Below are 225041 nucleotides of genomic sequence, written 5' to 3' on the forward strand. Positions count from 1 at the left end.
TCATTGTCCAGGCCCGCCCGCTCACCGCCGAACAGGATGCCGACCCGCTCGCCCGCGCGCACGCGCCCGACGCCGGTATCCGCAGCCTCCCTCGGTGTCACCACGGGCTTCGCCATCTCCCGCCCCCGCGCCGTGGTGGCGTAGACGTGGTGCAGATCGGCGATCGCTTCCTCGGTGGTCTCGAACAGCCGCGCATGCTCCAGCACTTCGTCGGCGCGGGAGGCCATGGCGCGGGCCGATTCGCTGGGCCAGCCGTCGCGCGGCGCGACCAGGCGCATCTCGCCCAGGCCGAAGTTCAGCATCGCCCGCGCTGCCGCGCCGATATTCTCGCCCATCTGCGGCCGCACGAGAATGATCGCCGGCTGCGGCAAGGCGGAATCCCTGAAGCGGCGGTCGGTGCCGGCCATGCGCGATTCGGTCTATTCGGCGGCGATGCGGCCCGCCGTGCGGGCGCCGTCGCGGTAGAGCTTGTAGGTGATCGAATCGTGGAGGGCATCGAAGCTCGCCTCGACGATGTTGCTCGAGACGCCGACCGTGAACCAGCGCTCGCCCGTGCCGTCTGCGCTCTCGATCAGGACACGGGTCACCGCTTCGGTGCCGCCGGTCAGGATGCGGACCTTGAAGTCGACCAGCCGGAGATCCGACAGTTCGGCGTAGAGTCCGTCCAGCGCCTGCCGAAGCGCCTGATCCAGGGCGTTCACGGGACCGTTGCCCTCGCCGACCGTGAGCCGGTCCTCGCCCCCGGCCAGCATCTTCACCGTCGCCTCGGAGACGGTGACCAGCTCGCCGCGGGCGTTGAAGCGGCGCTCCACCATCACCCGGAAACGCTCGACGCGGAAATATTCCGGCACCTGCCCCAGGGTCCGGCGGGCCATCAGTTCGAAGCTCGCCTCCGCGCCGTCATAGGAATAGCCCTCGAATTCGCGCTGCTTCACCGCATCGAGCAGGCGGCCGACCCGGGGGTCGTCGTTCTCGACCTCGATGCCGCACTCCTCCAGCCGCGCCAGGATGTTGGAGCGTCCGGCCTGGTCCGACACAAGGACGTGCCGGCGGTTGCCGACGATCTCGGGGTCGATGTGTTCGTAGGTCTTCGGGTCCTTCTGCACCGCGGAGACATGCAGTCCGCCCTTGTGGGCGAAGGCGCTGTCGCCGACATAGGCCTGATGGCGGTTGGGCGCGCGGTTGAGCAGTTCGTCCAGCAGCCGCGAGGTCTGCGTCAGGTGCCTGAGCTCGGTCACCGGAATGCCGGTCTCGAACCGATCCGCATAGATCGGCTTCAGCATCAGCGACGGAATCACCGAGATCATGTTGGCGTTGCCGCAGCGCTCGCCCAGGCCGTTCAGCGTGCCCTGCACCTGCCGGGCGCCCGCGTGGACGGCCGCCAGGCTGTTGGCCACCGCGTTCTCGGTATCGTTGTGGGCGTGAATGCCGATCCGCTCGCCGGGATACTTCGCCGCCACCTCCGCGACGATCCGCTCGACGTCCGCCGGCAGGGTGCCGCCGTTGGTGTCGCAGAGCACGACCCAGCGCGCACCGCCTTCCAGAGCGGCCTCGATACAGGCCAGCGCGTAGTCGGGGTTGTCGCGATAGCCGTCGAAGAAATGCTCGGCGTCGAACATGGCTTCCCGCCCGCGCTCGACGGCCGCGGCGATGCTCTCGCGGATGGAGACGAGGTTCTCCTCGCGCGGAATCCCCAGGGCGAGATCGACATGGAAATCCCACGACTTGCCCACCAGGCAGACGGCGTCCGCCTCCGCGCCCAGCACCTGCGACAGTCCCGGATCGTTGGAGACGGAACGGCCCGCGCGCTTGGTCATGCCGAAGGCGACCAGCTTGGCGCGGCGCAGCCTGGGCGGATTCTCGAAAAAGCTGGTGTCGGTCGGGTTTGCGCCCGGCCAGCCGCCCTCGATGTAGTCCAGTCCGAGCTGGTCGAGTGCGAGCGCAATGGTCCGCTTGTCCTCGACCGAGAAGTCGACGCCCTTGGTCTGCGCGCCATCGCGCAACGTGGTGTCGAACAGGTAGAGGCGTTCCTTGCTCATCGCATTCACTTCGCCAGCGAAGTCCCTGGTGGATCAGGCTGTTTCGCCCCGAAGGCGCCGCACGGCCCGGTCGCGGCCGATGAGGGGTAGCAGCTTTTGCATCTCCGGTCCATGTTCCCGGCCGGTCAGCGCCAGCCTGAGCGGCAGGAACAGCGCCTTGCCCTCGCGGCCGGTTTCGGCCTTCAGGACGTCGGTCCAGGTCTTCCAGCTTGTCTCGTCCAGTTCGCCTTCCGGCAGCAGACCGGCGGCATCGGCGCAGTAGTCCGGCTCCTCGATCGTCGGCACGATGGCCTCCTCGACCCGGTCGATCCAGCCCTGGAAGTCGTCGAAGCTGTTCAGATTGCCGCGAACGGCCTCCCAGATGGCGAGGACGGCCGGCCGGTGATCGCCCAGCCTCCGCGCAGCCTCGTCGGGTTCCAGCCCGTGAACGAACTGCGCCGACAGGCGTTGCAACTCGGCCATGTCGAAGCGCGCGGCGGCGCGGCCGAAGGCCGAAAGGTCGAACGCTTCCGCCGCCGCCCCGTTGCTGCGGAACAGTTCGACCGGTTTCGACGTACCGAGCCGCGCCAGCAGACTGACAATGGCGACCGGCTCGATACCCGCCTCACGCAGCGCCGCGACGGTCAGGCTGCCGGCGCGCTTCGACAGCGGCGCGCCATCGGTGTCGACCAGCAGCGCGAAGTGCCCGAAGGCCGGCGCCTCGTGGCCCAGTGTTTCGAAAATCTGGATCTGAGCCGCGGTGTTGGCGACGTGGTCCTCGCCGCGGATGACATGGGTGATCCCGAACTCGCCATCGTCGACGGTCGAACTGAGCGTGTAGAGGGGCCGCCCGTCCTCCCTGATCAGCACGGGATCGGAGAGCGAGGCGGCGTCCACCTCCTGGCGCCCGCGCACCAGGTCGTCCCAGACCACCCGCTCCTGGGTCAGCAGGAACCGCCAGTGCGGCCGCCGCCCCTCCGCCTCCAGGGCGGCGCGCTGCTCGTCGGTGAGGCGCAGCCCCGCGCGGTCATAGACCGGCGGCCTGCCCGCAGCGCGCTGCAGCCCGCGCTTGCGCTCCAGTTCCTCCTGCGTCTCGTAGCAGGCGTAGAGGCGCCCCTGTCCTTTCAGCGCCTCTACGGCGGCGGCGTAGCGTTCCGTCCGTTCCGACTGCCGGGCGAAACGGTCCCAGCGCAGTCCCAGCCATTTCAGATCCCGTAGGATGTCTTCCTCGTAGGCGGTCTCCGACCGGCCGCCGTCGGTGTCGTCAATCCGCAGCATGAAGTCGCCGCCATGATGACGCGCGAACAGCCAGTTGATGACCGCGGCCTTGATGTTGCCGAGGTGAAGCTGGCCCGTCGGGCTGGGCGCGAAGCGAACGCGGGGCATCGAGATTTCGGCCATGTCTATCCGGCCTCCCTGAAGGCGTTGGTGATGGGAAACCGGCGGTCGCGGCCGAAACTCCGGGTGGTCACCTTGACCCCGGGCGCAGTCCGGCGGCGACGATGCTCGGCGCGATGGAACAGGTATTCGACATGGCGCACGACAGCCGCGTCATGGCCCCGTTCGAGCACCTCGCGGGCCGACATCTCGCCTTCGATCAGGCATTCGAGTATGTCGTCCAGCTCGTCGAAGGCCGGCAGTTCGCCGGCGCCGTCCGCAATCGACGGCTGCGCCGCTGCGGGCATATCGATCAGGCTCTGCGGCAGCACCCGGCCATCGGGTCCCAGCCCGCCGGCGGGCCGGTTGGCGTTGCGCCATTCGGCCAGAGCCTTCACCGTCGTCCTGTAGAGATCCTTGAGCACGCCGAAGTCGGCGAATTCATCCTCGTGGAGCGTGTCGAGCCCGACCGAGATTTCCGACTTGTTGCCCGTGCCGAGCAGCAGGTAGCCACTGCGTTCGGCCAGCGCGGCCAGCATCGATCCCCGCGTCCGCGCCTCGAGATTGCGGTCGGCGGTGTCGGGCACGCCCCGGCCGAAAGCCGGCCCCAGCGCGACGTCGAGCGCGGCGACGCCGTCGGCGATCGAACAGGTATCGAGCCTGATGCCCAACAGCGCCGCCACCGCCTCCGCGTTCCTGCGGCGGTCCGCATCCGTCATCTCGGATGTCAGCATTGCGCACCAGACCCGTTCGGGTCCGACAGCATCGACCGCGATGGCGGCGCTGAGCGCCGTGTCGATGCCGCCCGACAGACCAAGGACCACGCCCGGGAAGGCGTTCTTCTCCGCGAAATCCCTCAGCCCCAGCATAACCGTACGGTAGATGGCCTCGACATGTCCGAGAGGGGTCGCATCGCTCCCGGGCGCGCAGCGCCAGCTCTCACCGTCGCGCCGCCAGTCCGTGACGCAGAGCATCGGCTCGAACTCCAGCAGGCGGACGGGGGTTCGGAGGTCGGCGTCCAGAACGAACGAGCCGCCATCGAAGACGAGCTCGTCCTGCCCGCCGACCAGGTTGAGATAGACCAGCGGCAAGCCCGTTTCGGTGACCCGCGCCACGGCGCCGTTGATGCGCAGATCGGGCTTGGTCACGTCGAAGGGCGAGCCGTTGGCGACGATCAGAATTTCCGCGCCGGTCTCTTGCAGACACTCGGCCACGTCCGGCGACCACATGTCCTCGCAGATCATCACACCCAGCCGGACCCCGCGGCAGGACAGCGGCCCGGGAAGCGGTCCTTCGGCGAACTGCCGCTTCTCGTCGAAAACGCCATAGTTGGGCAGGCGGTGCTTGAACGTCGTCGCCTGCACGCCGCCGCCGTCGAGCATCATCGCCGCGTTGTGGAGAGAACCCTCGGTGCGCCAGCAGCCTGTCATCAGCATCGCCGGTCCGCCATCGCCGGTTTCCGACGCCAGATCCTCGACCGCCCTGATGGCTGCCGACCGGAAGGATGGCTGAAACAGCAGGTCTTCGGGCGGATAGCCGGTGACGAACATCTCCGGAAAGGCGATCAGGTCGGCCCCGGCAACGGCGGCCTCGGCGCGCAGCCTCCGCGCGAGCGCGATATTGCCGGCGATGTCGCCGACGGTCGGATTGGCCTGCGCCAGTGCTATTCTGAGTGTGTCCGGCATGCGGCTTCTCTAGACCACATCCGAAGGCTGCGGAACAGCCCGCGCGGACGCCGATGTCACGGCAATGCAGCATTACGGGGGTATCAACAGGCGCTGAAAGCGTCGGCCGAAGGGGATCGCACCGGCGCCCGCTGTCCGTCCATCATTGGAGACCACGATGTCAGAGCAGAAGCTGGCTGAAATCTCGTTCGACGAGTTCGACGAACTCAACAATCCGCCCCCCGAGACGACCGGATTCGACCGGATCGTCGCACGCCGCTATTCGCGCCGCGGCCTTCTCGGCGGCGCCGCGGCATTGGGCGCGACGGCCATGTTCCTGGGCACTTCTGCGCTCACCCGTCCGGCGCACGCAGCAGGCCGCTTCGGGTTCGCGCCGGTCGAGGCCAGTACGCTGGACACGATCACGCTGCCAGAGGGCTACAACTGGCACACGGTCGCCGTCTGGGGCGAGCCGATGTGGTCGGACGCGCCCGAATTCGACCACGCCACACGCGGCAGCGCCGACAGCCAGGTCCGCGCCTTCGGCGACAACAATGACGGCATGGCGCTGTTCACCCGCGACGGCCGCTACATTCTCGCGGTCAACAACGAGTACACGAACCGGAAGGTCATCTGGGGTAATCGGGAAGAGGGCAAGCCCGCCGACGAGGACGACATCCTCAAGGGCATGCTGGCCCACGGTGTCTCGGTCGTCGAGATCGCCCGGCAGGACGGCAAGTGGTCAATCGTCAGGGACAGTGCGTTCAATCGCCGGATCACGCCTCAGACGCCTATGGAGATCACCGGCCCGGCACGCGGTCACGACCTGATGAAGACCGCCGCCGATCCGGCCGGCGTCCGGGCGCTCGGCACCTGGAACAACTGCGGCAACGGCCGCACGCCCTGGGGCACCTACCTGACCTGCGAGGAGAACTTCAACGGTTACTTCTCGTCCTCCGAGGAAATCCAGGACCAGAAGCCGGTCGCGCTGCCCGAAGGTTTTGCGCGCTACGGCATCGGCCCGAAGGACTGGGGGTATGGCTGGGCGCTGGTGGACGAGCGTTTCGACATCGCCAGGCATCCGAACGAGCCGAACCGGGCCGGCCACGTCGTCGAGATCGATCCCCTCGACCCGGCCTCGATGCCGAAGAAGCGGACCGCCCTCGGTCGCTTCAAGCACGAGAACGCCGAACTTGTCGTCGCCAATGACGGGCGCGTTGTCGTCTATCTCGGCGATGACGAACGCGGCGAGTTCATCTACCGCTTCGTCTCCGACGGCAAGTACGTGGCTGGCGGCGACAACGCCGACCTGCTGGAAAACGGCAGGCTGTACGTCGCCAGGTTCCATGACGACGGCCGCGGCGAGTGGCTGGAACTGACGCCTGAGACCACCGGTATGAAGTCCCGGGCCGAGATCTGCATCCACACCCGGCAGGCGGCCTCGGCGGTGGGCGCCACGACGATGGATCGTCCCGAATGGGTCGCGGCCAATCCGCTGAAGGCGGAGGCCTATTGCTGCCTGACCAACAACAAGAACCGGGCCGCCAAGCCGAATGCCGGCGGCGATCCGACCCCGGTCAACGGCCCGAACCCGCGCGCGGCCAACAACTACGGCCAGATCGTCCGCTGGGCGCCCGACAACGAGGACCACACGGCTAACACCTTCTCCTGGGACCTGTTCGTCATGGCCGGTAATCCGGCCGTCCACACCGACGCCCATGCGGGCTCCAGGAACGTCACGGAGGAGAACAAGTTCAACTCGCCCGACGGTCTCGCCTTCGATTCCACGGGCCTCGTCTGGATCCAGACCGACGGCAACTATTCCAGCGAGGGCGACTTCGCCGGCATGGGCAACAACCAGATGCTGATCGGCGATCCGGCCAGCGGCGATATCCGCCGCTTCATGGTCGGCCCGAAGGAGTGCGAGGTCACGGGCTTCGCCTGGACGCCCGACCGCCGCACGGTCTTCATCGGCATCCAGCATCCGGGCGAGAAAGGCAACAGCCACTGGCCCGAGGGCGGCGACGCCGTCCCGCGCTCCGCGGTCATTGCGATCCGCCGCGACGACAACGGTGTGATCGGCTGAGTTCCCTTCCCACTGAAGGAAAACGCAGCAGAAGGCGGCGGGTTCCGGCCCGCCGTCTTTTTTTTGCCGCCCAGCGGGAATTTGACGGGTGTCGACTGCCTCAGGCGGCCCTGTCGAACTCCACGCCCGCCGCGCGCATGTCGTGGAGCGCCTTGTCGAGCGAGCCATCGAGGTCGATGGCCCGGCAGCCTTCGAGCACGACAGTGACCTCGAAGCCGAGTCGGCGGGCGTCCAGCGCCGACCAGGCGACGCAGAAGTCGGTCGCCAGCCCGGCCATGACGATCCGCTCGAAACCGCGTTCCCGGCAATAGCCGCCAAGGCCTGTGGGTGTCCGCTGATCGTTCTCGAAGAAGGCGGAGTAGCTGTCCAGATCGGGGCGATAGCCCTTGCGCACGATCACCTCGGCCCGGCCGATGTCGAGATCGGGGTGGAACGCGGCGCCGCCGGTACCCTGCACGCAGTGATCGGGCCACAGCGTCTGTGGCCCGTAGGGCGCATCGATGCTCTCGAAGGGCGCACGGCCCGCGTGATGGGTGGCGAAGGAGAAATGGTCCGCCGGGTGCCAGTCCTGCGTCGCGGCGACATGTTCGAACTGGCCGGCGAGTCTGTTGGCGACAGGAACGACCGAATCGCCATCGGCAACGGCGAGTGCACCGCCGGGGCAGAAATCGTTCTGGATATCGATCAGCAGCAGGAGGTCGCGCGCAGTGTCGAACGCCATCTCCACCGGCTCAGGAAAACGCCTTGAAGGTGATCGTGGTGAACGTGTCCTTGATCCCCGGCAACCGCTGGATACTCTCGCAGACGAAGTGGCCGATATCCTGCTCGTCGCTGAGATAGCACTTCATCAACAGGTCCCATTCCCCTGAAACGGAATGAACTTCCGAGACCTGCTCGATCTCCTGGATGGCCGCATCGGCGACGTCGTAGCTCTCACCGAGCTGGCACTTCACCCAGATGAAGATCGTCTGCATCGACCGTCCCGATCAGTTGGCGTCGCGCTGGTTCCGCAGGGGCCTCTGCAGAAACGCAGGCACATGATCGCCCAGACCCTTGGGCGTGTCACCCCGGTTCTGCTGGCGTCCCTTGCCGGCCGGCGGATCGGCCCGGCGCGCGGCGCGGCTGTCGCCGTCACCGTTGGGCAGCGCAGGCTCCTTCGCGGGCTCGTCCGCCGCCTCGGCCTTGGGCGCCCGGCGCTTGCGCTTCGGTTTGGCTTCGGCCTCGGAATCCGCTTCGGGCGTCGCCGCGGTCTCGTCCTTCCTGGCCGCAGAACGGCGCTGGCGCTTCGGCTTCGCCTCGGCTTCGGCTTCTGGCTTCGCCTTGGCTTCGGCTTCCGGCTTCGCCTCGACTTCGGCCTCCGGCGCCGCCACGGCCTCGTCCTTCTTTGCAGCCTTGCGCCGCTGGCGCTTTGGCTTGGCCTCCGCTTCCGGCCCCGGCGCGGATTCGGCCGCTTCCTTCTTCGAGGGCGAACGGCGCCGGCGCGAGGGTTTCGCTTCGGCCTCGGCCGCCTCCCCGCTCTGGGCCGGCGCAGCGCCGGCCTTGTCGATGCCCTGGGAGTCCACTTCGGCGATCGGCTTCTTGATCAGCTGCACGATGGCGTTGAGCTGCTTTTCCTCGCGCGGGGTCACCAGCATGAACGCCTTGCCGCGCATGCCGGCGCGGCCCGTGCGGCCGATGCGGTGGACGTAGTCTTCGGCATGGAAGGGGACATCGAAGTTGAAGACGTGGCTGAGGCCCTGGATGTCGAGACCGCGCGCCGCGACGTCAGAGCAGACCATGAACCGCGCCTTGTCGGTCTTGAACTTCTCCAAGGTCGCCATGCGGTCGGCCTGGTCCATGTCGCCGTGCAGCGCGACAGCGTCATAGCCGTGCTTCTGCATCGACTTGAGCAGGGTCTTCACGTCGATCTTGCGGTTGCAGAAGATCAGCGCATTACGGACGTTTTCCGCCTCGATCAGCTCGAACAGGGCCGCGCGCTTGTCGTCGTCGCGGGTGCGGAAAATGCGCTGTTCGACGGTTTCCGCCGGCGAGGCCGGCGGCGCCACCTCGACCTCCTTCGGGTCGGTCAGGAACTTGTCGGCCAGCCTGCGGATCGGCTTCGCCATGGTGGCGGAGAAGAAGAGGGTCTGCCTGTTGGCGGGCAACAGGGAGACGATCTTCTCGACATCGGGGATGAAGCCCATGTCCATCATCCGGTCGGCTTCGTCGATGACGAGGAACTGCACGCCGCGGAGCATCATCATGCCGCGGTCGAACAGGTCCAACAGGCGGCCGGGCGTGGCGATGATGATATCGCAGGTGCCTTCCAGGTCGGCTTCCTGCTCACGGGAATTGACGCCGCCGATCACCAGCGCGCGCTTCAGCCCGTGATGTTCGGCGTAGACATCGAAACTGTCGGCGACCTGTGCCGCCAGTTCGCGCGTCGGCTCCAGCACCAATGCGCGCGGCATGCGGGGCTTGGAGACCCCCTGCGCCATCACGTCGATCATCGGCAGCAGGAAAGCCGCCGTCTTGCCGGTTCCCGTCTGCGCCGTACCCAGCAGGTCGCGGCCCATCAGGACATGAGGAATGGATTTTTGCTGGATCGGGGTCGCTGTGCGATAGCCGGCGGCGTCTACCGCGCGGCAAACCTCGTCACTGAGGCCCAGATCCCTGAACGTCATTGGATTACTAATACCGGAACTCCTTCGGACGCGTGGCCCCGGAAACGCATTGTCCGTCGGGCCCGCGGCGGTTTAACTCTGAGCAAACCGTTCTGAGAGGTGACGTAATGATGGCGCTATCCCTTGTCAATCGCGGACTTCAAGGGCGTATGGACGCATGAGCAGGGCGAATGTCGTGCTCGTTCCAGGCCTGCTCTGCACCGAACGGCTGTGGCGCGACCAGGTGGCCGCGCTGGAGCCGGCGGCGGACATCGTCATTCCCCGCCACGACCTGGATGACAACATGGCCGCGATCGCAAGGCGGGTGCTGGACGCCGCGCCGGAGCGATTCGCGATCGCGGGGCTATCCATGGGCGGCTACATCGCCTTCGAAATCTGGCGTCAGGCGCCGGAGCGCGTCGAGCGCCTGGCGCTGCTGGACACCCGCGCCAGCGGCGACACGGCCGAAGAAACGCAGCGGCGAAAGGATCTTCTGGAACTCGCGCACAAGGGCCGCTTCACCGGAATCCACGAAAGGCTCATGCCCCTGCTGATCCACGAGGACCGGTTGAAGGAGACGGACCTGACCGCCGCCATCGCCGGCATGGCCGAGGAGACGGGACGCGACGGCTTCGTCAACCAGACGAAGGCGATCATGGCGCGCCCCGACAGCCGGGAGACCTGCCGGACGGTCGACGTCCCCACCCTGGTGCTCTGCGGACGCCAGGACGCGGTCACCCCGCTCGCCATGAGCGAGGAAATGGCCGGCCTCATTCCCGGCGCGAAGCTGGAGGTGATCGAAGACTGCGGCCACATGTCGGCCATGGAACGCCCCGAGGCGGTCAACGCCGCGCTGGAGCGGTGGCTGGCGGCCTAGGCCATTGCGCTGTCTGATTGAACCATCGCCCATTCAGCGTGTCACCCCCGCCTCTGTGCGGGGGTCCGGAGCGGCTTCGCCGCAAGTCGAGGATCCGCCCGGATGCCCGCACAAGGCGGGCATGACGCCGTTCAGGGGGCGGGCTTGACCCGGACACGATCCGGGGTCCGAGGGCGGCGATAATGGGCTGATCGATCGGAAGTTGGAACGATCCAGGCCTCAGACGGGCAGGGTCACGTTGCCTTCGGCATCCAGCGGGAACCCGGGGTTCCAGGCCACTTCCCACAGATGACCGTCCGGGTCGGCGAAATAGCCTGTATAGCCGCCCCAGAAGGCCTCCTCCGCCGGCCGGACAATGCGGCCGCCCGCGGCTTCCGCCTCCGCCAGAACCGTATCGACCTCTTCCCGGCTCCGGGTGTTGTGCGCGAGGGCCACGCCGCGGAACCCGCCGCCTTCATCGGACACACCGGCCTCCTTCGCGAGGTCTGCCCGCGGGTAGAGACTGAGCGCGACTCCGCCGCACTGGAAGAATGCGACACCCTCGGTCGCACGCATCGACCGGCGCCATCCCAGATACTCGTAGAACGCGATGCTCCGTTCCAGATCGGCGACGCCGAGCGTCAGCAGGGTGTAGCGTTGTTCCATCGTCTATCCCGTCTCCAGCGCGATCAGCACCGCGCCTTCGTCCACCTGGTCGCCTTCGCCGAAATTGATCTCCTGGACCGTGCCGGCGGCCGGCGCGGCGATGGTGTGTTCCATCTTCATCGCCTCCAGGATCATCAGTGCCTCGCCCTTCTTCACCTTCCGGCCGGCTTCGGCCATGACCTTGATGATCTTGCCGGGCAGCGGCGCGGCGATGGCGCCGGCGGCGGCTTCGTCGGTGAGGTCGGCGTCCAGCGGATCGACGATCTCGAAGGCGAGCAGCGCGCCGTCATGGATCACCGAGATCCGGCCGCGTTCCAGATGGTAGGCGGCGTGCATGCGGTCGCCATCCAGCGTCGCCACCAGGTCGCCGGGCCGGTTCAGCGCGTGGCTCGCCGTTCTGGTTTCGCCGCCGGCCTCGAGACGGAAGCCGCCGCCGCGCAGATAGCGCACGATCACCGGATGCTCGTCGCCGCCGACCCGGAAGCGCAGTTCCTCGTGGCCGTCATCGTTCAGCCGCCAGCCATGGGCGTCGTTCCACGGGCTGAAGGGATCGCTGTCATGGGCCGGCCTGCGCGCGGCCTCCCGCTCCGCCAGCACCGCCAGCGCCGCCAGGGCGAGGGTGCGCGGTCCCGGTTCCGGCTTCGCCGGCACCAGATCCTGCTGGAACCGCTCGATGAAACCGGTGTCCAGGTCCGCGGCTTCGAAGGCCGCATGGTCGATCACCCGCTTCAGGAAGAAGACGTTGGTGGTCAGCCCCACGACGCGCGTGGAGTCCAGCACGCCCGAGAGCTTGCGGATCGCCTCCCCGCGGTCACGGCCATGGGCGATGACCTTGGCGATCATCGGATCGTAGAACGGGGTCACGCTGTCGCCCTCACGGACGCCCGTATCGATGCGCACACCCTCGCCCTCCGGCGGAAAGCGGAGCATGTCGAGCCGGCCCGTGGCTGGCAGGAACATCTTCGACGGATTCTCGGCGTAGAGCCGCGCCTCGATGGCGTGCCCGTCGATCGCGAGGTCCGCCTGGGCCAGCGGCAGCTTCTCGCCTGCGGCGACGCGGATCTGCCACTCCACCAGGTCCTGGCCGGAGATCAGCTCCGTGACCGGATGCTCCACCTGCAGACGCGTGTTCATCTCCATGAAGAAGAAGCGGTCCGGGCGGAGGCCTTCCGAGACATCGGCGATGAATTCGATGGTGCCCGCGCCGCGGTAGTCGATGGCCTTCGCCGCGGCGACCGCCGCCTCGCCCATCGCCTTGCGCATTGCCTCGGGCATGTCCGGCGCCGGCGCTTCCTCGATCACCTTCTGATGGCGGCGCTGGATGGAGCAGTCGCGCTCGAACAGATGCACCGCATTGCCGTGGCTGTCGCCGAAGACCTGCACCTCGATGTGGCGCGGCTTGACCAGGAACTTCTCGATCAGCACCCGCTCGTCGCCGAAAGCGTTCTTCGCCTCACGCTGGGCGCCTTCCAGCGCCTTCTGGAAGTCCTTCTCGCCGTCGACGCGGCGCATGCCCTTGCCGCCGCCGCCGGCGACGGCCTTGATCAGCACGGGAAAGCCGATCCGTCCGGCCTCGGCGGCGAGCACCGACAGATCCTGATCCTCGCCGTGATAGCCTGGGACCACCGGCACGCCAGCCTTTTCCATAATGGCCTTGGCGGCGTCCTTCAGCCCCATCCTGCGGATCGAATCGGCGCTGGGACCGATGAAGGTCAGGCCCGCCTTCTCGATGGCCTCGGCGAAGGCCGCGTTCTCCGACAGGAAGCCATAGCCCGGATGGATGGCGCGGGCGCCGGTGCGCTTCGCTGCCTCCAGGATGCGGTCGGCCAGCAGGTAGCTCTTGGTGACCTCGGCCTCGCCGATGCGGCAGGCCTCATCAGCCATCTGGACGTGCATGGCGTTGGCGTCAGCGTCGGAATGTACGGCGACGGTGCGGATGCCGAGGCGGCGGGCGGTGCGGATGACGCGGCAGGCGATCTCGCCGCGGTTCGCAATCAGTATCTTTTCGAACAATGCCATCTCTGCCGCCTCACATCCTGAACACGCCGAATTTCGTATCCTCGACGGGCCTGTTCAGCGCCGCCGAGATGGCCAGCCCCAGCGTCATGCGGCTGTCGGCCGGGTCCAGCAGGCCGTCGTCCCAGATGCGCGAAGTGGCGAAATAGGGATCGGACTGTTCCTCGAACTGCTCGATGATCGGCCGCTTGAACTCCGCTTCTTCGACGTCCGACCACGTCTTGCCCTGGCGTTCGTGATTGGCGCGGGTGACCGTCGCCAGAACGCCCGCGGCCTGCTCCGGCCCCATCAGGGCGAGCCGGGCGCTGGGCCACATCCACAGGAACCGCGGCCCGTAGGCCCGCCCGCACATGCCGTAATTGCCGGCGCCGTATGAGCCGCCGACCACCATGGTGAATTTCGGCACCTTCGTCGTGGAGACGGCGGTGACCAGCTTGGCGCCGTCCTTGGCGATGCCGCCGGCCTCGTACTTCCGCCCGACCATGAAGCCGGAGATGTTCTGCAGGAAGATCAGCGGCACGTGGCGCTGGCTGCAGAGCTCGATGAAGTGCGCGCCCTTCATCGCCGATTCCGAAAACAGGATGCCGTTGTTGGCGACGATGCCGACCGGATAGCCGAATATGCGCGCGAAACCGCAGACCAGGGTCTGGCCATAGAGCTTCTTGAACTCGTCGAATTCCGAGCCATCGACGATGCGCGCAATCAGTTCGCGCACGTCATAGGGCTGGCGCACGTCCTTCGGCAGGACGCCGTAGATCTCCTCCGGATCATAGGCCGGCGCCTGGGGGCGCTCGATCCGCACCGACTTCGGCTTGAGGCGATTCAGGTTGCCGACGATCTGGCGCGCCAGCGCCAGGGCGTGGGCATCGTTCATGGCGTAGTGGTCGGTAACGCCCGAGGTGCGCGAATGCACGTCCGCGCCGCCCAGATCCTCGGCCGAGACGATCTCGCCCGTCGCCGCCTTCACCAGCGGCGGGCCGCCCAGGAAGATCGTGCCCTGCTGGCGGACGATGATCGCGTCGTCGGACATCGCCGGCACGTAGGCGCCGCCGGCGGTGCAGCTTCCCATCACCACGGCGATCTGCGGAATGCCGGCGGCCGACATGTTGGCCTGGTTGTAGAAGATGCGCCCGAAATGCTCCTTGTCCGGGAAGACCTCCGGCCACTGCGGCAGGTTTGCGCCGCCCGAATCGACCAGGTAGATGCAGGGCAGGTTGTTCTCCAGCGCCACTTCCTGCGCCCGGACGTGCTTCTTCACCGTTTCGCGGTAGTAGGTGCCGCCCTTCACGGTCGCGTCGTTGCAGACGATGACGCATTCCAGCCCCGACACGCGGCCGATGCCGGTGATGACGCCGGCGGAGGGGACCTCGCCGTCATACAGGCCCCAGGCGGCGAGCTGGCTGAATTCCAGGAAGGGCGCGCCGGGATCGACCAAGGCGCGGATGCGCTCGCGCGGCAGCATCTTGCCGCGTTCCAGATGGCGGTTGCGGGCGCGCTCCCCGCCGCCCTGCTTGATCTCGCCGACGCGTTCCTTCAGACGGCTGACCTCGCCGCGCCAGAAGTCCATGTTGGCCCTGAACGCGTCCGAGCGCGTGTTGAGTTCGGATTTCAGTACCGGCATCCGGCGTCGCTCCCCTGCACCGTGACGATTGCGGCGATATTGAGCATGTTTGGCCGGGCGCGGGAACCCCGATCAGGGCTGTCCGGCGGTTCGGGCGAAATCCACGGCGATCTCTCGTCGGGTGAAGCGCCATCCGGCGTCCGTGCGCACGAAGGTGTCGCGGTATTCGCCGACGATGTCGGGCACTTCCGACGGGCGCACCCGTTCCGGCCGTTCACGGTCGTCATGACGGTGAAGCGTCAGATAGACCACGCCGGTGGCGTTGTTCCCGTCGATGACGTCCACCAGCGCGTTGGTGCAGACATGACGCGAGCGGCGGTGCTTCGCGGCCTCGCGCCGCCGGAATCCCGCCTCGATCTCGGCGCGGCCGGTCATGGTGTTGTCGGGCGAGGTCCAGACCCCGTCATCGGTGAACTGGTCCGCGATCCGCGACGCCTCGCCGTGGTCGACGAAGTGGCAGTATTCGATCATCAGCCGCTCGCAGGCGCGCTCGATCAGCATGCGCTCGATATCGTCCATTCATTCGATCTCCCGGCTGAAGGCCGCGTTGGCCTCGTCGAAAATGCGGTATTCCTGGCGGTTCCAGAAGACCCGTCCGGTCATGTCGTCGGCGGTGAACGCGGCCAGCCACTTCGCCGTCGGATAGACGTCCGCCGGGTCCTGCGGCGCCTCCGGGTTCATGCCGGAGCGCGTGGGCCCGGGGATGAGGCCGTTTACCAGCACGCCCGTGCCCAGGCATTCGCGCGCCGCCGTTCGCGTCAGGGCGTATAGCCCCGCCTTCGACGCGCCGTAGGCGCCGAACCCTTTACCGCCAGTTTCTGCGGCCCGGGAAAGCGTGTTGACGACGTGTCCCCCGCCCTGCGCCTGCATCAGCGGGATCGCCGCCTTCATGCCGTAATAGGGGCCGAGAAGATTGACGCGGATCAGCTTCTCGAACTGGTCGGGCGCGTGATCGGGGATCGCAGTGCGGAAACCGAGGCCGGCATTGTTGAACAGCACGTCGAGCCGGCCGTGTTCTCCGGCGACGGAACGGATGAGATCGGCCACCGCCGCCGCGTCGCTTACGTCGCATTCGCGCAACGTGAAGTCCGTCGCGCCGTCGAGCAGCGCCACGTCGGCGCCGACGACCGTGGCGCCGTCGGTGTGAAAGCCCTCGGCGATCGCCCGCCCGATGCCGCTCGCCGCGCCGGTGACGATGATGACCTTGCCCCGCACGCTCACCGCGTCGCGGCCGCTGCCTTCGGCGCGAAGTCGCCAAGCCCCTGCCGGAGGAGATCCACAATCATTCCGATCTCCTCGTCGGTGACATTGAGCGGCGGCGTGACCAGGAAATGGTCGCCGCGGAGGCCGTCCAGCATGCGCCGGGAATAGATGATCAGCCCCCGGTCGTAGCAGGCCTGGGCGATCTCGCTGCCGGCGTTGAGTTCCGGCGGCAGGGGGATGCGCTTCTTGCGGTCGGCCATGACGTCGAAGCCGAGCATCAGCCCCCGGCCCCGTACTTCGCCGATGAACGGAAACTCGTCCATCAGCCCTTCCAGCGCGGCCTTCAGCTTCGCGCCCTGGCGGGCGGCGTTGGCCACCAGGCCGTCCTCCATCAGCACGTCCATCACGGCGAGGCCCGCGGCGCAGGCCAGCGGCCCGGCCGAGTATGTATGGCCGTGAGCGTAGCCGCCGGCGTCGTAGACCGCTTCGACCATGTCGCCCCTCGCCAGCACCGCGCCGAGCGGCACGTAGCCGGCGGCCAGGCCCTTGGCCATCGCGATGATGTCGGGGTTGGCGTCCCAGTGCTCGGCGCAGAGGTACTTGCCGCTCCGGCCCGAACCGCACATCACCTCGTCGTAGATCAGCAGCAGCCCGTGGCGGTCGCAAATCTCCCGGACGCGGGCATAGTAGACGTCCGGCGCGATCAGGCCGCCGGTCGCCGCGCCGCCGATCGGCTCCATGATGAAGGCCAGCACCGTCGAGGGGCCCTGGTTGATGATCTCGTCCTCCAGCGCCTGGGCAAAGCGCAGCGCCGCTGCATCCTCGCTCTCGCCTTCGGGCCGCTCCACCACGAAGGGCGCCGGGATCTTTGGCTGGATCTGCATCATCGGCGCGAAGGGTGCGAACATCGCGGGATCGCCGGTCAGCGAAAGCGCGCCAAGAGTAGAGCCGTGATAGGAAGGCAGACGGGAGATGATCTTGTATCGGGTCCCCTCCCCCTTCGCGAGGGCGTACTGGCGCGCCAGCTTGATCGCGCCCTCGACCGCTTCGGAGCCGCCGGAACAGAAGAACGCGCGGGTCAGGCCCTTGTCCTGTCCCAGATCCGCCAGCCGGTCGGCCAGTGTCTCGGCGGGGCCGTTCTTGAAATGGCTGCGGAAAGCGAAGCAGATATCGTCCATCTGCGCCCGCATGGCCTCGACCACGCGGCGGTTGTTGTGGCCGATATTCGTGGTCTGCGGCCCGCAGCTCGCGTCGACATAGCGGCGGCCCTCGTCGTCCCAGATGAAGATGCCCTCGCCCCGGACCGCGACCGGACGGTCGGCGGTGGGCCAGAAGAACATGGAGGACGGCTGGTTGCGGCCGTGGCGCGGCGCGAATTCGTTCATGGCGGTCTCCCCTCCCGGCGTCTCGATCGGGGCAAGAGTAGACCCGCCGCCGGCGCGCCGCCAGCGCGACGGCCGCAATCGCGGGTTGAGACTCGCGGGTTCCCGAAATACCCTGTTCATTCGCGGGGCCCGCAGGAAAGCAGGGATATGGACACTCAGGCGCCACTCAGCGTTCCGGACGCCCGGGAGCCGGAACGTCCGCGCTGGACCAGCATTACCTATGACGGCGAGCGGAAGACGTTCAGGCGGCTGCTGATGCGGGAGGCGCCACTGATCGCCGCGACTGGCGGCATCTACTGGTTCTGGGCGCGGACCCGCGTGCGCCGCTTCATCTGGGCGCATACCAAGATCAACGGCACGCCGCTGGAGTATTCGGGCCGCGGTCTGGAGCTGTTTCTCGGCTTCGTCATTGCCGGCGCGCTGTTCGCCCTGACCTACTGGCTGTTGCAGCTCGCCGTGCTGAGCGCCGGCTTCGGCCCGCTGGAAGGCGCGGCCGTCTCTCTCGGCGTCTACGCCCTGTTCTTCACCTTCCTCTACGCGCTGGCCGCCTGGCGCACGCGCCGCTACATGGTCCGCCGCACGTCCTGGCGCGGCATACGCTGTGGTCTGGAAGGATCGAGCCTCGGCTTTGTCCGCCACGCCCTGCCCGCGGCGCTGGCCACCGTGTTCACGCTCGGGCTGGCCTTTCCGTGGCTCAATGTCGTGGTCCAGCGTTATCTGATCGGGAACATGTCCCTCGGCAGCGCCCGCTTTCACTATGACGGGCGAGGCCGGGAGCTGTTCAGGCCCTGGCTGGCGGTCTGGTTGCTGCTGCTGCCGACAGCCGGTTACTCGCTCGTCTGGTGGCGGGGCCGGGCCATGCGCTACCACTACAACGCGACGAGGATGAACGGGCTGGCGCTCAATTCGTCGCTCGATCCCTGGAAGATCGTCGTCATCTCGATCATCGGCGGTCTGCTGATCGGTCTGCTTTTCTACCTGCCGGCGGGCCTCGTCTTCGTCGCCGCCGGCGCTGCGACCACGGCTGTCGGCAATTTCGCCACCCTCGCCGTGGCTGGCGTCATCGCCTTCTCCGTGTTCTTCGCTGCCGCCTGGGCCATATTGCTCTACTTCGTCGAGTACCGCATCACCGAGCACGCCCTGCAGACCCTGCTGATCAGCGGCAGCATGGACTGGAACGACATCGAGCAGGTGCATCCGCAGGCCGCCGGTCCGGGCGACGGCCTCGACGCCGTGCTCAGCATGGACGGAATCTGACCTCCTCATGGAAGCGCCATGGAACCGCTCCAGGGCGACATTCTCCGACGGACGCACAGCCGCGATCCACGATGTCGAAGTCGACATTGCCCCTGAGGGCATCGGAATAGAGGGGGACGACGTCAGCGTCCACTGGGGCGAGGCCGGGCTGGAGGTCGTCGATGCCCCGGCCAATGCAAAGGCGCTTCGCCTCGGTCACGCGGATCATGACGGCGCGCGCCTGCTGCTGGAGGGCGAGGCCCTGGTGGCGGAAGTGCGCGAGGCCCTGCCCGGCCTGCTGGCGCGGCGTCCGGACAGCCGCCGATACGACCTGAAGAAGCTGGGCGTCTGGGGCGGCGCGGTGGCGGCGCTGGCGGCGCTCTTCTTCCTCTTCCTGCCGGCCATCGTCTCCGGCGTCGCCGCGCTGATTCCCCAGTCGGTCGAGAAACGCCTCGGCGACCAGGCTCTGGCGGCCTTCTCGCAGTTCTTCGACGGCATGGAAAACGAATGCCGGGAGCGTGAGGGCCAGCAGGCGCTCGACTGGATGGTGGTGCAGATCATGGACGGCGCACGGATCGAACGCGGCGCCGATGTCCGTGTCGTACCGGTCGACATGGTCAACGCCGTGGCCTTTCCCGGCGGCAGGGTCCTGATCTTCGACGGCCTGATCCAGCAGGCCGAAAGCGCCGAGGAAGTGGCCGGCGTCGTCGCCCATGAACTCGGCCATGTGGAGTACCGCCACGGGATGGAGCGGATGGTCCGCGACAGCGCCATCAGCGCTGTCCTCAGCGTTTTCGCGCCGGGCGCGGCCGGCGACATCGGCAGCGAGTTTGGCGGCGCACTACTGACCCAGTCCTATGGCCGCGATGCCGAGCGGGAGGCCGACGCCTTCGCCGTCGAAACGCTGAACCGCATCGGGGTCACCACCGGCGGCATGGCGAGCTTCTTCGAACGCATGGCGCAGAAACACGATGCCGGCCAGGGCGGCTCGCTGATGCAGTACCTGGCCAGTCACCCGGCGCCGACCGAGCGCGCCGGGACCATCGCCGCGCGCGGCACCGGCGACGAACGCATCCTCAGCGACGCCGAATGGCGCGCGCTGAAGGCGATCTGCCCGAAAGACTGAGGTTCAGACGATGCGCTTGTCGCGGAATTCCGCAATGGCGTCGGCGCCGTAGCCGAGTTCGCCAAGGATTTCCTCGGTGTGCTCGCCGAGCACCGGCGCACGGTGACGGATGCCGCCCGGCGTCTTCGACAGGTTGATCGGAGCACTGGCCACCGGGGCGGGCTTCGGCAGGTTCGGAAACTCGACGTCCTGCAGAAATCCCATGGCCTGGACATGCGGATCGTCCAGGGTCTGCTGCGGCGTATAGAGAGGCCCGGCCGGCACCGAGGCCGCGGCATACTCGGCCAGCACCTCGTTGGTGGTCTTGTCCTTCGCGTGCTCGCGGGCGATCTCGGAGAGGATCTCGCTGTTGTTGCCGCGGTCGAGGTCGTCGGCGAAGCGGGGATCGTCGATCAGATCGGGGCGGCCCACCAGCTTCGCCCAGCGCTCGAACAGGGGACGCCCGACCACCTGAACGATGAACCAGCCATCCTTCGTCGGAACGATGTCGCTCGGGCCCGAGGTCTGGCCCCGGTTCATGGTCGGCTTGCGGTTGATGCCGAGCATCGCCTGCTCGATCAGCGCGGCGTTGCCGATCGTCAGCGCCGAACGCACCAGCGCGCCCTCGACCATCTGGCCCTCGCCGGTCTCCTTCCGGTGCATCAGGGCGACCAGCGTGCCGATCGCCGACATCATCGCGGTGGTGAAATCCACCCAGGGGCCGGCGAACTTCACCGGCTGGTCCTCGCTGCCCGACATGTAGGTGGAGCCCGACATGACCTGACCGATGCCGTCGAAACCGACGCGGTCGCTGTAGGGGCCGCCATGACCGAAGGCGGAAACCGTGGTCAGGACGATGTCCGGCTTAATCGCCTTCAGGCTGTCGTAATCCAGACCCATGGCCTTCAGGCCCTGGGGCGGCAGGTTGGCGACCACCACGTCGGCGGTCTCCACCAGCTTCTTCACGATCTCCCGGCCTTCCGGCTTCATCGGGTTGAGGGTGAGGCCACGCTTGTTGCGGTTGATCTGCAGGAACAGCGCGCCGATGCCGTCATCGTTGACCGGCGTGGTCCAGCGATCCTCGGAACCGGCCAGCTTCTCGATGCGGATGACGTCCGCGCCGAACTCGGCCAGCAGGCTGGCGCAGTACGGTCCCGCGATATAGCGGCCGAAATCCAGCACACGGTATCCGCTCAGAACTCCCGACATCGCTCCCCTCCCCGAAAAAGAATGCCGCTCTATCGTCGATCGATACGCATCTTCATACCGAAGCGCGGGCGCAAGGTCACGCGCCCTTGCGGCCGTACCGGGTGTCCGGGCTTCAGCGTCAACCGGTAACGGCGGCCAAGCACGGCCAGAACCATGCGCGCCTCGAGCTGCGCGAAACCGGAGCCAATGCAGATGCGGGGACCGCCGCCGAACGGGAAATAGGCGTGCTTGTGGCGCGCATAGACCTCATGATCGGCGAAGCGCTCCGGATCGAAGCGGTCGGGCTCCGGCCAGAGCTTCGGATTGCGGTGGGTGATCCACGGCACGGCGGAGACGATGGCCCCCTTCGGGACCGCCAGTTCGCCGCCCAGCCGGTCGTCCTTCTCCGCCGTGCGGCTGATGGAGAAGGCCGGCGGGTAGAGCCTGAGCGTCTCGTCGATGACCATGCGGGTTCGCTCCAGCGTGCGCATGTCATCGAAATTCGGCCGACGGTCGCCCAGAACCGAATCGATCTCGGCGTGGAACTTCGCTTCTTCCTCCGGGTGCAAGGAGAGCAGATAGAACGCCCAGCTCAGCGCCTGCGCCGTGGTTTCGTGACCGGCCGCGAACAGGGTCATGACCTCGTCGCGAAGCTGGCGGTCGGACATCCCCTCCCCGGTTTCCGGATCGCGGGCGTCCAGCAGCATCCGCAGCAGGTCTTCGCGCGCGGCCTCGCCCGCCGTCCGGCGCTGATCGATGATCGCGTAGATCATGCTGTCGAGGGTCTTCATCGCCCCGCGCACCTTCGGGTCGCGGTAGCGCGGCAGCCATTCCGGCAGGCCCAGGAAATCGATCGGCGAAAGCCGTCCCAGGTTCTCGATCAGGATCGATACCGCCCTGCCCAGCCGGTCGATGTCGCCTGCGATGTCGGAGGTGAACAGCGTCCGCGCCACGATCTCCATGGTCAGGCGCATCATCTCGTGGGCGATGTCGACATGACGGCCTGTATCGGCATGCGCCTCCCAGCGTTCGGCTGTCGCCTCGGCGCTGTCGACCATGATGCCGGCCAGCGCCTGCAGCCGCTGGAAATGGAAGGCCGGAGCCGCGATCCGGCGCTGACGCCGCCAGAAATCGCCTTCCGCCGTCAGCAGCCCGTTGCCCAGCGCCGGCCCCAGGATCTGCCGGTTCAGCCGGCCCTTGGTGTAGATTTCCGGCTTGGCGACCAGCATCTCCTTGATCAGGTCAGGCCGGTTGACGATGACGAAGGTCTGGAAGGCGAAACGCCGGACCGAATAGTCCTTGTCGAAGATGTGGTCGGGATAGAGATCGATGACGTTGTCGCGCATCACCCGCATGGTCTCGATCACGCCAAGCCGCCGGTTCACGCCCGGATGGCGCAGACTGGGCGCACCCTGACCGGAATCCGTCATCGCCGCCTGCCCGCCTTCTCCTCATAGGGGTTGTGGCTCTTGCGCAGCATCATTCTGACCGGCACGCCCTGCAGGCCGAACGCCTCGCGCAGCCCGTTCACCAGATACCGCTCATATGCGTCAGGCAGTTCGCCGCCCGACGAGGTGAACAACGCGAAGGTCGGCGGCCGCGACTTGGCCTGCGTCAGATAGCGGATGCGGAAACGCCGGCCGTTGACCAGCGGCGGCGGATGGCGCGCCGTCATCTCCTCCAGCCAGCGATTGAGGCGCGCCGTCGGCACGCGGATGTTCCAGGCCTTGTATGCCTTGATGACGGCGGGCATCAGCTTGTCGACGCCGCGGCCGGTCAACGCCGAGAAGGCGACGATCGGCACACCCCGGGCCTGGGCCAACTGCTGCTCCAGTCGATAGCGGAGTTCGCGCATGACTTCGGGACCGTCATCGAGCAGATCCCACTTGTTGATGCCGATCACCAGTGCGCGGCCCTCTTCCAGGGTCTGCCGTGCGAGGACCAGATCCTGACGTTCCAGAGGCTGGGTCGCATCGGCCAGCAGCACCACGACTTCGGCGAACTGCACCGCGCGCAGCCCGTCGGCTACCGCCAGCTTCTCCAGCTTCCGGTTGACGCGCGACTTCCGGCGCATGCCGGCGGTGTCGAACAGACGCACCGGATGGCCATTCCATTGCCAGTTGATGGAGATCGAATCCCGGGTGATGCCCGCTTCCGGACCGGTCAGCAGGCGGTCCTCGCCGATCATCCGGTTGATGAGCGTGGACTTGCCCGCATTGGGACGTCCGACCACAGCGAGCAGCAGCGGCTTCTCCGCCTCCTCGCCGGCGGCGTCCCGGCCGGCCCGTTTGGTCCTTTCCGGCGCCAGCGCCTCGATGGCGTCCTTGAGATCGACCAGGCCCTCGCCATGCTCCGCCGAGATACCGACGGGATCGCCGAGCCCCAGTTCATAGGCTTCCAGCCGGCCCGGTTCGCCGGCGCGGCCCTCGCACTTGTTGGCGACGATGATGACCGGCGTGCTCTGCTCGCGCAGCCAGCCCGCGAAATGACTGTCCAGCGGCGTCAGGCCGGCGCGGGCGTCGTACATCAGCAGCGCCACGTCCGCCTCGGCCAGCGCCATCTCGGTCTGCTGGCGCATCCGGGCTTCCAGACTGTCGTCGAAGGCTTCCTCGAGTCCGGCGGTGTCGATCACGCGGAAGCGGAGCGTCCCGATGCGTCCCTCGCCCTCGCGGCGGTCGCGGGTGACGCCGGGCAAATCATCGACCAGCGCCAGGCGCTTGCCGACCAGCCTGTTGAACAGCGTCGACTTGCCGACATTGGGCCGGCCCAGAATGGCGATAGTGAGGCTCATGGAAGCCCGATCCTAGCGATAGGCGATAAGTTCGCCGCCATCGGTGACAAAGAGCAGCGTGCCGTCGACCACGATAGGGGCCGCGGCGATGCCGTCATCCAGTTCGAAGCCGCCGACCGGAGAACCGTCGAACGGCGAATAGAAGGCCACCTGGCCCTCGTTGTTGGCGACGATGACCCGTTCGCCGGCGACCACGGGACCAACCCACGTAAGCCGGCCCTCGTTGTCTTCGGGATCCTCGAACTTCGGCATCTGGGTGACCCAGCGGATGCCGCCGTCGTCGGCCGACAGGCAGACCAGTTCGGATTCCGAGGACACCAGATAGAGGAAGTCGCCCGTCAACCATGGCGTCTGCCGTCCCGCGATCTCCTGGTCCCAGATACGAATGCCACGCTGCAAATCGATGGCCGCCGCGGCGCCGCCCTGGCCGACCACGTAGACGCGGCCCTCGTCGATCACGGGCTGGGCGTCGATGTCGTTGATGGCGCCGAGCGGCGTGACCCGCCGGGCCCGCAGCAACTGGTCCGACCAGATTGCCTGGCCGGTGTCCGCGCGGATGGCGTAGATCTCGCCCGAGGCGTAGGGGGCCAAGACGAAAGGACCGCTGCCCGTCGGGGCGGGCGTGCCGATCTGTTCGGCAGTCTCCTGCAGTCCCTGGTGCACCCAGATCTCCTCGCCGGTCTCCAGATCGTGCGCCTTCAGCCGGCTGTCCGACGCCAGAAAATAGACTCGCCCGTTGCTTACCAGCGGCGCCCCGCGGATCGGACCGTCGATCCTCACCTGCCAGAAGTAGTTCCCGGTCTCGGGTTCCAGGGCATAGAGGTCACCGAAGGGCGTCGTCGCTACGATCACGCCGTCGCCCACGGCCACGCCGCCGCCGATCTCGCCCGGATCCTCGCTGCGGCGGCCGAGGCCGACCTGCCAGATCCGCTCTCCGGTCCGCAGATCGAAGGCGCTCACCCTGGCGCGGGCGTCCATGGTGTAGACACGGCCGTTCGCGGAAACGGGCCGCGCGGTCACGCGTTCCTCATCATCGGAGCCGGTGCCGATATCGGCGCTCCAGGCCCGGCTGAGGGACCCGGAAAGCGCCAGATGCCGCATCACCGCCTCCGGCGTGCCACCCTCCTGCGGCCAGTCGGCGTTCGAAACCGCCGCCGGCAGCGTCACGGTCAGATCCTGAACGCTCTCGTCCGGCTCCAGCGACGTTTCCAGCGCCAGCACGGAAATGCGCTCGCCGGGCAGCGGCACCTTCTCGGTCTCGAACCAGGAGCCGATTGTATCGCACGCGCCGACCGTCGCCGCCAGCGCGGCGGCGGTCAGCACCCGTCCGAGCAGACTTGCGCCCAAGGCCTTCTCAGCCCCCCAGCGCCATAATGTAGTTTCGCACGCGATCGCGCTGTCGCGCCGTGGCATTGGCGTCCTCGGCGATAGCGCGCAATTCCGCGATGGCCTCGGCCCGGTCACCCTTCGCCAGCATCGCCGAGGCGCGTATCTCCCGCGCCGCATTGGCGAACACGCCCCCGCCGTCAGGCAGATCGCCGAGCCGTTGAACGGCTGCATCGCCGCCTTCAAGTTCCAGAGCCAGCAGGGCCGCCTTCAGTCGCACGACATCGCGATGCAGCGCGCGCAACTCGCCATCGGCGATCAGCCGGTCATAGGCGGCCAGCGCTTCTGTCCCGTTGCCGGCGGCGGCCCGCGCGGCGGCGGCCTGCATTTCGGCCAGAGCGCCATAACCCCCGGGACCGGACGCAGCGATCTGATCGAAGGCGGCGGCGGCCTCGGCCGCCTGCCCGGCGTCCAGCCGATCCAGCGCCGACTCGAAGGCCGCGCCCGCCTCTTGACGCTCGTTCAGCCGATAGTCCTGCCAGAACACCACGCCGGCGACGACGGCGACGATCAGGACGGTTGCCCCGATGGCATAGGCGCCATAGCGCTTCCACATCGTCTCGTAGCGTTCGCGGCGGACGTCTTCGTCCACCTCGCGGAAAATGAGATCGTCACTCACGGGTCAGAAGCGTCCTCGGAACGGGGCCGCGCCATGACGGTCGCGGCAGATGAAAATCCGCGACCTAGATAACGATTGCGCGGTCCGGATGCAAACACGCCGCGGCCCGCCCGGCAGCACGGTCTCCGGCCAGCTCGCGCTTGACGGGCCGCGCGGGGCGCTGTTTTGTTGCCCACCCGCCCGAACGGCGGCTCACAACGGCGCGACGGTCATGATCCTGCTGATCGATAACTACGACAGCTTTACCTACAACCTCGTCCACTTCCTGGGCGAGCTCGGCGCGCACATCGCCGTGCGCCGCAACGACGTGCTGAGTGTTGCCGAAGCGCTGGAAATGAAGCCGGAGGCCATCGTGCTGTCACCCGGTCCGGGCCGGCCCGACAGCGCCGGCATTTCGCTGGAACTCGTCGCCTCGGCGCCGCCCGAGCTGCCGATCCTCGGCGTCTGCCTGGGCCACCAGACCATCGGGGAGGTCTTCGGCGGCCGGATCATTCGCGCCGAGATCCTGATGCACGGCAAGACTTCGACCATCACCCATCGCGGCGAGGACGTATTCGCCGGCCTGCCGCAGGGATTCACCGCCACGCGCTACCACTCCCTCGTGGTCGACCGGGACGGCTTCCCCGAAGCCCTGGAAATCACCGCGGAAACCGAAGATGGCGCGATCATGGGCCTGCGCCACCGTGAACGGCCCGTCTACGGCGTCCAGTTCCACCCCGAGAGCATCGCCTCGGAGCACGGCCACGCCCTGCTCGACAACTTCCTGAAGCTGGCGGGTCTGAAGCAATGAACGAGATGGAAACCTTCAAGGCCCTGATAGGGCGCGTCGCCGAAGGCGAGAAGCTGCCGGTCGAGGACGCCCGGACGGCGTTCGACATCATGATGTCGGGCGATGCCACGCCTTCGCAGATGGGCGCCTTCCTGATGGCGCTGCGCGTCCGCGGCGAGACGGTCGAGGAGATCACCGGCGGCGCCTTGGCGATGCGCGCCAAGGCCGACAAGATCCCGGCTCCGGCGGATGCGATCGACACCTGCGGTACGGGCGGCGACGCCAAGGGCACCTGGAACGTCTCGACCGCCACGGCCTTCGTCCTCGCCGCACACGACATTCCCGTCGCCAAGCACGGCAACCGGGCGCTATCGTCGAAGACCGGCACCGCCGACGTGCTGACGGCGCTTGGCGTCAACATCGACTGCCCCTTTTCCCTGATCCAGAAGGCGCTGAAGGAAGCCGGCATCGGCTTTCTGATGGCCCCGCGCCATCACGGCGCGATGCGGCATGTCGGGCCGACGCGCGTCGAACTCGGCACGCGCACGATCTTCAACCTGCTGGGGCCGCTTTCGAACCCGGCCGGCGCGAAACGCCAGCTCATGGGCGTGTTCGCCCGGAAGTGGGTCGAACCGCTGGCTCATGTGCAGATGAAGCTGGGCGCCGAAAAGGTCTGGGTCGTGCACGGCTCCGACGGCATGGACGAACTGACCACCACCGGTCCCTCCACTGTCGCCGAACTGGCGGATGGCAGGGTCAGCGTCTTCGAGGTCAATCCCGCGGACGCCGGCCTGCCCGTCGCGCGCCCGGAAGATCTGAAGGGTGGCGGCCCGGAGGAGAACGCCCGGGCGCTGCAGGCCGTGCTGAACGGGGCGAAGAACGCCTTCCGCGACATCGTCGTGCTCAACGCCGCGGCTGGGCTGATCGTCGCCGGCAAGGCCGGTTCCCTCAAGGAAGGCGCCGAAATGGCCGCGGCGTCGCTGGATGGCGGTTCGGCCGCCGCCCGGCTGGCGCAGCTGGTCAAGATTTCCAACGAGGCCGCCTGACCATGTCCGGGACGGTACTCGACAGAATCTGCGCGGACAAGCTGGAACATGTCGCCCGCTGCAAGGCCGAGCGTCCGCTGAAGCGGGTCGAGGCCGCGGCGAAGGCGCAGCCGGCGCCGCGCGGGTTCCTGCAGGCCCTGCGCGCGCATCAGGACGCCGGCCGCTACGGCCTGATCGCCGAAATCAAGAAGGCCTCACCCTCCAAGGGTCTGATCCGGGCGGACTTCGACCCGCCCGCGCTGGCGCGGGCCTATCGCGCCGGCGGTGCAAGCTGTCTGTCCGTGCTGACCGACGCGCCCTATTTCCAGGGTGCCGACAGCTATCTCACCGCGGCCCGCACCGCCGTCGACCTGCCTGTTCTTCGCAAGGACTTCATGCTGGATGTCTATCAGATCGCCGAGTCGCGGGCGCTCGGCGCCGACTGCGTGCTGCTGATCATGGCGGCGCTGGAAAACGGCCAGGCCCGGGAGCTCGAAGATGCCGCGATCGGGTATGGCATGGACGTGCTGGTCGAGGTCCACGACATCGAGGAACTCGAGCGCGCCAAATCTCATCTGAAAAGTGAATTGATCGGTATAAACAACCGAAATCTCAAGACTCTAGATGTCGATCTGGCGACCACGGAGGCCTGCGCCGCCGCCCTGCCCGCGGGTTGCCTGGCGGTCAGCGAAAGCGGGCTGAACACCCGCGCCGACCTGGACAGGATGGCCGCCGCCGGCTGCCGCAGCTTCCTGATCGGGGAGAGTCTGATGCGCCAGGAGGATGTCGCTGGCGCCACACGCGCCCTGATCGGCGAACCTGCGATGCGGGCCGCGGGCTGAGATGGCCGGCTTCACCCATTTCGACGACAAGGGTGCGGCCCGGATGGTCGACGTGGGCGCCAAGGACGAGACGAAGCGCACCGCCGTGGCGGAGGCCCGGGTCCTCGTCTCCGCGGAGACCCTCGCCCTGATCGTCGAGGGCCGCGCGAAGAAGGGCGACGTGCTGGGCGTGGCGCGGCTGGCCGGGATCATGGGCGCGAAGAAGACACCGGACCTGATCCCGCTGTGCCACCCGCTGTCGCTGAACAGCGTCGAGGTCGATCTCGCGACAGAGCACGACCCGCCCGCCATTCTCATCCGCGCGACCTGCAAGGTCACCGGCAAGACCGGGGTCGAGATGGAGGCGCTGACCGCCGCCTCGGTCGCGGCGCTGACCGTCTATGACATGTGCAAGGCGGTGCAGCGCGACATGGTCATCACCGGGGTCCGGCTGATCTCCAAGGAAGGCGGCAAGTCCGGCCGGTTCGGGGCCGAATGATTCCCGTCGCGGAAGCGCGCGGCCGCATCCTGGCCGCGCTGTCGCCGACACCCCTGGAATGGGTCGGGCTGGAGCGCGCCAGCGGCCGGGTGCTGGCCGAGCCGGTACTGGCGCGGCGCACCCAGCCGCCCGCCGACATGTCGGCGATGGATGGATACGCAGTCCGCGCCGCCGATACCGGAAATGGCCAGCCGCTGAGGCAGATCGGCGAATCCGCGGCCGGTCACGGTTTCGACGGATCGATCGGCCCGGGCGAGACGGTGCGCATCTTCACCGGCGCGCCCCTGCCCGAAGGCGCCGACGCCATCCTGATCCAGGAAGATGCGGAAGCCGACGGCGACACCATCCGGCCGAAGGCGGCCGTCGCCCCCGGAACATATGTCCGCCCGGCCGGCCTCGACTTCCGCGAAGGCGATGCCGGCATGGCGGCCGGCCAGGAAATCGGGCCGCGCAACATCGGCCTGCTGGCCGCCATGAACGCGCCCTGGGTGCCCGTGCGGCGGCGCCCGCGCATCGCGCTGCTCTCCACGGGCGATGAGCTCGTGCGCCCTGGCGAGGCGCCGGGGCCTGACCAGATCATCTCGTCCAATGCGCTCTCCGTCGGCGCGCTGGTGGCGAAGGCCGGCGGCGAACCGGTCGATATCGGCATCGCGCCCGACCGGCCCGATGCTCTCGCGGAGGCCGGACGCCGGGCGGGCGGCTGCGACATGCTGGTGACGCTGGGCGGCGCGTCGGTCGGCGAGCACGACCTCGTGCAGGAGGTGCTGGGCGGCAAGGGCCTGGACATCGACTTCTGGCGCATCGCCATGCGGCCGGGCAAACCGCTGATGTTCGGCCGCTTCGGCGATGTGCCTCTGCTCGGTCTGCCGGGCAATCCCGTCTCGGCGCTGGTCTGCGGCGTGATCTTCCTGCGCCCCGCCATCCGCGCCATGCTGGGCGCCGAAGACACCGTGCCGCCGCTCCGCCGCGGGCGTCTTGGCCGGGACCTGCCCGCCAACGACCGCCGCGAAGACTATCTGCGCAGCATCGCCGTCTCCGCGGACGACGGTCCGCCGATGGTCACGCCGTTCGAGCGCCAGGATTCCTCGATGCTGTCGGTCATGTCGCGCGCCAACGCCCTGGCAGTAAGACCGCCGCACGCACCCGCCATGGCGGCCGGCGAGCCGATCGACTACATCACGCTCGATCACCTCGCCTGATGAGGGAACATTGACGGAATCGAGGAACTTACGTAGAACATAACAGGATTCGTTTTCGAGCGGTCAGGAGGCCGACGCCCATGCTCACACGCAAGCAACACCAGCTCCTGCTCTATGTTCACGACTATCTGAAGGACAATGGCGTCTGTCCTTCGTTCGACGAGATGAAGGACGCGCTGGACCTCAGGTCGAAGTCCGGCATCCACCGGCTGATCACGGCGCTCGAGGAGCGCGGCTTCATCCGCCGCCTGCCGCACCGGGCGCGGGCGCTGGAGATCCTGAAGCTGCCGGATTCGGCGACGCCCGAGGGCCGCCAGAGGATACAGGAGCCGAAGGTCGGCGCATTCCAGCCCCAGGTCGTGGCGAGCCAGCCGCTGCCCGCCCGGGCGACCCCCGCCCCCGCGGCCGGCGAGAGCGCCACCCTGCCCCTCTACGGCCGGATCGCCGCCGGCACGCCGATCGAGGCGCTGCGCGACCAGTCCAACTACATCGACGTTCCCGGCCACGTGCTGGGCCGGGGCGAACACTACGCCCTGGAAGTGGCCGGCGATTCCATGATCAACGCCGGCATCCTGGACGGCGACACCGTCGTGATCGAGCGCTGCGACACCGCCGAGAACGGCGCCATCGTCGTGGCCCTGATCGACGGCGAGGAAGTGACGCTGAAGCGCCTGCGCCGCCGCGGCAACGCCATCGCGCTGGAAGCCGAGAACCCGGCCTACGAGACCCGCATCTACCGCCCCGACCAGGTGCGCATTCAGGGCCGGCTGACCGCCCTCTTCCGCCAGTACTGATCCTTCGCCGGCACCGGATCCCTGATCCAGGCCCGCCGGCCGCGGACCGCGTTCACCGACCTGGCCGAAGGGCCGGCGCGGGCATCGAACCAGAGCGCATGCGCGCCATCGCGCCAGATGTCGAAACGGTCGATGACGATCCGGGCCGACGGGCAGCGCCCGAAGACCGGCACCAGGCTGATCACCACGTCGGCCCGCGTACAGTCCTCGGCCACGGCGCGCTGATGCACGGGCAGGGCGATCATCCAGCCATCCGCACGCCAGATGCAGCCCGCATCGTCGCAGCGCATGCGCCCGTCGGGACTGGACAGCCGCGCAGGCCACGGAAGCGACCCCGCCAGTCCGTCGCGCGCCAGCCACTGATCCGCCGTGAACTTCTCCCGCCGCGCCGAGGAGAGCATGACCCCGCCGGTCTCGGTGCGCACCGCGACAAGCCGGGCGTCCGAATCCACGCGGATCAGCGGCCGCTCGGCCAGGTGCGGCGAGGCCAGTCCGATCGCGATCCCGCCGAGCCCGAGCACGCGCCAGGCGCGCGCCCACAGGCAAAGCCAGAGCCCGCCCACGGCCACGGCGGTCAGCCCCCAGACCGGCATGGCCGGCACCAGACGGACTGCGCCGGGCAGCGCCGCGACCCAGTGCGCGACCGTCAGCACGGCATCGATGCCCTGTCCCATCAGCCACAGCAGCGGTCCGTCGAGCCCGACGGGCATCGCCAGCGCCGCCAGGGTCCCCGTGGGCATGACCCAGAATGCGACCAAAGGAATCCCTGCCAGATTGCCCAGCACGCCGTAGTCGGCGAAACGGTTGAAATGGTAGATCGCGAACGGTCCGGTCGCAGCCCCGGCGATCAGCGTGGTAAGCGCGACGCCGGCCAGATAGCCGACGATGCGGCGGAGCGGTCCTCTCTCCCCGCCCGAACGGCGCCAGCGGTCGCCATAGCGCTCGTAGGCGGCGACCAGCGCGGTGACGGCGGCGAAGGACATCTGGAAGCCGGGTTCGACCAGCGCTTCGGGCGACAGCGCGAGGATCAGCATCGCTGCCAGAGCCACGGTTCTGAGCGAGATCGCGCGCCGGTCCGCCAGCACCGCAAGCATGACGAGCGCGACCATGACGAAGGCGCGGACGGTCGGCACCGAGCCGCCGGTGAGCACGAGATAGCCCGCGCCGCCGGCGATCGCGGTCAGCGCCGCCCATTTCTTGATCGGCCGGCGCAACGCAAGCGGCGGATGCAGAGCCAGCAGCGCGCGCAGACCGAAGAAGAGAAATCCGGTCACCAGACCCATGTGCAGGCCCGAGATCGCCAGCAGATGCGCCAGCCCGGCATCGCGCAGCGCCTGCTCCTCCGCCTCCCCGATCCGGCTGCGGTCCCCGGTGATCAGGGCTGCCGCGACGCCCCCCGCGGCCCCGCCGATGGCGCCGGCGATGCGGGAGGCCATGCGGTCCCTGAGCCGGCTCAGCCAGCCGCTCCCTTCGCCGGGCCGGACGATTTCGGCCGCGCCGAGCGCATAGCCGTAGCCGCCGAGACCACGATAGAAGGCGTAGCGCTGGAAATCGAAGGCGCCCGGTTCGGCCGGCGGCGAGGGCGGCCCGGCGAAGGCAAGCATCGTGACCGTGTCGCCGGCGCGGATGGCCTCCGCACCGCTGCGGACGGAAATCCGCACCTTGTGCGGCAGATCCTCGGCCCGAAGCCGGCCGAAGCGATCCGGCGCGAGGACCAGTCGCGCCGCGTCGGGCCGGCGCTCCACCGCCAGCACCTCCCCCGCCAGTTCCGTCGGCCCGACTTCCGCCGGCAGAATGGGCGCACGCACAGCCTCCGTCCGCAGCGCCGCCGCCGCGAGGCCCAGAACCGCGAGCAGGCAGGCAAGCGCCGGCAGCCGGACCGGCGTGGCCCGCAACTGGACCGTGGCGAACATCGCCAGCACTGCGAGAAACGCCAGCCAGGGCAGCGCCGGTTCGAAGGGGAGCGCGAAATAGACGGCGATGCCGCCGCCGAAGAGGACGGGCACGAAGTTGAACAGCCGCCCCCGCTCCGCCTCCAGGGCCGCAGCAAGAGCGCCGGCCGGATCGCGCAACAGGCGGGCCGCCGCCGCGCCAAGCCGTCTCGTCAGTCCTGCGGGGATATGATACATCCACGCCCTCCCGAAGCGATGCTACGTCAATCCCGATCATCAGGAGAAGTCATCCATGCCCAAGGACGGCGTCGTCACACGTTTCGCGCCCTCGCCGACCGGCTTCCTGCACATCGGCGGCGCACGCACCGCCCTGTTCAACTGGCTCTACGCCCGCCACCACGGCGGCCGCTTCCTGCTTCGCATCGAGGACACGGACCGCAAACGCTCCACGGACACGGCGATCGAGGCCATCTTCGACGGCCTGAACTGGCTCGGCCTGGAGGCCGACGAGGAACCCGTTTTTCAGTTCGCACGCCAGCAGCGTCACGCCGAGATCGTCGAACAGCTGCTGGATCGCGGCGAAGCCTATCGCTGCTACGCCAGCCCCGAGGAGCTGCAGGCCATGCGCGACACCCAGCGCGCCGCGGGACAGCCGGTGCGCTATGACGGGCGCTGGCGGGACCGCGACCCGGCGGACGCGCCGAAGGATGTTCTGCCCGCGATCCGCCTGAAGGCCCCGCGGACCGGCGAGACGATCATCGAGGATCTGGTCCAGGGCCAGGTCTCGTTTCAGAATGAACAGCTCGACGACATGGTCCTGCTGCGCGCCGACGGCACGCCGACCTACATGCTTTCGGTCGTGGTGGACGATCACGACATGGATATCACCCACATCATCCGCGGCGACGATCACCTGGTGAACGCGGCGCGACAGAGCCTGATCTTCCGCGCGCTTGGCTGGAGGCCGCCGAAATTCGCCCATATCCCGCTGATCCACGGACCGGACGGGGCCAAGCTCTCCAAGCGCCATGGCGCACTCGGCGTCGATGCCTACCGTGACATGGGCTTCCTGCCCGAGGCCATGCGCAACTATCTGGTGCGTCTCGGCTGGGCCCATGGGGACGACGAGATATTCTCCACCGAGCAGGCCATCGAATGGTTCGACCTGGACCATGTGGGCCGCAGCGCCGCGCGCTTCGATTTCCAGAAGCTGGAGCACCTGAACGGCCACTATCTGCGCCAGGCTGACGACGGTCGGCTGGTCGGACTGGTCTGCGAGATGCTGGCGCGCAAGGGCCAGGATGTCGACGCCGATGGACGCGCCCGCCTGCTTGCCATCATGCCTTCGCTGAAGGAACGCGCAAGGACAGTCGCCGAACTCGCTGAAAGCGCCGGCTTTCTTTTCGCCGAGCGGCCGATCGCGACAAACGAAAAGGCGGCCAGGCTGCTCTCCGGCGAGGCGCCAGAGATCCTGGCGGGCGTACGCGACAGTCTCGCCGCGCTGGAGGACTGGAACGCCGCGGCCGCCGAGGCCGCGGTACGCGATTATGCCGAGACCAACGAACTGAAACTCGGCAAGGTGGCGCAGCCGCTGCGCGCGGCGCTGACCGGCTCCAACGTCTCACCGGGCATCTTCGATGTGCTCGTCGCGCTGGGCCGGGAGGAGTCGCTCGCGCGCATAGGTGATCGCATCTGACGCAGGGTCCGCGAGATTTTCTCGCGCGGCGCTTGGGCTATAATGCCCATATAAGGGTCAAGGGAATTCCGCGGCGACCGAGCCGCCCAACGAACAACAGGATGGGGGTCCACGATGAGTGAAGCCAAAACCAACGGAAAGGCCGCGATCTCGGTCGGCAAGAAGGCCAAGCTGGACGTCGACGTCCTCTCCGGGACGGTCGGTCCGGATGTCATCGACATCCGCAAGCTCTACGGCGAAACCGGCTACTTCACCTACGACCCCGGTTTTACGGCGACTGCGAGCTGCCAGTCCGCGATCTCCTACATCGACGGCGACAAGGGTGTGCTGCTGCATCGTGGCTACCCGATCGACGAGCTGGCGGAGCACTCCGACTACATGGAAGTCTGCTATCTGCTGCTGAACGGTGAGCTGCCGACCGCGGAGCAGAAGGCCGGATTCGTCGACACGGTCACCCGGCACACCATGCTGCACGACCAGATGAACTACTTCTTCCGCGGCTTCCGACGCGACGCCCATCCGATGGCGATCATGGTCGGCGTGGTCGGCGCGATGAGCGCATTCTATCATGACTCCACCGACGTCGACGATCCGCACCAGCGCATGGTGGCGTCGTACCGGCTGGTGGCGAAGATGCCGACCATCGCAGCCTGGGCCTACAAGTATTCCATCGGCCAGCCCTTCATCTATCCGAAGAACGACCTGTCCTATTCCGAGCGTTTCCTGGACATGATGTTCGCCGTCCCGGCCGAGAGCTATCGGGTCGATCCGGTTCTGGCGAAGGCGATGGACCGCATCCTGATCCTGCACGCTGACCACGAGCAGAACGCCTCGACCTCGACGGTGCGCCTGGCCGGATCCTCGGGAGCCAACCCCTTCGCCTGCATCGCCGCCGGCATCGCCAGCCTCTGGGGCCCCGCCCACGGCGGCGCCAACGAGGCGGTGCTGCGCATGCTCAACGAGATCGGCACCGTCGATCGCGTCGACGAGTGCGTCAAGCGCGCCAAGGACAAGGATGACCCCTTCCGTCTGATGGGCTTCGGTCACCGCGTCTACAAGAACTACGATCCGCGCGCGAAAGTCATGCAGCAGACCTGCCATGAGGTCCTCGACCAGTTGGGCATCAAGGACGATCCGCTGCTCGAGATCGCCATGAAGCTGGAGAAGGTGGCGCTGGAAGACGACTACTTCGTCGACAAGAAGCTCTACCCGAACGTGGATTTCTATTCCGGCATCATCCTGAAGGCGATGGGTTTCCCGATGGAGATGTTCACCGTTCTCTTCGCCCTGGCCCGCACGGTCGGCTGGGTCGCCCAGTGGAACGAGATGATCCAGGATCCCCACCAGAAGATCGGCCGTCCGCGCCAGCTCTATACCGGCCCGGCGCAGCATCCCTACGTGCCGATCCACAAGCGCGACTGAGGCATGAACCATGCGGCGGGAACAGAATCAGTCGCGTAATTCCACCGTCCCGCGGTTTCGCGGGAACGGGTTCCCGCGGCCCGGGCCGGCCATCGGCCGGCTCGCCGTGCTGCCGAAGCGGCCCGCCAACGACAACGTGCCGCCCTGGCGGGCCGGCGTTGGATTCCGGCTGATTCTGCTTGCTGCGGCGGTCGCCGCAGCCGCGGCCTGCGCCGCGTTTCTCGGCTAGACCGGTCCTCGGTTGAATTGAATCGCCAGTGGAGCTTCGGTGTCATGCCCGCCTTGTGTGGGCATCCGGCCAGGATCATCGACTTGCGGCAAAGCCGCTCCGGACCCCCGCACGGTGGCGGGGGTGACACGCCGAACAAGTGGCGGTCCGATCGAACAATGGACTGATCTAGGCCGCCTTGCGCTCGATCAGCTCGATCTTGTAGCCGTCCGGATCCTCGATGAAGGCGATGACCGATCCGCCGTGTTTCATGGGGCCCGGCGGGCGCGGAATGGGAACGCCTTCCTTTTCCAGCTCGTCGCAGGTGCCGTAGATGTCCGGCACCCCGATCGCGAGATGGCCGAAACCGTCCCCCAGGTCATAGTTGTCCGTCTGACCCCAGTTGTGGGTCAGCTCGATGACCGTGCTGTCGGCCTCGTCGCCATAGCCGACGAACGCCAGCGTGAACTCACCGGTCGGGAAATCCTTCTTTCGCAGCAGGTTCATCCCCAGCAGGCGGGTGTAGAAGTCCAGCGAGCGGTCGAGATCCTTCACCCGGATCATGGTGTGCAGCAGACGAGCGTCCTTCATGCGTCCTTCTCCCTGTTCGTTTCGGCCAGGTTCAATACCACGCGCGCCGCCTTGTCCGAAGGCCAGAGGGCGCCGGGCTTCAGCATCATGGCGACCGTCCGCCCGGCCTCGATCTGGGCGTCGCGGGCGACCGGATCGGTCATGATCCGCTGCAGCGCGCCGGCGATGGCCCCGGCGGTGCAGTTCCCCTGAATCAGCTCGGGCACGACAGGCTTGTCCATCAGGATGTTGACCAGGCTGGCGTAGGGTATGCGGATCAGCCGCCGCGCCAGGGCCGCGGTCAGCGCGTTCATGCGGTACGCGACGACCGCCGGCGTCCCGGCCAGAGCCAGTTCCAGCGCGACGGTGCCCGAAGCTGCGAGGGCACTGTCGGCGGCATGGAAGCAGTCCATCTTCCCGGCCTGCCCGAGGACGGTGTACGGCAGTGGCTGGCGGGCGAGCATGCGGTCGACCTCCGCCTGGAGGTGCGGCAGCGTCGGCGCCAGCACGTGGGCGGCCGGGACCCGCTCGGCGAGACGGCGCAAGGCGTCCACGAAGACCGGCCCCAGCCGCCGGACCTCGCCCCGCCGGCTGCCAAACAGCACCGCCAGCGCTGGCACATGAGGGGACAGTCCCTGCGCCGCCCGGAAAGCCCGCATGTCTCCCTGATAGGCGTTCTCCGCCTCCACCGCGGGATGGCCGACGAAGGTGGCCGCCAGACCCTCCTTCTCGAACAAGGGCGGCTCAAAGGGCAGCAGCGTCAGCAGATGATCGTAGAGCGCCGCCGTGGTCACGGCCCGCTTCGGGCGGTAGGCCCAGACCGACGGCGCGACATAGTGAATCCGGATGGTATCGAGATCCTGTAACCGCCGGGCCAGACGCTTGTTGAACCCCGGCGAATCGATGGTCAGCAGCACATGTGGCCGCTTCGCCCGCGCGAAGGCCTCGGTCTCCCGCAGCCGGCGCAGGATCGCCGGCGCCCGCGGCAGGATTTCGAACAATCCCATCACCGAGAGTTCATCCATCGGAAAGAGCGACTCCAGCCCGGCCGCCGCCATGGCGTCGCCGCCGACGCCGACGATCTCGACGCGCTCCCCGGCCAGTTTCTTCAGTGATCGCATCAGGTGGGCGCCCAGAACGTCGCCCGACGGCTCGCCGGCCACCAGCATGATGCGGATGGGGAGCATCTCAGGTCCTTCCGGCGCGGGCGACCCCGGTGATGAACAGGCCCTCGGCATCGGCCCGCGCCAGCGTCGCCACGCGGTCGATCACCATGGCGGCGCCCGCCTCCACGGCGATGCCGTTCAGACCCGCGGCGGCGGCCCGCGCCACTGTCTCCACGCCGATGGTCGGCAGATCGACCCGGTGATCCTGTCCCGGTTTGGTGAGCTTGACCAGTACGCCCCCGGCGCCCTCGCCCAGGCCGCCGCAGCGCTCCAGCATGCGGTCGGTGCCCTCGGCGGCCTCCACGGCCAGCACCAGCCCGTCGCGCACCACAGCGCCCTGGCCGACGTCGAGCGCGCCCAGCGCGTCGACGACCGCCATCCCCTTCTCAATGTCCGCCAGATCCTGCTCGCCAGGAGCAACCCGGCCCATGGGCCCCGCGCCCGCCAGGACGTCGCCAGCGATTTCGTGCGCTCCCATGACCCGGAAGCCCTTCTTGTCAAAGAAGTCCACCAGCACCTGAAGCAGGGCGTCGTCGCCCTTCCTGGCCGCTGCCAGGACCTTCGGCAGCAGACCGATGCCGGCCATGTCCGGCCGCAGCTTGCTGAAATCCGGCCGTGCGACCTTGCCCACCATGCAGACGCTGTCGCAATCGTTCGCCTTCAGCGCTTCGAGGGTGCCGCCGACCTTGTCGAAGCGGATAAAACGATGGGGAAAGCGCGCCAGCAGGGCGGGATCCGTAGTTTCCTCGAAGGCCAGCACGAAAACCTCCATCCCGGCGGCGACGGCTGCATCGGCCACATTGCCGGGCACCTCTCCGCCGCCGGCGATCAGTCCGAGGCGCCTAGGCGACATCCCGCGCCGGGGTGCAGAGGCCGCGCGAGGAACTGCCGCGGATGAATTCGAGGATCTCGCCGACGCCCGCCTCGTTGGCGAACAGCTTCTCGGCGTCGGCCACCTTCTCCTCCATCGTACCTTCCGGCGCGAACAGGAAGCGGTAGGCGCGACGGAGCGTGTGGATCTCCTCGCGGCTGAAATTGCGGCGCTTCAACCCGACGAGATTGAGGCCGTCCAGGGTCGCCAGATTGCCGCGCGCCAGGCCATAGGGGATGACGTCCGTGCCCAGCGCCGAAGCGCCGCCGATCATCGCGTGACGTCCGATCTTCACGAACTGATGCACCGCGGTCATGCCGCCGATGATGGCCCAGTCGTCGACCTCGACATGGCCACCGAGGGTCACGTTATTGACCAGAATGCAGTTGTCGCCGATCAGGCAGTCATGCGCGATATGGGCGCCGATCATCACCAGGCAGTTGTCCCCGACCCGCGTCACCAGACCGCCCGCTTCGGTGCCGGGATTCATGGTGACATGCTCGCGGATGGTGCAGTTCGCACCGATCTCCAGCGAGGACTCCTCGCCGTGATACTTCTGGTCCTGGGGCTCGTGGCCGATGGAGGCGAAGGGGAAGACGCGGCTGCCCGGCCCGATGCGGGTACGCCCCGCCACGGCGACATGGGAAGCCAGCCGGACGCCGTCCCCCAGTTCGATATCGCCATCGACGACGCAGAACGGCCCGATGCGGACGCCCTCGCCGAGCCGCACATTGTCGGCGACGAAAGCGCTGGGGTGAACCTCGGCGGCCATCTCAGCCATCATCCTGAATCATGGCGGCGAATTCGGCTTCGGCGGCGAGATGTTCGCCGACATAGGCCTCGCCCTTCATCTTCCAGATCAGCGTCCCCCGCCCGCGCAGCTTCCGGACATGAATCATCAGCTGGTCGCCGGGGATCACGGGACGGCGGAAACGGCATTCGTCGATGGTCATGAAATAGACCACCTTGCCCTCCATCCTGGTGCCCAGGGTCTGCGCGAACAGCACCGCCGAGGTCTGGGCCATCGCTTCGATGATCAGCACGCCCGGCATGACCGGCTGGGTTGGAAAATGGCCGGTGAAATGGGGTTCGTTGACGGTGACGTTCTTGATGCCGACAGCGCTCACGTCCGGCACGATGTCGATCACACGGTCGACCATCAGCATCGGATAGCGATGCGGAATCATCTCCATGATCCGCGTCACCTCGACGGGCCCGACGGCGGTCTTCTCCGCTTCAGTCATCAGTCCGACCCCTTCTTCGAAACCAGGCGGCGCAGCGCGGCGATCTGCCGCCAGAAGTCCCTTGCCGGTATCGCCGGCTGACCGATCACCGCGGCGCCGTCCGGCACATCGTTCATCACGCCCGACTTCGCGCCGATCTGCACCTGGTCGCCGACGCGCACATGGCCCGCCAGCGCCGACTGGCCGCCCATCTGGACGAACCGGCCGATCCTGGCCGAACCGGCAATGCCGACCTGGCCGACCAGAATCGACCCGTCGCCAATCTCGACGTTGTGGGCGATCTGCACAAGATTGTCGATCCACACGTTCCGGCCGAGCACCGTATCATGTCCCGAGCCGCAGGCGATGCAGGTGTTGGCGCCGATCTGGCAGTCGTCGCCGATCAGCACGCGGCCAAGCTGCGGCACCCTCTGATGCCGCTCCGGATGAGGCGCGAAGCCAAAACCCGGCATGCCGACCCGCGCGCCCGGCTGCAGCACCACTCTGTCGCCCAGCACGCAGGTTTCCAGCGAACAATTGGCGCCGATGCGGCAATCCCGGCCAACCACGACGTTGGCCCCGAGTGTGGCCGCCGGCCCGATCACCGTGCCTTCGCCGACCTCGGCCCCGGGTCCGACAACGGCATTGGCTCCGATCTCCACGCTCTCGGCCACGCGCGCGGAGGCGTCGACCACGGCGCTCGGATGGCGGCCGCTGTCCACCGCCGGCTCCGGATAGAGCGTCTGGGCCACCAGCGCATAGGCCAGGTAGGGATGCGGCGTCGCGAGCGCCACCGTCCCCGCCGGCGCGCGCGCGGCAAGACCGGGATCGACAACCACGAAACCTGCGCGGGTCTCGGCGAACTGCGGCAGATACTTGCGGTTGTCCAGAAAGCTGAGGTCGTCGGGGCCCGCAGTCTCCAGCGGCGCCACATCGGCGACCTCGCGAGACGGATCGGCGCCTTCCGGCACCCGGAAAAGGCCGGTGCGGGCGGCTAGGTCGCCGAGCGTGAAAGGTCCCGCCCGTCTGTGGAAACGGCTGTCGGCCATCAGAAACCCTTCGGGCGCGCCACGCTGACCGATGGCAGACGCTGATCCAGGCGCTTGACGATCTCGTCGGTGATGTCCAGCGACGGCAGTGCCCAGGAGTAGCTGCTGCGGTCGAGCACCACGTTGAAGTCGCGTTCCTGCTGCAGTTCCTCGATGATGTCGAGCATCTGGCCCTTGATCACTTCCAGAGCCTGCTGGCGGGTCTGGTCGATGGCAACGCGGCGGTCCTGGACCATGCGCTGCGCGTCGTTGAAGGATTGCTGCAGCTCCGCCCGGCGCTGTTCCAGCGCATCCGGAGACAGGATCGCGGCCTGCTGGCGCAGTTCGTCCTGACGGGCCTTCAACGCCTCGTCCTCGCGCTTGATCACCGCCTGCAACTCGTCGATGAAGCTCTTGATCTGACTGGCGACGCTCTTGCCCGCCTTGGCTTCCCGCAGGATCCGCTGGCTGTCCATGGTGGCGATCACCGCCGGGGGATTGGACTGCGCCGCCGCCTGGTGCTGTACAGCAGCGACGCCGAGCATGGCGAACAGGACGATCAATGACAGAAAACGCGTCATGCCAACACCTCTAGAACCGGGTACCGAAGCTGAAACGGAAAGCCTCCGTCTCGTCGAAATCGTTCTTGAGGACCGCACGCGAGACATCGAACAGCATCGGGCCGAAGGGCGATTTCCAGGTAACGCCGACACCGAACGAAAGTCGCGGCGACGGATCGTCCTCTACACCGTTGGCGACCACGCCGAAGGCGGTGCCGTAGTCGCTGAAGACCCGGCCTGACATGCCGAGTTCCTCCGGCAGCCCCAGAGGGAACTGCAACTCTGTCGTGCCGACGGCGAAGAATTCGCCGCCCAGGGCGTCACGCGTGGCCACGTCGCGGGGACCGACGCCGCTGGGCGCGAAGCCCCGGAAGGTGTCGCCGCCGACGAAGAAGCGCCGGTTGATGCGGATGTCCTCGAACAGTCCGACGACCGCGCCCCCGCGCACCGACTGCTGCAGCACGAAGTCTCCCCACAACGGGAAGAACTGGGCGTGACGAACCTGGGTGCGGATGTCTCGGACGTCGCCGCCAAGGCCGGCAAACTCCTGCTCCAGCGTCGTGACGAAGCCGCTGGTCGGCGTGATCGGATCGTCGGTCTGGTCATAGCGCAGCGTGTAGCCGACCGAAGAGGTAAAGGCCACGCCCTGCTGCTGCTGGATGAACAGCGAGGCCGTCGCCCCCACGTTCTTGATGTTGTCGCGGCGGAACTGATAGTTGAGATTCAGCCTGAGATGCTGGCTGAGCGATACGCCCGAGCGCAGGCGGAAGCCAGTTGTGCTCTGGTCGAAGGAGCTTTCGTCCTGGAAGTCCAGGTTGGTGTTGAAGATGTCGAAACCCGCCGCGATGGGCTTGTCCAGGAAATAGGGCTCCGTGAACGAGAGGTCGATCTCGCGTCGCCGGAGCGAGAGCGACAGCCCAAGCCGCAGATCCTGACCGCGGCCCAGTAGATTGCGCTCGCGGATCGATACGTCGCCGATCACCGCCTCGCTGGTGGAGAAGCCGGCGCCAAGCGAAAGCTCGCCGGTCGGCTGTTCCTCGACCTCGACCTTGATCACCGCCCGATCCGGCCGCGTCCCCTGTTCGGGCTGAATCTGGATGTTCGAGAAGTAGTCGATGGCGCGCAGCCGGCGGCGCGAGCGCTCCAGCTTGGCGGTGTCGAAGGCGTCGCCCTCGATCAGCTGGAGTTCGCGCCGAATGACCGAATCCAGGGTGCGCGTGTTGCCCTCGATGTCGATGCGTTCGACATAGACCCTGGGACCTTCACGGACCTGGTAGGTCAGGTCGATCGTGCGCTCCTCGCGGTTGCGCTGGGTGCGCGGGCGCACCTCGACGAAGGCGAAGCCCCGGCGGCCGAGCTCGAACTTGATGTCCTGGATGGCCTGCTCGATCCGCTCGGCGCTGTATATATCGCCGGGCTCGTCGGCGATGCTGGCGCGCAGTGTCTCGGGGTCGACATCCTTGACCGACGCGTCGATCTCAACACTGGAGATCGTGTACTGCTCCCCCTCCTCGACCGTGAAGGTAATGAAGAAGTCCTTCCGGTCCGGGGTCAGTTCGGCCACCGCCGACAGCACGCGGAAATCCACATAGCCGTTGTTGAGGTAGAACTGCCGAAGGCGCTCCCGGTCCAGGGCGATCAGATCCGGGTCATAGATGTCGGTGGTGGAGAAGAAGCTGTACCAGGCGCTTTCCTGCGTGGAGATCTCGGAACGCAGTTCGCTGTCGCTGAACTCCTCGTTGCCCAGGAAGCGGATTGCGCGGACTTCAGTGGGCGTCCCCTCCTGGATCTCGAAGACCAGATTGATCCGGTTCTGCGGCAGCTGGATGATCTTGGGCTCGATCACCGCCGCGAAGCGGCCGCTGACGCGGTAGAGCTGGAGCAGGCGCTGTACGTCGCTCTGGACGCGCGCACGGGTGTAGACGATGCGGGGGCGGAGCTGGACCTCCGCCGAGAGGGAATCGTCGTCCAGCGCCTTGTTGCCCTCGAAGGCGATCTGATTGATCACCGGGTTCTCCACCACGCTGACGACCAGCACATCGCCCTGCCGGCGGAAGGTGACGTCGGCGAACAGCCCAGTGGCGTAGAGACGCTTCAGCGCAGCGTCGAGTTCCTTGCGCTCATAGGCGTTGCCGGTCTGGAGGCGCATGTACGAGCGCACGGTCTCGGCCTCGATGCGCTGATTGCCCTCGACGGCGATGTCCTCGATCATGACCTGCTGCGCGGCTGCCGGCGAGCCGAGCAACACCAGCAGCGTCAGTATTCCGGCGATACGTCGCAACAAGCCCTGCGCCCCACTCTCTGTTCCAGTGCCCTCCCCCTCAGCGGTCAGGAGAACAGCCCGGTGACGAAATCCGCCAGGCCGAACTGGACGACATCGTTCATTGTCGCGAGCAACATGAGCCCGACGACGAGGCCGAGGCCGATCCGGTAACCGATCTCCTGCGTCGCCTCGCCGAGCGGCCGCCCGCGAACCGCCTCGACGGCATAAAACAATAGATGTCCGCCGTCCAGCATGGGGATCGGAAACAGGTTGATAAGCCCGAGGCTGATGGAGATGAACGCGGCGAAGTTGACGAGCGACACAATTCCGAACTGAGCCACCTCGCCCGACAGGTGGGCAATGCCCAGCGGGCCGCGCAGTTCCTGCACGGAGCGTTCACCGATGAACATGTCGCCGACCGCCGACAACGTCGCAGTCGTCGTCTCCCAGGTGCGCTCGACGGCCTCGCCAACGGCTTCCAGCGGGCCGAGCGAGCGGTACTCGGACTGGGCGACCGCGGTGATGCCGATGCGGCCGACACGGCTGGTCCGCCCGAAACCGTCATCGATCTCCACGACCTCCGGCCTTAGAACGAAGTGCACGACCTCGCCGTCGCGTTCGACCGCCAGATCGAGTTCGCGGTCCAGGTTCACGGCCACGATCCGGCGGATATCGCCGAAGTCGTCGACCGTCTCGCCGTCGGCGGCGACGATCAGGTCGCCCGGCTGCAGTCCGGCCTGCGCGGCGGCGCTGTCGGGCAGCACCGTGTCGACGCGCGCCGGCGTCTGGGGCTGGCCCAGGCTGATAAACAGCGCCGCGAAGATGAAGATGGCGAACAGAAAGTTCGCCGCCGGCCCCGCGACGACCACCGCCGCACGCTGCCAGAGCCGCTTGTTGTGGAAATTGTCGGGATCGTCCGCGGGCGCGGCCCGGTCCGGCGTACTGGCCGGCCCCTGGTCACCGGCGAATTTCACATAGCCGCCGAACGGCAGTATCGAGACCCGCCAGCGGGTGCCACGGCTATCATTCCAGCCGTAGATTTCCCGTCCGAAGCCGATGGAGAAGGTCTCGACCGCAACGCCGCACCAGCGCGCCACGAGGTAGTGTCCGAGTTCGTGCACGAACACCAGAACGGTCAGCACCGCGACGAACGGCAGTGCGTAGCCGATGATGAGATCGATCATTTCTGAGATGAGCTCCCGGGAATCAGGCTGTCGGCCAGGCGACGGGCGGCGGCGTCGAGCGCGAACACGTCTTCGAGCGACGTCGCATCCTCGATATTGATGCGGTCGAGGGTCTTTTCAACGCAGGCGGCGATATCGAGGAAGCCGATTCGGCGTTCGAGGAAGGCCGCGACGGCGATCTCGTTGGCTGCGTTGAGAACGGTCGCCGCCTCGCTGCCGGCCCGCAGGCAGTGGCCGGCCAGCCGCAGCGCCGGAAAACGCGTCTCGTCCGGCGCCTCGAAGGTGAGCTGGCCCATCGCGGCCAGGTCGAGCGGCGGCGATGGCGCGGCGATCCGCTCCGGCCAGGCCAGGCAGTAGGCGATCGGCGTGCGCATGTCCGGGCTGCCGAGCTGCGCGAGGGTCGAGCCGTCGACATATTCCACCATCGAATGGATCACCGACTGGGGGTGTACCAGAATGACGATCTGGTCCGGCTGCAGGGGGAACAGGTGGAAGGCCTCGATCATCTCAAGGCCCTTGTTCATCATCGTCGCCGAATCGACCGAGATCTTCGCGCCCATCGACCAGTTGGGGTGGGCCACGGCCTGTTCCGGCGTCGCCTGGGCCATGCGTTCACGGCTCCAGTTGCGGAAGGGTCCGCCGGAAGCGGTGAGCAGAATGCGCTTCACCGATTCGCTGCGTTCGGCGTCGAAGACCTGGAAGATGGCGTTGTGTTCCGAATCCACCGGCAACAGTTCGGCCCCTGAGCGGCGGACCTCCCGCATCACGATCTCGCCGGCGCAGACCAGGCATTCCTTGTTGGCCAGGCCGATCTGGGCGCCCCTCCGGATCGCCGCCAGCGTCGGCGCCAGGCCCGCCGAGCCGACAATGCCGGCCATGACGAACTCTGCGTCGCCATCGGCGGCCTCGACCAGCGCGTCCGGGCCCGCCGCGGCCTCGATACCGCTGCCCGACAGCGCCGCCTTCAACCGGCCATGCAGGGCCGGATCGCCGATCACCGCGCGGCGCGCGCCGTGACGACGCGCCAGCGCCGCCAGTTCGTCGACATTGCTTTGTGCGGTCAGTGCGTCGACCGCGTAGCGGTCCCGGTGCCGTTCGACCAGATCGAGCGTGTTCAGTCCGATCGAGCCGGTGGCCCCCAGAACCGTCACGGTCTTGATTTCGCCAGGCAGGCGGGCGGCCTTGGGAATGGGCTCGGCAACCGTCAAATCGATACTCCGTCAAGCCGTATGATCACCGCCAGGGCGACGGCGGCGGCGATGAGACCGTCGATGCGATCCATCACGCCGCCATGACCCGGTATGATACCGCCAGAATCCTTGACCTTGAAGTGACGCTTCCAGGCCGACTCCGCCAGGTCGCCCAACTGCGCGACGATCGCGATCACCGCGCCGAGGACCAGCGCCGCCCCCACCGCCTCGTCCTCCCCGGCCAGCCACGCCAGCAACGCGCCTGCCCCGGCGCCGATCAGGGCGCCGCCCAGTGCGCCGGCCCAGGTCTTGTTGGGGCTCACCCGGGCCCAGAGCTTCGGTCCGCCGATCTGGCTGCCTGCCAGATAGGCGCCGGTGTCCGTGGCCCAGACCACGAGGAACAACCATATCACGGATTCCGGCCCGGCCTCGCGCACCGTCACCAGCGCCTGGGTCGGCAGGATCACATAGGCCGCGCCGGCGCCGGCCCACAGTGGCGATCCGCGGCCGGCCAGCGCCGCCAGCACCGCCGCCCCGAACCCAAGTCCGGCCAGCGCCCAGCCGAGGTCCGCGTCGCCGTAGTGCAGGGCCACCGCTCCGGCCCAGGTCAGCACAAGCATCGCCAGCGACCCGACGAGCCCGGGCGCGCCGGTCACCGCGCGCCACTCCCGGTGAACCAGCCAGCCGACGCCCGCGACCATGAGCAGCCACACGACGCCGCCCAGATAGATGATCACCAGCGCGACGGGCGCCAGCACCAGCGCCGATACGATACGAACCCGGAGGCCGCGCGGGATTCTAGCCAATATGCCCGCCAAACCGGCGATCGCGGCAGCCATAGGTTGCGAGGGCGCGCTCCAGCGCCTCGCGGTCGAAATCCGGCCACAGCACGTCGTCGAAAACGAGCTCCGCATAGGCCGCCTGCCAGAGCAGGAAATTGCTGAGCCGCTGTTCGCCGCTTGTGCGGATCAGCAGTTCGGGATCGGGCACGTCGGGGGCGTAGAGACCGGCGCGGATCATGTCCTCGTCGATATCCTCGGCCGAGATCTCGCCACGGGACGCCTGCCCGGCCAGCCGGCGCGCGGCATGGACGATCTCTGCCTGGCCGCCGTAGTTGACGGCGATGATGAGGTCCAGCCGGGTGTTGCCGCGCGTCGTCTCCTCGGCCTGCTGAATCAGGGCCTGGATGTCCCGGGCAAGCCCCTCACGATCGCCGACCACGCGAACCCGCACGTCGTTGCGGTGCAGTTCGGCCAGTTCCCGTCGCAGGTAATGGCGCAGCAGCCCCATCAGATCGTCGACCTCTTCGGCCGGACGCCGCCAGTTCTCCGAGGAGAAGGCGAACAGGGTCAGGTACTCGATGCCTATCTCGGCGGCGGCGCGCACGGTCGCGCGCACGGCCTCGGCGCCCCGGCGATGCCCCTCAAGCCGCGGCAGGCCCCGCGCCTTCGCCCAGCGCCTGTTGCCATCCATGATGATGGCCACGTGGCGCGGCGGCAGCGCGGATTCCATGCGGGGTTCGGGGTTGGCCATCCGGGATCAGACCTGCATGATTTCCTGCTGCTTCTGTTCCAGAAGCTGGTCGATCTCCTTGATGGTCTGGTCGGTATCGGTCTGGACCTCGTCGGCGTAGAGACGATGGTCGTCCTGGCTGATATCGCCGTCCTTCTCCTGCTTCTTCAGCTCGTCCATGGCATGGCGGCGGATATTGCGCACCGCGACACGCGCCTGTTCGGCATACTGGCCGGCGACCTTGGTGTATTCGCGCCGGCGTTCCTCGGTCAACTCGGGGATCGGCACGCGGATGATCTGGCCCTCGCCGGCCGGATTGAGGCCGAGATTCGATTCGCGGATCGCCTTTTCGACCGCGCCGGCGTTGTTGCGGTCCCAGACCTGGACCGAAAGCATGCGCGCCTCGGGCACGTTGACCGTCGCCACCTGGTTGAGCGGCATTTCGCTGCCGTAGACCTTCACCATCACGGAATCGAGCAGCCCCGCCGAGGCGCGTCCGGTCCTCAGTCCGCTCAGATCCTTCTTCAGCGCATCGACCGCGCCGGCCATGCGGCGTTTCATGTCGTCAAGGTCGAGTTCTGCCATCTGGCCCTCCCGCTGCCCGTCGCCCTTGCCGGGCGGCTCACTGATCGGTGATCGTTGTCGACCGTCCCCGGCCCGTCAATGCCGCCGCGAAGCCGCCCGCCTCATGAAGATCGAAAACCATGACCGGAATGCGGTTCTCGCGGGTCAGCGCGATGGCGGCGATGTCCATCACCTTCAGATCCCGCGCGATCACCTCGTCATGGCTCAGCCGATCGAAGCGGGTCGCCGACGGGTCGGTTTTCGGATCGGCGCTGTAGACGCCATCCACCTGCGTGCCCTTGGCCAGCAGGTCGCAGCCCAGCTCCGCGGCGCGCAGCGCGGCGGCCGTATCGGTGGTGAAGAAGGGATTGCCGGTGCCCGCCGTCGAGATCACGACGCTGCCGGCCGCGAGCGCGGCGGCCGCATCGCGTCTGGTGTAGGCGGCGCAAACGGTAGGCATCGGAATCGCCGACATCGCCACCGCCGGCGCGCCCCGGCGCTCCAGCGCATCGGCCAGGGCCAGACCGTTCATCACCGTGGCCAGCATGCCCATCTGGTCGGCGCTGGCGCGGTCCATGCCCTTGGCGGCGGTGCGCACGCCCCGGAACAGGTTGCCGCCGCCGACGACGACCGCGACGTCCACACCAAGACCGCGGACCTCGGCGATGTCGCCGGCGATCCTGTCAAGCGCGGCGAAGTCGATGCCGAACGCGCCCTCGCCCATCAGGGCCTCTCCCGAGCACTTCAGAAGAACCCGACGCCATGGAGACGCGTCCGTCATCGCAGCACCGCCCCCGCCGGAATCAGCTCGCGGTGGCCGCGGCCACCTCGGCGGCGAAGTCGCTTTCCTCGCGCTCGATCCCCTCGCCCAGGGCGAAGCGGATGAAGGCCTTGACGGCGATCGGCGCGCCGACATCGGCCTCCGCCGCCTTCAGGGCCTTGCCGACGGTGTTGTCGGGGTCGATCACGTAGGTCTGCTCCAGCAGCACGACTTCCTGGTAGAACTTGCGGATCCGGCCCTCGATCATCTTCTCGACGATCTCCGCGGGCTTGCCGGAGGCCAGGGCCTGCTCGCGCAGCACCGAGCGCTCCCGCTCGACGATGTCCTGGTCCATGTCCGCCGGCGAGACCGACTGCGGGTTCGCGGCGGCGACATGCATCGCCACCTGGCGGCCGAGTTCGTCCAGCTTCGCGGCGTCGCCGGTCGATTCCAGCGCCACCAGAACGCCGATCTTGCCGAGGCCCGGCGCCACGGCATTGTGGACGTAGCTGGAGACAACGCCGTTCTCGACCTTCAGTGCGGCCGTGCGGCGCAGGCTCATGTTCTCGCCGATGGTGGCGATGGCGTTGGTCAGCTCTTCCTCGACGGTGCGGCCGGTGCCCGGAAAGTCCGCGCCAAGCACGGCCTGCAGATCGCCGTCCTTCGCCCGCGCGATAACGGTGATCTCATTGACCAGCGCCTGGAACCTGTCGTTGCGGGCGACGAAGTCGGTTTCCGAATTCAGTTCGACGATCGCGCCTTCATTGCCTTCGGTGGCCACGCCGACCAGGCCCTCGGCCGCGGTGCGGCCGGCCTTCTTGGCGGCGGCGGCAAGCCCCTTCTTGCGCAGCCAGTCGACCGCCGCCTCCAGATCGCCGTCGGTCTCCTGCAACGCCTTCTTGCAGTCCATCATTCCGCCGCCGGTCTTCTCACGCAGTTCCTTGACCAGCGATGCCGTGATCTGAGCCATTGTTCAGCCCTTTCCTTGATTTTCTGTCCGCTTGAACCGCGGCGCCAACGCCGCTCCCGCAGGAGATTGCGGCTCAGGCTTCCTTCGATTTCTCGACAAGGTTCTCCGCGCCTTCCTCGCCCTCCTTGGGCGCCGGCGTCTCGGGTTCGTCGGCGGCCGGGACCTCGCCCGCAGGCCTGTCGCCCGTGGTCTCGTCGGCGCCGCCCTCGATCTCGTGGCCCGTGCCCTCGCCTGCCTCGCTCGCGCCGGTCTCCTCGACAGGGATGTCGACAATCGGATTCTCGAGCTCGCCGACATCCTCGTCGCCCGCGCTCATCTCCGCCTGGATGCCGTCGAGCACGGCCTGGCTGAACAGCTCGCAGTAGAGGTTGATGGCGCGCAGGGCGTCGTCATTGGCCGGCACGGGGTAGTCGATGAAGGTGGGATCGGCGTTGGTGTCGCAGATGCCGATCACCGGGATGCCCAGCTTGCGGGCCTCGGCCACGGCGATCTTCTCCTTGCCCGTGTCGATGACGACCATGACGTCGGGCAGGCCGCCCATTTCCTTGATGCCGCCCAGCGCACGGTCGAGCTTGTCGCGTTCGCGGGTAAGCTGCAGCAGCTCCTTCTTGGTCAGACCGGTCTCGGTCTGCACCAGCAGCTCTTCCAGTTCGCGCAGGCGGCGGATGGAATGGGAGATGGTCTTCCAGTTGGTCAGCGTGCCGCCCAGCCAGCGATGATTGACGTAGAACTGCGCGCAACGTCCGGCGGCGTCGGCCACAGCCTGGGAGGCCTGACGCTTGGTGCCGACGAACAGGACGCGGCCGCCGCCGGCGACGATGTCGCGCATGGTCTTCAGCGCCTGGTGCAGCATCGGATGGGTCTGCGACAGGTCGATGATGTGCACGCCATTGCGCGAACCGAAGATGTAGGGATCCATCCTCGGGTTCCAGCGGTGGGTCTGATGGCCGAAGTGAACGCCCGCTTCGAGAAGCTGGCGCAGCGAGAAATCAGGCAATGCCATGGCCTGTGTGCTCCTTTTGATCCGGTTTCGCCTCCGCGGGTGTGGTCCGGATCGTTCCCGGACACCGGAAGGGACGGCGGGGCTTTCTGTCCGCACGCCCTGAACCCGCGTGTGTGATCGCGGCGGGTCATACGCTGCCGGGCCGGCAAATGCAAGCTGCGCGGGCGAGAAACTGCGTCTCAGATTTCGCGGACGTCGACCACGCCCGGCATCGATTTCAGGGACTGGCGGACGGCGCGGTCGATACGGAAGCCGTCGGGGACTTCCAGCTCCAGTTCCCGCGTCCGGTCCTGTGGCCGCATCACGAGCCGGATCAGGCCCTTGCCCGGCCCCGCCCGATCCAGCGTGGCGCGGATCGGCGGCAGTGCCGAGCTGTCGGCGATGACGATGCGCGCCCCCGCCTCCGCGTCGGCGACATAGCCGTCCAGGTCCGCCATCTTGTTCAGCGCCAGGGTGGGTTCGTCCCGGTCGCGCAGGATGTCGACATAGAAGACGGCGTTGCGCCCCGCCTCCATCTCGTCGCGGTGACGGTTCAGCGCCTCCGAAAAGCAGAGAATCTCGCATTCGCCGCTGGGATCGGAGAAGCCGATGAAGGCGAAGGCCTTGCCCTTGGCGTTGCGGCGGATCTGCACCGCCGAGATCGTGCCGGCCAGGGCGATGTTGGTCTTCTGCGTCTCGCCCAGTATCGCCGGCAGTTCATCGATGCGGGAGACTCCCTTCTGCGCCAGCTTCTGCTGGTAGTCGTCCAGCGGATGGCCCGAAAGGTAGAAGCCGATCGCGCCCCGCTCCTCGGCAAGCCGCTCCAGGTCGTCGAAGGGCTCGACCGCCGGCAGCGGCGGCCGATCCGCATTGCCGCCGCCCCCGCCGCCGCCAAAAAGCCCCATCTGGCCACTGGCGCGGTCTTCCGCCTGCTGCTGGGCGTAGCGCGCGAGGATATCCACGGACGCCAGCACCCGGCGGCGGTTCGGGTCCAACTCGTCGAGCGCGCCGGCGCGGGCGAGATTCTCGGTCTGGCGCTTGTTCAGCGCCGAGCCGGCGGTACGCACGGCGAAGTCGAACAGGTCCCTGAACGGCCCGTCCTTGCGCCGTGCGGCGACGATGGCGCCCATGGCGTCGCGCCCGACATTCTTGATCGCCGCCAGGGCGTAGCGGATACCGGCGACAGTCAGGTCGCGGTTGCGCTCGACCGCGAACGCGACCTCCGAGTGGTTCGCCGCAGGCGGCAGCAGCGGGATCTTCAGACGCTTCATCTCGCGTTTGAAGACGTCCAGCTTGTCGGTGTTGCCCATGTCCAGGGTCATCGACGCGGCCAGGAACTCGGCCGGATAGTTCGCCTTCAGCCAGGCTGTCTGCCAGGCGATCAGGGCGTAGGCCGCGGCATGGGACTTGTTGAAACCATAGCCGGCGAACTTCTCGATCAGCTCGAAGATCTGGCCCGCCTTCCCGGCCGTGACGCCGTTCTCCGCCGCGCCCTCGACGAAGCGTTCCCGCTGGGCGTCCATCTCGGCCTTGATCTTCTTGCCCATGGCCCGGCGCAGCAGATCCGCTTCGCCCAGGCTGTAGCCCGAGAGCACCTGCGCCATCTGCATCACCTGCTCCTGATAGACCGGGATGCCGTAGGTCTCGGCCAGGATCGGCTCCAGCATCGGGTGCGGATAGCTGGCCGCCTCCCGGCCGTGCTTGGTGGAGATGTAGGTCGGGATATTGTCCATCGGACCCGGACGGTAGAGGGCGACGATGGCGATGATGTCCTCGAACTTGTCGGGCTTCATCTGCCGGAGCACATCCCGCATGCCCGAACTTTCCAGCTGGAACACGCCCACCGTCTCGCCGCGGCCCAGCATCTCGAAGGTCCGCTCGTCGGTTTCGGGGATGTCGGCCAGACAGAAGTCCGGCCGCCCGCCCTCGCGGACATGGGCGATGGCGCGGTCGAGGACGGTCAGCGTCTTCAGCCCCAGGAAGTCGAACTTCACCAGCCCCGCCGACTCCACGTACTTCATCGAGAACTGGGTGACGGGCATGTCGGACTTCGGATCGCGGTAGAGCGGCACGAGCTGTTCCAGCGGCCGGTCGCCGATGACGACGCCCGCGGCGTGGGTCGAGGCGTGGCGGTACAGCCCCTCCAGCTTCAGCGCCATGTCGACCAGGTACTGCACCGAGCCGTCGGAGTCGTATTCGTGGCGCAGCCTGGGCTCGCTCTCCAGCGCCTGGCCGAGCGTCACCGGATTGGCCGGGTTGGCCGGCACCAGCTTGGAGATGCGGTCGACCTGGCCATAGGGCATCTGCAGCACGCGGCCGACATCGCGGATGACCGCCCGGGCCTGCAGCTTTCCGAAGGTGATGATCTGCGCGACCTTGTCGTGGCCGTACTTGCCCTGGACGTACTCGATCACCTCGTCGCGCCGGTCCTGGCAGAAGTCGATGTCGAAGTCCGGCATGGACACGCGTTCGGGGTTGAGAAAACGCTCGAACAGAAGCCCGTAACGCAATGGATCCAGGTCGGTAATCGTCAGCGCGTAGGCGACCAGCGAGCCCGCGCCCGAACCACGGCCCGGGCCGACGGGTATCTCCTGCGCCTTGGCCCACTGGATGAAGTCGGCGACGATCAGGAAGTAGCCCGGAAAGCCCATGGAGATGATGATCCCCAGTTCCCGGTCCAGCCGCTCCCGATAAACGGCTTCGTCGGGCTCATGGCCCTGCTCGCGCATGAAGGCGAGCCGGTCGGCCAGTCCCGCCTCGGCCATGGCGCGAAGTTCGTCAGCCTCGGCCCGGCCGCCCTCGGTGGCGAAGCCCGGCAGGATCGGGTCGCGCTTCGGCGCCGCATAGCCGCAGCGCCGGGCGATCACCAGGGTATTGGCCGTCGCCTCGGGCAGGTCGGCGAACAGCGCCTTCATCTCCTCGGCCGACTTGAAACGGTGCTCCGGCGTCAGCCGCCGCCGCTCTTCCTGGCCCACATAGGCGCTTTCGGCGACGCAGATCAGCGCGTCGTGCGCCTCGTACATGTCCTTGTCGAGGAAATAGCAGTCATTGGTCGCCGCCAGCGGCAGGTCGAGATCGTAGGCGAGGTCGATCATGGGCTCCTCGACCCGGTCCTCCTCCGCCTCGCCGTGGCGCTGAAGTTCGACATAGAGCCGGTCGCCGAAACGGGCCTTCATCTCCGCCAGCCAGGCGCGTCCGCCGGCGGCGTCGCCGTCGGCCAGCATCCGTCCCAGCGGTCCTCCGGCGCCGCCGGTGAGCGCGATGAGCCCGTCCGCACGGCCCTCCATGGCGCCAAGCGGCAGATGCGTCGAGAACATGGGATCGGATTCGAGGAAGGCCGCGGAGACCAGGGCCATCAGGTTCATGTAGCCGGTCTCGTTCTGGACCAGCAGGACGACGGGCGCAAAGAGCGGCCGCTGCTGGCCCGCCGGCGCGCGGCTGTCCCAGCCGTACTGGACCGAAAGCTGGCAGCCGATGATCGGCTGCACCCCCGCCCCGGCCACCGCCGGGCAAAACTCCATGACGCCGAACAGGTTGTTGGTGTCGGTCACCGCCACCGCCGGCATGCCGGCCTTCGCCGCCGCCCCGGCAAGGTCGCCGAGCCGGATCGCGCCCTCGGCGAGCGAATAGGCGCTGTGCGTCCTCAGATGCACGAACTCCGCATGCGCCATGGCCGAACTCTCTCCGCTGCCGCCCGATCGGAACCCACGCGGCCGCGCCCCTTTGCCTTGCCGGAGAATCGGCCGCCGCGGTTCCATTGTCCCAGACCGCGGCGTCCACGTCCCTACCCGGCAGGCGTCATTCGTCCCCCGTTCGCAAGATTGCTGTGGACGAAGCTGTGGACGGAACCGCCGTCGCCGCGCCGCCCCTGTCCCGTCCCGCTTCCGCTCAGCCGATGCCGGACAGCGCGCCGAACATCTGCGTCCAGGCGGCCAGCACGCCCCAGATTCCCACCAGCGCGGCCAGCGCGCCCAGATCCCTCATCCATTCCATCATCGCCCCCTCCTGCTGCGTTGGAGACATATGTTCGTCAAATGTTCTCTTTATGTCAACACATGTTCTCTCACAATGCCGCCTCCCGGAGGACGCCGTCCTCCATCAGCACCGCGCGGTCCATCTGGCGGGCGAGCTGGAGGTTATGGGTGGCGACGAGGACGCCGGTGCCGGCGGCGCGGGCGACTTCGACCAGGTGATCGAAGACCCGTCCGGCGGTGCCGGGATCGAGATTGCCCGTCGGCTCGTCGGCCAGAAGGACGGCCGGGAGATTGGCCAGGGCGCGGGCGATGGCGACGCGTTGCTGCTCGCCGCCCGACAACCGCGCCGGGCGGTGGTCGCCGCGTTCGGCGAGGCCCATCTGGCCCAGCAGTTCCGCGGCCCGCACCGCCGCCTCCTTGCGGCTCTTGCCCGCGATCATCTGGGGCAGGATCACGTTCTCCGCTGCGGTGAACTCCGGCAGCAGGTGGTGGTACTGGTAGACGAAGCCCAACAGGGTCCGGCGCATCGCCGTCCGGCGGTCGTCGTTCAGCCCCGCCGCCGACTGGCCGGCGATGGCGACGTCGCCGCCGTCGGGCTTTTCCAGCAGACCCGCGATCTGCAGCAGCGTCGACTTGCCCGCGCCGGACGGGCCGACCAGGGCGACAATCTCGCCGGTGCGGACCTCCAGCGAGGCGCCGCGCAGCACTTCCAGCGTCCGCTCCCCCTGCCGGAAGGTGCGGATGACGCCGTCCAGGCGCAGCGCGGGGTCACTCATAGCGGAGCGCCTCCACCGGATCGAGGCGCGCCGCCCGCCAGGCCGGGTAGATCGTGGCGAGGAAGGAGAGCACCAGCGCCATGAGCAGCACCATGACCACCTCGCCGGTCTCCATCCGGGCCGGTATCTGGGAGAGGAAGCGGATCTCGGGCGACCAGAGCTCGGTGCCGGTCAGGCTTTCCAGGCCGCGCCGGATGCTGTCGATGTTGAGGCAGAACACGACGCCCAGCGTGAATCCGGCCAGCGTGCCGACGACGCCGATGGAGGCGCCGGCGATGAAGAAGATGCGCTGGATCGCGCCCCTGGTCGCGCCCATCGTGCGCAGGATGGCGATGTCGCGGCCCTTGTCCTTCACCAGCATGATCAGGCTGGAGATGATGTTGAACGCCGCGACCAGGATGATCAGCGTCAGGATCAGGAACATCACGTTGCGCTCGACCTGCAGCGCAGTGAAGAAGCTGGCGTTGGCCTGCTGCCAGTCGAAGACGCGCAGATTGCGGTCGCTGCTGATCTCGCGGTGGATCGCATGGGCCAGGACGGTGGCGCGGTCGGCGTCGGCGACCACGACCTCCAGGCCCGTCACCCCCTCTCCGGTACGGAAATACTTCTGCGCCAAGTCCAGCGGCATGTAGACGTAACTCGAGTCGTATTCGTACATGCCGACCTCGAACATCGCGCCGATACGGTAGGTCGCCAGCCGCGGCACGAACCCCATGGCGGTCGACGAGCCCTTGGGCGAGATCAGCGTGATGCGGTCGCCGAGTTGCAGGCCGAAGCGCTCGGCCAGACGGAAGCCGACCATCACGGTGCCCGGTTCGGACAGATTGGCGAGTTCGCCCGCCACCAGCTTGCCCGACAACGCCTGGTGGGCGATGATGTCGTCGAGCTTCAGGCCGCGCACAACCGCGCCGCGCGCCTCCCCGCCGGCGGTCGCCATGACCTGGCCCTCGACCAGCGGCGCGGCGCTGACCACCCCCTCGATCCCGCGGATGCGGTCCGCCAGGCTCTCGTAGTCCTCGATGGGCTGCTCGTAGGAGAGCACGGAGACATGGCCGTTCAGCCCGAGGATGCGGTCCAGCAGTTCGGTGCGGAAGCCGTTCATCACCGCCATGACGATGATCAGCGTGGCGACGCCGAGCGCGATGCCGACCAGCGAGAACCAGGCGATGACCGAGATGAAGCCCTCGGCGCGGCGGGCCCTGAGATAGCGGACGGCGATCATCCATTCGAAGGCGGAAAACATCTATTCGAAGCCCACGACCTTGTTGACCGCAGCCTCCAGGGTCGTCTCCTCCTTCTCGCCCGAACGGCGGCGCTTGACCTCCACGACGCCGTTCTTCAGGCCGCGGGGACCCACGACGATCTGCCAGGGCAGGCCGATCAGGTCCATGGTGGCGAACTTCGCTCCGGCGCGCTCGTCGGTGTCGTCGACCAGCACCTCCAGCCCGGCATTGGCGAACTGCGTCTCCAGGCCCTCGCAGGCCGCGTCGCAATCGGCGTCGCCGGCCTTCAGGTTGACGATGCCGACATGGAACGGCGCCACCGGATCGGGCCAGATGATGCCGTCGCCGTCATGGCTGGCCTCGATAATGCCGCCGACCAGACGGGAGACGCCGATGCCGTAGGAGCCCATCTGCAGCTCGGTTTCCTGCCCGTCCGGGCCGGTCACGGTGGCGCCCATGGGCTTCGAATACTTGGAACCGAAATGGAAGATGTGGCCCACCTCGATGCCGCGGCGTTTGACCAGATCCGCGTCAGGCACAGGGCATTCAGCCGGGTCGTGCATCTCGTCAGCGGCCGCGTAGATGGAAGTCCACCGATCGACGATGGGCTGCAGGTCGCCGTCATAGTCGATGTCCGTCGGTGCGCGGAATTCCAGCAGATCGCGGTGGCAGAAGACCTCCGACTCGCCGGTGTCCGCCAGAACGACGAACTCGTGGCTCAGATCGCCGCCGATCGGTCCGGTCGCGGCGCGCAGCGGGATGGCCTGCAGCCCCATGCGCTCGAAGGTCCGCAGATAGGACACGAACATCTTGTTGTAAGCTCTTCTGGAGCTTTCGTAATCGAGATCGAAGGAATAGGCGTCCTTCATCAGGAACTCGCGCCCGCGCATGATGCCGAAGCGGGGCCGCACCTCGTCGCGGAACTTCCACTGGATGTGATAGAGCAGCTTCGGCACGTCGCGGTAGGAGCGTGCGGCGGCGCGGAAGATCTCGGTGATCTGCTCCTCGTTCGTGGGGCCATAGAGCATGTCGCGGCCATGGCGATCGGTGATGCGCAGCATCTCCTTGCCATAGTCGTCATAGCGGCCGGACTCGCGCCACAGATCGGCCGGCTGGATCGTCGGCATCAGCACCTCCAGGGCGCCCGCGGCGTCCTGTTCCTCGCGCACGATCTGCTCGATCTTCTTCAGCACCCGGAAGCCCAGCGGCAGCCAGGAATAGATGCCGGCGCTGGACTGGCGGATCATGCCGGCGCGGAGCATGTAGCGGTGGGAGGCGATCTGCGCCTCTGCCGGATTCTCCTTGAGGACGGGCAGGAAGAACTGGGAAAGCCGCATGGGGACGTCGCTCCGTCGGTTGGGCGCTTTCGGGGTCGGATGGTTGTAGGGAAAGCCTTGGCCCGACGCAATCGGCGCTTCCATACTGTCCCGGTCGAAACAGGGGAGGACCGACATGACCGACGACATGCTGCGCGAGGCGGCCGAACGAATGGCGGTGAGCGATGTGATGCACCGCTACGCCACGGCCATCGACACCAGGGATTTCAGGCTGCTGGAGCAGGTCTTCGACGATCCGGTCGAGACCGACTTCTCCGGCTTCGGGGGCTCCGAGGGCCGCTACAGCCGGGCCGAGTGGATCGACGCCGTGCGCAAGACCGTCGGCGGGCTCGACGTCACCCAGCACCTGACCGGCAATCACGTCCACCGCATCGATGGCGACCGGGCGCACCTGACCGCCTATCTGCAGGCGCTGCACCGCTACCGCGCGGCCAGGGCAGATCCGGACTACATCATCGGCGGCTATTACGACATCGATCTCGTCCGGCGGCCGGAGGGCTGGCGCATCACCCGCTACGGCCTGACTGTCACCTGGGAGCGCGGCAACCGCTACATCATGCGCGAAGCGTCCAGAGCGGCGCGTTAGGAGGCAATGGAATCCCTCAGCGCCGCGATGTGGGCCGCGGCGGCGCGCGCGTCCACCGTGGCCTCGCGCACAAGCCAGTCGAAATGGGTGGCCATGGAGCGCACCCGTTCCCGCTCGCGGAATGCGAGGTAGACGCTGCCGACATAGATCACCGCCAGCAGCGGACCGAAGACCGTGAGCGGGGCGCTGAACACCTTGCGCGTGTCGAACAGGAAGAGCCGAAGCGCGGGAAAGAATTCCTCGCAATAGCGCGCGAGCTGGTCGAGCTGACTACGGCGCGCGCTGACGCCCAGGCCGGCATAATAGCCTGAGCCCTCGGCGAAGGCCCGCAACTCATGCAGCGGCAGGGCGATCTCGTAGTCCGAGTCGCTGGCGCGGAGCCAGGCGACGCGGTCCTGCATCGCCGCCACGGCCTGATCGGGCGTGCGACTGAGAAAGGCCTCGTACTCCCAGCGCAGAACCTCTTCGGTCTTCAGCATGTCCGGAAGCGTCGCCGGGACGTGACGGATCTTGTAGCCCGCCGCCTCCCGATGCCAGTCGAGCAACTGGGTATCAGCCATGGTCCTTGCGGCCTGGGTCATGGTCATGGCCGCGGCGACCACGTCGCCGGGTCGCTCTGGCCGGTCGGTCAGGCCGAGCAACCAGTCGGTGCTGACGCCGAGGGCCGACGCGGCGTCGGCGGCGAGCTGCGCGTTCGGCAGCCGCGGCGCGTCACCGGACAGAAGCTGACCGATGGTCGAGCGGTCGACGGCCGCGACCCGGGCCAACGCGCTGCGGGACAATCCCGCCCGCTCGATCGCCTGAAGCAGGCGTTGCCGGAATATCTCTGCCCGGTCGCGCTTGTCCAATTTGCACCCCGTATGATGATAAAAATCTGCAATATAGAGTTTTTGTTGCGAAGGTTCAGAATAGCGCGCAGGCAGCGATGGCGCTAGATGGATGGCGAAAGACGCCACCCCTTCGACGGAGCACAGGGAGCATGGAAACCACTGCCCGCACCCTCGCCAAGGCCCTGAGCTGGCAGACCTCGGGCCTGATCGTGATGACACTGATCGGCTACATCTTCACCGGCTCGATCAGCGCCGGCGGCGGCATCGCCGCTGTCAGCGCCACGACCGGCTTTGCCGCCTATTTCCTGCACGAGCGGGTCTGGGCCGGCGTCGGCTGGGGCCGCCGTCTCGGCGAGGCGGGTGCGCGGATGCTGCCCGGCGCCGGACGCTGACCGGCAGCGTCGCTATCCCGCCTTGATCACCTTTTCCGCCTGCGCCCAGGCGAACTCGGCGATGGGCCGGATGCGCGCCACCTGTTCGTCGGCGTGCGAGGAGGCGGCGGTGCCGTCGCGCACGCGGCCCGCGATGCCCTGCAGGATCGCGGCGATGCGGAACATGTTGTAGGCGAGGTAATAGTCCCAGTTGTCGATCCGCTCGCGGCCGGTGCGCCGGCAATAGGCGGCGACGTACTCGTTCTCGTGCGGGATGCCGAGGGCGTCCAGATCCTCGCCGCCGATGCCGCGGAACAGGCTGTTGGGCAGCCGCCAGCTCATGACGTGATAGGCGAAGTCCGCCAGCGGGTCGCCCAGCGTCGAGAGTTCCCAGTCCAGCACCGCGACGACGCGCGGCTCGGTCGGGTGGAAGACCATGTTGTCCATGCGGTAGTCGCCGTGAATCACGGTCGTCTCGTCGGTCTCGGGGACGTTCTCCGGCAGCCATTCCATCAGCCGGTCCATCTCCTCGATCTTCTCGGTCTCGGAGAGCTTGTATTGCTTCGACCAGCGGCTGACCTGGCGGGTGACGTAGTTCCCGGGCTTGCCGAAATCCTCCAGGCCGATGGCCTTGTAGTCGGCGTTGTGCAGCCGGGCTATGACGTCGTTCATGGCGTCGAAATACTTCGCCCGTTCCGACTTCGGAATATCGGGCAGGGTCTGATCCCAGATGATGCGGCCGTCGACCAGGTCCATGACGTAGAACATCGTGCCGATGACGCTCTCGTCCTCGCATAGGCAGTAGGTCTTCGGCGCGGGCACGTCAGTGTGTTCGTGCAGCGCGGTGATCACCTTGTACTCACGGTCGACCGCGTGCGCCGAGGGCAGCAGCTTTCCCGGCGGCTTGCGGCGCAGCACGTATTCCTTGCCGTTGTCGTCGCGCAGCGCATAGGTCGGGTTGGACTGCCCGCCCTTGAACTGCCGCACCTGAAGGCCGCCGCCGAAGCTCTCGACGTGCTGGCGCAGATAGCTTTCCAGCGCGCCCTCGTCGAAGCTGAAACGCTCGTCGACTTCCTTGGTGCCGGAAAACAGTTCGCTCATCTGGTTCATGTCGCCGCGCCTCCCCCGCGCGTCGTCTGCTCGGATACTCCGCCCGTTCTAGCTTCCCGCTCCACCGCACGCCAGCCGATGTCTCGCCGACAGAAGCCGTCCGGCCAGTCGATCAGGTCGACGGCGCGGTAGGCGCGGGCCTGCGCCTCGGTCACCGTCGGCCCAGTCGCGGTGATGCCCAGCACCCGGCCGCCATTGGCCAGAAAGCGGTCGCCCTCGCGCTTCGTGCCGGCGTGGAAGACGGTGACGCCGTCGACCGCCCAGGCGTCGGCCAGGCCGCGGATCTCGCCGCCTTTCTTCGGGTCGCCGGGATAGCCGTTCGCGGCCATCACCACAACCAGCGCCGGGTCGTCGATCCAGCGCAGGTCGAACTTGTCCAGCACGCCGTCGACGGCCGCCAGGATCGCCAGCAGCAGGTCCGACTTCATGCGCGCCATCAACACCTGGCACTCGGGATCCCCGAAGCGGATGTTGTACTCGATCAGCTTCGGGCCCTGGGCGGTGATCATCAGCCCGGCGTAGAGCACCCCCCGGAAGGGCCGGCCCTCCTCGGCCATGCCGTGCACCGTGGGTTCGATGATTTCCCGCATCGCCCGTTCGCACATGGCTTGCGTCATCACCGGCGCCGGCGAGTAAGCGCCCATGCCGCCGGTGTTGGGGCCCGTGTCGCCGTCGCCGACGGGTTTGTGGTCCTGCGCCGTCGCCAGCGGCAGGACATTGCGGCCGTCGGTGAGCACAAAGAAGCTGGCCTCCTCGCCCTCGAGATACTCCTCGACGACGATCTCGGCGCCCGCCGCACCGAAACGGCCGCCGAAGGCCTCGTCGATGGCCGCGTTCGCCGCCTCGACGCTCCGCGCCACGGTCACGCCCTTTCCCGCGGCCAGGCCATCGGCCTTGACCACGATCGGCGCGCCCTTCGCCGCGACATAGGCCTTCGCGGCGGCAGCGTCGGTGAAGCGTTCGTAGTCGCCGGTGGGAATGCCGTGACGGCGGCAGAGATCCTTGGTGAAACCCTTGGACGCCTCCAGCTCGGACGCTGCGCGCGACGGCCCGAACGCCCGGATGCCGGCGGCTTCCAGATCGTCCACGAGTCCGGCCACCAGCGGCGCCTCGGGTCCGACCACCACGAGGTCGACCCCCTCACCCCGGCAGAAAGCGACCACCGCCGCGTGGTCGGCGACGTCCAGGGCCACACACTCGGCATCATCGGCGATGCCGCCATTGCCCGGCGCGCAGATCAGACGCGTCAGGACCGGCGAAGCCGCCAGCTTCCAGCAAAGCGCGTGCTCGCGACCGCCCGAGCCGATGACCAGCACGTTCATTGCGGACTCCCGTTTCCTCGAAATCGACCGGGGGCAGTCTTAGCCCAGATTCCCCGACGCGCGATAGCCCGCCGGCGGAGACGCGTTGACAGCGGCGCACCCCGCTTGCGAGGCTTTGTCAAAGGCGGGTTCGCTCGCCCCCTCCGGGAGCCCCAAACGCATGATCGTGCTGCGCATTCTTGGTTATCTGCTGCTTCTGGCGGGAATCACCGCGCTGGGAGTGGAGATCCTCAATTCGCTGGAAGCCGGCGAATGGGCGATCCTGAGCGCCGGCGAGATCTGGGCGCGGATCGACCGGGAGAGCCTGCGGGCGACGCAGGTCGGACTGGAGCGCTACATACATCCCTACCTCTGGGATCCGATCATGCTCAATATCGTCCTGGCCCCGGCCTGGCTGGTGCTCGGCCTGCCCGGCCTCATCCTGATCCTGCTTGCCCGCCGGCGGCGTTCGCGGCGGATGTTCAGCTAGCCCACCGGCGCTGGGTCTCGTGAGCGGAACTAGCGTGACGCCTGAGATCATTTCGTTCGACAACTTCGCCGGAACGCCGGAACATGTCGCGAACATGCTCATCAGGAGGGCGAGATGGCCGAACACCCGACACGAACCGGCGGATGCCACTGCGGCGCCGTCAGCTACCGGATCGACGGCCCGGTCCGCGACATCATCGCCTGCCATTGCGGACAGTGCCGCAAGACCACGGGACATTATCTCCCCGCCGCTTCGGTCAACCGGCGTCATTTCTCCATGACCGAGGACCGCGGGCTGAAATGGTATCGCGCCAGCGAATCCGCCGGACGCGGCTTCTGCACGGAGTGCGGATCGTCGCTGTTCTGGCTCGGAGACGGCTCGGAGCACATATCCATCGTCGCGGGCACGCTGGACGATGCCACGGGCCTGAAGCTGCAGGGTCACATCTTTACCGCGACCAAGGGCGCGTACTACGAACTGGAGCCGGACCTGCCCTCCTGGCCGGCAGGCGATGGCGGCGCCTTCCCGATGCCGGAGTGAGGCCTCAGGCCTTCAGCGCGCCGGCGACCTCGGCGACGCGGCGGCCGATTGCCTCCAGCGACTCGCGGGTCGCTTCGTCGGTCACCCGCCCGTCCTCGATCAGCTTGGGCGCGCCGGGGACCGCGCGTTGTTCCGGCAGCACGATCACCCCGATATTGCCGAGAATTGCCCGCACGTGGACCAGCCCGCGCAGGCCGCCCAGCGCCCCGCCCGATCCGGCAACCAGCCCGGCCACCTTGCCGGTGAAGGCATGCAGGCGGTCGCGCCCGTCCACCGGGCGCGAAATCCAGTCGATGGTGTTCTTCAGCAGCGGCGTGACGGAACTGTTGTATTCGGGGCAGCCGATCAGCAGGGCGTCGTGGTCGTCGAAGATGTCCTTGAGCCGCATTGCGGCCTCGGGCAGGCCTTCCCCGGCCTCGATGTCGCCGTTGTAGAGCGGCAGCGGATAGTCAGCGAGCTCCAGCCAGGTTACCGCCGCGCCCGCTGCTTCGGCGCCCTGCGCCGCAGCCTGCGCCAGCACGCGGTTGATCGAGCCGGCGCGGATGCTGCCGGCGAAGGCCAGGACCCGGGCGGCCATCAGTGGCTGAGGATCTGGCTGAGGAACAGCTTGGTGCGGTCGCTCTGCGGATTGGTGAAGAACTCCTCGGGCTCGTTCTGCTCTACGATCTGGCCCTGATCCATGAAGATCACCCTGTTCGCGACCTTGCGCGCGAAGCCCATCTCGTGGGTGACGCAGATCATGGTCATGCCGCTTTCGGCGAGGTCGACCATGACGTCGAGCACTTCCTTGATCATCTCCGGGTCGAGCGCCGACGTCGGCTCGTCGAACAGCATGATGCGCGGATTCATGCACAGTGACCGCGCGATGGCGACACGCTGCTGCTGGCCGCCCGAGAGCTGGCCGGGATACTTGTAGGCCTGGTCGGCGATCTTGACGCGCTCCAGATATTTCAGCGCCTCCTCCTCGGCCTCCTTCTTCGGCGTCTTGCGGACCCAGATCGGCGCCAGGGTGCAGTTCTCGATCACCGAAAGATGCGGGAACAGATTGAAGTGCTGGAAGCACATCCCGACTTCGGAGCGGATCTTGTCGATGTTCTTGATGTCCGAGGACAGCGTCGTGCCATCCACCTCGATGGAACCCTTCTGGTGCTCCTCCAGGGCGTTGATGCAGCGGATGAGCGTCGATTTGCCGGACCCCGACGGCCCGCAAATGACAATGCGCTCCCCGCGATAGACCGTCAGGTTGATGTCGCGAAGGACATGGAAGTCGCCGAACCACTTGTTCATGTCGACGATCTGGATGGCCACCTCGTCGGAGATCTTCATCTGCGAACGGTCGACTTCGCGGTCGATGGACAGGTCGGACATGGTTCGGACTCCCTAGCGGTGACCCGTCTCGAGCTTGCGCTCGAGATACATGGAGTAGCGGGACATGGAGAAGCAGAAGATGAAGTAGAACAGCGCCACGAAGCCGTAGAGCTCCCATACGATACCGTTCCAGTTCTGGTCGGCGCGGATCGGATTGAGAATGCCGACCGGGTCCAGCAGACCGATGATCGAGACCAGTGTGGTGTCCTTGAACAGGCCGATGAAGGTGTTGACGATGCCCGGAATCGAGATCTTCAGCGCCTGGGGCAGAATGATCAGGCGCATGGACTTCCAGTAGTCCAGGCCCAGCGCATCCGCCGCCTCGTACTGACCGCGCGGCAGCGCCGCGAGGCCGCCGCGGATGACTTCGGCCATGTAGGCCGATGCGAAGGCCGTGACCATGATGATGACGCGCAGGATCAGGTCGAACTCGGTATCCGGCGGCAGGAAGTACGACAACAGGACCGAGGCGACGAACAGCAGGGTAATCAGCGGGACGCCGCGGATGAACTCGATGAACCCGGTGCAGAACGCCTTGATGATCAGCAGGTTGGACTGCCGTCCCAGCGCCAGGCAGATGCCGATGGGCAGGGAGCCCGCGATGCCGGTGAAGCCGAGGATAAGCGACAGCAGGAAACCGCCGATCCGGGCCGATTCCACCGGCTCCAGACCGATGTTCACGATGGAGGTCAGGAGGTCGTCGAGCGGCACGACGAGGAACAGCCACCAAAGCACCGCGGCGATAATGGCCAGCCCGACGGACGTCAGGAAGGCCACGCCCTCATCCATCACGTTCGCCAGCGCGCGCGAGCCGTACTGGACGATCAGGAACCCGATTCCGAGAGCCGCGGCGACCAGGACGGGCCCCCAGATGCTGCCGCCCCAGATCAGCCAGTAGGCGATCAGCGGATAGGCCGCAGAGAGGATAAGCAGCTTCCGTGGGGCGGAGCTGAACAGCACCGGATAGAGTGAGACGAAAAGCAGCGCGAAGGTGAGCGAGGGCCGCCAGCGCAGATGGTCGGGATAGAAGCCGAAGAAGAACTGCAGCCAGCGTTCGTTGATGACCGCGAGACAGGCGCCGTCGTCGATCTCCCGGCAGTTCGAGAGCGAACTCGCATTCCATACGGAATCGAGGAACAGCCAGGGGGTTATCCCGGCCATTACCAGGTAGATGACGTAGAGCCCCAGCAGGGTGAGGATGGTGTTGAAGACGCCGGAGAACAGGTTGGTCCGCAGCCAGGCGATGGCGCCCGACTCGCTCCTGGGCGGCGGGGCGGCCGGTATCTGCTTGTCGGCGACGAAGCGGGCGGTGTGTTCCTGGACCATCCTACCGCTCCCTCAGCTTCACGCGCTCGTTGTAAGCGTTCATCACCGCGGAGATGCTGAGCGAAACGACCAGGTAGAAGGACATCAGCAACAGCATGGTCTCCATTTCGCGGCCGGTCTGATTCAGCGTGATGCCGCCCAGAGTGCCGGTCGCGTCCATGTAGCCCACGGCGATGGCCAGCGACGAGTTCTTGGTCAGGTTCAGATACTGACTGATCAGCGGCGGGACGATGACTCTCAGCGCCTGGGGCAGGATGACCAGGTTCATGGTCCGGTTCGGCCTGAGGCCGAGGGCGAACGCCGCCTCGGTCTGGCCCTTGCTGACGGAGAGGATACCGGCCCGGACGATCTCGGCGACGAAGGCGCCGGTATAGATCGACAGCGCCAGCCACAGCCCGATCAGGCTGTCGCGCATGAAGATGCCGCCCTGGAAATTGAAGCCACGGAGCACCGGGTCTTCCAGCGTGATCGGCATGCCGGCGATGAAATAGAGCAGCAGCGCGGGCAGGAAGAACAGCGCGAGATTGATACGGAACACCGGAAGGATCTGGCCGGTGGCGTCCTGGCGCTTGCGCGCCCACCGGCTGAAGAACCAGATCGCGACGCATGAAATCAGGAAACCGACGACGACGACCGTGGACCCCTCCCCGAAGACCGGGATGGGAATGTAGAAGCCCCGGTTGGTCAGGAACACGGATTCCCACAGATAGCCCGACATCCCGTCCTCGCCCCGATAGGCGGCGGGCGGCGGCAGGGTCTCGTTGATCGCGGCGACGACGATCAGGATCCAGATCAGCACCGGCACGTTGCGGAAGCTCTCGATGTAGACGGTCATCAGGCGCGCGATGAGCCAGTTCTTCGACAGCCTGAGCACGCCCGCGATCACGCCGACGACGGTCGCGGTGATGCAGCCGAGGACAGCGACCAGTAGGGTATTGAGAATGCCGACCAGCGCCGCCCGGCCGTGGGTTGAGGTCGAGTCGTAGTCGATCAGGCGCTGGTTGATGTCGTAGGACGCTGTCTCCCACAGAAAGCCGAACTCGAACGTCTTTCCCAGCCGTTCGAGATTGACCACGGCGTTGTTCAACAGCCAGGCGAAGGCCAGCATGATCACGATGAGCGCGAAGATCTGGATCGTGTAGGATCTGTAGCGCGTGTCGTAGATGAGCTGGCTGAACCGGAACCCCTCTTCCGGCCGATCGGCGCTCACGGACATGCCTCACCCTCTCGAAAACTTTGGCAAGCCTGAAAAAAACTAAACAATAAGATAAGAAAAAAGGCGCGCCCTTTTCAGGAGCGCGCCTTTTTCCGGACCGCTTAGCGGAACGGCGGGGCGTAGAGAATACCGCCCTTCGTCCACAACTGGTTCAGGCCGCGGGACAGCCCGATCGGCGTGCTTTCGCCGACATATTTCTCGAAGATCTCGCCGTAGTTGCCATTGGCGGCGATGGCCTTCACGGCCCAGTCATTCGGCAGGCCGAGCATCGCGCCATAGCTGCCTTCGGTACCCAGCAGGCGGTTGACCTCGGGGTCTTCGGTGCCCCCGGCCTTCTCCATCACGTTCGCCTTGGTAATGCCCTTCTCCTCGGCGATGATCAGCGCGTTCAGCACCCAGCGGCCGACGTCGGCCCATGCCGAGTCACCGTGACGGACCAGCGGGCCCAGCGGCTCCTTGGAGATGATCTCGGGCAGGATGATGTGCTCGCCCGGGTTCTCGAAGGTGGCGCGGGTCGCGGCCAGGCCGGAGGCGTCGGTGGTGTAGACGTCGCAGGCGTTGGCCAGATACTTCTGCTGCGCCTCGGCGTTGGTCTCGATCGGGACCGGCTCGTAGCTCATGTTGTTGGCGCGGAAGAAGTCGGCCAGGTTGAGCTCGGTGGTGGTGCCGGTCTGGATGCACACGGTCGCGCCGTCCAGTTCCTTCGCCGACTTCACGCCCAGCCCCTTGCGGGTCATGAAGCCCTGACCGTCATAATAGTTCACGCCCAGGAAGGTGAACTTCAGGTCGACGTCGCGGCTCAGCGTCCAGGTCGTGTTGCGGTAGAGGATATCCACCTCGCCCGAGGCCAGCGCGGTGAAGCGCGTCTTGCCGGTCGTCGGCGTGAACTTGATCGCTTCGCTGTCGCCGAAGATCGCTGCGGCGGTCGCGCGGCAGAACGCCACGTCGAAGCCGTCCCAGTTGCCATTGGCGTCGGTGAATGCGAAGCCGGCGAGGCCGGTGGAAACGCCGCACTGAACGAAGCCCTTGTTCTTCACGTCGTCCAGCGTCGCCGCCTGTGCGGCCGCGGACACCGCCAGTGCGGCGGTCGCGGCCAGGATAGCGCCTTTGAGTTTCATGTTACCTGATTGCTCCCTGTGAAAGTTTGACTCCCGCCCAGATCAAATGCGCTCGGACCCCTGCCCTTCCGGGAGTTTGACCGAACCACATCGTTTCGCGGGTGCGGTAACCGACCAAAAGCCTATGTCCGCTCCCCCTGCAACACAACAGTCATTTCAACGGCAGACGCGCTCTGCCAATATCCGCGCGAAGTTCAATCCGGGAGGCAGACAAGCGTAGAAATGAAGCAGGACACGAAGATCGTCAGCGCCGGACGCGATCCGGAGGCAAATCTGGGCATCGTCAATCCGCCCGTCTATCACACCTCCACGATCCTGCAGCCAAGTCTTGGAGAGATGCGCCGGAAGGGGGAAGCACGGGCCCGCGGCGAGTCAGTCACGATGTACGGACGCATCGGTCACCCCACCTCCCTGGCCCTCGAGGATGCGATGGCCGAGATCGAGGGCGGTTACCGCTGTTTCGCCTTTCCCTCCGGCCTCGCCGCGATCGCGACGGCGCTGACGGCCTATGTCGGGTCCGGCGATCACGTGCTGGTGACAGACAGCGTCTATCGCCCGACGCGCAGTTATTGCGACGGGCTGCTGAAGCGGATGGGCGTGGAGACGACCTACTACGATCCGCTGATCGGCGGCGGCATTGCGGACCTGATCCAGGAAAACACGAAGATCGTCTACGTCGAGGCGCCCGGCTCGCAGACCTTCGAGATGCAGGACATTCCCGCGATCGCGGAGGCCGCCCACGCCGCCGGCGCCATCGTGATGATGGACAACACCTGGGCGACACCGCTCTATTTCCGGCCCTTCGAGAAGGGCGTCGACGTCTCGATCCATGCAGGCACGAAGTACATCGTGGGCCATTCGGACGCGATGCTGGGACTGGTCACCACGACAGAGACGGCCTGGAATCCGTTGCGCGCGACGGCGCAGATGCTGGGTCAGTGCGTCGGCCCTGACGACGTCTATCTGGGCCTGCGCGGACTGCGCACGCTTTCGGTCCGGCTGGAGCGCCACATGAAGAACGGCCTCGAGATCGCCCGCTGGCTGGAGGAACGACCTGAAGTGGACCGGGTGCTGCACCCCGGCCTGCCCGGCCATCCCGGCCATGACATCTGGAAGCGCGATTTCCTCGGCGCCTCGGGACTGTTCTCCATCGTGCTGAAGGAAGGCCATGACGATGACGCCCTGGCCCGGATGATCGACGGCTACGAGCTGTTCGGACTGGGCGCGAGCTGGGGCGGCTACGAGAGCCTGGTGATCAGCCAGAAACCGGAGCAATACCGCACCGCCACCCCCTGGCGTGGCCCCGGCCCGCTGGTGCGCTACCATATAGGCCTTGAGGATCCGGACGACCTCAGGGAAGACCTGTCGAAAGGGTTTGCGCGGCTCGGGAGCTAGAACATGCGGAAATTGGCACTGGCGCTTCTGATGATCTGCCACGCCGCCCCGGCGGCGGCGGCGGACGTCACCGTCTTCGCTTCGGCCAGTCTGGAGGAAGTCGTCGAGATGCTGGCCGAATCCTTCGAAGACCGCACCGGCGAGAAGGTGGGCATCACCCTGGCCGGGCGTTCGGCGCTGACCCGCCAGTCCCGGCGCGGACCGTCCACCGACATCATCATTTCCGCCGACATCCAGTGGCTGGACCGCCTGGAGGACGGCAAGGCCATCATGGCCCCGAGCCGCCGGGTAATCGCGGGAAACCGCCTGGTGCTGGTGGCGCGCTCCGACGACGCCGACGCAGCGGCAACCATCGAGGCCGCGTTGAGCGAGGGGGGCCGCGGCATGATTGCCATTGCCGACCCGTCCAACGCGCCGGGCGGGCAGCGTGCCCGCGAGGCGCTGCGGGAACTCGGGCTCTGGGACACGCTGAAAGCGCGCACGGCTCAAGCCGGCGACACCCGCGAGGTCATCCGCTTCGTGCAGCGCCGTGTGGCCCGTTACGGCATTGCCTATCACACCGACGCGCTGGCCTTCGAGGACATCAAGGAAGTCGCCGCCTTCGCCGAGGAGCTGCATGACCCGATCCGCTACGAACTCGCGCTGACCTTCCAGGGTCAGGCGCTGAACCGTGAGCTGTCATCGCGCTTCGTGGAACATGTGCTGAGTCCGGCCGGCTTCGAAATCCTCGCTGCGGCGGGCTTCATTCCCTGCCCGGATGGCTGCTGAGGCGGCCGGCGGCGTTCAGCGCGGCGTCAGTTCCGGGGTGGTCAGCTTGTCGGCGCGGATCGCGAGGGCGTCGCGGTCCCAGATATAGAGACTCTTGCCCTTCTTCTTTACCAGACCTTCCTGGGAAAGCTGGCTGATCACGCGGGCCACCGTCTCGCGCGTGGTGCTGGCGCGCGCCGCGATATTGCTCTGGGTCGGCAGGGGATAGATCACCCAGGTCTCGGGGGTCACCGGATCCGCCTCGGCCAGGCGCAGCAGCTCCAGATAGACGCGCTGCACCGCGCCGAGGGTGGAGAGATCCATGATGCGCTCGTCGCAGGTGCGGATGATCTTCGCCAGGCGGTGGAGCAGCGCCATCGACGCCTCGGGGCGGGATATCACGAAGTCCATGAACACCTGCGGGGCGATCTGCGCCAGCACGCACGTGCCCTGGGCGACCGCCGAGGCCGACCGCGGCAGGCCGTCGATGGCCGCCAACTCGCCGAAATAGCCGCCCTGACGGACCGTCGCATAGGCGATCTCGCGGCCGGAAGTCGAATAGTTGACGATCTGAACCTGGCCTTCGACGACGAACATCACGTCCCGGGAATCGCTGTTGCGGTCGAGGACCTGTTCGCCGTTCTTGAAGCGCCGCCAGGTACAGCGCCGTTCCAGCGTGGCCACTTCCGCCTCGGGCAGTCCCTTCAGGAGCTCGCACCCGGCCAGGGAGCCTATGGTCTGTTGCTGAGACATGCCGACTGATCCACCCCGCATTGCCGTCTGTCACGCCCGGACGATTCGCGGCCCCAACAGCCGTGATCATTATAGCCGGTTGCGCGTCCGTGTCCGCTCCCTTGTCGGTGATGGTGGATGCGGTACGCGGCTGCGCCGAATCCGTACCAGACCGTATCAGTCCGGGCCAGACGAAACATCTTGCCGACAATTGTTGCCGGAACCGCGCCGTTTTCCTCCGGCGCGTCTGTCACATGAGCGTGATAGGCGAGAATTCGGGCCCTCGCCGTTCTCCGCTGTGACTTGGGTCACAGTCTGGCATGGCCGCGTTGTCCGACTATTGTCTTGCGCCTTCCCGGAGCAATCCGGGAAACCCAAAACGCCAACTCGAAAGCCTCGGCCCGGTTCTCCGGCCCGGGGCTTTTTTCGCAGGGCCGCCGGCCCCCTTGGCGCTCCCGATTGTCGAGCCTGCCCGGCCCATGCTACAGCGTCGCGTCCTTCGGCGGATGCGGAACCCCCATGACGGAAAAGCAGGAGACGGAGCCGGCGGCCGACGCCCCGGCCGGAAGCGAGGCGGAGAAGCTTCGCCTGACGCCGTCCAGACAGTTCCCCAACTGGCTCGCCGAACAGGGCGTCAGTCTGGCATTCACGACCTATCAGGCGGGAAAGCTGTTTCTGATCGGACTCAACGCAGACGGGCGGCTGTCGATCTTCGAACGCACCTTCAACCGCTGCATGGGGCTCTGGACCGACAGCCAGACGATCTGGATGAGTTCGCTCTACCAGATCTGGCGGATGGAGAACGTGCTCCCCGCCGGCGAGACCTATCGCGGCCATGACCGGCTGTTCGTGCCCCAGGTCGGCTACACCACCGGCGATATCGACGTCCATGACATGGCGGTCGACCGCGACGGACGCCTGGTCTTCGCCGCAACGCTTTTCGGCTGTCTGGCGACGCTCAGCGAAAGCCATTCCTTCAAGCCCCTCTGGAAGCCTCCCTTCCTCAGCAAGCTGGCGGCGGAGGACCGTTGCCATCTCAACGGCCTGGCGATGCGCGATGGCCGCCCGCGCTACGTCACGGCGGTCAGCCGCTCCGACGTCGCCGACGGCTGGCGCGACCGCCGCACGGATGGCGGCGTGGTCGTCGACGTCGACAACGGCGAGATCGTCGCGGACGGCCTGTCGATGCCGCACAGCCCGCGCTGGCATGACGGCCGGCTCTGGCTGTCCAATGCGGGAACCGGCGAGTTCGGGTATATCGACCCGAAGTCCGGCCGCTTCGAACCGGTGACGTTCTGTCCCGGCTTCCTGCGAGGCGCGACGATCGTCGGCGACTTCGCCGTGGTCGGACTGAGCTTGCCGCGCGAGAACCAGGCCTTCACCGGGCTGGCGCTGGACGAGAAACTGAAGGGCGCGGATGCCGAAGCCCGCTGCGCGCTCTATGTCATCGACCTGAAGAGCGGCGACGTGGTGCACTGGCTGCGCATCGAGGGCGTGGTCCAGGAACTCTACGACGTGGCGGCGCTGCCCGGCGTGCGGCGGCCCATGGCGATCGGATTCATGACCGACGAGATCCGGCGGGTGCTGACGGTCGACGACAGCGACTGGCCGGACCGGATCGAGAACAAGGGGGAGAAGGACTGAACATGGCGGACAGGAAACCAGGCATTGCGGTCATCGGCGGCTCCGGCGACCTTGGGTCGGGACTGGCGCTGCGCTGGGCGCGCGCGGGCTATCCGGTGATCATCGGCTCGCGCACCGAGGAGAAGGCGGTTGCCGCCGCAGAGAACATCCGCGAACGCATTCCCGGCGCGGAGGCTTCAGGCATGGAGAACAGCGCCGCGGCGGCGGCCGGCGAGATCGTCGTCATGACGGTACCCTTCAGCAATCACCGCCCGACGCTCGAAGCCGTGCGCGACGCCGTGCAGGGCAAGATCTTCGTCGACGTGACCGTGCCGCTGGTGCCGCCGAAGGTGAGCCGCGTGCAGATGCCGCCCGAGGGTTCCGCCGGCAAGCTGGCGCAGGAGATACTTGGCCCCGAAGTGCAGGTGGTTTCCGCCTTCCAGAACGTGGCCGCTGACCATCTCGCCGATCTCGAACACGACCCGGATTGCGACGTCCTGGTGGCCGGCAACGCGGTCGCCGCGCGCGAGCAGGTGATCGAACTGGTCGAGGCCTGCGGTATGAAGGGCTGGCATGTCGGGCCAATCGACAACGCCGCGGTCGCCGAAGCCCTGACGTCGGTGCTGATCTTCATGAACAAGCGCTACAAGAGCCCGGGCGCCGGCATCCGCATCACCAATATCCCCGGGGCCGACTGACCGGCCATGCCGCAACGCCTCGAGGTCATCGGTCTGTCCGGCCTGCCGGAGGTCCGGGCGGGCGACGACCTGCCCGGACTTCTGCGGCAGGCCGCCGATGCCGCAGGCGGATTCTCTGAGGGTGACATACTCGTCGTCGCCCAGAAGATCGTCTCGAAGGCCGAGAACCGCTTCGTCGACCTGCGCACGGTGACGCCCGGCGAACGAGCCATCAGGGTGGCGCGCCACTGCGACAAGGATCCCAGGCAGGTCGAGGTCATCCTCTCCGAGAGCACGGAGATCGTGCGCCACCGGCCCGGCGTGCTGATCGTGCGCCACCGGCTGGGCCATGTGCTCGCCAATGCCGGTATCGACGCCTCCAACGTCCCCCAGCGGGACGGTTCGGAGTTCGTCCTGCTGCTGCCCCGCGACCCGGACGCGAGCGCCGAGGCGATCCGCAGGAGCGCCGGGGCGCGTATCGGCGTCGTCATCAACGACAGTCCGGGCCGCGCCTGGCGCGCGGGCTCGGTCGGCATCGCCATCGGCTGCGCCGGCGTGAAGACGGTCGCCGACCTGCGCGGACAGACGGACCGCGACGGCCGGACGATGCAGGCGAGCGAACTCGCCATCGCCGACGAACTGGCGGCCGCGGCTTCCATCGTCATGGGCCAGGCCGCCGAAGGCGTGCCGGCCGCGATCGTCCGTGGCGCGGGCGACATGCTGGGCGAAGGCCGCGCCGCTGACCTGGTTCGCGACCGTGAAATGGATCTGTTCCGATGAGCGAGCCGAATGTGGTCTATCTGTCGGGCGGCGTCGGCGGGGCAAAGCTCGCGCTGGGCCTCTCGCACCTGCTGCCGCCCGAACGACTGACCATCGTCGCCAATACCGGCGACGATTTCGAGCATCTGGGCTTTCCGGTCTGCCCGGATATCGACACGCTGGTCTACACCCTTTCCGGTCTCGCCAATCCCGCTCTCGGCTGGGGACGGCGCGACGAGACCTCCGCCTTCATGGAAACCCTGCGCCAGCTTGGCGGGCCCGACTGGTTCTTCCTCGGCGACCGTGACCTTGCCATGCACGCCGAGCGCCGCCGGCGTGCGGCCGACGGGCATGACCTGACCGAAATCACCGCAGCTCTGGCGCAGGCTCTGGGCGTCGAACATCCGATCCTGCCCATGACCGACGAGCCGGCGCCGACAATCGTCGAGACGGTCGACGGCCCCCTCGCCTTCCAGGACTATTTCGTTCGATTGCGCGCGGCCCCCCCCGTCACAGGCTTCACGCTGCATGGCGGGCATATGGCTGCGCCCTCGAAGGCGGTTCTCGATGCCATCCGGGCCGCCGACCTGATCGTGGTCGGGCCATCCAACCCCTATATCTCGATCGACCCGATCCTGAAGCTCGCCGGCATGGACGCCGCGCTGCGCGAGGCTTCGGCCCCCATCGCGGTGATTTCCCCCATCGTCGGCGGCAAGGCCATCAAGGGGCCCACGGCGAAGATGATGGCCGAACTCGGCCGGGAATCGTCAGTAGCGGGCGTCGCGGCGCATTACGGCGCTCTGGCCTCCGTTCTCGTGATCGACGCGGCCGACGCGGATCAGGCCGCCGGACTCGCGGAGCTCGTTCCCCGCGTCTCGGTCACCAACACGGTCATGCGCACGCTGGAGGACAGGGTCGCGCTGGCGCGCCATGTCCTCGGGCTTCGGGATCCGTGAGGCTCGGGCCAAGAAGCATTCGGCAGACCGGCGACGACAGGCCGGTCGACAACCTGCTGCAGTTCGTCTGGCGGATGAGCGGTCACCACCAGATCTGGCTGTGCCTTCTGGCGCTGACCGTCGCGGCCCTGAGCATGGCGCCGCTGGAACTGCAGCGGCGCATCGTCAACCAGGCGCTGGACAAGGCGGACCTGGAGCACCTGCTGTTCCTCGGCGGTCTGTTCCTCGCCGTGGTCGTGCTGTCAGGATTGCTGAAATTCACGCTGCGCATGTACCAGGGCTGGATCAGCGAGAGCGCCATCCGCTATGGCCGCGGTCATCTGCTGCGGCTCTATCGTGAGAAACCCCACGAGGACAATCACGAGTCCGGCCGCGCCGTCTCCATCATCAGCGCCGAGATGGACAAGCTCGGCAGCTTCGTCGGCGAAGGCCTGTCCCAGCCGGTCGCCAATCTGGGCATGCTGGTCGCGATCCTCGGCTACATGCTGGTGGTCGAGCCGCTGGTCGCCCTGCTCGGCGCGGTCCTGCTGGTGCCGCAGGCGCTGCTGGTCCCCGTCGCCCAGCGCCGTATCAACCGCCTGATCGAGCGCCGTCTCGAGACCATGCGCGACCTCAGCGACGTCATCGGCGAGGACGCGCGCGACGCCGGCGCCGAGGCGAAGATCGACCGGCTCTACGGCAACCGCATGAAGACCTTCCTGGTGAAATTCGCCATGAAGGGCCTGATCAACCTGATGAACGGCCTCGCACCGCTGGGCGTGCTGATCTTCGGCGGCATCATGGTGATCCGCGACGAGACCAGCGTCGGCGTCATCGTCGCCTTCATTTCCGGCTTCGAGCGGATGGGCAATCCGCTGAGGGAACTGCTGAACTACTACCGCGTCGCCGCACAGGCGACGGTCCAGCACCGCATGATTGCGCGCTGGATGTAGCTGCTGGCGCGGCCCGGCCAGCTTCGTTATTGGTTGGCACAATGCAGTTCTACGGGCAGGAAGCAGCACCATGATCCCGAACCAGTACCCGACCCTCAATTTCTATCTCGGCGAGACCGCGGACATGATCCGCGACACCGTGGCCAGCTTCGCCGGCGACCGTGTGGCGCCGCGCGCCGAGGAGATCGACCGCACCAACCAGTTCCCGCGGGATCTCTGGCCGGAGATGGGCGCGCTCGGCCTGCTCGGCATGACGGTCGAGGAGGAATATGGCGGCTCCGGCCTCGGCTATCTGGAGCACGTCGTCGCGATGGAGGAAATCAGCCGCGCCTCCGGCTCCGTCGGCCTCAGCTATGGCGCGCATTCCAATCTCTGCGTCAACCAGATCCGCTTGAACGGCACCGAAGAACAGCGCCGGAAATATCTGCCGAAACTCGTCTCCGGCGAACATCTGGGCGCGCTGGCCATGTCGGAACCCGGCGCCGGCTCCGATGTCGTCGGCATGAAGCTCCGCGCCGAGAAGAAGGGCGACCGCTTCGTCCTCAACGGCAACAAGTTCTGGATCACCAACGGCCCCGACGCCGACACGCTGGTGGTCTACGCCAAGACCGAACCGGACAAGGGCCCGCGCGGCATCACCGCCTTCATCATCGAGAAGGGCTTCAAGGGTTTCTCCACGGCGCAGAAGCTGGACAAGCTCGGCATGCGCGGCTCGGATACGGGTGAGCTGGTCTTCGAGGACTGCGAGGTGCCGGAGGACAACATTCTGGGCGGGCTGAACCAGGGCGCGCGCGTTCTGATGTCGGGCCTGGACTATGAGCGCGCGGTGCTGGCCGCCGGGCCGCTGGGCATCATGCAGGCCTGCATGGACGCCGTGATTCCCTATGTTCACGAACGCAAGCAGTTCGGTCAGGCGATCGGCGAGTTCCAGCTCATGCAGGGCAAGATCGCCGACATGTACACGACGATGAACGCCTCCCGCGCCTACGTCTATGCGGTGGCACAGGCCTGCGACCGCGGCGAGGTCACCCGCTACGACGCCGCCGGCTGCATCCTCTACGCCGCCGAGAAGGCGACCTGGATGGCGCTTGAGGCGATCCAGGCGCTGGGGGGCAACGGCTACATCAACGACTATCCGACCGGCCGCTACCTGCGAGACGCCAAGCTCTACGAGATCGGCGCCGGCACATCGGAAATCCGGCGGATGCTGATCGGCCGCGAGCTGTTCGAGAAGAGCGCCTGAGGCCGCCCGCGATGACCGGACTGATCCTCGCCATCGACCAGGGCACCACCTCCAGCCGCGCCATCCTGTTCGATGCCGACACCGCGGTCGTCGCCGTGGCGCAGCAGGAATTCCGCCAGCACTTCCCGCGTTCCGGCTGGGTGGAGCACGACCCGGAGGATCTCTGGCGATCGACCGTGGAGACCTGCCGCGAGGCGATGAAGACGGCTGGCGTGGACGCCGGCGGCATCGCCGCGATCGGTATCACCAACCAGCGTGAAACGACCGTGGTCTGGGAACGCGAGACGGGACGCGTCATACACAACGCCATCGTCTGGCAGGACCGCCGCACGGCGGGCTTCTGCCAGAAACTGAAGGCGGACGGGCACGAGGATATGGTGGCGGCAAGGACCGGCCTGCTGCTGGACCCCTATTTCTCCGGCACCAAGATCGCCTGGATACTGAACAACGTGGAGGGCGCGCGCGGACGGGCCGAGCGCGGCGAACTGCTTTTCGGCACCGTCGATACCTGGCTGCTCTGGCGGCTCACCGGCGGACGGGTCCACGCCACCGACGCGACCAACGCCAGCCGGACGCTGCTCTATGGCATCCGTTCGGGCGAGTGGGACGACGAGCTCTGCGCGCTGATCGGCGTGCCGCGCGCCATGCTGCCCGAAGTCCGGGACTCGTCGGGCCTTTTCGGGGAGACGGAAGCCGATCTGTTCGGCGGGGCGATTCCGGTGGCCGGTATCGCCGGCGACCAGCAGGCCGCGACGGTGGGCCAGGCCTGCTTCCGGCCGGGCATGATGAAGTCGACCTACGGCACCGGCTGCTTCGCCCTGCTCAACACGGGCGAGACGCCGGTGCCCTCGAAGAACCGCCTGCTGACCACGGTGGCCTACCAGCTGAACGGCCGGCGGACCTACGCCCTGGAAGGCTCGATCTTCGTCGCCGGCGCGGCGGTGCAGTGGCTGCGCGACGGTCTCGGCATCATCGGCTCGGCGCCGGAAAGCGGCGCCCTCGCCCGCCAGGCGGACCCGGCGCAGGAGGTCTATCTGGTGCCGGCCTTCACCGGACTTGGCGCGCCTTACTGGGATGCCGACGCGCGCGGCGCGCTGTTCGGCCTGACCCGCGGCACGGGACCGGCGGAGCTGGCGCGCGCGGCGCTGGAATCCGTCTGCTACCAGACCCGCGACCTGTTGGAAGCCATGCGCGGCGACTGGCCGGAAGCGGCGTCGAAGGAAACGGTGCTGCGCGTCGACGGCGGCATGGTCGCCAGCGACTGGACCATGCAGTGCCTGGCCGACATGCTGGGCGCGCCCGTCGACCGGCCAGAGGTGCTCGAGACGACGGCGCTGGGCGCGGCCTATCTCGCCGGCCTGCACGCCGGCATCTACCCCGAACCCGACCGCTTCGCCGAAGGCTGGCGGCTGCAGCACCGCTTCGACCCGCAGATGGCCGAGGCCGAGCGGGCGCGCAAATACGCCGGCTGGCAGGACGCCGTCAGGCGCACGCTGACGGCGTAGGTCAGACCCATGCCGGAATACTGTCTCCCTTGGACTTGATCCAAGGGCCCGGTACGGCAGCTCTCCAGACTGGGTCCCGGGGTCAAGCCCCAGGAAGCCAAGGCGTTAAACCAGATGACGGAAACTGCTAGTTCCCCGGGCCGGCCAGCACGGTGATGGCGCAGGTGGCTTCCTCGAAGCGGTAGACGCCGCCGCCGTTCTCGGCGATGGCGTGGCGCGCGCCCTCGACCTGGCGGCCCCCGGCCTCGCCGCGGAGCTGGCCGACCAGTTCGTAGATCTGCCCCAGGCCCGTGGCGCCGATGGGATGGCCCTTGGATTCGAGGCCGCCCGAGGGGTTGACCGGCACCCGCCCGCCCAGGCGGGTCTCTCCGGCTTCCGCCGCGCGGCCGCCGTCGCCGAATTCGCAGAGCCCGAGGTTTTCCACCTGCTGCAGTTCGCCCATCGCCGTCGCGTCGTGCACCTCGGCGACGTCGATGGCGTCCGGGCCGAAGCCCGCCATGTCATAGGCCCTCTTCGCGGCGAGATGGGTGATGTGCCGGCGGTAGTCGTCGGGCTCCCGGTCGACGCCGGTGCCCATGACCGAGGCGGCGACGCGCACCGCGCGGGCCTTCTCGAAGCGGTCGAGCAGGTCGCCGGAAACCAGGATCGCCGCCGCCGCGCCATCGGAGATCGGCGAGCACATGGGCAGGGTCAGCGGCCAGGACACGATCCGCGCCGCCATCACCTCTTCCACCGAGATGTCGTTGCGATACTGGGACTTCGGGTTCAGCGTCGAGTGGAAATGGTTCTTGGCGGCGACATGGGCGAGCTGCGCCTGGGTCGTCCCGAAGGTCTTCATGTGAAACTTCGCCCAGCTGGCGTAGACGTCCATGAAGGGGCTGCGCTGGGAGTTCGGCAGCACGGCGTCGGCCGGCGTCTCGACCCCTGCCCCCAGCGCGTTCAGCCGCTCGAAGGTCGCCGCGCGGTCGTGCACGTCGATGGCGCCGTCGAAGATCTCGAAGCTGCGCGCCTTGTCCTCGTGGTACATCTTGTCCGCCCCGACCGCGAGGGCGATGCCGCATGTGCCGGCCCTGATCGCCGTATAGGCGGCGTTGAAGGCCGTCGACGCGCTGGCGCAGGCGTTCTCCACATTCGCCATCGGAATGCCCTGGAAGCCCATCTCGCGCAGCGCGATCTCGCCGGGGACGAGATACTGGCCTTCGAGCACGCCCTGGGTGGTGTTGGAGAACCAGGCCGCCTCCACGTCGCCCACACCCAGACCGCCGTCGGCGAGCGCCTCGTCCACTGCCTCCCGCGTGAGTTGTTTCACCGATTTCTCGAGAAAACGCCCGAACGGCGTCATTCCGATCCCGACGACATAGACCTCGGTCATTGCGGCCTCCCCAAACTTGTACGCCTGCGTACCATATCGCATGATGGATGCGGGGAGGAAGCGCGACCATGACGATCACAGCGCCAGAACCGGTGGACTTCGCCGATCCGGAAATCATCGCCGCGCCGCAGCCGGTGCTCGACCGCCTGCGCGAGGAACAGCCTCTGCACTGGAATCCCTCGCTCAAGGGCTGGTTCGCCACCCGCTTCGAGGATGTCCGGCAGATCCTGTCGAGCCCGCACTTCTCGGTCGAGAAGTTCGGTCCCGTCATCGAACGCGCCGACGGCGAGGCCCGGGCGCGGCTGGAAACGCTGGCGAAGGTGCTGAGCGACTGGATCGTCTTCATGGACCCGCCGGGCCACACCCGGCTGCGCCGGGCGATGCGCACCGGCTTCATGCCCCGCGACATGGACGCCCTGGAGCCGAAGGTGCACGAGCGGGTCGACCAGTTGCTGACGCCGCTGGAAGGCTCCAGGGGCGCGGAACTGAAGGCGGCCTTCGCCAACCCGCTGCCGGCCATGGTGATCGGCGACCTGTTCGGCGTGCCGGAAGCGGACATCCCCGAACTGCGCCGCTGGGCCGATGCGCTGGGCAAGTTCGTGCTCGGCGGCCGGCAGACACCGGACCGCCACCGCCTCGCCCAGCAGGCGGTGCTCGACTTCGTCGCCTATCTCGAGCGTCTGGTTGCCGAGCGCCGCGCCGATCCCCGCCCCGACCTCACGACCCACCTGATCCGCTACGAAGAGGACGGCGACCGACTGAGCAACGAGGAGATCGTCCATTCCATCCTGCTCTGCGTCTGGGCGGGCTACGAGACGACGGCGAATCTGATCGCCAACGGCACCATGGCGCTGGCCCGTAATCCGGCGCAGGCCGAGCGGCTCGCCGCCGACCCTTCGCTGATCCCCGACGCGATCGAGGAATTCCTGCGCTTCGAAGGGCCGGTGCAGGCGCTGGTGCGTGTGGCCAAGCAGGACGAGACGGTGGGCGGCGCGGCCATCAAGGCCGGCGACCGCGTCTTTGTCTCCCTGTTCGCCGCGAACCACGACCCCGCCCGTTTCGCACACCCGGGCGAGTTCGACCCGGCGCGGCAGCGCAACCGCCACCTCAGCTTCGGTCACGGCATCCATCTCTGCCTCGGCGCACCGCTCGCCCGTCTGGAGGGCCGGGCGGCATTCGAAGGCCTGCTGCGGCGCTTCGGCGATTTCCGCATCGTCGAGGAGCCGACCTGGCGGGACGAACTGATCACCCGCACCGCCGAAGCCGTGCACATCGGCTGGACGCCCAGGACATGAAGAAGGCATTCATCACCGGCGTCGCCAACACCCGCTGCGGGAAGCTGCCCGAGGAAAGCGCCCTGTCGCTGCACGCCACCGTCGCGCGCGAGGCGGCGGCCGACGCCGGCATCGACCTGAAGGACGTGGACGGTCTGCTCTGCGCCTATTCCTTCACCGAGCCGCATCCGATGCTGGCCCACGTGGTCGCAGAGTATCTGGGCATTCAGCCGGCCTTTGCCGCCTGCGTATCGGCCGGCGGCGCCACGGGCGCACTGCACGTGATGACCGCGAAGGCTCTGGTCGAATCCGGCATGTGCCGCAACGTGCTGTGTCTCACAGGCGACAACCGGCTGACCGGCATGGCGCCCGGCGCGGCAGTGGCCGCGCTCGCCGACTTCGGCCACAGCGAGTTCGAGGTGCCCTATGGCATCACCATTCCGGCCGCCTACGGCCTGGTGGCGCAGCGCTACATGCACGACACCGGCCTGACGCTGGAGCACATGGCCCACATCGCGGTCACCACCCGCAATCACGCCCGCCGCCACCCGGACGCCCAGATGCGGAAGCCGCTTTCGGTCGAGGACGTCATGGCCAGCCGCCCCATCGCCGAGCCGCTCCGTCTGTTCGATTGCGCGCTGATTTCCGACGGCGCGGCCGGCATTATGGTTTCCGCCGGGTCCACAGGCGGCAAGCCGGCCATCCGCATCCTGGGTGCCGGCCAGAAGGGCACCCACGAGCACCTGATGGCCGCACCCCGCGACCTGCAGAGCTTCGGCTGCAAGCACTCGGCCGCCGACGCCTTCCGGGAGGCCGGCATGACGGTGAAGAACATCGACGTGGCCGAGATCTACGACAGCTTCACCATCACGCTCGCGATCGAGCTCGAATCCATCGGCTTCTTCGAGAAGGGTACGGTGGGCCCGGCCGCCGCCGAGGGCGCGCTGGACCTGGGCGGCGCCCTGCCCTGCAACACCCATGGCGGACTGCTGAGCTTCGGCCATTCCGGCGCGGCGGGCGGCGCCTTCCACGTCGTCGAGGGCGTGCGCCAGCTACGCGGCGAAGCGGGCGAGCGGCAGGTGAAGGACGCCGCCACCTGCTACGTCCACGGCGACGGCGGCACGCTGTCGGCCCATGTCTCCCTGATACTGGAGCGCGCGGCATGAGCGACGCCAGGGCCACGACCAAGCCCGTCCCGGTCCCCACCGTCGATTCGGAAGGCTTCTGGACCGCCTGCGCCGGGGAGCGGCTGACCGTCCAGCGCTGCGGCGCCTGCGGCGCGGCGCAGTTCTATCCGCGCAACCGCTGCACCGCCTGCGGCTCGGCAGACCTGAGCCTCATCGACGCGGCCGGGACCGGTACGGTGTTCACCTTCACTGTCAATCACCGCGCCCCGACCGCGGCTTTTGCCGCGGAAGCGCCCTATGTCATCGCGCTCGTCGACCTGGACGAGGGGCCGCGCATGATGATGAACGTTATCGGCTGTGCGCCGGCGGAGGTCTCGATCGGCATGAAGGTCCGGATCGTCTTCGAGGCGCGTGGCGGGATGAAGCTGCCCCAGGCGACACCTGCCTGACTTGCCACGCGGAGCAGGCGCGGCTATCTCTCGCGCGGTAACCACGCCCCGGACCCGAGGATAGCCCATGCTGGCGATTGCGACCCTGATCGATTACGCGATCACGTTCTACATCATCTGCCTGATCGCGAACGCGATCCTGAGCTGGCTGGTGGCCTTCAACGTGCTGAACCCGCAGAACCCGATCGCGCGGCAGATCGGCTATTTCCTGTTCCGCATCACGGAGCCGGCCCTGGCGCCGATCCGGCGGCTGCTGCCCGACCTGGGCGGCATCGACATCTCGCCGATCGTCCTGATCGTGCTGCTCAGCGTGCTCCGCACCCTGATCATCTGCGACATCATGGGTCTGTGCTCCGGCTACACCTGACCGGCCCCATGCGCCTCGACCTGAAGGTCACGCCCGGCGCGCGGCATGAGGGCTTCGACGGCTGGTTCACGGACGCGGACGGACGCCGGCGGCTTAAGGTCAAGGTCACGGCCGCGCCGGAAAAGGGCAAGGCCAACTGGGCGGTCATCAAACTGCTGGCGAAGCGCCTCGGCGTCGCGCCGAGCGACATCGAGGTCGTCCACGGGGAAACCGGCCGCGACAAGACGCTTCAGATTGCCGGCCCGGACGAGGAGTTGCGCCGGCGCATCGAGACCATCGGAGGGGGCACGGGATGAGCGGAGACAACATCATCGACGGCAAGGCGTTCGCCGCAGAGGTCCGCGCCCGCGTCAAGGCGCAGGTCGACCGGCTCGTCGCCGAACACGGTCTGAAGCCCGGCCTGGCCGTGGTGCTGGTGGGCGAGGATCCGGCAAGCCAGGTCTATGTCCGCAACAAGGCGAAGCAGACGGTGGAATGCGGCATGCGCTCCGACGAGATCCGCCTGGAAGCCACGGCAACCCAGGAGGAGGTGCTGGCCGTGGTCGACCGGCTGAACGCCGACCCCGGCATCCACGGCATCCTGGTGCAGCTGCCCCTGCCCGATCAGATCGACGAGTCCGCGGTGCTCGACCGCATCGACCCGGACAAGGACGTCGACGGCTTCCACGTCGTCAACACCGGCCGGCTGCAGATCGGCCTGCCGGCGCTGACGCCCTGCACGCCGCGCGGCTGCATGATGCTGCTGCACGACCGGCTGGGCGACCTGTCGGGCAAGCATGCCGTGGTGGTGGGCCGCTCCAACATCGTCGGAAAGCCCATGGCGATGCTGCTGCTGCACGCCAACTGCACCGTCACCATCGCCCACAGCCGCACGAAGGACCTGCCCGGCCTCTGCCGCCAGGCGGACATCGTCATCGCCGCAGTGGGCCGGCCGAAATTCGTCCAGGGCGACTGGATCAAGGAAGGCGCGGCGGTGATCGACGTCGGCATCAACCGCATTCCGAAGGAAGACGGCAAGACCCGGCTGGTGGGTGACGTGGACTTCGAGGCCGCCGTTGGCCATGCCGGTCTCATCACGCCGGTGCCCGGCGGCGTCGGCCCCATGACCATCGCCTGCCTGCTGGCCAATACGGTCACCGCCGCCTGCATGGCCGCCGGCATTCCCGAGCCGCAGGTGACGGCCTGAAAGGCCGGGCGTAGACTGCCTTCCGGGGATTGACGCGGGGGGGCGATCAGATGACCGATCCGAAGACGCCGAAACAAGCCAGCGAAGCCACGCTGGCGGCGAACCGCGGGCTGGCCGGGAAGCTCAATTTCGCCGACCGCGACGACTTCGAGAACGCCGCCCGCGGCCACGTGGCGAGTCTCGACGGCGGGGTCATCGCCACCGAGCGCGGCACGAAGGTCTGGGATCTCAACGTCTACGATTTCCTGGACGGCGACGCCGGGATCGACACGATCAACCCCAGCCTGCTTCGCATGGCGCGGCTCAACATGCACAACGGCCTGTTCACGGTCACTGACCGGGTCTGGCAGGTCCGCGGCCTCGACCTCGCCAACATGACGATCATCGAGGGCGATCAGGGGCTGATCCTGATCGACTGCATGACCACCGCCGAGGTCGCCCGCGCCGGACTGGAGCTCTTTTTCGAGCACCGTCCGCGGCGCCCCGTGAAGGCCCTGATCTACACTCACAGCCATGTCGACCATTATGGCGGCGCCCGCGGCGTGCTGACGCCCGAGGAGGCCGCCTCCGGTGCGGCGCAGGTCTTCGCCCCCGACGGCTTCCTGGAGGCCGTGGGCGGCGAGAACGTGCTGGCCGGCAACGCCATGACCCGGCGCGCGCAGTTCCAGTTCGGCGGGCTGCTGAATCCCGGGCCGCGCGGCCAGGTCGACGCCGGCCTGGGCAAGGTGACGGCGCGCGGCACGATCAGCCTGATCGCGCCGACCGACATCATCGTCCAGCCCGTGGAGCGGCACATGGTCGACGGCCTCGCCATCGACTTCCACCTCGCGCCCGGCACGGAGGCGCCAGCGGAGATGCACATGTTCTTCCCCGACCTGGGAGTGCTGAACATGGCCGAGAACGCCACGCCGCTGCTGCACAATTTCTGCCCGCTCCGGGGTTCGGAGGTGCGCGATCCGCGCATCTGGTCGCACTTCCTGGCGGACGCTGTCGAACGCTTTGGCGCGAAGACGGAGGTGCTGATCTGCCAGCACCATTGGCCGACCTGGGGACGCGAGAACGTCACCGGTTTCCTGCAGCGCCAGCGCGACCTCTACAAGCACATCCACGACCAGACGGTCCGGCTGATGAACCATGGCTGGCGGCCGGCGGAAATCGCCGAAGCGCTGGACCTGCCGCCGTCACTGGCCGACGACTGGCGCATGCGAGGCTACTACGGCACCGTCAGCCACAATTCCAAGGCCGTCTTCCAGCGCTATCTGAGCTGGTACGACGGCAATCCGGCGAACCTGAACCCGCTGCCGCCCGTCCCCGCGGCGCGGAAATATGTCGACTACATGGGCGGGGCGGCCGACGTGCTGGCGAAGGCGCGCGCGGATTTCGACGCCGGCGAGTACCGCTGGGTGGCCCAGGTGCTCTATCATGTGCTGTTCGCCGACCCCGAGAACGGGGATGCGCGGCACCTGGCCGCCGACGCCTTCGAGCAACTCGGCTACCAGGCCGAGAGCGCGACGTGGCGCAACGCCTATCTCTACGCCGCACAGGAGCTGCGCCACGGCGTGGTCAAGCTGCCGCCGCGGCCGATCCTGAGCCCCGACCTGCTGGGCGCGGTGGCGACCGAGACGCTGTTCGACTTCATCGCCGTGAGGCTCGACCCGGCGAAATGCGCCGGCATGAGCTGGCGCATCAACTGGCATCTCACCGACCGCGAAGAGCGCGTCTGCCAGACGCTGGCCAACGAGACCCTGACCCAGATCATGGGCAAGGTCGCAGACGACGCGCTGGCCACGGTGACGACGCGGCGCGATGTGCTGGTCGCGCTGATCGTCGGCAAGGCGACCGTTGCCGAGGCTCTCGAAGGCGGCGCGCTCACCGTCACCGGCGATGGCTCGGTCGTGACGGGCCTGTTCGACATGCTTGACGGCTTCGACATGCAGTTCGACATCCTGACTCCCGGCCCGGAGCATCTCTGAACCGCCGGGCGGGAAATCCCCCGGACCGGAGGCCGCCATCACCGACGACGCCAATCTCGACGACCTGATCGCCGACCTGCGCCGCCAGGACCCGGACCGGCTCTACATCGCCCTGTTCGCGCCGCCGGCCCTGCGCGAGCGGCTGATCGGCCTCCATGCCTTCAACCTGGAAGTCGCGGCGACGCGGGAGCGCGTGTCCGAGCCCATGCTGGGCCAGATCCGGCTGCAATGGTGGCGCGACGCGCTGGACGAGATGCGCCGGGGCGACGAGCCGCGCCGCCATCCGGTGGTTCGATCGCTGGCAGCCTGGATGCCGGCGGCCGGCGAGGCGGCCTTCGATCTCGCCCTGGAACTCGTCAACGCGCGCGAACGCGATCTGGAGGACGCGCCTTTCGCCACGGTGAAGGACCTCGGCGCCTATGCCGAGGCGACCTCGTCGAACCTGGTGCGGCTGGGCCTGCTCGCCGCCGGCGTGACGGAGACAGCCGCGCACGATGCGGCGCAGGCCGCGGGCCGCGCCTATGCCCTGGCAGGGCTGCTCCGCGCGGTTCCGTTTCATGGCGCCCAAGGGCGGATAATGCTGCCGGGCGACCTCCTTGGCCGTCATGGCATTGCCGACGCCCGGCAGTCCATCGGGCGGCGCGATCCCGGGAAGCTGAAATCGGTGCTGACGGAACTGGCCGAGATGGCGGAGCGCGACCTGATGTCGGCACGGGCCGTTCGCAGCCTCCCGAAAGCGGCGCGGGCGCCGCTGCTGATCCGCCCCCTTGCCCGGCTCTACCTGAAGCGCCTCCGGCGCGCCCGTTTCGACCTGTCCGAGCCGCGCATCGACCCCGGCAATGCGGCGAAGATCGCCGCCCTCTGGCGCGCCCGCTTCCTGGCCTGAACCTGGACGACGCTTGCCGCCCGCGCGGGCGGATGCCAAATGCGCCCCGTGGCTTCGAACCCAGGAGACTTCTTTGCATCTCTTCACTTGCCCGGCCTGTGGTGGCCGACTGTTCTTCCGCAACCTGACCTGCGCCTGCGGCGCATCTGTCGTCTTCGACCCCGAAGCCGGGGGGTTCGCCACAGACGGCGCTGAATGCGCCAACCGGGCGGAGATCGCCTGCAACTGGCTCGCCCGCGATGGCGGCCTCTGCCGCAGCTGCGCCATGACGGAGGTGGTGCCGGAAACATTCCACGGCGAGAATCGCGGGCACTGGCAGGATGCCGAACTGGCCAAACGCTGGGTGCTGGCCAATCTCGCCCGCTGGGGCTGGCTGACCGGCGCCGATCCGGGGCCCCGGCCCGTATTCCACATGCTGGCCGAAGCCATGAGCGGCGGCGCGCAAGCGGTTTCCATGGGTCACAAATCCGGAATCGTGACCATCAACGTCACCGAGGCCGACGACGTCATGCGCGTGCGGCGGCGGGAGGACTTCGACGAGCCGCTGCGCACCATGATCGGTCACTTCCGCCACGAACTCGGCCATTTCTTCTTCGAGCGCCTGGCCGTCGACAACGGATTCCCGGAGGGATTCCGCGCGCTGTTCGCCGACGAGCGGATCGACTACGGCGCCGCCCTGAACGAGTACTACCGTCAGGGCCCCTATCCCGGGTGGGAGGGCCGCCACATCACGGCCTACGCCGCCAGCCACCCGCACGAAGACTGGGCGGAGAGCTTCGCGCACCTGCTGCACCTGACAGACATCGTGGACAGTTTCGCGGCCGCCGGGCTGACCGGCGAAGGCCTGCCGACGGCGACTTACGACGCCTATGCGGAACAGGATGCGGCGACGCTGCTGGCGTACGGCGCCCGGCTGGGCGTGGCGCTGAACCACGTCAACCGCGCCATGGGGATTTCGGACATCTATCCCTTCGTCCACACGCCGGCGATCGCGGAGAAGCTCCGCTTCGTGCATCGTTGGATGGCGCGCGGCCTCAGCGGCACCGCGTCAGCCGACCGGTAAAAGACAAACAGGATCGGAAAAATGGTCGGAGCGGCGGGATTCGAACCCACGACCCCCACACCCCCAGTATGGTGCGCTACCAGGCTGCGCTACGCTCCGACGCGGGCGAACATAGAGGAGGTTCGCCGGGCTTTCAATCGCCTGCTGCAAGGCGCTGCAGATCGGATTTGAGCGTCATCAGTTCGCCGCGCAGTTCGTCCAGCGCCCGGCGGCGGATCACCGAAAGTTCCTCGGCCGCCGACGCGGTGTTGCCCGCCGGCCGGCCCGAGCCCTGCTCCCGGAACAGCTGCTGCACGCCCTTGATGGTGTACTTGTCGTCGTAGAGCAACTGGCGGATATGCTGCAGCACCTCGACGTCCTCGGGGCGGTAATAGCGCCGCCCGCCGCCGCGCTTGAGCGGCCTGATCTGCGGGAATTTCGTCTCCCAGAAGCGCAGCACGTGCTGCTGCACGCCCAGTTCCTCGGCGACTTCGCTGATGGTGCGGAAGGCTTCGGGCGATTTGGCCATGCGATCTGCGCGGACGGCCGTCAGCCGCGGGCGGGCCGGCCGAGCAGCCCTTCGTTGATCGCGTCCTTGAGCACGTGGCTGGCGCGGAACACCAGGACGCGCCGCGGATCGATCGGCACCTCCTCGCCCGTCTTCGGATTGCGCCCCACGCGCCCGCCCTTCTGGCGCACCTGGAAGCTGCCGAAAGAGGATATCTTGACGGTATCGCCCTCCGAGAGGGAGTCGGAGACCTCCTGCAGGATGGACTCGACCAGTTCCGCGGATTCGTTCCGCGACAGGCCGACCTGCTGGTAGACTGCTTCCGCGAGCTGAGCTCGCGTGACCGTCGAGCCACTCATCTGAAAACCCCCCTGACACGCTTTGCCGCGTGGATGCCTTTCGACCCATTACGCGGGAAAACAACGGGGATGTCAAAGCGTTGCGTGTAATTCGCCGACGCGGGGCGAAGCGGCTACCAGCGTACCAGCGCCGAGCCCCAGGTGAAGCCGCCGCCCATCGCCTCCAGCAACAGCAGGTCGCCGGGTTTGACCCGGCCGTCGGCAATGGCCGCCGCCAGCGCCAGGGGCACGGAGGCGGCTGAGGTATTGCCGTGCTGGTCGACGGTCACCACCACCTTGGCGGGATCGAGCCCGAACTTGCGGGCGGTGCCGTCGAGAATGCGCTTGTTGGCCTGATGCGGGATGATCCAGTCGATGTCGCCCGCCTGCAGCCCGGTGGCGTCCAGCGCCTCCTGGATCACGGCCGAGAGGTTGGTGACGGCATGCTTGAAGACCTCCCGCCCGGACATGCGCAGATGGCCCACGGTCTGGGTCGAGGACGGGCCCCCGTCGACATAGAGCAGGTCGTGATGACGGCCGTCGGAATGGATGTGCGTGGTCAGAACGCCGGGGCTGTCGTTCCCCCCCTCGCTCTCCTGCGCCTCCAGCACCACCGCGCCGGCGCCGTCGCCGAACAGCACGCAGGTCGTGCGGTCCTCCCAGTCGAGAATGCGCGAGAAGGTCTCGGAGCCGATCAGCAGACAGCGCCGGAACTGGCCCGCCTTGAGGAAATTGTCGGCGGTGGCGAGGCCGTAGATGAAACCCGAGCAGACGGCCTGGATGTCGAAGGCCGCGCCCTGGCGGACGCCGAGCCGCGCCTGTACCTGTGCCGCCGTCGCAGGGAAGGTGTTGTCGGGCGTCGCCGTGGCGACGATGATCAGGTCGATATCCTCGGGCCCCACGCCGGCGGCGGTCATCGCCTTGAGCCCGGCGGCCACGGCCAGGTCGCCGGTGGTTTCCCCGTCGGCGGCGATATGACGGGTCCGGATGCCCGTCCGGGCGACGATCCACTCGTCGGAGGTGTCGACCCGTTCGGCCAGTTCCGCGTTGGTCACGACGCGCTCCGGCAGATGGCCGGCGCAGCCGGTGACGACAGTTCGAATCATGCATTCCCCGCGTTCGGTTGCGGATCTTCAGCCTTGAACCCCGCCTGCTCGAAGTCTCGGGTGATTCGGCCGACCATGCCATCCCGAACCATGTCGGCCGCCAGCCGGACCGCCGAGGTGAAGCCTGTGGCGTTGGCGCCGCCATGGCTTTTCACGACGACCCCATTGAGCCCCAGGAAGACCCCGCCGTTGTAGCCATTGGGGTCGAGACGCTCGCGCAGGCGCCTGAAGGCGCCGCGGGCGACGAAGGCGCCCAGGCGACCGGCCCAGGAGGCCGTCATCGCCTGGCGGAGCGTGTAGGCCACCATGCGCGCCGCGCCTTCATGGCTTTTCAGGGCTACATTGCCACTGAAGCCGTCGGTGACAACCACGTCGACCACGCCGCGGGTGATGTCGGTGCCTTCGACGAAGCCGTGATAGCGGAAGCCGGGATTGTCCATCGCCCGCAGGCGTTCGGCGGCGCCGCGCACCACCTCGTCGCCCTTCAACTCCTCCTCGCCCATGTTAAGCAGGCCGACCGACGGAGTCTCCCGGCCCAGCACGGCGCGGCAGAAGTCGGCGCCCAGCAGGGCGAACTGCACCAGATTCGTCTCGTCGCAGACCGCGTTCGCGCCCAGATCCAGCATCACGCTTTCGCCCCGCATCGTCGGCATGAAGCCGGCGATCGCGGGCCGGTCGATGCCGGCGATCGGCCTGAGCGAGAACAGCGACATGGCCATCAGCGCGCCGGTGTTGCCGCCGGAGACGACGCCCTGCGCCTCGCCGTCGCGCACCGCGTCGATGGCCAGCCGCATGGACGATTTCTTGCCCCGGCGCAGCGCCTGGCTCGGCTTGTCGTCGGACGCTATCACCTGATCGGTATGGCGGACCTCGACATAGTCCTTCATGCCATCGTCCATGTAACGGCCGATGGCGTTCCGGTCGCCGAAGAGGATGAACCTGATATCGGGGATCTGCAGCCGGGCGGAGCGGAGCGCCTCAACCACCACCCTCGGCGCGTGGTCGCCGCCCATCGCATCGAGCGATATGACGATTGAGCGATCCATCCACTGTCCCCGCGGCAACGCCGCTATCAGGCGATGTCGCCGCCTTCGGTGACTTCGCGTTCACGGTAGTGGCCGCAGGCGGGGCACAGGTGATGCGGGCGCTTGATCTCGCCGCAGTTCGGGCATTCGTGCGTCTTTGCCGCCGACAGCTTGTCGTGCGACCGGCGCATCCCCCTGCGGGAGGGTGAAATCTTGCTCTTGGGTACAGCCATGTTTCTCGTTCCCCAACCAGTCCGTCAGTTGCCGGAGCCGTTGTCGTCCTTGTCATTCTTCAGTTTCGCCAGGACCTCGAAGGGCCGCTGACGCCCCTCCGGCACATCGTCGCCGACGCCTTCGGGCAGCTCTGCATCCGGCCGGCGAGGATAAGGATCCAGACCCAGCGCGAGATGTTCCGTCATGGCCGCGCCGACATCGATCTTGCCATCCACCATGTGTTCTGGCGGATCGTCCTCATCGGTGATGTCGATGACTATCGGGTCAGCGGACGCGGCGGTAGAGGGCGTGTAATGCAAGCTGACACGCTCGTCAACATCGCAGCTTACCGGCTCCAGGGTCACGACGCAGGCCTGGGTCACGCGGCCCTTCAGCCGGAAATCGACGAAGGCGCCCCCGTCGGCCGGCCAGACATGCCCGTCCGCCACCACTTCCTCCACGGAAATGACATCGAACGCGTCGGCGACACGTTCGCGTTCGGCCGCGTCGAATTCGATGTGGAAGTCCTCGCCCTCCGGTCCCAGGCTGTCCACCTTCAGCAGGCGGGAGACCGGCGGCGGGCCGGGCGCATCAGACATGTTCCTTCTCCCGTTCCGGTTCGCCGAAGACGAAGCGCCCGGCGACGATGTCCGCGTCCGCAGCGGCTGCCAGCCGCGCCTCGGCGCCGCGGACATAGGCCGCCATCGCCGGCAGCGTTTCCGGCCGCACGTTCCGCGCACGGTAGAGATTGCGGTGCAGGGCATCTTCCAGCGCGCGCCCCTCGCCTTCATCCATGGCGGTGTCGTAGGCGATGACGCGGCCGTAATAGGCGTTGGACATCTTCTTGACCCGATGGCCGATCCCGATGTCGCCGACGCCGGCAAGGCGCAGGCCCTGGTCGATGTCCTTGATGAAAACGTCGAAAAGATGCTGCTGGGCGCGCCGGCCGTCGCGGGACAGCGTCCGCAGCCGACGCATGATCAGGTGAAGATGCAGGACCAGCAGATCAAAGCGGCCATCGAAGCTGTCCTCGACCTCCAGCGCCTCGTAGAAGGCCGGCAGACGCGCGTGTTCGCCGGCCACGCCATACATGGCGTAGCCTGCCTCCTTGAGTGGATCGGACCGGAACAGGCCGAAGAGCGCCATCGATGCCGTACCTGTTGACAATGCCTGCCCCGAAGGGCAATCGAAGGCTCACAGCTAGGCGTCGCGGCCCGCCCAGTCAATGGTCGCCATTCCGCGTATTCTGGAACGGAGACAGATGAACCGCGCTATCCTCACCGTCTGCGCCGCCGCGGCCCTGGTCCTGGCGATCGCCGCCTGCACGCCGGACCGCATCACCCGGGGCCACCACCTCGACCAGCAGGACATCGACAGGGTCCAGGTCGGCGTCACGACCCAGCAGCAGGTCACCGACATCCTGGGCAGCCCCTCCAGCGTTGCGACCTTCCAGCAGCATTCGGACACCTGGTACTACATCTCGAAACAGTCCGAGCGCTATACGGAGCTGGATGAGGAAACCGTCGCCCAGCAGGTCGTCGCCATCGATTTCGACGAGACCGGCCGCGTCGCCAACCTGCGCCAGTACGACATGGGCGACGCGCAGCAGGTCGCCTACGTGAAGCGCGAGACGCCGACCCAGGGGGCCAAGCTCGGCTTCTTCGAACAGCTTCTCGGCAACCTGATCCCCGGCCAGCAATAGCCGCCGCGCGACGCGACGGTGGGCATCTCAGTCGACCGCGATCAGCGCCGCGGCGACCCGGCGGTCTTCCGCCATCAGCACGTTGTAGGTGCGGCATGCCGCGCCCGTGTCCATGACGTCCACGGCGATGCCATGGTCCTTCAGGTGCCGGCGCACTGTCGCGGGTACGAAGGCCATGGAGGCGCCGGCGCCGAGCAGCATGATCTCCACCTCGCCGGCGCGCTCGATCATCGGACCGAGACTTTCCGGCGACAACTCGTCCATGGTGCCGACCGGCCAGGACAGCACTTCCCTGGGAAAGACCAGCAGCGATCCCTCCAGGCGCCGTCCCGACACGCGGAACCCCCGGTCCCCATAGGCCTCCAGAACCTGCCTGTCGGCCGGCACCTTTGGCGTCAGGTCCATCAGGTGGTCTCCGCGGCCTCTTCTTCGGCATCATCCTCGCGCTGATTGCGCTGCAGGCCCAGCGCCGGCAGCATCGGCGCGGCGATGAAGATGGAGGAATAGGTGCCGATCACGATGCCCCAGATCAGGGCCGCCGAGAACCCGCGGATGACCTCGCCGCCGAAGAAGAACAGCGCGCCAAGCGCGAGCAGCGTCGTCACGCCGGTCACCACCGTGCGGGACAGGGTGTCGTTGATCGACCGGTCGAGCAGGTCTCCGAGCGGCATCTGCTTGAACTTGCGCAGGTTCTCACGGACACGGTCATAGACGACGACCGTGTCGTTGATCGAGTAGCCGACAATGGTGAGGATCGCCGCAACGGAAGCCAGGTTGAACTCTGTCCGGGTGATCGCGAAGAACCCGATGGTCAGGATCACGTCATGGACCAGCGCCGCCACGGCGCCCAGGGAGAACTGCCACTCGAAGCGGAGCCAGATGTAGAACAGCATGGCGACCACCGCCGTCAGCACGGCAAGCACGGCGGCCTCCACCAGTTCGCCGGAAACCTTCGGTCCGACGAACTCGACGCGGCGATAGCTGATGCCGGGATTGGTCGGCTCGAGCGCCGCCTTGACCGTGTCGATCGCCGCCTCCTGCGCCTCGGCCTCCCCGGGCTGCCGTTCAACGCGGATCAGGACGTCATTGGCGGCGCCGAACTCCTGCAGCGCCACTTCGCCGAGACCCAGCCCGCCCAGCGTGTCGCGCATCTCGGCCAGGTCGGCCGGGCCCTGGGTGGCCACCTCGATCAGGATGCCGCCCTCGAAGTCGATGCCCCGGTTGAGCCCGACGCCGAAGAACAGGCCGGCGGAGGCCAGCGCCAGAATCGACGACAGCGCGAACGCGGCGATGCGGAACTTCATGAAGGAGATGGCGGTCTTCTCGGGGACCATTCTCAGACGGAACATGCGGCAATCCCCCTAGATGTTGAGCAAGGCCGGACGCCGCCGGCGCAGCCACGTCGCAATGATCATGCGGCTGAGCAGGATGGCCGTGAACATGGAACTGACGATGCCGATGCCGAGCGTCACCGCAAAGCCGCGCACCGGGCCGGAGCCCATGCCGAACAGGATCGCCGCAGCAATCAGCGTGGTCACGTTGGAGTCCACGATGGTGACGAAAGCGCGCTTGTAGCCGGCCTCGACCGCGTTGATCGGAGAGCGGCCGTTCGCCAGTTCCTCCCGGATGCGCTCGAATATCAGCACGTTGGCGTCGACCGCCATGCCGATGGTAAGCACGATGCCGGCGATCCCGGGCAGAGTCAGCGTGGCCTGCAGGCTGGAAAGCGTACCCATGATCAGCACCAGGTTGGTCACCAGCGCCACGTTGGCCGCCATGCCGAAGACCGGCCCGTAGGACACGACCATGAAGATGACGACGAAAAGGAACCCCAGGCCGGCGGCCAACTCGCCGGCGGCGATCGAGTCGGCACCGAGATCGGGGCCGACCGTCCGTTCCTCCAGGATGGTCAGCGGCGCAGGCAGCGCGCCCGCACGCAGCAGGACCGCCAGGTCGTTGGCGGTCTGGGCGGTGAAGCCGCCGGTGATGATGCCGCTGCCCTGCAGGATCGGGCTGTTGATGCGCGGGGCCGAGATGATCTCGTCGTCCAGGACGATGGCGAAGGGCCGGCCGACATTCTCGCTGGTTATCTTGCCGAAACGCTTGGCGCCGACGCTGTCGAAGCGGAACGACACCACGGGCTGTCCCTGATCGAAGGTCGGCTGGGCGTCGACCAGATGCTCGCCGGAAACCTCCACCTTCTTGCGGATGATCCATGGGCGCGCCTGGCCGCCTTCGACGTCGGGCTGCTCGTAGAGCCGCATCGACCCCGGCGGCACGCGATCGTCGAACGGATCGGCCGACTGGTCGACCAGATGGAAGGTCATCTTCGCGGTCTTGCCGAGAATCTCCTTGAGGCGTTCCGGATCGTCCAGGCCGGGCGCCTGCACGATGATCCGGTCCAGGCCCTCCTGCTGGATCGTCGGCTCCGCGACGCCCAGTTCGTCAACGCGCTTGCGAACGATCTCGATGGATTGCTGCACCACCTGGACCATGCGCTGGGCCACGCCGTCGTCGGTCAACCGCACGGTGATCCGGTTGCCTTCCGTCTCGACCTCTGCCTCGGCCCCGCCGCCGCCAAAGCCGGCCGCGAAGCCGCCGCCGACGCCGGTGCTGGTCTGCACCGTATCGCGGACGACCTCGACGGCCTCATCCAGCCGCGCGGGATCGCGAATCTCGAAGGCGATGGTCCGGCCGTCGCGCTGGAAGCCGGAACGGCGGATGCGCGGCGAGACGTCGCCCAGATCGGTGCGAATCGTCTCGACGATGTCTGTCATCCGGTCGTCAATCACCGCCTCGCGGTCGACCTCGAGCAACAGGTGAGAGCCGCCGCGCAGGTCAAGGCCCAGATTGATCGACTGGTTGGGCAGCCAATCGGGTATCTCCGACCGGGTGTCCTCCGACAGGAAGTTGGGAATCGTGAAGGCGAGCCCCAGCAGGCAGACCAGGGCGATGACCGCGATCTTCCACTTCTCGAAATGCAGCATGCCGGCTGAGGTCCCCGGACCGGGTTATTTCTTGAGGCCGAGCTTGCCCATCAGGCCGCCGCCGCCTTCGCCGCCGTCCTTGTTGGCGGGCGCGGGATCGTTCGCCGGCGCCGTCTTGGAGCGCACGTCGGCCAGGGTGCCCTTGACCACGTCGATGCGGACGCCCTCGGCGATCTCGAGCTGAATGGTCTGCTCGTCCTTGACCTTGGTCACCTTGCCCACGATGCCGCCGCCAGTGACCACCGTGTCGCCGCGGCGCACGTTCTGCACCATCTGGCGGTGCTCCTTGGCCTTCTTCTGCTGCGGACGGATCAGCAGGAAGTAGAACACCACGAAGATCAGGATCAGCGGCAGGAAGGTCATCAGACCGCCGCCATCGCCGCCGGCGGCCTGCGCATATGCCGGGGAAATCCACATGAGATAGGCTCCATCTAGCAGGAGAGGTGTCAGGAGGCCTCCGCCCAGCGCGGCCTCCGCAAAGGTGCCGGGAATATATACGGCCTCACACCGATTTCAACCGAACCCGCAATGGCGCCCCGATCGGGCCGGCAAGCCGCTCTCCGGCTGCTACCAGATCGGCTTTCCCGAGCCCGGCAGACCGAGGCGCGGCCACTTCTCGCTCACCGTTTCGACGACCTCGTCGGACATGCGGATCTTCGTGCCCCAGTCGCGCTTCGTCTCGGGCGGCCACTTGTTGGTGGCGTCCAGGCCGATCTTGGAACCCAGCCCGTCCTCGGGGCTGGCGAAGTCGAGATAGTCGATCGGCGTATTCTCGATCATGGTGACGTCGCGGGCCGGGTCCATGCGGGTCGAGATCGCCCACATCACGTCCTTCCAGTCGCGGGCATCGATGTCGTCGTCCACGACGATAACCCACTTCGTGTACATGAACTGGCGGAGATAGGACCAGACGCCCAGCATCACCCGCTTGGCGTGGCCCGGATAGGCCTTCTTCATCGACACCACCGCGATGCGGTAGGAGCAGCCCTCGGGCGGCAGCCAGAAGTCGACGATTTCCGGAAACTGCTGGCGGAACAGCGGCACGAAGACCTCGTTCAGCGCCTCGCCCAGCACGCTCGGCTCGTCGGGCGGACGGCCGGTGAAGGTGGAGAGGTAGACCGGATCCTTGCGCATGGTGATCGCGGAGACGTGGAAGACGGGGAAGCGTTCGACGGCGTTGTAGTAGCCCGTGTGATCGCCATAGGGCCCCTCCTCGGCCGTCTCGTCCAGGCTGACATGGCCTTCCAGGACGATCTCGGCCTCCGCCGGCACTTTCAGCGGCACGGTCTGGCAGTCGACCAGTTCCACCTTCCGGCCGCGCAGCAGGCCGGCGAACTGGTATTCGGAGAGCGTATCCGGCACCGGCGTCACCGCCGCCAGGATGGTGCCCGGATCGGCCCCGATCACGGCTGCGGCGGGCAATGGTTCCGGCCTGGCCCCCTTCCAGCGCTGATGGTGCTGCGCCCCGCCCCGGTGTTTCAGCCAGCGCATGATGGTGCGGTCGCGGCCGATCACCTGCATCCGGTAGATGCCGAGGTTGAAGTCGTCCTCCTTCGCCTCGGACGGGCCTTTCGTGACCACCAGCGGCCAGGTGATCAGCGGCGCCGGCTCGCCCGGCCAGCAGGTCTGCACCGGCAGGCGGTTCAGGTCGATCTGTTCCCCGGTCAGGATGACGTCATGGACCGGGCCATAACCCTTCGTTCTGGGCCGCATGGCGAGCACGGTCTTCAGCAGCGGCAGCTTGTCGATGGCGTCGCGGAACCCGCCCGGCGGCTCCGGCTGGCGCAGGAAGGCGAGCATCTCGCCGACCTCGCGCAGTTCCGACGGCTTGCGGCCCATGCCATTCGCCACGCGTTCGACCGTACCGAACAGGTTGACCAGGACCGGCATCTCGGCGCGCGTGCCGTCGGGTTTGACCGGGTGTTCGAACAGTACCGCCGGCCCGCCTTCGGCCAGCAGCCGGGTCTGGATCTCGGTCATCTCCAGTTCGGTCGAAACCGGTTCCTTCACGCGGACCAGTTCGCCCGCCTGCTCCAGGCGGGTCATGAATTCGCGAAGGGACTGATCGGCCATGTTGTTCCTGTCAATCTGGACGCCGCAGGGCGACAATCCCGCAAACTATGCGGTTTCGGCAAGTGGGGGTGAGACCTGATGTCCGACAATGGCGCGCCCGAACAGATCCGCATCGACCTCGACCGGGCGGAGACCGCCCGGATCGAGCGGCTGCTGACGCCCCTTCTGGAGGCTCTGACCGCGCTGCAATCCGTGGCGCGGCGGCTGCACCCGGCGGCGATCGCCGGGCTGGCCGTCGAGGCGGCGGAGGCCGAGGAAGCCGTGCGCGCGGCCCGGACCGACACACCCGAATGGCCCGAGCGCCTGTCGCCGCTCGGCGCGCAGCTGGAGCTTGCGGCCGGCCACGCCGAGGCCGCCCTCTCCGGCCTGCGCGACGCCGCCGCCGCGCCCGAAGGCATCCGCATCGCCTACGGGGCGCTGCGGCATCTGCCGAAGGCGCTGGAGGCGCTCTATCCGATCGCGGGTTTCCTGCCACCCGTCAGCCGCTTCTTTCTGGATCCCGCGGTCCGGGACGATGAGTCCCTGGCGCAATCGCTTGCGGGCGCAGCGCCGGAGGGAACCGGCATCCTCGCATTCGGCCCGGACCTCGACAGCCGGCAGACCTTCTGGGTCTATGTGCCGGAGTACTACGGCCCGGACCGCGAGTGGCCTCTCATCGTCGCACTGCACGGCGGCGCCGGCCGTGGCCGCGGCTTCCTGTGGAGCTGGCTTCGCGACGCCCGCAGCCGCGGCGCGATCCTGATCGCACCCACCTCTCTGGGCGGCACCTGGGCGCTGCAGGGCGACGACATCGATTCCCCGCATCTCGACCGCATCGTGGCGCTGGCGCGGGAGAAATGGCGCATCGATGCGGGGCGGATGCTGCTGACCGGCATGAGCGACGGCGGCACCTTCACCTATGTCTCGGGGCTCCGGGCGCGTTCGCCGTTCACGCACCTCGCCCCGTTCTCCGCCGCCTTCCACCCCATGCTGGGCGCATTCGCCGACTTCGGCCGGGTCCAGGGCCTACCCGTCCACCTGGTTCACGGCGCGCTCGACTGGATGTTCCCGGCGGACATGGCGCATGGCGCATCAGTGGCTGCTGAGCGCCGGAGCGACCGTCACCTATCGGGAGATCGCCGACCTGAGCCACACCTATGCCCCGGACATGAACGGCGAGGTGCTGGACTGGATGGACGCTACTGCCGCAGGGGGTTGAGCAAGGACGCCCGGACACCCGATATTGAAGGTCTGCACAAGCAACAAGAACGGAGCCAAGCGTATCATGGCCGCCAAACGATATTTCGACCGCGCCTACGAGGTGCAGAACAAGCGCGAGACCCGCGCCCTCTACGAGGATTGGGCCGAAGTCTACGACCAGGAACTGGAGGAAAAGCAGTACGCCCAGCCCGGGCGCTGCGCCGAGGTACTGCGCGAGATGCTGCCCGACGGCGAGGCGCGCATCCTGGATGTCGCCTGCGGCACCGGGCTTTCGGGGCGGGCGCTCAGGGCCCACGGCTACGCCCATGTCGAGGGATGCGACTATTCCCCCGAGATGCTGGAGAAGGCGAAGCTCTCGAAGGCCTATGACGCACTGTTCGAGACCGATCTGAACGAGCCGCCGATGGACGCCGTCGACGAGAGCTATGACGCCGTCACCGCTGTCGGTGCCTTCAGCTTCGCCCATGTGGACCCCGACGCGCTGGAGGAGATGATCCGCGTGCTGAAACCCGGCGGGCCGCTGATCATCGGCATCAACGAGAAGTACCACGACGAAGGCAGGGTATCGGCGAAACTGGAGAGCCTGGAAGCCCAGGGCAAGCTCGAGGTCATCAAGAAGGAGAAGGGCGCCCACCTGCCCGGCGCCGACGTCGACGGCTGGGTGATCGCGGCCCGCAAGGCTGCATAGCCCCTCCCCGCCTCCCCGTCTGTACGCCGCGCCACGGGCCTGAGATACTGCCCTCCTTGCGCGCGGGGAGACGCGCATAGTGCGCCACAGCGGGGACAGGGGCCATGCATGATCTGGTGATACGGGGCGGCCGCATTCATGACGGCACCGGCAAGGATGCGTTCAGCGGCGATGTCGCCATCGAGGACGACCGTATCGTCGCGGTGGGCAAGGTCGACGGTCCGGCGCGGCGGGAAATCGACGCCGACGGATTGATGGTCGCGCCCGGCTGGGTCGACATCCACACCCATTATGACGGTCAGGCCCTCTGGGATCCCTACCTGACGCCCTCGTCCTGGCATGGCTGCACCACGGTCGTGATGGGCAATTGCGGCGTCGGCTTCGCACCGGTCCGTTCCGGCGAGGAAAACTGGCTGATCGAACTCATGGAATCGGTCGAGGACATTCCCGGCGCGGCCCTGGCCGACGGGATCGAGTGGGGCTGGGAGGATTTCCCCGGCTATCTCGATGCACTCGACGGCAAGCAGCGCGCCATCGACATCGGCGCGCAGGTGCCGCACTGCGCGGTCCGCGCCTATGTCATGGGCGAACGCTGCATCGAGGAGGAAACCGCGAACGAGAACGACATCGCCCGCATGGCCGCGATCGTCCAGGAGGGACTGGAAGCCGGCGCACTCGGCTTCTCCACTTCGCGGACGATCTTCCACAAGACAAGGGCCGGCGAGTATGTCCCCGGCACCTGGGCCGGCGCGCCGGAGATGTTCGGCATCGCGGACGGCATGCGCCGGGCCGGCCACGGCGTGCTGGAAATGGCCACCGATCTGACCTTGAAGGAAGGCGGCGGCGACCTGGAATGGATCCGCGAACTGTCGGCGCGCTATGGCGTGCCGGTCAGCCTGCTGCTGTTCCAGAACGACGAAGCGCCGCGCAAGTACCGCCAGCTGCTGCAGGGCATCGCCGAGGCCAACGCGAAGGGCGGACGGATCTACGCCCAGGTCTCGGGCCGCACGGCGGGCCTCCTGCTCTGCCTCGACGGCTCATTGCATCCCTTCCAGGGCAAGCCGAGCTACCGCGCGCTGCGCGACCTGCCGCACGAGGAGAAGATCGCGCGGATGAAGGATCCGGCGGTGCGCGAGGCGATCATCACCGAGGAATCCGGCGGCAAGGGCGGAGAGATGTCCGACTTCTTCCTGCGCGGCTGGCACAAGATGTTCCGTCTCGGCGATCCGCCGAACTACGAGCCCGACCGTTCCGAGTGCTTCGCCGAGCGGGCGAAGGCCGAAGGCCGCCGTCCCGAGGACATCGCCTATGACGCGCTGCTGGAGTTCGGCGGGCGCGGCCTCATCTATTTCCCGCTGCTGAACTATTCGGACTACGGCTTCGAAGCGGTCCGCGAGATGCTGGAGGCGCCCTACACGCACTTCAGCGGCTCCGACGGCGGCGCCCATTGCGGCGTCATCTGCGATGTCAGCCTGCCGACCTTCAACATGGCCTACTGGGGCCGCGACCGGAAGAAGGGCGGGCTGCTGCCGCTGGAATGGCTGGTCCACAAGCAGACGCAGGGCACTGCATCGCTGCACGGCCTCAACGACCGCGGCGTGCTGGCCCCGGGCTATCTGGCGGACATCAACCTGATCGATTTCGACAGCCTGGGCATCGACGCGCCGCGCATGGCATGGGATCTGCCGACCGGCGCCCGGCGCCTGATCCAGCGGGCCAGCGGCTATCGCATGACGATCAAGTCGGGTCAGCCCATATTGGCCGACGGCGATCCGACGGGTGCGTTGCCGGGCGCGCTGCTGCGGGGACCGCAGGGGCCACGGGGGTCGGGACCGTCCTGACCCGCCCGGTGCCCAAATCGACGTAGACGGACCTTCGCATAGGCCTTACATAGCCGCCGCATGGACCGCACGCATATCCGAAATTTCGCCATCATCGCTCACATTGATCATGGCAAGTCGACGCTCGCCGATCGCCTGATCGAGATGACCGGCGGCCTCGAAAGCCGGGAGATGCAGCAGCAGGTGCTCGACTCCATGGACCTGGAGCGCGAGCGCGGCATCACCATCAAGGCGCAGACCGTCCGGCTGCTGCACAAGGCCGCGGACGGCGAGATCTATCAGTTGAATCTGATCGACACGCCCGGACATGTCGACTTCTCCTACGAGGTCAGCCGCAGCTTGTCGGCCTGCGAGGGCGCGCTGCTGGTGGTCGACGCCAGCCAGGGCGTCGAGGCGCAGACACTGGCCAACGTCTACCTCGCCATCGAGAACGACCTCGAGATCGTGCCCGTGCTGAACAAGGTCGACCTGCCGGCGGCCGAGCCGGAGCGCGTGAAGGAGCAGATCGAGGACGTGATCGGCATCGACGCCTCCGACGCCATCGAAATATCCGCCAAGACCGGCCAGGGCGTACCCGACGTGATCGAGGCGCTGATCCGACGCATCCCGGCGCCGGCCGGCGATTCGACGGCGCCGCTGAAGGCCCTGCTGGTCGACAGCTGGTACGATCCCTATCTGGGCGTGGTCGTGCTCACAAGGCTTTACGACGGCAAGTTGAAGAAGGGCATGAAGATCAAGCTGATGTCCACCGGCGCCACGCACCAGATCGACCGCGTCGGCATCTTCACCCCGAAGATGACCGTGCTGGACGAACTGGGCCCGGGCGAGATCGGCTTCTTCACCGCCTCCATCAAGACGGTCGCCGAGACCGACGTCGGCGACACCATCACCGAGGAAGGCAAGCCCACGGCGAAGCCCCTGCCCGGCTTCAAGCCCTCCATCCCGGTGGTGTTCTGCGGCCTGTTCCCGGTCGACACCTCGGACTATCAGGATCTGCGGGACAGCCTGGCCAAGCTCCGCCTCAACGATTCCAGCTTCCATTTCGAACCGGAGAGCTCGGCGGCGCTGGGCTTCGGCTTCCGCTGCGGCTTCCTGGGTCTGCTGCACATGGAGATCGTGCAGGAGCGGCTGGAGCGCGAGTTCGACCTCGACCTGATCACCACGGCGCCTTCGGTGATCTTCAAGCTGCACATGACCGACGGCACGCTGGTGGAACTGCACAATCCCGCCGACATGCCCGATCCGGTCAAGGTCGACTACATCGAGGAGCCCTGGATCAAGGCGACGATCCTCTGCCCCGACGAGCATCTGGGCGCGGTGCTGAAGCTCTGCGAGGAGAAGCGCGGCGTCCAGACCAACCTGACCTATGCCGGCGCCAGGGCGATGATCGAATACGAACTGCCGCTGTCGGAAATCGTCTTCGACTTCTACGACCGGCTGAAGTCCGTCAGCCGTGGCTATGCCAGCTTCGACTACGAACTGATCGGCTACCGCCGGGGCGACCTGGTCAAGATGTCGATCCTGGTGAATGCGGAGCCGGTCGACGCGCTGGCCCTGATCGTCCACAGGGACCGGGCCTACGAACGCGGCCGGATGCTCTGCGAACGGCTGAAGGACCTGATCCCGCGCCAGATGTTCAAGATCCCGATCCAGGCCGCCATCGGCGGCTCGGTGATCGCGCGAGAGACCATCTCGGCGATGCGCAAGGACGTGACCGCGAAGTGCTATGGCGGCGACGTCACCCGCAAGAAGAAGCTGCTGGAGAAGCAGAAGGCCGGCAAGCGGCGCATGCGCACCTATGGCAAGGTCGACATCCCGCAGGAGGCCTTCATGGCCGCACTGCGCATGGGCGACGAGTAGCCCTGCCTCAGAGCGCCCGCGCCGTCCTTCCGATCAGATCCCAGGCCGCGTCGACATGGCGGGCTTCGGTGCGGGCCTGACCGATCGAAATGCGGATGGCGTAGCGGCCGCGCACGCGGTTGGGCGTGAAATAGGCCTCGCCTGAATCGTTCAGCGCCAGCAGCAGCCTCTCGTTCAGTTCGTCGCAGGCCGCGTCGTCCGCGCCTTCCGGGCGGTAGCGGAAGTTGATCAGCGAGAGCACCCGGGGCGCGACCAGCTCGAAATCCGGCTCGGCGGCGATGCGCCGCTCCAGGTCCTCGGCCAGCGCGATATGGCTTCGCAGGAATGCCTGAAGCCCCTCGACGCCATAGCTCCTGAGCACGAACCAGAGCTTCAGGGCGCGGAAACGGCGTCCCAGCGGCACGCCCCAGTCGCGGTAGTCGGCGACCTGCCCGGTTTCGGGGCCCTGGTAGTAGGTGGCGTCGATGGCGAAGGTGCGGACCAGCGCCTCCGGGTCGCGCACGAAATGGGCGGCGCAGTCGAAATTGGTCAGCAGCCACTTGTGCGGGTTGAAGACGAGGCTGTCGACGTTCCCCTGTCCCTCCAGCATCCAGCGGCACTCGGGCAGGATCAGCGCCGCGCCTGCCCAGGCGGCGTCGACGTGCAGGAAGACGCCGCGGGCGGCGCAGATCTCCCCGACCGACTTCAGATCGTCGATGGCGCCGACGCCGGTCGCGCCGAGCGAGGCGACGACGCAGGCCGGCTTGCGCCCCGCAGCGATGTCGTCGTCGATCGTCCGCGCCAGTTCGCCGGGCACGATGGCGAAATCGTCGCCGGTCGCCACCTTGCGCACGTTCCGCCGCCCGTACCCGGCGATCTTCGCCCCCTTCTCGATCGAGGTGTGTGTCTGGTCGGAGCAGTAGACGACGAGTTCCGGGCCGCCGGCCAGGCCGGCTTCGTTCGCCATGTCGTCCGTGGCCCGTTCCCGCGCCGTCAGCAGGGCGCAGAGGGTCGCGCCCGAGGCCGAATCCTGGATCACGCCGGTGAAGCCCGCGTCCAGGCCGATCATCTGCCGCAGCCAGTCCAGCACGCGGCCCTCCATCTCGGCGGCCGCCGGCGAGGTCTGCCACATCATGCACTGGGCGCCGAGCGTGGCCGTGAGCATCTCCGCCAGCACCGAAGGCGGGCTGGAATTGGCGGGGAAATAGGCGAAGAAGGACGGATGCTGCCAGTGGGTCATGCCCGGCAGCACGTCGCGGACGAAGTCGCTCATGATTGCGTTCATCGATTCGCCCGCCGCCGGGGCGCTCGCTGCCAGTTTCGCCGCGACCTCTCCCGGCTTCGTCTGCGCCCGCACCGGAAAATCCTCGACGCGCGCCATGTAGTCGGTCATCCAGTCGACCATCTGATGGGCGTGGCTGCGGAACTCGTCGATATCCATGGGGCAGTCTCCGGCGTGTGACGGCGGCGAACTTGACACGGCCCCGCCCTTGACGAAATAGGTGATCCCTTCATCCTGCGCCCCAGCCTCACCAGCGGAGACTCCCATGGCCGAAACCATCGAGACCAAGGTTCTGATCATCGGGTCGGGTCCGGCCGGGTGCACGGCGGCGATCTATGCCGCGCGCGCGGGCCTGCAGCCGGTCATGGTGCATGGCATCCAGCCTGGCGGTCAGCTCACCATCACCACCGACGTCGAGAACTACCCCGGCTTCGCCGACGTCATCCAGGGCCCGTGGCTGATGGAGCAGATGGAAAAGCAGGCAGCCAATGTCGGCACCCGGATCGTCCACGACATCGTCGCCGAAATCGATCTGTCGAAGCGGCCCTTCGTGGCGAAGGGCGACGGCGGCAACACCTATGTCGGCGAGACCGTGATCATCTCCACCGGCGCCTCGGCCAAATGGCTCGGCCTGCCCAGCGAGCAGAAGTTCCAGGGCTTCGGCGTCTCGGCCTGCGCCACCTGCGACGGCTTCTTCTACCGCGGCAAGGAAGTCTGCGTCATCGGCGGCGGCAACACCGCGGCCGAGGAAGCCCTGTTCCTGACCCACTTCGCCTCGAAGGTCTGGCTCATCCACCGCCGCGATTCGCTCCGCGCCGAGCACATCCTGCAGCAGCGGGTGCTGAAGCACGACAAGATCGAGGTGGTCTGGGATCACGTCCTGGACGAGGTTCTCGGCGACGAGGATCCGCTGGGCGTCACCGGGGTGCGCATCCGTCACGCGACCAGCGGCGAGACCCGGGAGATCCCGGTGCATGGCGTCTTCGTCGCCATCGGGCACAACCCGAACACCGAGCTGTTCAGGGGCCAGGTCGACATGGACCATGAAGGCTACATCCTCACCGCGCCGGATTCGACCGCCACCAACATACCCGGCGTCTTCGCCTCGGGCGACGTCCAGGACAAGATCTACCGCCAGGCCGTGACGGCCGCGGGCACCGGCTGCATGGCGGCGCTGGAGGCCGAAAAGTTCGCCGCCGCCGCCGAACTGCCCCAGGCCGCGGAGTAGAATTCGCGCCCGGCGGCGGGCCTGCCCGTCGTTTTTGCTTGTCGACTCGTGCGCACTGGATATTTTCGGCCCCATGGATTGGGACAAGTTGCGCATTTTTCACACGGTCGCGGACGCCGGAAGCTTCACTCATGCGGGTGAACTATTGAACCTCAGCCAGTCGGCGGTCAGCCGGCAGGTAAGCGCCCTGGAGGAGAGCCTTCGGACGACGCTGTTCCGCCGACACGCCCGCGGCCTCATCCTCACCGAACAGGGCGAATTGCTCTACAAGACCGCCCGCGAGGTGTTCTCCAAGCTGGCCATGGCCGAGGCCATGCTGACCGACGCCAAGGAGAAGCCGCGCGGCGACCTGACGGTCTCGACCACCGTCGGCCTCGGCTCGACCTGGCTGACACCGCGCATCCGCGCGTTCATCGAGGCCTACCCGGACATCTCGGTCCATCTCGTGCTGACAGACGGCGAGGTCGACCTGACGATGCGCGAGGCCGACATCGCCATCAAGCTCCGGCCGCCGACCCAGCCGGATCTCATCCAGCGCAAGATGAACTCGATGAACTTCCACCTCTACGCCTCGCCCGACTACATCAAGCGGCGCGGCACACCGAAGGCCCCGGAAGATCTCGACAAGCATGCCCTGATCATCTACGGCGCGGAAACGGTGACCCCGGTGCCGACCAGCAACTGGGTGATGGAGCTGGGCGCCAACCCCAACCGGCCCCGCCGGCCGGTGCTGACCGTCAACAACGTCTACGGCCTGCTGCTGGCCGTCGAAAGCGGCCTCGGCATCGCCGCCCTGCCCGACTACATCGTCCAGGGCCACAGCAAGGCCGTACGCGTGCTCGATGACATCGCGGGCCCGAGTTTCGACACCTATTTCGTCTATCCGGAGGAACTCCGGAACTCGAAGCGAATCGCGGTCTTCCGGGACTTCCTCATCCAGCAGGTCTCGGATACCCAGTTCTGAGAGTGGCAGAAGGGCAACATTTTTTAATAAATCAGTTTACGTAAACGGAAGTTGTGCTTTTTCAGTACGTTATAGCTCTGCGACATTTGCATAGCTGAATTTCGACTGTACCACTTTATTTCACCACGCCGACGACCTACATCTCGCGCATGGATGTTGCATCGCAGCATCGACGGGCGATCCGGCGCCTCCCTGTCGGATTGTCCGACGTCTCTTGAGACGTGAAGCCTCCCTGTTAGACTCGGCGGGTCCACTTGTTGGACCCGCCTTTTTTCTTTTCGGGGACAGAACGGTGCAGATTCGCCCTGCCGTAGCCGCAGACTCCGCCGTGCTGACGGAACTCGCTCTCCGCTCCAAGGCCCACTGGGGCTATGACGCCGCCTTCATGGATGCCTGCCGCGACGAGCTGACGGTGACCCCCGACCAGATCGTCGAACGGACGATGCTGGTAGCCGAGGAAGGCGGCCGGCTCGTCGCCATGGCGGGGCTGGAACCGGACGCGGACGTGCTGGGCCTGTGGAACATGTTCGTCACACCCGAATGCATCGGCACCGGTCTGGGTGGTGTGCTTTTCCGCGCCATCGCCGACAAGGCGCGTGAGGCCGGCGCGCGCTGCCTCTACATCGATTCCGATCCCAACGCCCGGCCGTTCTACGAACACATGGGCGCAAGACTGGTCAGCGAGTCGCCCTCCGACTCGATTCCGGGCCGCACACTGCCCCGCCTTCGACTGGACCTGTAGCTGCGCTGGCCGCCCCTCCGCGCACGGCCTATTCTCGTTCCCCAGGTGGATGGTGGAACGACGGGAGGCGGACATGGCGACAGCGGATGCACGGACTGCATGGATCACCGGCGCGGGCAGCGGAATCGGTCAGGCGGCCGCCGTCGCGCTCGCCCGTGACGGCTTCGCAGTCGTCGCCAGCGGACGCCGCCCCGAACCGCTGAACGAAACCGCCGCGATCATCGCGGACGGCGGCGGAACCTGCGTGGTCGAGCCTCTCGACGTGGCCGACCCGGACGCCTGCGCCGCGGTCGCCGGCCGCACCCAGCAGCGCTTCGGGGGCATCGATGTGCTGGTCGCCAACGCCGGCCTCAACGTGAAGGACCGTCATCTGGACAGCCTCAGCGTCGCCGACTGGCGGCAGGTCATCGACGTCGACGTCAACGGCGTCTTCCAGTGCATCCATCCGGTGCTGCCGATGATGCGCGCCCGGGGCGGCGGCCTGATCGTGAACGTCTCCTCCTGGGCGGGCCGCTGGCCCGCCTATCTGGCCGGGGCCGCCTACAACGCCGCCAAGCATGCGGTCAGCGCCATGAACGAGCTGATCAACATGGAGGAAGGCGGCAACGGCATCCGCGCCACGGCACTCTGTCCGGGCGAGGTCTATACGCCCATCATGGACGCCCGTCCCGTGCCACCGCCGCCGGAGGAACTGGAAAAGATGGTGCAGATGGCCGACATGGGCGAGGTCATCGCCTGGCTGGCCGCACTGCCGCCCCATGTCTGCATCAACGAACTGGTGATCAGCCCCACCGACAACCGCATCTACCGGGCCCAGCGCATCCGCTGACGCTGCCGGGGCGACCGGTACGTTTGGACGCACGGGGGTTGGCGCGGCCCGGCGCCCTTCCCCATCTTTCGCCGCAAGCGATCAAGAAGACGAAGGGGAAACAAGATGAACAGGAATCGCAATCTCCTCACCACGACCTGCATCGCCGCCATGCTGGCGATGCCCATGGCCGTCCAGGCCGGCGACAGCAAGACCGACATGAATGCTGGCAATCAGCATGAAGTCTCCGACGCCGGCAGCGCGGCAGGCGAAGCCCCGACCGGCGAGCGCTCCGAACTTCAGAAGGCCTGGGACGAGTTCGCAAGATTCACTGCCGAGCAGAAGGACGCGGCCGTTCAGGCAGGCGACGACATGCTGAACGCCATGGACGAACGCATCGCCGGTTGGCGCGAAGCTGCCCGCGAGGATGGCGTGTCACCGGAAGAGGAAGAAGATCGCGTCGCGGAAATGCGCTCGGTTCGACGGGACATCTCCTCGCAACTGGACGAAGCCAGGGTCACGCACGACGAAGACTGGAGCGCCGAGGTCTGGCGCGATTTCAAACAGGCGGTCGGCGAGGCCGTCGACACATTCGAATCCCAGTTCGACGACGACACCGCCTACGAATCGGGCGAGAAGCCCTATCAGGAAGGGGCCGCAGGCGGCAACTGATCCACGATTTCATCCACATTGTGGACAAAACGATCCCCGCCTGATTTCCGGGCGGGGATCGTTCGATCCTGATCCGCGTGGCGCGCCGTGATAGGATCGGCACCATGTCCGACAACATCACAGCGTTCCCCGGCGATGCGCCGGACCACGAAGGCGGCGACGCCGCGCCGAAGGTCCTGCCCCATAATCTCGAGGCCGAGCAGCAGCTTCTCGGCGCCCTGCTCTACAACAACGACGCGGCGGCGCGGGTGCTCGACTTCCTGAAGCCGGAGCACTTCTTCCAGCCGCTGCACGGCCGCATCTACGAATCCATCCTTACACTGATCGAACGCGGCGAACTGGCCAATCCGGTCACGCTGAAGACCCGCTTCGAACAGGACGCGGCGATCAGGGAACTGGGCGGCCCCGGCTACCTCGTCGACCTGACGGCGCGCGCGGTCAACGTCATCCGGGCGGAGGAATACGCCCGCATCCTCTACGATCTCTTCCTCCGCCGGGAAATCATCCTGCTCAGCGAGGAAATGGCCGAGCGCGGGCGCACGGCGGACCTCACCGACGCGGCGAGCCAGCAGATCGAGGATGCGGAATCGCGCCTCTACACCCTGGCCGAAGCCGGCGAGGTGAAGAACGACTTCCGATCCTTCAAGATCGCCGTGGCCGAGAGCCTCGACCGCATCGAGGCGGCGTACAAGCGCGAGGGCCAACTCGTCGGCGTTACCACGGGTCTGCGCGAGATGGATCAGCGCCTGGGCGGCCTGCACCGCACGGACCTGCTGATTCTCGCCGGCCGACCAGGCATGGGCAAATCTGCGCTGGCCATGACCATCGCGCTGAACGCCACGCGCGCCTACCGGCCGATCTACAACGACGCCGGCGATATCGTGGACGCCGAAGGCGCCGTGGTCGGCGTCTTCAGCCTGGAAATGAGCCGCGAACAGCTCGCCACCCGCATCGTCTCCGAACAGACCCGGATCAGTTCCAGCGATCTCCGCACCGGGCGCATCGACAAGAACGCGTACCTCAACACAGTGGTGCCCGCGACGCAGGAACTGATGGATCTGCCGCTGTTCATCGACGACACGCCAGCACTCTCCATCGCCCAGCTACGCTCCCGCGCCAGACGGCTGAAACGCCAGCACGGTCTTGGCCTCATCATCATCGACTACATCCAGCTCATGCGGCCGTCCGGGCAGAAGCGCGTCGAGAACCGGGTCCAGGAACTGACCGAGATCACCCAGGGCCTCAAGGCGGTCGCCAAGGAACTGAACGTGCCGGTCCTCGCTCTCTCACAGCTCTCGCGCCAGGTGGAGCAGCGCGAGGACAAGCGGCCGCAGCTCTCGGACCTGCGCGAATCCGGCTCCATCGAACAGGACGCCGACGTGGTCATGTTCGTCTACCGCGAGGCCTACTACGCCCAGAAGGACAAGCCCGACGAGGAGAACTTCGCCGAGATGGAGCAGTGGCAGCAGAAGATGGCGCAGATATACAACCGCGCGGAAATCATCATCGGCAAGCAGCGCCACGGCCCCACGGGCACAATGGAAGTCTTCTTCGAGCCGGAGTTCACCATCTTCCGCAACCTGGATACCCACCACGACCCGAGCGAGATTCACTGAGCCAAGGGTTGAACGGGCGGGTTCGGATCGACAGTTAACGACGGGAGCGTCACCGACCGCGAAGGGCCGCAGACAGATGAGACCGACGATGGCGGCCCTCTCCCTGCTGACGCTGTGCGTGGCGGCCGCCTGCGGCGATGAAGGCGGCGCCCGCAACAACACCGGCCCGCCCTCGATCAACAGCGTTCCGCAGACGGCATCGACACTGCCGCCCGAGGCCCGGATCGTCGACAGCCCCGACGTCATCGACCGGCCCGGAAGCGCCATCGTCGTGATCTACAACCACGGAACTGAGCGGCCCCAGCGCCGCGAGGACTGCGACGCCTACCACAACAGCGTACCGCCGAGTCTCCGCCGACTCAGGATGGAGCGCCTCCATGTCTACAAGCTCTGTTCGGAAACGCTCGAGGACCGCGACCGGCCGACGGGCAATTACGTCTATCACCGCGTCGACGAGATCGCCGAGGCGATTGCGCGGCTGAACGCCCTGGGCGTCACAGCCGAGCGCATCTTCGTGGCAGGCCATTCGGCCGGCGGCTGGTCCTCACTCATGGCCGCCATCGAGCATGGCGACAGCTTCAATGGTGCAATCGCCTTCGCCCCGTCCTTTGCCGGCCCCCGCGACGAGATCAACGTCTACCCGCGCTGGCGGCAGGAGGCGCGGCCAAGGCAGATCGCGCACATGAAGACGGCGGAGAGGATGGACGCGCTGGTCTTCGCCTATGAGGGCGACCCGTTCAACCGGCCGCAGGAACTCCGCTTCCTGACCGAGACCTGGCCCGATTCAGTGCAGCTCGTGGGCTATGACTGCAATGGTCCTGGACACCTGACGCATCTGCGCGACTGCCGGGAGGCGGCGACACGGCACATGATAGCCACCTTCATCGAGTCCGAACTGGCGGAAGCGCGGCCCCAGGGTCAGTAGCCGAGTTCGCGGAACAGGTCCTTCTGGTTGACGCTGCCTTCGGAATTGTCGACCAGGCGGATCGGGTACTTCCCCGTGAAGCAGGCATCGCAATAGCCGGCCTTTGCGCCGCATTCGGTCTCGTCCTCGGGGATGTCGGTCTCGCCGACCGCCCGGTACATGCCCGGAACCGAGAGATAGCGCAGGCTGTCGACGCCCAGATGACGCTCCATCTGCTCAAGATTGGCGTACTGATTGAAGATCAGTTCCCCCTTGGAGGGCGTGTCGACGCCGTAATAGCAGGGGCTGCGCGTCGGCGGGCTGGCGATGCGCATGTGAACCTCGCGCACGCCGGCGTCCCGGAACATCTTCACCAGGATCTTCGACGTGGTGCCGCGGACGATGGAATCGTCGACCAGGACCACGCTCTTGCCCCTGACCATGTCGCGGTTGACGTTCAGCTTGCGGCGCACGACCTGCTCGCGGCTTTCCTGATCCGGCTCGATGAAGCTGCGGCCGGCAAGCTGGCTGCGCGTCACCGCCAGTTCGAACGGGATACCGCTTTCCTTGGCGTAGCCCACTGCGGCCGGCGTGCCTGAATCGGGCACCGGGATGACCATGTCGGCGCTGTGCGTCTCCTCCTTCGCCAGCTCCCGGCCGATGGCCTGGCGGATGCTGTAGACGTTGCGGCCTTCGACGAAGGAATCGGGACGGGAGAAGTAGATGTATTCGAAAATGCAGAAGCGCCGCGGCGCGGCGCCGATGCGGCGCGTCTGCATGCCGTCCTCGTCGATGACGATCATCTCGCCGGGCTCGATATCACGCACGAAAGTGGCGCCGACGATATCCAGCGCGCAGGTTTCCGAGCAGATGATCCAGGCGTTGTCGAGCCGGCCGAGCACCAGCGGCCGGACGCCGGAGGGATCGCGCACGCCGATCAGCTTCTTGGCCGAAAGGCCGACGATCGAGTAGGCGCCCACGACGCGGCTCAGCGCGTCGATCAGGCGGTTGGCGAGCCGGCGCTCCCGGCTGCGGGCCATCAGATCCAGGATCACCTCGGTGTCGCTGGTCGACTGGAACCGGCGTCCCTCGGCGCGAAGTTCCGCCTTCAGGGCCATCGCGTTGGTCAGATTGCCATTGTGGGCGAGCGCGAAGCCGCCGGTCTCGTCCAGATCGGTCCAGAGCGGCTGGATATTGCGGATCGACGCCGGCCCCGCTCCCTTGCCGGACGTGGCGTAGCGCGTATGGCCGATGGCCGACGAGCCGACCAGCCGGGTCAATGGGCCGGCGCCGCCACGATCTGCCTTGCCCTTGCCGAAGACGTCGCCGACCAGGCCGACGGCCCGGTGGACCAGGAACTGGCTCTTGTCGAAGGCGACGATGCCGCAGGCCTCCTGGCCGCGATGCTGCAGCGCGTGCAGTCCGGTCGCGGTGATGGCGGCGGCGCGGCTGGGGTTGTCCTCGTCGGATCCCGCGCCCCAGATGCCGAAGACGGCGCATTCCTCGTGGAAATGATCGTCGTCGGCATCGAAGGGACGCGTCGTCAGCATGTCATTCATTCAGGGGTCACCGGTCATTGGTGTTACCGTCGATCATCCGCTCGAGCTGGCGGCTGTCTTCTTCGCTGTAGCCCTTGCCGGGCGTCTCGTCCTGGCCTTGCAGACGGCGGCCCGCGTCAATCATGTCTTCGGCCGCCCCGGCCTTGTCGCGGGCATCGTCGCTCGCGGCGCGGGCGCGCTCCTTCAGCGCCTGCGGCACCGTGGAAAGCACTGTCTCGGCGGCCTGCTTGATCAGCGGCAGGCTGCGCGCGTCCCTGACCGTTTCGGGCGGATCGTCGGGGGCGATGTAGTCGATCACCAGCCAGAGCGCAATCACCACGAGCGCACCCCGGGCTGCGCCGAACAGGATGCCCAGCAGCCTGTCGGCGATGCTGACCGCGCCGCTGCGGCGCACGCGGCCGGCAATGAACTGGGTAACGATCATCAGGATGACAAGGGCGGCGATGAAGATCGCGACGGCCGACACGATGTCGGCGCCGAGGCCGTAGCCGATCTGCGCCTCGACCCACGGGCTGACATGGGGAAAGCCGAAATAAGCGGCCAAGGCCGCTCCGACCCAACTGGCGAAGAACAGCACTTCCCAGACGAAACCGAAGAAGAAGCTGAACAGCACCGAAATGGCGATGATGCCGATGACGACGAGGTCGGCGAAGGTCATACGCCCGGTTCCTCGTCCAGGGGGAAAAGGCTGAACAGCCTGTGCAGCCCGTCGATCTCGGTCGTTTCCAGCAGATCCCGCCCCTCGGAGCCTGACGGCGCAATGGCGCGGCGGAAACCCAGCTTGGCCGCCTCCTTCAGCCGCGCCTCGGCCCGGGCGACACGGCGCACTTCGCCGGCCAGCCCGACCTCCCCGAAGACCACGGTGGCCGCCGGCAACGGCCGGTCCGCCAGCGACGAAAGCAGCGCTGCGGCGACGGCCAGGTCGGCGGCGGGCTCGCCGATGCGCAGCCCGCCCGCGACGTTGAGATAGACTTCGTTCTGACCCAGCGAGAGCCCGAGACGGGTATCGAGCACGGCCAGGATCATGGCCAGCCGACCGCTGTCCCAGCCCACGACGGCCCGCCGGGGCGTTGCCAGCGGCGATGGCGCCACCAGCGCCTGAATCTCCACCAGGATCGGCCGGCTCCCCTCCATGCCGGCGAATATCGATGCGCCCGCCACCGGCTCGTCGCGGTCGCCCAGGAACAGCGCCGAAGGGTTGGGTGTCTCCATCAGCCCCTTCTCGGCCATCTCGAAGACTCCGATCTCGTCGGCGGCGCCGAAGCGGTTCTTGACCGCGCGCAGGATCCGGAACTGGTGGCTGCGGTCGCCTTCGAAGTACAGCACCGTGTCGACCATGTGCTCCAGCACGCGGGGTCCCGCGATCTGCCCGTCCTTGGTGACGTGACCGACCAGGACTACCGCCGCGCCCGACTGCTTGGCGTACTGCACCAGTTCGTGGCCGCAGGCCCTGACCTGGGCGACGGTGCCCGGCGCGCTGTCGAGATTCTCGGAGAAGACGGTCTGGATGGAATCGATCACCAGCAGATCGGGCGTCGGCCCCTGATCCAGAGCCGCCATGATCTCGCCCAGCGCGTTGGCGTTGGCGACCTTCATCGCGGCGCCGTCCACGCCCAGCCTGCGGGCGCGCATGGCGATCTGCGCCGTCGCTTCCTCTCCGGAGATGTAGACGACCTTCTGGCCGGTCGCGGCCATCCGGGCCGCGGACTGAAGCAGCAGCGTCGACTTGCCGATACCGGGGTCGCCGCCGATCAGGATGGCCGAGCCGCGCACCAGCCCCCCGCCCAGAACGCGGTCCAGTTCGCCGACCCCGCTGGTGCGGCGCGGCTCATCCAGTGTCTCGACGGAAAGATCGGTCAACTCGGCGGCCCGCTTGCGGCCGCCGCCCTGGATCACGCCGAAGGCTCGGGGCCGCGCGCTGGCCGTTTCCTCCTCGACGCTGTCCGACGCGCCACAGGAGTCGCAGAAGCCGCGCCATTTCGGATAGACCGCGCCGCATTCGCGGCAGACATATCGGCGGCTCGCCCTGGCCATCTCAGCCCTGAACTGCCTCCATCACAGCTTGCGGACCTGCATCTGAATCGGTCCCTCGGCCCGGCCGTGGACGAACTGGTCGACATAATCGTTGCCCGAATCGTCGATGTCCTCGGCGGCGCCGGCCCAGAGGATACGCCCTTCGTAGATCATCGCCACCCGATCGGCGATCTTTCGCGCCGAGGCCATGTCATGAGTGATCGAAACCGCGGTCGCGCCCAGTTCCCGCACGCATTTGACGATCAGGTCGTTGATCACGTCGGCCATGATGGGATCGAGCCCGGTCGTCGGCTCGTCGAAGAAGATGATCTCCGGGTCCGTGGCAATGGCGCGGGCCAGCGCCACGCGCTTCTGCATGCCGCCCGACAGTTCCGCCGGCATCAGTTCGCCGACTTCCGCGTTCAGGCCGACCTGCGCCAGCTTGGCCTCCGCGGCCTCCCGCGCTTCCGAGCGCTTCATACGCCGGCCCTGGATCAGGCCGAAGGCGACGTTCTCCCAGACCGGCAGGCTGTCGAACAGGGCCGAGCCCTGGAACAGCATGCCCATCTTCTTCATGTGCTTCTCGCGCTCGGCGGGCCCGGCGTCGGCGATTTCCTCGCCATCGATCCGGATCGAGCCGCCGTCGGGACGGACGATGCCCAGGACGGTCTTGATCATGACCGACTTGCCGGTGCCGGAACCGCCGATCACAACCAGCGATTCGGCTTCGCCCACTTCCAGGTCGATGCCGCGCAGCACCTGCTTCGAACCGAAGGACTTGGTGACGCCCTTCATGGCGATTTTCGGCTGGGCGTTCATTGCGCGAAGAAGAGCTCCGTGACCACGTAGTTGGAAATGAGAATCAGGATCGAAGCGCTGACCACCGCGTTGGTGGTGGCGCGGCCGACGCCCTGGGCGCCGCCGCGGCTCATGAAGCCGTGATAGCAGCCCATCAGCGAAATCAGGAAGCCGAAGATCGCCGCCTTCACCAGGCCGGAAACGACGTCGTCCACGTGCAGGAAGTTGATGGTGCTGGAGATGTAGTTGCCGATGTTGAAGCCCAGCTTCTGGGTGCCGATCACGAAGCCGCCGAAGACGCCGATGATGTCGGCGACGAGCACAAGCAGCGGCAGCATGGTGGCCCCGGCGATCAGGCGCGGCGCGACAAGATACTTGAACGGATTGGTCGACAGCGTGGTCAGGGCATCGATCTGCTCGGTCACCCTCATGGTGCCGATTTCGGCCGCCATGGCGGCGCTGACCCGGCCTGCGACCATCAGGCCGCCGATGACCGGCCCCAGTTCGCGCGTGATGCCCAGCACCACGATCGAGGAGACGAGGCTTTCGGCATTGAACCGCGACCCGCCGATGTAGATCTGCAACGCGAGCACTGCGCCGGTGAAGAACGCGGTCAGACCGATTACCGGCAGCGAGTAGTAGCCGATCTGCAGCATCTGCCGCAGCAGCAGCCGAGGATACCAGGGCGGGGTCACGCAATGACGCAGCCCATGGCCGGTAAAGACGCACAGGCGACCGATGGCCGCCAGGAATTCGAGAATGACACGTCCGACCAGCGCGAAGATATTCCAGCGCGAATTCAAACAGATGCTCCCACATAGTCGCGGGCGTAGCGTGCGCCCAGACCCGTGAGCAGTTCATAAGCGATCGTGTCGCCCTTTGCAGCAAGTTCGTCGATATCGACGCCGTCGCCGATGAGCGAAATTTCCGCTGCCGGCTCCACCCGGCCCTCCGGCACACCGGTGATGTCAAAGCTGATCAGGTCCATGGAGACGCGGCCGACCAGCGGCACGCGATGGCCGGCAATCACACCGAAACCGCGGTTTCCGAAGGATCTGAGGTAGCCGTCGCCATAGCCGACGCCGCAGGTGGCGATGCGGCCGGGCCCGCCGAGCCGATGGGTCGCGCCATAGCCGATGGTCCGCTCCCCCGTGACCTCGTGCACCTGCAGGACGCGCGCCTTCAGGTGCACGACTTCCTTCATCGCGCCACGACAGAGGGGCGAGGGATTCGAGCCGTAAAGCGCAACGCCGGGACGGACCAGGTCCATGTGCCATTCCGGATCGAGGAAGATGGCGGGCGAATTGGCCGCGCTCCGCGCCGCGCGGGGCAGCCTTCCGGTGCGCTCGCGGAACAGCGCGAGCTGGTGGGCGTTCATCTCGTGCCCCGGCAGGTCGGCGCAGGCCGGATGGGTCAGCCAGGCCCGGACGTCGAGCCCGTCGAGCAGCGCGGGCTCGGCGATCAGCCGCTCCACCGCCTGCCCCAGCAGGCCGAGACGCGTCATGCCGGTGTCGAGATGAATGGCGCAGGCAAGCCGCCGGCCCAGCGCCGCGGCATGGCGCCGCCAGCGTTCGATCTGGCCCAGGTCGTTCAGCACCGGAATCAGGCCCAGCGCGGCGTAGTCGTCCTCCGCCCCGGGCAGAAGGCCGTCCAGAACGTAGACGACCGAATCCGGCGCATGGCGGCGGACCTGCTCGCCCTCGTCCGGCAGGGCGGTGAAGAACGTCCGGCAGCCGGCTGCGGCGAGGGCCGGGACGGCATGGGCGATGCCGATCCCATAGGCGTCGGCCTTGACCACCGCCGCCGTCTCTGCGCGACCGGCAAGCCGATCCAGCAGCCGCCAGTTGTCAGCCAGCGCGCCGAGGTCGATGGTCAGGGTCGCTGCCGCGAGACGTTTCGGGATCATGACCATGTCCATTCGCACCGGATCGCGGCGAATTCAAGACGCGCATCGTGGCCGCGCGGTGCGGCGACAGGACCTTTGCGATTCCGGCCCCGGCAGGCGATTGTCCGCCCGTTGCGAACTCCAGGAGGCCAGCGTCATGAACGATCGGAACCGGCTGAAACGACTCGAGGGCCGAATCGCCCTGGTCACCGGCGCCTCCCGCGGCATCGGCGCAGCCATCGCGCGGCGCTACGCCGCCGAAGGCGCGCACGTCGTCGCAGTCGCCCGGAACGCCGGGAAGCTGGAGGAACTGGACGACGAGATCGCCCGGCTCGGCGGCAGCGCCACGCTGGTGCCCATGGATCTGAAGGAATGGCAGTCGATCGACGGGCTCGCCGCACCGCTGGCCGAACGCTTCGGCCGCCTCGACATACTGGTCGGCAATGCTGGCCTGCTCGGCACGCTGACGCCGATGGCCGAAATCCAGCCCGACGAATGGGAGAGCGTGTTCCGCGTCAACGTGCACGCCAACTGGCGGCTGATCCGCGCCACGGACCCGCTGCTGCGCCGTTCCGACGCGGGACGCGTGCTTTTCGTCACCTCGGGCATCACTCGCCGCGCGGCGCCCTACTGGGGCGTCTATGCCACGACCAAGGCGGCGCTGGAGAAGCTGGCGCAGACCTACGCCGCCGAGGTCGATAAGACCGCCGTCCGGGTCAATGTGATCAATCCCGGCCCGACGCGGACAGCCATGCGGGCGACGGCCTTCCCCGGCGAAAACCCCGACACGCTGCCCCATCCCGACGAGATCATGGAGGCCTTCGTCGCCGCCGCCATGCCCGACTTCCAGGGCAACGGCCTCTGGATCGCCGCCGACGAGACGGCGCAGGCGGCCGGGCCGGCCAACTGAATCCCGCCGCTTTACTTGGCTCGCCGCTCCACTACCCTTCGGCCCTGAACAACAGTCCGACCGGGGGGACAGACGACATGACCATCACGAATCGCCGCGTGATCTTCGAGAAGCGGCCCGAGGGCTGGGTGAGCGAGGATTGCTTCCGCGTCGAAGACGCGCCGGTGCCCGAACTCGGCGATGGCGACGTGCTGGTACGCAACATCTACATGTCCGTCGATCCCTACATGCGCGGGCGCATGAATGACGAGAAGTCCTACACGGCCGGTTTCGCGCTGGGCAAGGTCATGCAGTGCGGCGCGGTCGGCGAGATCGCCGAAAGCCGCAACCCGAAGTTCGAGGCCGGCCAGATCGTGACCGGCATGCTGAACTGGGAAACCCACACCGTGGTGCCTGGCGGCGCGGGGATCGTGCGGATCGACCCCGCCCTGGCGCCCCTGCCCTATTTCCTCGGCATCCTCGGCATGCCGGGCTTCACCGCCTGGTACGGCCTGCTGAAGATCGGCGAGCCGAAGGCAGGCGAGACGGTCTATGTATCCGCCGCTTCCGGGGCCGTCGGACAGGTCGTGGGGCAGATCGCGAAGCTCAAGGGCTGCCGCGTCGTCGGCTCGGCGGGCGACGACGCCAAGTGCAAATGGTGCGTGGAAGGCTGCGGCTTTGACGCCTGCTTCAACTACAAGACCGTCGACAGCGTGGAAGATGCACTGAAACAGCACTGCCCCCACGGAATCGACATCTATTTCGAGAACGTCGGCGGGCGGATGCTCGACGCCGTGCTGACGCGGCTCAACCCGTTCTCCCGCATCGCGCTGTGCGGAATGATCAGCCAGTACAACCTGAAGCAGCCCGAAGGCATCCACAACGTCCGCAGCCTGCTGGTCAACAAGGTGAAGCTGCAGGGCTTCATCATCTCCGACCATTTCGACCTGCAGCCCGAATTCATGCGTGACGTGGGCGGATGGCTGAAGGACGGAAAGCTGACCTACCGCGTCGACGTCGCCGATGGCATCGACAATGCGCCGAAGGCCTTCATCGGCATGCTGAAGGGCGAGAACTTCGGCAAGCAGGTGGTGAAACTCGGCGACGACCCGTATCAGGCGTAGTCCGACCGGCGCGCGGACGACGGCGTCCGCTCAGGTCACCGCCGCGATGTCGTGCATGAGCTGACGCCAGTCGACCCAGTCGAAGAACACGCTGGCCCAGATCAGGGCGAAGATGGCGGCGGTAATCGCCGTGGTCAGCGCGAACTTGAACAGGATGCGCGGACGCACGGGTGCGCCGTCGGCCTGTCCGGGCACCAGTTCGATCCCCTCCTCATAGGCGTTGCGCACGCCGATGGGCAGCACCGCGAACAGCACCACCCACCAGATGATCACGAAGATGACGATGCCGCCGACGACCGACATGTTCAGGCGACCTGTTCCAGCTCCACCAGCGTGCCGCAGAAGTCCTTCGGATGCAGGAACAGCACCGGGTTGCCATGGGCCCCGATCTTCGGCTCGCCATCGCCCAGCACCCGTGCGCCCTCACCCTTCAGCTGGTCGCGGGCGGCGATGATATCGTCGACCTCGTAGCAGACATGGTGCATGCCGCCCGAAGGATTGTTCTTCAGGTAGTTGGCGATCGGCGAGTTCTCGCCCAGCGGATGCAGCAGTTCGATCTTGGTGTTCCCCAGATCGACGAAGATGACGGTGACGCCGTGATCGGGCTCCGGCTGCGGCGCGGAAACCTTCGCGCCGAGCGTGTCACGGTATGTCGCCGCGGCTGCCTCCAGATCGGGCACGGCAATGGCGACATGGTTCAAGCGTCCGATCATCAGACGGCCTCCTTCAGCTTCTTCACAGACACCTGTTCGCCGTCTTCCAGGCGAACGACCTCGCATTCGGTGATCGGTCGGCGGCCGTTGATCTGCCGCACGACGCGGCGCAACGCCCGAACCGCCGCTTCCGCCAGCGCGTCATCGTCGGCCGGACGGCGGCCGTTGACCCTGGCGATCTCCTTGTCGATGGCGATCTCGATATCCTCGGTGAGCTGGCGCAGGCCCTTGCCATCGGCCACGCCGAGCAGCACGACCCGGGGATCCTCCACCAGCTCGCTGTCCTCGTCGACGACCAGGACGATCATGGCCGCGCCGTTGAAGGACAGCTTGCGGCGGTGCTGCAGCATCGCCGAGGCCATGACGACCAGACCGGACGGATCGACGGCCAGGCGTCCGGTCGGCACCTCACCCACCAGCTGCGGTTTGCCAGGGGCCAGGCGGAGCACGTCACCGTTCAAAATCACCTGAGCCGCCGGCACACCTCCCTCCTCGACGCCGAAGCGGGCCTGTTCGATCAGGTGGCGCGCTTCGCCATGGACGGGCACGAGCAGCTCGGGCCGGACAAGCTCGTACATGCGTTTGAGTTCTTCCCGGGCCGGATGACCGGAGACATGGACCATGTGCTCCTTTTCCGTGATCACCTCGACGCCGGCCAGCGCCAGGGCGTTGTGCACGCGCATCAGGGTGCGCTCATTGCCGGGAATGATCTTGGAGGAGAAGATCGCCGTGTCGCCCCGGCCCAGCGCGATCGTCGGATGGTCGTCGAAGGCGATGCGGGCCATGGCGCCGCGTTGCTCGCCCTGGCAGCCGGTGCAGAGGAACAGGACCTTGTCCGAGGGCAGATCCGCGGCTTCGCGGTCGGAGAGCGGCGGGCGCATCTTCTTCAGGTATCCGCATTCCCGCGCGGCCTCGTAGAACTTCCACAGCGACCGGCCGACCAGGGCGAAACTGCGGTTCGCCGCCTCCGCCGCCGCCGCCGCGCTTTCCAGACGCGCGACGTTGGAGGCGAAGGAGGTGATCACGATACGGCCCGTCGGACGGGCCTTCACCAGGTCGATGAGGGACCGGCGGACATCCGCCTCCGACCCCGATGTGCCGGGCGTGAAGACGTTCGTTGAATCGCAGACCAGTGCCAGCACGCCCCGGTCGCCCCAGGCCTTAAGCGCCGCTTCGTCGGACATCTCGCCCAGCAGCGGGTCGGGATCCAGCTTCCAGTCGCCGGAATGAAGCACTGTGCCATGGCGGGTCTCGATCGCCAGCGCCTGCATTTCGAGGGTCGAGTGGGTGAGCCCGATCATGGTGACCCGGAACGGGCCGAGATCCAGAGGCGCTTCGTCACGCACGATGTGCACCGGCACTTCGTCGCGCAGCCCCGCTTCCTCCAGCTTCAGCCGCAGCGATTCGGCGGCGAAGGGCGTGACGTAGACCGGGCAGCGGAAGCGTTCCCATAGATGGTGGATGGCGCCCAGATGGTCCTCGTGGGCATGGGTCACCACCAGGCCGACCAGATCGTCGGCCTCCGATGCGATGAAGCTCGGGTCCGGGACCACGAGGTCGATGCCGGGAAGGGATTCGTCGGCGAAGGTCATGCCGCAGTCGACCATCAGCCATTTTCCCTCCGCACCGTAGAGGGTCAGGTTCATGCCGATCTCGCCGCAGCCGCCCAGCGGCGCGATGACCAGCCCGTCGCGATGGGGATGGGCGGCGCTCAATTCATCGTCCTCGGGTTGCGCCGCGCGATCATAAGCAGTCCCTTCATTGTCAGGTCGCGATCGATCATGTCGATCTCGTCGGTTCCGTCGTCGAACATGGCGGCCAGTCCGCCGGTCGCCACCACTTTCATCGGCTTGCCGAAATCCTGCTTGATACGGGCGACCAGGCCCTCGATAAGGCCGACATAGCCGTAATAGACGCCCGACAGCATGGCCGACTGGGTGTCGTTGCCGATCACGCGGGTCGGACGCTCGACGGCGATGCGCGGCAGCTTCGCGGCAGCCATGTGCAGGGCCTCCAGGCTGAGATTGATGCCCGGCGCGATGACGCCGCCATGATAATTGCCGTTCTCGTCGATCACGTCGAACGTCGTTGCGGTGCCGAAATCCAGGATGATCGCGGGTCCGCCATAGGCATGATGGGCGGCGACGGCGTTGACCAGGCGGTCGGCGCCGACGTCCCTCTCCTTCTCGATCAGGATGCGGATGCCGATGTCGACGTCCGGATCGCCGACGACCAGCGGTTCACAGTTGAAATAGCGCCGGCAAAGCGTGCGCAGGTTGAACAGGCCCTGCGGCACCACGGTGGCGATGATGGCCGTGTCGACATTGGCGAACTTCAGGTTCACCAGCTGCATCAGGCTCGACAGCCAGACGGCGTACTCATCGGCCGTGCGCGCGGTGTTCGTGCCCGCGCGCCATTCGCCGACGATCTCCTCACCGTCGAAGACGGCGAAGGTGGTATTCGTGTTGCCCGCATCGATCGCGAGTAGCATTTCTCGTTCTTTCCTAGCTTTCCGTTCTCGGGCGGAAGACGTCGCCGGCGGCGATGCGTACCATGTCCCCCAAGTCGTTTTCCAGCATCAGCGCGCCGTCCGGGGCGAGGTCGACGAAGCGGCCATGCACTTCCCGGTCCGAAAGCCGCGCGACGACCGGCTCGCCCAGACCGTCGGCGCGCTCCAGCCACGCGTGCCGGATGGCGGCGAAACCCTTGCGCTCCCACCTCCCGATGCGCGCCGTGAGAGCTTCCACCAGCGCCGCAAAGACCTGCTCCGAGGTGGCGTCCGGGGCGTGCTCGGTCAACGCCGTTGCCGCATAGGGCGTATCCGTCGGTCTGGAGGCGACGTTGACTCCGATGCCGACGATCACCGCAGTGCGCCCCTCGGCCTGCGCGGTCTCGAGCAGAATGCCCGAGACCTTGGCGCCGTCGATCAGCACGTCGTTGGGCCACTTGCATCTTACGCGGCCGGCTTCATGCACGAAACTCCGCGCCGCATCCGACACCGCCAGTGCGGCGACAAAGGACAGTTCCGGATAACGGCTGAGCGGCGCTTCGGGCGTCAGCGTGAAGGACGCGTAGACATTGCCCGCCGGGCTGACCCAGTTCCGGCCGCGGCGCCCCCGGCCCGAAAGCTGGCGAACGCCTGTCACCACATAGGGTCCGCCAGACAGCATGTCCAGCCGCGCCCGCGCCTCGTCATTGGTGGAGCCGACATCGCCGAGCGAAACGCGGCGGAAGCGAAAGGCTGGCGCGGTCATGCGTGCGGTACCAACCTCATCGGGACGCCACGGAGGTCCGCGCCGCCGCCGAACGCCCCCATGGCGTCCGGCCCCTCAGCCGAAGAGAGCGCGCGCGGCCGCGCCGGCGCTGTCGACCAGCCAGGACGGCACGATGACGAAGGCAACGATCAGCACGGCGCTGACGCCCATGATCAGGCCCAGATCCCGTCCATAGCCTCGGGAGAGCGGCTCCTGGGCCTCATCGAAGTACATCAGCTTGATGATGCGCAGATAGTAGAAGGCACCGACCACGCTGGAGACCACGCCGATCACAGCGAGGACGTAGAGCCCCGCGTTCACGGCGGACATGAAGACGTAGAACTTGCCGAAGAATCCGGCCAGCGGCGGGATGCCGGCCAGCGAGAACATGAACACCGCCAGCGCCAGCGCCATGCCCGGGTGGGTCTTCGCCAGCCCCTTGAGGTCGTCCAGCCCCTCGACCATGTGTTCGCCGCGGCGCATCGCCAGGATACAGGCGAAGGTGCCGAGGTTCATCACCAGGTAGATGGCGACGTAGATCAGCACGCCGCGCACGCCTTCCGGCGTCGCCGCCGCCAGACCGATCAGGGCGTAGCCGACATGGCCGATCGAGGAATAGGCCATCAGGCGCTTGATGTTCGTCTGGCCGATGGCGGCGAAGGCGCCGAGCACCATCGAGAGCACCGAGATGAACCAGATGATCTGCCGCCAGTCCGCCTCCAGCCCACCGAAAGGCTCCAGGAAGGCGCGCATGAACAGCGCCAGCGCGGCCACCTTAGGCGCGGCGGCGAAGAAGGCCGTGACCGGCGTCGGCGCGCCCTCGTAGACATCGGGCGTCCACATGTGGAACGGCACGGCCGAGACCTTGAAGGCCAGGCCGGCCGAGAGAAAGACGATACCGATGATCAGCCCGAGCCCGGCGCGCTCCGAGCCCTGCAGCGCAGCCGCGATGCCTTCGAAACCGGTCGAGCCGGTGAAGCCGTAGATCATCGAGCAGCCGTAGAGCAGCATCCCCGACGACAGGGCGCCGAGGACGAAGTATTTCAGCCCCGCCTCCGTGGCGCGCACCGAATCGCGGCGGAATGCGGCCAGCACGTAGAGCGGCAGGCTCTGCAGTTCGAGCGCGAGATAGAGCGAGATCAGGTCGCTGGCCGAAACCATCATCATCATGCCGAGCGTGGCGATGGTGATCAGCACCGGATATTCGAATCGGTTCATCTGCTCACGCTCGATGAACGACATGGACATGATGATGGAGACCGCGGAGCCGGCGAGGATCAGCACCTTCACGAAGCGGGCGAAGGCGTCGGAGACGAACATGCCGGCGAAGGTCACCCCGTCCTGCGGGCTGCTGACCACCAGCACCAGTGCGACGATCATCGACAGCACCGCCAGCCAGCAGGTGATCCGCACGGCCGAGGCGCTGCGGCTGAAGACGCCGACCATGAGCAGGACCATGGAGGCGATGGCCAGGAAGATCTCCGGACCGGCGAGACCGTAGTCGTGGATCATCACTTCAGCCCCGGTTCGTTGGCGGCCAGATCGGCGGCGGACATGGCTTCGGCCGCGGCGATCGCCTTGTCATGGTTGTCGAGCAGATGCATCACCGACGGCTCCATGATGTCGAGGAAGACCGAGGGATAGATACCCATCCAGATCACGGCGGCGCAGATCGGCGCGAAGATCGCGATCTCGCGCGGGCTGAGATCGCGCAGCGCCTTCAGATCCTCCTTCTCCAGCTTGCCGAAGATCACGCGGCGATAGAGCCAGAGCGCGTATGCTGCGCCGAGGATGACCCCTGTGGTCATCAGCACGGCCACCCAGGTATTGGCTTCGAAGGCGCCGACGATGGCAAGGAACTCGCCGACGAACCCCGCGGTGCCGGGCAGGCCGATCGAGGCCATGGTCATCAGCATGAACACGAAGGCGTAGCGCGGCATGTTGTCGGCCAGGCCGCCATAACGGGCGATCTCGCGCGTGTGCAGCCGGTCGTAGATCACGCCGACGCAGAGGAACAGCGCGCCCGAGATCAGCCCGTGCGCCAGCATGACGAAGATCGCGCCCTCGATGCCCTGCGGATTGAAGGTGAACAGCCCAATGGTGACGAAGCCCATGTGCGCCACCGACGAATAGGCGATCAGCTTCTTCATGTCCTGCTGCATCAGGGCGACCAGCGAGGTGTAGATCACCGCGACGACCGAGAGCGCGAAGATGAACGGCGCGAACTCCATCGAAGCGACCGGGAACATGGGTAGGCTGAAGCGCAGGAAGCCGTAGCCGCCGAGCTTCAGCAGCACGCCGGCCAGGATCACGGAACCCGCCGTGGGCGCCTCGACATGGGCGTCGGGCAGCCAGGTATGGACCGGCCACATGGGCATCTTCACCGCGAAGGAGGCGAAGAAGGCGAGCCAGAGCCAGGTCTGGACACTTGCCGGGATCGCCGTATCCGGCGAGGTCGCCCGCGCGATCAGCTCCGGAATGCTGGTGGTGTCCGCCTGGAAGTAGATCCAGAGGATCGCCAGCAGCATCAGCACCGAGCCGAGCAGAGTGTAGAGGAAGAACTTGAAGGAGGCGTAGATGCGCCGGCCGCCGCCCCAGATGCCGATGATCAGGAACATCGGGATCAGGCCGCCCTCGAAGAACAGGTAGAACAGCACCAGATCCAGCGCGCAGAAGACGCCGATCATCAGCGTCTCCATCAGCAGGAAGGCCACCATGTATTCCTTCACGCGCACCTGGATCGCGTCCCAGCTGGCCAGGATGCAGAGCGGCATGAGGAAGGTGGTCAGCATCACGAACGGCATGGAGATGCCGTCCAGGCCCATGCGATAGGTGATGCCGAAGCCGATCCAGTCGCTCTCCTCGACGAACTGGTATTCGTGCGTGGAACTGTCGAACAGGAACCACACCACCAGCGACAGCGCGAAGGTGACGCCCGTGGTCCAGAGCGCGGCCCAGCGGTAGTTGCGTTTCACCGCCTCGTCGTCACCGCGGATCAGCAGCAGGATGATCACCGCCCCCGCCAGCGGGGCGAAGGTCAGAATGCTGAGAAGGGGGAAATCCGTCATCAGTCTCAGACCCCGATGGCATAGAAGTAGAAGGTCACCAATACGGCGATGCCGATCAGCATGGCGAAGGCGTAGTGGTAGACGTAGCCCGTCTGCAGCATCGTGATCCGCCGGGTGGCTCTGAGGACGCTGGCGGAAATGCCGTCGGGTCCCAGCCCGTCGATGATCCGGCCGTCGCCACCCTTCCAGAGGATACGGCCGAGCGCCTTGGCGGGCCGGACGAAGATCCAGTCATAGAGCTCGTCGAAGTACCACTTGTTCAGCAGGAACAGGTAGAGCGGCCGATGGGTGTTGGCGAAGTTGCCCGGCAGATCGGTCTTGCGCACGTACATGACCCAGGCGATCAGGATGCCGACCAGCGAGGCCACCAGCGGCGACAGCTTGACCCACAGCGGCACCTCATGGGCCGCCTCCATGGCGCCGTGCTGGGGCAGGATCAGGATCGAGTCGCCCCAGAAATCGTGCCAGTGATGCCCGGTGAGCGGACCGATGAACAGCAGGCCGGAGAACACCGCGCCGACCGCCAGGATGTAGAGCGGGATCATCATCACCGGCGGCGAGTCGTGTATGTGGGCCATGGTTTCCCGCGGCGCGCGCGGCTTTCCGTGGAAGGTCATGAACAGCAGCCGCCAGGAGTAGAAGGCGGTCATGATCGCGGCCCCCACACCCATGATATAGGCGAACTGCCCGACCCCGCTGCCGGCGCCGAAGGCGCTCTCCACGATCAGGTCCTTGGAATAGAAGCCGGCGAAGCCAAAAACATAGGGTATGCCGATGCCGGCGAGCGCCAGGCTGCCGATCCACATCATGATGTAGGTCTTCTTGATGTGGCGGGCGAGCCCGCCCATCTTGCGCATGTCCTGTTCGTCCGCGACGGCGTGAATGACCGAGCCGGCGCCCAGGAACAGCAGGGCCTTGAAGAAGGCGTGGGTGAACAGGTGGAAGATCGCCACCGGATAGGCCGAGAGGCCGGCGGCGAAGAACATGTAGCCCAGCTGGGAGCAGGTCGAGTAGGCGATCACCCGCTTGATGTCGTTCTGCACCAGTCCGATGGTGGCGGCGAAGAACGCCGTCGACGCGCCGACCACCGTGACCACGGCCAGGGCGTCCGGCGAGTATTCGAACATGTGGCTGCAGCGCACCACCAGAAAGACGCCGGCCGTGACCATGGTCGCCGCGTGGATCAGCGCGGAGACCGGCGTCGGGCCTTCCATCGCGTCCGGCAGCCAGGTGTGCAGCGGCAGCTGCGCCGACTTGCCCATCGCGCCCATGAACAGCAGCAGGCAGATGGTCGTCAGGATGTCCACTTCGTAGCCCAGGAACTGGAAGGTCTGGCCCGCGACTTCCGGCGTGGCCGCAAAGACCCCGGCGAAGGTCACGTCCTCGAACACCAGGAAGATGCCGGCAATGCCCAGGGCGAAGCCGAAATCGCCGACGCGGTTGACGATGAAGGCCTTCATCGCCGCGGCATTGGCCGAGGGCTTGTGGTACCAGAACCCGATCAGCAGGTAGGAGGCGAGACCGACGCCCTCCCAGCCGAAGTAGAGCTGCACGAAGTTGTCGCTGGTCACCAGCATCAGCATGGCGAAGGTGAACAGCGACAGATAGCTGAAGAAGCGCGCCTTGTGCGGATCGTGGGCCATGTAGCCGATCGAGTACCAGTGCACCAGGCAGGCGACCGTGTTGACCACGATCAGCATCACGGCCGTGAGCTGATCGACCTGCAGGGCCCAGTTCACCCGGAACTCCCCGGCGGTGATCCAGGTCAGAAGCTCGACGTGGGTCGGCGCGTGGCCGAAGGTCACGTCTAAGAAGACGATCCACGACAGCACCGCCGCCAGGGTCATCAGGCCGGAAGTGACCAGCATCGAGCCCCGGTCGCCGATCATGCGGCCGAAGAAGCCGGCCAGGATGGCGCCCAGAAGCGGGGCGAAGACGATCAGCGAATAGATCATGGAGCGCCCCTCAGCCCTTCATCATGTTGATGTCTTCGACCGCGATGGAGCCGCGGTTGCGGAAATAGACCACCAGGATGGCAAGGCCGATGGCCGCCTCCGCGGCCGCGACGGTCAGCACGAACATGGCGAAGATCTGGCCGACCATGTCCCCCAGATGCGCCGAAAAGGCCACCAGGTTGATGTTGACCGCCAGCAGCATCAGCTCGATCGACATCAGGATGATGATGACGTTCTTCCGGTTCAGGAAGATGCCGAAGATGCCCAGCGTGAACAGGATCGCCGCGACGGTGAGATAATGGCCGAGACCGATTTCCATGACTGTTTCTCCCGTCCCCTCAGATGCCCTGCCCGGGGCGGATCTTCCTGACCTCGACCGAATCGGCGCGGCTGCGCGAGATCTGCGCGGAGATTTTCTGGCGCTTGACGCCGGGCCGGCTTCGCAGCGTCAGCACGATGGCCCCGATCATCGCCACCAGCAGGATCATGCCAGCCGCCTGGAACAGGTAGATGTAGCGGGTGTAGACGAGGTCGCCGAGCGCGGCCGTGTTCTCGCGCACGCCGGGTGGCGGCGCGGGCGCGGCGACGGTTCCCGCCGTTTCCGGCGCGATGATCCAGGCGCCGACAACCATCAGGATCTCGATCAGCAGAACGACGCCGACCAGCAGCCCGACTGGCAGGTACTGCAGGAAGCCCTGGCGCATCTCGACAAAATTGATGTCGAGCATCATGACCACGAACATGAACAGCACGGCCACCGCGCCGACATAGACGATGACCAGGATCATCGCGAGGAATTCGGCGCCCATCAGCACGAACAGCCCGGCCGAGTTGAAGAAGGCCAGAATCAGGAACAGCACCGAATGGACCGGATTGCGCGCGGCGATGACCATGAAGCCGCACGCCACGGTCACGATCGCGAACAGGTAGAATGCGATAGTCGGCAGTATCACCAGCCGGTCCCCTCTCCTTGCCTCAGCCTCGCCCGCAGGCCCTTACCGATAGGGCGCGTCGGCCGCCAGATTGGCCGCGATCTCGCGTTCCCAGCGGTCACCGTTCGCCAGCAGCTTCTCCTTGTCGTAGAAGAGCTCCTCGCGCGTTTCGGTGGCGAATTCGTAGTTCGGCCCCTCCACGATGGCGTCCACCGGGCAGGCCTCCTGACAGAAGCCGCAATAGATGCACTTCGTCATGTCGATGTCGTAACGGGTCGTGCGCCGGCTGCCGTCATCGCGTGGTTCGGCCTCGATCGTGATGGCCAGCGCCGGGCAGATCGCCTCGCAGAGCTTGCAGGCGATGCAGCGCTCCTCGCCGTTGGGATAGCGCCTGAGCGCGTGCTCGCCGCGGAAGCGCGGGCTGAGCGGCCCCTTCTCGTAGGGGTAGTTCAGCGTCACCTTCTTCGTGAACATGTATTTCAGCGTCAGCCAGAAGCCGTTGCGGAAATCCTGCAGCAGTATCGAACGTGCGGTGCGGTCGAGAGCGCCCATCGAGGGACCTCCTTCAGCTCGCCATGCCGGGCAGCCACCCGGCATAGACCAGAATGCCCGAATAGATCACCACGGCCGCGAGCGAGATGGGCAGGAACACCTTCCAGCCCAGCCGCATCAGCTGATCGTAGCGGTATCGGGGCAGGGTCGCGCGGACCCAGATGAAGACGAACAGCAGCATGCTGATCTTCAGCGCGAACCAGATGATGCCCGGAACGAAGGTCTCCCCCGGGATCGGCGAGTGCCAGCCGCCCAGGAACAGGATCACCGTCAGGCCGCTCATCAGGATCATGTTCATGTATTCGCCCAGAAAGAACAGGGCGAAGGTCATGGAGGAATATTCGGTCTGGTAGCCCGCGACCAGCTCGGCTTCGGCCTCCGGCAGATCGAAGGGATGGCGGTTCGTCTCCGCCAGCGCCGAAATGAAGAAGATGATGAACATCGGGAACAGCGGGATGAAGTACCAGCCGAGGATGCCGCCGTTCTCCAGACCGAGCAGCGACGCCACCCCGGCGTTCGACTGCGCCGCCACGATCTCGGAAAGGTTCAGCGTGCCGGCGCAGAGCAGCACGGTGATGATGACGAAACCGATCGAGACCTCGTAGGAGACCATCTGCGCCGCCGAGCGCATGGCGCCGAGGAAGGCGTAGCGCGAATTGGACGCCCAGCCGGCCATGACGATGCCATAGACGCCCAGTGACGAGACCGCGAACAGGTAGAGCACCCCGACATTGATGTCGGCCAGCACCCAGCCCTCGTCGAAGGGAATCACCGCCCAGCCGATCAGCGCCAGGATGAAGGTCAGCATCGGCGCGATGACGAATATCGCCTTGTCCGAGCCGGTCGGAAGGATGGTTTCCTTGAAGAACAGCTTGGCGCCGTCGGCCAGCGGCTGCAGCAGGCCGAAGGGGCCGACCACGTTGGGGCCGCGGCGGATCTGCATCCAGCCCATCACCTTGCGCTCGGCCAGCGTCAGATAGGCCATCGCCAGCAGCATCGGCACGACGATCAGCAGGATCTTGCCCAGGATGATGATGAAGGGCAGAAGGTATCCGCTCCAGAAGTCAGCCATCGGTGCCCGTCGCCTCCGCGCCGCCGCCGCCGACCGAGTAGAGCGCCGAGCACTTGGCCATGGTCTCGCTCGCCCGGGCGATGGGATTGGTCAGGTAGTAGTCGCCGACGACCGGCCGGAACGGCGCGTCGCCGGGCTCGCCGCCGCCTGCTTCACCGAGAGCGCCGGGTCGCGGTACGTCCGGCATGTCAATGCCTTCGACGATTTCCTTCATGCGGGATCTGACGCCCTCGAGGTCGTCATAAGGCAGCGTCCGGCCCAGCTCGCCCGACAGCGCCCTGAGAACTTTCCAGTCCTCGCGCGCCTCGCCCGGCGGATGCACGGCGAAATCGGTCCGCTGAACGCGGCCCTCGGTATTGATGTAGATCGCCGATTTCTCGGTATAGGCGGCACCGGGCAGGATCACGTCGGCGGCGTGTGCGCCGGCGTCGCCATGACTGCCCTGGTAGATGACGAAGGCCTTCTCCAGCTTCGAAAAGTCGACCTCGTCGGCGCCGAGCAGATAGACGACTTCGACCTCGCCGACTGCCGCGCCGTCCAGGATCGCGGTCGTGTCGCGGCCGCCCTCGCCCGGCACCAGTCCGAGCTCCAGGCCGGCGACACGGGACGCCGCGTTGTGCAGCATGTTGAAGCCGTTCCAGTCATCGGCGACGGCGCCGGCCATGTCGGCGACGCGCCGGGCGGCGGCGTGGATGGCCAGACCGTCTTCCCGGGCGACCGCGCCTGCGCCCAGGATGATCATCGGCCGCTCGGCGCCCTTCAGCACCTCCGGGAAACCGATCCCGCCGCCGGCGAGCTCGGTCAGGGTCTGCGGGCCCGCGCCGAGATATTCGTACGGGTAGGTCAGATCGGCCTGCTCGCCGATGACGCCGATCTTCAGCGTCCCCGCCGACTGCACCCACGCCTTGCGGATACGGGCATTCAGCACCGCCGCTTCCTTGCGGGGGTTCGTGCCCACCAGCAGGATTGCATCCGCGTCCTCGATGCCGGCGATGGTCGAGTTGAACAGATAGTCGCCGCGCGCGCCGCCGCCGACCCTGCCGCCATCCTGACGGCAGTCGACATTGCCGGAACCCAGCGCGTTCATCAGATCCTTCAGCGCCATCATTTCCTCGGCGCCCGCCAGGTCGCCCGCGATGGCGCCGATGCGGTCGCCCGAAACGCCGTCGAGACGCGCCGCGATCGCCTGGAAGGCCTCCTCCCAGCTCGCCGGCTTCAGCCGTCCGTCGCGGCGCACATAGGGCCGGTCCAGACGCTGGCGGCGGAGGCCGTCGCAGGCGTAGCGCGTCTTGTCGGAGATCCACTCCTCGTTGACGTCGTCATTGAGGCGCGGCAGCACGCGCATGACCTCGCGGCCGCGCGCATCGACCCTGATATTGGAGCCCAGCGCATCCATGACGTCGATCGTTTCGGTCTTGCGCAGTTCCCATGGCCGCGCCTCGAAGGCATAGGGCCGGCTGGTCAGTGCGCCGACCGGGCAGAGGTCGATGACATTGCCCGACAGCTCCGAATCGACCACCTGCTCCAGCGCGGTGATCTCCATGTCCTCTCCGCGGAAGATGGCGCCGATTTCGGGCACGCCGGCGACTTCCTCGACGAAGCGGATGCAGCGCGTGCAGTGGATGCAGCGGGTCATGATCGTCTTGATCAGCGGGCCCATGTACTTCTCGGAGACCGCGCGCTTGTTCTCCTCGAAGCGGCTGCCGCCCCGGCCATAGGCCATGGCCTGATCCTGCAGATCGCACTCGCCGCCCTGGTCGCAGATCGGACAGTCGAGCGGATGGTTGATCAGCAGGAACTCCATCACGCCCTCGCGGGCCTTCTTCACGGTCTCCGTATTGGTGTGGATGACCATGTTGTCGCCCGCCGGCATGGCGCAGCTCGCAATCGGCTTCGGCGAACGCTCCATCTCGACCAGACACATGCGGCAATTGCCGGCGATCGAGAGCCGCTCATGATAGCAGAAGCGGGGAATCTCGGCGCCGGCGGCCTCGCAGGCCTGCAGCACCGTGGCGCCCTGGGGCACCTCCACTTCCATTCCGTCGACCGTCAGCTTCGGCATGACTTCGCGCCGTCCCTCGTTCGTACTTCCAGTCCAGTCGGCCTCAGGCCGCCTGTTTGCGATAATCCAGGATCCGCTGCTCCAGCACGGGCCGGAAATGCCGGATCAGGCCCTGGATCGGCCACGCCGCGGCATCGCCGAGGGCGCAGATCGTATGGCCTTCCACCTGCTTGGTGACGTCGTGCAGCTTGTCGATCTCCGCGATCGAGGCCTTCCCCTTCACCATCCGCGTCATCACCCGGTACATCCAGCCCGTCCCCTCGCGGCATGGCGTACACTGCCCGCAGCTCTCGTGCATGTAGAAATGCGAAAGATTGGCGATCGCCTCGACCACGTCCGTGGACTTGTCCATCACGATGACCGCCGCCGTGCCCAGGCCCGACTGCACCTCCTTGAGGCTGTCGAAGTCCATCAGGACCTCGTCGCAGATCGCCTTCGGGATCAGCGGCACCGAGGAGCCGCCGGGGATGACCGCCAGCAGGTTGTCCCAGCCGCCGCGGACGCCGCCGCAATGCTTCTCGATGAGCTCCTTCAGCGGGATGCCCATCTCCTCTTCGACATTGCAGGGCGTGTTCACATGGCCGGAAACGCAGAACAGCTTGGTGCCCGTGTTGTTCGGCCGGCCCAGGCCCGCGAACCAGGTCGCGCCGCGCTTCAGGATTTCCGGCGCGACGGCGATCGATTCGACGTTGTTCACGGTCGACGGACAGCCATAGGCGCCGACCGCCGCCGGGAAGGGCGGCTTCAGCCGGGGCTGGCCCTTCTTGCCCTCCAGGCTCTCGATCAGAGCCGTTTCCTCGCCACAGATATAGGCGCCGGCGCCGCGGTGCAGGATGATGTCGAAGTCATAGCCCGAACCACAGGCGTTCCTGCCGATCAGGCCGGCGTCATAGGCTTCCTCGATCGCGGCCTGCAGCACGCGGGCCTCGGCGACGAACTCGCCGCGGATGTAGATGAAGGCGGCCGAGGCGCGCATCGAATAGCCGGCCACCAGGCAGCCTTCCAGCAGCCGGTGCGGGTCGTTGCGCATGATTTCCCGGTCCTTGCAGGTGCCGGGCTCCGATTCGTCGGCGTTGACCACCAGATAGGACGGCCGGCCGTCGGATTCCTTGGGCATGAAGGACCATTTCAGGCCGGTCGGGAAGCCGGCGCCGCCGCGGCCGCGCAGACCCGATTCCTTGATCTGGTCGACGATGGCGTCCTGATCCATCGCCAGCAGATCCTTCGTGCCCTCCCAGACCCCGCGCCGGCGCGAGGCGGCCAGGTCCCAGGATTCGTCACCGTAGAGATTGGTGAAGATGCGGTCCTTGTCGTCCAGCATCAGGAAGCGCCCCCTGCCCGCTCCAGCAACGTCTTCCGGCCCTCCGCCGGCTCCGAGTACTTCCGGCCCGAGACCGGTCCCGGCGTTACGTCCTCCCCCGCGGCCAGCTTGTCCAGCAGCGCGCAGGTGCTGTCGTAATCCAGGTCCTCGAAATAGTCATCGTTGATCTGCATCATCGGCGCGTTGCAGCACGCGCCCAGGCACTCGACCTCGACCAGCGAGAACGTGCCGTCGGCCGAGACGCCGGCGTGATCGAGACCCGTCCGGTCCCTGATCGCCCGGCGCAGGTCGTCGGCGCCGCGCAGCCAGCACGGCGTCGTGCGGCAGAGCTGCAGGTGGAATTTCCCCACCGGCGCCAGATTGTACATGGTGTAGAAGGTTGCGACCTCGTAGGCGCGGATATAGGGCATGCCCAGCTTCTCCGCGACGGTGCGGATCGCCGCTTCGGGCAGCCAGCCGTGCTGGCGCTGTGCCAGGTCCAGCAGGGGCATTACCGCACTCTGCTGGCGGCCCTCCGGGTAGCGGGCAATGATCTTCTCCGCCTCGGCCCAGACTTCCGGCTCGAACTCGAAGCTCTCGGGCTGTTCGTCCTTGGGTGCGACGGGACGCGCGCTCATCGGTCGATCTCCCCGAAAACGATGTCCAGCGAACCGATGATGGCCACGGTGTCGGCCAGCAGATAGCCCTTCGAGAGGAAGTCGGTCGCCTGCAGATGCCGGAAGCCCGGCGCGGAAATCTTGCACTTGTAGGGCTTGTTGGTGCCGTCCGAGACCAGATAGACGCCGAACTCGCCCTTCGGCGCCTCGACGGCCGCATAGGCCTCGCCCTCCGGCACGTGGAAGCCCTCGGTGTAGAGCTTGAAGTGATGGATGAGCGCTTCCATCGACGTCTTCATGTCGGCGCGCTTCGGCGGCGTCACCTTCCTGTCGACCGAGGCGTGGGGCCCGTCGGGCAGGTTCTCCAGCACCTGACGGATGATACGCAGCGACTGGCGCATCTCTTCGACCCGGCAGAGATAGCGGTCGAAGCAATCGCCCGTCTTGCCCACCGGAATGTCGAAATCGTAGTTCTCGTAGCCGTCATAGGGCTGCGCCTTGCGCAGGTCCCAGGGCACGCCGGACCCGCGCAGCATCACGCCGGTGAAGCCCCAGTCCATGGCGTCCTCGGCGGAAATGATGCCGATGTCGGCATTGCGCTGGCGGAAGATGCGGTTCTCCGTCAGCAGCTCTTCCATGTCCTCGACGAAATGGGTCTTGTCGCACCAGTCCAGGATCTTTTCCGGCATGTCGGCGGGAATGTCCTGATGGACGCCGCCAGGGCGGAAATAGGCCGCGTGCAGGCGTGCCCCGGAGGCAGCCTCGTAGAACTCCATCAGCTTCTCGCGCTCCTCGAAGCCCCAGAGCGTCGGCGTCGTCGCGCCCACGTCCATGGCCTGGGTCGTGCAGTTCAGCAGATGATTCAGCAGCCGCCCGATCTCGCAGAACAGGACCCTCAGCGCCTGGGCGCGCGGCGGCACCTCCAGACCCAGCAGTTTCTCCGTCGCCAGGACGAAGGCGTGCTCCTGATTCATCGGCGCGACATAGTCCAGCCGGTCGAAATAGGGCATCGCCTGCAGATAGGTCTTGTACTCGATCAGTTTCTCGGTGCCGCGGTGCAGCAGGCCGATATGCGGATCCGCGCGCTCGACGATCTCGCCGTCGAGCTCCAGCACCAGGCGCAGCACACCATGGGCCGCAGGATGCTGCGGTCCGAAGTTCATCATGTAGTTCTTGATCTCGACTTCGGCCATCGTCAGGACGCTCCTTCGGCCTTCTCGTCGCCGGGCAGAATGTATTCGGCGCCCTCCCAGGGGCTCATGAAGTCGAACCGGCGGAACTCCTGAACCAGCTTCACCGGCTCGTAGACCACACGCTTCTGCTCGTCGTCATAGCGGACCTCGACATAGCCGGTCAGCGGAAAATCCTTGCGCAGCGGATGACCCTCGAAGCCGTAGTCGGAAAGGATCCGCCGCAGGTCGGGATGGCCCGAAAACATCACGCCGTACATGTCCCAGGTTTCGCGTTCGAACCAGTTGGCCGAACTGAAGACGCCACAGATGCTGGGGACCGGCGTCTCCTCGCCTGCCTGGATCACCACCCGGACCCTGAGATTGTGGCGCATGGACAGCAGATGGTAGACGACGTCGAAACGCGGGCTACGCCCCGGCCAGTCCACGGCGGTGATGTCCACCAGCATCTTGAAGAGACAGGACGAGTCGTCGCGCAGGAACGTCATCACCCGCTCGATGTGATCGGCCCGCACCCGGATGCGGAGTTCCTCCAGGCGGATCACGCTCTCGACCAGCGAATCGCCCAGGCCGGCCTCGATCGTCTCCCGCAGTTCGTTGAGCGCTTCATCCATGTAAGAGCAGCCGCCTTTCGGTTCGTTCAGCGCGCGATGGTGCCGGTCCGGCGGATCTTACGCTGCAGTTGCAGGATGCCGTAGACCAGCGCCTCGGCCGTCGGCGGACAGCCCGGCACGTAGATGTCGACGGGCACGATGCGGTCGCAGCCGCGCACGACGGAGTAGGAATAGTGGTAGTAGCCGCCGCCATTGGCGCAGGAACCCATGGAGATCACGTAGCGCGGCTCGGCCATCTGGTCGTAGACCTTGCGCAGCGCCGGCGCCATCTTGTTGGTCAGCGTGCCCGCCACGATCATAACGTCGGACTGACGCGGACTGGCGCGCGGCACGACACCGAACCGGTCGAGGTCGTAACGCGGCATGTAGGCGTGGATCATTTCGACGCCGCAGCAGGCGAGGCCGAAGGTCATCGGCCAGAGCGAGCCCGTCCGGGCCCAGTTCACCAGCTTGTCGACCTGGCTGACGACAAAGCCCTTTTCGCTGATCTCCTCGCCGACGTCGCGATAGAACGCGTCCTGATCGCCGGCGGCGTGCTGCGCGGAGCGTTCGGCGGCGGGAACCTTGTCGCTCATTCCCATTCCAGCGCTCCCTTCTTCCATTCGTAGACGAAACCGATGGTGAGGATGCCGAGGAAGATCATCATCGACCAGAACCCGAAGGTGCCGATCTCGGCCAGCGACACCGCCCAGGGGAACAGGAATGCCACTTCCAGATCGAAGATGATGAAGAGGATAGCGACGAGATAGAAGCGCACGTCGAACTGCCGCCGCGCATCGCCGAACGGCTCGAATCCGCACTCATAGGGCGAAAGCTTCTCCGGGTCGGGACGCTGCCGGGCGACGATGAAGGATGCGATCACCATGATGCTGGCCAGACCGACGGCGACGCCCAGAAAGATCAGGATCGGCAGATATTCCGCGAGCAATGTCTCAAGGCCGGCCATTGCGATCCCCTTTCGTCACAGCACCCTGACACCCGCGCCGGAGTATAGGGTCCGGCCACCTGTTCCGAAAGCGCCAAAGGACCGCAGGGGCGCGGGAAGAACCTGAGGTTTCTCAACGATTTCCCGGCGCCGGCTGTGGCCGGCATCTGGCGCGGAAAAATGGCGGGAGTGACGGGACTCGAACCCGCGGCCTCTGGCGTGACAGGCCAGCGCTCTAACCGACTGAGCTACACCCCCGCTGGCGGATGAAGCGTCGCGGGGATACGCCGCGGACCGTTTCCTGTCAAGGCCGGAACCGCGCGCCGCCGGACCCTGCGAAGGATTTTTTTCAGCCTTCCGCAGGGTCGGCGCGGCGGCGGACGCGTGACGGACGATGCCGCTCCGGCATCAGCCGATGTCCTGCAGCTTCGGCGTCCCGTATCCCGCCCGGAGGGAAAGCCTGCCGAAATGTCAGTTCTTGGCCGCGCCGACCCCGCTTTCGCGAAGCTGCGGCGGCGTACGCAGAAAGAGCAGGATGAGAACCGCGAAGCACAGCGGCATGATCGCGCTGACACGCAGGATGCCGTCATAGGTGCCGAACATGTCGTAGGCGAGGCCGAAGGGCAGCGCTCCGGTAGAGGCGGCGACCAGCCCCAAGGTCTGGCCCATGCCCTGGATACTGCCGAGATGCTTGCGGCCGAAATAGCGCGGCCAGAGATAGCCGAACAGCGACAGCATCATCGCATTGTTCAGCCCGAAGATCATGGCGTAGACGATCGCGGTCGGCAGGTCCCGCACGAAGCTCGCTGCGATCAGGGACAGGCACATCACCACAAGGGTCATGGCAAAGACCCGCTCGGTACGCATGGCGTCCAGCATGCGCCCCACCAGCGGCATGGCGAGCGCCATGGTAACCGCCGAGATCGGGAAGGAACGCGCCGCCAGGGCCGGATCGAGCCCGTGGTTGAGGAAGATCGAGACCTGGAAGACATGCAGCGCGGTGACCAGCATCGAGATCGAGAAAAGCCCTGGCGCGATCAGCCAGAAGGCGCGGGTGCGGAGCGCCTCGCGGGCCCTGAGACCTTCATCGGCGCGGCCGACCGGTGATGGGCCGAAGCCGCTGCGGGCCTCCGCCTCGCCGCCGTCGGGCTTCAGGCCGACATCCTCCGGCTTGCTCTCGACCAGGAAAAAGACGAGCGGGACCATCGCGATCCAGGTGGCGACCCCGATCCAGATCCAGGCTTCGCGCCAGCCCACCTGGGAGACCAGCCATTCCGACAGCGGCGGATGGATCGCCATGGATGCGGCGAAGCCCAGCATGATCAGGCTGATGGCGAAGCCGCGCTGGCGCTCGAACCACTGAGAGACGATGTTCGTGCAGCCAAGCATGGTCGAACCCTGGCCGAGGAGGCGCAGCGCTGCGAAGCCCATCAACAGGGTGGCGACGCCCCCGACCAGGCTGAACAGCGCGGCGGCGAGGCCGAGCAGCAGGATCACGAGGAGCAGGACGGGCCTGCCGCCGAAGCGGTCGATCTGACGGCCGACCAGCGGCAGCAGGAAGCCGCCCGCCAGGGTGGCCGCACTGAAGGCCGCCGCCACCTCGGTCACGCTGAGATCGAGATCGGCGGCGATCAGCGGAAAGAAGATGCTGAAGGTGTGCGACTGGCCGGCCCCGCTCACCAGCATGCCGACGACGCCGACGAAAACGATGATCCAGCCGTAGAAGAATCGCTGGTTGAGACCGTCGATGAGGCGGCTGCGGAATGCGGAGGGCGCAGTCATGAGGTTCGATCGCTCCGAGAAACTGGACCGGAAAGGTGTGCCCGACGGCCTGCATTACGCCGGATCCCGACCCCGGACCGCCGGACCGCATGCGCGCATCAACGCAGACGTCAGACATTTGAACCGACGGCTTCGCGTTTGCTACACGACTTGTTGCATGACAGCCCTGAAAGGTGACAGGGGGCCGGGACGATCGCGGACCCGTCGCCCCCTGTCTGACCTGTTTGATTGGTGGGCGGTGACAGGTTCGAACTGCCGACCCTCTCGGTGTAAACGAGATGCTCTTCCAGCTGAGCTAACCGCCCGTGAAACCGGACCGGCCATGTGCGCCGGCCGATCCGCCCGGGCCGAAAACGAAGCCGCCGGCCGCTCCTTCGAACGGCCGGCGCCCTGATCTTCGACCGACGTAGCCCGTCCCTAGTTGACGGAGTCCTTGAGACCCTTGCCGGCCTTGAACTTGGGCTGCTTGGACGCAGGAATGGAAATCTCCTCGCCAGTCTGCGGATTGCGGCCCTTGGAGGCCGCGCGCTTCGTCACCGAAAAGGTGCCGAATCCGACCAGACGGACCTCGCCGCCACCCGCCAGCGCGGAGGTAATGGTGTCGAACACCGCGTCCACGGCGTTGCTCGCATCGCTCTTGGAAATGTCGGCCTTGTCCGAGACCGCAGCCACCAGCTCGTTCTTGTTCACGTGAATTCCCCTTTCTGATTGCCGGTTCGCAACCCTTCAAAACGCAGCAACCTTAGGGTCGGCCCTCGCCTCCGTCAAAAGAAAAGCCCCCGAAAATCGCGGTTTTCCACAGATTCGGGGGCTGTTTCCTAGTGCGTAACCACGTCGCCATGATCGCTGTCACGTCGCGATGCGGCGAGGCGTTCGGCTTCGTAGGCTTCCTCGTCCCATTCGACGGCGGTGAGCGGCTGGGTCAGGGCGCGCGGCAGGACATCGTCGACCGTCGCCACGGGCACGATCTCGATGTCGCGCTTGACGTTGTCCGGAATGTCCTGGAGGTCCTTCTCGTTGTCGCGCGGGATCAGCACCGTCTTGATGCCGGCCCGGTGCGCGGCGAGCAGCTTCTCCTTCAAACCGCCGATCGGCAGCACCCGCCCGCGGAGCGTGACCTCGCCGGTCATGGCGATGTCGCGCCGCACGGGGATCTGCGTCAGCACGGAGACGATGGAGGTGACCATCGCGATACCGGCGGACGGACCGTCCTTGGGCGTCGCGCCCTCGGGCACGTGGATATGGATGTCGCGCTTGTCGAAGGTCGGCGGAATGACGCCGATGCTCAGCGAGCGCGAGCGGACATAGGACTTCGCCGCCTGCACCGATTCCTGCATGACATCGCCCAGCTTGCCGGTGATGGTCATGCGGCCCTTGCCGGGCAGCATCACCGCCTCGATCGACAGCAGTTCGCCGCCCACCTCGGTCCAGGCCAGGCCCGTGGTCACGCCGATCATGTCCTCGTCTTCCATCATGCCATAACGGAAGCGCTTCACGCCGGCGTACTTGTCGAGGTTGCGGACGGTGACCTTCACCTGCTTGATCTTGTTGGTGACGATCTCCTTGACCGCCTTGCGGGCCAGGTTGGCGATCTCGCGCTCCAGATTCCGGACACCGGCCTCCCGGGTGTAGTAGCGGATGAGATCGCGGATCGCATTGTCCGAAATCTCCCACTCCCCCTTCTTGAGGCCGTGGTCCTTGATCTGCTTCGGCACCAGATGGCGCTTCGCGATCTCGACCTTCTCGTGCTCGGTGTAGCCCGACAGCCGGATGATCTCCATGCGGTCCAGCAGGGGCTGCGGCATGCGCAGCGTGTTGGCCGTGCAGACGAACATCACGTCGGAGAGATCGTAGTCGACCTCCAGATAGTGGTCCTGGAAGGTATGGTTCTGCTCCGGATCCAGAACCTCGAGCAGCGCCGATGACGGATCGCCGCGGAAATCGGCGCCCATCTTGTCGACCTCGTCGAGCAGGAAGAGCGGATTGGACTTCTTCGCCTTCTTCATCGACTGGATGATCTTGCCGGGCATGGAACCGATATAGGTCCGCCGATGGCCGCGGATCTCGGCTTCGTCGCGAACGCCGCCGAGGGAAAGGCGGACGAACTCGCGCCCCGTGGCCGAGGCGATGGACTTGCCGAGCGAGGTCTTGCCGACGCCGGGCGGGCCGACGAGGCAGAGAATCGGACCCTTCAGCTTCTTCGCGCGCTGCTGCACAGCGAGATATTCGAGGATCCGCTCCTTGACCTTCTCCAGACCGTAGTGGTCGTCATTGAGCACGACTTCGGCGGCGTTGATGTCCTTCTTGACGCGGCTCTTCTCGCTCCACGGAATGGACAGCAGCCAGTCGAGGTAGTTTCGCACGACCGTCGCCTCTGCCGACATCGGGCTCATGTTCTTCAGCTTCTTGAGCTCGGCCTCGGCCTTCTCCCGCGCTTCCTTGGAGAGCTTGGCCTTCTCGATACGCTCCTCCAGCTCGGCCATCTCGTTGCGTTCTTCGTCGCCATCGCCGAGTTCGCGCTGGATCGCCTTCATCTGCTCGTTGAGGTAGTATTCGCGCTGCGTCTTCTCCATCTGGCGCTTGACGCGGCCACGGATCTTCTTCTCGACCTGGATCACGTCCAGTTCGCCGTTCATCCGGGCCAGCACCTGCTCCAGGCGCTCCTCGACGCTCAGGATCTCCAGCAGTTCCTGCTTGTCGGAGAGCTTGAGCTGCAGGTGCTGGGCGACGGTGTCAGCCAGCTTGCTGGCGTCGTCGATCTTTTCGACCGTGGCCAGCACCTCGTTCGGGACCTTCCGCGAGACCTTCACATACTGCTCGAACTGCTCCTGGACCGAACGCATCAGCGCCTGGACCGACTGGCCGTCGGGTGCGGCCTCGTCCAGCACTTCGGCCTCGGCCTCGAAGAACTCGCTGTTGCCGGTGAAGCCGGAAATGCGCGCGCGGCGGCGGCCCTCGACCAGCACCTTCACGGTGTCGTCGGGCAGCTTCAGAAGCTGCAGCACCGTCGAGACCGCGCCATAGCGGTAGATATCGTCGGCGCCCGGTTCGTCGACGGACGCGTCCTTCTGCGCGACAAGCAGGATCTCCTTGTCGCCCTGCATCACCGCTTCCAGCGCGCGCACCGACTTTTCGCGCCCGACGAACAGGGGCACGATCATGTTCGGAAATACGACGATGTCGCGAAGCGGCAGTACCGGCAGGGTCTTCGTGGTCTTCGGATCAGACAAAGCAGCCTCCATCAAGCGCGGCCTCTGGACCTCCCATTGAGCATCCGGCCGCCAGCAATTGATCTATGCGGTCTGGAACAGCGTTCAAGCCGGAATACGCTTTTTGTTCCGGCCCGGCCTGGGTGTTCGCCCGTCGGTTCAGGCGGAGCTGTCCATCTCGCCGGCGCGGTCGGCATAGAGCTTCAGCGGGCTCGCATTGCCGTCCACGACCTCGGCGTTGACGACGACCTGCTCCACGCCGTCCATGTTCGGCAGATCGAACATCGAGTCCAGCAGGATGTTCTCCAGGATCGAGCGCAGGCCCCGCGCGCCGGTCTTGCGTTCGATCGCCTTGCGCGCGATCGCCTTGAGGGCGTCGTCGGTGAAGGTCAGCCCCACGTCCTCCATCTCGAACAGCCTCTGGTACTGCTTGACCAGGGCGTTCTTCGGCTCGGTCAGGATCTGGACCAGGGCTTCCTCGTCCAGATCGCGCAGCGTCGCCAGCACGGGCAGACGACCCACGAACTCCGGGATCAGGCCGAACTTGAGCAGATCCTCCGGCTCCACGCCGGCCAGGATCTCGCCCGTCTTGCGGTCGTCGGACGACCGCACGTCGGCGCCGAAGCCGATCGAACTGCCCTGGCCGCGGGCGGAGATGATCTTGTCGAGGCCCGCAAAGGCGCCGCCGCAGATGAACAGGATGTTGGTGGTGTCCACCTGCAGGAACTCCTGCTGCGGATGCTTGCGGCCGCCCTGGGGCGGCACGGAGGCCACCGTGCCCTCCATGATCTTCAGCAGCGCCTGCTGCACGCCCTCGCCCGACACATCGCGGGTGATCGAGGGGTTGTCGGACTTGCGGCTGATCTTGTCGACCTCGTCGATGTAGACGATGCCGCGCTGGGCGCGTTCGACATTGTAGTCGGCCGACTGCAACAGCTTCAGGATGATGTTCTCGACATCCTCGCCGACATAGCCGGCCTCGGTCAGCGTGGTGGCATCGGCCATGGTGAATGGCACGTCGAGGATGCGCGCCAGCGTCTGCGCCAGCAGCGTCTTGCCGCAGCCGGTCGGGCCGATCAGCAGGATGTTAGACTTGGCCAGCTCGACATCGGAATTCTTGGCGCTGTGATTGAGCCGCTTGTAGTGGTTGTGGACGGCCACGGAGAGAATGCGTTTGGCCGTGCTCTGACCGATCACGTAGTCGTCGAGGACCGCGCAGATTTCGGCCGGCGCCGGGATGCCGTCGCGGGTCTTGACGAGGGAACCCTTGTTCTCCTCGCGGATGATGTCCATGCAGAGTTCGACGCATTCATCGCAGATGAACACGGTGGGCCCGGCGATGAGCTTGCGAACCTCATGCTGGCTCTTCCCGCAGAACGAGCAGTACAGGGTGTTCTTCGAGTCGCCGCCGCTAAGTTTCGTCATATCCGCTCCGATCTCCTGATCACGCTACGCATTGTAAACAAGTGCCGTCCGCGCCGTACAGCCCATTGCGCCCGTGATATGGGTCGACGCAAACCTGTCGGTCCCCGGGTATCGGGACAATGCTATCCCGCCGCCATTCAAGGTTCGGTTAACGCGATCACTCGGAATCGGTCTTGCCACCCCCGGAACCCGTTCCGGACCCAGGCGCTGCGCGCTTCTCGACGACTTCGTCGATCAGGCCGAACTCCTTCGCCTTGTCCGGAGTCATGAAATTGTCGCGATCCATCGCACGTTCAACCGTGTCGATGTCCTGGCCGGTGTGATGAACGTAGATTTCGTTCAGCCGCTTGCGCAGGGCAAGAATCTCGCGGGCGTGAATCTCGATATCCGCCGCCTGACCCTGGAAACCGCCGGAGGGCTGATGAATCATGATGCGGGAGTTGGGCAGGCTGAACCGCATGCCCTTCTCGCCGGCCGCCAGCAACAGCGATCCCATCGACGCCGCCTGGCCGATACACAGTGTCGCGACCTTGGGGCGGATGTACTGCATGGTGTCGTACATCGCCAGTCCCGAGGTGACGATGCCGCCGGGCGAGTTGATGTAGATGGAAATTTCCTTGGAGGGGTTTTCCGCCTCCAGGAAAAGCAGCTGCGCCGTAACCAGCGACGACATGCCGTCGTGCACCGGCCCGACCACGAAGATGATCCGCTCCTTCAGCAGGCGCGAGTAGATGTCGTAGGCGCGCTCGCCCCGGTTGGTCTGCTCCACGACCATCGGGACGAGAGTGTTCATGTAAACGTCGCGCGGGTCCTGCATGACGGCTCCTTAGACTGTCGGGAAGCGGCGTTACCGGATGGCGCTCCGGCCGCCGCGAATGGAATCACCCCACAAATATGGCGCGCCCGCGGCGGTTCGAAAACCGTCAGGCGCTCGCTGCGGCGTTTTCCTCATCCGCGTCCGGATCCGCCGACAGCTCCTCGGGGCTCACCTTGCGCTCGCTGACCTTCGCCATCTCGACGATGAAGTCGATCACCTTGTCCTCGAAGACCGGCGCGCGCAGCCGCTGCATGGCGTCGGGATTCTTCTGGTAGAAATCGACCACCATCCGTTCCTGACCGGGGAAGTTGCGCGCCTGCTTCATGATTTCCCGGTTCACCTCGTCGGGGGTGACCTCCAGCTTGTTCTCGCGGCCGATCTCGGCCAGCACGAGACCCAGGCGGACGCGCCGCTCCGCGATCTTGCGGTATTCGTCCTTCTTCTCGTCGTCCAGCCCCTCGTCGACCGGCGGGTGATCGTGCTCATGATCGTGATCATGGTCATGCCCGTGATCATGGTCGTGCTCGTGATCATGGTCGTGCTCGTGATCATGGTCGTCCTGCTGGCCATCCTCGGCCTTCGCCTGACGGACAATCTGATCGTACTCGGTCTCGACCATACCCGGCGGAACCTCGAAGTCATGGCGTTCGGCCAGCTTGTCGAGAACCTCGCGCTTCAGGCGCATGCGGCCGATCTCGCCGTACTCCTCGGCGATGCGGCCGCGCATGGTCTCGCGCAGGGCGGCGAGATCGTCCAGGCCCAGCTGCTTGGCGAAATCGTCGTCGATCGTGGCCGCCCGGGCCGTACGGATTTCGCGCACGGTGACGTCGAAGTTCGCTTCCTTGCCGGCCAGGTCCTTGGCGCCGTATTCCTCGGGGAAGGTGATGGTGACGACCGTCTCGTCGCCCGCCTTCTTGCCGACAAGCTGCTCCTCGAAGCCGGGCACGAACTGACCCTGCCCCAGCACGATCTGGACCTCCTCGCCGGCGCCGCCCTCGAAGGGTTCGCCATCGATCTTGCCGACGAAGTCGATCACGATCGCATCGCCTTCGGCAGCGGGGCGGTCCTCCTCGATCTTCTCGTAGGTCGTCTGATCCTGCGCCAGGCGCTCCAGCGCGCTGTCGACGGTCTCGTCGGGCACCTCGGCGGTCAGGCGTTCCACCTCCAGCGAGGACAGATCGGCAATCTCGAAATCGGGAAGGATCTCGAGCGACATCTTGTAGGCCAGATCCTGGCCCTCGTCGAAGCTCTCGATCTCGATCGACGGCTGCACGGCCGGCCGCACGTCGTTGTCTTCCAGCGCCTTCTGGCTGGATTCGTTCAGCGTCTCTTCGAGGACCTCGCCGAGGATGGACTTGCCGTACATCTGGCGCAGCAGTTTCGGCGGTACCTTGCCGGGCCGGAAGCCCTTCATCTGGACCTGGCCGCTGAGCTCCTTCAGCTTCGCCGACATTTTCGCCTCGACGTCCTCGGCGGGCACCACAATCTTGTATTCGCGTTTCAGACCTTCCGCCGAAAGCTGTTCGATCTGCATCGACGCCTCTTTCCTTTTCCACCGGGCCCCGCCGGACAGGGGACCTTCATACTGTCATTGCGGCCGCCCCCGCGGCCCGCTGTTCCGTCCGCGCGGCCCGGCCGTGTACCGTTCCGCCCCAGCCACGGCTGAACCTGGTGCGGGCGGAGGGACTCGAACCCCCACGACTTGCGTCACCAGGACCTAAACCTGGCGCGTCTACCAATTCCGCCACGCCCGCCGGAAGCGGCCATGGCCGGGTCGCGCAGATGCGCGCCGGGCCGCCCCTACGCCGCGGCGGAGCCATACGCGCCCGGCCCCACGGCGTCAAGCGCGGGCAGGTCCCGGCGGCGCGGAAACCGGCGCTGTCTCAGAGGAACTGGTCGACCTGGCGAAACTGGTCGAGAAAACAGGAGAGCGCGAGGACGCGAAGACCGCCGATCGCCTTGCGCTGACCCTGCACGTGGGTCACACGGTAGCGGACATGGGGAATACCCTGACCGTCGGTCATCACCTCGACGACCTCCGCGCGTTCCATGGCGCGGCCGGCAAGCCGCCGTTCATGAAGCGAACCTGTTTCAGGGCGTGGCGCAGCACGTTTCCGAGCAAAGAACATGGTCAAAAGATCGCAATCCGAAAGTTGGCTCTTGATTGTGATGCCCGAGCCACAGTGTTCAAAGATTCCTGTGGTTGTAAAGACTTCCTGAACGAAATAGTTGAACAAAGGGTTAAAGGCCCTTGCAAAGACGCGAAATCTGCGGCGAGGCGACCACCTTGCCCTCGCCGCGGAAGGCCTCGTGGTTCTTTTCGATCTCGTCCAGCTTGTAGAGATAATTGACCATCATGCCGGCCGACTGGCGCAGGCCGGATTCGGATCGGTCGCCCATCCAGTTGATCCGCTCCACCCTTGCACCGTTGTTGAGGTGGAAGCGCGCCACCGGGTCCAGCGGCCGCCCCCTGGGATCCTTCTCCCGGGCCAGGTAGCGCGCGCCGAGCCGAATCAGCGGCTCGCGGACGGCTTCGACCAGATCGCCGTCATCCGCCCAGCCCGGATCGTCCAGGATCGCCTTCAGGCCCTGGTGGCCGCTTTCCTTGCGGGCGGTGGCGCGGATCAGACGGTCCTCGGCCTCCGCCAGCAGCGGCTCCTCGCCGTCCAGCGCTCCATCGAGCCAACGCCTGAAGCCGGGAATCGGCGACAGGGTCGCGAACGATTTCAGGTTCGGAAAACGCTGGCTCAGCCGGTCGACCACGCGCTTGATCAGGAAATCGCCGAAGCCGACGCCCGCCAGGCCCGCCTGGCAGTTGGAGATGGAATAGAAGATCGCCGTGTCGGCGGCGTGGGGATCGACCTCCGGCGCGGCCTCGTCGAGCAACGCGTGGACATTGTCGGTCATGCCGTTGACCAGCGCGACCTCCACGAAGATCAGCGGCTCGCCGGGCATGTTCGGATGCATGAAGGAGAAGCAGCGCCGGTCGGAGTCGAGGCGGTTCTTCAGATCCTTCCAGGACCGGATCTCGTGGACCGCCTCGTAGTCGATAAGCTTCTCCAGCAGCGAAGCCGGCGAGTTGAAGGTGATCTGCGCCATCTCCAGGAAACCCACGTCGAACCAGCCGCGCAGGAGTTCCTGCAGATCGCCGTCCAGATCCCTGAGTTCGGGCTGCTCGCGCGCCGCGCGCAGCAGATCGGCGCGCATGTCGACCAGGAACTTCACGCCCCGGTCGAGGCTGTTGAACTGGGTCAGCAGATGTACGCGCGGCGGCACCAGGCTCCTGCGCAGACGGCGGCGGGCCGTCCGGCGCTCCGCCTCGCCTTCCGCAGCGCGGAGCGCGGCCGAGGCCTTGTCCACCTCGTCGGGGTCGATGTCGTATTCCCGCGCCAGCAGGGCGAAGAAGCGCGCGCGTCCCTTCCCATTGAGGCCGAGATAGGCCCGGCCGAGTTCCGCGGCCCTGAGCCGGGCCGAGACGGCGCCGCCCCGATCGGCCAGACAGGCGTCGATCTGACGGCGGATCAGCGGCAGATCGCTGTCGCGCAATTCCCGGTCGACGGAGACCGGACGGACGTTGATGTCGTCGTCGCCCCGCCAGTTGCGCACGCGGTCCAGCGCCCGCACCCAGAAGTTACGCTGCTGTCTCGCCACGGTCCGGGCTCCCTCGGGTTCAGGTTTCGAGAAGGGCTTTCAGCACGACGGGCAGAGCGGGCGCAAGGTCTTCGGCAATCAGCCCCGGTCCGACAATCCGTCCCACCTCGCCGTGCATCCACACCGCCGCGCAGGCCGCTTCGAAGGCCGGCATGCCCTGGGCGAGCAGACCGAGGACGATACCGGCCAGCACATCGCCGGCGCCCGCGGTGGCGAGCGTGGGCGGCGCATTGTCGTTGATCGCCGTGCGCCCGTCGGGGGCGGCGATAACCGTGTCCGGTCCCTTGTGCACGACGACCGCGCCGCTGCGGCGTGCGGCATCTCGGGTGACGGTCAGCTTGTCGGCGCCGCCCTCGAACAGGCGGCCGAACTCGCCCGAATGCGGCGTCAGCACGCAGGGCCCGGCGATGGCCGCGAACAACGCGGCAGGATCGTCCTGGAAGACCGTGATGGCGTCGGCGTCGAGCACGGTGCGCTTCCCTGCGTCGAGCGCGGCCAGCACGATGTCGCGGGTGCGCTGGTCGACGCCGTGGCCGGGCCCGATCAGAACGGCGTTCCTGCGATCGTCGGCGAGCAGCTCCCGCCAGGCGTCGGCGTCCGCGACCGAGGTCAGCATCACGGCCGTCAGGTGCGCGGCGTAGACGATCGCCGCGGATGGCGGCACGGCGCAGGTGACCAGCCCCGCCCCGGCCCTCAGCGCGCCTTCCGCCGCCATGCGCGCGGCGCCCGAAGCGGTCACGCCGCCCCCGGAAACGAGGGCATGGCCGCGCGCGTACTTGTGGCCCTCGGGCGTCAGCCGGGGCAGCGCCCCACGCCAGAGCGGCGGCACGTTGCGGAAGCATTCTGGGGCGATCTCGTCCAGGGCGGAAAGCGGCGTACCGATATCGATGACCTCGACATGGCCGCACAGGAACCGCCCCGGCGCCAGCAGGTGACCCGGCTTCAGGGTGAAGAACGTCGTCGTCAGGTCGGCGCGGAAGACCGGACCGTCATGGCCACCATCGTCGCCGCGCACGCCGCTCGGCACGTCCACCGCCACTACCGTGCGCCCCCGGCTGGCCTCGGCAAGTTCGGCGGGGACGCCTTCCAGCGGACGCGACAGACCGGCGCCGAACAGCGCGTCGACGACCAGCGCCGCCTCGCCCAGGCAGCCGCCGGTGAGCGCCTCGATTTCGCCTTCCCAGCGCCTGGCCATGGTCGCGGCGTCGCCCCTCAGCCGCGCCGGATCGCCCATCAGCGCCAGCCGCACCGGCCAGCCGGCAGCGCGCAGGTGCCGGGCGATGACGAAACCGTCGCCACCATTGTTGCCCGGCCCGCAGAGCACCATCACCGGCTGTGGGGCGTAGCGCGAAAGGATGGCGTCCGCCGCGCCGCCGCCGGCGTTCTCCATCAGCGTCTCGCCATCCACGCCATGGCTTACGGCGTACTCGTCGGCGGCGTACATCTGCCGGACCGTGAGGGCGATATCGGCTGGCGGCGGCCAGGCCATGGTCAGAGTTCCGGACGGCGCGACGCGGCGACCGGATTCGCGGCCTCGTAGGCGGCGGCGATGCGGAGCACGGTCGGGTCATCGAACATGCGGCCGACAATCTGCAGCCCCACGGGCAGGCCGCCATCGGTGAAGCCGCACGGAACCGAGCAGGCCGGCTGCTGCGTCAGGTTGAAGGGATAGCTGAACGGCGTCCACGCGACCCAGCCATTGCCGCCCTCCTCCCAGCCTTCCGGCACCAGCCGGTCGACGCCGAAAGCCGGCACGGAAAGGGACGGCGTGATCAGCGCGTCGTACCCGGCCATGAACAGCTTCATGTTGGAGCCAAGCAGCGCGCGGAGCCGCATTGCGTCCATATACTCGCCGAGCGAGATACCCGACGCGATACCGATGATGCCGGCCAGTCCCGGGTCGAGTTCCGCCTTCTTCTCCTCCGGCAGATTGCGGAGCACGCCATAGGCGCCGGACTGCCAGAGCGTGTTGAAGATCTCCACGGTGTCGCCGATTCCCGGATCGGTCTCGACGATCTCGGCGCCGAGGTCGGCCAGGGCCTCCGCGGCGGCACGCACCGCGGCCGCAACCTCCGCATCGACCCGCGCATGTCCCAGGTCGGGGCTGTAGGCGATGCGCAGCCCCTCGACGCCGCCGGAGAGCACGCGGGCGGGGATCGGATCCGAGGGCACAGAGTACCAGTCCTTCGTGTCCTCCCCCATCATCACATTGAGCATCAGCAGCGAGTCCGCCACCGTGCGGGTCAGCGGTCCCGAATGGGCAAGCGTCCCCATCGGGCTCGCCGGATAGTAGGGCACGCGCCCGAAGCTCGGCTTGTGGCCGAAGACGCCGGCGAAGGCCGCCGGTATGCGAATGGAACCGCCGCCGTCGGTGCCGAGGTGCAGCGCCCCCATGCCCGCGGCGCAGGCAGCCGAGGCGCCGCCCGAGGAGCCGCCTGGGGTGGTGTCCGTGTTCCAGGGATTGCGCGTCACGCCTGTGAGCGGACTGTCGGTGACGCCCTTCCAGCCGTATTCCGGCGTGTTGGTCTTCCCCAGCAGCACCGCGCCGGCCGCCCTCAGCCGGGCCGGCGTGGGCGCGTCTTCCGCCGCGGGTGTCGTATCGGACGTCCTGGAGCCGCGCAGGGTCGACAGGCCGCGCATGTCGAACAGGTCCTTGATCGTGGTCGGCACGCCGTCGACCGGCGACAGCGGCGCACCTTCGCGCCAGCGCCGCTCCGATGCCCGTGCGCCGGCCATGGCGCCGTCACGGTCAAGTACGCGGAAGGCGTTAAGCGTCCCGTCGACCGCGTCGATGCGCCGGAACACGGCTTCCGTCACCTCGACCGGCGAAAAATCGCCGCGCTCGTAGCCGCGCACGAGATCGCCCGCGCTCAAGTAGATCAGATCCCGATCGCCCATCCGTCCCTCCGCTGATGCCGGCGGCATTGTTCATACCCCGCATGGCCCCTGCAATGCTTCAAAGGAGATACCGCCGCAGTACGACAGTGAGACTGCGCCCCTGCCGCAAGCGCTTCCGGCGCCGATGGCGATTGGACATCCGCCCCTCCCCGATTGCAGCGCGGCGCAACCCGCACGATGATGCTGCCCGACCGGGCAAGCAGCGAGGGCATCATGATCGAGTGCGAGATCGCCGTGATCGGCGCCGGAATCGCGGGCATGTCGGCGGCCTGCTTCCTTGCCGAGGCCAGGGGCGACGGCGCGCGGATCGCCGTGCTGGAGCAGGAGACGCAGCCGGGCTACCACACCACCGGGCGCTCGGCGGCGATGTACACCGAGGTCTATGGCAACGCCACCATCCGCGCGATGGTGAAGGCCAGCCGGCGTTTCATGGAGACGCCCGAGGCGCGCTATGCGGAGCACTCGCTGCTCAGCCCGCGCGGCGCCCTGATGATCGCCCGCACGGACCAGACCGCCCGCATCGACGACTTCCTGGCGGAGATGAACCGCCCAGACATCCTGGAGACGGCCGACCGCGAGACCTGCCTGGAACTCTCGCCGGCCCTCGATCCGGACTATGTCGCCGGCGGCGTCCACGAACGCGCAGCCATGGACATCGACGTCCACGGCCTGCATCAGGGTTACATCCGCGTCTTCCGCAGCCTGGGCGGCCGCATCGTCACCGACGCCGGCGTCACCGGCATCGTGCGGACGGGACCGGGTTTCGAAATCGAAACCCGCGGCGGCGAACCGGTGCGGGCCGAGATCGTGATCAACGCCGCGGGCGCCTGGGGCGACATGATCGCGACCATGGCCGGCGCGGTCCCTGTCGGCCTGGTGCCGAAGCGCCGCACGGCCATCACCTTCGACCTGCCGCCGGGCATGACCAATGGCGACTGGCCGCTGACCTTTGACATCGACGAGGAATGGTATTTCAAGCCCGACGCCGGCCGTGTGTTGGCCTCGCCGGCGGACGAGACGCCCGCCGCGCCGAACGACGCCCAGCCGGAGGAGCTGGACATCGCCATCTGCATCGACCGCATCGAACGGGCGACGAGGCTGGAGGTCGGGCGCCCGGCCAGCCGCTGGGCGGGGCTGCGCTCCTTCGTGCACGACCACAGCCCGGTCAACGGCTTCGACGACCGCGTCGACGGCTTCTACTGGCTGGTCGGGCAGGGCGGCTACGGCATCAAGACCTCGCCGGCCATGGGCCGCATCGCGGCGGCGCTGATCGGCGGCGGCGAGGTGCCGGCGGACATCGTCGACTGCGGGCTGGACTATGCCAATCTGGGCGTGGACAGGCTGCGGTAGAACAACCAACCGAACGAAGGGGAGTATCGAGGGGATGAGCGGACGCTGGAAAAACCGGCCGGAGGGCTCCGAATGGGGCGCGCATGGCGCCGACGACGAACTGGGCCGCGTCAACCTGATCACGCCGGAGAAGGTGAAACAGGGAATCGCCGAGGTGAAGGAGGGGCTGACCTTCTGTCTCAGCCTGCCGCTGGACTTTCCCGGCGGGAACATCCTGAACGTGCGCCGCCATCCGCCGCGCCGGCGGCCGACCTTCCTGGAGGACAAGCCCTACATCAACTTCCCGCTGCATCGCCTCGACGCGCAGAACACCGACGTGGTCAGCGACGACGAGGTCACCATCTGCCTGCAGTATTCGACGCAGTGGGATGCGCTCTCTCATGTCGGGGCGTTCTTCGACGCCGACGGCGACGGAACCGACGAGAAGGTCTACTTCAACGGCTTCCGCGCCGGCGAGGACGTGGTCGGCCCCGAATCCTATGACGGCGAGGCGAGCGACGCCGAAGGCTTCGGCGCCAACCGCCTCGGCATCCAGAACTTCGCCCGCCACGGCATGCAGGGCCGGGCAGTGATGATCGACCTGGAGGCCCATGTCGGCCGCGAGCGCGTCTATGTCGGCCATGACCGGCTGATGGAGATCATGGAGGCGGACGGCGTGACCGTGGAGCGCGGCGATATGGTGGTCTTCCGCACCGGTTTCGCCGACGAGATCCTGTCGATGAACCGCACGCCGTCCAAGGAGCGGCTGGAGAACTCCTGCGCCGTGCTCGACGGCCGTGACGAGAAGCTGCTGCAGTGGGTCAGCGAGAGTGGCGCGGCGGCCCTTATCGCCGACAACTACGCCGTCGAGGGCATCCCGGCGCAGCCGAAGGACGGGCGCCGGCCGATGCTGCCGCTGCACCATCACTGCCTGTTCAAGCTCGGCCTGCCGCTGGCGGAACTGTGGTTTCTGTCGGAACTGGCGGACTGGCTGCGCGCCAACGGCCGCAACCGCTTCCTGCTGACGGCGCCGCCGCTCCGCCTGCCCGGCGCAGTCGGCAGTCCCGCCACGCCGGTCGCCACCGTCTGAGATTCCGGACGACGCCCGACTGAAACACGACCGTCATCCATCCGTCATCGCTCGGCAACAGGCGGCCGTTAACCCCTCCCCTTGTCTTCAAACCCAGCAAGGGGGCTCTTCCGATGATGAAACGCATAGGCGCCATCGCCGCGGCGGCGATGGTCTTCGCCGGCACTGCACAGGCCGCGGCCGAGATCGAATGGTGGCACGCCATGGGCGGCAAGCTCGGCGAGAAGGTCGAGGAGATCGCGCAGAAGTTCAACGCTTCGCAGGACCAGTTCTCGGTCAAGCCCGTCTACAAGGGCAACTACACCGAGACCATGACCGCCGCGATCGCCGCGTTCCGCGCCGGCGAGCAGCCGCACGTCGTGCAGGTCTTCGAGGTCGGCACCGCCTCCATGATGGCCGCCAAGGGCGCCGTCTATCCCGTCCACGAACTGATGGCGGACGCGGGCGAGGCGTTCGACCAGGCGGCCTATCTGCCGGCCGTGATCTCCTATTACACCACGCCGGACGGCAAGCTGTTGTCACTGCCGTTCAACAGCTCCACGCCGGTGCTCTGGTACAACAAGGATCTGCTCGACAAGGCCGGCGTCGCCGAGGTGCCGTCGACCTGGGGCGGGATCTACCACGCAGCCGGGAAACTGCAGGAGGCCGGCCACAAGTGCGCGGTCTCCTTCGGCTGGCAGAGCTGGGTGATGATCGAGAACATGTCCGCCTGGCACGACCTGCCCATCGGCACGAAGGCCAACGGCTTCGAGGGCACGGACACCGAGTTCACCTTCAATAACCCCACCATCACCGGCCTGCTGCAGCGGCTGCGCGATTCCATGGCCGACGGCACCTTCAAGTACGGCGGCCGCCGCGGCGAGAGCCTGCCGCTTTTCACCACCGGCGAGTGCGCCATGTGGATGAATTCCTCGGCCTACTACGCTTCGATCAAGGATCAGGCCGAGTTCGCCTTCGGTCAGGCCATGCTGCCCTACTCCGCCGCGGTCGTGGACAAGCCGCAGAATTCGATCATCGGCGGCGCGACCCTGTGGGTGCTGCGCGGCCACGAGTCGGAGGAATACAAGGGCGTCGCGAAGTTCTTCAAGTTCATGTCCTCCGCCGAGATCCAGGCCGACTGGCATCAGTCCACCGGCTACGTGCCGATCACCACGGCAGCCTACGAGCTCTCCAAGGAACAGGGCTACTACGCGGAGAACCAGGGCACGGACACAGCGATCAAGCAGCTCAGCCTGAACGAGCCGACCGCGAACTCGAAGGGCCTGCGTTTCGGCAACTTCGTCCAGATCCGTGACGTCATCAACGAGGAGATGGAAGCGATCTGGGCCGGTCAGAAGGACGCGAAGACCGCCCTCGACGACGCCAAGCGCCGCGGCGACGAGCTGCTGCGCAAGTTCGAACGCACCAACTGAAGCACGGACGGGTTCCGGCGGCGCCCCAGGGTGCCGCCGGCCTGCCGGCTGTTGCACCGTTCCCAATCGACCTCAAGACAATTGATCCCCGACGGACGAACTGCATTTGAAACGCGCGATCTTCAAGCACCGCTGGCTGCCCTACGCCCTGCTCGCGCCGCAGCTCGCCATCACCTTCGTGTTCTTCATCTGGCCAGCCAGCCAGGCGCTGTGGCAGAGCGTGCTGCGCGAGGACGCCTGGGGCCTGCGGTCAGAGTTCATCGGACTCGCGAACTTCGCCGAGCTTTTCGCCAACCCGCTCTATCTTCATTCCTTCCAGATCACGGTGATCTTCTCGGCGCTCGTCACCCTGCTGTCGATGTCGATCTCGCTTCTGCTGGCGGTCAACGCCGACCGGGTGATCCGCGGGGCATCGGCCTACAAGTCGCTGCTGATCTGGCCCTATGCCGTCGCGCCGGCGGTCGCCGGCGTGCTCTGGTTCTTCATGTTCAATCCCACCATCGGGATCCTGGCCTGGCTGCTGAAGGGCCTCGGCATCGACTGGAACCACTACCAGGACGGAACCGACGCCATGGCGCTGATCGTCATCGCCGCCGTCTGGAAGCAGATCAGCTACAATTTCCTGTTCTTCCTGGCCGGCCTGCAGGCGATCCCGAAAAGTCTGATCGAGGCCGCCGCCATCGATGGCGCGGGGCCGGTCCGGCGCTTCTGGACGATCATCTTCCCGCTGCTCTCGCCGACGACCTTCTTCCTGCTGGTGGTCAACGTCGTCTACGCCTTCTTCGACACCTTCGGCATCGTCCACGCGACCACCGACGGCGGCCCGGCGGGCGCGACTTCCATCCTGGTCTACAAGGTTTACAACGACGGCTTCGTCGGTCTCGATCTGGGCGGTTCGGCGGCGCAATCCGTGGTGCTGATGGTCGTGGTCATCGTCCTGACCGTGGTCCAGTTCCGCTACATCGAACGGCGGGTGCAGTACTGACATGGTCGAGAACCGCCCCGTCCTGCGCTTCGTCACGCACCTGATCCTGATCGCGGGCGCCGTCGTGACCCTGCTGCCGATCTGGATCACCTTCGTCGCCTCCACCCATCCGCCTTCGGAGCTGCAGACCTCGCCCATTCCCATGTGGCCGGGCGACCGCTTCTTCGAGAACTACGCAGCGGTCCTGGGCGGCGGCATCGCCGACGCGGGCGGCGTGCCGGTCTGGCTGATGATGCTGAACAGCCTGGCGATGGCGCTGCTGATCACGGTCGGCAAGATCGCCATCTCGCTGACCGCCGCCTTCGCCATCGTCTATTTCCGCTTTCCCTTCAGGATGGCGTGTTTCTGGATTATCTTCGTGACGCTGATGCTGCCGGTCGAAGTGCGCATCCTGCCGACATTCAAGGTCGTCGCCGATCTGGGAATGCTGAATTCCTATGCAGGCCTGTCGGTGCCGCTGATCGCCTCTGCGACCGCGACCTTCCTGTTCCGGCAGTTCTTCATGACGGTGCCGGACGAACTGGCCGAGGCCGCGCGCATCGACGGGGCCAGTCCGATGCGGTTCTTCCGGGACATCCTGTTGCCACTGTCGCGGACCAACATCGCGGCGCTGTTCGTGATCCTCTTCATCTACGGCTGGAACCAGTATCTCTGGCCCCTGCTGATCACCACCGACGAGGATTTCTACACCATCGTCATGGGCATCCAGCGGATGGTGAACGCCGCTGAGCAGCTTCCCGTCTGGCACTACGTGATGGCCACGGCGATGCTGGCCATGATCCCGCCGGTGGCCATCGTCGTCTTCATGCAACGCCAGTTCGTCAAGGGACTGGTGGAAACGGAGAAATAGCGCGCCCATGGGTTCCATCAGTTTCCGAGACGTCCGCAAATCCTACCGCGATCTCCAGGTCGTCCACGGCATCGATCTGGAGGTCGCCGACGGCGAATTCATTGTCATTCTGGGGCCGTCGGGCTGCGGCAAGTCCACACTGCTGCGCATGGTGGCCGGACTTGAGGAAATCTCGGGCGGCGAGATCGACATCGACGGGCGGGTGGTCAACGGCCTGGAGCCGGCGCAGCGCGACATCGCCATGGTGTTCCAGAACTACGCCCTCTACCCGCACATGTCGGTCTACCGGAACATGGCCTATGGCCTGACCATCAAGGGCATGCCGAAAGCGGAGGTCGAGACGCGGGTCCACAAGGCGGCGGAAATCCTGGAGCTGATGCCCTTCCTGGCGCGCAAACCCCGGGAGCTTTCCGGCGGACAGCGCCAGCGCGTCGCCATGGGCCGCGCCATCGTGCGCGAACCGAGCGTCTTTCTGTTCGACGAGCCCCTGTCCAATCTCGACGCCAAGCTGCGGGTGCAGATGCGGCTGGAAATCCACAAGCTGCAGGCGGAACTCGGCAAGACGACACTCTATGTCACCCACGATCAGGTGGAGGCGATGACGCTCGGCCACCGTATCGTCGTGATGAACGCCGGCCGCGCAGAGCAGATCGGCACGCCCGCCGACGTCTACGAGCGCCCGGCCACGACCTTCGTCGCCGGCTTCATCGGCACACCGCCCATGAGCCTGCTGCAAGGCGTCGCCTCGAAGGACGGCCATCATGTCGACCTGCCAGGCGGACTCCGGGTGCCGACGCCGCTCCGGCTCGCATCGGGCCGGCCGGTGGTCGCCGGCGTCAGGCCCGAGAACGTGGACCTGGATCCCGAGGGTCCGATCGAACTGAAGACGGATCTGGTGGAGGTTCTGGGTGCCGACCAGATTGCGCATCTCCGCGCCGATGGCGTTGACCTCCCTGCCCGTCTCCCCCGCCACCAGCCGGTGCGCCCCGGCGAATTGGTGCGCGTCAGCATCGCCGCCCACGATGTCCGGCTGTTCGATCCAGAGACCGGCCAGGCGATCTGAACGCCACCCGTCGGCTGACCCTTCCCATGCGCCGGCGGCTGGCGTAGAAGCCGCGGCCATGAACACGCATGTCCCGAAGATCGGCATCGTCAGCCTGGGCTGTCCCAAGGCGCTGGTGGATTCCGAACGGATCATCACCTCGCTCCGCGCCGAGGGGTATGAGCTCTCGCCGGAATATGCCGGCGCCGACGCGGTGATCGTGAACACCTGCGGTTTCCTCGATTCGGCCAAGGCGGAGAGCCTGGACGCCATCGGCGAGGCCATGCGGGAGAACGGGCGCGTCATCGTCACCGGCTGCATGGGCGTCGACGAGGCGGCAATCCGGGCGAATCATCCGGGCGTCCTGGCCGTCACCGGGCCTCACCAGTACGAGCAGGTTGTCGAGGCGGTTCACGCCCACGCCCCGCCGCCGCCGGAGCCCTTCACGCAGCTGGTGCCGGAAGCCGGACTGAAACTGACGCCCAGGCACTACGCCTATCTGAAGATCTCGGAAGGCTGCAATCATTCCTGCAGCTTCTGCATCATCCCGTCCATGCGCGGCAAGCTGGCCAGCCGGCCCGCGGCCAAGGTGCTCTACGAGGCCGAGCGGCTGGTCCAGGCGGGGGTGCAGGAGCTTCTGGTCATCTCCCAGGACACCTCGGCCTATGGTGTCGACATCAGGCATCAGGCCACACCGTGGCACGGCGAGCCAGTGAAGGCGCACATATTCGACCTGGCGGAGGCGCTGGGCCGGCTGGGGGTCTGGGTCCGGCTGCACTATGTCTACCCCTACCCCCATGTGGATCGGCTGATCCCGCTGATGGCGGACGAGAAGATCCTTCCCTACATCGACATTCCCTTCCAGCACGCCAGCCCGACGGTGCTGAAAGCCATGCGCCGGCCGGCCCATCAGGAACGGACCCTGGACCGCATCGCCGACTGGCGGCGCCAGGCGCCGGACCTGACGATCCGTTCCACCTTCATTGTCGGCTTTCCCGGCGAGACGGAGGAGGATTTCCGCTACCTGCTCGACTGGCTGGAGGAGGCGGAGCTGGATCGCGTCGGCTGCTTCAAATTCGAGCCGGTTGCCGGCGCCGCCGCCAACGATCTGCCCGGCGCGGTACCGGACGAGATCAAGGAAGAACGCTGGCATCGCTTCATGACCGCCCAGGCGGCGGTCAGCGAACGGCGCATGAAGCGGAAGATCGGCTGGGAGATCGACGTCCTGATCGACGAGGCCGACGAGGACGGCGCGATCGGGCGCTCGAAATCCGATGCGCCGGAGATCGACGGCTGCGTCTTCCTCAACGGCGAGACGGGGCTGCAGCCGGGCGATATGGTCCGGGCCGAGGTGGTCGAGGCCGATCACTACGATCTGTGGGCGCGTCTCGCCTGAGCCGCCGCCGTCCCGCGAGGGACGAACGCGAGGCCGTGTTCGCTGCGCCGTCACAGATCGGTCGCAGGCCGGCCCCGTCATGGTCCCGACCCCTTTCCCAGATTCCCTGAAGGGCCGGGTTCGCGCGCCGGCAACGGGCGCACGAACCGAACGGCTCGTGAGAAGCAACAACAACCAGGGAGTACCGTGATGAAGCCGACCCTGCTGACCGCAGCCCTTGCCCTGCTGGCGACCGCCAGCGGCGCCGCCCTTGCCGAGCCGAAGGACGAGGTTCTGAATCTGTCCGGGGGCGATGCCCGCGGCATCCTGATCGACCGCGACGGCGACGGCCGCGGGGATGAGCGTGCGACCGTCCTGGGTCAGGTCTCCGAGATCCGCGGCGACGTCCACTACGCGCGCTACGCGGTCGACCTGGACAATGACGGCGTCGCCGACCGCTGGGTGGTGCGCGCCAAGACGGTGGGGTCCGAACGCGAGATGGCGCTGAACGCGACGCCGGGCGGCCCGCCGGCCGACACCGACGTCGGCGCCGGCGACCCGATCATCCCGACCGAGTAGATCGCCCGCCGCCTGGCCCGCCCCGGCGAGGCCGGGGCGACAGGGCGGATGATCGCGTCGAAGGGCCGGACGCCGCAGGGCGTCCGGCCTTTCCGTTGCGCGAAGGCCAGGGTGCCGGAGTCAGGCACCCGGGACATTGTCGGCCATGTACGCGCCACGCTCACCGATCGGGCGCGGACTGCCGACGGTCGTGTCCGCCCGCGTCTGATGCTCCATCTCCGCGCTGAGCAGCGCGCCGAGCAGAACGACAAAGGCGCTGACATAGAGCCACATGAGGAGGGCGATGACCGCGCCGATCGAGCCATAGGTCTCGTTGTAGCTGGCGAAGTTGGCGACATAGACCGAGAACAGGGCCGAACCGACTGCCCAGAGAACCACCGCAGCCACCACGCCCCAGGCGATCCAGACCAGGCGCGCCTTCCGCCGGCAAGGGCCGTGGCGATAGAGAATGGCAAGCGCAGCGAACAGCGCGCCGAGCGCGATGGGCCAGCGCAGGATCGCGGCCAGCCATTCCCCGAGCGCACCGAAGTTGAAGAGATTCAAAACCACCGGCGTCAGAACCACCGCGGCCAGGGCGACAACGCCGACGACGATCAGCAGCGTCGTCAGGGTCAGGGAAATCAGGATCTCGCGCAGCAGACCACGACGGCCGTTCTCGCGGTAGATCACGCCCAGTCCCGTGACCAGGGCCAGCACGCCCGCGCGTGCGCTCCAGATGGCGACGCCGAGCGACAGGATCGCCGCCAGACCGACTGCAGCGCCCTCGCCCCGGGTGAGGCTCCGGACCTGCCCTCGAGGACCGACAGTACCGTCTCGGGCAGAAAGTTTCCGGCCATCGCCAGAAGGGGCTCCACGTCGGCCGGATCGGCAAAGAAGCCATAGAAGCCGACCAGGGCCGCGATCGCCGGAAACAGCGCCAGCATCGCGAAGAAGGCGACCCCGGCGGCGATCAGGGAAAGGTTGTCCTGACCGATCCGGTCCTTCACCCGCGAGAGAATTGACGACCAGTCGTCCCGGCCAAATCCGGCCGGGCTGGCGATATTGTCCGCCCGGCCGGGTCCGCGTCTGGCGTCAAGTGCCATGGTGGGCGGCCTCCCATCCTCGCAGGACGCAGATCGCTCGTCCCTGGAGGGCAGTTGGCGATCGCCCATGCGGATTCAATCGCCGCGCAACCGCCGGAGCGTCGGCTGACGCTACCACGAACCGAGGCGTCCCCTCTGATCGCTCCGGCCTCGCGGCGCGTCAAACGGGCGCACAATTCCGGGAACAATTCCCTGCTTTATCAGATAGTTGAAAAGCATATCTGACAATTCAGACGATCCTGTGTCGGAATTTGATCGGCGACCCGGTTCAACTCCGGATGTGGATGTCCACCTGTCCGCTCAACGGCGTCGGGTGCTCCGGACAGCCCCATGCCAGGAAGAGAAACAAGAGCCATCCGTCCACTCCCACAAGGAGCGTCGACATGCGCAAGACAATCGTGACCACTGCCACCGCGCTGCTGATGACCGCCGGCGCAGCGTCGGCCGCCGATGATGGCGGGGAGACCGAGGCCACCGCCGATACCGGCGTCAGCGTGCAGAGCTATGGCATCAGCAACGAAGTCGTGGCCGGCGCCGATACGGACGCCGGGAAGGACGGTGAAGCCGAAACCACATCGGGCCTCGACGCGTCCGGCGAAGCCTCCGCGTCCAGCGACACGGACTGAGGCGCAGGACCTCCACGAACGCGGTTTCAGGCGTCGGCCGCCAGGCCCGATGGAGCCGACGCCGCGCGCCGGACGATGCGCCGGCGGAACCGCCCATCCGACATCAAGAAGAAGAAAGCGAGAGTACAACCATGCGTAGGACAATCATCGGAACATCGACCGCGCTGCTGCTCGCCGGCGTTTCCGCGCAGGCCCTGGCGGCGGATACCATCAAGATCGACCGTGACCGCGACGGCACGGCGGAGATGGAAGGCGTGATCATGGCCGGTATCGACCATGACCGCGATGCGGGAACCCCGCAGCTCTATGCCGTCGATACCGACAATGACGGCGACGCCGAGAGCTGGGTCATGCGCGATGCCTCCGCCGAGGCCGGCGCATACTATCATACCTATACCCACTACCAGATGCCGGCCTATGACGGCGAGCGCCGCGCCATGGTGGACATGGACAATGACGGCGTCGCCGAAGCCGACGCCCGCGTCCTGGCGGACTTCGATATCGATGGTGAGGGCGAGCAGCCGACGCACTATGCCGTCGATGTCGACGGCGACGGCTACGCCGACCGCTGGGTCTACTACAACGCCGACCTCCAGACCGAGGGCTCGGCCCGCGGCCACCAGGTCGCCAGCGACTATCTGGAGATCACCGAGGCCGAGCAGGTTGCGGCCGATATCTCCGCGGTGAGCGGTGCGAACCAGCTGGATGACGAGACGGGCCCCAACCCGCTCGAAAGCACCCGCTCCAATCCGGGGGAGCCCTCGGATCTGGACACCGGCGCTGACGCCTCCTATGGCGACAACACCGGCGTCGACGATCAGTAGGATCGGTGGACAGGTGTCGTGTCGGGCGTCAGCCCGACACCTCCCTCCATGCCTCATGGAAGGCCCCGGCGCGCCGGCCGCGCGCCGGGGTTTGTCGTCCGCCGGTGCGCGATTCTGACCCGTACGGTACAAATCCGCACACTCGCTCCCACGTGGAAGGGACGGGAGGCGTTCGATGCGCCTGTCCCGCAGTTGGGAAAGAAGAAGAATGCGTAAGGAGCGAGATTATGCGTAAGGCGCTCATGATGACCCCCATTGCCGTGCTCATGGCGGCAATGCCGCTATCCGCCGGCGCCGCCGACGCGGATACCAGCGCGAAGGCGAAGATCAAGACCGGCATGATGGACGAGACGCGGTCGGACCAGAACTATCCGCTCGCCCGGATCGACGACAACAACGACGGGACCGTGGATGCCGAGGGCAATATCGTCGCCGGTATCGACCATGACCGCGATCCCGCCACCCCCTATCTCTACGCCGTCGATCTGGATGGCGACGGCGTCGGCGATCGCTGGGTCAGCCGGGCCGGAGGCGCGGACTACTACACGACCTACGCCGACTACGAGATGGACCCCCGCACGCCGAACCGCAGCGCCTGGCTGGACATGGACCAGGATGGCGTGGCCGAGACCCGCGCGGATGTCGTGGCCGACTACGGCATGGAAGACGATGTGCCCATGCATTACGCCGTCGACGTGGACGGCGACGGCTACGCCGACCGCTGGGTCTACCACAATGAAGGGCTGCAGGTTGAAGGCAGCTCCTGAGGACGCGGCCTGAAACCCGGGCCAGGCGAGAAGCGCGGCTGCGGCCGGTTTCTCGTCCGGGCCTCGGGCCCCATGTCGCACCCACGGTTCAAATCGGGCGGCGAAGCGCCACCTGCCCTGCATCGGCGGCGCGCAACGCCGCGTTCCCGATTTGACAACAACAACAACGAACAGGAGCGAGAGTTATGCGTAGAACGCTCATTGTCACCCCCATCGCCATGTTGATGGCGAGCACCGCCCTCGCCGCCGACGAGAATGTGGACGCCACCCCGGGCGCTTCCACTCCGATGATGGAATCCACCAGGTCCGATCCGGGCGTGCCTTCCGACGCGCTCGAGGCAGGGCCGAACATCACCGCCGGCGCCACCCAGTTCAACGAGGTGCTCATCGACGACTATGAAGATGTCGAGATGACCGACGGGACTGTCTACCGCGAGCCGCGCACGGTGCGCTTCGACACCGACGCCGACGGCCAGTTCGACACCGAGGGCCAAGTCGTCTCCTACTACAACCGTGCAGACGACTCGTCGATCCCTGCGCTCTACTATGTCGATATCGACGGCGACCGTGATCCCGAGACCTGGATCATCCGCCGCAGCGAACTCGCCACCGGCACGGACGCCGAGTACGCGATGCGCGAGGACGCCCGGTTCGCCATGCGCGACGATGTCGAGGCCGATGACGAGGACCGCTTCTTCTTCGACCCCGAGTTCGACTTCTGGGATGATGACGACGATCTCGTATATGAAGAGAACGACGAAACGATCACCCTCGTCGGCTCGCAGCGGAGCCCCGGCGCCCCTGCCAGCGCTACCGGGCAGGAGTGACCGAAACGGTCTTGCATGAAGGTCCGATCAGCCGCAGATCCTGATCTGCACTGATCGAACACCGTCATGATGAAATCCCGGCCGGGCACGTCCCGGACCGGGATTTCTGCTTTGCGACGAATTCACGACTGATTTTGTAGTAAAATGATCCGCCGTGACAAAGACGGTCACAATCTTGGCGGGCGGTTCAACTGTCTCTCCGACAGCATACATGAGAGTCACGGCAGCCAGATTTACGCTGCCCGAGTACAAGAACAAGAATGCGTAGGAGTTCAGTCATGCGAAACGCGCTTTTCATCACCCCGATCGCGATACTCATGGCCGGCAGCGCCCTGGCCGCCGAGGCGGGCCCCGAGGCCGCCGCCGAAGCCGAGAACAAGGTCATCATCGACGAGGATGCGCCGGAGGATATCTACCCTCGTCCGGAGGGTGAGACCAACACCGTCTTCGCGCCGGAGCCGGGCGTGGTCGAGATGTCGCCCGAGCACCTGGTGCCGGCCGACGAAGCCGAGGTCGTGACGGTTCCCGAAGCGGAGAACGAAGCCGAGGCCGACACAGCCACCGGCGCCGAGTAACGGACGGGAACGGCCGGCCCTGCGCCGGCCGGACTCCCCGCTAACCCGACCCGACCATTCACAGCCAGAAAGGAGGACAGGCAGATGCGACATGCATTGCTGGCCATTCCCGCCGCCGTCCTCATCGCCGGCGCCGCAGGCGCCGCGGAGACGACGGACCCGGACGACGGCCTCGACAATATCACCACCTCCGACGTGAAGCAGGACTATGACATCGCCGGCGACGGCGCGGCGGCCGAACTGGGCCGCGCGGTCTCGACGCCGGGCGCGGTCGAGGAGACCACGGGACCGCTGGGCGACGCTGTCGATCCCGGCGAGCGCCCGAACGCCCCCACCGAGGAGGGCAGCGTGATCACCCCGGATGAACTCGCCGGCTCGGCCGAGGAGATGAGGGAAATGGATGCCTATTTCGACGGCGTCGGCGAAGAGAAGGTGCGGACCCAGGGCGCCGAATAGGCCCCGCGCGACAGTCGAACGGCGGAAAGCCCCGTCCCCGGGACGGGGCTTTTCGTCTGTCTGGCCCCCTCTCTCCGCCCGGCGGCGCGAAGCCATCGACCGCGGAGCACGGCCGCCTGGGGCCGGGCAGTGACCGGTCTGTGACGCCTCGGAGCGGCGGTTCAAACGCTCCTGCATCGGCCTATCTGACAGGTATCGGCGGCGCGGATGAACCGGACGACAAGAAGCCGGGCCCGACGTCGTCGAGCCGACTGTACAACAACCAGAAACAAGTGGAGGTCTTCGCAATGCGCAAGACTCTGATCATGACTTCGATCGCAGCCCTGTTCGCCGGTTCGGCGATGGCTGCGGACATGAAGGCGGAAGCCGACGCCGACACCAGGCTGAAGGCCGGTGTCGAGGCCGGAACCGAGAGCGGCGCCAAGGCCGATGCTGACGCCACGGCCGATACGGACGCCAGGGCGGGCATGAAGGCCGAGGAAGAGACCGGCGCCGAAGCAGACGCCGAGGCGGGCGCCGGCGCTGACGTCGAAGCGGGCGCGGACGCCGATGCGGGGATTTCGACCGAGGGCGACAGCTCCGCCATCGACGGCGCGGGCGACGCCGCAGGCGGCGTGGTGGATGAAGCCGGCGACATGGCCGACGACACCGCCGTCGGCGTGGGCGAGACCACCGGCCAGGCCATCACCGTGGCCGAAGCGGTCGGCAAGGACGTACGCGACAGCGCGGGCGAGAAGGTCGGCAAGGTCGTCGGCGTTCTGCACGATAGCTCGGGCGGTGTGAAGTCGGTGCTGGTCGAGACCGGCGGCATCCTGCTGGGCCTGGGCTCGCGGACCGTCGAGGTTCCGGCCAACCAGGTCAACGTCGACACCGAGGCGGCCGTGGTCGCCATGAGCGAGGCCGAGATCGAGTCCCTGCCCGAATACCAGGGCTGACCCTCGGCGCCACGTGCGAAGACCGACGCCCTCGGAGCCGACGCTCCGGGGGCGTTCCCGGTTGCGCGGCCCGCACGCTCAGTCGCCCTTCAGCCGCTCAGCCGCCAGCGTCTCGACATCCGGATCGAGCGGCGGCGGCCCGAGATCCACGCCGGCGCCCAGATGCTCGGCTACCTGACTCAACGCGGCGATGCGGCCATGGCGCTTCTGCTCGGCGGAGATCACCCGCCACGGCGCATCCGGACTGTCGGTCCGCGCCAGCATTTCATCGATCGCAGCCTCGTAGGCGCGCCGCCTGTCGAGGTTGCGGAAGTCCTCGACCGTCAGCTTCCAGCGCTTCCAGGGGTCGTCCAGCCGAGCGCGGAACCGCCGTTCCTGCTCCTCGGCGGAGACATGCAGGAACAGCTTCACGACCTGCACGCCATCGTCCGTCAGCATCCGCTCGAAATCGTTGATCTCGTCATAGGCGCGGCGCCACTCCGCCTCTTCGGCAAAGCCCTCGACGCGTTCGACGAGCACCCGCCCATACCAGGAGCGATCGAAGATCGCGACCATGCCGGGCTCGGGCAACCGCGCCCAGAACCGCTCGAGGTAATGGCGTCCGTGATACTGCGCCTTCGGGGCGGCGATGGGCCAGACCTGGAAGCCGCGCGGATCCATCCTGGCCGTCATTCGCCGGATCAGGCCGCCCTTGCCGGCCGCGTCCCAGCCCTCCAGGACGATGCAGGCGCGCAGGTCGAAGCGCCGGTAGGCCAGTTCGATCGTCCGCATCGCGTGCTGGAGGTCGTCGAGCCGGGCCGCATAGTCCTTCCTGCCGATCGTGGCATCCAGATCGACGTCGGCGAGACGCGAGGCCATCGCGGCTCAGGCCTCGGGGGCGATGGTGAGCGTCAGGCCGTCCAGGTCCTCGGTCATCTCGATCTGGCAGGAAAGGCGCGAGTTCGGCTGGTAGGTCGGCTCATCGCTCACCAGTTCGCGCTCGTCGGCTTCCTGAGCCGGCAGCTTTTCCAGCCAGGCAGGGTCGACATACACGTGGCAGGTGGCGCAGGAGCAGGAGCCGCCGCAGATCGCCTCCACCTCGTAGTCGTTGTCGCGCAGGTTCTCCATAACGGAGACGCCGGTTTCCGCCTCGAAGTCCGAGGGCTCCCCGGCGCGGTTGATGACGTGGATTGTCGGCATGACTTCCCCTTGTTCAGCCGTGACTCGTGTTCGTTTCAGACTTCCTTGACCGGAATGGCCGTGTCGGCAAGACGCGCGGGATCGACATCGCGTCCTTCGGCGATCCACTTGCGGCCGCGGACATAGTCGCCGCCGACATTGACCGCGTTGACGCCGGTGACCTTGCCGTCGCGGAGATAGAAGACCGAGAAGGCGCCGCTCGCCGGGTCGCCGCGAACGACGACCTGGTCATCAGGTCCGGGAAGCCCGGCCATCTGCAGCTTCAGATCGAATTGATCGGACCAGAACCAGGGCACCTCGGCATAGTCGGCGCCCTTGCCCTGCCATTCGTTGGCGATGCAGCGGGCCTGGTCGACGGCGTTCTGCACCGATTCCAGACGGAGTCGCCGCCCCAGCAGGGCGTTGGGGTGGTCGGTGCAGTCGCCGGCGGCCCAGATCGCCGGATCCGAGGTCCGGGCCCGTTCATCGACGACGATGCCGTCGCCGATCGCGAGGCCCGCCGTCTCGGCCAGTTCGACATTCGGGATGACGCCGATGCCCACCACGATCAGGTCGCAGTCATGGCGCTGGCCGGCGGTATCGACCACTGCTTGGACTCGGTCGGTTCCGACGAATTCGGCGACGCCGGTGTTCAGCAGGATCTCGACGCCATGCTTGCGGTGCTGGTCCTCGTAGAACCGGGAGACGGGCTCGGCCACCGCACGCCCCATGACACGGTCCATCATCTCGATCACCTTCACGCGGCAGCCGATGGTCGACAGCGCCGCCGCCGCCTCCAGCCCGATATAGCCGCCGCCGATAACCACGACGCGGCTGCCCTCGCGCGCCTCGGCGCGGATGGCTTCCGTGTCGGCGATCGCGCGGATGTAATGGACGCCCGGCAAGGCCGAGCCGGGAATGTCGATACGGCGCAGCCGGGCGCCGGTGCAGAGCGCCAGCAGGTCGTAGTCGAGCGCCGTGCCGTCCGAGAGCATGGCCTTGCGGCCCTCCCGGTCGATCACGTCGCAGCGGACGCCGAGCTTCAGGTCGATGCCCTTCTTCTCGTAGAAGTCCGCAGGCCGGAGAAAGGTCTTCTCCACCGGGATCTCGCCCGCCAGCAGCTGTTTCGACAACGGCGGCCGTTCGTAGGGGGGCCAGGTCTCCTCGCCCACCAGTGTGATGTCGAAGGCCTCGCCTGCGCGGGCAAGCTGCGCCGCCAGGATGCCGCCGGCATGGCCGGCGCCGATGATCACTGCTTTCTGGCTCATGCCGACCTTCTTACGCAAAGACGGGAGACGAAGGAAGACGCGACGGGCCCTCGCGATCAGACCCCGAAGGGCGCGCGCGGACCGTCGAGCGAAGCGGCCAGGAAGATCAGGCCGAAAGCCAGCAGGGCGAGCGCGCCGAGAACCTTCAGCCCCACCTCGATCCGCCCGATCCAGACCATGTCGCGGGCGGCGAGACCGAGGGCGAGGCGCTTGGACGCCAGGGTGAGAACGGCCAGCGCCGAGACCGTGACCGCCGTTCCCATCGACATGGCGAAGGTCGCGCCGACACCGGCCCAGTAGAGGCCGTTGGCGATGGCGAAGACGAGGACGATCAGCGCCCCGCCGCAGGGCCGGATTCCGACTGCCAGCACGATGGGGAGGGCGCGCCGGATGGTGAGCGGCTCCCGCGTCAGAACCGCCATGTCGGGCCCGTGATGATGGTGATCGTGCCCGTGATCCTGCTCATCATGGCTGTGCCGGTGATGTGGATGCCCGCGTCCCGTCGCCGCCTGCCAGAGCAGCCAGGCGCCGATCGCCGCGATCAGGCCGAAACTCGCCTGCTCCAGCGACCAGGCCGCGCCGAGCAGCCGCTGTCCAACGAGGTCGAAGGCCCATGCGCCGCCGAAGACCAGCGCGATCGCGCTCACGCCCTGCGCCACCGAGGACAGCAAGGCCAGCAGGACGCCCTGCCGCACCGCACGTTCGTTGGCCAGAAGGTAGGACGTGATCACTGCCTTGCCGTGCCCGGGGCCGACGGCGTGGAAGACCCCGTAGAGCAGGCTGATGGCAATGAGTCCCCACGCGGTCGAGAGGCTGTAATCCTGCTTCAGCACCCGGACGGCCCCGGCCAGCTGGCGGTAGAGCTCGCCCTGGATGCGGCGGACCTCCGCCATTGCCTCGCCGTACCAGGATGGTTTCGCCGCTTCCGCCTGCGGCGCCGGACCGCGCTGAAAGGGCGAGCTCTGCTGGGCCGCGGCTGGGGCGTTCGCAGCGATCAGGAACGCCAGCAGCGCGCCGGCAAGAAGAATCAGCGGCCGCATCTCAGGCTGACGACCGGTGCGAAAGCCGCGGCCCAGGCGCTGTCCTGTGTGAGGGACGCGACTTCGGTGTCGGATACGTTCTCGGGTTGCTCGCCTGCCGCCATCCCGACGGCGCTGCAGTTGCCCGGCGCGCCCCCGACCAGGGCCACCTCGGCGGCGGGATCGGTATCGAAGGCGACATAGTAGCTCGGATCCACGGTGCGCAGGCGGACGGCCACGTCGGCCGGACTGACAGGATATTCCAGCGGCAGGACGAACCACATCACCAGAACGCCGTCGTCGTCCTCGGCCCCGAATTCCGTCACCTTCCCCAAGCCGGCCTCAGCCGTGCCGACCAGAACCTCGGTGAAGTAGTTCCATTCCGCCAGGTGGCCGACATTGGTGGCGGCGAGTTCGGCGAGTTCAGCCTCCGACGTCTTGCCGTCGCTGTCGGCGTCGGAGCCCTGGATGGCGAAGGCGGAATACAGTTCGTCGAAACGCCATGTGGTGCGCACGGCGGAGACGCGGCCCTGATCGTCGAAGATGAAGGCGGTTCTGGTGTCGACCCAGACATGCGGGTGCGCGCTGACCGCCGTCGCCGCCAGCAGCGGCAGCGCCGCCGCCAGAATGGCCGAAACAAACACGCGTCCCATTCCACTGACCTCCGAACCGGTGAACCTTCCTATCACACGCGCCGTGCGGTGCGCATCGGGGAATCGCTGTGCATCCGCAGAAACGAAGCGTTTCCATCGACGGGGCCTGACTCGGGACGCAGGCAGCATATCTCCGGTGCAGCAGCGTCTTCCGAGCGGGCGGACATGTCGCTGTCGTCGCAAACCCGCCCCTCCCCCACATCGGCCACAACGGCCGGGTACAACAAGAAAGGTATTCCCCATGACCAAGGTACTGGTTCTCTACTACAGCGCGTTCGGCCACGTCGAAACCATGGCCAAGGCCGTGGCCGAAGGCGCGCAGTCCGTCGCGGGCGCCAAGGTTGACCTGAAGCGTGTCCCGGAAACGGTCCCCGATGACATCGCGCAGGCGAAGGGCTTCAAGCGCGACCGGGACGTCGAGATCGCCAGCCCGGAAGAGCTGGAAAACTACGACGCCATCATCTTCGGCACGCCCACCCGCTTCGGCATGATGTGCGGACAGATGCGCAATTTCCTCGACCAGACCGGGGCGCTCTGGGCCACGGGCAAGCTGGTCGGCAAGGTCGGCGGCGTCTTCACCTCGTCGGCCACCCAGCATGGCGGTCAGGAGAGCACGATCCTCTCCTTCCACACCACGCTGCTGCATCAGGGCATGGTCGTCGCCGGGCTGCCCTACGCCTTCCAGGGCCAGATGGGTCTGGACGAGATCAAGGGCGGTTCGCCCTACGGCGCCTCCACCATCGCCGGCGGCGACGGCTCGCGGCAGCCGTCCGAGGTCGAACTGGAGGGCGCCCGCTTCCAGGGCCGCCACATCACCGAGATTGCGAGCCGCCTGAAGGGTCAGCTCAGTGCGGGCGTGCCGGCGGCGGAGGCGGCGTAACCTCCGCCTCCTCGTCGCAGATCACGGCATAGGGCGCGTCGAGGCGCTGTCCGCGGTAGCGGATGGCGCCCGTGCGCGTGTCCACCGTGACCTCGCCGGCGTTGACCTCGACTTCACCGAGAAATGGCGGCGCAACCGCAAGGAACTCCGTGATCGGTATGAGGAGCTGGATCGAGACTTCGGACGGCGGCGTGACATTGGAACCGCCGCCGATGTCGGCAGGCGCAACCGGCCGGCCATGGACATCCACGCCGGGCTGATAGGCGACGTCCGGCGCCGGCTGGTGTAGCTCCGCCAGGCGGCAGCGGCCCTCCTCGATCACCACGGTCTGGGCCACGGCGGCGAAGGGCAGAAGACACAGCAGGGCGGAAATCCATCGCATCCCGGCAGCCTGCCCGACTATCCTCAGCAAAACCTTAAAACGCCCCCTGAGGAACCGCCTTGCCGAAGATCGTCTACCTCGACGCCTTTCCCGCAGACAACGCGCTCGACATCCTCAAGCCCCATGCGCCGGGACTCGAGGTCGTCCGGATCGGCCGCGACCAGCCGCTCGAGGACAGCTTCGCCGCGCTCGCCGATGCGCATGCCTATCAGTGCGTGCCGGCGCGTGACGAGGTGCCGGAGCCATTGCGCATTCATCGCGAGTTCCTGGCACGCGCGCCGGAACTGCTCGTCGTCTCCTCGGGCGGCTCGGGGGTCGATACCTTCGACATCGACGCCTGCACGGAGGCCGGGGTGCTGGTGGTCAACCAGGCCGGCGGCAACGCCGAGGCGGTGGCCGAGCACGCGCTTGGCATGATGCTCATGCTGCTGAAGAAGGCGCCGCAGTCCGACCGTGCGCTGCGACGCGGCTGGAACGGCGCGCGCGTCGAGTTCCGCGGCGCCGATCTGCTGGGCAAGACGGTCGGCATCATCGGCCTGGGCCATGTCGGCGCGCGCATGGCCGAAATCTGCCGCAGCGCGTTCCGCTGCGAGGTTCTGGCCTGCGACCCCTATATCGCCCGCGCCGATTTCGCAGAACGCAATGCGGTTCAGGCCGATTTCGAAGAAGTGCTGACGCGGGCCGACATCGTCACGGTCCATACGCCGCTGACGCCGGAGACGCGCGGCATGTTGAATGCCGAAGCTTTCGCCCGGATGAAGCCCGGGGCCCTGTTCGTCACCACGGCGCGCGGTTCGATCCACGACGAGGCGGCGCTGGCCGAAGCGCTGGAAAGCGGCCGTCTGGGCGGCGCGGGCCTTGATGTCTGGGACACGGAGCCGCCGGCGGCGGATCATCCCCTGCTCGGCTTCGACAACGTCATCGCCACGCCGCACACGGCCGGCGTGACCAGGGACAGCCGGGAACGCATGGCCGAGTATGCCGCAACACAGCTGATTGGGCTGATGGCCGGCGGCGACCCTGCCCGGCCCGTGAACCCTGAGGTCCTGCCCCGTTACCGTGCCCGGTTCCGGGAGATTCTCGGTGGATGAGGAAGGTCAATCCTGCTCCAGCAGTTCCGGGGCGATGGCGTCCTCGATCAGTTCGTCCGGCAGGCGCTTCTTGGTCTTGGCGCCGAGCTGGCGCAGCGTTTCGGCCTGGTTGACCAGATTCCCGCGGCCGGTCGAGAGCTTGCCCATCGCCTGGTCATGGGCCTGGGTCGCGGAATCCAGACCCTTGCGGATCCGCGACATGTCGGAGACGAAGCCCTCGAACTTGTCGTAGAGCAGCCCCGCCCGGCTGGCGATCTCCTCGGCGTTCTTCTGCTGGCGCTCCACCTGCCAGAGGTTCGCCACCGTACGCAGCAGCGTGATCAGCGTGGTCGGCGTGGCGATGGTGATGTTCTGGCCGATGGCAAAGCCGGTCAGGTCCGGCGCCGTTTCCAGCGCCGCGGCGAAGGCGCCCTCGATCGGCACGAACATGATGACATAGTCGGGGGTCACACCGGCGATGCGGCTGTAGTCCTTCGACGACAGATCCCGGATATGGCCGCGCAGCGAATCGACGTGCCGCTTCAGCCCCGCGGCGCGGCCGGCTTCGTCCTCGGCGTTGACGAATTCCTCGAAGGCGACGAGGGAGACCTTTGAATCGACGATGATCTTGTGATCGTTGGGCAGGTTGACCACGACGTCCGGGCGGAGCCGGCGACCGTCCTCCATCGTCTCGCTCTGCTGGGTCGCGTATTCCTCGCCCTCGCGCAGACCGGACTTCTCCAGGATGGTGGAGAGGATCATCTCGCCCCAGGCGCCCTGGGTCTGGGTCCGGCCCTTGAGCGCCCGGGTGAGGTTCAGCGTTTCCCGCGTCATCTCCCCGCTGCGCTCGCTGAGCATGCGGATCTGCTCGGCCAGCGTCGCGCGGCCCGTCGCCGCCTCCTGCTGGGCGTGGGTCATGCCCTGCTGGAACTCGACGATCTTCTGGCGCAGCGGGTTCAGCAGTCCCTCGATCTGCTCCCGGTTCTGCTGGCGGAAGGTCTGGCCGTGCTTCGCCATCACCTCCTCGGCCAGCAGGCGGAACTCCTTGGTCATCGCCTCCCGGGCGTCCTTGAGTTCGGCGATCTGCTGCTCGGCGCGCTCGGCATCCTTCTGCCGTTCGACCCGGAGCGTGGCGAGGTCGCGCTCCAGCGTTCCCGCCCGGTTCCGCTCCGCCTCCAGCCGCGCCTCCAGCTTCGCCGTCGCCTCGCGGGCCTCCCGCTCGTCGGCTTCGAGACGGCGTACCGCCTCCTCCAGGCGCGCGGCCTGTCCCTCGGCTGCGATGCGGGCGTCGCGTTCGGCCGCGGCGTCGCCGTTTCCCGAGGCGGCCCGGCGCACGGCGAGATAGGCCGCGACCGCCACGAGAACCGCGGCGGCCAGGGCGACCGCCGCCACGGGTCCGATTCCGGCCATGTCCATTCCCCGGTCTCCTTCGGCTGCAAGGGGACCAATCTAACCGAGTCGCGAACGGACTGCGAACGTGCTATGGAGGAAAAATGAGCGAGGAAGGCTACATCATAGCCCGCGTGGTGTTCCTGCTGGCGGTGCTGATCCTGGTGGTGCCGGCCTTCGTGCGCATGCGGCCCGACATGCGGACGGCGCTGCGGCACGTGGCGCTGTGGATGGGCCTGACGGCAGCCGCGGCGATCGCCTACCGGCTGCTCTACAGCTGAACCAGTTCCGCGTTTTCCTGCGCCGCCCTGCGATCTTCCTGATGACGGATTTCGGCTTCACGCGCCGCGGAAAAGGCCGGACGAAGGCGCTGTGCAAGCGACACCCGCCCCTGCTCCAGCGCCTGCTCCACTGCCGCCGCGATCTTGTCGGTCAGGCGCCGCATGTAGGGCTCCTTCTGGGAGAGCTTGCGCACGCAGCGGCGCATCCGCACGCGCGAGACGATGCGCTCGATCTCGCCGCTCTCCAGCGCCTCGATCATCTGCGCCGTGGTCACGTTCTCCGCCTCCGGCCCGAAGCGGCGGACCAGATCCTCGGCCTGCCAGCGTTCCTCGTCGGTGAATTCGTCCAGTTCGCCAATCGCGGCCTTCAGTGCCGTCATCGTCTCATCTCCTGATCGGGGCGATGCCAATCGCACCAGCCATTCGTGAAGATGCAGTAAACGGGCCAGCCGCCGCCGGACGTGGCCAGGAACGGAAGCGCTGGCGATAGCGAGCGGGCGTCACGCCGACCCGCCGCTTGAACAGCCGGCGGAAGAACGCCGGATCGGCATAGCCCACGGCGAGCGCCACATCCTCGACCGGATCGCCAGTGGTTTCCAGAATCTGCTTCGCCTCCTCGATCCTCAGGGCCTGGACATAATCGACCGGCGTGTAGCCTGTCGCCGCCTTGAAGCGGCGCTTGAAGGTCCGTTCCGCCAGTCCCGAACGGTTGATCATCCGCTTCACTGGTGAGGATTCCGTGTAGTTCGCGGCGATCCAGCTCTGACAGGCGCCGATGACCGCATCGTCATGCGCCCTCGGCCGGCCCATGGCGGAAAAGGGAAGCTGGCCGTCCGAGCGGTCGCCGAGAACGAAGATTCTGGCGATGCGCTGCGCCTCCTCCTCACCGGCAAAACGGGCGACAAGATAGAGCGCAAGGTCTTCCCAGGAGCCTGGCCCCCCGCTGGTGACGAGGCGGTGTTCAGGCCCGGCAGGCGAAAGAATGCGCTCGGAACGAAGGCGTACGGCGGAATAGTGCTCCCGGAACAGGCTGGCAGCACTCCAGTGGGTGGTCGCCTCAACCCCGTCCAGAAGCCCCGTCTCCGCCAGCAGCACCGCGCCGGTGCAGACCGAGCAGATCACAGCGCCCCGCTCCCACTCTTCGCGTAGCCATTGAATTTCCGGCCCCCAGCGGCCTGCTGGCGGTATGCCGTCCGTAAGGTCGAGATCCCCGATCACGATCAGGTCCGAGCACGAGGTTTCGGCAAGATCCGCATGCGGCGCGATGGGCACGCCGAGGGCTGTCGTGAAGACACGCCTTTCGCGCGCGACGATCCGGGCCGCCATGCGCCGCGCGTCCGATCGCTCGCCCGTCAAGGCCTCCCAGGCCACGCCGACGCCAGCGAATATCTCCAGGAAGGCGTGCAGCGCCGTCGGCGTGCTCTCTGGCACAGCAAGCAGGCTCGCTCGTACCGGCGTGAAGTCCGATTCGTTGAACATGATCGCGCATTTGGCACAAATGACCCGTTTTTGTCCATTCTCACACTGACGTCACCCCCGGATACGGGGCATCACGGCCTCATTAGGCAATCTCGAACGAAGGACGAAACGATGCATCTCGCCAGAACCGGACCATGGAAGCTCCGCGCCATCGCAGCAGGTATCGCCGCCGCCACACTCTGGCCGGCCGCCACAAATGCCGCCGAGGACCTTGCCGGCGCGGTCGACGCAGTGATCGAGCGGTGGATCGCGTCAGAGCGAATCGCCGGTGTGGTGGCGCTGGCCGCCCGCGACGGCGAAACCGTGTATCGCCGCGCCGCCGGCTGGGCCGACCGCGAGGCCGCGACGCCGGTGCGCGAGGACACGATCTTTCGCCTCGCCTCCATGTCGAAGCTGATCGTCGCAGTGACGGCGATGGCCATGATCGACCGGGAGAAGCTCGCGCTCCAGGACACGGTCGCGCAGTGGTTGCCCTGGTTCCGTCCCGCCTTGCCCGACGGACGCCGCCCGGCGATCACGGTCCGGCATCTGCTCACCCACACCTCGGGCCTCGCCTACGGCTTCCTCGAACCAGGCGGGAACCCCTATGAGCAACTGCAGGTGCCCCAAGGCCTGGAGGTCTGGCAAGGCCATCTGGAATCGGCACTGCGGAGATTGGTGGAGGCGCCGCTGCTGCACGAGCCGGGGACTGCGTGGCGCTACTCGCTGTCGACGGACGTGCTCGGCGCGGTCGTCGAGAAGGCTGCGGGCATGCCGCTGCCGGAAGTGGTAGCGCGCTACGTTACCGGCCCCCTTGGCATGTCAGACACTGCCTTCCATGTCGTCGATCCCGTTCGCCTGGCGGTCCCCTATCGGGACGGCCCCGGGCGCGCGGAGCGCATGGCGGACGGCGGCGACACCATCCCGCTGGGCGACGGCATCGCGTTTGCGCCGGCGCGGGCTCTGGACCCGAACGCCTATCCTTCCGGCGGGGCCAGCATGAACGGGACAGCGGGCGACTACCTGATCCTTCTGGAGACGCTGCGGCGCGGGGGCGGGCCGATCCTGAGCGAGACCTCGGCGCGGCTGCTGTCAACGCATGCCATCGGTGAGCTCAGGGCGTGGACCGAAGGCGAAGGCTGGGGCCACGGGCTCGGCGCGGCAGTATTGCTCGACCCGGAGGCCGCGGAGACGCCGCAGAATCCCGGCACATGGCAGTGGGGTGGCGTGCTCGGCGGCCACTGGTTCGTCGACCCGGTGGCGAAGCTTTCGGTCGTGGTGCTGACCAACACCTCGACGGCCGGCGTCATCGGCGACTTTCCCGCCGAGATCCGCGAAGCCCTCTACGGGGCGGGTCGCAATTGATCCGGAGCCCGAAATCGCCCGGCGCTACTCCCACTCAATGGTGCCGGGCGGTTTCGAGGTGACGTCGTAGACGACGCGGTTGACGCCGCGCACCTCGTTGATGATCCGCGTGGCCGTCTGGGCCAGGAAGTCGTGGGGGAACTGGAAGAAGTCGGCGGTCATGCCGTCGGTCGACGTCACCGCGCGGAGCGCCAGCACGTGGTCGTAGGTACGCTCGTCGCCCATCACGCCCACGGTCTGGACCGGCAGCAGCACGGCGAAGGCCTGCCAGATCTCGTCGTAGAAGCCGGCCTTGCGGATCTCGTCGAGATAGATCGCGTCCGCCTTGCGCAGCGTGTCCGCGCGGTCCTTGCTGACCTCGCCCGGAATGCGGATGGCGAGACCCGGCCCGGGAAAGGGATGGCGGCCGACGAAGCCTTCGGGCAGGCCGAGTTCGCGGCCCAGGCGGCGCACCTCGTCCTTGAACAGCTCGCGCAGCGGCTCCACCAGCTTCATGTTCATGCGCTCGGGCAGGCCGCCGACATTGTGGTGCGACTTGATGGTGACGCTGGGGCCGCCGGAGAAGGAGACGCTCTCGATCACGTCCGGATAGAGGGTGCCCTGGGCCAGGAAATCGGCGCCGCCGACCTTCTTCGCCTCGGCCTCGAAGACATCGATGAACAGCTTGCCGATGGCCTTGCGCTTCTGTTCCGGGTCGGTCACGCCGGCCAGCGCTGTCATGAACTGGTCTTCCGCCTCAACGTGGACCAGCGGGATGTTGTAGTGGTCGCGGAACAGGCCGACGACCTCCTCGGCCTCGCCCTGGCGCATCAGGCCGGTGTCGACGAAGACGCAGGTGAGCTGCTCGCCCACCGCCTCGTGCACCAATACCGCGGTGACCGCCGAATCGACGCCCCCCGACAGCCCGCAGATCACCCGGCCCTGGCCGACCTGTTCGCGGATGCGCCGGATCTCGGTCTCGCGGAAGGCAGCCATGGTCCAGTCGCCGACGCAGCCGCAGACGCGGGCGCAGAAATTGCGTAGCAGCGCCGCCCCGTCGGGGGTGTGCATGACTTCCGGGTGGAACTGCACGCCATAGCGGCGGTTCTCGTCGTCGGCGATGGCGGCGAAGGGCGCATTGGCGGAGCGGCCGACCACACGGAAGCCGGGCGGCAGGGCGCTGACCGAATCGCCGTGGCTCATCCAGACCTGATAGCTGTTGCCCGCCGACCAGACGCCATCGAACAGGTCGCAGCCGTCGACGACCTCAAGCCGGGCGCGGCCGAATTCCTTGTGATCGCTCGGATCGACCTTGCCGCCGAGCTGCGCGGTCATGGTCTGCTGGCCATAGCAGATGCCGAGCAGCGGCAGCCCCGATTCGAGGATCGCCGGCGGCACGCGCGGCGTTTCCTCGAAGGTGACGCTGGCCGGCCCGCCGGAGAGGATCACCCCCTTCGGCCTCATGCGCTCCAGCGCCTCAGGCGAGCGGTCGAAGGGAACGATTTCGCTGTAGACGCCGGCTTCCCGGACGCGGCGCGCGATGAGCTGCGTCACCTGCGATCCGAAGTCGACGATCAGAATGCTGTCGGTCATGGCCGCCCGCCCGTGGAGGAAAGCCCCCGTCTAGCGGGGCGGCCATGACTTGTCCAGCAGGCGGACTACCGCCTCAGCTCGAGCCCTTGGCGCGGGAAACTGCGTCCTTGAGCGAGGTGTATTCGGCGCAGCCGAAGGTGCAGATCGAATCGAGCGCCGCCAGGTGCTTCTCCGCCTCGGCGACATTGCCCATCTCCAGATGCGCCTGGCCGATATACTCGTGTGCGCCCTTGTGCTCGGGGTTCAGGTCCAGAGCCACCTTGTAGGCGTCCAGCGCGCCCTGGTAGTCGCCCGACTTGCGGCGGGCGTAGCCCAGGTAGTTGTAGGCGTCGGCGTTGTCGGGATCGGCGTTGATCGCCTTGCCCATGTAGACGATGGCGTTGCTCCAGTCCTGCGCCTCCACGGCGGCGACGCCGCGCTCGTAGAAGCCCGGCTCCTTCACCACGCTCTTCTCCGGTTTCGACGAACTGGACGAATCGTCCGAACTCGAGCCCATGGCGCCCGCCGCCACCGGCGCGAAGGCCACCGAAGCCACCGCGAGGGCCGCGGCCAGGCCACGAATCTGATGCAGCATTCCGAAACTCCCGATCTGTCTCTGTTGCCGTGCCGAGCCTGCCGAACCTTAGCTCAATCCCCGCGTCATGACAGCGGCAAAAAAGCCGTCGACACCGTGTTTCAGCGGCGTCAGACGCAGGAAGTCATGCGCTCCGTCCGCGTCCGGCAGGTCCGTCACTCCGGCGGCCGCGGCGGCTTCCCGCCAGGGCGTGACCGAAAAGTCGGCGTGACGGACAAGAAAATCTGTGACCGGCTTCTCATTCTCGGCGGCCAGGAACGAACACGTGATGTAGACCAGCCGGCCGCCCGGCTTCACCAGATCGGCCGCGGCGTCGAGCATCGCGCCCTGGCGCACGGCGTTGCGCGCCAGCCCTTCCGCCGTCATCCGCCAGCGCAGTTCCGGCTGACGCCGCCAGGTGCCGCTGCCGGAACAGGGCGCATCCACCAGCACGGCGTCCATGCGGCCCCGCCAGTCGTCGGGCCAGCCCGCCTCCGCCGGCTGACGCCGCGTCTGGATGTTGCGCACGCCGGCGCGTTCGGCCCGGGCCGCCAGACGCCTCAGTCGCCCCGCATCGACATCGATGGCGAAGATCTGTCCGCGGTTGTCCATGTCGGCGGCCATGGCCAGGGCCTTGCCGCCGGCGCCGGCGCAGATGTCCGCGATCCATTGACCCTGCCGCGCGCCGGTCAGTTGGGCGACGAACTGGCTGCCGGCGTCCTGGATTTCGAACAGTCCCTGTCCGAACGCCCGGCTCTGGTCCGCCCGGCCATCGGCGGTCAGGCGCAACGCATGGGGAGCCAGCGCAATGGGCTCCGTGGCGAAGCCCTCCTCGGCCAGCATCCCGGCCAGGCGATCGCGATCGGTCTTCAGCGTGTTGGCCCTGAGATCGGTCGCAGCCCGGCCCTCGCAGAGCGCGCGCAGTTCGGCTTCATGCGAGGCTCCGAGACTCTCTGCGATCTCCCCTTCCAGCCAGGCCGGGTAGTTGAGCCGCGCCCAGGCCGGCGCCGTCTCCATGGCGCAGAGGACGGCCGCCGAAAGCGCCTCACGCTCCGCCTCGTCGGGCAACTCGGGACCATGGGGGCCTTCGGCAAGGCCCGGACCATGCTCGAGTGTCGTCAGAAAAAAGACCCGCAATCTGTTGTCACAGCGGCATTTCGCCTTCGACAGACGCCAGTCGAGTTCGCCGCGGCGGCGCAGGACGCCATAAACGGTCGCGCCGATGGCGCGGCGGTCGCCGGACCCGGCGTAGCGCCGCTCCCGGAAATAGCCGCGCATCAGGTCCTCGAGAGAACTCTGCGCGGTTTCCAGCCGGTCGAGGATCTCGATCGCGGCCTCGAGACGGGCCTCCGGCCTCATGCCGTCATTCCGGACAACGGGCTCAACCGCTGTAGTTCGGGGCTTCCCGGCTGATTTCCACGTCATGGACGTGGCTCTCGCGCAGGCCGGCATTGGTGATGCGAAGGAATTCGCAGCTCGAGCGCATCTCGTCGATGTCGCGGCAGCCGGTGTAGCCCATGGCCGCGCGCAGGCCGCCAACGAGCTGGTGCAGAACAGCGCCTACCGGACCCTTGTAGCCGATGCGGCCCTCAATGCCTTCGGGCACCAGCTTCAGCTCCGATTTGACTTCCTCCTGGAAGTAACGGTCGGCCGAGCCGCGCGCCATGGCCCCGACCGAGCCCATGCCGCGGTAGGACTTGTAGGAACGGCCCTGGTAAAGGAAGACCTCCCCCGGCGACTCGTCGGTGCCGGCCAGCAGGGAGCCGATCATGGCGCAGGAGGCGCCGGCGGCGATCGCCTTGGCCAGATCGCCAGAGAACTTGATGCCGCCGTCGGCGATGGCCGGCACGCCCAGCTTGTCGCACTGTTCGACAACATCCATGACCGCCGTGAGCTGCGGCACGCCGACACCGGCGACCACGCGCGTCGTGCAGATCGAGCCCGGGCCGATACCGACCTTCACAGCGTCCGCGCCGGCGTCCACCAGCGCCATCGCGCCCTCGGCGGTGGCGACATTGCCGGCCACCACCTGGGTGAAGTTCGACAGCTTCTTGATGCGGCTCACCGCCTCCATGACGCGGGAGGAATGGCCGTGTGCGGTGTCGACCACCACCAGGTCGACGCCGGCTTCCATCAGCGCCTCGGTGCGGCGGAAACCCTCGTCGCCCACGCCCGTGGCGGCGGCGACGCGAAGCCGGCCCTGCACATCCTTGGAGGCGTTGGGATACATCTCCGCCTTCTCGATGTCCTTGACGGTGATCAGACCGACGCAGCGGTAGTCCCCGTCGACGACCAGCAGCTTTTCGATGCGGCGCTGGTGCAGCAGGCCCTTGACCTCGCGCTCCTCGATGTTGCCTTCCTGGATGACGACGAGATTCTCCTTCGTCATCAGTTCCGAGACCGGCTGTCGGGTATCGGTGGCGAAGCGGACGTCGCGGTTGGTGATGATGCCGACCAGCTTGCGACTGCCGCGCTCGACCACCGGGATGCCGGAGATGCGCCGGGTCGCCATCAGGGCCAGGGCATTGGCCAGCGGCTCGTCGGGGTAGATGGTCACCGGATTGACGACCATTCCCGATTCGTAGCGCTTGACCTTGCGCACTTCGTCCGCCTGCCCGGCGATATCGAAATTCTTGTGGATCACGCCCATGCCGCCCGCCTGCGCCATGGCGATGGCCATGTCGGATTCGGTCACCGTGTCCATCGCCGAGGAAAGCAGCGGAATGCCGAGGGAAATCTCCCGCGTGACGCGGGTTTTCGTGTTCACCTCGGCAGGCAGGACGGAAGAGGCTCTGGGCGCCAGCAACACGTCGTCGAACGTGAGGGCTTCGCGAATCTTGATCACTTGGAACACCTCCGGCTGCGAGACCGCCATGTATGGCATCGGGAGATGAACGGCAAGCGGACAGTCGGGCGCAGCCGAGGGCAGGCCCAGGGCGGCGCCGTCAGGCCGCGCTTTCGGCCGCCGCCTCGGCGGTGAAATCGCCCTCGATCGCCTTGTCGAACATGTAGGGATAGATCTCGCGGAACTTGGCGCTGATCTCCTCGAAGGGCATGTCGTCGCGGTGGCCACGCTCGTGCACATATTCCATGTGCTTCTTGCCGTCCGCGGTCAACGGATGAAAGATCGAATCCGTCTCGCCGTCGAATTCCAGCGGCAGGACGCCGAACTTCTCGCAGAGTTCCAGGTTGAAGGCCGGCGTCGCCTTCACCCACCGCCCGCCGAGTTTCAGCTCCGTATAGCCGTGGTAGTAGAACAGGTCCGTGCCCATGGTCTCGCGCATGCGCGCCGTCGACAGGTGATTGCGCACGTCCGCGAAGCCGAGCCGCGCCGGAATCCCCTCGGCCCGCGCCGCAGCCGCCAGCAGCCCGGCCTTGGTGATGCAGAAGCCCGCGCCCCGCTCCAGGCAGGCGCTGGCGCGAAAATGATCCCGGTCCATGACCACGCCATAGGGGTCATAGCGGAATTCGTCGCGCACGGCGTAGTAGAGGCGGATCGCCTTGGCCTTCGGGTCGGTCTCGTCGCCCACGACACGCCGGGCGAAGGCCGCGATCGCCGGGTTGTCGGCATCGATCAGGTCCGTCGGCGCCAGGCAGGTCTCGCTCTCGCTCATGGTCGGTTCTCCTCGGTAACTCCCGCGGGGCGGATGTTCGTCTCCCGCCGCCGACGGATCAAGACCCGCCGCGGCGGGTCGGCTTCCCGCCCTGCGCAGGTCCGCTCGGCGTGGGCTATGGCTGCTCCGCGTCATCGCCGCCCCGGAACCCCGTGGCAACCATGTAGCTCTCCGCAGACCCCTTGCGGCTGGCATCGGGCTTGGCGAAACGGACCTGCCGGAAGTCGCGCTTGACCCGGTTCAGGAAGTCGTTCTCGCCGCCGCCCTGCAGCAGCTTGACCGCGAACGCCCCGCCGGGTTTCAGCACCTGCGAGGCGAAATCGAGCGCCAGTTCGGCCATCGCCATGATGCGCAGATGGTCGGTCTGGCGGTGCCCCGTGGCCGGCTGCGCCATGTCCGACAGGACCACGTCCGCCGGCCCGCCAAGGCGTTCGCGGACCTTCGCATCGGCGTCGGTCTCGGTGAAGTCGAGCTGCATGACCTCGACGCCGGGGATGGGCTCCATCTCCAGGATGTCGACGGCCAGAACATATCCGCCCTCGCCCGCCGCCGCGGCGGCGACCTGCGACCAGCCGCCCGGCGCGGCGCCCAGATCGACGATCCGACCGCCCTTCCGCAGCAGGCCGAACTTCTCGTCGATCTGCAACAGCTTGAAGGCCGCGCGGGAGCGCCAGCCCTGGGCCTTCGCCTCGGCGACATAGGGGTCGTTGAGCTGCCGCTCCAGCCACCGGGTCGACGACAGCTTGCGGCCGCGCGCCGTCTTCACCTTTTCGGTCAGCCGGCGGGAGCCGCCGCCGGGTCCGGGTTTCCTGGCCATTCGCCCCTCCTAGTCGCCGGCCGCGAGCAGGGGCGCGTCGGCGTTCATCAGTTCCAGGAGGATGCCTTCCCTGAGGCCCCGGTCGGCGACGGTGATTTCCTGCACCGGCCAGAGGTTGAGGATCGCCTGCAGGATGGCGCAGCCGCCGACCACCAGGTCGGCCCGCCCCGCCCCCACACAGGGATGGGCCGCGCGCTCCTTCAAGGTCAGCCTGCGGAGATGGTCGGAGATTTCGGTCATCCGCGCCGCCGGCATGGTCAGCCCGTCCACTGCCGTGCGGTCATAGCGTACGAGATCGAGGAACACGCCGGCGAGCGTGGTGACCGTGCCGGAGGTCCCGAGCAGCCGGAACGGCCGGTCCATGGCTGCCCGGGTCTCGATCTGGAAGTCCATGATGGCCTCCTCCGAGGCCGCGACCATGCGCCGGTAGGTGTCGTCATCGACGTCCACACCGCCGAAGCGCTCGGCGAAATTGACCACGCCGATGGGGAAGGAGGCGTAGCGCACCAGATGATGCTCTCCGCCGCCGAAGGGCTCGGCGAGCGCCAGTTCCGTGCTGCCGCCGCCGATATCGAAGACCAGGGTTGGCTCGGACTGACCGAGCAGCAGCGACTTGCAGCCCGCCAGCGCCAGCGCCGCCTCCTCGGCGGCGTCGATGATCTCCAGCCTGAGCCCGGTCTCCCGCTTGACCCGCGCGATGAACTCGCCGGCGTTGTCGGCGCTCCGGCAGGCGGCGGTGGCGACGCAGCGCACATCCCAGCAATGGTGGCGGGCGATCTTGTCGGCGCAGACCTTCAGCGCCTCGATGGTGCGCGCCATGGCCGGTTCCCCTAGACGGCGGCTCTCGCCCACGCCCTCGCCGAGACGGACGATCCGCGAATAGGCGTCGGTCACCCGGAAGCCGTCGCCATCCGGCCGCGCAATCAGCAGACGGCAGTTGTTGGTGCCCAGGTCGATGGCGGCGTAGCTGCGCCGCCGCAGACGATCGTGCACCACGCTGCCTCCACTCCTGTGTTACGGCGTCCGTTCGCGCCCGCGCAGCGCGAACCGGGCGGGCTGGTTCAAGGGGCAGATTAGCAAGCCGGGCCGTGACTTGTTAAGGTGCAACCGGAACTTCCAACGTCCGGTTGACATCCACGGGCCGGCCCAATAGATAGTCGCCGCGCCCGCCGGGCGTATCCGCTGGGGGATCGTCTAATGGTAGGACAGCGGACTCTGACTCCGTCAATCTAGGTTCGAATCCTAGTCCCCCAGCCAGTTTCCTGCGCTTCCCCCATGTGCGACCACCCGGTCATTCAACGGTTTGTTTGCGCGCGATGCTGCAAGACCGGACTGGCGTTCCACTCGATTTTGTCCGAGCGTATTCCGCTCGCAGCCAGCCCGTTCCACGACGTCAGGCACATGAATGGACACGGTCCTCCTGGAACTGTCCCGACTGCAGCGCGAGATTCAGGGCGCGCTCGCATCGTCGTTTCGCGAGGCGACCTCAGCTGACGACTGGACGCAGGGCACGCTCGTGCTCCTCCTTTCCATTGTCTTCGGCCTGGTCCACGCAGTCGGCCCTGGCCACGGCAAATCGATCCTGATGGCCTATTTCATCGCCGGCGACGCCCGCGTCCGGCAGGCATTCACCGGCAGCCTCAAGCTGATCGCAACTCATGTCGGTTCCGCCGTCATACTGGTACTGGCGGCCCTGACCATCGTCGACATTTCCTTCGGCTTCCGGCCTGCCGATTTTCCGCTCGTCCGCCAGATCAGCTATGGGGGGGTCGCCCTGGTAGGATTGTTCCTGCTCATTCAAGCCCTCCGCCCGCACCCCGCCCGGGCGCATGTGCACGGAGGACGGTTCCTGCCCTATCTGGCCGGCCTTTCGCCCTGTCCGCTGACGACCATCATCATGGTGGCGGCGAGCGGCACCGGCGCGGTCGCGTTCGGCGTTCTCGTCTCGATCGCCATGGCGCTGGGCATGGTTGCGACCGTTGGCGCATTCGCGCTCCTGGCGATCCTGGGGCGACGTTGGTTGATCGCCGCCTCGAGCCGCCACATGTCCACCCTCATGAGGGCGGGCAGAGTGCTTCAGGTCCTCGGCGCCGGATGCGTGATGGCGCTGGGGTCGTTCCTGCTGCTGGCGGAGGTGACCTGATTGAGCCCTCCGGAGACCACGCTTTCCCCCTTCGCGCACCCCGTCTACCGGCGGCTCTTCGCCGCTCAGGTGACCGCGCTGCTCGCGCTCCACATGGCCGTGGCGGCCGCGCTCGGGTTGGGCTGGTTCGCGCCGGGTTACGCGGCCCTGCTATTCCTCTGGATCCGGTCGTACTCCGCCACGAGCACGAAGCGATGCGGCACGAACATCTCCACGTGCACGACCAGCATCACCAGCATCCGCACGAAGGTTGGGAAGGTCCGGAGCCGCACCGCCATCCGCACAGGCACGCCGGCGGTCAGCACACCCACGCTTTCGTCATCGACATGCATCACGATCGCTGGCCGTAGGTTCAGGAAGGAAAAGTCCGCCCATGCTGCCCTTCACGACCGACCAGTTCCTCGAGGTCTTCACCGCATAAAACCAGGCTATCTGGCCCACTCAGATCCTCACGGAAGCGCTTGGCCTGGCGATGACTGGATGCCTGTTCATCGGAAGCGGAAGGGCGCAACGGGCGGCGTTCGCGTTGCTCGGGGCGATGTGGCTGCTTATGGGCGTCGGCTACCACCTGACGTTCTTTGCGGAGATCAATCCTGCTGCGAATCTGTTCGGCGCGCTGTTCATCCTCCAGGCGGTCCTGTTCGCCATCGAAGGCGCCTGGCGAGGCCGTATCAGCATGCGTCTCGAAGGCGGTTTCCGGGCCTGGCTCGCCGGCGCTCTGATCGCATATGCGCTGATCATCTACCCCTTGATCGGCCTGCTTGGCGCCCAGCCCTATCCGGAAACGCCCCTGTTCGGGGTTGCGCCCTGCCCGACGGTGATCTTCACCCTGGGACTGCTCATTCTGGCCGATCATCCGCAGCGCTGGATGCTGGCGACGATTCCTCTGGTCTGGAGCCTCATAGGCGGGTCCGCGGCAGTGCTCCTTGAAGTGCCCCAAGACTTCGGGCTCGCCGCCGCCGGCATGTTTCTGGTCATCGCGATGCTAAGCGGCCGGCGATGCCGGCAGGACCACCCCGGCTCCTGAACCTGGGCAGCAAGGCGTGCTCCCAGGATTCCGGCTTCGCGGAGGGATCACGCACGGTACCCTAGGGACATCCCGACTATCACGGCAACCACGCAGAAGATGATGTAGTACAGCCCCGATCGCGCCTCCGAACTCGCGGGCAGCCACTGGAAGGCAGGCTTGCGGCTCTCCTGCGGCTCGCGCTCGTACACTGCCGTCTCGGCCGGCGTCGGCGAGCGGAACTGATCGTCGAGCGGCCGCTACATCTCGTTCCGTGAATAGAGGTCGCGGCCGATGATCTGTTTCATCACCTCGATGGCGCCGCCGGCGATCCGCGTCACCCGCGCATCCACATAGGCCCGGGCGATCGGATATTCGTACATGTAGCCATAGCCGCCGAAGAACTGCAGACACTGGTCGACCACCTTGCAGTGCAGGTCCGTCGACAGCATCTTCGCCTTGGCCGCATCGACCGAGGTCAACTCGCCGGCCATGAAGCGCTGGATGCACCAGTCGACGAAGACCCGCATCGCCGTGGTCTCGGCGTCGAGCTGGGCCATGACGAACTGCGTGTTCTGGAAGTCGGCGATGGTGCCGTCGAAGGCCTCGCGGGTCTTCGTGTACTCGACGGTCTGGCGGATCGCCGTCTCGGCGCAGACGACCGAGCGCACGGCCTGGGTCAGACGCTCCTGCGCCAGCTTGGTCATCAGCATGGCGAAGCCCTTGCCCTCGTCGCCCAGGCGGTTGCCGACGGGCACGCGCACGCCCGAATAGAACAGCTCCGAGGTGTCCTGGCCCTTCATGCCGATCTTCTTGAGATTGCGGCCGCGCTCGAAGCCCGGCGTGTCGGTCGGCACGGCGATCAGGCTGACGCCGCGGGCGCCGGCCTCCGGGTCCGTCTTGGCCGCGGTGACCACGACATCGGCGTTCTGGCCGTTGGAGATGTAGACCTTCTGGCCGTCGAGCACGTAGTCGTCGCCGTCGCGGCGGGCGCGGAGCTGCAGCCGCTTCACGTCGCTGCCGGCGTTCGGCTCGGTCATGGCGATGGCGCCGACGGCCTCGCCGGTGACCATCTTCGGCAGCCATTCCCGCTTCAGCTCTTCCGAGCCCCAGGCGAGGATGTAGGGCGCGCACATTTCGGAATGGACGACGAAACCGGGGCCCGAGAGCCCGGCGCGGGCCAGTTCCTCGATGACCACGACGTCGTAGAGCCAGTCGGCGCCACTGCCGCCATATTCCTCGGGCATGCTGCAGCAGAGCATTCCCATCTCGCCGGCGCGCCGCCAGACCTCCTTCGGCACGATCCCGTCGTCCTCCCACTTCTCGTTGTGGGGCACCATCTCCGCGTCGATGAAGCGGCGGACACTGTCCCTGAACTGGTCGTGCTCCGGCGAAAACAGCGTGCGCTGAACCGACATCTCTTTCCTCCCCTTGGTCGTCCGCCCCCAATCTCTTCCAAGGCGCGCCGCGACGCAACGGCGCAGAGGCGCGCGGCGGCAAACCATGGACAGCGGCGGCGCACCGGGCTCTGGTGTCGCCGATGAACCCGAAAGCAGACAATGGCGGCGAGCACGGCCTGAAACGCGTGCTGGGGCTGCCGCTGCTGATCCTCTACGGCGTCGGCGTCACTGTCGGCGCCGGCATCTTCGTCCTCATCGGCTCGGTGGTGGGCGTCGCGGGCCCGCGCGCGCCGCTGGCGTTCCTGTTCGCGGCGGCCATCGCAGGCGTGACGGCGGCCAGCTACGCCATCCTTTCGCGTGGCTTTCCGGCAGCGGCCGGCGCCTCGCTCTACGTGAAGGCCGCCCTGGGCCGCGGAGCCGGATTTCCGGTCGGCATCGGCGTCGCCCTGGTGGGCATCGTCTCCAGCGCCACGATCATGCTGGGCTTCACGGGCTATCTGGCCGAACTGCTTGCGGTGCCGCAGCCGCTGGCGATCGTCGGCGGGCTCGTGCTCACCGGCCTGCTGGTGCAGCGCGGCGTCAGCGAGAGCGTCGGCGCCGCAGCGGCCCTGACCGTGGTCGAGATCGGCATCCTGCTGGTGGTCATCGCCGCGGGCGCGCCAGTGCTGGCGACGGGCGAGGTCTGGTGGGTGGCGTTCGGAACGGGAAGCGCCCTGCCGGTCACGGCGATCGTCAGCGCCGCGGTGCTCGCCTTCTTCGCCTTCATCGGCTTCGAGGACATCGTCAACATGGCCGAGGAGACGGTCGATCCGGCCCGCGTGATGGGCCGCGCCATCATCGGCACCCTGGCGATCTCCACCGCGCTCTATCTGCTGCTGGCGCTGATCGCCGCGGGCGCCCCCGATCCGGCGGCGCTCGCGGCCAGCGGCGCGCCGCTGGCGACGATGTGGCAGCAACTGACCGGACAGTCGAGCGCCTGGCTCTCCACCCTCGCGCTGATCGCCGTGGTCAACGGCGTGATCGTGCAGACCATCATGGCCAGCCGGCTGCTCTACGGCATGGCGCGGGAGGAAATGATGCCCGCCCCGCTGGCCCGCGTCGGGCGACGGCGGACGCCCTATGTGGCAATCTGGCTGATCGTCGTCCTGATCGCCATTCTGGCGCTGACCCTGCCCATCGAGACCCTCGCCCGTGCAACGACCACGGTGACGCTGCTGGTCTTCGCCGCCGTCAACCTCGCCCTGCTCGTCCTCGGCTCGCGGGAGAAGGAAGGACCGCTGCGCCGCCGGCGCTGGATCGGTGCGCTGGGTCTCGTGCTGACCGCGGGCCTCGCCATTCGGGAGATTTTCTCGCTGCTCGGCGTCATCTGATCAGGATGCCGTCCGGGGCAGTACGTGAAGGTCGAGCGGTTCGCGACGGCCGCGCACGGTCTGCTCCGGCAGGGCCTCGAAGCCATCGAGCAGGTCCGTTCGGCCTGCCGCGCGCGCCGCGGCGGCCACGGTTTCGCTGATCACGACTGTCGCCGCCAGGTCCGCGCCAAGCGCCTGCAGGCGGCTGGCCACATTCACGGTGTCGCCGGTTGCGGTGAGCTCGAATCGGCGCTGCCCGCCGATCGGGCCGACGACCACCGGCCCATGATGCACGCCGATGCCGAAGCCCCAGCGCCAGTCGGCCGGCGTGTCCGTCCCGCCCGACCAGGCCTCGAGACGGCCGGCCATTTGGCGTGCGCAGGCGAGCGCACGCACCGGGTCGTCCGGCGCCGATGCGGCCATGCCGAAGACGGCCATGGCCCCGTCGCCCAGATAGCTGTCGATGGCGCCGGCATGGGCCTCCACCGAAGCTTCGACGGCAGCGTAGAATCCTTCCAGCAGAGCCGCCGACCGTTCCGGTCCGAGCGCCTCGCTGAGCGTCGTGAAGCCGCGGATGTCCACGAAAAGGATCGTGGCCGGACGGCGGCCCCGGCCAAAACCCGGCTCATCCCGACCCAGCGCCTCGGCATGTCCACGAAAAGGATCGTGGCCGGACGGCGGCCCCGGCCAAAACCCGGCTCATCCCGACCCAGCGCCTCGGCAAAGCCGGTGGGCACATATCGCGACAGCCGGCGCCTGGCGTGATCCGTGCTGATGATGCGCGGCAAGGCGGCTGCTGCTGCGGCTGCCAGCATCGTGGCGGTCGGCAGGGCCGCATCGATCCACCATCCGCCCCGCACGAAGACCAGCTGCAGTCCGGCCAGCCACATGACAAGCAGGGCGCCGCACCCGGCCGCAGCCATACCGGGCCGCGCCCGACCGGCGAACAGCGCAAAGGCGACGCCGCCGGTCACCAGGGCGGCAAGGCTCGCCATACGCGTCAGCGCATCGTGTCGAAGCGTGCGGCCAGAAATCAGGTTGTCCGCCGCCGATGCCAGCACTTCGACACCCGGAACGCCGGGTCCGTAGGGCGTCGCGAACCGGTCGCCCAGGCCGGTCGCCACCACGCCGACGAACGCGGCCCGCCCCTCCACCGCCCCGCCCGGAACCCTGCCCGCCAGCAGATCGTCAAGCGACCAGGACGGCAGGCTGCCGGCGGGACCGGGAAAATCGATCGGCAGGCGCAAGGCGCCATCCAGTGAAAAGGATACGTCGCCGAGACTCAGTCCATCCCGTGCACTGACAGCAATGCCGGAGCCTGGCGTGCGATGGCGCTGGGCCACGACCACCGGCAAGGCGGGATACAGCTGGCCCTAGTGCGGGATCGCCGCGTGCAGAAAACGCAGCCGGTTGTCGGCGTCCACAATCACCTCGGCATGTCCCATCTCAGCGGCTCGAGCGAGCGCGGGAAAGGGCGGGACCACGCCGCCCCGTCCGCCGCCGGCGCCGATACCCTGCCGGATGTCGACCGCAGCCTCCCGAACCGCGGGCGGCGCGCGCTCCCCGCCCCCGTCAAAGACGAACGCGAAGGGGACCACCACGTCGTCATCGGCACCGACACGTCGGACAAGCTCCATGTCGCCTTCACCCTGGGGATCGGCCAGCAGCAGGTCGAGGGCGATCACGCGCGCGCCGGCGTCACGCAATGCCGTCACGGCATCGGCCAGGACGCGGCGCGGCAACGGCCATCCACCCGCGCTGGCGATGCTGCTGTCGTCGATCAGGACAAGCAGCACTTCCGGCCCTGCTGTCGCGGCTCCCCGCGCCTGGAACCGCCAGTCGATGGTGCGGCCCTCCAGCGCCCGAAGCATTGGCGCATCGTAGGCCAACAGGTAGATCAGCGCGCCGGCAGCGATGGTCGCGAACGGCGGCAGCCAACGCGAACGCCCGGCGCCGCTGTTGCCGACCGCGTCACTCAATCCGGGTCCGGGCGCGCAACGCCTCGACACGGGCCGGGGGCCAGCGCTTGGCGCGTCCGGGCGGCTCGCCAAGCGGGATGTCGCTGCCCTGCCCCGCCTGCAGGCCGACCGTCTCGTCATGACCCGGCGCGCTGACCGACACGCGCCCTTCCAGAACGAAGACGCCGGTCGTCTGCGGATCGGTGGAAACGATCAGCCCCGTCGACCGGACCGAAGCCGTCGCGGTACGGGCACGCACGGAGACATCCCGGCCACCGTCGCTGTCAGTCAGCAGAACCCGAACCGCGCCATAGATGAGGTCGAACAAGCCCGCCGAACCGGGCGCGAAGCGTTCCACTTCGACGCGAGTTTCCGGGCCCACCGTCATTGCCGAGCCGTCATCGAAGGCGATGCGCACTTTCGCGCGTATTCCGGTGATCAGCGCATCATCGCGGAAAACCGGCATACCGTGGCGAAGTTCCCGGGCCTCGGCGGGCCGCTGCGCCAGCACCTCGCCCACCTGCGCGTCGACATGGCCGACCGGCGAGGGTTCCGCCAGGCCCGGTCCGGCCAGCGTCGCCGCCAGCAACAGGGCCGCGGCCGCAGCCAGCAACGGCCGCACGCGGTCGTGTGGAAATCGCGCTCGTAATCCGCATCGCATGAAGGATGAGGTTAACAACGCGCCGCCGCCGCGTCAGCCTCTCGAAAGGTTTATGCGGTGACCGCTCAGACCCAGCGGATGAACAGCCAGACCGTGCCGGCTTCGGCGCCCGGCCGCATCTCGATCAGGACCTTCCATGTCCGGCGCAGGGTGAAGACATAGCTGAACAGCTCGCTGACGGAGCGTCCCTGACTGACCTCGCGAAAGCGCCCGTGAAACGCGTCGGTGAACGTGCAGGGCGCAACTTCGCGGAAGAAGCTCCGCCCGATCACCCTTTCGGGCCGCATTTCGGAGAAGCCGGATTCGGTGTCGTTGTATTTCAGCACGCGCCCGCTCTCGTCGAGCAGGACCGCGCCCACCGGCAACTGGTCCAGTTGCGCGTCGTCCATGTGAAGGGCTTCCGCCGGCAGATTGACCCCGTCGATGGTAAAGAACGCCTTCAGACCCTCTACCGAAGGCGCCGGACGCCGGCCCTCGGGCGCCTGGACCCTCCCCGCCGGCAGAACCAGAAACACCGTCGTGCCGATACCGGGCTGACTGTTGACGTAGATATTGCCGCCATGGACCTCGATCAGGGCGCGCGTGATGGGCAGACCGAGCCCCGCGCCCTGGGTCTGACCGTCATAGGCATGGTCGATCCGGCCGAACGGCGCCAGCGCCGTGGGCAGATCGTGGGCGGCGATGCCCCTGCCGGTATCGGTGACGAAAAAGGCGATCCGGCCATCGTCCAGCAGTTCCGCGCCCGCCAGGATCCGACCGCCCGGCTTCATGTACTTGCGCGCGTTCGCGATCAGGTTGACCAGGGCCTGCCGCAACATCCGACGGTCCGCGAAAACGGTGATGTCGGACGGACAGCGCCCGCGATCGACGGATTCTCCACCCGCCTCCGACCTTTCCGAAGTCAGGCGGATCGCCTCATCGATCAGGTCGCCGACCGGGCAGTCCTCCTCGACCATTTCCGTCGACCCGCTCTCGATGCGGGCGAGGTCCAGGATGTCGTTGACGACGGCGAGCAGGTGCCGGCCGGCGAACCGGATATCGTCGACATAGCTCTTGTACTTTTCGTTGCCGAGCGGACCGAACAGTTCCGAGCCGAGCATCTCCGAGAAGCCGATTACGGCGTTGAGCGGCGTGCGCAGTTCGTGACTCATGTTGGCCATGAAGCTCGACTTGGCGGTGTTCGCGACCTCGGCCCTGTCGCGGGCCGTGGCGAGTTCCAGTTCCAGCCGCCGGCGGTCCGTCAGATCCAGCGTCGTGCCGATCAGCCGAACGACGCGCCCGCCATGGCGGAGCGGCGTGAGTACGGTGCGGGCAAAGAAGAATCCGCTCGGCAGCACGATCTCCTCATCGTACCGCTCGACATCCCCGCCCTCGATGCAGCGTCGGTAGTTGCGGGCGACCGCCTCCGCCTGCTGCGGCGAGAGTACCTCTTCCAGCCGCCGGCCGTTCAGTTCGGCCGCATCGATGCCGAAGGCGTTCTCGTAGAAGGCGTTGACGAACTCGATCTCGTAGCCGTTGTCGCGCACCCCGATCACGAATACCGGAATGCCGATCGTATTGAGGAGGCTGGAGAGAAAGCCGACCGGAGTGGTTGCGAGTCCCCCCTCGTCCATTGTCTCGAAACGCACGCTTCACTCCCGGATACGCTGGCCGGCCCCATAGCTATGGGATCAAGCTTAACAGTTGCTTTATCCGCCCGGTCAAGCCACTCCCCCGCGCGTCGTCCGACCGGAATCACGGTGATGGTTCGAATTCGAATCAAATAGAAAAAATTGAGTTTTCCGGGGTCTGGGCGAAAAAGAACGCTGTCGGGCGCCGGGCCGTATCAGTGGCTCCGGCGGATCAGAGTGGGCTTCCGAAGGACAGGCAATCCGGAGCATGACGGGACTGGGGACATGGCGGGAGAATCGGCGAAGCGCTGGCGGCGGTGCACGCCGCGCGCTGTCGGGCGTCACCCGGCGCCTGCTCCGGGCCCGCGACGGCGGCATGGCCGCTCTGGTGGCGGTCGCGCTGCTGCCCATGACCGCCGCCGTCGGGGTTGCCGTCGATTCCAGTCTGGCCATGATCACCCAGTCCCGCCTTGCGCGCGCCCTCGACGCGGCCGCGCTGGCGGCAGGGCGTCTGCCGCGGGGGACCGCCGTCGAGTCCGAGGCACGGCGCTGGTTCGACGCCAATTTTCCGCCCGGTTTCATGGGCGCGACGCTCACCGGGTTCGGCGTGACGACCGATGCCCGCGGTGACTTCGTCACGGCACAGGCCAGCCTGGCACTGCCGACTGTCTTCCTTGGCGTAATCGACATCGACAGCATCGACCTGAACCGGCGCACGGTCGTGGAGCGGATCAACGGCGGCGCAGAGGTCGCGCTGATCATGGACAACACCGGCTCCATGCGCTCGGGCGGCAAGATCGACGCCATGAAGGCGGCGGCCCGGGGGCTGGTGCAGGATCTCTACGGGGAGAACGAGAGCCTGGACGACCTGTGGGTGTCCGTCGTCCCCTATACGGCGACCGTCAATGTGGGCGCCCACCGGCAGGATTGGTTGCGGCTCAACGACCCGGCTCTGTCGGGAGAAAGTCCTTTCCATCCGGGTGCCTGGAAGGGATGCGTCATGGCGCGCGGCGCCGGCGACGATCAGACCGACACGCCGCCGTCTGCCGCGCCGTTCGAGAGCTTCCTCTACCCCAGGGCCGACGACAACGACTGGCCGGAGATCGACGAGCGCAACGATGCGCAGAACAACGGCCGCGGTCCCAACCTGGGCTGCGGGCCGGCGATCACTTCCCTGACCAACCACCGCGACACGGTTCTGGCCGCCATCGACGAGATGCTGCCCTGGCACCGCGGCGGCACCACCGGCAATCTGGGCCTCGCATGGGGCTGGCGCACGATCTCGCCCCGCTGGCGCGGCCTGTGGGGTGGCCCGACGCCGGAGACCATGCCCCTGGCCCGGGGCACGCCGCTCATGGAGAAGGTGGCGATCCTGCTCACCGACGGCCAGAATCAGTTCTATGACTGGCGCGACCACGATGAGAATGACGGCCGCGGGCCGGGCGGCTCCGACTTCACCGCCTATGGCCGGCTGCACGCCTTCGGCTATGGCTCCCTGAACGACGCCCGCCGGGAGGTGGACCGTCGGCTGGCACGCATATGCGACGAGATGAAGGCCGAGGACATCCGCATCTTCACCATCACCTTCGGCACTACACCCGACAGCGGCACTCAAGCGCTCTACCGCGCCTGCGCCAGCCGGCCGGAGAACTATTTCCATTCGCCCGACAACGAGACCCTGGCCAGCGCCTTCGGGGCGATCGGGCGCGAACTGACACGGCCGAGGATCGTCGAATGAACACGCTGGCCCGACTTCTGCGGGACCGCGGCGGGGCCAGTACGGTCGAGTTCGCCCTGATCGCGGGGGTCGCGCTGAGCCTGATGACGACGGTCTTCGAGATTTCGATGATCGGCTTCGCACGGCAGGCGATGGATACAGCGGCGCACCGCGCGGTGCGGCTTGGCGTGACGGGACGCGCGCCCGACGACGGCGCGTGGATCGCGGCGGCCGTCGAGCGGGCCACTGTGGGCATCGTGCCGGCGGACGAGATCCGGGTGACCGCTGCGGCTCACGCCGGCTTCGGCGCGGCCAGGCCGGCCGAGCCGTTCACCGACAGCGACGGTGACGGCGTCCACGATCCTTCGGAGCCGTTCACGGACAACAACGGCAACGGAATCCGCGACGACGGTGCAGGCGTCCCCGGCGCCGGCGGCGCGTCCGAAGTCGTTGTCTACCGTCTGGAACATGTCTGGCGGGCCCTCACGCCGGGGATCGGACGGCTGTTCGAAGGGCGCGTGCTCACCACCACGCTGACGGTGCAGAATGAACCCTTCTGAGCCGATACGCCGCCTGCTGGGCCACCGCGGCGGCAGCGCCGCGCTGGAGTTCGCCCTGGCGCTACCCATCCTGATCGGATTGACGGTGACTGCTTTCGACGCGGGCCGCTATATCCTGCTCAAATCCAGGCTGCAGGACGCCACGTGGACCATGGCGGACGCGGCGACGCGCGCGCTGACGCTCGGTTCGGGAGAGGCGTTGAACATCGTCCAGTCGGGTGAGCGGCTGATGGCGCCTTTCGGCGCCGCCGAACGCAGCCGCTTCATCGCCAGCGGCGTGACCGGCAGCGCCGACGGACCGCCCACCGTGCGCTGGCAGGTGGCCGGCGGCGGCCTGGCGGAAGGCAGCCGGGTCGGCACCTCAGGCGGAACCGCCGAACTGCCCGACGGGGTGAGCCTCGCGCCGGGGGAAAGCGTCGTGATCGTGGAGGGCATCTACAGCCCTGGCGTCACCCTGCCCCTGCAGGAGGATCTGTTCCCCGCGTTCCGTGACATCGCCCTGGCCCGCCCGCGGGTCGGCGAGCTGACGGAGCTGGACTAGAACTTCGGCACGGTCCTACGCAGCATGAACTTCGGTGACGACATCGTCCCAGACGCGTTCCAGCCGGCGCAACGTCTCGACCGCGCCGCGCATCTGCTCGATCGAGTGCATGTCGGCGAACGCGCCGGCATGCAGGTGCTCGCGGCGCTGCATCCTTTCCAGCAGCCGCCGGCCCTTGTCCGAAACGCTGACCATGATCACGCGCTTGTCGAGTTCCGAGCCCCGCTGTTCCACATAGCCGAAATCCAGCAGCTTCTTGACGTTGTAGGTCACGTTCGAACCCAGATAGTAGCCGCGCTCCACCAGCTCGCGGACCATGATCTCGTCATCGCCGATATTCGCGAGCATCAGATACTGCACGCCATTGATGTCGCGGACGCCTTCGGCGATCAGCTCCTTGCGCAGCACGTCGAGAAAGCGGCGGTGCATGCGCTCTATCAGCCGCGTGAGGGACATGTAGTTCTGGACTGGCATCGATCCGCGCTCCATCCGTCCTGCTCTTGATGTATCCATCGCCCTATCCTTGGCGGCTAACGTAAAATTAATGTAAATATGCCAAGGTACTTACGTACTTCGAGACACCGAGGCCCCGAATACCAAAGATGTGGCGAAAATTTGACGCGAATATTTTGTGTAGTGCGCTCGTTGGCGGCTTCCTGCTGACGGGCTGCAGCACGTTCGACGAAACGCCGCCGGCCACGAACGCAGTGGCCGCCTCGCCATCGGGCGAGGTGATCGCCATCGCGGACGAGCTGCGCGCCGGTGGCGACAACCAGGCGGCCGCGGCGCTCTATCTCGGCGAAGTGCGGCGGAATCCGGATGACCTGACTGCGCTGGTCGGACTGGCGGAAAGCCTGCGCCTCGCCGGCGACTGCACCGGCGCCAGCGGCTACTACGACAGGGCTCTGGCGCTATCGCCGGCCGATCCGCAGGCCCTGGCCGGCTATGGCCGCTGCGCCATCGCCCTCGACCGCCCCGAACTCGCCGCCCGCCTGCTCGCGCAGGCCGTCGAAGCTTCGCCGGAGCCCTCGCCCGGTCTGTTCTCGGCGACCGGCGTCGCACACGATCTGATCGGTGACCACGATGCGGCCCAACTATACTATCGCCGCGGCCTGACCGAAACGCCGCAGCCCCGCAGCCTGCTCGCGAACCTGGCGCTGTCACTGGCTCTGCAGGGCCATTTCAGGGAGGCCGGGACGCTGCTCCGCTCCAGGGCGGATGCGCCGGGCGCGACCGCCGGTGAGCGTCAGAACCTGGCGCTTGTGCTGGCGCTTTCGGGCGCGCGCGCAGAGGCGCTGCGCTATGGCCGGATGGACCTCTCGCCCGATGACGCCGCCCGCAATCTGACCGTCATCTCCGAACTGGCGCTCGATCTCTACGGCGCCGACCCCGCTCGGAAGGCGGCGGCGCGGCGGGCCTTGCTGGCGCCGCAGAGCGGCGCCTGAGCCCGGTTCAGAGGTTGTCCATCAGGCGGAAGATCGCCGGCGTCAGGATGACGATGAACAGGGCCGGCAGGATAAAGCAGATCATCGGCACGGTCAGGATTGCCGGCAGGCGCGCCGCCTTCTCCTCGGCGCGCAGCATCCGCTCGTTCCTGAGATCGGCGGCCAGTTCCCGAAGAGCCCTGGCGAACGGCGTGCCGAAGCGAGCGGCCTGACGCAGGGTCTGCACCACGCTCTGCATCGCAGGGAAATCCGCCCGCCGGGCAAGGTTGTCCAGTGCCTGATCGCGCTCCGGCAGCAGCCGGATTTCGGCCGCGGTCATGGCCAGTTCCTCCGCCATGGCGGGCGAGGACGCGATCATCTCCCGGGCAACGCGGTCGATCGCGGCGTTGAGACCCAGCCCGGCCTCGCAGCAGATCACCATGAGATCGAGCGCGTCGGGCAACGCCTCGCCGAGATTCCGCTGCCGGCGGTCGACCAGCCGGTCCAGCACCAGCGAGGGCAGAGCCACGGCAGAGCCGGTGGCGAAGAGCGCCAGCAGGAGGCGCCAGGGATCCGGCACCCGCGGCGTCTCCAGCAGGTACAGGAACAGGATCAGCACCGCGGCGCTGGCCAGCGGAAGCACCAGCTTGGCGACATAGTACACCGCCATCGCCTCGCGTCCGTGCCAGCCGGCGCGCAGCAGGCGAAGCCGCACCGCCTCGGCGTCCCTGGACGTCAGCAGCCGCAAGCGATCGGCCAGCCGTTGCGCGATCCCCAGCAAGCCGCGGCGCAACTGCCCGCGCATCATCGCACGCACACCGGACGGCCGCCCCGCCGCATCCCGGCTGCGTTCGCGCAACCGCGCTTCGAAGTTGCCGACGCGGCGCACGCGGTGAGCGAGTGCGCGGCGCGCCGCCACCTCCCAGGACAGCACACCGGCGACCACGGCGGCCGCCAGCGCGGCCAGCAGCACCGCCAGCAGGCGCAGGTCGAGGCCTGGCGCCAGATTGGCCAGATAGTCGCTCATGTCCGGAACCGGATCATGCGGGCCATGACGATGAAGCCGAACAACATGGATACCAGCGCGAGCGTGACCAGTTTCTGGCCGCGCGGATCGCCGAAGAGCGCATCGACGTATCCCGGACTGACCAGCATCAGCATGCCGCCGACCACGAAAGGCAACCCCCCGATGATCAGGGCCGAGGCCCGCGCCTCGCCCGAAAGCGCCTTGATCTTAAGTTTGAGCTGGCGGCGCTTGCGCAACGTCTCGGCCAGATTCTCCAGGGTATCGGCCAGATTGCCGCCGGTGCGGGCCTGAATGGTCAGACTCATGGCAAAGAAGCTGAATTCCTGGATTCCGATCCGGGCGTCGGCACGCGCCAGCGCCGTCTCCAGCGCCCGGCCGAGCAGCATCTGGTCGACGATGGCGCCGAAGGCCTCGCCGAGAACGCCCCGGTTCTCGGCTGCGGCCGATTTCAGGCACTGACCGAGCGGCAGGCCGGCGCGCAGCCCCCGGACCATCAGGCCGATGGCGTCGGGAAACTTGTCGAGGAACGCGGTCCGCCGCCGCGCCGCCAGGACCTTGAGCGCCGCAAAGGCGAGCAGGACGCCACCTGACGCGGCGAATGCGCCTGCCAGCAAAGGCGGCATGGGAGTCGCGAGCATGAGCAGCGCCGCGGCGACAAGGACCGAGCCACCGAGTTGCAGCGCCAGCCTGAGCGGCGGCTGCCGCAGGCCGGCGCGCACCAGCATCAGGTCGATGGCGCCGTGCCTGGGACCGCGCCTTGCCAGATGGATCGCCCGGACCGCCGCCACGGCCTTCTCCCCGCCCCCGTCACGGGCCATGAGCTTGCGCGCCCGCGCACGGATCGGTCGCCGCGGATCGGCGGCGATGATCGCCGCCAGTGCCAGCAGGGCCGCGAGCCCCAGCGCGGCCGCGCCGAGCAACAGCGGCGCCTGCTCCGCGGTCATGGCGTCATCGCCTCGAGCAACGTCCCGTCGAGGCCGAAATAGGCGGCACGCGGAAGGAAGGCCGGGCGCAGTCCGGTGCTTTCGAAACGGCCCACCAGATTGCCCCCCTCGTCCTCGGCGTCCACCGTGAAGGCGAACAGATCCTGCGTGGTGATGATCTCGCCTTCCATGCCGACCACCTCGCTGAGCTTGGTCACCCGGCGGCGGCCGTCGCGCATGCGGCTGACATGGACGATCAGGTCGACCGCGGCCACGATCTGGCGCCGCACCGCCTCGGTCGGCAGCTTGACGCCGGCCATGGCGACCATGTTCTCCAGCCGGGTCAGCGCCTCGCGCGGGTTGTTGGCGTGGATGGTGGACATGGACCCGTCATGGCCGGTGTTCATGGCCTGCAGCACGTCCAGCGCTTCCTCGCCCCGGATCTCGCCCAGGATTATGCGGTCGGGACGCATGCGCAGCGCATTCTTCACCAGATGCCGCTGCGTGATCTCGCCATTGCCTTCGATATTGGCCGGCCGTGTTTCCAGGCGGACCACGTGCGGCTGCTGAAGCTGCAGTTCGGCGGCGTCCTCGATGGTGACGATACGCTCGCCGCCGTCGATGAGCTGCGAGAGCGCGTTGAGCAGGGTCGTCTTGCCGGAGCCCGTGCCGCCGGCGACGAGGATGTTGAGCCGCGCCCGCGCCGCGATCTTCAGCACCATGGCGAGGTTCCGGGAGACGCTGCCGCTCTCGGCCATGGTGTCGAGGGTGATGCGCTTGGCGGAGAACTTGCGGATGGAGATGGAAGGCCCGTCCAGCGCCAGGGGCGGCGCGATGATGTTGACCCGGCTGCCGTCGGGCAGGCGCGCGTCGACCAGCGGCTGCGCTTCGTCGATGCGGCGTCCGACCCCGCTGGCGATGCGGACGGCGATCTGCATGACATGATCGTTGTCGCGGAAGCGGACGTCGGTCCGCTCCAGCTTGCCGCGCCGCTCGACATAGACCTGGTCGGCACCGTTCACCAGGATATCGGCGATGTCGTCGTCGGCCAGCAGCGGCTCCAGCGGGCCGAGACCCAACATCTCGTCGAGTACCCGGGTCACGAGATCACGCTGTTCGCCGGAGTTCAGCTGGATCTGCTGCTCGACCAGCAGCTCCCCGATCGCGGGGTCGATTTCCCGCGCCAGATCGCCCCGTTCCATGGTCGCGATCCGTGCCGCGTCGATCCGGTCCAGCAGCGCGCCATAGACCGCCGAGAAAGCGGCGCCGACCGGCCCGCTTTCGTCACGGTCGGCCTTGCGCGCCGCGGGGTCGCTTGCGACGGTGTTGACGATGCGGGTCACCAGATCGCGCAGCGCCAGCGCATCGGGCATCCCTGCCCCGCTCCCCAGGCCGTCGATCAGGGCGGCCTCAGCCCGGGCGGCGACCTCCCGGCGCGGCGTGCCCGCCGGCAGTTCCAGTTGCAGCCGGGCCGACACCCGGTCGGCGACCGCCTCAGGGGCATCTCCAGCACCCGTATCCACCAAGGATAGCGCCGGGCCGGCCAACGTAGCGGCCCCGGCCTGCGCCGGCGATATCCTGCGTTTACCGAGCATCGCTTCAGTCGCTCCGCCTGGCGGCCCCGGCCCCGGTCAGGGCCGCACAGAGCGCTCCGAAACCGCGTGCGTGGGGGCTCCGCCGCCCCGACAGCGCCACCATAGGCCGCGCCTTCGCCGAAGCGCGGACAGCGAGCCTGGCGTCCTCCGGAAACACCGCCAGGGGCCTGGCGCCGAAGGCCTTGGCCATCATGGCAGGCTCCAGCTCCTTTTCACCGCCGCGGCGCACCCGGTTGAGCACCAGGTCGACCGGGGCGGACGAGAGGCCGGAGATCATCTCCCTGAGACGGATGGCATCGCGCATGCACCCCAGCGTCGGCTGAGCGACCAGGAAGACCCGCACGGCATCGGCGACAACCGGCGCGAACAGGCCGGTCATCCAGCGCGGCAGGTCGATGACCGTTGTCCCGTGACCTTCGCCGATCTGCCCCAGCAGGGCGGAGAGCGCCTCCGGCGCAACCGCGGGCTGGCCCGGCGCGCCTTCGGGGCCGCCGTAGATCGTCAGGCGCTCGTCGATCTTCAGACCTGCCCGGCTGACCAGCAGCGAGTCGATCCGGTCCGGCGCAGCCAGTGCGGCGGCCAGTCCGAAGGCCGGCTCCCGGTCCAGCAGTAGGGCGGCGTCGCCATAGGACAGGTCGAGGTCGAGCAGCGCCGACGATTCCCGGTCATTCCCCCGGGCCTGGGCCCAGGCGAGGCCGAGCGCCACGGTGGTCGCGCCGACACCGCCACGCACGCCGATGACCACCGCCCGGCGGCCATGCGAGCCATCGCCGGCGGCCGTACCGGCCTCCTCCGTGGAAGTGGAAAGCCGGTCGAGAGCGGCGCGGAATTCCGCCGCACCGAGCGGCAGTGTCAGATAGTCATCGACACCGAGAGCGATCATCCGGCGGTAGAGGGCGATATCGTTCCAGAGGCCCAGCGCGATGACCCTCGTGCCCGGCGCACAATGCTCGGCCAGCCGCTCCAGCCGCTCGAGTGGGACCTCGCAATCGGAAAGATCAACGACCAGAAGTCCCGGGGTCGGCGTCTCCGCCAGCCAGTCGAGCGCATGCCCGCTCGCCCCGGCAACAACCTGCACATCCGCACCGTACCGGTCGGAAAGCGCCGCGCGGACGGCAGCCGCTGCTTCCGGGTCGGCGACGAAGGCGGCCGCCTCGAGCGCGGCCTCCGGACGCCGGATGGCGGTCAGCGCGTTCAATTCAGCACCTGTTCGCGGTCGAGTTCGGCGCGCTCGCCCTTGCGGTGGCGCTCGGCGTCGCGCCAGGCGGCCTCGCCGCGCGGCGGGCCGGCCTCTTTCGGCGCATCAAGGTCGGAAGGCTCGGCCACCATCGCCGCGAGATTGGCGAGCGTGGCGCAGCCGAAATTGCTGCCCGGCCCGTTGGCGTGGCCGATTCGGGTCCGGCTGTAATCGGGACAGGCCGGCACGCTGGTCGTTACCGTGCGCACGTCCAGATGCGCATTCCCGGCTCGCAGCTCGCCGATCAGCGGCGCCAGCCCTTCATTCTCCAGCGCGGCGACGAGCTTGACCGCCCGCGCCTCCTCCCGCCGGTTCATGACGCTGGGCAAGTACAGCGTAAGGCTTCGGTTCGGCAGATCGCGCGCCGCGGCGATGAAGGCATCCAGACGTGCGCGGTCCCGCCGCCAGTCGGCCTCCGTCCCGTCAAGACCGCCGAACTCGAAGCGATGCATATCCCGGTCGATGGCGATTCGCTTCGGCGTCTCCAGGCCGGCATAGATGTCGCCATTTTCGGCGCAGCCGGCAAGCGCGCCGAACAGCGCCACAGCCAGCAGGGGAAGCAGGATCGCGCGGGCGGGCGTCTTGTCGAAGGTCATTCGGTTCCCCTCTATTCGATCGTGAAGCCGGCCGGGCCGATCAGCGCCCGCGCATTCCGGGCTGTCCCGCCGGCGAGATCTCGTCCGCTGTCGCGGCCGATCAGCCGTTCGCGGTCGGACGGGGCCTCGTAGCCTTCGGTCGGGACGGCGACACGCGCCGGGCCGACGGGACGGACCAGATAGGGCGTGACCACGATGACCAGTTCGCTTTCCAGCCGGCGGAAGCTGTCGGAGCGGAACAGGGCGCCCAGAACCGGCAGGTTGCCCAGGCCCGGGAACTTGCTGACGTCCTCGCTGACATCCGACTGCAACAGTCCGGCGACGGCGAGGCTCTGGCCGCTGGCCAGATCCACGGTGGTTTCGGTCCGCCGGGTCGTGAGCGCCGGAATGGTGAAGCCGTCCAGTTCGATCGCGCCGGTGGCGGAGAGTTGCGACACTTCCGGGCGGACATGCAGGTTGATGCGTCCGTCCTCCAGCACCGTCGGCGTGAAGGAAAGCGAGACGCCGAACTTCTTGAACGAGATCGACAGCGTCCCGTCCCCCTGGGGCACCAGGATCGGAAACTCCCCGCCGGCGAGGAAGCTGGCGGTCTCGCCCGACCGCGCGGTCAGGTTCGGCTCGGCCAGCGTGGTGAGAAGCTGATTCGACTCGAGGGCGTCGAAGACCGCGTTCAGGTCGATCGGCCCCAGCGCCAGGCTGGCGAAGATGTTGGCGGCGCCGCCGGTGCGCAGGTTGAGCGCCGTGCCCGCACCCGGCGCCTGACCCGTGGCAATGCCGGCGAGACTGCCGCCCGCCTCGGCGATCAGGTCGCCGTTGAGACCGAAGCGCTTGGTCACTTCCCGCGACATCTCCGCGACCCGGACCCTGAGATTGACCTGCATCGGACGGGTGACGCCGACGCGGTCGATCACCGGCTCGTTCTCCGCCACCAGACTGCGCGCCAGAGCGTTGATATCGCGCGCCTGGGCGCTCGATCCCACCTCGCCCTCGATGACCACGCCGGTACCGGCCGACTGCACGCGGACAGGCGCGTCGCCGGAGATCGTACGAACGGCCTGGTTGATCCGCTCGACATCGTGGGCGACGTGAACCGGACGGCTGTCGATCACCTCGTCGCGGGCGTCCACGGCGAAGAAAGTGGTGCTGCCCGGCTTCCTTCCGAACAGATAGATGAGACGCGGCGACTTGACCTGTACGTCGGCGACCGCCGGATCGGCCACGAACACGGTCGCAGCCGGACGGGAGAGACGAAGCAGCGTGCCGCCGCTCTGCGGAATGGTCAGGGCCGGCCCGTCCGCGCGAAGCACAGCCGAGCCGGCGCCCTGGGCGAAGACGGGTCCTGCAACGGCAACCATCAGCGACGCCACAAGGATGGAAAACACGATACGCATCAGAACTCTACCTCACTCGCTTCGCCGCCACGCATGACGGTAACCCGGCGAACAGGCGATTTTCCCGCCCCGTTCGTTGCCACGCGCTTGTTGAACAGGGGACTGACGTCGCCCGCGACGGTGTAGCCGGCCAGGGGCGACAAGGAGGTTGCATCCGTCTCCGACCCGGCCGTGACCGCACGCAGCGACAGCGACAGGCGGCCGAGCTGCAGCGCCAGCGCGATCTTCTCCGCCTGTTCGGGAGTCACCTCGAGAGTCGCGGTCTTGGAAATGGCCGCATGGCCGTCCTGCTGGACCATCTTCTGATCGATGGCGAGCACCCGCAGGTCGTGCAGCACCGTCTGGCTGGCCAGGCTGTCGCCCCGCTCCCCATCGACGGAGAAGGTCAGGATCAGGTCTACCCTGTCGCCCGGAAAGACGAAGCCCGCCACGCCGGTGGTGGCGTCGATCGGGATGGTGGTCGCCCGGTGACCAGGCGGCAGCACCGCGGCAAGGAAACCACGTTCGCCCGGCCGGATCAGGGCGTCGGGCACGATCGGCAGGCCGGCGGCGATGGCGGTCGGGCTGACCCGGCCCGCGACCTCGGGGGCGCTTTCGCCCGCCCGGACAACATATGTCTCCGTCATGGCGTCCTTCGGCCAGGCCTGCCAGCGTACGTCGTCCGCCTGCAGCAGATCGCCGGCCCGGATCGGCCGGGCGGAGACCAGGACCTCGACGGTCGACGCTGGCTGCGGGACGGTCTGGACCACGGGCGCCGGCGCCGCCGGCGGCGGTGCGCTCAGCGCCGCGTTGGCGAGCCAGGCGGCGCCGCCGGCGGCCGAGAGCGCGACCGCACCGGCGAGGATGAGACGGAAATTCATGAACACGGTCCCTGGTCGGAGGTCACGGGAAAAGGTCCGGTCCCAGCGCCAGGGTCCAGAGCGCGCCGCCGGCGATGGCGACGCCGTACGGCAACGCGCCTTCCATGGCGACGCTGCCGAGCCTGACCGCGCCCAGCCGCTGCAGCACCGCCGCCGCGCCCAGGTGGGCGCCGCGCAGGCGCAACAGGGCCATGACCATCCCCATGATTGCGATCTTGAACAGCAGCGCCGCCAGCAATACCGGCTCGAACCAGAGCGCCGTCCCCGCCAGCAGCTTGACGTCCCCGCCGCCACACCAGCCACGGGCGAAGGCGATGAGGCCGAGAGCAAGAATCGCAAGGGCCGCGGCGAGCGAGCCGGGCCAGTTCGACGTCCAGCCGAGCACTGCGAGATGCAGCGGCCAGAGGGCCGTGATCGCCGCCGGGATGACGTTCGGAATGGTCAGGCGCGCAAGGTCGGACCAGGCCGCCCACCCCAGCAGGAGGGCGAGCACGGCGAACATCATCGGATCGGATTGGAATGGTGTCATGGCGAGGCTCTTCCGGCTGCGCGGGGATCAGATCGGGTCCGCCGCCGGCCGCCGCGTCCACGCAGGAGCGCGGCGGCCGGTCCCGGAAGCCCTGGCCGTTCAGATCACTCGGTGGTCGGCGTCGTTTCGGTCGACGTTGTGTCGCCGGCGGTACCAGTCAGCTCGGTCTGCACGTCGCCGAACAGGGTCTCGAGCGAACCGCCGATGGTCGTCATGGCGGCGACTGCCGCGATGGAGATCAGCCCGGCGATGAGGCCGTATTCGATGGCAGTGGCGCCGGATTCATCCTTCAGGAAGCGTTTGGCGAGGTCTTTCATTTCAGGTCTCCCAGAACCAAGTGTGTGACAGGCGTCATTTTCAGGATCAAGGAGCCGTGCTCAACAGATTTTTATTTAAGGTCTTTTTTTATTATTTTGTATTTATTCAAGAATGAATTCGTTTCGAATTCGAAGAATGGCCGCGCGATGGCGGCGGATGCAGCCGGCGCAAACCGGATGCGGCTTGATGGAAGCGTCCGTCCGTGACCAGAATTTCACCGAGTAACGTTTTGCAGTGGTCCGGCACCGGCTCGGGAGGGGCAGGCATGAAGACATGGAAGATTGTCGGGGCGGCGCTGGTCTTCTGCGCCGCCGTGACGGGCGCGCAGGCGCTGGATGCGCTGGTGGAGCAATCGGATCCCGGCCTGGGATTCGAACCCTATCAGTTCCTCGAGCAGGGCCGGCGCATCGACCTCTCCGGCGGGCGCAGCATCGTGCTGGGTTACCCGGCTTCCTGTGTGCACGAAAGCATCACCGGCGGGCGGATCACGATCGGCGCCCGCCAGAGCGAAGTGGAAGGCGGTGCGGTCGACCGCTCGACCCTTGCCTGCGGCGATCATGTCCGGCTCACGGCTGCCGAACGTCAGGAAAGCGGCGCGAGCGCCTGGCGGGATCCTTTGGCGGCACAGCCCGTGCTGGTCGACAATCTGGCGCCGGTCCTGCTGTTTGCAGAACAGCCCGACATGGTCACCATCGAGCGTACCGACAGGCCAGCCAGTCCCATCCGGTTGAGCCGGCCGGGCCGCGCCCTCGACCTCGTGGAGCGCAATATCGTCCTCGACGCTGGCGGCATCTATGTGGTCAGCGCTGCCGGCCGGACGCTTACGATCGAGATCGACTTCGATGCCGAGGCGGTTGGCGGCCCGGCCCTGACGCGCTTCGTGCGCTTCTGACCGGGTGAAGCCGCTGCGGGATGTCCTTGCCGCCGCCGCCATCGGCGGCCTGGCCACGCTGATCGTTCTGGCGACACCGGCGGCGCCCTGGCTGGGGGGCCTGTCGGCGGATCTGCTGTTCCTTGCGCGTCACGCCACGGGTCTGGAGCCCGAGCCGGCCTCACCCTCGCCGGCCGTGGTCATCGCCATCGACGAGGAGACCTATCGCCGGCCGCCATTCGAAGGGCTGCCGAAGGTCGCCTGGACGCCCCTGCTGGGCGAGGCGATCGCGGCGGCGCTGGATGCGGGCGCAGTCGTGGTCGGACAGGACCTGATCCTGCCGACCAGCCTGGAGAGCCTGGTGCCCGGCAATGACCGCCCCTATCTCGCAGCCCTCGCGCGCGGCGCCGCCGAAGGCCGGATCGTGCTCGGCGCCGTACGCCATCAGGGGGAACGCATCGGCCCGCACCCGGCCCACAGGATGCTGGCGCGCGGTGAGAAGAACATCCGCCTGCTCAACCTGCTGACCGACGCGGATGGCGTGATCCGGCGCGCGCCGGTGGTCTTCGGCGAGCCAGACAGAACCGAGACCGCCTTTGCCGCCGAACTCGTCGGCCGCGCCCTGGGCGTTCGTGCCGAAATTGCCGAAAATCACCTGATCCTCGGTCCGAACCGCCTGCCCCTCGACCCCGAAGGCGGTCTGTTGCTGGATTTCCGGGCCAACCCCCGGGCCGTGCCCGTGCACAGCCTGGCCGACGTGCTGGCCTGCGCGCGCACAGGCCGCACCGGCCATCTGGAGCAGGCCTTCGCCGGCCGCGTCGTCCTCATCGGATCGATGCTGGACTTGGAAGACCGCAAGGTCACCGCCGCACGCTATCTCGGCCGCCGTGACGGGGACGGCTTCGCCGGTCGCTGCGTTCATCCGGTGATGACCTCGGTCTACGGCGACGCCCTCGCGCGCCAGACCATTCCCGGCGTCATGGTTCATGCCCGCGCAGTCAACGACATGATCGCCGGGTCGGCCCTCCGCGCCCTGCCGCCCTGGGGGGCCGGCGCGCTGGTCTTCGCATTCGGCTTCCTGACCGCCTTGCTGGTGCTGAAGGCGCCGGCAGTTCCGGCCGCCGCCGGTGGCGCCGCACTGATGCTGCTGGCCGCGCTCGGGGCGCTCTGGGCCTTCACCGCAGGCGTCGTCACGCCCTGGCTCTCGGCGGAGGCGGCGCTGCTGCTGGCCGGCGGCAGCGGCTATGGCTTTCGCTTCGCCGTCACCGACCGCGACAAGCGCCATCTCAGGCGGACCTTTGCACGCTATCTCAGTCCGGAAGTGGTCGAGGAACTGGCCGCCTCGGGCCGCGCGCCGGAACTGGGCGGCGAGACCCGGGAGGTGACGGTCTGGTTCTCCGATCTGGCCGGCTTCACGAAGATGTCTGAGGCGATGGAGCCGGACGAACTGGTCGAGGCGCTGAACGCCTACCTCTCCATCGTCACCGACGCGATCGTCAGTAACCGGGGCATGATCGACAAGTATATCGGCGACGCCGTCGTCGGTGTCTTCGGCGCGCCGCTGAACGATCCGGAGCATGCCCGTCACGCCGTCGATGCGGCCCGTGAGTGCCATGCGCGTCTGGCCGGGTTCGCCGAAGAGCGGTCCCGGTCGGGCCGGCCCTGGCCGCATACGCGGCTCGGCCTCAACACCGGGCCGGCGCTGGTCGGCAATATCGGCTCGGCGCAACGCTTCGACTACACGGTGATGGGCGACGCCGTGAACCTGGCGGCGCGGCTCGAAAGCCTGAACAAGCGCTATGGCTCGACCGTGCTGATGAGCGGCGCAACCGCCCGGGGCAGCGGCGCGGCGGATCTCCGGCTGATCGACCGCGTCCAGGTGGTCGGCCGCAGCGGACCGACCGATATCTTCGGGCCGACGACCGGTCTCTCGGAAAACCACCTCACCGCCTTCGATGCGGCGCGGCAGGCTCTCGAAGCAGGCGATTTCACCCGCGCCGCCGATGGTTTCGCCCAACTCGGCCCAGCCGATCCGGTCGCGGCCCGCATGGCCGACCACGCCGCCGCGCTGGCCGCCGACCCGCCCGCGGACTGGTCCGGGATCACGGTCCTGGATCAGAAATGACCACTGCGAACTCCCGTCAGTCGGCCTCGTGCAGGCGGACGAAGCGGAGTTCCGGCCCGGGGATCACGATCACCCAGCCGTCATGGCCAGCGACGCTGTCGGAGTCATTCCCGGCGATCCAGTAGCAGCGCGTCTCCTCGCCGAAATAGTGGACAATGCGTATCTCGGAGACTGCGACCATGTCGTTCCGATTCAGCCGCACGGTCTGTTCCCGTCCCCGGTTGTCGCTTTGGTCGCGCGTCGAGATCGCGCCGCATTTCTCGGAAACCTCGAAGACGCCCCCCTGACGGATCTCCAGGCAGTAGGGCGGCGCGGAACCGCTCCCCCTAAGCAGGCCATCGCAGTCGCGAACCCTCACCGCTTCCGCCGGCGGCGTGGACGTCGCGGGCGGGCGCTCCGGCGCAGGCGCCGGATCGACGGCGGCGCTCTCCGTCCGGCGCGGCGGCGTCTCCGGTGCAGCCAGGGCCCGCAGGCGGGCGTCTGCAATGGCGGCGAAGACGCCGTCGGGAAAGCGTCTCTTGTATTCGCGGAACAACCCCGGATCGCCGCTGTCCTTGATGCTCTCCCAGTAGAGGACATCCATCTGGCGGTCGCTCGCCGCAGGCGCTGACGGCGGCGGCGCGGCAGGGCGCGCACGCTCCCCCGCCACGGCGGCCCGGTTGAAGACGAAGTCGCCGATCAGCGAGGACGACGACCAAGGAATCTGCCGTTCCTCGGAGAAGGCGGCAACCCGCTGGCGGACGCGCTTGAACACCGCCTCGATGCTGATTCCCGGCTCCACCATGGCGGCGGCGAGGTGGCGGGTGAAGGGACTGTTCGGGCCATCGCCGTCCATGGCCAGCTGGCCCGGCGCGGTGGCGTAGGCGATGTAGGTGCCTGTCGGCGCCTCCATGCGCGCGAGACCGCGGCTGGCGGAGCGGAAACCCTGCTGGAAGGGATTGTTGCGGCAGGCATCGAGGATGACGATGTTCACCCCGGTATTGGCGTGCTGCATCTGGGCCATGATGCTCTCGGCCTCGATCGCCTCGATGTCGACATCGCCTTCGGCCAGGATCTGCGCCTCCACCGGCAGCAGGTAGTTGCGGCCCGATACCTGGACACCGTGACCGGCGTAGTAGAACAGCGCCACCCCGTCCGGTCCGGCGCGGCGCAGCCAGCGGCCGAAATCGCGCACGCCGCGTTTCATCTCGCGCTGGTCGGCGTCGACCAGTTCGATCACGCGAAAGCCCAGGTCCCTGAGCGTGCCGGCCATCAGCCGGGAATCGTTGACCGGATTCTTCAGTTTGCCCATGGCGCCGTAATCGGCATTGCCGATGACCAGGGCGATCCGCTCCTCGGCGCGTGCCGGAGAGAAAACGCCCAGGGCCAGGGCCAGCGCCAGCAGGAGCGCGGTCCGGGTCGCCGGGCGGATGTCGAACATGTTAGCCAAGGTGCATCCCGACTTCGCCGCTGTGCCGCGCCGTCCGCGGCGGCCTCTCCGTCCCCCGATCGCCCCGAGGCCGCCCAACCTCACGGCGACTGCCGGACACGGCCCGTCCAGCTGGACAAAGGATGTCCCCGCCCCCGCGGCAGGTCAACCGCCGCCCGACGCGGCGTCATCGCAGGCGGGGCCCGGTCGGCAGAATTTCGCGACCCGGGGCGCCGTCCTTCGTTCGACAAGCGTCCGCTTGCGGATTACGCTGCGGCAAGCAAGGCAATCGGCGCGCCCACGATTAGCGGTGTGCGGCGAACTCGATTGGCGGTTGTAGCGGACTTGCAGCGTGACCTGCTTCGCGTACGCAAATGATCCATTGATCCGAGGGACAGAAAAATGCCGGTCTCCCCGCTCGTAGCCGATCTGGAAAGGGCCCTGGACTTGCTGAGCCAGGTCGACGAAAGCCGATTGGGTTTCCCGCCCAGCCCCGAAGTGTCCAGCGATGTGCAGAAGCTGACGGGGGTCACGCAATACCCTGTCGATTCCCACCGGGCCAATGTCAGGGCCCGGCTCCAGGCCGTCGTCAAGGCGGGGGACCAGTTGCCGGCGCGAAATCCGAGCGCCTATGTTTCCAAGCTGATCGTCGAATGTGTCAGGCTGTCCCCGTCGAGCGACGACTGGATGCACAGCCCCAGCGCCTGAATGGGGCCGCCGGCGCCTGAATGGGGCGCCGGCGCCTTGCGATCTTTTGCCCGCGCCGGACCGGACGACCGGGTGAATGCGCGAACAGCGAAACGGTTCCCCGGTTCAGTTCCGCCCCTGACCCTTGCGCTTGCGCATCTCTTCCTGGTCCATGTCGCCCTTGCCCTTGCCCTTGCCAGCGCCCTGGCCCTGACCCTGACCCATGCCTTTACCCTGGCCCATGCCTTTGCCCTGACCCTGGCCCATGCCTTTGCCCATGCCGCGTTCCGCGGGCGGAGTCTCCGGCAGTTGCACGCCCCGCTCGGCGGCGCGCTGGCGCATGCGCTCGTGATGCTCGGCGCGGATCTGCTCGCGCTCCGCGTCGGTCGTCGCGGCGCGCATGCGGTCCCGGTGCTCGATGCGCTCCTGTTCCGTCATGAGCTGGCTGCCGAAGACCGGCGCTTCGTCGCTCGTGCCCGACTGGGCCATGGCGGTGGCAGCGCCCAATGACAGAGCGGCCGTCAGAAACGCCGTGCGAATGATGTGAAGGGTAGTGGTTTTCATCCCGCTGTCTCCAATACTGGTGGGATGGATCCGCCATGCCGGGACTGACAATGGCGGCGTGTCAGTGGTCGTCTTCCTCGCCGTGGCCGGTCAGGATGCCGGCGCGTACCGTCTCCGCCTTGGCGGCGAGCGCCTGGGTGTCGGCCTCGCTCAGCGCCGGCACGCCGAGAATGGTGTTGATCGCCAGCACGCGGTCCGCGGTAACCGGGATGGTCTTGTCGGACGCGCCGCCGAACAGGATCGCGGCCAGATCGAGCGTGGTCACCGGCGTGACGCCGGGCGGGACCGCGCCCGTCTTCATCAGGTCGCGGTAGAGCCCGATGTTCTCGAGCGGGGAATCGATGCGGTCGACATTGTCGTAGTCGTTGGCCACGAGGGCGGCGAATTCCTCCGCCGACATGCTGTAGAGGGCCGCGCGCTCCGTGGTGAGGTTCGACAGCGCCTCCGTCACGGCGTGATCCAGCACGGTTCCGGGACCGCGGACGACGTTCAGCCGGCCGAGTTCGACCTCGGGGATGCCTTCCTGGGCCCAGACCGGGCGGCCGCCGCTGCGGCTGTCGCCGGATTCGAAATCGCGCTGCGCATTGCCGCCGCGGCCTTCCGCGCCGGACGTGCTGCCCTTGCCGCCGTGGTCCGCGCCGTCCTCCCCGCCGTCATCGTGGGAGTGATCGTCGCCCTCGGCATGGTCGGAGCCGCTGCCGCCGCTGCCCTTCTTGCCCTTGCTGCCGTGGTCGGAGCCGTCGTCATGGTCGGTGTGACCTTCGCTCTCGTCCACGTCCACGCCGCCGTGGGAGTCGCTGTCGTGATCGCTGCTGCCGCCCTTCTCGCCGCGGCCGCCACGATAGCCCTTGCCGCCCTGTCCGCCCTTGCTTCCGCCCTCTTCGGCCTGCGCGGACTGAATGCCGGCGCCGCCGGCCGCCATCAGGTTCACCCCGACCGGCGCCGCCGTCAGCGCGATCGCGGCCACAGACGCCATGAGAATCGACTTGATCATCTCGAACCATCCCTTGCGAACGTTTTCGGGCCCCTTCGGGGCTTCACGGCGCTCCGTCCCGGAAACGGGGGCGGAGGGCGATGAAGCGCGGGCGAGGGAAGGACGGGACCGGCGGGCTCGGTTGAGCGCCGCCGGCCGGTCTCCGCGTCAGTTGGTGGTCGCGGCGGGAACCTCGTACTCGTGGATGTAGTTGATGACTGCGCGGGAGTCGTCGACGGCCAGGGTGTACCCTGCCGCGGCGGTGCCCGAGGCGTCCTCGCCGTCGAAAACGGCGTCGAAGATGTTCACAGTCTGCACGGTCCAGGTGCCGTCGCCCTCGGGATCGATGAGAACCTCGGCAGTGACGTCGCCAAAGATCGTCTCGCGGTCGTAGCTGACGCTTGTCAGGTCGATGTACTCACCCGCCGCCGGATCGTTCACACCCAGCAGATTGTTGACGTACATCACCGCATCGAGCGTCAACGTGGTGAACTTGTCCGCGGTCGCGGCCAGCAGCACCGCCGCAGACTGCAGATCGGCCGCGGTCATCTGACCATCGACCAGGTTGGCGAACTTCGACGTGACGACCGTGTTGGTCAGACCGTCGATCGTGCCGTCCGCCATCAGGTCGATGTAGAGGGCCATGTTCTCGATCGGCGAATCGATGGTCTTCCATTCGCCGTCGATCAGGACGACCAGCCGGCCGGCGGCGTCGGTGGTGACGTCGGTGGCGGCGTTCAGCGCGGTCAGCGCCTCGGCGAGCGCGCGGTCGGTCACCTTGTCGGGCGACCGCGCGACATTGAGCCGGCTCAGCTCGACTTCCTGCACCAGGGACTCGTCGATCGGGTGACCTTCCTCGTCCAGCGGGATCAGGTTGCCGTCGGCGTCGATCGGCTGCGGCACGTAGATGGTGCCATGCTCGTCGGTGACGATTTCCTTCAGGATCGGCTCGCCGTTCTCGTCACGCAGGATGACGTAGAGATCGCCATAGAGATCGCCGAAATCCGTTTCCGGTTTGCCCCCGCCAGGCTTCTCGGCGCCGCGCCCGGCCCAGGCCGGACGGTCCGATTCCGGATCGCCCTCGCCCGCATTCGGGTTACCGCCCTGGCCCTGACCGGCCCAGTCAGGCTTGTCTGAGTCCTCGCCGTCGTCGGCCGTGGTGCCGACATCGACACCGCCCTTGCTGCCGCCCTGGCCCTGGCCACCCTGGCCGCCGGCGCCCTGGCCCTGGCCGCCTTCGCCGCCGCGGCGATCGCCGCTGCCGCCCTGGCCCTTGCCGCCCTGCTGGGCGGAGGCGGTGGAGAAGCCCAGATCGCCATCGGCGATCCGTTCAATTGCGACCGGCGCCGCCATCAGCGCGGCGATGGCCACAGAAGCCATGAGTACTTTTTTCATTTCCGTCTACCCTTCCTATCTTTCGTGAGGGCCGATCACCCGGCCCGCAAGGACGTTCATTTACTTTTCCATGCGGGCATCGTTTCGTTCTACGAGAGCGATTTTTACATTTTTTTCACCGAACACTTGTTGATTCAGATCAACCGGTCCGGGTTATTTTTTCAGAATGTTGGACTCCACGCCGCCCGGACCCGGCCGGTCGCAGAGAAAGCCCTCGCCGCTGGAGCCGCCGCCGGTCGCGCCGGTTCCCGTGGCGCCGGGCGTGTTGTGGTCATCGGTATCGTGATTGCCGCCTGTGCCGCCGGTTCCACCGGTGCCGCCGGTCCCGCCGTCTCCACCCTGGCGCCCCGGGCCGAAGCCGCCCGCGCCGGTGTGGTCCTGATAGGGGCAGTTGGGATTCGGGCCGGTGTGGCTGCGGCCACTGCCGTCACCATGACCACCGCCCTGGCCATGACCGCCTTGGCCATGACCGCCCTGACCCTGACCGCCACCACTGTGGTTCTCGTCATCGTGATCGTCAGCCGCGAAAGCCGGCGACGTGAACTGGATGCCGCCATTGTCGACAACGGCGAAGCCGGCACCGAACAGCATCGGCAGGGCGATGGCGGCGGAAGCCAGCATGCGGAACTTGATGCTCATGTCTTGATACTCCTGAGTGAATGCGTTTGTCGGACCGCGCCGCCTGCAGGTACCCGGATCAGCCTTCCCGGGCGTCCATGTAGCGGCCGACGGAGTCGACGATTTCCTTCGTCTGCGTCTCGGTCGCCGAGACGCAGAGCAGCGAATTGACCCGTGCGACCAGCTGATCCGTCACCTGCCGCGTGCTGAGCAATGCCAGGTAAATGCCCGCCATGTTCGTGTCCGGTTGGGTGCTCTCGAGTTCCTCCTGGTAGTTGCTGAGGAGGTAGAGGCCGGTACGGGCATCGCCGGGATCGAAGCCCGGCGCCACGAAGCTCTGGGCAGCGTTCAGCCGACGCAGATTGGCGCCGTCGAAACGCTCCTCCGCGGTCATGCGGCCGCGCAGGAAGTCGGCGCAGCGGTCGGCGGCGAACTCGGTCTTCTCGCCGCCGCGCGGGTTGCCGATGATGATGTCGCGCAGCGCCTCCTCGCTCGGCGGCTCGGTCGGCGTGTCGCCGCCACCATCTCCGGCGCCGCCGCCGAAACGCTGCTGGTTGACGCCGCCCGGACCCGTGCTCGCGCCAGACTGCGTGGCCGTGCCCTGGCCTGCGGTCGAGCCGACATTCCCGGTGCCCTGCTGGCCCGAATTGCCCGACGGCGCCGTGCCGCCGGCGGTCGGCCCCTGGCCCTCGCCCTGCTTGCGTTGCGCAAGTGATGTATCGACGAGCAGCGCGCTGACCGAAACGCCGATCGCGAGCGCCATCAGAGCCTGGCGGAAATTGAATGTTCTGGCGGTGTCGCCTCGTTGCCTGCCCATCGTAGGATCCTCGCAAGTCGCGTCTGTGGTTGACGCGCGGAACCTACGAGCGGGCGTGCCCGTTCACCTTGATGCAGATCAATTGAATCCGAATTCTACAAAAATCACGCGTGCAATGGGACGCGGAGCGCCCGCTGGGGCCAGACATCGAGCCGGCCTATCGGCTCAGTACTGGGCGCCGAAGCGCAGGAAGACCTGATTGCGCGTGAAGTCGGCGCCGACCACGTCGCTTTCGCGGAACTGGTGGCGCAGGTCGCCGGCAACGAAGAAGTTGCGGTTGATGCGGTAACGCAGGCCCGCGCCAAACTCGTAGTCATGATCGGTCCGGTTGGCGCCCTCGAAGGCGCTGACGCCATAGGTGGCCAGTCCGCTCAGCAGCAGATCCTGGGTGATGTCGTACTCGGCCGTCAGGCCTCCGCCCGTGAAGTTGTAGTGGGACGCACCGTTGACGGTGGTGTCGCTGATGGAGCGGCTGACCCAGCTCCTCAGCGTCAGCTCCGGCGTGGTGTTCCAGGTCAGGCTGGCGTCGAGGGCCGGCGTGGTTTCGCTGTCGAAGGCCTGGTCCTCGAAATTCCGGTACATCACGCCGGCGGCGACATCGAGGAACAGCTCGCCCGAAATCTCGTAGGTCGCGCCGGCCTTGAAGGTGTAGCCGGCGGAATCGCGGTCGAAGCCGTTGTCGTCGACGTCCGCATTGTAGCGCCGGTAATCGGCGATGGCCTCGGCATAGGGCTCGAGCTGCGGGCTGAGACGATAGGCGACCAGCGCGCCCGCCGAAACGAGATTGCGGTCGCGGTCGTCGTTGTTGATGACGCCGCCGCCGCCGAGCGGCGTGTCGTCGAAGTCCAGATGCTCGACCGTGCCGCCAAGCCTGAGCCGCGTCTTGCCGAAGCCCTGGGCAAGGCCCGCGAAGGCCCGCGACTGGCTGTAGCGCGTCGGCTCGGCGCCGTTCTGGTCGTCAGGCGATTCCCGGTCCTCGTGGAATGCGCCGTGCAGGGCGCCGCCGAACAGCTTGGTCCGGTCGGTCACGTCCAGCCTGCCCTCGCCCGAGGCCCAGTAGTCCACCGAGTTCTCGTCGTCGTTCTCGCGATAGCGCACGACGTCGACATGCCCCTGCAGGAACGCAGCGTGACGTTCCCAGTCCGACTGGACGAAGACATGCGGCCCGATGACGAGGGCCACGTCGTCGACCTCATTGTTAGCGTTGCCGAAGATGTTGTCGTCGTAATAGGTCGAGACCTGCACTTCCGGATAGACGATCATGTTGCCGACCCGGACGCCGAGCGGCGCGACCTGGCGCTCGGGCTGCGGCGCCGTCGTCTTGCGGTCGCCTTCGGGACGTTCGGTGTACTGCCCGGTCCCGGCGACCGACGGGTCGGTGATGGCGACCTTTGTCACTGCGTCGCCAGCCGCGCTGATCACTGCCTGCTCGGCTTCGGCAGGCGCGGCCGCGCCGATCACCGCCACGATTTCGCGATAGACGGGCAGGTTGGCGCCCCGGTACTGCCGAACCTGAACAGCCGCTGCACGCGCCAGCGCCGCCGCCGAATCAGGCGTCGCAGCCAGGGCAGGATCGGCCGCCAGCACCGCGCGCAGTTCGCACAGCAGCACGCCGGGACCGCCTTCCGCGGCCTCCGCGAGGCGCGATTCCACCGCAGGTGCGATCTGGCCGGCGTCCTGCGCCGCCGCCATCAAGGGCGCGTACGCCGCCGCGCCGAGACCAAGCATGACCGCTATTGCGAAAGGTTTCATCGGTACTGGTATTCCCCTCGATGCGTTGTAGAATTTGATAGGCAAGCCGCATGGCAAGGTCAATCTCGCATGAGCTATGCGGACAAGGCGTCTCGCCGCAACCGCCGCACTGTCGCATTATTGCCGCAGCAAGGCTCAAGCCTGACCTATATGACGGAATTTCCACACCCTATGGAGGAGACCTGAGCGGCAGATGACGCGGATGAGCACCCATGCGGAACTCGTGACCTGTCGGGCCTGCCCGGTCCGCCGGCTTGCGCTGTTCAGCCCGTTTTCCGACGATGAACTGGACGCGGTGTCCCGCCTCCGCCGCGGCATGCGCCATGTCGGCGAAGGCGAGGAGATCGCCAAACCCGATCGCCGCGGGGACGAACTCTACACGCTGTTCTCCGGCTGGGCCCTTCGCTACCGCGACTTTGGCGACGGGGAGCGGCACATCGCCAGCATCTATCTGCCTGGCGATTTCATCGACGTGACAGTGGCGATTCAAACCGACAACCATTACGGCGTCACCGCCGTCACACCTGCAACGCTGTGCGTCTTTCCGCGCGGGGAAATGATGCGCCGCATGGAGGATTTCCCGCGACTCGCCATGGCGCTCGCCTGGCTCTCGGCGCGAGAGGCCTCCGCGAGCCGGGAAGCGATGCTGGCGGCCGGACACCTGTCAGCCTATCAGCGCGTCGGTCACATGCTGCTGGATATCCACACCCGGATGCGCTGGCGCGACGGCGTCAGGGACGGCAGTTGCCGCTTTCCCCTGCGCCAGCAGGACATCGCCGACCATCTCGGCCTCAGCACCGAGCACGTGAACCGCGTATTGAGGGAACTGCGCGACAAGGAACTGGCGCAGATCAGCGAACGTCGGCTGACGATCCCGGACACCCACGCCCTGGCCCGCCTGGTGGACTGGGACGACGCCTACCTGGCGCCCCGGCCGATCTTCTGAGGCGCCACCGCGCCCCGACTCCGGGCAGCGCCAGCGCTACATCGAGGACTCGAAGCGGAGCAGGTCAGCGGCTGTTTCAGACCGCCGAAAGGATATTCCTCAGCTTCGCGGCGCGCACCGGCTTGGGAATGATCTCGCGCATGTCGAGATTGGCAATCTGGCCGATCTGGAAGGCCATCTGGCAGATTCGGGCGTCATAGCCGCTGAATATGAAGATGCCGGACCGGCACTGTCGCTGCGCCAGCGCCTGCAGCAGCTCCACCCCGTCGGTTTCCGGCATGGTCAGATCGAGCATGATGACGTCGGGCCGGTGCTGATCGAAGCAGCGCAGAAACCCGGCCGCCTCGGTTTGCGTGTGAACCTCGTAGCCGAGATCCTCCGCGACCTTCCGGACGAAATGCCCGATCCCGGGATCGTCGTCGATCAGAAGAAGTTTCTTCGTCATCAAATGCTCCTGCTTCCCAACGCGGAAAACGATACGAACGCCAGACACATGCGGGGCCTACGGCGGAACTCCGGGGATGGCTCAGCCATTCCCGCACCTTCCTTCGACGGCCTCGCGGAGGGCGCGCGCCAGCTGCTCCTTGCGATAGGGCTTGGCAAGGATGCGGGAGCGGATGGGGCCATCGCCATTGACCTCCACCACGTGCCCCGGATAGCCGGACGTCAGCAGCACGCGGACCGCGGGAAAGCGGTGGTGGATCAGGTTGGCGAGAGCGAATCCGTCCATCCGCCCGGGCATGATCACGTCGGAGAAGACCAGATCGAATCCCGACGGGTCGGCTTCCAGCATGTCCAGAGCCGCGTCGGCATTCGGACTCTCGCTGACGCGGTAGCCGAGGGAAGAGATCGACGCCGTGACCGCGCGGCGGAGATTGGCGTTGTCCTCCACGACCAGGATGCGCTCCCCGCTGCTGGCAGGCCCGTCGGCGGGCGCCCCTCCGGCCTGTTCAGGGAAGGCGACCTGCTGCGACAGCGCCGGCAACAGGATGCGCACATCGGCGCCGCCCCCGGGCCGGTCCAGCAGGTCCACCTGGCCGCCCGACTGGCGTACGAAGCCATAGACCATGCTGAGCCCCAGACCCGTGCCCTGCCCCGGAGGCTTGGTGGTGAAGAAGGGTTCGAAGACCTTTTCCCGGATATCCTCGGGGATGCCAGGGCCGGTGTCGGTGACCCCGATCTCTACATACTCGCCTGGCCTGGGACCCCTGGCCGGAGCGCCAGTGGGGACTTGCAGACGCCGGGTCGTGATGGCCAGCGTGCCGCTGCCACCCATGGCGTCACGCGCGTTGGTCGCCAGATTGACAATGGAACTGTCCAGTTGCGCCGGGTCGATGCGCACCTGCGGCAGGCCGCTTTCCAGATGCACCGAAACCGTGATCGCCTCACCCAGCATCCGCCGGATCAGCTTCACCACGGCCTCTACCCGGGCATTGATGTCGGTCGGGACCGGCTGCAGCGGCTGGCGGCGTGAAAAGGCGAGCAGGCTCCGGCTGAGTTCCGCGCCACGCTCGGCCGCATCCAGCGCCGTGCTCACCAGAGTCTCCGATTCCGGACCAAGCTCGCCGGATTCCGCGATCAGGTCGAGATTGCCGATGATGACGGCAAGGTAGTTGTTGTAGTCGTGAGCGATCCCGCCACTCAGATTGCCTATCGCCTCGATCTTGGTGGACTGGGCCAGTTCGCTCTCCATCCGCCGCCGCTCGGTGACGTCGCGCACGGCAGCCGCAGTCAACGCTTCATCGTCGGTGCCGATCGGGGCCAGGTTGATCTCGACAGGAAAGATGGAGCCGTCCTTCCGGACCGCCGCCAGACCCGGACGTTCCGCGGCCATGCGCCGGTTGCCCGGTTCCAGGGAGAAGTTCCGGCGATACCCGTCGTGGATTTCGCGGTATTCCGGCGGCACCAGCATCTCGACGGGTTGCCCGATCATCTCGCTGCGCCGCCAGCCGAACAATACTTCGGCGTGGCGGTTCGCATAGGCGACGTGGCCGTTGCCCTCCACCATGACCAGCGCGTCGGGCGCGAACTCGAACAGATCCCTGTACTTTCGGGCGTTGCTTTCCTGGGTCATCTGGGCGCCCACGGCCACGGCGAACAGCTTCAGCGCCGAGACCGTGAATGCGGTGTCGGTCAGCGGCGTTCGGAACATGACGAAGATGTTGCCGAAGGTTTCTCCCCTTTCGTTCACCAGAGCCGCGGCTGCATAGGAACGCATGCCGAGTTCCCGAGCTACCGCGAAGTCCGGATAGCGCTCCGCGAGCCCGTCCTCGATCAGCAGGACGTCCCCGGCCTCTCCCGAAAGCAGTTCGGCGCAGGGCGTACCGCGGGTGGCGAAAACCGCGTCCGGCTCGGCCATTCCGTCGCGCACCATGGCTACGGTACGGATTTTCGTCCGATCTCGGCCGGTGACCCTGGCGACAGTGGCGGCGTCCGCACCCAGCAGCTCGGCAAGGCGCTGCGCGGCGGCGCGCGGATACTCGGCGCCAGTCAGCCGGGCCAGATCGACCGACAGGGTTTCCATCACCTCTTCGGTCCGTTTGCGCGCGGAGATGTCGGTGACCGCGCCAATGAACCCCGCCGGCCCCGGTCCCCCGTTGCGGATCGGGACAGCCTGCCCGATGACCCAGGTGGTCCCGCCGTCAAGCCGGCAGTAGCGATATTCCTCCTGGAAACCCCCGCCTGTCTCGATGGCGCTCTGCCAGGCAGCATCGATTCGGGTACGGTCGTCCGGATGAACGCCGGCCAGCCAGCCACGCCCGTTCGACTCCTCTTCAGTCAGACCCGTAAGCGCCTGCCAGAGCGCATTGGTAACCTGGCAGTTGCCTTCCACGTCCGTACGGAAGACGCCGACAGGCGCCACCTCTACCAGCGAGGCGAACAGGCGGTCCTTCTCGGCGGCCTCCTCTCGAGCGCGTCGCACTTCCGTGACGTCGTCATGGGTGATGACGACGCGCAACGGGCCGTCCGAGGTGAACCGGCTGACCCGGCAGAGAAACCAGAATGTGCCTTCCGGCGCGGCGCAGGGATACTCCATGGAGAAGGTTTCGCGCGCGCCGCGGATAACCTCCCTGATGCCCTGGGCGGCGGTCCGCGCATAGACCGCATCGTCGCCATCGGCGCTGGCGGCTTGATCGCATATCTCCAGGTAGTTCCGATCGTGTGTCGGCGCCGTCAGCCCGCGGCTGCTTCCGAAATCACGCCGGGCAGCGTTGGAACTGACGATGCGGCCGTTCTCGTCCAGCACCGCGACATTTGCGCCGATGGAATCGAGAATGCCGCGGCTGAACCGCTCGCTTTCGACAAGCTGCGCCGTGCGCCGCTCCACGCGCCGCTCCAGTTCCGCATTCATGTCGCGCATCATCCGCTCGGCTTCCCGGCGCTCGGTGATGTCGATCGTGTGGACCAGGACAAGATTCGGCGGCGCATATGAGAAGGTGAACTCGATGCGGCGCAGCCCGGCTCTCCGGCGCGGGCGGTAGTCGCACTCGCGACGCTTCGCCTCGCCCGTGCGCAGACAGGCCAGCACTTCCTGGGTCAGGTCCGGCCGGTCGGCGAAGACCCGCTCCGGCGACAGACCGACCAGCGAGGAGACGCCGCCCTCCGTCGCCTCCAGCGCCGCTTCGTTGTAATCGATCAGGGCGCCTTCGCCGCCGTCGAACCGGAAGACGTAGACCGGATGCGGCGTGTGGCGGAACTGCGCCTGAAAGCGCGCCTCGCTCTCGCGCAGCAGCTCGTCCGCGCGCCGTTCCTCGGTGATGTCCTCCCAGTAACCCTCGATGAACAGGAATTCCCCGTCCTCATCACGCACCGACCAGATGTTCTGACGTGCCCACCGGCGCTCACGTCCGCGATGGCGGTAGACCTCGCATTCGAAGCCCTCGACCTGCCCCGTCGACATGACCTGCTCCACGACGCGCAGGCGGTCATCGGCGTTGACATAGATTTCGGCGCCGATATCGCCCACGGCATCAAGCAATTCCTGCTCACTGTCATAGCCGTGGAACCGCCACGCGGCGGGATTTGCCGAAAGGAACCTGCCATCGGGCAGGGTGCGGATGAACGGCGTGAAGGAGCGGTCCAGCAGCCGGTCGCGCGACTGGTGCAGCTCCCGTTGCAGGCGAGCCTTGCGCAGCGCTGTCGCAATGGTTGCGTGAACCTCGCGTTCCTCGAAGGGCTTGACCAGGTAGCCGAAGGGCTCGGTCTCCATCGCCCGGCGCACCAGGGCGTCGTCGGAATAGGCGCTGAGAAAGACGACAGGCGTACCCGAGGTGCGCCGCAACTCCAGCGCCACATCGACGCCCGACATCTCGCCGGCCAGCGAGATGTCCATCAGCACCACGTCCGGTTCCGCCGCCGGGATCATCGCCAGCGCTTCCTCGCCCTTTCGGGCGGCGCCGACCACGTCGTAGCCCAGCCGCTGCAGGCGATCCTGGATCTCCATGGAGATCAGCGCCTCGTCCTCGACGACGAAGATGCGGCCGCTGGTCCTGCTCAACGCCGGCACTCCTTCAGCGGAAAGGTGACAGTGACGTGGACGCCGGTGCCCGCGCTCGTCGTCAGCACCCCGTCGATCTGCTCGACGAGAGCATGGACAACACGCCAGCCGAAGGACTCGCTCTGCGCCGGGTCGAGGCCCTCGGCCAGGCCGACGCCGTCGTCGGAGACGACCATCTCGCCGGTTCCGTCCCCACTGTCGAAGGTGACGGATATGCTGCCCGCCCGACCGCCTGGGAAGGCGTACTTGAACGCATTGGAGACGAGTTCCGTCACCACCATGCCGAGCGGCAGGGCGATCTCGATCGGCAGCAGAACGGCATCGCCGCCGACATGCAATGAGATGTCGGGGTTGCGGCTGCGGTACACACGCGCCAGCTCGGCGGTGAGCGAGGTCGCGTACTCTGCGAAATCGACCTCCGCCAGGTCGGA

Annotated in this window: 219 protein-coding genes, 5 tRNA genes and 2 pseudogenes (2 of these 226 cut by a window edge); 80 read left to right on the forward strand and 146 right to left on the reverse strand. The window is 67.2% G+C overall.

Going from position 1 to position 225041, the window contains the following annotated elements; translation table 11 throughout:
* The 4 genes in view from CWC60_RS08430 to CWC60_RS08445 are tightly spaced (at most 33 nt apart) and all read right to left on the reverse strand, a layout consistent with a single transcriptional unit that may run on beyond the window.
* Positions 1-407, reverse strand: the 5' portion of a protein-coding gene (locus tag CWC60_RS08430) for an RNA methyltransferase (protein ID WP_109793558.1). 406 nt of this gene lie to the left of the window's left edge; 407 of the gene's 813 nt are visible here — the first part of the coding sequence; its start codon is at positions 405-407; its stop codon lies off the left edge, out of view.
* A 12-nt stretch (positions 408-419) separates the two neighbouring features.
* Positions 420-2039, reverse strand: coding sequence for a citramalate synthase (gene cimA, locus CWC60_RS08435; RefSeq protein WP_109793559.1), 1620 nt, complete (start codon positions 2037-2039; stop codon positions 420-422).
* 33 nt (positions 2040-2072) lie between these two features.
* The gene (gene gltX, locus CWC60_RS08440) at positions 2073-3419 is read right to left on the reverse strand and encodes a glutamate--tRNA ligase (RefSeq protein WP_206419836.1); all 1347 of its coding nucleotides are present in this window, start codon (positions 3417-3419) and stop codon (positions 2073-2075) included.
* A gap of 2 nt (positions 3420-3421) precedes the next feature.
* Complete coding sequence (locus CWC60_RS08445) at positions 3422-5080, reverse strand: NAD+ synthase (RefSeq protein WP_109793560.1); 1659 nt, start codon at positions 5078-5080, stop codon at positions 3422-3424.
* A gap of 157 nt (positions 5081-5237) precedes the next feature.
* Here CWC60_RS08445 and CWC60_RS08450 point away from each other — a divergent pair, with 157 nt between their 5' ends.
* Positions 5238-7145 (forward strand): PhoX family protein, encoded by a 1908-nt coding sequence (locus tag CWC60_RS08450; RefSeq protein ID WP_109793561.1) that lies wholly within the window; start codon positions 5238-5240, stop codon positions 7143-7145.
* A gap of 100 nt (positions 7146-7245) precedes the next feature.
* Here CWC60_RS08450 and pncA read toward each other — a convergent pair whose 3' ends face one another.
* From pncA to CWC60_RS08465, 3 genes are read right to left on the reverse strand one after another with little or no spacing between them, the layout of a single operon-like run.
* Complete coding sequence (pncA, locus tag CWC60_RS08455; protein WP_109793562.1) at positions 7246-7866, reverse strand: bifunctional nicotinamidase/pyrazinamidase; 621 nt, start codon at positions 7864-7866, stop codon at positions 7246-7248.
* A 10-nt stretch (positions 7867-7876) separates the two neighbouring features.
* Positions 7877-8119 (reverse strand): Lrp/AsnC ligand binding domain-containing protein, encoded by a 243-nt coding sequence (locus CWC60_RS08460; RefSeq protein WP_109793563.1) that lies wholly within the window; start codon positions 8117-8119, stop codon positions 7877-7879.
* A 12-nt stretch (positions 8120-8131) separates the two neighbouring features.
* On the reverse strand, positions 8132-9808 hold the full coding sequence (locus CWC60_RS08465) for a DEAD/DEAH box helicase (RefSeq protein ID WP_109793564.1): 1677 nt from the start codon (positions 9806-9808) through the stop codon (positions 8132-8134).
* A gap of 157 nt (positions 9809-9965) precedes the next feature.
* Here CWC60_RS08465 and CWC60_RS08470 point away from each other — a divergent pair, with 157 nt between their 5' ends.
* Positions 9966-10664, forward strand: a complete 699-nt coding sequence (locus CWC60_RS08470; protein ID WP_109793565.1) for an alpha/beta fold hydrolase — start codon at positions 9966-9968, stop codon at positions 10662-10664.
* Between the two features lie 219 nt (positions 10665-10883).
* Here the strand turns inward: CWC60_RS08470 and CWC60_RS08475 are convergent, their stop codons facing one another.
* From CWC60_RS08475 to CWC60_RS08500, 6 genes are all read right to left on the reverse strand, one after another.
* Positions 10884-11309 (reverse strand): VOC family protein, encoded by a 426-nt coding sequence (locus tag CWC60_RS08475; protein ID WP_109793566.1) that lies wholly within the window; start codon positions 11307-11309, stop codon positions 10884-10886.
* A 3-nt stretch (positions 11310-11312) separates the two neighbouring features.
* Entirely contained in the window at positions 11313-13322 is a 2010-nt protein-coding gene (locus CWC60_RS08480) for an acetyl/propionyl/methylcrotonyl-CoA carboxylase subunit alpha (protein ID WP_109793567.1), read from the reverse strand.
* Positions 13323-13338: 16 nt separating this feature from the next.
* Positions 13339-14946 carry a carboxyl transferase domain-containing protein gene (locus CWC60_RS08485; protein WP_109793568.1) on the reverse strand — a complete coding sequence of 536 codons (1608 nt, stop codon included), beginning with the start codon at positions 14944-14946 and terminating at the stop codon, positions 13339-13341.
* A gap of 72 nt (positions 14947-15018) precedes the next feature.
* Complete coding sequence (locus CWC60_RS08490; protein WP_109793569.1) at positions 15019-15465, reverse strand: nuclear transport factor 2 family protein; 447 nt, start codon at positions 15463-15465, stop codon at positions 15019-15021.
* Positions 15466-16167: an SDR family NAD(P)-dependent oxidoreductase gene (locus CWC60_RS08495; RefSeq protein ID WP_109793570.1), complete on the reverse strand. Its 702-nt coding sequence runs from the start codon at positions 16165-16167 to the stop codon at positions 15466-15468. It abuts the gene before it with no gap.
* Positions 16164-17534 carry an aminotransferase family protein gene (locus tag CWC60_RS08500; protein ID WP_109793571.1) on the reverse strand — a complete coding sequence of 457 codons (1371 nt, stop codon included), beginning with the start codon at positions 17532-17534 and terminating at the stop codon, positions 16164-16166. Before CWC60_RS08500 ends, CWC60_RS08495 begins: the two co-directional genes overlap by 4 nt.
* 147 nt (positions 17535-17681) lie before the next feature.
* Here CWC60_RS08500 and CWC60_RS08505 point away from each other — a divergent pair, with 147 nt between their 5' ends.
* Positions 17682-18791: a DUF898 family protein gene (locus CWC60_RS08505; protein WP_109793572.1), complete on the forward strand. Its 1110-nt coding sequence runs from the start codon at positions 17682-17684 to the stop codon at positions 18789-18791.
* Between the two features lie 7 nt (positions 18792-18798).
* Positions 18799-19896 (forward strand): M48 family metallopeptidase, encoded by a 1098-nt coding sequence (locus CWC60_RS08510; RefSeq protein ID WP_109793573.1) that lies wholly within the window; start codon positions 18799-18801, stop codon positions 19894-19896.
* A gap of 3 nt (positions 19897-19899) precedes the next feature.
* Here CWC60_RS08510 and CWC60_RS08515 read toward each other — a convergent pair whose 3' ends face one another.
* From CWC60_RS08515 to CWC60_RS08535, 5 genes are read right to left on the reverse strand one after another with little or no spacing between them, the layout of a single operon-like run.
* On the reverse strand, positions 19900-21084 hold the full coding sequence (locus CWC60_RS08515) for a CaiB/BaiF CoA transferase family protein (protein WP_109793574.1): 1185 nt from the start codon (positions 21082-21084) through the stop codon (positions 19900-19902).
* Between the two features lie 29 nt (positions 21085-21113).
* Complete coding sequence (locus CWC60_RS08520) at positions 21114-22493, reverse strand: cytochrome P450 (RefSeq protein ID WP_109793575.1); 1380 nt, start codon at positions 22491-22493, stop codon at positions 21114-21116.
* A complete protein-coding gene (gene der / locus CWC60_RS08525) occupies positions 22490-23854 on the reverse strand; it encodes a ribosome biogenesis GTPase Der (RefSeq protein WP_109793576.1) in 1365 nt (454 codons plus the stop codon). The genes CWC60_RS08520 and der overlap by 4 nt, the downstream gene beginning before the upstream one ends.
* 12 nt (positions 23855-23866) lie before the next feature.
* Positions 23867-25201 carry an outer membrane protein assembly factor BamB family protein gene (locus CWC60_RS08530; protein ID WP_164516439.1) on the reverse strand — a complete coding sequence of 445 codons (1335 nt, stop codon included), beginning with the start codon at positions 25199-25201 and terminating at the stop codon, positions 23867-23869.
* Positions 25202-25208: 7 nt separating this feature from the next.
* A complete protein-coding gene (locus tag CWC60_RS08535; protein ID WP_109793578.1) occupies positions 25209-25859 on the reverse strand; it encodes a tetratricopeptide repeat protein in 651 nt (216 codons plus the stop codon).
* A gap of 211 nt (positions 25860-26070) precedes the next feature.
* On the opposite strand from CWC60_RS08535, the gene CWC60_RS08540 reads away from it, so the two are divergent.
* The 6 genes from CWC60_RS08540 (at position 26071) to lexA (ending at position 30966) form a co-directional block, all read left to right on the forward strand.
* On the forward strand, positions 26071-26649 hold the full coding sequence (locus tag CWC60_RS08540) for an anthranilate synthase component II (RefSeq protein WP_109793579.1): 579 nt from the start codon (positions 26071-26073) through the stop codon (positions 26647-26649).
* A 5-nt stretch (positions 26650-26654) separates the two neighbouring features.
* Positions 26655-27674, forward strand: a complete 1020-nt coding sequence (gene trpD / locus CWC60_RS08545; protein WP_109793918.1) for an anthranilate phosphoribosyltransferase — start codon at positions 26655-26657, stop codon at positions 27672-27674.
* A 2-nt stretch (positions 27675-27676) separates the two neighbouring features.
* Positions 27677-28495 (forward strand): indole-3-glycerol phosphate synthase TrpC, encoded by an 819-nt coding sequence (trpC, locus tag CWC60_RS08550; protein WP_109793580.1) that lies wholly within the window; start codon positions 27677-27679, stop codon positions 28493-28495.
* Between the two features lies 1 nt (position 28496).
* Positions 28497-28973 carry a cyclic pyranopterin monophosphate synthase MoaC gene (gene moaC, locus CWC60_RS08555; RefSeq protein ID WP_109793581.1) on the forward strand — a complete coding sequence of 159 codons (477 nt, stop codon included), beginning with the start codon at positions 28497-28499 and terminating at the stop codon, positions 28971-28973.
* Complete coding sequence (locus CWC60_RS08560; protein WP_109793582.1) at positions 28970-30172, forward strand: molybdopterin molybdotransferase MoeA; 1203 nt, start codon at positions 28970-28972, stop codon at positions 30170-30172. Before moaC ends, CWC60_RS08560 begins: the two co-directional genes overlap by 4 nt.
* 80 nt (positions 30173-30252) lie before the next feature.
* Entirely contained in the window at positions 30253-30966 is a 714-nt protein-coding gene (gene lexA, locus CWC60_RS08565; protein ID WP_109793583.1) for a transcriptional repressor LexA, read from the forward strand.
* Here the strand turns inward: lexA and CWC60_RS08570 are convergent.
* Positions 30930-33095: a ComEC/Rec2 family competence protein gene (locus CWC60_RS08570; protein WP_109793584.1), complete on the reverse strand. Its 2166-nt coding sequence runs from the start codon at positions 33093-33095 to the stop codon at positions 30930-30932. The genes lexA and CWC60_RS08570 overlap by 37 nt on opposite strands.
* Before the next feature lie 55 nt (positions 33096-33150).
* On the opposite strand from CWC60_RS08570, the gene gltX (CWC60_RS08575) reads away from it, so the two are divergent.
* The 3 genes from gltX (CWC60_RS08575) to CWC60_RS08585 all read left to right on the forward strand — a co-directional run bounded on the left by gltX (CWC60_RS08575) (position 33151) and on the right by CWC60_RS08585 (position 36205).
* Complete coding sequence (gene gltX, locus CWC60_RS08575; RefSeq protein ID WP_109793585.1) at positions 33151-34554, forward strand: glutamate--tRNA ligase; 1404 nt, start codon at positions 33151-33153, stop codon at positions 34552-34554.
* A 114-nt stretch (positions 34555-34668) separates the two neighbouring features.
* A complete protein-coding gene (gltA, locus tag CWC60_RS08580) occupies positions 34669-35976 on the forward strand; it encodes a citrate synthase (protein WP_109793586.1) in 1308 nt (435 codons plus the stop codon).
* A 10-nt stretch (positions 35977-35986) separates the two neighbouring features.
* A complete protein-coding gene (locus CWC60_RS08585) occupies positions 35987-36205 on the forward strand; it encodes a hypothetical protein (protein ID WP_109793587.1) in 219 nt (72 codons plus the stop codon).
* A gap of 168 nt (positions 36206-36373) precedes the next feature.
* Here CWC60_RS08585 and gloA read toward each other — a convergent pair whose 3' ends face one another.
* The 20 genes from gloA to proS all read right to left on the reverse strand — a co-directional run bounded on the left by gloA (position 36374) and on the right by proS (position 58337).
* Positions 36374-36775, reverse strand: coding sequence for a lactoylglutathione lyase (gene gloA, locus CWC60_RS08590; protein ID WP_109793588.1), 402 nt, complete (start codon positions 36773-36775; stop codon positions 36374-36376).
* A complete protein-coding gene (gene lpxB, locus CWC60_RS08595) occupies positions 36772-37941 on the reverse strand; it encodes a lipid-A-disaccharide synthase (protein WP_206419839.1) in 1170 nt (389 codons plus the stop codon). Before lpxB ends, gloA begins: the two co-directional genes overlap by 4 nt.
* Before the next feature lies 1 nt (position 37942).
* Complete coding sequence (locus tag CWC60_RS08600; protein ID WP_109793590.1) at positions 37943-38773, reverse strand: LpxI family protein; 831 nt, start codon at positions 38771-38773, stop codon at positions 37943-37945.
* Complete coding sequence (gene lpxA, locus CWC60_RS08605; protein WP_109793591.1) at positions 38763-39563, reverse strand: acyl-ACP--UDP-N-acetylglucosamine O-acyltransferase; 801 nt, start codon at positions 39561-39563, stop codon at positions 38763-38765. The genes CWC60_RS08600 and lpxA overlap by 11 nt, the downstream gene beginning before the upstream one ends.
* 1 nt (position 39564) lies before the next feature.
* Complete coding sequence (gene fabZ, locus CWC60_RS08610; protein ID WP_109793592.1) at positions 39565-40035, reverse strand: 3-hydroxyacyl-ACP dehydratase FabZ; 471 nt, start codon at positions 40033-40035, stop codon at positions 39565-39567.
* Positions 40035-41063 (reverse strand): UDP-3-O-(3-hydroxymyristoyl)glucosamine N-acyltransferase, encoded by a 1029-nt coding sequence (gene lpxD, locus CWC60_RS08615; RefSeq protein WP_109793593.1) that lies wholly within the window; start codon positions 41061-41063, stop codon positions 40035-40037. Before lpxD ends, fabZ begins: the two co-directional genes overlap by 1 nt.
* Positions 41063-41623 (reverse strand): OmpH/Skp family outer membrane protein, encoded by a 561-nt coding sequence (locus CWC60_RS08620; protein WP_164516440.1) that lies wholly within the window; start codon positions 41621-41623, stop codon positions 41063-41065. The genes lpxD and CWC60_RS08620 overlap by 1 nt, the downstream gene beginning before the upstream one ends.
* 10 nt (positions 41624-41633) lie before the next feature.
* Entirely contained in the window at positions 41634-43886 is a 2253-nt protein-coding gene (bamA, locus tag CWC60_RS08625) for an outer membrane protein assembly factor BamA (protein ID WP_206419841.1), read from the reverse strand.
* Positions 43887-43930: 44 nt separating this feature from the next.
* The gene (gene rseP / locus CWC60_RS08630; protein WP_109793595.1) at positions 43931-45049 is read right to left on the reverse strand and encodes an RIP metalloprotease RseP; all 1119 of its coding nucleotides are present in this window, start codon (positions 45047-45049) and stop codon (positions 43931-43933) included.
* Positions 45046-46257 (reverse strand): 1-deoxy-D-xylulose-5-phosphate reductoisomerase, encoded by a 1212-nt coding sequence (locus CWC60_RS08635; RefSeq protein WP_206419842.1) that lies wholly within the window; start codon positions 46255-46257, stop codon positions 45046-45048. Before CWC60_RS08635 ends, rseP begins: the two co-directional genes overlap by 4 nt.
* Entirely contained in the window at positions 46254-47045 is a 792-nt protein-coding gene (locus tag CWC60_RS08640) for a phosphatidate cytidylyltransferase (RefSeq protein WP_164516441.1), read from the reverse strand. Before CWC60_RS08640 ends, CWC60_RS08635 begins: the two co-directional genes overlap by 4 nt.
* Entirely contained in the window at positions 47038-47751 is a 714-nt protein-coding gene (locus CWC60_RS08645) for an isoprenyl transferase (protein WP_241147908.1), read from the reverse strand. Before CWC60_RS08645 ends, CWC60_RS08640 begins: the two co-directional genes overlap by 8 nt.
* Before the next feature lie 27 nt (positions 47752-47778).
* Positions 47779-48336: a ribosome recycling factor gene (gene frr / locus CWC60_RS08650; protein WP_109793598.1), complete on the reverse strand. Its 558-nt coding sequence runs from the start codon at positions 48334-48336 to the stop codon at positions 47779-47781.
* A gap of 37 nt (positions 48337-48373) precedes the next feature.
* A complete protein-coding gene (gene pyrH / locus CWC60_RS08655) occupies positions 48374-49096 on the reverse strand; it encodes a UMP kinase (RefSeq protein ID WP_109793599.1) in 723 nt (240 codons plus the stop codon).
* A gap of 22 nt (positions 49097-49118) precedes the next feature.
* Positions 49119-50045: a translation elongation factor Ts gene (gene tsf / locus CWC60_RS08660; RefSeq protein ID WP_109793600.1), complete on the reverse strand. Its 927-nt coding sequence runs from the start codon at positions 50043-50045 to the stop codon at positions 49119-49121.
* 73 nt (positions 50046-50118) lie between these two features.
* On the reverse strand, positions 50119-51048 hold the full coding sequence (rpsB, locus tag CWC60_RS08665; RefSeq protein WP_109793601.1) for a 30S ribosomal protein S2: 930 nt from the start codon (positions 51046-51048) through the stop codon (positions 50119-50121).
* Between the two features lie 179 nt (positions 51049-51227).
* On the reverse strand, positions 51228-54698 hold the full coding sequence (dnaE, locus tag CWC60_RS08670; RefSeq protein ID WP_109793602.1) for a DNA polymerase III subunit alpha: 3471 nt from the start codon (positions 54696-54698) through the stop codon (positions 51228-51230).
* Positions 54699-55090: 392 nt separating this feature from the next.
* Positions 55091-55777, reverse strand: coding sequence for an ABC transporter ATP-binding protein (locus CWC60_RS08675; protein WP_109793603.1), 687 nt, complete (start codon positions 55775-55777; stop codon positions 55091-55093).
* A complete protein-coding gene (locus CWC60_RS08680) occupies positions 55770-57020 on the reverse strand; it encodes a lipoprotein-releasing ABC transporter permease subunit (protein WP_109793604.1) in 1251 nt (416 codons plus the stop codon). The genes CWC60_RS08675 and CWC60_RS08680 overlap by 8 nt, the downstream gene beginning before the upstream one ends.
* The gene (gene proS / locus CWC60_RS08685; protein ID WP_109793921.1) at positions 57021-58337 is read right to left on the reverse strand and encodes a proline--tRNA ligase; all 1317 of its coding nucleotides are present in this window, start codon (positions 58335-58337) and stop codon (positions 57021-57023) included.
* Positions 58338-58452: 115 nt separating this feature from the next.
* On the opposite strand from proS, the gene CWC60_RS08690 reads away from it, so the two are divergent.
* Positions 58453-58923 carry a nuclear transport factor 2 family protein gene (locus CWC60_RS08690; protein ID WP_109793605.1) on the forward strand — a complete coding sequence of 157 codons (471 nt, stop codon included), beginning with the start codon at positions 58453-58455 and terminating at the stop codon, positions 58921-58923.
* On the opposite strand, the gene CWC60_RS08695 is transcribed toward CWC60_RS08690, so the two are convergent.
* The gene (locus tag CWC60_RS08695; RefSeq protein ID WP_109793606.1) at positions 58920-59771 is read right to left on the reverse strand and encodes a helix-turn-helix domain-containing protein; all 852 of its coding nucleotides are present in this window, start codon (positions 59769-59771) and stop codon (positions 58920-58922) included. The two genes, CWC60_RS08690 and CWC60_RS08695, sit on opposite strands and share 4 nt — an antisense overlap.
* Positions 59772-59902: 131 nt before the next feature.
* On the opposite strand from CWC60_RS08695, the gene CWC60_RS08700 reads away from it, so the two are divergent.
* Positions 59903-60145 carry a DUF2061 domain-containing protein gene (locus CWC60_RS08700; protein ID WP_109793607.1) on the forward strand — a complete coding sequence of 81 codons (243 nt, stop codon included), beginning with the start codon at positions 59903-59905 and terminating at the stop codon, positions 60143-60145.
* A 12-nt stretch (positions 60146-60157) separates the two neighbouring features.
* Here CWC60_RS08700 and CWC60_RS08705 read toward each other — a convergent pair whose 3' ends face one another.
* The gene (locus CWC60_RS08705) at positions 60158-61234 is read right to left on the reverse strand and encodes a phosphotransferase (RefSeq protein ID WP_164516442.1); all 1077 of its coding nucleotides are present in this window, start codon (positions 61232-61234) and stop codon (positions 60158-60160) included.
* Positions 61231-62556 (reverse strand): phosphoribosylamine--glycine ligase, encoded by a 1326-nt coding sequence (gene purD / locus CWC60_RS08710; protein WP_109793608.1) that lies wholly within the window; start codon positions 62554-62556, stop codon positions 61231-61233. The genes CWC60_RS08705 and purD overlap by 4 nt, the downstream gene beginning before the upstream one ends.
* A gap of 160 nt (positions 62557-62716) precedes the next feature.
* Here purD and CWC60_RS08715 point away from each other — a divergent pair, with 160 nt between their 5' ends.
* Entirely contained in the window at positions 62717-63025 is a 309-nt protein-coding gene (locus CWC60_RS08715; RefSeq protein WP_109793609.1) for a hypothetical protein, read from the forward strand.
* 114 nt (positions 63026-63139) lie between these two features.
* On the forward strand, positions 63140-63565 hold the full coding sequence (locus tag CWC60_RS08720; protein WP_109793610.1) for a GFA family protein: 426 nt from the start codon (positions 63140-63142) through the stop codon (positions 63563-63565).
* A gap of 4 nt (positions 63566-63569) precedes the next feature.
* On the opposite strand, the gene CWC60_RS08725 is transcribed toward CWC60_RS08720, so the two are convergent.
* The 5 genes from CWC60_RS08725 to CWC60_RS08745 all read right to left on the reverse strand — a co-directional run bounded on the left by CWC60_RS08725 (position 63570) and on the right by CWC60_RS08745 (position 68593).
* Positions 63570-64142 carry an NADPH-dependent FMN reductase gene (locus tag CWC60_RS08725; RefSeq protein WP_109793611.1) on the reverse strand — a complete coding sequence of 191 codons (573 nt, stop codon included), beginning with the start codon at positions 64140-64142 and terminating at the stop codon, positions 63570-63572.
* Positions 64142-64933 (reverse strand): amino acid ABC transporter ATP-binding protein, encoded by a 792-nt coding sequence (locus CWC60_RS08730; protein WP_109793612.1) that lies wholly within the window; start codon positions 64931-64933, stop codon positions 64142-64144. The genes CWC60_RS08725 and CWC60_RS08730 overlap by 1 nt, the downstream gene beginning before the upstream one ends.
* 12 nt (positions 64934-64945) lie before the next feature.
* Positions 64946-66259, reverse strand: a complete 1314-nt coding sequence (locus CWC60_RS08735) for an amino acid ABC transporter permease (protein ID WP_109793613.1) — start codon at positions 66257-66259, stop codon at positions 64946-64948.
* A gap of 1 nt (position 66260) precedes the next feature.
* Positions 66261-67475, reverse strand: coding sequence for an amino acid ABC transporter permease (locus CWC60_RS08740; RefSeq protein WP_109793614.1), 1215 nt, complete (start codon positions 67473-67475; stop codon positions 66261-66263).
* 101 nt (positions 67476-67576) lie between these two features.
* The gene (locus CWC60_RS08745) at positions 67577-68593 is read right to left on the reverse strand and encodes an amino acid ABC transporter substrate-binding protein (RefSeq protein WP_109793615.1); all 1017 of its coding nucleotides are present in this window, start codon (positions 68591-68593) and stop codon (positions 67577-67579) included.
* Positions 68594-68815: 222 nt separating this feature from the next.
* Here CWC60_RS08745 and metC point away from each other — a divergent pair, with 222 nt between their 5' ends.
* Complete coding sequence (gene metC / locus CWC60_RS08750; RefSeq protein ID WP_109793616.1) at positions 68816-69988, forward strand: cystathionine beta-lyase; 1173 nt, start codon at positions 68816-68818, stop codon at positions 69986-69988.
* Between the two features lie 3 nt (positions 69989-69991).
* Positions 69992-70756 carry a molybdate ABC transporter substrate-binding protein gene (gene modA / locus CWC60_RS08755; RefSeq protein ID WP_109793617.1) on the forward strand — a complete coding sequence of 255 codons (765 nt, stop codon included), beginning with the start codon at positions 69992-69994 and terminating at the stop codon, positions 70754-70756.
* A 15-nt stretch (positions 70757-70771) separates the two neighbouring features.
* Here the strand turns inward: modA and CWC60_RS08760 are convergent, their stop codons facing one another.
* Complete coding sequence (locus CWC60_RS08760) at positions 70772-71488, reverse strand: Crp/Fnr family transcriptional regulator (RefSeq protein ID WP_164516443.1); 717 nt, start codon at positions 71486-71488, stop codon at positions 70772-70774.
* 498 nt (positions 71489-71986) lie between these two features.
* Between CWC60_RS08760 and CWC60_RS08765 the strand changes: the two genes are divergently transcribed.
* The 7 genes from CWC60_RS08765 to glpK all read left to right on the forward strand — a co-directional run bounded on the left by CWC60_RS08765 (position 71987) and on the right by glpK (position 79162).
* The gene (locus tag CWC60_RS08765; RefSeq protein WP_109793619.1) at positions 71987-73111 is read left to right on the forward strand and encodes a TIGR03032 family protein; all 1125 of its coding nucleotides are present in this window, start codon (positions 71987-71989) and stop codon (positions 73109-73111) included.
* Between the two features lie 2 nt (positions 73112-73113).
* Positions 73114-73788 carry an NADPH-dependent F420 reductase gene (gene npdG, locus CWC60_RS08770; RefSeq protein ID WP_109793620.1) on the forward strand — a complete coding sequence of 225 codons (675 nt, stop codon included), beginning with the start codon at positions 73114-73116 and terminating at the stop codon, positions 73786-73788.
* Positions 73789-73794: 6 nt separating this feature from the next.
* A complete protein-coding gene (gene cofE / locus CWC60_RS08775) occupies positions 73795-74547 on the forward strand; it encodes a coenzyme F420-0:L-glutamate ligase (protein ID WP_109793621.1) in 753 nt (250 codons plus the stop codon).
* Positions 74544-75482: a 2-phospho-L-lactate transferase gene (gene cofD / locus CWC60_RS08780; RefSeq protein WP_109793622.1), complete on the forward strand. Its 939-nt coding sequence runs from the start codon at positions 74544-74546 to the stop codon at positions 75480-75482. Before cofE ends, cofD begins: the two co-directional genes overlap by 4 nt.
* A complete protein-coding gene (locus CWC60_RS08785; RefSeq protein WP_206419844.1) occupies positions 75479-76414 on the forward strand; it encodes an ABC transporter transmembrane domain-containing protein in 936 nt (311 codons plus the stop codon). Before cofD ends, CWC60_RS08785 begins: the two co-directional genes overlap by 4 nt.
* A 70-nt stretch (positions 76415-76484) precedes the next feature.
* Positions 76485-77657, forward strand: coding sequence for an isovaleryl-CoA dehydrogenase (locus tag CWC60_RS08790; protein ID WP_109793623.1), 1173 nt, complete (start codon positions 76485-76487; stop codon positions 77655-77657).
* 11 nt (positions 77658-77668) lie between these two features.
* Entirely contained in the window at positions 77669-79162 is a 1494-nt protein-coding gene (gene glpK / locus CWC60_RS08795; RefSeq protein WP_109793624.1) for a glycerol kinase GlpK, read from the forward strand.
* A 127-nt stretch (positions 79163-79289) separates the two neighbouring features.
* Here the strand turns inward: glpK and CWC60_RS08800 are convergent, their stop codons facing one another.
* The gene (locus tag CWC60_RS08800; protein WP_109793625.1) at positions 79290-80534 is read right to left on the reverse strand and encodes a thiolase family protein; all 1245 of its coding nucleotides are present in this window, start codon (positions 80532-80534) and stop codon (positions 79290-79292) included.
* Positions 80535-80602: 68 nt separating this feature from the next.
* Here CWC60_RS08800 and CWC60_RS08805 point away from each other — a divergent pair, with 68 nt between their 5' ends.
* From CWC60_RS08805 to CWC60_RS08845, 9 genes are all read left to right on the forward strand, one after another.
* Positions 80603-81829, forward strand: a complete 1227-nt coding sequence (locus CWC60_RS08805) for a cytochrome P450 (protein WP_164516444.1) — start codon at positions 80603-80605, stop codon at positions 81827-81829.
* A complete protein-coding gene (locus CWC60_RS08810; protein ID WP_109793627.1) occupies positions 81826-82974 on the forward strand; it encodes a thiolase family protein in 1149 nt (382 codons plus the stop codon). Before CWC60_RS08805 ends, CWC60_RS08810 begins: the two co-directional genes overlap by 4 nt.
* The gene (locus CWC60_RS08815) at positions 82971-83384 is read left to right on the forward strand and encodes a Zn-ribbon domain-containing OB-fold protein (RefSeq protein WP_109793628.1); all 414 of its coding nucleotides are present in this window, start codon (positions 82971-82973) and stop codon (positions 83382-83384) included. Before CWC60_RS08810 ends, CWC60_RS08815 begins: the two co-directional genes overlap by 4 nt.
* A gap of 67 nt (positions 83385-83451) precedes the next feature.
* Positions 83452-83751, forward strand: coding sequence for a YggT family protein (locus CWC60_RS08820; RefSeq protein ID WP_109793629.1), 300 nt, complete (start codon positions 83452-83454; stop codon positions 83749-83751).
* Positions 83733-84047, forward strand: a complete 315-nt coding sequence (locus CWC60_RS08825; RefSeq protein ID WP_125182747.1) for a DUF167 domain-containing protein — start codon at positions 83733-83735, stop codon at positions 84045-84047. Before CWC60_RS08820 ends, CWC60_RS08825 begins: the two co-directional genes overlap by 19 nt.
* Positions 84044-84937, forward strand: a complete 894-nt coding sequence (gene folD, locus CWC60_RS08830; RefSeq protein WP_109793631.1) for a bifunctional methylenetetrahydrofolate dehydrogenase/methenyltetrahydrofolate cyclohydrolase FolD — start codon at positions 84044-84046, stop codon at positions 84935-84937. The genes CWC60_RS08825 and folD overlap by 4 nt, the downstream gene beginning before the upstream one ends.
* A 50-nt stretch (positions 84938-84987) precedes the next feature.
* Entirely contained in the window at positions 84988-86910 is a 1923-nt protein-coding gene (locus tag CWC60_RS08835; protein WP_109793632.1) for an alkyl/aryl-sulfatase, read from the forward strand.
* A gap of 76 nt (positions 86911-86986) precedes the next feature.
* Positions 86987-87796, forward strand: coding sequence for a phytoene/squalene synthase family protein (locus CWC60_RS08840; RefSeq protein WP_277422323.1), 810 nt, complete (start codon positions 86987-86989; stop codon positions 87794-87796).
* A gap of 73 nt (positions 87797-87869) precedes the next feature.
* Positions 87870-88859: a zinc-binding metallopeptidase family protein gene (locus CWC60_RS08845; protein ID WP_164516445.1), complete on the forward strand. Its 990-nt coding sequence runs from the start codon at positions 87870-87872 to the stop codon at positions 88857-88859.
* Positions 88860-88881: 22 nt separating this feature from the next.
* On the opposite strand, the gene CWC60_RS08850 is transcribed toward CWC60_RS08845, so the two are convergent.
* From CWC60_RS08850 to CWC60_RS08885, 8 genes and pseudogenes are all read right to left on the reverse strand, one after another.
* A tRNA-Pro gene (locus tag CWC60_RS08850) sits at positions 88882-88958 on the reverse strand.
* A gap of 175 nt (positions 88959-89133) precedes the next feature.
* A pseudogene (locus tag CWC60_RS24375) lies at positions 89134-89367 on the reverse strand (MerR family transcriptional regulator); the annotation flags it as partial.
* Between the two features lie 20 nt (positions 89368-89387).
* Positions 89388-89705 (reverse strand): integration host factor subunit alpha, encoded by a 318-nt coding sequence (locus CWC60_RS08860; RefSeq protein ID WP_109793636.1) that lies wholly within the window; start codon positions 89703-89705, stop codon positions 89388-89390.
* Positions 89706-89818: 113 nt separating this feature from the next.
* A complete protein-coding gene (locus tag CWC60_RS08865) occupies positions 89819-90790 on the reverse strand; it encodes a beta-ketoacyl-ACP synthase III (protein WP_109793637.1) in 972 nt (323 codons plus the stop codon).
* Positions 90787-91836: a phosphate acyltransferase PlsX gene (gene plsX, locus CWC60_RS08870; protein WP_109793638.1), complete on the reverse strand. Its 1050-nt coding sequence runs from the start codon at positions 91834-91836 to the stop codon at positions 90787-90789. The genes CWC60_RS08865 and plsX overlap by 4 nt, the downstream gene beginning before the upstream one ends.
* Positions 91837-91862: 26 nt before the next feature.
* The gene (gene rpmF, locus CWC60_RS08875; RefSeq protein ID WP_109793639.1) at positions 91863-92048 is read right to left on the reverse strand and encodes a 50S ribosomal protein L32; all 186 of its coding nucleotides are present in this window, start codon (positions 92046-92048) and stop codon (positions 91863-91865) included.
* Positions 92049-92072: 24 nt separating this feature from the next.
* Positions 92073-92627 (reverse strand): YceD family protein, encoded by a 555-nt coding sequence (locus CWC60_RS08880; protein ID WP_164516446.1) that lies wholly within the window; start codon positions 92625-92627, stop codon positions 92073-92075.
* Positions 92620-93174: a ubiquinol-cytochrome C chaperone family protein gene (locus CWC60_RS08885; protein WP_109793641.1), complete on the reverse strand. Its 555-nt coding sequence runs from the start codon at positions 93172-93174 to the stop codon at positions 92620-92622. The genes CWC60_RS08880 and CWC60_RS08885 overlap by 8 nt, the downstream gene beginning before the upstream one ends.
* Before the next feature lie 115 nt (positions 93175-93289).
* On the opposite strand from CWC60_RS08885, the gene CWC60_RS08890 reads away from it, so the two are divergent.
* Positions 93290-93730 (forward strand): outer membrane protein assembly factor BamE, encoded by a 441-nt coding sequence (locus CWC60_RS08890; RefSeq protein WP_164516447.1) that lies wholly within the window; start codon positions 93290-93292, stop codon positions 93728-93730.
* A 27-nt stretch (positions 93731-93757) separates the two neighbouring features.
* Here the strand turns inward: CWC60_RS08890 and CWC60_RS08895 are convergent, their stop codons facing one another.
* The 6 genes from CWC60_RS08895 to CWC60_RS23875 all read right to left on the reverse strand — a co-directional run bounded on the left by CWC60_RS08895 (position 93758) and on the right by CWC60_RS23875 (position 99594).
* Positions 93758-94135, reverse strand: a complete 378-nt coding sequence (locus CWC60_RS08895; protein WP_109793643.1) for an Mth938-like domain-containing protein — start codon at positions 94133-94135, stop codon at positions 93758-93760.
* Complete coding sequence (gene secF, locus CWC60_RS08900) at positions 94135-95079, reverse strand: protein translocase subunit SecF (protein WP_109793644.1); 945 nt, start codon at positions 95077-95079, stop codon at positions 94135-94137. The genes CWC60_RS08895 and secF overlap by 1 nt, the downstream gene beginning before the upstream one ends.
* Positions 95080-95091: 12 nt before the next feature.
* On the reverse strand, positions 95092-96717 hold the full coding sequence (gene secD, locus CWC60_RS08905) for a protein translocase subunit SecD (protein WP_109793645.1): 1626 nt from the start codon (positions 96715-96717) through the stop codon (positions 95092-95094).
* A 24-nt stretch (positions 96718-96741) separates the two neighbouring features.
* Positions 96742-97134 (reverse strand): preprotein translocase subunit YajC, encoded by a 393-nt coding sequence (yajC, locus tag CWC60_RS08910; RefSeq protein WP_109793646.1) that lies wholly within the window; start codon positions 97132-97134, stop codon positions 96742-96744.
* A 150-nt stretch (positions 97135-97284) separates the two neighbouring features.
* A complete protein-coding gene (locus CWC60_RS08915) occupies positions 97285-98790 on the reverse strand; it encodes a UbiD family decarboxylase (RefSeq protein WP_109793647.1) in 1506 nt (501 codons plus the stop codon).
* A 45-nt stretch (positions 98791-98835) separates the two neighbouring features.
* The gene (locus CWC60_RS23875; RefSeq protein ID WP_206419845.1) at positions 98836-99594 is read right to left on the reverse strand and encodes a hypothetical protein; all 759 of its coding nucleotides are present in this window, start codon (positions 99592-99594) and stop codon (positions 98836-98838) included.
* Between the two features lie 259 nt (positions 99595-99853).
* On the opposite strand from CWC60_RS23875, the gene CWC60_RS24255 reads away from it, so the two are divergent.
* From CWC60_RS24255 to lepA, 4 genes are all read left to right on the forward strand, one after another.
* Positions 99854-99988 carry a hypothetical protein gene (locus CWC60_RS24255; RefSeq protein ID WP_277422320.1) on the forward strand — a complete coding sequence of 45 codons (135 nt, stop codon included), beginning with the start codon at positions 99854-99856 and terminating at the stop codon, positions 99986-99988.
* A 66-nt stretch (positions 99989-100054) separates the two neighbouring features.
* Positions 100055-100678 carry a class I SAM-dependent DNA methyltransferase gene (locus CWC60_RS08925; protein ID WP_125182748.1) on the forward strand — a complete coding sequence of 208 codons (624 nt, stop codon included), beginning with the start codon at positions 100055-100057 and terminating at the stop codon, positions 100676-100678.
* A gap of 104 nt (positions 100679-100782) precedes the next feature.
* Complete coding sequence (locus tag CWC60_RS08930) at positions 100783-102519, forward strand: N-acyl-D-amino-acid deacylase family protein (protein ID WP_109793649.1); 1737 nt, start codon at positions 100783-100785, stop codon at positions 102517-102519.
* A 60-nt stretch (positions 102520-102579) separates the two neighbouring features.
* Complete coding sequence (lepA, locus tag CWC60_RS08935) at positions 102580-104379, forward strand: translation elongation factor 4 (protein ID WP_109793650.1); 1800 nt, start codon at positions 102580-102582, stop codon at positions 104377-104379.
* Positions 104380-104386: 7 nt separating this feature from the next.
* Here lepA and CWC60_RS08940 read toward each other — a convergent pair whose 3' ends face one another.
* A complete protein-coding gene (locus CWC60_RS08940) occupies positions 104387-105799 on the reverse strand; it encodes a pyridoxal phosphate-dependent decarboxylase family protein (RefSeq protein ID WP_109793651.1) in 1413 nt (470 codons plus the stop codon).
* Positions 105800-105905: 106 nt separating this feature from the next.
* Here CWC60_RS08940 and trxB point away from each other — a divergent pair, with 106 nt between their 5' ends.
* The 7 genes from trxB to CWC60_RS08975 all read left to right on the forward strand — a co-directional run bounded on the left by trxB (position 105906) and on the right by CWC60_RS08975 (position 112595).
* Positions 105906-106868 carry a thioredoxin-disulfide reductase gene (gene trxB, locus CWC60_RS08945; protein ID WP_109793652.1) on the forward strand — a complete coding sequence of 321 codons (963 nt, stop codon included), beginning with the start codon at positions 105906-105908 and terminating at the stop codon, positions 106866-106868.
* A 73-nt stretch (positions 106869-106941) separates the two neighbouring features.
* Positions 106942-107832: a LysR family transcriptional regulator gene (locus CWC60_RS08950; RefSeq protein WP_109793653.1), complete on the forward strand. Its 891-nt coding sequence runs from the start codon at positions 106942-106944 to the stop codon at positions 107830-107832.
* Between the two features lie 328 nt (positions 107833-108160).
* On the forward strand, positions 108161-108574 hold the full coding sequence (locus CWC60_RS08955) for a GNAT family N-acetyltransferase (protein WP_241147910.1): 414 nt from the start codon (positions 108161-108163) through the stop codon (positions 108572-108574).
* Between the two features lie 73 nt (positions 108575-108647).
* Positions 108648-109403 carry an SDR family oxidoreductase gene (locus CWC60_RS08960; RefSeq protein ID WP_109793925.1) on the forward strand — a complete coding sequence of 252 codons (756 nt, stop codon included), beginning with the start codon at positions 108648-108650 and terminating at the stop codon, positions 109401-109403.
* Between the two features lie 165 nt (positions 109404-109568).
* Positions 109569-110054, forward strand: a complete 486-nt coding sequence (locus tag CWC60_RS08965) for a hypothetical protein (protein ID WP_125182749.1) — start codon at positions 109569-109571, stop codon at positions 110052-110054.
* Positions 110055-110158: 104 nt separating this feature from the next.
* Positions 110159-111670, forward strand: a complete 1512-nt coding sequence (locus CWC60_RS08970) for a replicative DNA helicase (RefSeq protein WP_109793655.1) — start codon at positions 110159-110161, stop codon at positions 111668-111670.
* Positions 111671-111758: 88 nt separating this feature from the next.
* Entirely contained in the window at positions 111759-112595 is an 837-nt protein-coding gene (locus CWC60_RS08975) for an alpha/beta hydrolase (RefSeq protein ID WP_164516448.1), read from the forward strand.
* Here CWC60_RS08975 and purF read toward each other — a convergent pair.
* Genes purF through alr form a run of 6 tightly spaced genes read right to left on the reverse strand, consistent with a single transcriptional unit; the run spans position 112589 to position 118850 of the window.
* Positions 112589-114133: an amidophosphoribosyltransferase gene (gene purF / locus CWC60_RS08980; RefSeq protein WP_164516449.1), complete on the reverse strand. Its 1545-nt coding sequence runs from the start codon at positions 114131-114133 to the stop codon at positions 112589-112591. The genes CWC60_RS08975 and purF overlap by 7 nt on opposite strands.
* Before the next feature lie 7 nt (positions 114134-114140).
* Positions 114141-114791, reverse strand: a complete 651-nt coding sequence (locus tag CWC60_RS08985) for a CvpA family protein (RefSeq protein ID WP_109793657.1) — start codon at positions 114789-114791, stop codon at positions 114141-114143.
* A complete protein-coding gene (gene radA, locus CWC60_RS08990) occupies positions 114788-116167 on the reverse strand; it encodes a DNA repair protein RadA (protein ID WP_109793658.1) in 1380 nt (459 codons plus the stop codon). Before radA ends, CWC60_RS08985 begins: the two co-directional genes overlap by 4 nt.
* 21 nt (positions 116168-116188) lie before the next feature.
* Positions 116189-116965: an ABC transporter ATP-binding protein gene (locus tag CWC60_RS08995; RefSeq protein WP_109793659.1), complete on the reverse strand. Its 777-nt coding sequence runs from the start codon at positions 116963-116965 to the stop codon at positions 116189-116191.
* On the reverse strand, positions 116962-117747 hold the full coding sequence (locus tag CWC60_RS09000) for an MlaE family ABC transporter permease (protein WP_109793660.1): 786 nt from the start codon (positions 117745-117747) through the stop codon (positions 116962-116964). The genes CWC60_RS08995 and CWC60_RS09000 overlap by 4 nt, the downstream gene beginning before the upstream one ends.
* Positions 117744-118850: an alanine racemase gene (gene alr / locus CWC60_RS09005; protein ID WP_206419846.1), complete on the reverse strand. Its 1107-nt coding sequence runs from the start codon at positions 118848-118850 to the stop codon at positions 117744-117746. The genes CWC60_RS09000 and alr overlap by 4 nt, the downstream gene beginning before the upstream one ends.
* A gap of 136 nt (positions 118851-118986) precedes the next feature.
* On the opposite strand from alr, the gene CWC60_RS09010 reads away from it, so the two are divergent.
* A complete protein-coding gene (locus CWC60_RS09010) occupies positions 118987-119739 on the forward strand; it encodes an SDR family NAD(P)-dependent oxidoreductase (protein ID WP_109793927.1) in 753 nt (250 codons plus the stop codon).
* Between the two features lie 77 nt (positions 119740-119816).
* A complete protein-coding gene (locus tag CWC60_RS09015; protein WP_109793662.1) occupies positions 119817-120842 on the forward strand; it encodes an NADP-dependent oxidoreductase in 1026 nt (341 codons plus the stop codon).
* A gap of 30 nt (positions 120843-120872) precedes the next feature.
* Here the strand turns inward: CWC60_RS09015 and CWC60_RS09020 are convergent, their stop codons facing one another.
* From CWC60_RS09020 to CWC60_RS09170, 32 genes are all read right to left on the reverse strand, one after another.
* Positions 120873-121145 (reverse strand): DUF1467 family protein, encoded by a 273-nt coding sequence (locus CWC60_RS09020; protein ID WP_109793663.1) that lies wholly within the window; start codon positions 121143-121145, stop codon positions 120873-120875.
* A 2-nt stretch (positions 121146-121147) separates the two neighbouring features.
* A complete protein-coding gene (mce, locus tag CWC60_RS09025) occupies positions 121148-121555 on the reverse strand; it encodes a methylmalonyl-CoA epimerase (RefSeq protein ID WP_109793664.1) in 408 nt (135 codons plus the stop codon).
* Positions 121555-123270, reverse strand: coding sequence for a ribonuclease J (locus CWC60_RS09030; protein ID WP_206419847.1), 1716 nt, complete (start codon positions 123268-123270; stop codon positions 121555-121557). Before CWC60_RS09030 ends, mce begins: the two co-directional genes overlap by 1 nt.
* Positions 123267-124046, reverse strand: coding sequence for a type III pantothenate kinase (locus CWC60_RS09035; protein ID WP_109793665.1), 780 nt, complete (start codon positions 124044-124046; stop codon positions 123267-123269). The genes CWC60_RS09030 and CWC60_RS09035 overlap by 4 nt, the downstream gene beginning before the upstream one ends.
* A gap of 13 nt (positions 124047-124059) precedes the next feature.
* The gene (locus tag CWC60_RS09040) at positions 124060-124809 is read right to left on the reverse strand and encodes a biotin--[acetyl-CoA-carboxylase] ligase (RefSeq protein ID WP_109793666.1); all 750 of its coding nucleotides are present in this window, start codon (positions 124807-124809) and stop codon (positions 124060-124062) included.
* 75 nt (positions 124810-124884) lie between these two features.
* Positions 124885-126321, reverse strand: coding sequence for an NADH-quinone oxidoreductase subunit NuoN (nuoN, locus tag CWC60_RS09045; protein ID WP_109793667.1), 1437 nt, complete (start codon positions 126319-126321; stop codon positions 124885-124887).
* Positions 126321-127877, reverse strand: a complete 1557-nt coding sequence (locus CWC60_RS09050; protein WP_109793668.1) for an NADH-quinone oxidoreductase subunit M — start codon at positions 127875-127877, stop codon at positions 126321-126323. Before CWC60_RS09050 ends, nuoN begins: the two co-directional genes overlap by 1 nt.
* 5 nt (positions 127878-127882) lie before the next feature.
* Positions 127883-129829 (reverse strand): NADH-quinone oxidoreductase subunit L, encoded by a 1947-nt coding sequence (nuoL, locus tag CWC60_RS09055; RefSeq protein ID WP_109793929.1) that lies wholly within the window; start codon positions 129827-129829, stop codon positions 127883-127885.
* 13 nt (positions 129830-129842) lie between these two features.
* Positions 129843-130151: an NADH-quinone oxidoreductase subunit NuoK gene (gene nuoK / locus CWC60_RS09060; protein ID WP_109793669.1), complete on the reverse strand. Its 309-nt coding sequence runs from the start codon at positions 130149-130151 to the stop codon at positions 129843-129845.
* 19 nt (positions 130152-130170) lie between these two features.
* Positions 130171-130785 carry an NADH-quinone oxidoreductase subunit J gene (locus tag CWC60_RS09065; protein ID WP_109793670.1) on the reverse strand — a complete coding sequence of 205 codons (615 nt, stop codon included), beginning with the start codon at positions 130783-130785 and terminating at the stop codon, positions 130171-130173.
* A gap of 42 nt (positions 130786-130827) precedes the next feature.
* The gene (gene nuoI, locus CWC60_RS09070; RefSeq protein ID WP_109793671.1) at positions 130828-131316 is read right to left on the reverse strand and encodes an NADH-quinone oxidoreductase subunit NuoI; all 489 of its coding nucleotides are present in this window, start codon (positions 131314-131316) and stop codon (positions 130828-130830) included.
* Positions 131317-131329: 13 nt separating this feature from the next.
* On the reverse strand, positions 131330-132388 hold the full coding sequence (gene nuoH / locus CWC60_RS09075; RefSeq protein ID WP_109793672.1) for an NADH-quinone oxidoreductase subunit NuoH: 1059 nt from the start codon (positions 132386-132388) through the stop codon (positions 131330-131332).
* Positions 132381-134450 carry an NADH-quinone oxidoreductase subunit NuoG gene (gene nuoG, locus CWC60_RS09080; RefSeq protein ID WP_109793673.1) on the reverse strand — a complete coding sequence of 690 codons (2070 nt, stop codon included), beginning with the start codon at positions 134448-134450 and terminating at the stop codon, positions 132381-132383. Before nuoG ends, nuoH begins: the two co-directional genes overlap by 8 nt.
* 43 nt (positions 134451-134493) lie before the next feature.
* The gene (nuoF, locus tag CWC60_RS09085; RefSeq protein WP_109793674.1) at positions 134494-135771 is read right to left on the reverse strand and encodes an NADH-quinone oxidoreductase subunit NuoF; all 1278 of its coding nucleotides are present in this window, start codon (positions 135769-135771) and stop codon (positions 134494-134496) included.
* The gene (gene nuoE / locus CWC60_RS09090; protein ID WP_109793675.1) at positions 135771-136388 is read right to left on the reverse strand and encodes an NADH-quinone oxidoreductase subunit NuoE; all 618 of its coding nucleotides are present in this window, start codon (positions 136386-136388) and stop codon (positions 135771-135773) included. The genes nuoF and nuoE overlap by 1 nt, the downstream gene beginning before the upstream one ends.
* Positions 136385-137560 (reverse strand): NADH-quinone oxidoreductase subunit D, encoded by a 1176-nt coding sequence (locus CWC60_RS09095; RefSeq protein ID WP_109793676.1) that lies wholly within the window; start codon positions 137558-137560, stop codon positions 136385-136387. The genes nuoE and CWC60_RS09095 overlap by 4 nt, the downstream gene beginning before the upstream one ends.
* A 2-nt stretch (positions 137561-137562) precedes the next feature.
* Complete coding sequence (locus CWC60_RS09100) at positions 137563-138171, reverse strand: NADH-quinone oxidoreductase subunit C (RefSeq protein ID WP_109793677.1); 609 nt, start codon at positions 138169-138171, stop codon at positions 137563-137565.
* Positions 138172-138197: 26 nt separating this feature from the next.
* The gene (locus CWC60_RS09105) at positions 138198-138773 is read right to left on the reverse strand and encodes a NuoB/complex I 20 kDa subunit family protein (protein ID WP_420891150.1); all 576 of its coding nucleotides are present in this window, start codon (positions 138771-138773) and stop codon (positions 138198-138200) included.
* Positions 138743-139117: an NADH-quinone oxidoreductase subunit A gene (locus CWC60_RS09110; protein ID WP_109793679.1), complete on the reverse strand. Its 375-nt coding sequence runs from the start codon at positions 139115-139117 to the stop codon at positions 138743-138745. The genes CWC60_RS09105 and CWC60_RS09110 overlap by 31 nt, the downstream gene beginning before the upstream one ends.
* A 160-nt stretch (positions 139118-139277) precedes the next feature.
* Positions 139278-139354 (reverse strand) — tRNA-Asp (locus CWC60_RS09115).
* Positions 139355-139567: 213 nt separating this feature from the next.
* A complete protein-coding gene (locus tag CWC60_RS09120) occupies positions 139568-140878 on the reverse strand; it encodes an MFS transporter (RefSeq protein WP_109793680.1) in 1311 nt (436 codons plus the stop codon).
* 229 nt (positions 140879-141107) lie between these two features.
* Positions 141108-141183: transfer RNA gene (locus CWC60_RS09125), tRNA-Val, on the reverse strand.
* Between the two features lie 112 nt (positions 141184-141295).
* Positions 141296-141568 (reverse strand): HU family DNA-binding protein, encoded by a 273-nt coding sequence (locus CWC60_RS09130; protein WP_109793681.1) that lies wholly within the window; start codon positions 141566-141568, stop codon positions 141296-141298.
* A gap of 128 nt (positions 141569-141696) precedes the next feature.
* A complete protein-coding gene (gene lon, locus CWC60_RS09135) occupies positions 141697-144120 on the reverse strand; it encodes an endopeptidase La (RefSeq protein ID WP_109793682.1) in 2424 nt (807 codons plus the stop codon).
* Positions 144121-144246: 126 nt separating this feature from the next.
* Positions 144247-145512 (reverse strand): ATP-dependent Clp protease ATP-binding subunit ClpX, encoded by a 1266-nt coding sequence (clpX, locus tag CWC60_RS09140; protein ID WP_109793683.1) that lies wholly within the window; start codon positions 145510-145512, stop codon positions 144247-144249.
* A 157-nt stretch (positions 145513-145669) separates the two neighbouring features.
* Positions 145670-146329, reverse strand: coding sequence for an ATP-dependent Clp endopeptidase proteolytic subunit ClpP (gene clpP, locus CWC60_RS09145; protein WP_109793684.1), 660 nt, complete (start codon positions 146327-146329; stop codon positions 145670-145672).
* Between the two features lie 106 nt (positions 146330-146435).
* Positions 146436-147863, reverse strand: a complete 1428-nt coding sequence (tig, locus tag CWC60_RS09150) for a trigger factor (RefSeq protein ID WP_109793685.1) — start codon at positions 147861-147863, stop codon at positions 146436-146438.
* Between the two features lie 135 nt (positions 147864-147998).
* Positions 147999-148083 (reverse strand) — tRNA-Leu (locus CWC60_RS09155).
* 129 nt (positions 148084-148212) lie between these two features.
* Positions 148213-148380, reverse strand: coding sequence for a hypothetical protein (locus CWC60_RS23550; protein ID WP_164516450.1), 168 nt, complete (start codon positions 148378-148380; stop codon positions 148213-148215).
* Positions 148381-148570: 190 nt separating this feature from the next.
* Positions 148571-149980 (reverse strand): malonyl-CoA decarboxylase, encoded by a 1410-nt coding sequence (locus CWC60_RS09160; protein ID WP_206419849.1) that lies wholly within the window; start codon positions 149978-149980, stop codon positions 148571-148573.
* A gap of 19 nt (positions 149981-149999) precedes the next feature.
* Positions 150000-151469 carry an NAD(P)H-hydrate dehydratase gene (locus tag CWC60_RS09165; protein ID WP_109793686.1) on the reverse strand — a complete coding sequence of 490 codons (1470 nt, stop codon included), beginning with the start codon at positions 151467-151469 and terminating at the stop codon, positions 150000-150002.
* 2 nt (positions 151470-151471) lie between these two features.
* Positions 151472-152878 (reverse strand): amidase, encoded by a 1407-nt coding sequence (locus tag CWC60_RS09170; protein ID WP_109793687.1) that lies wholly within the window; start codon positions 152876-152878, stop codon positions 151472-151474.
* 177 nt (positions 152879-153055) lie between these two features.
* On the opposite strand from CWC60_RS09170, the gene CWC60_RS09175 reads away from it, so the two are divergent.
* The 8 genes from CWC60_RS09175 to CWC60_RS09210 all read left to right on the forward strand — a co-directional run bounded on the left by CWC60_RS09175 (position 153056) and on the right by CWC60_RS09210 (position 161540).
* Positions 153056-154228, forward strand: coding sequence for an NAD(P)/FAD-dependent oxidoreductase (locus CWC60_RS09175; protein WP_206419850.1), 1173 nt, complete (start codon positions 153056-153058; stop codon positions 154226-154228).
* 34 nt (positions 154229-154262) lie between these two features.
* Positions 154263-155297, forward strand: coding sequence for a cyclase family protein (locus CWC60_RS09180; RefSeq protein ID WP_109793688.1), 1035 nt, complete (start codon positions 154263-154265; stop codon positions 155295-155297).
* Positions 155298-155410: 113 nt separating this feature from the next.
* Positions 155411-156709 carry a sn-glycerol-3-phosphate ABC transporter substrate-binding protein UgpB gene (ugpB, locus tag CWC60_RS09185; RefSeq protein ID WP_109793689.1) on the forward strand — a complete coding sequence of 433 codons (1299 nt, stop codon included), beginning with the start codon at positions 155411-155413 and terminating at the stop codon, positions 156707-156709.
* A 100-nt stretch (positions 156710-156809) separates the two neighbouring features.
* Complete coding sequence (gene ugpA, locus CWC60_RS09190) at positions 156810-157694, forward strand: sn-glycerol-3-phosphate ABC transporter permease UgpA (protein WP_420891153.1); 885 nt, start codon at positions 156810-156812, stop codon at positions 157692-157694.
* Between the two features lies 1 nt (position 157695).
* A complete protein-coding gene (gene ugpE / locus CWC60_RS09195) occupies positions 157696-158544 on the forward strand; it encodes a sn-glycerol-3-phosphate ABC transporter permease UgpE (protein ID WP_109793691.1) in 849 nt (282 codons plus the stop codon).
* 7 nt (positions 158545-158551) lie between these two features.
* The gene (gene ugpC / locus CWC60_RS09200) at positions 158552-159607 is read left to right on the forward strand and encodes a sn-glycerol-3-phosphate ABC transporter ATP-binding protein UgpC (RefSeq protein ID WP_109793692.1); all 1056 of its coding nucleotides are present in this window, start codon (positions 158552-158554) and stop codon (positions 159605-159607) included.
* Positions 159608-159665: 58 nt separating this feature from the next.
* Positions 159666-160982: a 30S ribosomal protein S12 methylthiotransferase RimO gene (gene rimO, locus CWC60_RS09205; RefSeq protein ID WP_109793693.1), complete on the forward strand. Its 1317-nt coding sequence runs from the start codon at positions 159666-159668 to the stop codon at positions 160980-160982.
* A gap of 189 nt (positions 160983-161171) precedes the next feature.
* The gene (locus CWC60_RS09210; RefSeq protein WP_109793694.1) at positions 161172-161540 is read left to right on the forward strand and encodes a hypothetical protein; all 369 of its coding nucleotides are present in this window, start codon (positions 161172-161174) and stop codon (positions 161538-161540) included.
* Positions 161541-161660: 120 nt separating this feature from the next.
* On the opposite strand, the gene CWC60_RS09215 is transcribed toward CWC60_RS09210, so the two are convergent.
* Complete coding sequence (locus tag CWC60_RS09215) at positions 161661-162287, reverse strand: YihY/virulence factor BrkB family protein (RefSeq protein WP_109793695.1); 627 nt, start codon at positions 162285-162287, stop codon at positions 161661-161663.
* Positions 162206-162622 carry a YhjD/YihY/BrkB family envelope integrity protein gene (locus CWC60_RS24260; RefSeq protein ID WP_164516451.1) on the reverse strand — a complete coding sequence of 139 codons (417 nt, stop codon included), beginning with the start codon at positions 162620-162622 and terminating at the stop codon, positions 162206-162208. Before CWC60_RS24260 ends, CWC60_RS09215 begins: the two co-directional genes overlap by 82 nt.
* 383 nt (positions 162623-163005) lie before the next feature.
* On the opposite strand from CWC60_RS24260, the gene CWC60_RS09225 reads away from it, so the two are divergent.
* From CWC60_RS09225 to CWC60_RS09255, 7 genes are all read left to right on the forward strand, one after another.
* Positions 163006-163248 carry a hypothetical protein gene (locus CWC60_RS09225; protein ID WP_109793697.1) on the forward strand — a complete coding sequence of 81 codons (243 nt, stop codon included), beginning with the start codon at positions 163006-163008 and terminating at the stop codon, positions 163246-163248.
* Positions 163249-163379: 131 nt separating this feature from the next.
* Positions 163380-164072 (forward strand): hypothetical protein, encoded by a 693-nt coding sequence (locus CWC60_RS09230; RefSeq protein WP_109793698.1) that lies wholly within the window; start codon positions 163380-163382, stop codon positions 164070-164072.
* A 227-nt stretch (positions 164073-164299) separates the two neighbouring features.
* Positions 164300-164839, forward strand: coding sequence for a hypothetical protein (locus CWC60_RS23555; RefSeq protein ID WP_164516452.1), 540 nt, complete (start codon positions 164300-164302; stop codon positions 164837-164839).
* A 185-nt stretch (positions 164840-165024) separates the two neighbouring features.
* A complete protein-coding gene (locus tag CWC60_RS09240; protein WP_109796365.1) occupies positions 165025-165666 on the forward strand; it encodes a hypothetical protein in 642 nt (213 codons plus the stop codon).
* A gap of 278 nt (positions 165667-165944) precedes the next feature.
* Complete coding sequence (locus CWC60_RS09245; protein ID WP_109793700.1) at positions 165945-166241, forward strand: hypothetical protein; 297 nt, start codon at positions 165945-165947, stop codon at positions 166239-166241.
* Positions 166242-166325: 84 nt separating this feature from the next.
* Entirely contained in the window at positions 166326-166697 is a 372-nt protein-coding gene (locus tag CWC60_RS09250; protein ID WP_125182750.1) for a hypothetical protein, read from the forward strand.
* Between the two features lie 287 nt (positions 166698-166984).
* Entirely contained in the window at positions 166985-167632 is a 648-nt protein-coding gene (locus CWC60_RS09255) for a PRC-barrel domain-containing protein (protein ID WP_109793702.1), read from the forward strand.
* Between the two features lie 78 nt (positions 167633-167710).
* Here the strand turns inward: CWC60_RS09255 and CWC60_RS09260 are convergent, their stop codons facing one another.
* From CWC60_RS09260 to CWC60_RS09280, 5 genes are read right to left on the reverse strand one after another with little or no spacing between them, the layout of a single operon-like run.
* The gene (locus CWC60_RS09260) at positions 167711-168490 is read right to left on the reverse strand and encodes a polyphosphate kinase 2 family protein (RefSeq protein WP_109793703.1); all 780 of its coding nucleotides are present in this window, start codon (positions 168488-168490) and stop codon (positions 167711-167713) included.
* A 6-nt stretch (positions 168491-168496) separates the two neighbouring features.
* Entirely contained in the window at positions 168497-168811 is a 315-nt protein-coding gene (locus CWC60_RS09265; RefSeq protein ID WP_109793704.1) for a 2Fe-2S iron-sulfur cluster-binding protein, read from the reverse strand.
* 35 nt (positions 168812-168846) lie between these two features.
* Positions 168847-170058, reverse strand: coding sequence for an NAD(P)/FAD-dependent oxidoreductase (locus tag CWC60_RS09270; protein ID WP_109793705.1), 1212 nt, complete (start codon positions 170056-170058; stop codon positions 168847-168849).
* A 56-nt stretch (positions 170059-170114) separates the two neighbouring features.
* Entirely contained in the window at positions 170115-171098 is a 984-nt protein-coding gene (locus CWC60_RS09275; RefSeq protein WP_109793706.1) for a nickel/cobalt transporter, read from the reverse strand.
* Positions 171086-171730: a DUF1007 family protein gene (locus CWC60_RS09280; RefSeq protein WP_164516453.1), complete on the reverse strand. Its 645-nt coding sequence runs from the start codon at positions 171728-171730 to the stop codon at positions 171086-171088. Before CWC60_RS09280 ends, CWC60_RS09275 begins: the two co-directional genes overlap by 13 nt.
* A 241-nt stretch (positions 171731-171971) precedes the next feature.
* Between CWC60_RS09280 and wrbA the strand changes: the two genes are divergently transcribed.
* Complete coding sequence (gene wrbA, locus CWC60_RS09285) at positions 171972-172610, forward strand: NAD(P)H:quinone oxidoreductase (protein ID WP_109793708.1); 639 nt, start codon at positions 171972-171974, stop codon at positions 172608-172610.
* Here the strand turns inward: wrbA and CWC60_RS09290 are convergent.
* On the reverse strand, positions 172576-172992 hold the full coding sequence (locus CWC60_RS09290; RefSeq protein ID WP_109793709.1) for a hypothetical protein: 417 nt from the start codon (positions 172990-172992) through the stop codon (positions 172576-172578). The two genes, wrbA and CWC60_RS09290, sit on opposite strands and share 35 nt — an antisense overlap.
* Positions 172993-173051: 59 nt before the next feature.
* Between CWC60_RS09290 and CWC60_RS09295 the strand changes: the two genes are divergently transcribed.
* Entirely contained in the window at positions 173052-174083 is a 1032-nt protein-coding gene (locus tag CWC60_RS09295) for a hydroxyacid dehydrogenase (RefSeq protein ID WP_109793710.1), read from the forward strand.
* A gap of 6 nt (positions 174084-174089) precedes the next feature.
* Here CWC60_RS09295 and CWC60_RS09300 read toward each other — a convergent pair whose 3' ends face one another.
* Positions 174090-175478, reverse strand: a complete 1389-nt coding sequence (locus tag CWC60_RS09300; protein WP_109793711.1) for a DNA recombination protein RmuC — start codon at positions 175476-175478, stop codon at positions 174090-174092.
* A gap of 77 nt (positions 175479-175555) precedes the next feature.
* On the opposite strand from CWC60_RS09300, the gene CWC60_RS23560 reads away from it, so the two are divergent.
* Entirely contained in the window at positions 175556-175732 is a 177-nt protein-coding gene (locus CWC60_RS23560) for a hypothetical protein (RefSeq protein ID WP_164516454.1), read from the forward strand.
* Here CWC60_RS23560 and CWC60_RS09305 read toward each other — a convergent pair.
* Together CWC60_RS09305 and CWC60_RS09310 are read right to left on the reverse strand one after the other, a co-directional pair.
* Positions 175723-176112, reverse strand: coding sequence for a hypothetical protein (locus CWC60_RS09305; RefSeq protein WP_109793712.1), 390 nt, complete (start codon positions 176110-176112; stop codon positions 175723-175725). The two genes, CWC60_RS23560 and CWC60_RS09305, sit on opposite strands and share 10 nt — an antisense overlap.
* A gap of 4 nt (positions 176113-176116) precedes the next feature.
* Entirely contained in the window at positions 176117-177058 is a 942-nt protein-coding gene (locus tag CWC60_RS09310; RefSeq protein WP_206419851.1) for a GlxA family transcriptional regulator, read from the reverse strand.
* A 264-nt stretch (positions 177059-177322) separates the two neighbouring features.
* Here CWC60_RS09310 and CWC60_RS09315 point away from each other — a divergent pair, with 264 nt between their 5' ends.
* A complete protein-coding gene (locus CWC60_RS09315; RefSeq protein WP_109793714.1) occupies positions 177323-178555 on the forward strand; it encodes a serine hydrolase domain-containing protein in 1233 nt (410 codons plus the stop codon).
* 24 nt (positions 178556-178579) lie between these two features.
* Here the strand turns inward: CWC60_RS09315 and guaA are convergent, their stop codons facing one another.
* From guaA to CWC60_RS09350, 7 genes are all read right to left on the reverse strand, one after another.
* Positions 178580-180127, reverse strand: a complete 1548-nt coding sequence (gene guaA, locus CWC60_RS09320) for a glutamine-hydrolyzing GMP synthase (RefSeq protein ID WP_109793715.1) — start codon at positions 180125-180127, stop codon at positions 178580-178582.
* Between the two features lie 73 nt (positions 180128-180200).
* Complete coding sequence (locus tag CWC60_RS09325; protein WP_109793716.1) at positions 180201-180701, reverse strand: tetratricopeptide repeat protein; 501 nt, start codon at positions 180699-180701, stop codon at positions 180201-180203.
* A gap of 48 nt (positions 180702-180749) precedes the next feature.
* Complete coding sequence (locus CWC60_RS09330; RefSeq protein WP_164516455.1) at positions 180750-182039, reverse strand: RsmB/NOP family class I SAM-dependent RNA methyltransferase; 1290 nt, start codon at positions 182037-182039, stop codon at positions 180750-180752.
* A gap of 22 nt (positions 182040-182061) precedes the next feature.
* Positions 182062-183555, reverse strand: a complete 1494-nt coding sequence (guaB, locus tag CWC60_RS09335) for an IMP dehydrogenase (RefSeq protein WP_109793718.1) — start codon at positions 183553-183555, stop codon at positions 182062-182064.
* A gap of 70 nt (positions 183556-183625) precedes the next feature.
* Positions 183626-184294 carry a transglutaminase-like domain-containing protein gene (locus CWC60_RS09340; RefSeq protein WP_109793719.1) on the reverse strand — a complete coding sequence of 223 codons (669 nt, stop codon included), beginning with the start codon at positions 184292-184294 and terminating at the stop codon, positions 183626-183628.
* A gap of 115 nt (positions 184295-184409) precedes the next feature.
* Positions 184410-185111, reverse strand: a complete 702-nt coding sequence (locus CWC60_RS09345) for an RlmE family RNA methyltransferase (protein WP_109793720.1) — start codon at positions 185109-185111, stop codon at positions 184410-184412.
* Positions 185112-185120: 9 nt separating this feature from the next.
* A complete protein-coding gene (locus CWC60_RS09350) occupies positions 185121-186104 on the reverse strand; it encodes a Ppx/GppA phosphatase family protein (protein ID WP_164516456.1) in 984 nt (327 codons plus the stop codon).
* 190 nt (positions 186105-186294) lie between these two features.
* Here CWC60_RS09350 and CWC60_RS09355 point away from each other — a divergent pair.
* Both CWC60_RS09355 and CWC60_RS09360 read left to right on the forward strand, forming a co-directional pair.
* Positions 186295-186368: transfer RNA gene (locus tag CWC60_RS09355), tRNA-Gln, on the forward strand.
* 148 nt (positions 186369-186516) lie between these two features.
* On the forward strand, positions 186517-187254 hold the full coding sequence (locus tag CWC60_RS09360; RefSeq protein WP_109793722.1) for a nickel/cobalt transporter: 738 nt from the start codon (positions 186517-186519) through the stop codon (positions 187252-187254).
* A 137-nt stretch (positions 187255-187391) separates the two neighbouring features.
* Here the strand turns inward: CWC60_RS09360 and CWC60_RS24265 are convergent, their stop codons facing one another.
* A complete protein-coding gene (locus CWC60_RS24265; protein ID WP_164516457.1) occupies positions 187392-187589 on the reverse strand; it encodes a hypothetical protein in 198 nt (65 codons plus the stop codon).
* A gap of 95 nt (positions 187590-187684) precedes the next feature.
* Here CWC60_RS24265 and CWC60_RS09370 point away from each other — a divergent pair, with 95 nt between their 5' ends.
* Complete coding sequence (locus CWC60_RS09370; protein WP_277422324.1) at positions 187685-188281, forward strand: DUF6064 family protein; 597 nt, start codon at positions 187685-187687, stop codon at positions 188279-188281.
* A gap of 239 nt (positions 188282-188520) precedes the next feature.
* Here CWC60_RS09370 and CWC60_RS09375 read toward each other — a convergent pair whose 3' ends face one another.
* Positions 188521-189678, reverse strand: coding sequence for an acyl-CoA dehydrogenase family protein (locus tag CWC60_RS09375; RefSeq protein WP_109793724.1), 1158 nt, complete (start codon positions 189676-189678; stop codon positions 188521-188523).
* A 122-nt stretch (positions 189679-189800) separates the two neighbouring features.
* Here CWC60_RS09375 and CWC60_RS09380 point away from each other — a divergent pair, with 122 nt between their 5' ends.
* On the forward strand, positions 189801-191030 hold the full coding sequence (locus CWC60_RS09380; RefSeq protein WP_109793725.1) for an APC family permease: 1230 nt from the start codon (positions 189801-189803) through the stop codon (positions 191028-191030).
* Here CWC60_RS09380 and CWC60_RS09385 read toward each other — a convergent pair whose 3' ends face one another.
* From CWC60_RS09385 to CWC60_RS09405, 4 genes and pseudogenes are all read right to left on the reverse strand, one after another.
* Complete coding sequence (locus CWC60_RS09385) at positions 191031-191648, reverse strand: adenylate/guanylate cyclase domain-containing protein (RefSeq protein WP_109793726.1); 618 nt, start codon at positions 191646-191648, stop codon at positions 191031-191033.
* Positions 191649-192034: 386 nt separating this feature from the next.
* Positions 192035-192880: pseudogene (locus CWC60_RS24085) on the reverse strand (CHASE2 domain-containing protein); the annotation flags it as partial.
* Between the two features lie 100 nt (positions 192881-192980).
* Positions 192981-193556, reverse strand: coding sequence for a FecR family protein (locus CWC60_RS09400; protein ID WP_164516460.1), 576 nt, complete (start codon positions 193554-193556; stop codon positions 192981-192983).
* 137 nt (positions 193557-193693) lie between these two features.
* The gene (locus CWC60_RS09405) at positions 193694-195256 is read right to left on the reverse strand and encodes a PAS domain-containing protein (RefSeq protein ID WP_125182752.1); all 1563 of its coding nucleotides are present in this window, start codon (positions 195254-195256) and stop codon (positions 193694-193696) included.
* Between the two features lie 250 nt (positions 195257-195506).
* Between CWC60_RS09405 and CWC60_RS09410 the strand changes: the two genes are divergently transcribed.
* The 3 genes from CWC60_RS09410 to CWC60_RS09420 are packed head-to-tail and all read left to right on the forward strand — an operon-like array spanning position 195507 to position 198056.
* Complete coding sequence (locus tag CWC60_RS09410; protein ID WP_109793730.1) at positions 195507-196976, forward strand: pilus assembly protein TadG-related protein; 1470 nt, start codon at positions 195507-195509, stop codon at positions 196974-196976.
* Positions 196973-197515, forward strand: a complete 543-nt coding sequence (locus CWC60_RS09415; RefSeq protein ID WP_164516461.1) for a TadE/TadG family type IV pilus assembly protein — start codon at positions 196973-196975, stop codon at positions 197513-197515. The genes CWC60_RS09410 and CWC60_RS09415 overlap by 4 nt, the downstream gene beginning before the upstream one ends.
* On the forward strand, positions 197502-198056 hold the full coding sequence (locus tag CWC60_RS09420; RefSeq protein ID WP_109793732.1) for a TadE/TadG family type IV pilus assembly protein: 555 nt from the start codon (positions 197502-197504) through the stop codon (positions 198054-198056). Before CWC60_RS09415 ends, CWC60_RS09420 begins: the two co-directional genes overlap by 14 nt.
* 15 nt (positions 198057-198071) lie before the next feature.
* Here the strand turns inward: CWC60_RS09420 and CWC60_RS09425 are convergent, their stop codons facing one another.
* Positions 198072-198530: a MarR family winged helix-turn-helix transcriptional regulator gene (locus CWC60_RS09425; protein WP_109793932.1), complete on the reverse strand. Its 459-nt coding sequence runs from the start codon at positions 198528-198530 to the stop codon at positions 198072-198074.
* A 128-nt stretch (positions 198531-198658) separates the two neighbouring features.
* Between CWC60_RS09425 and CWC60_RS09430 the strand changes: the two genes are divergently transcribed.
* The gene (locus CWC60_RS09430) at positions 198659-199501 is read left to right on the forward strand and encodes a tetratricopeptide repeat protein (RefSeq protein WP_109793733.1); all 843 of its coding nucleotides are present in this window, start codon (positions 198659-198661) and stop codon (positions 199499-199501) included.
* A gap of 7 nt (positions 199502-199508) precedes the next feature.
* Here CWC60_RS09430 and CWC60_RS09435 read toward each other — a convergent pair whose 3' ends face one another.
* The 9 genes from CWC60_RS09435 to CWC60_RS09475 all read right to left on the reverse strand — a co-directional run bounded on the left by CWC60_RS09435 (position 199509) and on the right by CWC60_RS09475 (position 207955).
* Complete coding sequence (locus CWC60_RS09435; RefSeq protein ID WP_109793734.1) at positions 199509-200507, reverse strand: type II secretion system F family protein; 999 nt, start codon at positions 200505-200507, stop codon at positions 199509-199511.
* Positions 200504-201451 carry a type II secretion system F family protein gene (locus tag CWC60_RS09440; RefSeq protein ID WP_109793735.1) on the reverse strand — a complete coding sequence of 316 codons (948 nt, stop codon included), beginning with the start codon at positions 201449-201451 and terminating at the stop codon, positions 200504-200506. Before CWC60_RS09440 ends, CWC60_RS09435 begins: the two co-directional genes overlap by 4 nt.
* A complete protein-coding gene (locus CWC60_RS09445; RefSeq protein ID WP_206419853.1) occupies positions 201448-202953 on the reverse strand; it encodes a TadA family conjugal transfer-associated ATPase in 1506 nt (501 codons plus the stop codon). The genes CWC60_RS09440 and CWC60_RS09445 overlap by 4 nt, the downstream gene beginning before the upstream one ends.
* Positions 202954-203029: 76 nt before the next feature.
* Positions 203030-204223, reverse strand: coding sequence for a CpaE/TadZ family protein (locus CWC60_RS09450; RefSeq protein ID WP_109793737.1), 1194 nt, complete (start codon positions 204221-204223; stop codon positions 203030-203032).
* Entirely contained in the window at positions 204220-204858 is a 639-nt protein-coding gene (locus CWC60_RS09455) for a CpaD family pilus assembly lipoprotein (RefSeq protein WP_109793738.1), read from the reverse strand. The genes CWC60_RS09450 and CWC60_RS09455 overlap by 4 nt, the downstream gene beginning before the upstream one ends.
* Positions 204859-204869: 11 nt before the next feature.
* Positions 204870-206249 carry a type II and III secretion system protein family protein gene (locus tag CWC60_RS09460; protein WP_109793739.1) on the reverse strand — a complete coding sequence of 460 codons (1380 nt, stop codon included), beginning with the start codon at positions 206247-206249 and terminating at the stop codon, positions 204870-204872.
* Complete coding sequence (gene cpaB / locus CWC60_RS09465) at positions 206249-207109, reverse strand: Flp pilus assembly protein CpaB (protein WP_109793740.1); 861 nt, start codon at positions 207107-207109, stop codon at positions 206249-206251. Before cpaB ends, CWC60_RS09460 begins: the two co-directional genes overlap by 1 nt.
* A gap of 22 nt (positions 207110-207131) precedes the next feature.
* Positions 207132-207638 (reverse strand): A24 family peptidase, encoded by a 507-nt coding sequence (locus tag CWC60_RS09470; RefSeq protein ID WP_109793741.1) that lies wholly within the window; start codon positions 207636-207638, stop codon positions 207132-207134.
* A gap of 104 nt (positions 207639-207742) precedes the next feature.
* Positions 207743-207955, reverse strand: coding sequence for a Flp family type IVb pilin (locus CWC60_RS09475; RefSeq protein ID WP_109793742.1), 213 nt, complete (start codon positions 207953-207955; stop codon positions 207743-207745).
* A gap of 266 nt (positions 207956-208221) precedes the next feature.
* Here CWC60_RS09475 and CWC60_RS09480 point away from each other — a divergent pair, with 266 nt between their 5' ends.
* Together CWC60_RS09480 and CWC60_RS09485 are read left to right on the forward strand one after the other, a co-directional pair.
* On the forward strand, positions 208222-208848 hold the full coding sequence (locus CWC60_RS09480) for a hypothetical protein (RefSeq protein WP_109793743.1): 627 nt from the start codon (positions 208222-208224) through the stop codon (positions 208846-208848).
* 4 nt (positions 208849-208852) lie between these two features.
* The gene (locus tag CWC60_RS09485) at positions 208853-210952 is read left to right on the forward strand and encodes an adenylate/guanylate cyclase domain-containing protein (protein ID WP_109793744.1); all 2100 of its coding nucleotides are present in this window, start codon (positions 208853-208855) and stop codon (positions 210950-210952) included.
* A gap of 16 nt (positions 210953-210968) precedes the next feature.
* On the opposite strand, the gene CWC60_RS09490 is transcribed toward CWC60_RS09485, so the two are convergent.
* Positions 210969-212372, reverse strand: coding sequence for a caspase family protein (locus CWC60_RS09490; RefSeq protein WP_109793745.1), 1404 nt, complete (start codon positions 212370-212372; stop codon positions 210969-210971).
* A gap of 390 nt (positions 212373-212762) precedes the next feature.
* Between CWC60_RS09490 and CWC60_RS09495 the strand changes: the two genes are divergently transcribed.
* Complete coding sequence (locus tag CWC60_RS09495; RefSeq protein WP_109793746.1) at positions 212763-213068, forward strand: hypothetical protein; 306 nt, start codon at positions 212763-212765, stop codon at positions 213066-213068.
* A gap of 105 nt (positions 213069-213173) precedes the next feature.
* Here CWC60_RS09495 and CWC60_RS09500 read toward each other — a convergent pair whose 3' ends face one another.
* From CWC60_RS09500 to CWC60_RS09535, 6 genes are all read right to left on the reverse strand, one after another.
* Positions 213174-213611, reverse strand: a complete 438-nt coding sequence (locus tag CWC60_RS09500) for a hypothetical protein (RefSeq protein ID WP_206419854.1) — start codon at positions 213609-213611, stop codon at positions 213174-213176.
* Between the two features lie 61 nt (positions 213612-213672).
* Positions 213673-214605, reverse strand: a complete 933-nt coding sequence (locus tag CWC60_RS09505; protein ID WP_109793747.1) for a hypothetical protein — start codon at positions 214603-214605, stop codon at positions 213673-213675.
* A 147-nt stretch (positions 214606-214752) separates the two neighbouring features.
* A complete protein-coding gene (locus tag CWC60_RS23570) occupies positions 214753-215979 on the reverse strand; it encodes a hypothetical protein (RefSeq protein WP_164516462.1) in 1227 nt (408 codons plus the stop codon).
* Between the two features lie 153 nt (positions 215980-216132).
* A complete protein-coding gene (locus CWC60_RS23230; protein WP_125182755.1) occupies positions 216133-216618 on the reverse strand; it encodes a hypothetical protein in 486 nt (161 codons plus the stop codon).
* A 58-nt stretch (positions 216619-216676) separates the two neighbouring features.
* On the reverse strand, positions 216677-217414 hold the full coding sequence (locus CWC60_RS09530) for a hypothetical protein (protein ID WP_109796366.1): 738 nt from the start codon (positions 217412-217414) through the stop codon (positions 216677-216679).
* Between the two features lie 165 nt (positions 217415-217579).
* Positions 217580-219166 (reverse strand): outer membrane beta-barrel protein, encoded by a 1587-nt coding sequence (locus CWC60_RS09535; protein ID WP_125182756.1) that lies wholly within the window; start codon positions 219164-219166, stop codon positions 217580-217582.
* 193 nt (positions 219167-219359) lie between these two features.
* Here CWC60_RS09535 and CWC60_RS09540 point away from each other — a divergent pair, with 193 nt between their 5' ends.
* A complete protein-coding gene (locus tag CWC60_RS09540; protein WP_109793753.1) occupies positions 219360-220112 on the forward strand; it encodes a Crp/Fnr family transcriptional regulator in 753 nt (250 codons plus the stop codon).
* 76 nt (positions 220113-220188) lie between these two features.
* Here the strand turns inward: CWC60_RS09540 and CWC60_RS09545 are convergent, their stop codons facing one another.
* The 3 genes from CWC60_RS09545 to CWC60_RS09555 form a co-directional block, all read right to left on the reverse strand.
* Entirely contained in the window at positions 220189-220557 is a 369-nt protein-coding gene (locus CWC60_RS09545; protein ID WP_109793754.1) for a response regulator, read from the reverse strand.
* Positions 220558-220638: 81 nt separating this feature from the next.
* A complete protein-coding gene (locus CWC60_RS09550) occupies positions 220639-224610 on the reverse strand; it encodes a PAS domain S-box protein (protein ID WP_109793755.1) in 3972 nt (1323 codons plus the stop codon).
* Positions 224607-225041: the final stretch of a PAS domain S-box protein gene (locus CWC60_RS09555; protein WP_109793756.1), read on the reverse strand. 3291 nt of this gene lie beyond the right edge of the window; the window shows 435 of its 3726 coding nt (coding positions 3292-3726); the start codon falls outside the window, past its right edge; it ends in the stop codon at positions 224607-224609. The genes CWC60_RS09550 and CWC60_RS09555 overlap by 4 nt, the downstream gene beginning before the upstream one ends.

Source organism: Minwuia thermotolerans (assembly GCF_002924445.1).
GTDB lineage: Bacteria > Pseudomonadota > Alphaproteobacteria > Minwuiales > Minwuiaceae > Minwuia > Minwuia thermotolerans.

What these genes read in the sequence shown, in the direction of transcription:
- purD (WP_109793608.1), bottom strand. Translation starts at nt 62,556, where the DNA reads ATGAACGTGCTGGTCATCGGCTCGGGCGGTCGCGAGCACGCGCTTTGC.
- trxB (WP_109793652.1), top strand. Translation starts at nt 105,906, where the DNA reads ATGGCCGAAACCATCGAGACCAAGGTTCTGATCATCGGGTCGGGTCCG.
- lpxB (WP_206419839.1), bottom strand. Translation starts at nt 37,941, where the DNA reads ATGCTCCCCATCCGCATCATGCTGGTGGCCGGCGAGCCGTCGGGCGAC.
- CWC60_RS09015 (WP_109793662.1), top strand. Translation starts at nt 119,817, where the DNA reads ATGACCATCACGAATCGCCGCGTGATCTTCGAGAAGCGGCCCGAGGGC.
- CWC60_RS23570 (WP_164516462.1), bottom strand. Translation starts at nt 215,979, where the DNA reads ATGAAAAAAGTACTCATGGCTTCTGTGGCCATCGCCGCGCTGATGGCG.
- metC (WP_109793616.1), top strand. Translation starts at nt 68,816, where the DNA reads ATGAAGCAGGACACGAAGATCGTCAGCGCCGGACGCGATCCGGAGGCA.
- CWC60_RS08995 (WP_109793659.1), bottom strand. Translation starts at nt 116,965, where the DNA reads ATGAACGCCCAGCCGAAAATCGCCATGAAGGGCGTCACCAAGTCCTTC.
- CWC60_RS09375 (WP_109793724.1), bottom strand. Translation starts at nt 189,678, where the DNA reads ATGTCGGTTCAGCGCACGCTGTTTTCGCCGGAGCACGACCAGTTCAGG.
- frr (WP_109793598.1), bottom strand. Translation starts at nt 48,336, where the DNA reads ATGGCAGAACTCGACCTTGACGACATGAAACGCCGCATGGCCGGCGCG.
- lon (WP_109793682.1), bottom strand. Translation starts at nt 144,120, where the DNA reads ATGGAGGCTGCTTTGTCTGATCCGAAGACCACGAAGACCCTGCCGGTA.
- CWC60_RS09260 (WP_109793703.1), bottom strand. Translation starts at nt 168,490, where the DNA reads ATGGCCTCGCGTCTCGCCGACGTCGATCTGGATGCCACGATCGGCAGG.
- CWC60_RS09420 (WP_109793732.1), top strand. Translation starts at nt 197,502, where the DNA reads ATGAACCCTTCTGAGCCGATACGCCGCCTGCTGGGCCACCGCGGCGGC.
- CWC60_RS09210 (WP_109793694.1), top strand. Translation starts at nt 161,172, where the DNA reads ATGAAGCCGACCCTGCTGACCGCAGCCCTTGCCCTGCTGGCGACCGCC.
- CWC60_RS24260 (WP_164516451.1), bottom strand. Translation starts at nt 162,622, where the DNA reads ATGGCACTTGACGCCAGACGCGGACCCGGCCGGGCGGACAATATCGCC.
- CWC60_RS08970 (WP_109793655.1), top strand. Translation starts at nt 110,159, where the DNA reads ATGTCCGACAACATCACAGCGTTCCCCGGCGATGCGCCGGACCACGAA.
- mce (WP_109793664.1), bottom strand. Translation starts at nt 121,555, where the DNA reads ATGATCGGACGCTTGAACCATGTCGCCATTGCCGTGCCCGATCTGGAG.
- CWC60_RS09180 (WP_109793688.1), top strand. Translation starts at nt 154,263, where the DNA reads ATGAGCGGACGCTGGAAAAACCGGCCGGAGGGCTCCGAATGGGGCGCG.
- glpK (WP_109793624.1), top strand. Translation starts at nt 77,669, where the DNA reads ATGACCGGACTGATCCTCGCCATCGACCAGGGCACCACCTCCAGCCGC.
- secF (WP_109793644.1), bottom strand. Translation starts at nt 95,079, where the DNA reads ATGTTCCGTCTGAGAATGGTCCCCGAGAAGACCGCCATCTCCTTCATG.
- nuoI (WP_109793671.1), bottom strand. Translation starts at nt 131,316, where the DNA reads ATGGGCGCTCTCGACCGCACCGCACGTTCGATACTGCTGCAGGATTTC.
- CWC60_RS09255 (WP_109793702.1), top strand. Translation starts at nt 166,985, where the DNA reads ATGCGCAAGACTCTGATCATGACTTCGATCGCAGCCCTGTTCGCCGGT.
- CWC60_RS09110 (WP_109793679.1), bottom strand. Translation starts at nt 139,117, where the DNA reads ATGGCCGGCCTTGAGACATTGCTCGCGGAATATCTGCCGATCCTGATC.
- nuoH (WP_109793672.1), bottom strand. Translation starts at nt 132,388, where the DNA reads ATGGCTGACTTCTGGAGCGGATACCTTCTGCCCTTCATCATCATCCTG.
- dnaE (WP_109793602.1), bottom strand. Translation starts at nt 54,698, where the DNA reads ATGGCGCATGCGGAGTTCGTGCATCTGAGGACGCACAGCGCCTATTCG.
- CWC60_RS08475 (WP_109793566.1), bottom strand. Translation starts at nt 11,309, where the DNA reads ATGGAACAACGCTACACCCTGCTGACGCTCGGCGTCGCCGATCTGGAA.
- clpP (WP_109793684.1), bottom strand. Translation starts at nt 146,329, where the DNA reads ATGCAGGACCCGCGCGACGTTTACATGAACACTCTCGTCCCGATGGTC.
- plsX (WP_109793638.1), bottom strand. Translation starts at nt 91,836, where the DNA reads ATGGATCGCTCAATCGTCATATCGCTCGATGCGATGGGCGGCGACCAC.
- ugpC (WP_109793692.1), top strand. Translation starts at nt 158,552, where the DNA reads ATGGGTTCCATCAGTTTCCGAGACGTCCGCAAATCCTACCGCGATCTC.
- der (WP_109793576.1), bottom strand. Translation starts at nt 23,854, where the DNA reads ATGAGCCTCACTATCGCCATTCTGGGCCGGCCCAATGTCGGCAAGTCG.
- CWC60_RS08465 (WP_109793564.1), bottom strand. Translation starts at nt 9,808, where the DNA reads ATGACGTTCAGGGATCTGGGCCTCAGTGACGAGGTTTGCCGCGCGGTA.
- CWC60_RS09230 (WP_109793698.1), top strand. Translation starts at nt 163,380, where the DNA reads ATGCGTAGGACAATCATCGGAACATCGACCGCGCTGCTGCTCGCCGGC.
- CWC60_RS08950 (WP_109793653.1), top strand. Translation starts at nt 106,942, where the DNA reads ATGGATTGGGACAAGTTGCGCATTTTTCACACGGTCGCGGACGCCGGA.
- CWC60_RS09455 (WP_109793738.1), bottom strand. Translation starts at nt 204,858, where the DNA reads ATGACCTTCGACAAGACGCCCGCCCGCGCGATCCTGCTTCCCCTGCTG.
- CWC60_RS09265 (WP_109793704.1), bottom strand. Translation starts at nt 168,811, where the DNA reads ATGCCGACAATCCACGTCATCAACCGCGCCGGGGAGCCCTCGGACTTC.
- CWC60_RS08445 (WP_109793560.1), bottom strand. Translation starts at nt 5,080, where the DNA reads ATGCCGGACACACTCAGAATAGCACTGGCGCAGGCCAATCCGACCGTC.
- CWC60_RS08460 (WP_109793563.1), bottom strand. Translation starts at nt 8,119, where the DNA reads ATGCAGACGATCTTCATCTGGGTGAAGTGCCAGCTCGGTGAGAGCTAC.
- CWC60_RS23875 (WP_206419845.1), bottom strand. Translation starts at nt 99,594, where the DNA reads ATGCGGGGAATCGATGTCGTCGCCCTGCAGCGCCCAGGTGCCGCCCAG.
- CWC60_RS08895 (WP_109793643.1), bottom strand. Translation starts at nt 94,135, where the DNA reads ATGGACCTGACGCCAAAGGTGCCGGCCGACAGGCAGGTTCTGGAGGCC.
- wrbA (WP_109793708.1), top strand. Translation starts at nt 171,972, where the DNA reads ATGACCAAGGTACTGGTTCTCTACTACAGCGCGTTCGGCCACGTCGAA.
- CWC60_RS09310 (WP_206419851.1), bottom strand. Translation starts at nt 177,058, where the DNA reads ATGGCGGCCCGGATCGTCGCGCGCGAAAGGCGTGTCTTCACGACAGCC.
- cofE (WP_109793621.1), top strand. Translation starts at nt 73,795, where the DNA reads ATGCCGCAACGCCTCGAGGTCATCGGTCTGTCCGGCCTGCCGGAGGTC.
- CWC60_RS09240 (WP_109796365.1), top strand. Translation starts at nt 165,025, where the DNA reads ATGCGTAGAACGCTCATTGTCACCCCCATCGCCATGTTGATGGCGAGC.
- nuoN (WP_109793667.1), bottom strand. Translation starts at nt 126,321, where the DNA reads ATGATCCACGACTACGGTCTCGCCGGTCCGGAGATCTTCCTGGCCATC.
- CWC60_RS09410 (WP_109793730.1), top strand. Translation starts at nt 195,507, where the DNA reads ATGACGGGACTGGGGACATGGCGGGAGAATCGGCGAAGCGCTGGCGGC.
- lepA (WP_109793650.1), top strand. Translation starts at nt 102,580, where the DNA reads ATGGACCGCACGCATATCCGAAATTTCGCCATCATCGCTCACATTGAT.
- CWC60_RS09315 (WP_109793714.1), top strand. Translation starts at nt 177,323, where the DNA reads ATGCATCTCGCCAGAACCGGACCATGGAAGCTCCGCGCCATCGCAGCA.
- CWC60_RS09095 (WP_109793676.1), bottom strand. Translation starts at nt 137,560, where the DNA reads ATGGCCGAAGTCGAGATCAAGAACTACATGATGAACTTCGGACCGCAG.
- purF (WP_164516449.1), bottom strand. Translation starts at nt 114,133, where the DNA reads ATGAATGACATGCTGACGACGCGTCCCTTCGATGCCGACGACGATCAT.
- CWC60_RS09430 (WP_109793733.1), top strand. Translation starts at nt 198,659, where the DNA reads ATGTGGCGAAAATTTGACGCGAATATTTTGTGTAGTGCGCTCGTTGGC.
- lpxA (WP_109793591.1), bottom strand. Translation starts at nt 39,563, where the DNA reads ATGGCCGCCGAGGTTCACCCCAGCGCTTTCGTCGCCGACAATGTGCGG.
- CWC60_RS08450 (WP_109793561.1), top strand. Translation starts at nt 5,238, where the DNA reads ATGTCAGAGCAGAAGCTGGCTGAAATCTCGTTCGACGAGTTCGACGAA.
- folD (WP_109793631.1), top strand. Translation starts at nt 84,044, where the DNA reads ATGAGCGGAGACAACATCATCGACGGCAAGGCGTTCGCCGCAGAGGTC.
- ugpE (WP_109793691.1), top strand. Translation starts at nt 157,696, where the DNA reads ATGGTCGAGAACCGCCCCGTCCTGCGCTTCGTCACGCACCTGATCCTG.
- CWC60_RS08705 (WP_164516442.1), bottom strand. Translation starts at nt 61,234, where the DNA reads ATGAACCAGATGAGCGAACTGTTTTCCGGCACCAAGGAAGTCGACGAG.
- CWC60_RS08790 (WP_109793623.1), top strand. Translation starts at nt 76,485, where the DNA reads ATGATCCCGAACCAGTACCCGACCCTCAATTTCTATCTCGGCGAGACC.
- CWC60_RS08915 (WP_109793647.1), bottom strand. Translation starts at nt 98,790, where the DNA reads ATGGCCGATCAGTCCCTTCGCGAATTCATGACCCGCCTGGAGCAGGCG.
- CWC60_RS08745 (WP_109793615.1), bottom strand. Translation starts at nt 68,593, where the DNA reads ATGAAACTCAAAGGCGCTATCCTGGCCGCGACCGCCGCACTGGCGGTG.
- CWC60_RS09050 (WP_109793668.1), bottom strand. Translation starts at nt 127,877, where the DNA reads ATGACGGATTTCCCCCTTCTCAGCATTCTGACCTTCGCCCCGCTGGCG.
- CWC60_RS09415 (WP_164516461.1), top strand. Translation starts at nt 196,973, where the DNA reads ATGAACACGCTGGCCCGACTTCTGCGGGACCGCGGCGGGGCCAGTACG.
- nuoE (WP_109793675.1), bottom strand. Translation starts at nt 136,388, where the DNA reads ATGAGCGCGCGTCCCGTCGCACCCAAGGACGAACAGCCCGAGAGCTTC.
- CWC60_RS08805 (WP_164516444.1), top strand. Translation starts at nt 80,603, where the DNA reads ATGACGATCACAGCGCCAGAACCGGTGGACTTCGCCGATCCGGAAATC.
- CWC60_RS09275 (WP_109793706.1), bottom strand. Translation starts at nt 171,098, where the DNA reads ATGCGGCCGCTGATTCTTCTTGCCGGCGCGCTGCTGGCGTTCCTGATC.
- CWC60_RS08985 (WP_109793657.1), bottom strand. Translation starts at nt 114,791, where the DNA reads ATGACCTTCGCCGACCTCGTCGTCATCGGCATCATCGCCATTTCGGTG.
- yajC (WP_109793646.1), bottom strand. Translation starts at nt 97,134, where the DNA reads ATGTGGATTTCCCCGGCATATGCGCAGGCCGCCGGCGGCGATGGCGGC.
- CWC60_RS09010 (WP_109793927.1), top strand. Translation starts at nt 118,987, where the DNA reads ATGAACGATCGGAACCGGCTGAAACGACTCGAGGGCCGAATCGCCCTG.
- CWC60_RS09270 (WP_109793705.1), bottom strand. Translation starts at nt 170,058, where the DNA reads ATGAGCCAGAAAGCAGTGATCATCGGCGCCGGCCATGCCGGCGGCATC.
- tsf (WP_109793600.1), bottom strand. Translation starts at nt 50,045, where the DNA reads ATGGCTCAGATCACGGCATCGCTGGTCAAGGAACTGCGTGAGAAGACC.
- CWC60_RS08715 (WP_109793609.1), top strand. Translation starts at nt 62,717, where the DNA reads ATGATCGTGCTGCGCATTCTTGGTTATCTGCTGCTTCTGGCGGGAATC.
- CWC60_RS09105 (WP_420891150.1), bottom strand. Translation starts at nt 138,773, where the DNA reads ATGGAAGAAGGGAGCGCTGGAATGGGAATGAGCGACAAGGTTCCCGCC.
- CWC60_RS09165 (WP_109793686.1), bottom strand. Translation starts at nt 151,469, where the DNA reads ATGGCCTGGCCGCCGCCAGCCGATATCGCCCTCACGGTCCGGCAGATG.
- npdG (WP_109793620.1), top strand. Translation starts at nt 73,114, where the DNA reads ATGGCGGACAGGAAACCAGGCATTGCGGTCATCGGCGGCTCCGGCGAC.
- CWC60_RS08505 (WP_109793572.1), top strand. Translation starts at nt 17,682, where the DNA reads ATGGACACTCAGGCGCCACTCAGCGTTCCGGACGCCCGGGAGCCGGAA.
- CWC60_RS08730 (WP_109793612.1), bottom strand. Translation starts at nt 64,933, where the DNA reads ATGTCCGACCTGTCCATCGACCGCGAAGTCGACCGTTCGCAGATGAAG.
- CWC60_RS08965 (WP_125182749.1), top strand. Translation starts at nt 109,569, where the DNA reads ATGGCCGTCCAGGCCGGCGACAGCAAGACCGACATGAATGCTGGCAAT.
- CWC60_RS08700 (WP_109793607.1), top strand. Translation starts at nt 59,903, where the DNA reads ATGGAAACCACTGCCCGCACCCTCGCCAAGGCCCTGAGCTGGCAGACC.
- CWC60_RS09540 (WP_109793753.1), top strand. Translation starts at nt 219,360, where the DNA reads ATGACGCGGATGAGCACCCATGCGGAACTCGTGACCTGTCGGGCCTGC.
- CWC60_RS08960 (WP_109793925.1), top strand. Translation starts at nt 108,648, where the DNA reads ATGGCGACAGCGGATGCACGGACTGCATGGATCACCGGCGCGGGCAGC.
- CWC60_RS08490 (WP_109793569.1), bottom strand. Translation starts at nt 15,465, where the DNA reads ATGGACGATATCGAGCGCATGCTGATCGAGCGCGCCTGCGAGCGGCTG.
- CWC60_RS08470 (WP_109793565.1), top strand. Translation starts at nt 9,966, where the DNA reads ATGAGCAGGGCGAATGTCGTGCTCGTTCCAGGCCTGCTCTGCACCGAA.
- CWC60_RS09360 (WP_109793722.1), top strand. Translation starts at nt 186,517, where the DNA reads ATGGACACGGTCCTCCTGGAACTGTCCCGACTGCAGCGCGAGATTCAG.
- CWC60_RS09040 (WP_109793666.1), bottom strand. Translation starts at nt 124,809, where the DNA reads ATGACCGCGCCAGCCTTTCGCTTCCGCCGCGTTTCGCTCGGCGATGTC.
- CWC60_RS08885 (WP_109793641.1), bottom strand. Translation starts at nt 93,174, where the DNA reads ATGGCGCTCTTCGGCCTGTTCCGGTCCGATCCACTCAAGGAGGCAGGC.
- CWC60_RS08835 (WP_109793632.1), top strand. Translation starts at nt 84,988, where the DNA reads ATGACCGATCCGAAGACGCCGAAACAAGCCAGCGAAGCCACGCTGGCG.
- CWC60_RS09245 (WP_109793700.1), top strand. Translation starts at nt 165,945, where the DNA reads ATGCGAAACGCGCTTTTCATCACCCCGATCGCGATACTCATGGCCGGC.
- CWC60_RS08975 (WP_164516448.1), top strand. Translation starts at nt 111,759, where the DNA reads ATGGCGGCCCTCTCCCTGCTGACGCTGTGCGTGGCGGCCGCCTGCGGC.
- CWC60_RS09035 (WP_109793665.1), bottom strand. Translation starts at nt 124,046, where the DNA reads ATGCTACTCGCGATCGATGCGGGCAACACGAATACCACCTTCGCCGTC.
- CWC60_RS09225 (WP_109793697.1), top strand. Translation starts at nt 163,006, where the DNA reads ATGCGCAAGACAATCGTGACCACTGCCACCGCGCTGCTGATGACCGCC.
- proS (WP_109793921.1), bottom strand. Translation starts at nt 58,337, where the DNA reads ATGCGGCTTTCCCAGTTCTTCCTGCCCGTCCTCAAGGAGAATCCGGCA.
- CWC60_RS23230 (WP_125182755.1), bottom strand. Translation starts at nt 216,618, where the DNA reads ATGAGCATCAAGTTCCGCATGCTGGCTTCCGCCGCCATCGCCCTGCCG.
- CWC60_RS08810 (WP_109793627.1), top strand. Translation starts at nt 81,826, where the DNA reads ATGAAGAAGGCATTCATCACCGGCGTCGCCAACACCCGCTGCGGGAAG.
- CWC60_RS08585 (WP_109793587.1), top strand. Translation starts at nt 35,987, where the DNA reads ATGCGGCGGGAACAGAATCAGTCGCGTAATTCCACCGTCCCGCGGTTT.
- CWC60_RS08815 (WP_109793628.1), top strand. Translation starts at nt 82,971, where the DNA reads ATGAGCGACGCCAGGGCCACGACCAAGCCCGTCCCGGTCCCCACCGTC.
- CWC60_RS08485 (WP_109793568.1), bottom strand. Translation starts at nt 14,946, where the DNA reads ATGCCGGTACTGAAATCCGAACTCAACACGCGCTCGGACGCGTTCAGG.
- CWC60_RS08925 (WP_125182748.1), top strand. Translation starts at nt 100,055, where the DNA reads ATGGCCGCCAAACGATATTTCGACCGCGCCTACGAGGTGCAGAACAAG.
- guaB (WP_109793718.1), bottom strand. Translation starts at nt 183,555, where the DNA reads ATGGCGGTCTCGCAGCCGGAGGTGTTCCAAGTGATCAAGATTCGCGAA.
- CWC60_RS09505 (WP_109793747.1), bottom strand. Translation starts at nt 214,605, where the DNA reads ATGATCAAGTCGATTCTCATGGCGTCTGTGGCCGCGATCGCGCTGACG.
- CWC60_RS08735 (WP_109793613.1), bottom strand. Translation starts at nt 66,259, where the DNA reads ATGGTCCAGGAACACACCGCCCGCTTCGTCGCCGACAAGCAGATACCG.
- radA (WP_109793658.1), bottom strand. Translation starts at nt 116,167, where the DNA reads ATGGCCAGGGCGAGCCGCCGATATGTCTGCCGCGAATGCGGCGCGGTC.
- CWC60_RS09530 (WP_109796366.1), bottom strand. Translation starts at nt 217,414, where the DNA reads ATGGGCAGGCAACGAGGCGACACCGCCAGAACATTCAATTTCCGCCAG.
- CWC60_RS08890 (WP_164516447.1), top strand. Translation starts at nt 93,290, where the DNA reads ATGAACCGCGCTATCCTCACCGTCTGCGCCGCCGCGGCCCTGGTCCTG.
- CWC60_RS09490 (WP_109793745.1), bottom strand. Translation starts at nt 212,372, where the DNA reads ATGTTCGACATCCGCCCGGCGACCCGGACCGCGCTCCTGCTGGCGCTG.
- modA (WP_109793617.1), top strand. Translation starts at nt 69,992, where the DNA reads ATGCGGAAATTGGCACTGGCGCTTCTGATGATCTGCCACGCCGCCCCG.
- CWC60_RS08725 (WP_109793611.1), bottom strand. Translation starts at nt 64,142, where the DNA reads ATGGCCGCCCGGGTCCTGGCCTTCGCCGGCAGCATCCGCGCCGGCTCG.
- CWC60_RS08540 (WP_109793579.1), top strand. Translation starts at nt 26,071, where the DNA reads ATGATCCTGCTGATCGATAACTACGACAGCTTTACCTACAACCTCGTC.
- CWC60_RS09535 (WP_125182756.1), bottom strand. Translation starts at nt 219,166, where the DNA reads ATGAAACCTTTCGCAATAGCGGTCATGCTTGGTCTCGGCGCGGCGGCG.
- CWC60_RS24255 (WP_277422320.1), top strand. Translation starts at nt 99,854, where the DNA reads ATGGCGCATCAGTGGCTGCTGAGCGCCGGAGCGACCGTCACCTATCGG.
- pyrH (WP_109793599.1), bottom strand. Translation starts at nt 49,096, where the DNA reads ATGACGGACGCGTCTCCATGGCGTCGGGTTCTTCTGAAGTGCTCGGGA.
- CWC60_RS09250 (WP_125182750.1), top strand. Translation starts at nt 166,326, where the DNA reads ATGCGACATGCATTGCTGGCCATTCCCGCCGCCGTCCTCATCGCCGGC.
- CWC60_RS08800 (WP_109793625.1), bottom strand. Translation starts at nt 80,534, where the DNA reads ATGACCGAGGTCTATGTCGTCGGGATCGGAATGACGCCGTTCGGGCGT.
- CWC60_RS09495 (WP_109793746.1), top strand. Translation starts at nt 212,763, where the DNA reads ATGCCGGTCTCCCCGCTCGTAGCCGATCTGGAAAGGGCCCTGGACTTG.
- CWC60_RS09170 (WP_109793687.1), bottom strand. Translation starts at nt 152,878, where the DNA reads ATGGGCGATCGGGATCTGATCTACTTGAGCGCGGGCGATCTCGTGCGC.
- gltX (WP_206419836.1), bottom strand. Translation starts at nt 3,419, where the DNA reads ATGGCCGAAATCTCGATGCCCCGCGTTCGCTTCGCGCCCAGCCCGACG.
- CWC60_RS09020 (WP_109793663.1), bottom strand. Translation starts at nt 121,145, where the DNA reads ATGTCGGTCGTCGGCGGCATCGTCATCTTCGTGATCATCTGGTGGGTG.
- CWC60_RS08570 (WP_109793584.1), bottom strand. Translation starts at nt 33,095, where the DNA reads ATGTATCATATCCCCGCAGGACTGACGAGACGGCTTGGCGCGGCGGCG.
- CWC60_RS08690 (WP_109793605.1), top strand. Translation starts at nt 58,453, where the DNA reads ATGACCGACGACATGCTGCGCGAGGCGGCCGAACGAATGGCGGTGAGC.
- CWC60_RS09330 (WP_164516455.1), bottom strand. Translation starts at nt 182,039, where the DNA reads ATGAGGCCGGAGGCCCGTCTCGAGGCCGCGATCGAGATCCTCGACCGG.
- secD (WP_109793645.1), bottom strand. Translation starts at nt 96,717, where the DNA reads ATGCTGCATTTCGAGAAGTGGAAGATCGCGGTCATCGCCCTGGTCTGC.
- CWC60_RS08740 (WP_109793614.1), bottom strand. Translation starts at nt 67,475, where the DNA reads ATGTCCGTGAGCGCCGATCGGCCGGAAGAGGGGTTCCGGTTCAGCCAG.
- CWC60_RS09440 (WP_109793735.1), bottom strand. Translation starts at nt 201,451, where the DNA reads ATGACCGCGGAGCAGGCGCCGCTGTTGCTCGGCGCGGCCGCGCTGGGG.
- cofD (WP_109793622.1), top strand. Translation starts at nt 74,544, where the DNA reads ATGAGCGAGCCGAATGTGGTCTATCTGTCGGGCGGCGTCGGCGGGGCA.
- CWC60_RS09300 (WP_109793711.1), bottom strand. Translation starts at nt 175,478, where the DNA reads ATGGACATGGCCGGAATCGGACCCGTGGCGGCGGTCGCCCTGGCCGCC.
- fabZ (WP_109793592.1), bottom strand. Translation starts at nt 40,035, where the DNA reads ATGACTGAAGCGGAGAAGACCGCCGTCGGGCCCGTCGAGGTGACGCGG.
- nuoF (WP_109793674.1), bottom strand. Translation starts at nt 135,771, where the DNA reads ATGCTGGACGACAAGGACCGCATCTTCACCAATCTCTACGGTGACGAA.
- cpaB (WP_109793740.1), bottom strand. Translation starts at nt 207,109, where the DNA reads ATGAATTTCCGTCTCATCCTCGCCGGTGCGGTCGCGCTCTCGGCCGCC.
- guaA (WP_109793715.1), bottom strand. Translation starts at nt 180,127, where the DNA reads ATGACCGACAGCATTCTGATCGTCGACTTCGGATCGCAGGTGACGCAG.
- CWC60_RS09290 (WP_109793709.1), bottom strand. Translation starts at nt 172,992, where the DNA reads ATGCGATGGATTTCCGCCCTGCTGTGTCTTCTGCCCTTCGCCGCCGTG.
- CWC60_RS08500 (WP_109793571.1), bottom strand. Translation starts at nt 17,534, where the DNA reads ATGAACGAATTCGCGCCGCGCCACGGCCGCAACCAGCCGTCCTCCATG.
- CWC60_RS09280 (WP_164516453.1), bottom strand. Translation starts at nt 171,730, where the DNA reads ATGGGACGCGTGTTTGTTTCGGCCATTCTGGCGGCGGCGCTGCCGCTG.
- CWC60_RS08930 (WP_109793649.1), top strand. Translation starts at nt 100,783, where the DNA reads ATGCATGATCTGGTGATACGGGGCGGCCGCATTCATGACGGCACCGGC.
- nuoG (WP_109793673.1), bottom strand. Translation starts at nt 134,450, where the DNA reads ATGCCGAAGCTGACGGTCGACGGAATGGAAGTGGAGGTGCCCCAGGGC.
- CWC60_RS09470 (WP_109793741.1), bottom strand. Translation starts at nt 207,638, where the DNA reads ATGACACCATTCCAATCCGATCCGATGATGTTCGCCGTGCTCGCCCTC.
- CWC60_RS09100 (WP_109793677.1), bottom strand. Translation starts at nt 138,171, where the DNA reads ATGGATGAAGCGCTCAACGAACTGCGGGAGACGATCGAGGCCGGCCTG.
- CWC60_RS09175 (WP_206419850.1), top strand. Translation starts at nt 153,056, where the DNA reads ATGATGCTGCCCGACCGGGCAAGCAGCGAGGGCATCATGATCGAGTGC.
- CWC60_RS08760 (WP_164516443.1), bottom strand. Translation starts at nt 71,488, where the DNA reads ATGTCTCAGCAACAGACCATAGGCTCCCTGGCCGGGTGCGAGCTCCTG.
- CWC60_RS08600 (WP_109793590.1), bottom strand. Translation starts at nt 38,773, where the DNA reads ATGTCGCCTAGGCGCCTCGGACTGATCGCCGGCGGCGGAGAGGTGCCC.
- lpxD (WP_109793593.1), bottom strand. Translation starts at nt 41,063, where the DNA reads ATGGCCGACAGCCGTTTCCACAGACGGGCGGGACCTTTCACGCTCGGC.
- cimA (WP_109793559.1), bottom strand. Translation starts at nt 2,039, where the DNA reads ATGAGCAAGGAACGCCTCTACCTGTTCGACACCACGTTGCGCGATGGC.
- ugpB (WP_109793689.1), top strand. Translation starts at nt 155,411, where the DNA reads ATGATGAAACGCATAGGCGCCATCGCCGCGGCGGCGATGGTCTTCGCC.
- rpmF (WP_109793639.1), bottom strand. Translation starts at nt 92,048, where the DNA reads ATGGCTGTACCCAAGAGCAAGATTTCACCCTCCCGCAGGGGGATGCGC.
- CWC60_RS23550 (WP_164516450.1), bottom strand. Translation starts at nt 148,380, where the DNA reads ATGGAACGCGCGGAGGTCGTCGAGGTGATGACCGACGGTCAGGGTATT.
- CWC60_RS08865 (WP_109793637.1), bottom strand. Translation starts at nt 90,790, where the DNA reads ATGATTCGAACTGTCGTCACCGGCTGCGCCGGCCATCTGCCGGAGCGC.
- lexA (WP_109793583.1), top strand. Translation starts at nt 30,253, where the DNA reads ATGCTCACACGCAAGCAACACCAGCTCCTGCTCTATGTTCACGACTAT.
- CWC60_RS08860 (WP_109793636.1), bottom strand. Translation starts at nt 89,705, where the DNA reads ATGAGTGGCTCGACGGTCACGCGAGCTCAGCTCGCGGAAGCAGTCTAC.
- CWC60_RS09345 (WP_109793720.1), bottom strand. Translation starts at nt 185,111, where the DNA reads ATGGCCAGGAAACCCGGACCCGGCGGCGGCTCCCGCCGGCTGACCGAA.
- gltA (WP_109793586.1), top strand. Translation starts at nt 34,669, where the DNA reads ATGAGTGAAGCCAAAACCAACGGAAAGGCCGCGATCTCGGTCGGCAAG.
- tig (WP_109793685.1), bottom strand. Translation starts at nt 147,863, where the DNA reads ATGCAGATCGAACAGCTTTCGGCGGAAGGTCTGAAACGCGAATACAAG.
- moaC (WP_109793581.1), top strand. Translation starts at nt 28,497, where the DNA reads ATGGCCGGCTTCACCCATTTCGACGACAAGGGTGCGGCCCGGATGGTC.
- nuoK (WP_109793669.1), bottom strand. Translation starts at nt 130,151, where the DNA reads ATGGAAATCGGTCTCGGCCATTATCTCACCGTCGCGGCGATCCTGTTC.
- CWC60_RS08720 (WP_109793610.1), top strand. Translation starts at nt 63,140, where the DNA reads ATGGCCGAACACCCGACACGAACCGGCGGATGCCACTGCGGCGCCGTC.
- CWC60_RS09475 (WP_109793742.1), bottom strand. Translation starts at nt 207,955, where the DNA reads ATGAAAGACCTCGCCAAACGCTTCCTGAAGGATGAATCCGGCGCCACT.
- CWC60_RS09305 (WP_109793712.1), bottom strand. Translation starts at nt 176,112, where the DNA reads ATGACGGCACTGAAGGCCGCGATTGGCGAACTGGACGAATTCACCGAC.
- rpsB (WP_109793601.1), bottom strand. Translation starts at nt 51,048, where the DNA reads ATGGCATTGCCTGATTTCTCGCTGCGCCAGCTTCTCGAAGCGGGCGTT.
- CWC60_RS08765 (WP_109793619.1), top strand. Translation starts at nt 71,987, where the DNA reads ATGACGGAAAAGCAGGAGACGGAGCCGGCGGCCGACGCCCCGGCCGGA.
- CWC60_RS08880 (WP_164516446.1), bottom strand. Translation starts at nt 92,627, where the DNA reads ATGTCTGATGCGCCCGGCCCGCCGCCGGTCTCCCGCCTGCTGAAGGTG.
- CWC60_RS08675 (WP_109793603.1), bottom strand. Translation starts at nt 55,777, where the DNA reads ATGAGTGACCCCGCGCTGCGCCTGGACGGCGTCATCCGCACCTTCCGG.
- CWC60_RS08510 (WP_109793573.1), top strand. Translation starts at nt 18,799, where the DNA reads ATGGAAGCGCCATGGAACCGCTCCAGGGCGACATTCTCCGACGGACGC.
- CWC60_RS08520 (WP_109793575.1), bottom strand. Translation starts at nt 22,493, where the DNA reads ATGACGGATTCCGGTCAGGGTGCGCCCAGTCTGCGCCATCCGGGCGTG.
- CWC60_RS09325 (WP_109793716.1), bottom strand. Translation starts at nt 180,701, where the DNA reads ATGCTGCATCAGATTCGTGGCCTGGCCGCGGCCCTCGCGGTGGCTTCG.
- trpC (WP_109793580.1), top strand. Translation starts at nt 27,677, where the DNA reads ATGTCCGGGACGGTACTCGACAGAATCTGCGCGGACAAGCTGGAACAT.
- gltX (WP_109793585.1), top strand. Translation starts at nt 33,151, where the DNA reads ATGCCCAAGGACGGCGTCGTCACACGTTTCGCGCCCTCGCCGACCGGC.
- CWC60_RS23555 (WP_164516452.1), top strand. Translation starts at nt 164,300, where the DNA reads ATGCGTAAGGCGCTCATGATGACCCCCATTGCCGTGCTCATGGCGGCA.
- CWC60_RS09380 (WP_109793725.1), top strand. Translation starts at nt 189,801, where the DNA reads ATGAACCCGAAAGCAGACAATGGCGGCGAGCACGGCCTGAAACGCGTG.
- CWC60_RS08560 (WP_109793582.1), top strand. Translation starts at nt 28,970, where the DNA reads ATGATTCCCGTCGCGGAAGCGCGCGGCCGCATCCTGGCCGCGCTGTCG.
- CWC60_RS08645 (WP_241147908.1), bottom strand. Translation starts at nt 47,751, where the DNA reads ATGGAATCCGCGCTGCCGCCGCGCCACGTGGCCATCATCATGGATGGC.
- gloA (WP_109793588.1), bottom strand. Translation starts at nt 36,775, where the DNA reads ATGAAGGACGCTCGTCTGCTGCACACCATGATCCGGGTGAAGGATCTC.
- CWC60_RS09545 (WP_109793754.1), bottom strand. Translation starts at nt 220,557, where the DNA reads ATGACGAAGAAACTTCTTCTGATCGACGACGATCCCGGGATCGGGCAT.
- CWC60_RS09120 (WP_109793680.1), bottom strand. Translation starts at nt 140,878, where the DNA reads ATGACTGCGCCCTCCGCATTCCGCAGCCGCCTCATCGACGGTCTCAAC.
- CWC60_RS08620 (WP_164516440.1), bottom strand. Translation starts at nt 41,623, where the DNA reads ATGACGCGTTTTCTGTCATTGATCGTCCTGTTCGCCATGCTCGGCGTC.
- rimO (WP_109793693.1), top strand. Translation starts at nt 159,666, where the DNA reads ATGAACACGCATGTCCCGAAGATCGGCATCGTCAGCCTGGGCTGTCCC.
- CWC60_RS08680 (WP_109793604.1), bottom strand. Translation starts at nt 57,020, where the DNA reads ATGTTTTCCGCCTTCGAATGGATGATCGCCGTCCGCTATCTCAGGGCC.
- CWC60_RS08515 (WP_109793574.1), bottom strand. Translation starts at nt 21,084, where the DNA reads ATGTCGGGAGTTCTGAGCGGATACCGTGTGCTGGATTTCGGCCGCTAT.
- rseP (WP_109793595.1), bottom strand. Translation starts at nt 45,049, where the DNA reads ATGATCGATCTCATCATCGGCTACGCACTGCCGTTCGTCGCGGTGCTG.
- CWC60_RS23560 (WP_164516454.1), top strand. Translation starts at nt 175,556, where the DNA reads ATGAGCGAGGAAGGCTACATCATAGCCCGCGTGGTGTTCCTGCTGGCG.
- alr (WP_206419846.1), bottom strand. Translation starts at nt 118,850, where the DNA reads ATGATCCCGAAACGTCTCGCGGCAGCGACCCTGACCATCGACCTCGGC.
- clpX (WP_109793683.1), bottom strand. Translation starts at nt 145,512, where the DNA reads ATGACGAAACTTAGCGGCGGCGACTCGAAGAACACCCTGTACTGCTCG.
- CWC60_RS09500 (WP_206419854.1), bottom strand. Translation starts at nt 213,611, where the DNA reads ATGAAAACCACTACCCTTCACATCATTCGCACGGCGTTTCTGACGGCC.
- CWC60_RS09460 (WP_109793739.1), bottom strand. Translation starts at nt 206,249, where the DNA reads ATGCGTATCGTGTTTTCCATCCTTGTGGCGTCGCTGATGGTTGCCGTT.
- CWC60_RS08940 (WP_109793651.1), bottom strand. Translation starts at nt 105,799, where the DNA reads ATGGATATCGACGAGTTCCGCAGCCACGCCCATCAGATGGTCGACTGG.
- CWC60_RS09425 (WP_109793932.1), bottom strand. Translation starts at nt 198,530, where the DNA reads ATGCCAGTCCAGAACTACATGTCCCTCACGCGGCTGATAGAGCGCATG.
- pncA (WP_109793562.1), bottom strand. Translation starts at nt 7,866, where the DNA reads ATGGCGTTCGACACTGCGCGCGACCTCCTGCTGCTGATCGATATCCAG.
- CWC60_RS09435 (WP_109793734.1), bottom strand. Translation starts at nt 200,507, where the DNA reads ATGAGCGACTATCTGGCCAATCTGGCGCCAGGCCTCGACCTGCGCCTG.
- CWC60_RS08820 (WP_109793629.1), top strand. Translation starts at nt 83,452, where the DNA reads ATGCTGGCGATTGCGACCCTGATCGATTACGCGATCACGTTCTACATC.
- CWC60_RS09340 (WP_109793719.1), bottom strand. Translation starts at nt 184,294, where the DNA reads ATGAGCGAGAGCGAGACCTGCCTGGCGCCGACGGACCTGATCGATGCC.
- CWC60_RS09480 (WP_109793743.1), top strand. Translation starts at nt 208,222, where the DNA reads ATGAAGACATGGAAGATTGTCGGGGCGGCGCTGGTCTTCTGCGCCGCC.
- trpD (WP_109793918.1), top strand. Translation starts at nt 26,655, where the DNA reads ATGGAAACCTTCAAGGCCCTGATAGGGCGCGTCGCCGAAGGCGAGAAG.